This is a genomic window from Rhodococcus sp. PSi06 (assembly GCF_054960675.1).
Genome location: NZ_JBHNYO010000004.1, coordinates 112,822 through 313,794, shown reverse-complemented (window position 1 = coordinate 313,794; position 200,973 = coordinate 112,822). Strand labels below are relative to the sequence as shown.

At 64.5% G+C, this 200,973-nt stretch carries 198 protein-coding genes, 1 tRNA gene, 4 pseudogenes and 1 riboswitch (1 of these 204 only partly in view); of the genes and pseudogenes, 75 read left to right on the top strand and 128 right to left on the bottom strand.

Annotated features, from left to right (window positions below):
* Both ACFI9K_RS08100 and ACFI9K_RS08095 read left to right on the top strand, forming a co-directional pair.
* A pseudogene (locus ACFI9K_RS08100) lies at positions 1 to 211 on the top strand (pyridine nucleotide-disulfide oxidoreductase); the annotation flags it as partial.
* Between the two features lie 14 nt (positions 212 to 225).
* Entirely contained in the window at positions 226 to 1,110 is an 885-nt protein-coding gene (locus ACFI9K_RS08095) for an SMP-30/gluconolactonase/LRE family protein (RefSeq protein WP_462663020.1), read from the top strand.
* Between the two features lie 53 nt (positions 1,111 to 1,163).
* On the opposite strand, the gene ACFI9K_RS08090 is transcribed toward ACFI9K_RS08095, so the two are convergent.
* The 3 genes from ACFI9K_RS08090 to ACFI9K_RS08080 are packed head-to-tail and all read right to left on the bottom strand — an operon-like array spanning position 1,164 to position 5,079.
* The gene (locus ACFI9K_RS08090) at positions 1,164 to 2,627 is read right to left on the bottom strand and encodes an aldehyde dehydrogenase (RefSeq protein ID WP_462663019.1); all 1,464 of its coding nucleotides are present in this window, start codon (positions 2,625 to 2,627) and stop codon (positions 1,164 to 1,166) included.
* Between the two features lie 14 nt (positions 2,628 to 2,641).
* Positions 2,642 to 3,802, bottom strand: coding sequence for an NAD(P)/FAD-dependent oxidoreductase (locus ACFI9K_RS08085; RefSeq protein ID WP_462663018.1), 1,161 nt, complete (start codon positions 3,800 to 3,802; stop codon positions 2,642 to 2,644).
* Positions 3,802 to 5,079, bottom strand: coding sequence for a cytochrome P450 (locus ACFI9K_RS08080; protein WP_462663017.1), 1,278 nt, complete (start codon positions 5,077 to 5,079; stop codon positions 3,802 to 3,804). Before ACFI9K_RS08080 ends, ACFI9K_RS08085 begins: the two co-directional genes overlap by 1 nt.
* Positions 5,080 to 5,252: 173 nt before the next feature.
* Between ACFI9K_RS08080 and ACFI9K_RS08075 the strand changes: the two genes are divergently transcribed.
* A complete protein-coding gene (locus ACFI9K_RS08075) occupies positions 5,253 to 5,444 on the top strand; it encodes a ferredoxin (protein WP_042938387.1) in 192 nt (63 codons plus the stop codon).
* Between the two features lie 53 nt (positions 5,445 to 5,497).
* Here the strand turns inward: ACFI9K_RS08075 and ACFI9K_RS08070 are convergent, their stop codons facing one another.
* Positions 5,498 to 6,235 (bottom strand): FadR/GntR family transcriptional regulator, encoded by a 738-nt coding sequence (locus ACFI9K_RS08070; RefSeq protein ID WP_462663016.1) that lies wholly within the window; start codon positions 6,233 to 6,235, stop codon positions 5,498 to 5,500.
* Positions 6,236 to 6,393: 158 nt separating this feature from the next.
* On the opposite strand from ACFI9K_RS08070, the gene ACFI9K_RS08065 reads away from it, so the two are divergent.
* Positions 6,394 to 7,158: an enoyl-CoA hydratase/isomerase family protein gene (locus tag ACFI9K_RS08065; RefSeq protein ID WP_462663015.1), complete on the top strand. Its 765-nt coding sequence runs from the start codon at positions 6,394 to 6,396 to the stop codon at positions 7,156 to 7,158.
* A gap of 1 nt (position 7,159) precedes the next feature.
* On the opposite strand, the gene ACFI9K_RS08060 is transcribed toward ACFI9K_RS08065, so the two are convergent.
* A complete protein-coding gene (locus ACFI9K_RS08060; protein ID WP_462663014.1) occupies positions 7,160 to 8,311 on the bottom strand; it encodes an ABC transporter substrate-binding protein in 1,152 nt (383 codons plus the stop codon).
* A 108-nt stretch (positions 8,312 to 8,419) separates the two neighbouring features.
* Between ACFI9K_RS08060 and ACFI9K_RS08055 the strand changes: the two genes are divergently transcribed.
* Positions 8,420 to 9,004, top strand: a complete 585-nt coding sequence (locus tag ACFI9K_RS08055) for a nuclear transport factor 2 family protein (protein WP_462663013.1) — start codon at positions 8,420 to 8,422, stop codon at positions 9,002 to 9,004.
* A 13-nt stretch (positions 9,005 to 9,017) separates the two neighbouring features.
* Here the strand turns inward: ACFI9K_RS08055 and ACFI9K_RS08050 are convergent, their stop codons facing one another.
* A complete protein-coding gene (locus tag ACFI9K_RS08050) occupies positions 9,018 to 10,289 on the bottom strand; it encodes an MFS transporter (protein WP_462663012.1) in 1,272 nt (423 codons plus the stop codon).
* A complete protein-coding gene (locus tag ACFI9K_RS08045; RefSeq protein ID WP_462663031.1) occupies positions 10,286 to 10,699 on the bottom strand; it encodes an acyl-CoA thioesterase in 414 nt (137 codons plus the stop codon). The genes ACFI9K_RS08050 and ACFI9K_RS08045 overlap by 4 nt, the downstream gene beginning before the upstream one ends.
* A 150-nt stretch (positions 10,700 to 10,849) precedes the next feature.
* On the opposite strand from ACFI9K_RS08045, the gene ACFI9K_RS08040 reads away from it, so the two are divergent.
* The 3 genes from ACFI9K_RS08040 (at position 10,850) to ACFI9K_RS08030 (ending at position 12,991) form a co-directional block, all read left to right on the top strand.
* Complete coding sequence (locus ACFI9K_RS08040) at positions 10,850 to 11,971, top strand: NDMA-dependent alcohol dehydrogenase (RefSeq protein WP_462663011.1); 1,122 nt, start codon at positions 10,850 to 10,852, stop codon at positions 11,969 to 11,971.
* Positions 11,972 to 11,982: 11 nt separating this feature from the next.
* Positions 11,983 to 12,393 (top strand): nuclear transport factor 2 family protein, encoded by a 411-nt coding sequence (locus tag ACFI9K_RS08035; RefSeq protein WP_462663010.1) that lies wholly within the window; start codon positions 11,983 to 11,985, stop codon positions 12,391 to 12,393.
* Positions 12,394 to 12,472: 79 nt separating this feature from the next.
* Positions 12,473 to 12,991, top strand: coding sequence for a nuclear transport factor 2 family protein (locus ACFI9K_RS08030; protein ID WP_462663009.1), 519 nt, complete (start codon positions 12,473 to 12,475; stop codon positions 12,989 to 12,991).
* On the opposite strand, the gene ACFI9K_RS08025 is transcribed toward ACFI9K_RS08030, so the two are convergent.
* The 8 genes from ACFI9K_RS08025 to ACFI9K_RS07990 all read right to left on the bottom strand — a co-directional run bounded on the left by ACFI9K_RS08025 (position 12,976) and on the right by ACFI9K_RS07990 (position 18,969).
* Positions 12,976 to 13,479, bottom strand: coding sequence for a pyridoxamine 5'-phosphate oxidase family protein (locus ACFI9K_RS08025; protein WP_462663008.1), 504 nt, complete (start codon positions 13,477 to 13,479; stop codon positions 12,976 to 12,978). The genes ACFI9K_RS08030 and ACFI9K_RS08025 overlap by 16 nt on opposite strands.
* Positions 13,476 to 13,931 (bottom strand): nuclear transport factor 2 family protein, encoded by a 456-nt coding sequence (locus ACFI9K_RS08020; RefSeq protein ID WP_462663007.1) that lies wholly within the window; start codon positions 13,929 to 13,931, stop codon positions 13,476 to 13,478. Before ACFI9K_RS08020 ends, ACFI9K_RS08025 begins: the two co-directional genes overlap by 4 nt.
* A 10-nt stretch (positions 13,932 to 13,941) precedes the next feature.
* Entirely contained in the window at positions 13,942 to 14,781 is an 840-nt protein-coding gene (locus ACFI9K_RS08015) for a mycofactocin-coupled SDR family oxidoreductase (protein WP_462663006.1), read from the bottom strand.
* Between the two features lie 2 nt (positions 14,782 to 14,783).
* On the bottom strand, positions 14,784 to 15,197 hold the full coding sequence (locus ACFI9K_RS08010; RefSeq protein WP_462663005.1) for a MaoC family dehydratase: 414 nt from the start codon (positions 15,195 to 15,197) through the stop codon (positions 14,784 to 14,786).
* Positions 15,194 to 15,634: a hypothetical protein gene (locus tag ACFI9K_RS08005; protein ID WP_462663004.1), complete on the bottom strand. Its 441-nt coding sequence runs from the start codon at positions 15,632 to 15,634 to the stop codon at positions 15,194 to 15,196. Before ACFI9K_RS08005 ends, ACFI9K_RS08010 begins: the two co-directional genes overlap by 4 nt.
* Positions 15,631 to 17,187 carry a class I adenylate-forming enzyme family protein gene (locus tag ACFI9K_RS08000; protein WP_462663003.1) on the bottom strand — a complete coding sequence of 519 codons (1,557 nt, stop codon included), beginning with the start codon at positions 17,185 to 17,187 and terminating at the stop codon, positions 15,631 to 15,633. Before ACFI9K_RS08000 ends, ACFI9K_RS08005 begins: the two co-directional genes overlap by 4 nt.
* 53 nt (positions 17,188 to 17,240) lie before the next feature.
* Positions 17,241 to 17,648, bottom strand: a complete 408-nt coding sequence (locus ACFI9K_RS07995; RefSeq protein WP_462663002.1) for a nuclear transport factor 2 family protein — start codon at positions 17,646 to 17,648, stop codon at positions 17,241 to 17,243.
* 166 nt (positions 17,649 to 17,814) lie between these two features.
* The gene (locus ACFI9K_RS07990) at positions 17,815 to 18,969 is read right to left on the bottom strand and encodes an acyl-CoA dehydrogenase family protein (protein ID WP_462663001.1); all 1,155 of its coding nucleotides are present in this window, start codon (positions 18,967 to 18,969) and stop codon (positions 17,815 to 17,817) included.
* A 71-nt stretch (positions 18,970 to 19,040) separates the two neighbouring features.
* Between ACFI9K_RS07990 and ACFI9K_RS07985 the strand changes: the two genes are divergently transcribed.
* The gene (locus ACFI9K_RS07985; RefSeq protein ID WP_462663000.1) at positions 19,041 to 19,805 is read left to right on the top strand and encodes an SDR family NAD(P)-dependent oxidoreductase; all 765 of its coding nucleotides are present in this window, start codon (positions 19,041 to 19,043) and stop codon (positions 19,803 to 19,805) included.
* 11 nt (positions 19,806 to 19,816) lie between these two features.
* Here the strand turns inward: ACFI9K_RS07985 and ACFI9K_RS07980 are convergent, their stop codons facing one another.
* From ACFI9K_RS07980 to ACFI9K_RS07935, 10 genes are read right to left on the bottom strand one after another with little or no spacing between them, the layout of a single operon-like run.
* Complete coding sequence (locus ACFI9K_RS07980; RefSeq protein WP_462662999.1) at positions 19,817 to 20,608, bottom strand: SDR family NAD(P)-dependent oxidoreductase; 792 nt, start codon at positions 20,606 to 20,608, stop codon at positions 19,817 to 19,819.
* 6 nt (positions 20,609 to 20,614) lie between these two features.
* Positions 20,615 to 21,817 (bottom strand): CaiB/BaiF CoA transferase family protein, encoded by a 1,203-nt coding sequence (locus ACFI9K_RS07975; RefSeq protein WP_462662998.1) that lies wholly within the window; start codon positions 21,815 to 21,817, stop codon positions 20,615 to 20,617.
* Complete coding sequence (locus ACFI9K_RS07970) at positions 21,817 to 23,289, bottom strand: aldehyde dehydrogenase family protein (RefSeq protein ID WP_462662997.1); 1,473 nt, start codon at positions 23,287 to 23,289, stop codon at positions 21,817 to 21,819. The genes ACFI9K_RS07975 and ACFI9K_RS07970 overlap by 1 nt, the downstream gene beginning before the upstream one ends.
* Before the next feature lies 1 nt (position 23,290).
* Positions 23,291 to 23,764 (bottom strand): MaoC family dehydratase, encoded by a 474-nt coding sequence (locus ACFI9K_RS07965; RefSeq protein ID WP_462662996.1) that lies wholly within the window; start codon positions 23,762 to 23,764, stop codon positions 23,291 to 23,293.
* Complete coding sequence (locus tag ACFI9K_RS07960) at positions 23,761 to 24,651, bottom strand: HpcH/HpaI aldolase/citrate lyase family protein (protein ID WP_462662995.1); 891 nt, start codon at positions 24,649 to 24,651, stop codon at positions 23,761 to 23,763. Before ACFI9K_RS07960 ends, ACFI9K_RS07965 begins: the two co-directional genes overlap by 4 nt.
* Before the next feature lie 11 nt (positions 24,652 to 24,662).
* Positions 24,663 to 25,829: an acyl-CoA dehydrogenase family protein gene (locus tag ACFI9K_RS07955; protein ID WP_462662994.1), complete on the bottom strand. Its 1,167-nt coding sequence runs from the start codon at positions 25,827 to 25,829 to the stop codon at positions 24,663 to 24,665.
* 18 nt (positions 25,830 to 25,847) lie between these two features.
* The gene (locus tag ACFI9K_RS07950) at positions 25,848 to 27,491 is read right to left on the bottom strand and encodes an AMP-binding protein (RefSeq protein WP_462662993.1); all 1,644 of its coding nucleotides are present in this window, start codon (positions 27,489 to 27,491) and stop codon (positions 25,848 to 25,850) included.
* Entirely contained in the window at positions 27,488 to 28,513 is a 1,026-nt protein-coding gene (locus ACFI9K_RS07945; RefSeq protein ID WP_462662992.1) for an LLM class flavin-dependent oxidoreductase, read from the bottom strand. The genes ACFI9K_RS07950 and ACFI9K_RS07945 overlap by 4 nt, the downstream gene beginning before the upstream one ends.
* A gap of 35 nt (positions 28,514 to 28,548) precedes the next feature.
* Positions 28,549 to 29,319 carry an SDR family NAD(P)-dependent oxidoreductase gene (locus ACFI9K_RS07940; protein ID WP_462662991.1) on the bottom strand — a complete coding sequence of 257 codons (771 nt, stop codon included), beginning with the start codon at positions 29,317 to 29,319 and terminating at the stop codon, positions 28,549 to 28,551.
* 32 nt (positions 29,320 to 29,351) lie between these two features.
* Positions 29,352 to 30,542: an acyl-CoA dehydrogenase family protein gene (locus ACFI9K_RS07935; RefSeq protein WP_462662990.1), complete on the bottom strand. Its 1,191-nt coding sequence runs from the start codon at positions 30,540 to 30,542 to the stop codon at positions 29,352 to 29,354.
* 121 nt (positions 30,543 to 30,663) lie between these two features.
* On the opposite strand from ACFI9K_RS07935, the gene ACFI9K_RS07930 reads away from it, so the two are divergent.
* The 6 genes from ACFI9K_RS07930 to dctP all read left to right on the top strand — a co-directional run bounded on the left by ACFI9K_RS07930 (position 30,664) and on the right by dctP (position 37,092).
* A complete protein-coding gene (locus tag ACFI9K_RS07930; protein ID WP_462662989.1) occupies positions 30,664 to 31,830 on the top strand; it encodes a thiolase family protein in 1,167 nt (388 codons plus the stop codon).
* 12 nt (positions 31,831 to 31,842) lie between these two features.
* Complete coding sequence (locus ACFI9K_RS07925; RefSeq protein WP_462662988.1) at positions 31,843 to 32,607, top strand: SDR family NAD(P)-dependent oxidoreductase; 765 nt, start codon at positions 31,843 to 31,845, stop codon at positions 32,605 to 32,607.
* A complete protein-coding gene (locus tag ACFI9K_RS07920; RefSeq protein ID WP_462662987.1) occupies positions 32,604 to 33,377 on the top strand; it encodes a crotonase/enoyl-CoA hydratase family protein in 774 nt (257 codons plus the stop codon). The genes ACFI9K_RS07925 and ACFI9K_RS07920 overlap by 4 nt, the downstream gene beginning before the upstream one ends.
* 390 nt (positions 33,378 to 33,767) lie before the next feature.
* Complete coding sequence (locus ACFI9K_RS07915) at positions 33,768 to 34,319, top strand: TRAP transporter small permease (protein ID WP_462662986.1); 552 nt, start codon at positions 33,768 to 33,770, stop codon at positions 34,317 to 34,319.
* On the top strand, positions 34,316 to 35,797 hold the full coding sequence (locus ACFI9K_RS07910) for a TRAP transporter large permease (RefSeq protein ID WP_462662985.1): 1,482 nt from the start codon (positions 34,316 to 34,318) through the stop codon (positions 35,795 to 35,797). The genes ACFI9K_RS07915 and ACFI9K_RS07910 overlap by 4 nt, the downstream gene beginning before the upstream one ends.
* 8 nt (positions 35,798 to 35,805) lie before the next feature.
* On the top strand, positions 35,806 to 37,092 hold the full coding sequence (gene dctP, locus ACFI9K_RS07905) for a TRAP transporter substrate-binding protein DctP (RefSeq protein ID WP_462662984.1): 1,287 nt from the start codon (positions 35,806 to 35,808) through the stop codon (positions 37,090 to 37,092).
* A gap of 202 nt (positions 37,093 to 37,294) precedes the next feature.
* Here the strand turns inward: dctP and ACFI9K_RS07900 are convergent, their stop codons facing one another.
* Genes ACFI9K_RS07900 through ACFI9K_RS07875 form a run of 6 tightly spaced genes read right to left on the bottom strand, consistent with a single transcriptional unit; the run spans position 37,295 to position 42,668 of the window.
* A complete protein-coding gene (locus tag ACFI9K_RS07900) occupies positions 37,295 to 38,125 on the bottom strand; it encodes a mycofactocin-coupled SDR family oxidoreductase (RefSeq protein WP_462662983.1) in 831 nt (276 codons plus the stop codon).
* Positions 38,122 to 38,838, bottom strand: a complete 717-nt coding sequence (locus ACFI9K_RS07895; protein WP_462662982.1) for an ABC transporter ATP-binding protein — start codon at positions 38,836 to 38,838, stop codon at positions 38,122 to 38,124. The genes ACFI9K_RS07900 and ACFI9K_RS07895 overlap by 4 nt, the downstream gene beginning before the upstream one ends.
* The gene (locus tag ACFI9K_RS07890; protein ID WP_462662981.1) at positions 38,822 to 39,649 is read right to left on the bottom strand and encodes an ABC transporter ATP-binding protein; all 828 of its coding nucleotides are present in this window, start codon (positions 39,647 to 39,649) and stop codon (positions 38,822 to 38,824) included. The genes ACFI9K_RS07895 and ACFI9K_RS07890 overlap by 17 nt, the downstream gene beginning before the upstream one ends.
* The gene (locus tag ACFI9K_RS07885) at positions 39,646 to 40,578 is read right to left on the bottom strand and encodes a branched-chain amino acid ABC transporter permease (RefSeq protein ID WP_462662980.1); all 933 of its coding nucleotides are present in this window, start codon (positions 40,576 to 40,578) and stop codon (positions 39,646 to 39,648) included. The genes ACFI9K_RS07890 and ACFI9K_RS07885 overlap by 4 nt, the downstream gene beginning before the upstream one ends.
* Positions 40,575 to 41,465 carry a branched-chain amino acid ABC transporter permease gene (locus tag ACFI9K_RS07880; RefSeq protein WP_462662979.1) on the bottom strand — a complete coding sequence of 297 codons (891 nt, stop codon included), beginning with the start codon at positions 41,463 to 41,465 and terminating at the stop codon, positions 40,575 to 40,577. Before ACFI9K_RS07880 ends, ACFI9K_RS07885 begins: the two co-directional genes overlap by 4 nt.
* 39 nt (positions 41,466 to 41,504) lie before the next feature.
* Positions 41,505 to 42,668: an ABC transporter substrate-binding protein gene (locus ACFI9K_RS07875; RefSeq protein WP_462662978.1), complete on the bottom strand. Its 1,164-nt coding sequence runs from the start codon at positions 42,666 to 42,668 to the stop codon at positions 41,505 to 41,507.
* 216 nt (positions 42,669 to 42,884) lie between these two features.
* Between ACFI9K_RS07875 and ACFI9K_RS07870 the strand changes: the two genes are divergently transcribed.
* Genes ACFI9K_RS07870 through ACFI9K_RS07860 form a run of 3 tightly spaced genes read left to right on the top strand, consistent with a single transcriptional unit; the run spans position 42,885 to position 45,731 of the window.
* Entirely contained in the window at positions 42,885 to 43,811 is a 927-nt protein-coding gene (locus ACFI9K_RS07870; protein WP_462662977.1) for an alpha/beta hydrolase, read from the top strand.
* Between the two features lie 10 nt (positions 43,812 to 43,821).
* Complete coding sequence (locus ACFI9K_RS07865) at positions 43,822 to 45,414, top strand: flavin-containing monooxygenase (protein WP_462662976.1); 1,593 nt, start codon at positions 43,822 to 43,824, stop codon at positions 45,412 to 45,414.
* 11 nt (positions 45,415 to 45,425) lie between these two features.
* Positions 45,426 to 45,731: an EthD family reductase gene (locus tag ACFI9K_RS07860; RefSeq protein ID WP_462662975.1), complete on the top strand. Its 306-nt coding sequence runs from the start codon at positions 45,426 to 45,428 to the stop codon at positions 45,729 to 45,731.
* Between the two features lie 85 nt (positions 45,732 to 45,816).
* Here ACFI9K_RS07860 and pyrE read toward each other — a convergent pair whose 3' ends face one another.
* From pyrE to clpB, 5 genes are all read right to left on the bottom strand, one after another.
* Positions 45,817 to 46,365 (bottom strand): orotate phosphoribosyltransferase, encoded by a 549-nt coding sequence (gene pyrE, locus ACFI9K_RS07855; RefSeq protein ID WP_397523384.1) that lies wholly within the window; start codon positions 46,363 to 46,365, stop codon positions 45,817 to 45,819.
* Between the two features lie 105 nt (positions 46,366 to 46,470).
* Positions 46,471 to 47,049: a LemA family protein gene (locus ACFI9K_RS07850; RefSeq protein WP_462662974.1), complete on the bottom strand. Its 579-nt coding sequence runs from the start codon at positions 47,047 to 47,049 to the stop codon at positions 46,471 to 46,473.
* A gap of 57 nt (positions 47,050 to 47,106) precedes the next feature.
* Positions 47,107 to 48,117 carry a hypothetical protein gene (locus ACFI9K_RS07845; RefSeq protein WP_462662973.1) on the bottom strand — a complete coding sequence of 337 codons (1,011 nt, stop codon included), beginning with the start codon at positions 48,115 to 48,117 and terminating at the stop codon, positions 47,107 to 47,109.
* A gap of 84 nt (positions 48,118 to 48,201) precedes the next feature.
* Entirely contained in the window at positions 48,202 to 49,173 is a 972-nt protein-coding gene (locus ACFI9K_RS07840) for a DUF5666 domain-containing protein (RefSeq protein WP_462662972.1), read from the bottom strand.
* A gap of 120 nt (positions 49,174 to 49,293) precedes the next feature.
* Positions 49,294 to 51,840, bottom strand: coding sequence for an ATP-dependent chaperone ClpB (gene clpB / locus ACFI9K_RS07835; protein WP_462662971.1), 2,547 nt, complete (start codon positions 51,838 to 51,840; stop codon positions 49,294 to 49,296).
* Positions 51,841 to 52,031: 191 nt separating this feature from the next.
* Here clpB and ACFI9K_RS07830 point away from each other — a divergent pair, with 191 nt between their 5' ends.
* Positions 52,032 to 53,195 (top strand): globin domain-containing protein, encoded by a 1,164-nt coding sequence (locus tag ACFI9K_RS07830; protein ID WP_462662970.1) that lies wholly within the window; start codon positions 52,032 to 52,034, stop codon positions 53,193 to 53,195.
* Between the two features lie 17 nt (positions 53,196 to 53,212).
* Here ACFI9K_RS07830 and ACFI9K_RS07825 read toward each other — a convergent pair whose 3' ends face one another.
* From ACFI9K_RS07825 to ACFI9K_RS07815, 3 genes are all read right to left on the bottom strand, one after another.
* A complete protein-coding gene (locus ACFI9K_RS07825; protein WP_462662969.1) occupies positions 53,213 to 53,884 on the bottom strand; it encodes a hypothetical protein in 672 nt (223 codons plus the stop codon).
* Between the two features lie 115 nt (positions 53,885 to 53,999).
* Positions 54,000 to 54,278 carry a DUF2277 domain-containing protein gene (locus tag ACFI9K_RS07820; protein ID WP_462662968.1) on the bottom strand — a complete coding sequence of 93 codons (279 nt, stop codon included), beginning with the start codon at positions 54,276 to 54,278 and terminating at the stop codon, positions 54,000 to 54,002.
* Between the two features lie 22 nt (positions 54,279 to 54,300).
* The gene (locus tag ACFI9K_RS07815) at positions 54,301 to 54,876 is read right to left on the bottom strand and encodes a TetR/AcrR family transcriptional regulator (RefSeq protein WP_462662967.1); all 576 of its coding nucleotides are present in this window, start codon (positions 54,874 to 54,876) and stop codon (positions 54,301 to 54,303) included.
* 88 nt (positions 54,877 to 54,964) lie between these two features.
* Between ACFI9K_RS07815 and ACFI9K_RS07810 the strand changes: the two genes are divergently transcribed.
* On the top strand, positions 54,965 to 56,362 hold the full coding sequence (locus ACFI9K_RS07810) for a cytochrome P450 (protein WP_462662966.1): 1,398 nt from the start codon (positions 54,965 to 54,967) through the stop codon (positions 56,360 to 56,362).
* Here ACFI9K_RS07810 and dinB read toward each other — a convergent pair whose 3' ends face one another.
* A complete protein-coding gene (gene dinB, locus ACFI9K_RS07805; RefSeq protein WP_462663030.1) occupies positions 56,363 to 57,550 on the bottom strand; it encodes a DNA polymerase IV in 1,188 nt (395 codons plus the stop codon). It abuts the gene before it with no gap.
* A 167-nt stretch (positions 57,551 to 57,717) separates the two neighbouring features.
* On the opposite strand from dinB, the gene ACFI9K_RS07800 reads away from it, so the two are divergent.
* The 3 genes from ACFI9K_RS07800 to ACFI9K_RS07790 are packed head-to-tail and all read left to right on the top strand — an operon-like array spanning position 57,718 to position 61,663.
* On the top strand, positions 57,718 to 59,991 hold the full coding sequence (locus tag ACFI9K_RS07800; RefSeq protein WP_462662965.1) for a putative bifunctional diguanylate cyclase/phosphodiesterase: 2,274 nt from the start codon (positions 57,718 to 57,720) through the stop codon (positions 59,989 to 59,991).
* A gap of 11 nt (positions 59,992 to 60,002) precedes the next feature.
* Positions 60,003 to 60,623 (top strand): 5,6-dimethylbenzimidazole synthase, encoded by a 621-nt coding sequence (gene bluB, locus ACFI9K_RS07795; RefSeq protein ID WP_462663029.1) that lies wholly within the window; start codon positions 60,003 to 60,005, stop codon positions 60,621 to 60,623.
* Positions 60,620 to 61,663 (top strand): YncE family protein, encoded by a 1,044-nt coding sequence (locus ACFI9K_RS07790; RefSeq protein WP_462662964.1) that lies wholly within the window; start codon positions 60,620 to 60,622, stop codon positions 61,661 to 61,663. Before bluB ends, ACFI9K_RS07790 begins: the two co-directional genes overlap by 4 nt.
* Before the next feature lie 4 nt (positions 61,664 to 61,667).
* On the opposite strand, the gene ACFI9K_RS07785 is transcribed toward ACFI9K_RS07790, so the two are convergent.
* The 4 genes from ACFI9K_RS07785 to ACFI9K_RS07770 form a co-directional block, all read right to left on the bottom strand.
* The gene (locus tag ACFI9K_RS07785; protein WP_462662963.1) at positions 61,668 to 62,180 is read right to left on the bottom strand and encodes a DUF427 domain-containing protein; all 513 of its coding nucleotides are present in this window, start codon (positions 62,178 to 62,180) and stop codon (positions 61,668 to 61,670) included.
* 22 nt (positions 62,181 to 62,202) lie between these two features.
* Complete coding sequence (locus ACFI9K_RS07780) at positions 62,203 to 62,940, bottom strand: DUF2637 domain-containing protein (RefSeq protein WP_462662962.1); 738 nt, start codon at positions 62,938 to 62,940, stop codon at positions 62,203 to 62,205.
* Positions 62,941 to 62,988: 48 nt separating this feature from the next.
* Positions 62,989 to 63,291 (bottom strand): WhiB family transcriptional regulator, encoded by a 303-nt coding sequence (locus ACFI9K_RS07775; RefSeq protein WP_462662961.1) that lies wholly within the window; start codon positions 63,289 to 63,291, stop codon positions 62,989 to 62,991.
* 256 nt (positions 63,292 to 63,547) lie between these two features.
* Positions 63,548 to 64,108, bottom strand: a complete 561-nt coding sequence (locus tag ACFI9K_RS07770) for a gluconokinase (protein WP_462662960.1) — start codon at positions 64,106 to 64,108, stop codon at positions 63,548 to 63,550.
* Positions 64,109 to 64,188: 80 nt separating this feature from the next.
* Here ACFI9K_RS07770 and ACFI9K_RS07765 point away from each other — a divergent pair, with 80 nt between their 5' ends.
* Together ACFI9K_RS07765 and otsB are read left to right on the top strand one after the other, a co-directional pair.
* Positions 64,189 to 64,932 (top strand): FadR/GntR family transcriptional regulator, encoded by a 744-nt coding sequence (locus ACFI9K_RS07765; protein WP_462662959.1) that lies wholly within the window; start codon positions 64,189 to 64,191, stop codon positions 64,930 to 64,932.
* 59 nt (positions 64,933 to 64,991) lie between these two features.
* Positions 64,992 to 67,544, top strand: coding sequence for a trehalose-phosphatase (otsB, locus tag ACFI9K_RS07760; protein WP_462662958.1), 2,553 nt, complete (start codon positions 64,992 to 64,994; stop codon positions 67,542 to 67,544).
* A 187-nt stretch (positions 67,545 to 67,731) separates the two neighbouring features.
* Here otsB and ACFI9K_RS07755 read toward each other — a convergent pair whose 3' ends face one another.
* Positions 67,732 to 68,838: a LacI family DNA-binding transcriptional regulator gene (locus tag ACFI9K_RS07755; RefSeq protein WP_462662957.1), complete on the bottom strand. Its 1,107-nt coding sequence runs from the start codon at positions 68,836 to 68,838 to the stop codon at positions 67,732 to 67,734.
* A gap of 142 nt (positions 68,839 to 68,980) precedes the next feature.
* Here ACFI9K_RS07755 and ACFI9K_RS07750 point away from each other — a divergent pair, with 142 nt between their 5' ends.
* The 6 genes from ACFI9K_RS07750 to ACFI9K_RS07725 are packed head-to-tail and all read left to right on the top strand — an operon-like array spanning position 68,981 to position 73,971.
* A complete protein-coding gene (locus tag ACFI9K_RS07750; RefSeq protein ID WP_462662956.1) occupies positions 68,981 to 69,991 on the top strand; it encodes a metal ABC transporter solute-binding protein, Zn/Mn family in 1,011 nt (336 codons plus the stop codon).
* Positions 69,992 to 70,022: 31 nt separating this feature from the next.
* Positions 70,023 to 70,856: a metal ABC transporter ATP-binding protein gene (locus ACFI9K_RS07745; protein ID WP_462662955.1), complete on the top strand. Its 834-nt coding sequence runs from the start codon at positions 70,023 to 70,025 to the stop codon at positions 70,854 to 70,856.
* The gene (locus tag ACFI9K_RS07740; RefSeq protein ID WP_222095200.1) at positions 70,853 to 71,731 is read left to right on the top strand and encodes a metal ABC transporter permease; all 879 of its coding nucleotides are present in this window, start codon (positions 70,853 to 70,855) and stop codon (positions 71,729 to 71,731) included. The genes ACFI9K_RS07745 and ACFI9K_RS07740 overlap by 4 nt, the downstream gene beginning before the upstream one ends.
* Positions 71,732 to 71,759: 28 nt before the next feature.
* The gene (locus tag ACFI9K_RS07735) at positions 71,760 to 72,521 is read left to right on the top strand and encodes a LamB/YcsF family protein (protein ID WP_462662954.1); all 762 of its coding nucleotides are present in this window, start codon (positions 71,760 to 71,762) and stop codon (positions 72,519 to 72,521) included.
* Entirely contained in the window at positions 72,518 to 73,120 is a 603-nt protein-coding gene (gene pxpB, locus ACFI9K_RS07730) for a 5-oxoprolinase subunit PxpB (protein WP_462662953.1), read from the top strand. Before ACFI9K_RS07735 ends, pxpB begins: the two co-directional genes overlap by 4 nt.
* Positions 73,117 to 73,971, top strand: a complete 855-nt coding sequence (locus tag ACFI9K_RS07725) for a 5-oxoprolinase subunit C family protein (RefSeq protein ID WP_462662952.1) — start codon at positions 73,117 to 73,119, stop codon at positions 73,969 to 73,971. The genes pxpB and ACFI9K_RS07725 overlap by 4 nt, the downstream gene beginning before the upstream one ends.
* A 95-nt stretch (positions 73,972 to 74,066) precedes the next feature.
* Here the strand turns inward: ACFI9K_RS07725 and rlmB are convergent, their stop codons facing one another.
* The 5 genes from rlmB to ACFI9K_RS07700 are packed head-to-tail and all read right to left on the bottom strand — an operon-like array spanning position 74,067 to position 78,105.
* Positions 74,067 to 75,050 carry a 23S rRNA (guanosine(2251)-2'-O)-methyltransferase RlmB gene (gene rlmB / locus ACFI9K_RS07720; protein WP_462662951.1) on the bottom strand — a complete coding sequence of 328 codons (984 nt, stop codon included), beginning with the start codon at positions 75,048 to 75,050 and terminating at the stop codon, positions 74,067 to 74,069.
* Positions 75,050 to 76,465 carry a cysteine--tRNA ligase gene (cysS, locus tag ACFI9K_RS07715; RefSeq protein ID WP_462662950.1) on the bottom strand — a complete coding sequence of 472 codons (1,416 nt, stop codon included), beginning with the start codon at positions 76,463 to 76,465 and terminating at the stop codon, positions 75,050 to 75,052. Before cysS ends, rlmB begins: the two co-directional genes overlap by 1 nt.
* A gap of 23 nt (positions 76,466 to 76,488) precedes the next feature.
* Positions 76,489 to 76,953, bottom strand: coding sequence for a 2-C-methyl-D-erythritol 2,4-cyclodiphosphate synthase (gene ispF, locus ACFI9K_RS07710; RefSeq protein WP_462662949.1), 465 nt, complete (start codon positions 76,951 to 76,953; stop codon positions 76,489 to 76,491).
* Entirely contained in the window at positions 76,950 to 77,615 is a 666-nt protein-coding gene (gene ispD, locus ACFI9K_RS07705; protein ID WP_462662948.1) for a 2-C-methyl-D-erythritol 4-phosphate cytidylyltransferase, read from the bottom strand. The genes ispF and ispD overlap by 4 nt, the downstream gene beginning before the upstream one ends.
* Position 77,616: 1 nt before the next feature.
* Positions 77,617 to 78,105, bottom strand: a complete 489-nt coding sequence (locus ACFI9K_RS07700) for a CarD family transcriptional regulator (protein WP_027494344.1) — start codon at positions 78,103 to 78,105, stop codon at positions 77,617 to 77,619.
* 288 nt (positions 78,106 to 78,393) lie between these two features.
* On the opposite strand from ACFI9K_RS07700, the gene ACFI9K_RS07695 reads away from it, so the two are divergent.
* The 3 genes from ACFI9K_RS07695 to disA all read left to right on the top strand — a co-directional run bounded on the left by ACFI9K_RS07695 (position 78,394) and on the right by disA (position 81,666).
* Positions 78,394 to 79,002, top strand: a complete 609-nt coding sequence (locus ACFI9K_RS07695) for a copper chaperone PCu(A)C (protein WP_462662947.1) — start codon at positions 78,394 to 78,396, stop codon at positions 79,000 to 79,002.
* 53 nt (positions 79,003 to 79,055) lie between these two features.
* On the top strand, positions 79,056 to 80,453 hold the full coding sequence (radA, locus tag ACFI9K_RS07690) for a DNA repair protein RadA (protein ID WP_462662946.1): 1,398 nt from the start codon (positions 79,056 to 79,058) through the stop codon (positions 80,451 to 80,453).
* 127 nt (positions 80,454 to 80,580) lie between these two features.
* Positions 80,581 to 81,666 (top strand): DNA integrity scanning diadenylate cyclase DisA, encoded by a 1,086-nt coding sequence (disA, locus tag ACFI9K_RS07685; protein WP_222095190.1) that lies wholly within the window; start codon positions 80,581 to 80,583, stop codon positions 81,664 to 81,666.
* Here the strand turns inward: disA and ACFI9K_RS07680 are convergent.
* The 3 genes from ACFI9K_RS07680 to ACFI9K_RS07670 form a co-directional block, all read right to left on the bottom strand.
* Complete coding sequence (locus ACFI9K_RS07680) at positions 81,663 to 82,532, bottom strand: SCO6745 family protein (protein ID WP_462662945.1); 870 nt, start codon at positions 82,530 to 82,532, stop codon at positions 81,663 to 81,665. The two genes, disA and ACFI9K_RS07680, sit on opposite strands and share 4 nt — an antisense overlap.
* Positions 82,533 to 82,547: 15 nt before the next feature.
* Positions 82,548 to 83,294 (bottom strand): hypothetical protein, encoded by a 747-nt coding sequence (locus tag ACFI9K_RS07675; protein ID WP_462662944.1) that lies wholly within the window; start codon positions 83,292 to 83,294, stop codon positions 82,548 to 82,550.
* A 91-nt stretch (positions 83,295 to 83,385) separates the two neighbouring features.
* Positions 83,386 to 84,012, bottom strand: coding sequence for a carbonic anhydrase (locus ACFI9K_RS07670; protein ID WP_462662943.1), 627 nt, complete (start codon positions 84,010 to 84,012; stop codon positions 83,386 to 83,388).
* Between the two features lie 90 nt (positions 84,013 to 84,102).
* Between ACFI9K_RS07670 and ACFI9K_RS07665 the strand changes: the two genes are divergently transcribed.
* Positions 84,103 to 84,981 carry an HhH-GPD family protein gene (locus ACFI9K_RS07665; protein ID WP_462662942.1) on the top strand — a complete coding sequence of 293 codons (879 nt, stop codon included), beginning with the start codon at positions 84,103 to 84,105 and terminating at the stop codon, positions 84,979 to 84,981.
* Between the two features lie 3 nt (positions 84,982 to 84,984).
* Here ACFI9K_RS07665 and ACFI9K_RS07660 read toward each other — a convergent pair whose 3' ends face one another.
* Together ACFI9K_RS07660 and ACFI9K_RS07655 are read right to left on the bottom strand one after the other, a co-directional pair.
* Positions 84,985 to 85,794, bottom strand: coding sequence for an alpha/beta fold hydrolase (locus ACFI9K_RS07660; protein WP_462662941.1), 810 nt, complete (start codon positions 85,792 to 85,794; stop codon positions 84,985 to 84,987).
* 5 nt (positions 85,795 to 85,799) lie between these two features.
* Positions 85,800 to 86,537 carry an alpha/beta fold hydrolase gene (locus ACFI9K_RS07655; protein ID WP_462662940.1) on the bottom strand — a complete coding sequence of 246 codons (738 nt, stop codon included), beginning with the start codon at positions 86,535 to 86,537 and terminating at the stop codon, positions 85,800 to 85,802.
* A gap of 36 nt (positions 86,538 to 86,573) precedes the next feature.
* Here ACFI9K_RS07655 and ACFI9K_RS07650 point away from each other — a divergent pair, with 36 nt between their 5' ends.
* Positions 86,574 to 86,885, top strand: coding sequence for an antibiotic biosynthesis monooxygenase family protein (locus ACFI9K_RS07650; RefSeq protein WP_222095183.1), 312 nt, complete (start codon positions 86,574 to 86,576; stop codon positions 86,883 to 86,885).
* A 10-nt stretch (positions 86,886 to 86,895) separates the two neighbouring features.
* On the opposite strand, the gene ACFI9K_RS07645 is transcribed toward ACFI9K_RS07650, so the two are convergent.
* Together ACFI9K_RS07645 and ACFI9K_RS07640 are read right to left on the bottom strand one after the other, a co-directional pair.
* Entirely contained in the window at positions 86,896 to 89,211 is a 2,316-nt protein-coding gene (locus ACFI9K_RS07645; protein ID WP_462662939.1) for a putative bifunctional diguanylate cyclase/phosphodiesterase, read from the bottom strand.
* A gap of 172 nt (positions 89,212 to 89,383) precedes the next feature.
* Complete coding sequence (locus tag ACFI9K_RS07640) at positions 89,384 to 89,821, bottom strand: OsmC family protein (RefSeq protein ID WP_462662938.1); 438 nt, start codon at positions 89,819 to 89,821, stop codon at positions 89,384 to 89,386.
* Between the two features lie 110 nt (positions 89,822 to 89,931).
* Between ACFI9K_RS07640 and ACFI9K_RS07635 the strand changes: the two genes are divergently transcribed.
* Together ACFI9K_RS07635 and ACFI9K_RS07630 are read left to right on the top strand one after the other, a co-directional pair.
* Positions 89,932 to 91,116 (top strand): lipase family protein, encoded by a 1,185-nt coding sequence (locus ACFI9K_RS07635; RefSeq protein ID WP_462662937.1) that lies wholly within the window; start codon positions 89,932 to 89,934, stop codon positions 91,114 to 91,116.
* A gap of 65 nt (positions 91,117 to 91,181) precedes the next feature.
* On the top strand, positions 91,182 to 92,504 hold the full coding sequence (locus ACFI9K_RS07630; protein ID WP_462662936.1) for a serine hydrolase domain-containing protein: 1,323 nt from the start codon (positions 91,182 to 91,184) through the stop codon (positions 92,502 to 92,504).
* A gap of 183 nt (positions 92,505 to 92,687) precedes the next feature.
* On the opposite strand, the gene ACFI9K_RS07625 is transcribed toward ACFI9K_RS07630, so the two are convergent.
* From ACFI9K_RS07625 to dacB, 19 genes and pseudogenes are all read right to left on the bottom strand, one after another.
* Positions 92,688 to 95,228, bottom strand: coding sequence for an ATP-dependent Clp protease ATP-binding subunit (locus ACFI9K_RS07625; RefSeq protein WP_222095178.1), 2,541 nt, complete (start codon positions 95,226 to 95,228; stop codon positions 92,688 to 92,690).
* Positions 95,229 to 95,502: 274 nt separating this feature from the next.
* Positions 95,503 to 97,026 carry a lysine--tRNA ligase gene (gene lysS / locus ACFI9K_RS07620; protein ID WP_462662935.1) on the bottom strand — a complete coding sequence of 508 codons (1,524 nt, stop codon included), beginning with the start codon at positions 97,024 to 97,026 and terminating at the stop codon, positions 95,503 to 95,505.
* 36 nt (positions 97,027 to 97,062) lie between these two features.
* Entirely contained in the window at positions 97,063 to 97,485 is a 423-nt protein-coding gene (locus ACFI9K_RS07615) for a rhodanese-like domain-containing protein (protein WP_222095222.1), read from the bottom strand.
* Positions 97,486 to 97,496: 11 nt separating this feature from the next.
* Positions 97,497 to 98,066: a cysteine dioxygenase gene (locus ACFI9K_RS07610; RefSeq protein ID WP_462662934.1), complete on the bottom strand. Its 570-nt coding sequence runs from the start codon at positions 98,064 to 98,066 to the stop codon at positions 97,497 to 97,499.
* Positions 98,067 to 98,240: 174 nt separating this feature from the next.
* A complete protein-coding gene (locus tag ACFI9K_RS07605; RefSeq protein ID WP_222095175.1) occupies positions 98,241 to 99,041 on the bottom strand; it encodes a type III pantothenate kinase in 801 nt (266 codons plus the stop codon).
* A gap of 4 nt (positions 99,042 to 99,045) precedes the next feature.
* A complete protein-coding gene (gene panD / locus ACFI9K_RS07600; RefSeq protein WP_027494364.1) occupies positions 99,046 to 99,477 on the bottom strand; it encodes an aspartate 1-decarboxylase in 432 nt (143 codons plus the stop codon).
* A gap of 4 nt (positions 99,478 to 99,481) precedes the next feature.
* Positions 99,482 to 100,390, bottom strand: a complete 909-nt coding sequence (panC, locus tag ACFI9K_RS07595) for a pantoate--beta-alanine ligase (RefSeq protein WP_462662933.1) — start codon at positions 100,388 to 100,390, stop codon at positions 99,482 to 99,484.
* Positions 100,387 to 101,301, bottom strand: a complete 915-nt coding sequence (locus ACFI9K_RS07590) for a Rossmann-like and DUF2520 domain-containing protein (protein ID WP_462662932.1) — start codon at positions 101,299 to 101,301, stop codon at positions 100,387 to 100,389. Before ACFI9K_RS07590 ends, panC begins: the two co-directional genes overlap by 4 nt.
* 113 nt (positions 101,302 to 101,414) lie before the next feature.
* Entirely contained in the window at positions 101,415 to 102,827 is a 1,413-nt protein-coding gene (locus ACFI9K_RS07585) for a DUF6779 domain-containing protein (RefSeq protein ID WP_462662931.1), read from the bottom strand.
* A 90-nt stretch (positions 102,828 to 102,917) separates the two neighbouring features.
* Complete coding sequence (locus ACFI9K_RS07580; protein ID WP_462662930.1) at positions 102,918 to 103,391, bottom strand: DUF3180 domain-containing protein; 474 nt, start codon at positions 103,389 to 103,391, stop codon at positions 102,918 to 102,920.
* On the bottom strand, positions 103,385 to 103,894 hold the full coding sequence (folK, locus tag ACFI9K_RS07575) for a 2-amino-4-hydroxy-6-hydroxymethyldihydropteridine diphosphokinase (protein WP_462662929.1): 510 nt from the start codon (positions 103,892 to 103,894) through the stop codon (positions 103,385 to 103,387). The genes ACFI9K_RS07580 and folK overlap by 7 nt, the downstream gene beginning before the upstream one ends.
* Positions 103,891 to 104,310 (bottom strand): dihydroneopterin aldolase, encoded by a 420-nt coding sequence (folB, locus tag ACFI9K_RS07570; RefSeq protein WP_462662928.1) that lies wholly within the window; start codon positions 104,308 to 104,310, stop codon positions 103,891 to 103,893. Before folB ends, folK begins: the two co-directional genes overlap by 4 nt.
* Positions 104,307 to 105,155, bottom strand: a complete 849-nt coding sequence (gene folP / locus ACFI9K_RS07565; protein WP_462662927.1) for a dihydropteroate synthase — start codon at positions 105,153 to 105,155, stop codon at positions 104,307 to 104,309. The genes folB and folP overlap by 4 nt, the downstream gene beginning before the upstream one ends.
* A gap of 19 nt (positions 105,156 to 105,174) precedes the next feature.
* Complete coding sequence (gene folE, locus ACFI9K_RS07560) at positions 105,175 to 105,762, bottom strand: GTP cyclohydrolase I FolE (protein ID WP_222095220.1); 588 nt, start codon at positions 105,760 to 105,762, stop codon at positions 105,175 to 105,177.
* Positions 105,763 to 106,410: 648 nt separating this feature from the next.
* Positions 106,411 to 108,834: pseudogene (gene ftsH / locus ACFI9K_RS07555) on the bottom strand (ATP-dependent zinc metalloprotease FtsH); the annotation flags it as partial.
* Between the two features lie 251 nt (positions 108,835 to 109,085).
* The gene (gene hpt / locus ACFI9K_RS07550) at positions 109,086 to 109,637 is read right to left on the bottom strand and encodes a hypoxanthine phosphoribosyltransferase (protein WP_222095219.1); all 552 of its coding nucleotides are present in this window, start codon (positions 109,635 to 109,637) and stop codon (positions 109,086 to 109,088) included.
* A gap of 11 nt (positions 109,638 to 109,648) precedes the next feature.
* Positions 109,649 to 110,605 (bottom strand): tRNA lysidine(34) synthetase TilS, encoded by a 957-nt coding sequence (gene tilS, locus ACFI9K_RS07545; protein WP_462662926.1) that lies wholly within the window; start codon positions 110,603 to 110,605, stop codon positions 109,649 to 109,651.
* Complete coding sequence (locus tag ACFI9K_RS07540; RefSeq protein WP_462662925.1) at positions 110,605 to 111,687, bottom strand: zinc-dependent metalloprotease; 1,083 nt, start codon at positions 111,685 to 111,687, stop codon at positions 110,605 to 110,607. The genes tilS and ACFI9K_RS07540 overlap by 1 nt, the downstream gene beginning before the upstream one ends.
* Positions 111,684 to 113,087 (bottom strand): D-alanyl-D-alanine carboxypeptidase/D-alanyl-D-alanine endopeptidase, encoded by a 1,404-nt coding sequence (gene dacB, locus ACFI9K_RS07535; RefSeq protein ID WP_462662924.1) that lies wholly within the window; start codon positions 113,085 to 113,087, stop codon positions 111,684 to 111,686. Before dacB ends, ACFI9K_RS07540 begins: the two co-directional genes overlap by 4 nt.
* A 144-nt stretch (positions 113,088 to 113,231) precedes the next feature.
* On the opposite strand from dacB, the gene ACFI9K_RS07530 reads away from it, so the two are divergent.
* Together ACFI9K_RS07530 and ACFI9K_RS07525 are read left to right on the top strand one after the other, a co-directional pair.
* Positions 113,232 to 113,723 carry an inorganic diphosphatase gene (locus ACFI9K_RS07530; RefSeq protein WP_027494378.1) on the top strand — a complete coding sequence of 164 codons (492 nt, stop codon included), beginning with the start codon at positions 113,232 to 113,234 and terminating at the stop codon, positions 113,721 to 113,723.
* Between the two features lie 63 nt (positions 113,724 to 113,786).
* Positions 113,787 to 114,245, top strand: a complete 459-nt coding sequence (locus tag ACFI9K_RS07525; RefSeq protein WP_462662923.1) for a PAS domain-containing protein — start codon at positions 113,787 to 113,789, stop codon at positions 114,243 to 114,245.
* Positions 114,246 to 114,285: 40 nt separating this feature from the next.
* Here the strand turns inward: ACFI9K_RS07525 and ACFI9K_RS07520 are convergent, their stop codons facing one another.
* From ACFI9K_RS07520 to ACFI9K_RS07510, 3 genes are all read right to left on the bottom strand, one after another.
* A complete protein-coding gene (locus tag ACFI9K_RS07520; protein ID WP_462662922.1) occupies positions 114,286 to 115,362 on the bottom strand; it encodes a GGDEF domain-containing protein in 1,077 nt (358 codons plus the stop codon).
* A 63-nt stretch (positions 115,363 to 115,425) separates the two neighbouring features.
* The gene (locus ACFI9K_RS07515) at positions 115,426 to 115,887 is read right to left on the bottom strand and encodes a MarR family winged helix-turn-helix transcriptional regulator (protein WP_462662921.1); all 462 of its coding nucleotides are present in this window, start codon (positions 115,885 to 115,887) and stop codon (positions 115,426 to 115,428) included.
* Position 115,888: 1 nt separating this feature from the next.
* Positions 115,889 to 116,716 carry a crotonase/enoyl-CoA hydratase family protein gene (locus tag ACFI9K_RS07510; protein ID WP_462662920.1) on the bottom strand — a complete coding sequence of 276 codons (828 nt, stop codon included), beginning with the start codon at positions 116,714 to 116,716 and terminating at the stop codon, positions 115,889 to 115,891.
* Positions 116,717 to 116,835: 119 nt separating this feature from the next.
* Here ACFI9K_RS07510 and ACFI9K_RS07505 point away from each other — a divergent pair, with 119 nt between their 5' ends.
* Positions 116,836 to 117,333, top strand: a complete 498-nt coding sequence (locus tag ACFI9K_RS07505; RefSeq protein ID WP_462662919.1) for a 2-oxo-4-hydroxy-4-carboxy-5-ureidoimidazoline decarboxylase — start codon at positions 116,836 to 116,838, stop codon at positions 117,331 to 117,333.
* A gap of 69 nt (positions 117,334 to 117,402) precedes the next feature.
* On the opposite strand, the gene ACFI9K_RS07500 is transcribed toward ACFI9K_RS07505, so the two are convergent.
* On the bottom strand, positions 117,403 to 117,627 hold the full coding sequence (locus ACFI9K_RS07500; protein ID WP_222095160.1) for a DUF6480 family protein: 225 nt from the start codon (positions 117,625 to 117,627) through the stop codon (positions 117,403 to 117,405).
* Positions 117,628 to 117,656: 29 nt separating this feature from the next.
* On the bottom strand, positions 117,657 to 118,301 hold the full coding sequence (locus tag ACFI9K_RS07495; protein ID WP_462662918.1) for a TetR/AcrR family transcriptional regulator: 645 nt from the start codon (positions 118,299 to 118,301) through the stop codon (positions 117,657 to 117,659).
* 52 nt (positions 118,302 to 118,353) lie between these two features.
* Between ACFI9K_RS07495 and ACFI9K_RS07490 the strand changes: the two genes are divergently transcribed.
* The 3 genes from ACFI9K_RS07490 to ACFI9K_RS07480 are packed head-to-tail and all read left to right on the top strand — an operon-like array spanning position 118,354 to position 120,829.
* On the top strand, positions 118,354 to 119,358 hold the full coding sequence (locus ACFI9K_RS07490; protein WP_462662917.1) for a hypothetical protein: 1,005 nt from the start codon (positions 118,354 to 118,356) through the stop codon (positions 119,356 to 119,358).
* A 4-nt stretch (positions 119,359 to 119,362) separates the two neighbouring features.
* Positions 119,363 to 120,328, top strand: a complete 966-nt coding sequence (gene alc / locus ACFI9K_RS07485) for an allantoicase (protein WP_462662916.1) — start codon at positions 119,363 to 119,365, stop codon at positions 120,326 to 120,328.
* Between the two features lie 27 nt (positions 120,329 to 120,355).
* Positions 120,356 to 120,829, top strand: a complete 474-nt coding sequence (locus tag ACFI9K_RS07480; protein ID WP_462662915.1) for a YbaK/EbsC family protein — start codon at positions 120,356 to 120,358, stop codon at positions 120,827 to 120,829.
* 24 nt (positions 120,830 to 120,853) lie between these two features.
* Here the strand turns inward: ACFI9K_RS07480 and ACFI9K_RS07475 are convergent, their stop codons facing one another.
* Positions 120,854 to 121,357: a hypothetical protein gene (locus ACFI9K_RS07475; protein WP_462662914.1), complete on the bottom strand. Its 504-nt coding sequence runs from the start codon at positions 121,355 to 121,357 to the stop codon at positions 120,854 to 120,856.
* A gap of 154 nt (positions 121,358 to 121,511) precedes the next feature.
* Positions 121,512 to 122,867, bottom strand: a complete 1,356-nt coding sequence (locus tag ACFI9K_RS07470) for an aminotransferase class V-fold PLP-dependent enzyme (protein WP_462662913.1) — start codon at positions 122,865 to 122,867, stop codon at positions 121,512 to 121,514.
* Positions 122,868 to 122,921: 54 nt separating this feature from the next.
* A riboswitch (SAM riboswitch) is annotated at positions 122,922 to 123,037 on the bottom strand.
* Positions 123,038 to 123,250: 213 nt separating this feature from the next.
* Here ACFI9K_RS07470 and ACFI9K_RS07465 point away from each other — a divergent pair.
* Positions 123,251 to 127,180 carry a Pls/PosA family non-ribosomal peptide synthetase gene (locus tag ACFI9K_RS07465; RefSeq protein WP_462663028.1) on the top strand — a complete coding sequence of 1,310 codons (3,930 nt, stop codon included), beginning with the start codon at positions 123,251 to 123,253 and terminating at the stop codon, positions 127,178 to 127,180.
* 6 nt (positions 127,181 to 127,186) lie between these two features.
* A complete protein-coding gene (locus ACFI9K_RS07460) occupies positions 127,187 to 128,524 on the top strand; it encodes a M1 family metallopeptidase (RefSeq protein WP_462662912.1) in 1,338 nt (445 codons plus the stop codon).
* An 85-nt stretch (positions 128,525 to 128,609) separates the two neighbouring features.
* On the opposite strand, the gene ACFI9K_RS07455 is transcribed toward ACFI9K_RS07460, so the two are convergent.
* Positions 128,610 to 129,230, bottom strand: coding sequence for a hypothetical protein (locus ACFI9K_RS07455; RefSeq protein WP_462662911.1), 621 nt, complete (start codon positions 129,228 to 129,230; stop codon positions 128,610 to 128,612).
* A 98-nt stretch (positions 129,231 to 129,328) separates the two neighbouring features.
* Here ACFI9K_RS07455 and ACFI9K_RS07450 point away from each other — a divergent pair, with 98 nt between their 5' ends.
* Positions 129,329 to 129,997: a hypothetical protein gene (locus tag ACFI9K_RS07450; RefSeq protein WP_462662910.1), complete on the top strand. Its 669-nt coding sequence runs from the start codon at positions 129,329 to 129,331 to the stop codon at positions 129,995 to 129,997.
* On the opposite strand, the gene ACFI9K_RS07445 is transcribed toward ACFI9K_RS07450, so the two are convergent.
* The 11 genes from ACFI9K_RS07445 to ACFI9K_RS07395 all read right to left on the bottom strand — a co-directional run bounded on the left by ACFI9K_RS07445 (position 129,918) and on the right by ACFI9K_RS07395 (position 140,024).
* Positions 129,918 to 131,168, bottom strand: a complete 1,251-nt coding sequence (locus ACFI9K_RS07445; protein WP_462662909.1) for an MFS transporter — start codon at positions 131,166 to 131,168, stop codon at positions 129,918 to 129,920. The genes ACFI9K_RS07450 and ACFI9K_RS07445 overlap by 80 nt on opposite strands.
* On the bottom strand, positions 131,165 to 131,821 hold the full coding sequence (locus tag ACFI9K_RS07440; protein WP_462662908.1) for a GntR family transcriptional regulator: 657 nt from the start codon (positions 131,819 to 131,821) through the stop codon (positions 131,165 to 131,167). Before ACFI9K_RS07440 ends, ACFI9K_RS07445 begins: the two co-directional genes overlap by 4 nt.
* Before the next feature lie 168 nt (positions 131,822 to 131,989).
* Positions 131,990 to 132,187, bottom strand: coding sequence for a hypothetical protein (locus tag ACFI9K_RS07435; RefSeq protein WP_462662907.1), 198 nt, complete (start codon positions 132,185 to 132,187; stop codon positions 131,990 to 131,992).
* Between the two features lie 111 nt (positions 132,188 to 132,298).
* Positions 132,299 to 132,703, bottom strand: a complete 405-nt coding sequence (locus tag ACFI9K_RS07430; protein ID WP_462662906.1) for a DUF2752 domain-containing protein — start codon at positions 132,701 to 132,703, stop codon at positions 132,299 to 132,301.
* Between the two features lie 13 nt (positions 132,704 to 132,716).
* A complete protein-coding gene (locus ACFI9K_RS07425; RefSeq protein ID WP_462662905.1) occupies positions 132,717 to 133,064 on the bottom strand; it encodes a cupredoxin domain-containing protein in 348 nt (115 codons plus the stop codon).
* Positions 133,061 to 134,053, bottom strand: a complete 993-nt coding sequence (locus tag ACFI9K_RS07420; protein WP_462662904.1) for a HEAT repeat domain-containing protein — start codon at positions 134,051 to 134,053, stop codon at positions 133,061 to 133,063. The genes ACFI9K_RS07425 and ACFI9K_RS07420 overlap by 4 nt, the downstream gene beginning before the upstream one ends.
* Positions 134,047 to 134,688: a HEAT repeat domain-containing protein gene (locus tag ACFI9K_RS07415; protein ID WP_462662903.1), complete on the bottom strand. Its 642-nt coding sequence runs from the start codon at positions 134,686 to 134,688 to the stop codon at positions 134,047 to 134,049. Before ACFI9K_RS07415 ends, ACFI9K_RS07420 begins: the two co-directional genes overlap by 7 nt.
* Positions 134,689 to 134,722: 34 nt before the next feature.
* The gene (locus ACFI9K_RS07410) at positions 134,723 to 136,780 is read right to left on the bottom strand and encodes an FUSC family protein (protein ID WP_462662902.1); all 2,058 of its coding nucleotides are present in this window, start codon (positions 136,778 to 136,780) and stop codon (positions 134,723 to 134,725) included.
* 21 nt (positions 136,781 to 136,801) lie between these two features.
* Positions 136,802 to 138,097: a GAF domain-containing protein gene (locus ACFI9K_RS07405; RefSeq protein WP_462662901.1), complete on the bottom strand. Its 1,296-nt coding sequence runs from the start codon at positions 138,095 to 138,097 to the stop codon at positions 136,802 to 136,804.
* A gap of 104 nt (positions 138,098 to 138,201) precedes the next feature.
* Positions 138,202 to 138,969 carry an acetoin reductase gene (locus tag ACFI9K_RS07400; protein WP_462662900.1) on the bottom strand — a complete coding sequence of 256 codons (768 nt, stop codon included), beginning with the start codon at positions 138,967 to 138,969 and terminating at the stop codon, positions 138,202 to 138,204.
* Complete coding sequence (locus tag ACFI9K_RS07395) at positions 138,966 to 140,024, bottom strand: 2,3-butanediol dehydrogenase (RefSeq protein ID WP_462662899.1); 1,059 nt, start codon at positions 140,022 to 140,024, stop codon at positions 138,966 to 138,968. The genes ACFI9K_RS07400 and ACFI9K_RS07395 overlap by 4 nt, the downstream gene beginning before the upstream one ends.
* 173 nt (positions 140,025 to 140,197) lie before the next feature.
* Between ACFI9K_RS07395 and ACFI9K_RS07390 the strand changes: the two genes are divergently transcribed.
* Both ACFI9K_RS07390 and ACFI9K_RS07385 read left to right on the top strand, forming a co-directional pair.
* Positions 140,198 to 141,313, top strand: a complete 1,116-nt coding sequence (locus tag ACFI9K_RS07390; protein WP_462662898.1) for a hypothetical protein — start codon at positions 140,198 to 140,200, stop codon at positions 141,311 to 141,313.
* A 92-nt stretch (positions 141,314 to 141,405) separates the two neighbouring features.
* The gene (locus ACFI9K_RS07385; RefSeq protein WP_462662897.1) at positions 141,406 to 143,247 is read left to right on the top strand and encodes an NAD(P)-binding domain-containing protein; all 1,842 of its coding nucleotides are present in this window, start codon (positions 141,406 to 141,408) and stop codon (positions 143,245 to 143,247) included.
* 94 nt (positions 143,248 to 143,341) lie between these two features.
* Here ACFI9K_RS07385 and ACFI9K_RS07380 read toward each other — a convergent pair whose 3' ends face one another.
* The 7 genes from ACFI9K_RS07380 to ACFI9K_RS07350 all read right to left on the bottom strand — a co-directional run bounded on the left by ACFI9K_RS07380 (position 143,342) and on the right by ACFI9K_RS07350 (position 150,314).
* The gene (locus ACFI9K_RS07380) at positions 143,342 to 144,706 is read right to left on the bottom strand and encodes an NAD(P)/FAD-dependent oxidoreductase (RefSeq protein ID WP_462662896.1); all 1,365 of its coding nucleotides are present in this window, start codon (positions 144,704 to 144,706) and stop codon (positions 143,342 to 143,344) included.
* Between the two features lie 62 nt (positions 144,707 to 144,768).
* Positions 144,769 to 146,244 carry a carboxylesterase/lipase family protein gene (locus tag ACFI9K_RS07375; RefSeq protein ID WP_462662895.1) on the bottom strand — a complete coding sequence of 492 codons (1,476 nt, stop codon included), beginning with the start codon at positions 146,242 to 146,244 and terminating at the stop codon, positions 144,769 to 144,771.
* 45 nt (positions 146,245 to 146,289) lie between these two features.
* Positions 146,290 to 147,294, bottom strand: coding sequence for an aldo/keto reductase family protein (locus ACFI9K_RS07370; protein WP_222095136.1), 1,005 nt, complete (start codon positions 147,292 to 147,294; stop codon positions 146,290 to 146,292).
* A gap of 23 nt (positions 147,295 to 147,317) precedes the next feature.
* On the bottom strand, positions 147,318 to 148,565 hold the full coding sequence (locus ACFI9K_RS07365; protein WP_462662894.1) for a hypothetical protein: 1,248 nt from the start codon (positions 148,563 to 148,565) through the stop codon (positions 147,318 to 147,320).
* Positions 148,566 to 148,572: 7 nt separating this feature from the next.
* Positions 148,573 to 149,034, bottom strand: a complete 462-nt coding sequence (locus tag ACFI9K_RS07360) for a MarR family winged helix-turn-helix transcriptional regulator (protein WP_462662893.1) — start codon at positions 149,032 to 149,034, stop codon at positions 148,573 to 148,575.
* Positions 149,031 to 149,630 carry a DJ-1/PfpI family protein gene (locus ACFI9K_RS07355; RefSeq protein WP_462662892.1) on the bottom strand — a complete coding sequence of 200 codons (600 nt, stop codon included), beginning with the start codon at positions 149,628 to 149,630 and terminating at the stop codon, positions 149,031 to 149,033. Before ACFI9K_RS07355 ends, ACFI9K_RS07360 begins: the two co-directional genes overlap by 4 nt.
* 33 nt (positions 149,631 to 149,663) lie before the next feature.
* Complete coding sequence (locus ACFI9K_RS07350; RefSeq protein ID WP_462662891.1) at positions 149,664 to 150,314, bottom strand: nucleoside/nucleotide kinase family protein; 651 nt, start codon at positions 150,312 to 150,314, stop codon at positions 149,664 to 149,666.
* 95 nt (positions 150,315 to 150,409) lie between these two features.
* Here ACFI9K_RS07350 and ACFI9K_RS07345 point away from each other — a divergent pair, with 95 nt between their 5' ends.
* Together ACFI9K_RS07345 and ACFI9K_RS07340 are read left to right on the top strand one after the other, a co-directional pair.
* Positions 150,410 to 150,766, top strand: coding sequence for an ArsR/SmtB family transcription factor (locus tag ACFI9K_RS07345; protein ID WP_462662890.1), 357 nt, complete (start codon positions 150,410 to 150,412; stop codon positions 150,764 to 150,766).
* A gap of 53 nt (positions 150,767 to 150,819) precedes the next feature.
* A complete protein-coding gene (locus ACFI9K_RS07340) occupies positions 150,820 to 151,800 on the top strand; it encodes a TIGR03086 family metal-binding protein (RefSeq protein ID WP_462662889.1) in 981 nt (326 codons plus the stop codon).
* A 6-nt stretch (positions 151,801 to 151,806) separates the two neighbouring features.
* Here the strand turns inward: ACFI9K_RS07340 and ACFI9K_RS07335 are convergent, their stop codons facing one another.
* From ACFI9K_RS07335 to ACFI9K_RS07325, 3 genes are all read right to left on the bottom strand, one after another.
* A complete protein-coding gene (locus tag ACFI9K_RS07335; RefSeq protein ID WP_462662888.1) occupies positions 151,807 to 153,012 on the bottom strand; it encodes an acyl-CoA dehydrogenase family protein in 1,206 nt (401 codons plus the stop codon).
* 9 nt (positions 153,013 to 153,021) lie between these two features.
* Positions 153,022 to 153,843: an SDR family oxidoreductase gene (locus tag ACFI9K_RS07330; RefSeq protein ID WP_057476747.1), complete on the bottom strand. Its 822-nt coding sequence runs from the start codon at positions 153,841 to 153,843 to the stop codon at positions 153,022 to 153,024.
* Positions 153,844 to 153,913: 70 nt separating this feature from the next.
* Positions 153,914 to 154,735, bottom strand: a complete 822-nt coding sequence (locus ACFI9K_RS07325) for a sulfurtransferase (protein ID WP_462662887.1) — start codon at positions 154,733 to 154,735, stop codon at positions 153,914 to 153,916.
* 65 nt (positions 154,736 to 154,800) lie between these two features.
* Here ACFI9K_RS07325 and ACFI9K_RS07320 point away from each other — a divergent pair, with 65 nt between their 5' ends.
* Complete coding sequence (locus ACFI9K_RS07320) at positions 154,801 to 155,946, top strand: NADH:flavin oxidoreductase (protein WP_462662886.1); 1,146 nt, start codon at positions 154,801 to 154,803, stop codon at positions 155,944 to 155,946.
* A gap of 183 nt (positions 155,947 to 156,129) precedes the next feature.
* On the opposite strand, the gene ACFI9K_RS07315 is transcribed toward ACFI9K_RS07320, so the two are convergent.
* A complete protein-coding gene (locus tag ACFI9K_RS07315; RefSeq protein WP_462662885.1) occupies positions 156,130 to 156,645 on the bottom strand; it encodes a CGNR zinc finger domain-containing protein in 516 nt (171 codons plus the stop codon).
* An 86-nt stretch (positions 156,646 to 156,731) separates the two neighbouring features.
* Here ACFI9K_RS07315 and ACFI9K_RS07310 point away from each other — a divergent pair, with 86 nt between their 5' ends.
* Both ACFI9K_RS07310 and ACFI9K_RS07305 read left to right on the top strand, forming a co-directional pair.
* Positions 156,732 to 157,613 (top strand): alpha/beta fold hydrolase, encoded by an 882-nt coding sequence (locus ACFI9K_RS07310; protein ID WP_462662884.1) that lies wholly within the window; start codon positions 156,732 to 156,734, stop codon positions 157,611 to 157,613.
* A 208-nt stretch (positions 157,614 to 157,821) separates the two neighbouring features.
* On the top strand, positions 157,822 to 159,555 hold the full coding sequence (locus ACFI9K_RS07305; protein WP_462662883.1) for a hypothetical protein: 1,734 nt from the start codon (positions 157,822 to 157,824) through the stop codon (positions 159,553 to 159,555).
* A gap of 23 nt (positions 159,556 to 159,578) precedes the next feature.
* On the opposite strand, the gene ACFI9K_RS07300 is transcribed toward ACFI9K_RS07305, so the two are convergent.
* Entirely contained in the window at positions 159,579 to 161,804 is a 2,226-nt protein-coding gene (locus ACFI9K_RS07300) for an HNH endonuclease signature motif containing protein (RefSeq protein WP_462662882.1), read from the bottom strand.
* Positions 161,805 to 161,946: 142 nt separating this feature from the next.
* On the opposite strand from ACFI9K_RS07300, the gene ACFI9K_RS07295 reads away from it, so the two are divergent.
* On the top strand, positions 161,947 to 162,219 hold the full coding sequence (locus tag ACFI9K_RS07295) for a hypothetical protein (RefSeq protein WP_462662881.1): 273 nt from the start codon (positions 161,947 to 161,949) through the stop codon (positions 162,217 to 162,219).
* Here ACFI9K_RS07295 and ACFI9K_RS07290 read toward each other — a convergent pair.
* A complete protein-coding gene (locus tag ACFI9K_RS07290; RefSeq protein WP_462662880.1) occupies positions 162,216 to 162,998 on the bottom strand; it encodes an IclR family transcriptional regulator in 783 nt (260 codons plus the stop codon). The genes ACFI9K_RS07295 and ACFI9K_RS07290 overlap by 4 nt on opposite strands.
* 143 nt (positions 162,999 to 163,141) lie before the next feature.
* Here ACFI9K_RS07290 and ACFI9K_RS07285 point away from each other — a divergent pair, with 143 nt between their 5' ends.
* Both ACFI9K_RS07285 and ACFI9K_RS07280 read left to right on the top strand, forming a co-directional pair.
* Positions 163,142 to 163,903 (top strand): CoA transferase subunit A, encoded by a 762-nt coding sequence (locus ACFI9K_RS07285; protein WP_462662879.1) that lies wholly within the window; start codon positions 163,142 to 163,144, stop codon positions 163,901 to 163,903.
* Positions 163,900 to 164,538 (top strand): 3-oxoacid CoA-transferase subunit B, encoded by a 639-nt coding sequence (locus ACFI9K_RS07280; protein WP_057478095.1) that lies wholly within the window; start codon positions 163,900 to 163,902, stop codon positions 164,536 to 164,538. Before ACFI9K_RS07285 ends, ACFI9K_RS07280 begins: the two co-directional genes overlap by 4 nt.
* A gap of 103 nt (positions 164,539 to 164,641) precedes the next feature.
* Here ACFI9K_RS07280 and ACFI9K_RS07275 read toward each other — a convergent pair whose 3' ends face one another.
* Positions 164,642 to 165,490, bottom strand: coding sequence for an aldo/keto reductase (locus ACFI9K_RS07275; protein ID WP_057478104.1), 849 nt, complete (start codon positions 165,488 to 165,490; stop codon positions 164,642 to 164,644).
* Positions 165,491 to 165,544: 54 nt separating this feature from the next.
* Between ACFI9K_RS07275 and ACFI9K_RS07270 the strand changes: the two genes are divergently transcribed.
* From ACFI9K_RS07270 to ACFI9K_RS07250, 5 genes are all read left to right on the top strand, one after another.
* Positions 165,545 to 167,218, top strand: coding sequence for a phospholipase D family protein (locus ACFI9K_RS07270; RefSeq protein WP_462662878.1), 1,674 nt, complete (start codon positions 165,545 to 165,547; stop codon positions 167,216 to 167,218).
* Positions 167,219 to 167,262: 44 nt separating this feature from the next.
* Positions 167,263 to 168,216: a 1-phosphofructokinase family hexose kinase gene (locus ACFI9K_RS07265; protein ID WP_462662877.1), complete on the top strand. Its 954-nt coding sequence runs from the start codon at positions 167,263 to 167,265 to the stop codon at positions 168,214 to 168,216.
* Positions 168,213 to 168,962, top strand: coding sequence for a 5'/3'-nucleotidase SurE (gene surE / locus ACFI9K_RS07260; protein ID WP_462662876.1), 750 nt, complete (start codon positions 168,213 to 168,215; stop codon positions 168,960 to 168,962). Before ACFI9K_RS07265 ends, surE begins: the two co-directional genes overlap by 4 nt.
* Before the next feature lie 90 nt (positions 168,963 to 169,052).
* Entirely contained in the window at positions 169,053 to 170,090 is a 1,038-nt protein-coding gene (locus ACFI9K_RS07255) for a M4 family metallopeptidase (RefSeq protein WP_462662875.1), read from the top strand.
* Between the two features lie 9 nt (positions 170,091 to 170,099).
* On the top strand, positions 170,100 to 170,381 hold the full coding sequence (locus ACFI9K_RS07250; protein WP_222095118.1) for a protealysin inhibitor emfourin: 282 nt from the start codon (positions 170,100 to 170,102) through the stop codon (positions 170,379 to 170,381).
* A gap of 23 nt (positions 170,382 to 170,404) precedes the next feature.
* Here the strand turns inward: ACFI9K_RS07250 and ACFI9K_RS07245 are convergent, their stop codons facing one another.
* Genes ACFI9K_RS07245 through ACFI9K_RS07235 form a run of 3 tightly spaced genes read right to left on the bottom strand, consistent with a single transcriptional unit; the run spans position 170,405 to position 173,485 of the window.
* Positions 170,405 to 171,115, bottom strand: coding sequence for an NADPH-dependent F420 reductase (locus ACFI9K_RS07245; RefSeq protein ID WP_462663027.1), 711 nt, complete (start codon positions 171,113 to 171,115; stop codon positions 170,405 to 170,407).
* Positions 171,102 to 172,592: a flavin-containing monooxygenase gene (locus ACFI9K_RS07240; RefSeq protein ID WP_462662874.1), complete on the bottom strand. Its 1,491-nt coding sequence runs from the start codon at positions 172,590 to 172,592 to the stop codon at positions 171,102 to 171,104. The genes ACFI9K_RS07245 and ACFI9K_RS07240 overlap by 14 nt, the downstream gene beginning before the upstream one ends.
* 26 nt (positions 172,593 to 172,618) lie before the next feature.
* Positions 172,619 to 173,485: an SDR family oxidoreductase gene (locus ACFI9K_RS07235; RefSeq protein ID WP_057478087.1), complete on the bottom strand. Its 867-nt coding sequence runs from the start codon at positions 173,483 to 173,485 to the stop codon at positions 172,619 to 172,621.
* Between the two features lie 73 nt (positions 173,486 to 173,558).
* On the opposite strand from ACFI9K_RS07235, the gene ACFI9K_RS07230 reads away from it, so the two are divergent.
* Entirely contained in the window at positions 173,559 to 174,203 is a 645-nt protein-coding gene (locus ACFI9K_RS07230) for a TetR/AcrR family transcriptional regulator (RefSeq protein WP_462662873.1), read from the top strand.
* A gap of 7 nt (positions 174,204 to 174,210) precedes the next feature.
* On the opposite strand, the gene ACFI9K_RS07225 is transcribed toward ACFI9K_RS07230, so the two are convergent.
* A complete protein-coding gene (locus ACFI9K_RS07225) occupies positions 174,211 to 175,209 on the bottom strand; it encodes an EamA family transporter (RefSeq protein WP_462662872.1) in 999 nt (332 codons plus the stop codon).
* A gap of 39 nt (positions 175,210 to 175,248) precedes the next feature.
* Between ACFI9K_RS07225 and ACFI9K_RS07220 the strand changes: the two genes are divergently transcribed.
* Positions 175,249 to 175,782 carry a CGNR zinc finger domain-containing protein gene (locus tag ACFI9K_RS07220; protein WP_462662871.1) on the top strand — a complete coding sequence of 178 codons (534 nt, stop codon included), beginning with the start codon at positions 175,249 to 175,251 and terminating at the stop codon, positions 175,780 to 175,782.
* Positions 175,783 to 175,894: 112 nt separating this feature from the next.
* Complete coding sequence (locus ACFI9K_RS07215) at positions 175,895 to 176,176, top strand: hypothetical protein (RefSeq protein ID WP_462662870.1); 282 nt, start codon at positions 175,895 to 175,897, stop codon at positions 176,174 to 176,176.
* Positions 176,177 to 176,308: 132 nt separating this feature from the next.
* Here ACFI9K_RS07215 and ACFI9K_RS07210 read toward each other — a convergent pair whose 3' ends face one another.
* Positions 176,309 to 177,538 (bottom strand): AGE family epimerase/isomerase, encoded by a 1,230-nt coding sequence (locus ACFI9K_RS07210; protein WP_462662869.1) that lies wholly within the window; start codon positions 177,536 to 177,538, stop codon positions 176,309 to 176,311.
* 39 nt (positions 177,539 to 177,577) lie between these two features.
* Positions 177,578 to 178,135: a dihydrofolate reductase family protein gene (locus tag ACFI9K_RS07205; RefSeq protein ID WP_462662868.1), complete on the bottom strand. Its 558-nt coding sequence runs from the start codon at positions 178,133 to 178,135 to the stop codon at positions 177,578 to 177,580.
* 25 nt (positions 178,136 to 178,160) lie between these two features.
* Here ACFI9K_RS07205 and ACFI9K_RS07200 point away from each other — a divergent pair, with 25 nt between their 5' ends.
* On the top strand, positions 178,161 to 179,393 hold the full coding sequence (locus ACFI9K_RS07200) for a DUF2087 domain-containing protein (RefSeq protein ID WP_462662867.1): 1,233 nt from the start codon (positions 178,161 to 178,163) through the stop codon (positions 179,391 to 179,393).
* A 38-nt stretch (positions 179,394 to 179,431) separates the two neighbouring features.
* Here the strand turns inward: ACFI9K_RS07200 and ACFI9K_RS07195 are convergent, their stop codons facing one another.
* Both ACFI9K_RS07195 and ACFI9K_RS07190 read right to left on the bottom strand, forming a co-directional pair.
* On the bottom strand, positions 179,432 to 180,523 hold the full coding sequence (locus ACFI9K_RS07195) for a spore photoproduct lyase family protein (RefSeq protein WP_462662866.1): 1,092 nt from the start codon (positions 180,521 to 180,523) through the stop codon (positions 179,432 to 179,434).
* 50 nt (positions 180,524 to 180,573) lie between these two features.
* Complete coding sequence (locus ACFI9K_RS07190; protein ID WP_462662865.1) at positions 180,574 to 181,458, bottom strand: LysR family transcriptional regulator; 885 nt, start codon at positions 181,456 to 181,458, stop codon at positions 180,574 to 180,576.
* A gap of 129 nt (positions 181,459 to 181,587) precedes the next feature.
* On the opposite strand from ACFI9K_RS07190, the gene ACFI9K_RS07185 reads away from it, so the two are divergent.
* The 6 genes from ACFI9K_RS07185 to ACFI9K_RS07160 are packed head-to-tail and all read left to right on the top strand — an operon-like array spanning position 181,588 to position 187,587.
* Positions 181,588 to 182,835: an MFS transporter gene (locus ACFI9K_RS07185; protein ID WP_462662864.1), complete on the top strand. Its 1,248-nt coding sequence runs from the start codon at positions 181,588 to 181,590 to the stop codon at positions 182,833 to 182,835.
* 43 nt (positions 182,836 to 182,878) lie between these two features.
* Positions 182,879 to 183,988 carry a DNA alkylation repair protein gene (locus tag ACFI9K_RS07180; protein ID WP_462662863.1) on the top strand — a complete coding sequence of 370 codons (1,110 nt, stop codon included), beginning with the start codon at positions 182,879 to 182,881 and terminating at the stop codon, positions 183,986 to 183,988.
* On the top strand, positions 183,981 to 184,694 hold the full coding sequence (locus ACFI9K_RS07175; RefSeq protein WP_462662862.1) for a helix-turn-helix domain-containing protein: 714 nt from the start codon (positions 183,981 to 183,983) through the stop codon (positions 184,692 to 184,694). The genes ACFI9K_RS07180 and ACFI9K_RS07175 overlap by 8 nt, the downstream gene beginning before the upstream one ends.
* 45 nt (positions 184,695 to 184,739) lie before the next feature.
* The gene (locus ACFI9K_RS07170; protein ID WP_462662861.1) at positions 184,740 to 185,831 is read left to right on the top strand and encodes a LolA family protein; all 1,092 of its coding nucleotides are present in this window, start codon (positions 184,740 to 184,742) and stop codon (positions 185,829 to 185,831) included.
* Complete coding sequence (locus tag ACFI9K_RS07165) at positions 185,828 to 186,778, top strand: ABC transporter ATP-binding protein (RefSeq protein WP_462662860.1); 951 nt, start codon at positions 185,828 to 185,830, stop codon at positions 186,776 to 186,778. Before ACFI9K_RS07170 ends, ACFI9K_RS07165 begins: the two co-directional genes overlap by 4 nt.
* Positions 186,775 to 187,587, top strand: a complete 813-nt coding sequence (locus ACFI9K_RS07160; protein ID WP_462662859.1) for an ABC transporter permease — start codon at positions 186,775 to 186,777, stop codon at positions 187,585 to 187,587. Before ACFI9K_RS07165 ends, ACFI9K_RS07160 begins: the two co-directional genes overlap by 4 nt.
* Here the strand turns inward: ACFI9K_RS07160 and ACFI9K_RS07155 are convergent.
* The 5 genes from ACFI9K_RS07155 to ACFI9K_RS07135 all read right to left on the bottom strand — a co-directional run bounded on the left by ACFI9K_RS07155 (position 187,577) and on the right by ACFI9K_RS07135 (position 190,225).
* Positions 187,577 to 188,386: a lipase family alpha/beta hydrolase gene (locus ACFI9K_RS07155; RefSeq protein ID WP_462662858.1), complete on the bottom strand. Its 810-nt coding sequence runs from the start codon at positions 188,384 to 188,386 to the stop codon at positions 187,577 to 187,579. The two genes, ACFI9K_RS07160 and ACFI9K_RS07155, sit on opposite strands and share 11 nt — an antisense overlap.
* Positions 188,387 to 188,497: 111 nt before the next feature.
* Positions 188,498 to 188,950 (bottom strand): ankyrin repeat domain-containing protein, encoded by a 453-nt coding sequence (locus tag ACFI9K_RS07150; RefSeq protein WP_462662857.1) that lies wholly within the window; start codon positions 188,948 to 188,950, stop codon positions 188,498 to 188,500.
* Between the two features lie 94 nt (positions 188,951 to 189,044).
* Positions 189,045 to 189,263, bottom strand: a complete 219-nt coding sequence (locus tag ACFI9K_RS07145) for a hypothetical protein (RefSeq protein ID WP_462662856.1) — start codon at positions 189,261 to 189,263, stop codon at positions 189,045 to 189,047.
* A gap of 126 nt (positions 189,264 to 189,389) precedes the next feature.
* Positions 189,390 to 189,462: transfer RNA gene (locus ACFI9K_RS07140), tRNA-Thr, on the bottom strand.
* Positions 189,463 to 189,529: 67 nt separating this feature from the next.
* Positions 189,530 to 190,225: an SDR family oxidoreductase gene (locus ACFI9K_RS07135; protein ID WP_462662855.1), complete on the bottom strand. Its 696-nt coding sequence runs from the start codon at positions 190,223 to 190,225 to the stop codon at positions 189,530 to 189,532.
* Positions 190,226 to 190,312: 87 nt separating this feature from the next.
* Here ACFI9K_RS07135 and ACFI9K_RS07130 point away from each other — a divergent pair, with 87 nt between their 5' ends.
* Positions 190,313 to 190,831 (top strand): CGNR zinc finger domain-containing protein, encoded by a 519-nt coding sequence (locus ACFI9K_RS07130; protein ID WP_462662854.1) that lies wholly within the window; start codon positions 190,313 to 190,315, stop codon positions 190,829 to 190,831.
* On the opposite strand, the gene ACFI9K_RS07125 is transcribed toward ACFI9K_RS07130, so the two are convergent.
* The 6 genes and pseudogenes from ACFI9K_RS07125 to ACFI9K_RS07100 form a co-directional block, all read right to left on the bottom strand.
* Positions 190,828 to 191,964, bottom strand: a complete 1,137-nt coding sequence (locus ACFI9K_RS07125; RefSeq protein WP_462663026.1) for a DNA polymerase III subunit delta' — start codon at positions 191,962 to 191,964, stop codon at positions 190,828 to 190,830. The genes ACFI9K_RS07130 and ACFI9K_RS07125 overlap by 4 nt on opposite strands.
* Positions 191,961 to 191,999, bottom strand: a pseudogene (locus tag ACFI9K_RS07120) (hypothetical protein). The gene ACFI9K_RS07125 and the pseudogene ACFI9K_RS07120 overlap by 4 nt, the downstream one beginning before the upstream one ends.
* A gap of 43 nt (positions 192,000 to 192,042) precedes the next feature.
* Entirely contained in the window at positions 192,043 to 192,624 is a 582-nt protein-coding gene (locus ACFI9K_RS07115; RefSeq protein WP_462662853.1) for a DUF3558 family protein, read from the bottom strand.
* 104 nt (positions 192,625 to 192,728) lie between these two features.
* Entirely contained in the window at positions 192,729 to 195,749 is a 3,021-nt protein-coding gene (gene topA, locus ACFI9K_RS07110) for a type I DNA topoisomerase (protein WP_462662852.1), read from the bottom strand.
* A 109-nt stretch (positions 195,750 to 195,858) separates the two neighbouring features.
* Positions 195,859 to 196,446 (bottom strand): hypothetical protein, encoded by a 588-nt coding sequence (locus ACFI9K_RS07105; RefSeq protein WP_462662851.1) that lies wholly within the window; start codon positions 196,444 to 196,446, stop codon positions 195,859 to 195,861.
* Between the two features lie 148 nt (positions 196,447 to 196,594).
* Positions 196,595 to 196,798 carry a cold-shock protein gene (locus tag ACFI9K_RS07100; RefSeq protein WP_005248460.1) on the bottom strand — a complete coding sequence of 68 codons (204 nt, stop codon included), beginning with the start codon at positions 196,796 to 196,798 and terminating at the stop codon, positions 196,595 to 196,597.
* Between the two features lie 392 nt (positions 196,799 to 197,190).
* Between ACFI9K_RS07100 and ACFI9K_RS07095 the strand changes: the two genes are divergently transcribed.
* Complete coding sequence (locus ACFI9K_RS07095; RefSeq protein WP_462662850.1) at positions 197,191 to 199,560, top strand: DEAD/DEAH box helicase; 2,370 nt, start codon at positions 197,191 to 197,193, stop codon at positions 199,558 to 199,560.
* 222 nt (positions 199,561 to 199,782) lie between these two features.
* Positions 199,783 to 200,973, top strand: a pseudogene (locus ACFI9K_RS07090) (alpha-hydroxy acid oxidase); it runs 71 nt beyond the window's last position.

Here is a 200,973-nt window from a genome sequence, read left to right as displayed (position 1 = left end):
GCCGAACTTCACCGGTGCCGCCGAGCCCGACCTCGACGCCGTCACCTCGTTCCTCGAAAGCAAGCAGGTTCCCTTCACCACCTGGGACGGCTGGTACCGCCTCGACGCACACGAACGCTCCCTCGGTGAAGAAGAAGGCCGCGAACGCGTCAAAGTCGTCGAACGCGAAGACATGCTGAAGGCATCCGAGCCCGACAAGGTATCGAATTGACAAGGACGCAGAACATGACAAGCACCGCCGATGTCACCACCGTGGTCACCGATCGGGCATTCCTCGAGTGCCCACGATGGCATGACGAACGAATCTGGGTATCGGATCTCTATGCCCACGAGGTGATTTCGATCGGCGACGACGGGGCTGTTCGCATAGAAGCAACCGTGGAGCACAGACCGTCGGGACTGGGGTGGTTGCCGGACGGCCGCCTTCTGATCGTATCGATGACCGACGGGCTCATCCTTCGCCGCGAACTCGACGGGACGCTCGTCACCCATGCCGACGTTTCTGCGCTCGCCACCGGCAAACTCAACGACATGGTCGTCGATGACCGAGGCCACGCCTACATCAGCACGTTCGGTTTCGAGTTCCGCAGTCGCTCCTACGTCGAGTCTGCGGTGCTGATACACGTTGCACCGAACGGTGATGCCGATATCGCTGCGGGAGATCTGTTGTTTCCCAACGGTTCCGTCATTACCGAGGACCGTACATTGGTGGTCGCAGAATCGATGGGCAACCGGATGACTGCGTTCGATGTCGACGACGCCGGCGCACTGTCCAACCGTCGCACCTGGGCGGCATTCGGCCCCGAAGTTCCCCGCACCACAGTCAAAGAGGCGATGAGCGCGGCCCAAGTTGCCCCCGACGGCATCGGCCTGGATTCAGAGGGGGGTATCTGGGTAGCCGATGCACTTCACGGACGCTTGATTCGCGTCGTCGAAGGCGGCGATATCGTCGACGAAAAGACCTTCGACACCGGTGTTTTCGCGTGCACACTCGGCGGCCGAGACGGAAAGACCCTGTTCGCGTGCGCAGCACCCTCGTCGTCGGAGCGTGAACGGGAGAACACCCGAGATGCAAGTCTGCTCTCGGTGCGCGTGGACATTCCTGCATAGTCAGACTCAACGAAAAATGGGCCCCTCACGCGAGGGGCCCATTTTCGTACGCGTCAGTTGGCGAATTGAATGAGCTTGGTTTCGAGGAAGGAACTCAATCCCTCGACATTGCCCTCGCGACCGAGTCCGGACTGCTTGTAGCCGCCGAACGGTTGTGTGACGCACATGTCCCAGCTGTTCACCGAAATTTGGCCGGTGCGAATCCGTCGGGCCATGCTCTCGGCCAACGCCACGTCGTCGGCGTAGACGGCACCGGACAGTCCGTAATCGGAATCGTTGGCGATCGCGACGGCTTCATCGGTGGAATCGAAAGGAATGACAACGACAACGGGGCCGAAGATCTCTTCCTGGGCGATGCGCATGTCATTGGTGACATCTGCGAACAACGTCGGTTCGACGTACCAGCCCTTGTCGATTCCTGCCGGCCGGCCACCACCGGTGACCAGACGTGCCCCCTCTGCCTTTCCGACCTCGATGTAGTCGAGAACGCGGGTGCGCTGACGTTCGGCGGCCAGTGGCCCGATGACCGTCCCTTCCTCGCGGGGATCACCGACAGGGACCGACTCGAAGATGGCCTTGATGGTATCGACGATCTCGTCCTGACGGTGACGCGGTACGACGATGCGTGTGATGGCCGCACACACCTGTCCACTGTGTCCGATACCGGCGAACGCGAGAGCCGGAAACACCTTGTCCAGGGCGATATCGTCGGCGATGATGCCTGCCGACTTTCCGCCGAGCTCGAGAGTGACGCGGGCAATTCGCTCACCACAGATACTCATGATCTTGCGACCGGCAAGGGTCGATCCGGTGAAAGAAATCTTGTCGACGTCCTTGTGCCGCACCAGATGCTCCCCCGTCTCTCGTCCACCGGGCAAGAGGCTGATGACACCCTCTGGCAGACCAGCGGCTTCGAGCGCCTCGGCCAGAATCATGGTGCTGATGGGCCCTTCGGGCGCGGGCTTGAGCACGACGGTGCATCCCGCGGCAAGGGCCGGTGCAATCTTCAGCGACGCGGTGGCGACAGGACCGTTCCACGGAATGATCGTGGCGACAACCCCGATGGGCTCGCGGACGAGCATGCCGTGGCCTTCGGCCCAGCTGCGCTCCTCCTCGAACTCGAAGCGCTCGTGCAGAGTCGACGCGTCCCCCCACATCTTGAGTGCGTTGTTGTGGAACGCGACGCTCGCGCCCGCTGGAGCTCCGATCTCCGCGGTGAACGCTTCGGCCATCGCGTCGAAACGCTTTTCCACTTCTTCCCGAATGCGGATCAGGTAAGGCGCTCGCTCAGCGGGTGTCATGCGCGGCCAGGGACCCTCGTCGAATGCCTTGCGCGCCGCGGCAACAGCCTTGTCGATATCTGCGGGCATCGCCTCCGGAACTGTCGCGAGGAGTTCCTCGGTGATCGGCGAGACCACCTCGATCACCTTGTCGGAGGATGGCTCCACCCATTTTCCTCCGATGAACAGTTTGTCGTAGCTCTTCAACGTGTTTGCGGTCGGAACTGTAGCGGTCATGGTGTGTGTCTCCTCTATTGGCCGAGCGGTTGTGTAATGTCCTGCAGGGCATCGGGATCAGGCCTTACACCAGTGGTTATGGCAGCGCGGGCACCGATCATGAGTCTCGGGTTGTCGATGCTCAAATGCGCTGTCAGCACACCTTTTTCATCGAGCCAGGCGACAGCCCACTTCCCGTCGTCACCTTCCCTGATCACGGGCGAGTCCCCTGGACCGTGGTGGCCGACGTACTGGAGCTTGTGTCCGAACTGATCGCTCCAGAAGTACGGCACCGGATCGTGGGCGACGAGCTCGTTGCCCGTCAAGGTGCGGGCGATCGCATCGGGACCCGTGCGGGCGTCGTCCCAATGCTCTACCAGAAGTCGGTCGTCCGCGCGGGGCGACCAGCGAACCGCGACATCTCCGACGGCGAACACATGGGGGTCGGATGTGCGCAGATATTCGTCGACGACCACGCCGCGGTCGATCTTCAGGCCGGAATCGTCGAGCCACGCCGTATCCGGCCTGACACCGATACCGGCAACGACGATATCGGCATCGATATGCTGGCCGGAGTTCAACTCGACACCGGTGTCGGTCACTACCGTGACCCCTGCGCCCAACCGCAGATCCACCGCCGACCACCACTCGAGGAATCGGAGCCCGATTCTTTCGCCGAGCGCACCGACCAGCGGCGCGGGACCGAACTCGACGCACGTCACGTCGGCGCCCACAGCAAGAGCTGCGGTCGCAACCTCGGCTCCGATCCAACTTGCGCCGACCAGAACAACTTTCGCGCCCGGTACCAACTGTTCACGAAGGCTGCGGGAGTCTTCTACAGTCCGGACGGCGATCTGCCGGGTCGAGCCCGGTAACAGAATCGGGGCGGCACCGGTCGCGATGACCAGGGCGTCGTAATCCACTGGACCTTTTCCAGTCAGCACCTGCTTTGCACCGGTATCGAGAGCGGTAGCGGGAGTGGACGTTCGGACTTCGACTTTCAGCGCGTCGTAGTCGGTACGCAGCTGCGTGTTCAGCTCGCCCCGCAAGGCGGCTTTGGTGAGGGGAGGCCGGTCGTACGGCAGATGCGCTTCGGCGGCCAGCAGGACGATCTCCCCGTCGAACCCGTGCGCCCGCAACGTTTCACACGTGCGAGCCCCGGCGAGCCCGCCTCCGACGACAACTACTTTCGTCATCAGTACATCGGTGCCGCGGGCGCGGTGGACGCCGCGACGGCTTCACCCTCGGCGAGAATTTTCTTGCCCGGGGTGAAATGAGCGGGGATCCGCTGCCAGCCCATATTGGTTCCCTGGTGCGGGTAACGCTCGAGCTTGTCTCGCTCGATCGTGTAATCGGGCATACGCTCGAGTATCTGCGAGAGCAGCGATTTAGCCATGAGCCGGCCCAGGTGGGATCCGGAGCAGCGATGTACACCGATGCCGAATGCGGTGTGGCGGTTGGGCCATCGATCGATATCGATGTCGTCGGGATTCTCGAACAACGCTTCGTCTCGGTTCGCCGATGCCCAGGACAGCAGTACCCGGTCGCCCTTCTTCATGGGGCATCCCTTGAATTCCACATCGTCGGTCACGGTTCGAGCGAGCGCCTGGGTGGGCGAGAAATAACGCAGGAATTCTTCGACCGCATGGTCCATGAGCGATGGATCGTCGATGAGCCGCTGGCGAACGTCGGTGTGGTCTGCCAACCACACCAGGGTCTGGCTGACGAGCGAGGCGGTCGTGCCGGTTCCGCCGGCAACCAACAGCTCGACCATCGCGAACACCTCGAAGTCGTCGAGCACCCGTCCGTCGACTTCCTGCTGAACGAGGTAGCTGATGACGTCGTCTTTGGGGTTTTCTCGGCGATCGGCGATGACGGTACGCATCTTCTCCGACAGGTACGGAAAGTCGACCTTCATCGCATGCTCGTAGTGCTCGCTACCGGGAACTCCGGCGAGGGCCTCGTGGTGCGCGGAGGCGTACGTCTTCCAGTCCTCGATGCCGAGCCCGAGCCAGTCGACGGTGACGATGGCGGGCACACCGATGACCGACGTGAAATCGCACTCGCCCTCTTCGATGACACTGTCGATGAACGCTGTCGTGTGATGCTCGACGAGATCCTTCATCTTTTCTACAGCGGCCGGAGAGGTGATGGGGTTGACGATCTTGCGGTACTTGCGAAACTCCGGCGGATCGAGCTCGATCGGAATGTGAAAGTGCATCGGAGTTTTGGGAATGACCACCGACAATCCCTCGCCGCCGTATTCGTTTCGCGCCGAAGAGAACGTGTCGTCGTCGCGGGAGGCGTCGAACACGGACTCGTAATCGGACAGCACCCAGTACCCGCCGTGCGCTTCCGACCATCCGCGCTTCTCCGCGTTCCTGAGGTTCCGATAGGAGCCGACGGGGTCCGCGGAGTGTTCCTGCGAGTTGTGGTCGAAGTGAATGACCGGGCAACGGCCGCTTTCCGTCATGTCTTTCAGTCCTCCTACAGGCGAAATCTGGCATAACCATGTCGAGCGATGTCCTGATAATGGTTATACTAGATTCAGCTGTTGTCAACATCACAACAGTGGCAGCATAGGTAGGAGGTCACTGAGGTGGCCAGACTCGAGCAGAGCCTCGAACACTTTTCGAAGGAGGAATCGTGAACGTATCGGTCGACGCGAACCAGTGCCAGGGCCACGGACTGTGCCAGATGACATCGCCGCAGGTCTTCGCCTTGCGCGATGAGGACGGGCACGCCTATGTGCTGCCCGAGGGACAAGAGCCGAACCACCTCGGAGAGGCGAGGGCAGGAGCGGACAGCTGCCCGGAGCGCGCGATTTCGGTCGAGTGACCGCTCGTGAGTGGAAGTGCGCGGCAGCATTTCCACTCACGTCCGCGAAGCGCCTACAGCGCGCGGTCCCATTGAATGACCGAGCTCATCACGCCCGGGAACTTGCGCTCCGCATAGCGAACGTACTCGTTGATGTGCTGCGCCATCCGCTCCTGCGAAAGCTCGGGATCACGCACCAGAAGAGAGTCGTAGATCGATTGATGAGCAGTCAGGATTGCGGCACGACGCGGTGCCGGGTAGTCGATGCCGATGATCGTGCCGTCCATGATGCCCAGCAGCGAATCGACCAGGTACCCGAACAGCGGGTTTCCCGAGGACCACGCGATGATGTCGTGGAACTGCTTGTTCGCCTCGAGGAAGATGTACTGGTCACCGAGGGAATCTCGCATCGTCTCGATGGTGCCGTTGAGCTGGACCATGGACTCGTCGGTAATGCGTTGGGCGGCAAGTCTGCTGATCATCGGTTCCATCGCGACGCGGGCCTCGGCGATTGCCTTGAACGGCGCGTTCTTGAGCTGCATCAGCAAAATGACCGTGCTGGCAAGATGAGAAGCGTCGGGATCGAGCAGGACCGGGCCGCCCTTGGGGCCCGGCTTGAGAGCGATGACACCCTGGAATTCGAGGAGCCGAAGCGCTTCACGGAGGGTTCCGCGCCCGATTTGATACTTCTCCAGCATCGCCTTCTCCGGCGGAAGGAGATTGCCGACGGTGAGCCCTTGCCGCAACGTGTCGCGAATGATTTGTTGCGCGATCACCATTGCCGCTTTGGGAGCGCGATTGGTCACGGTCATCAGTTGAGTCCTCCCACGTGCAAGCGGATCAACACTGCGATCCACCACGTCCCCGAATATCGAGGCGGTTGATTATAACAATCGGCCCGAGCTGCGCGCGGACTACGAACTGATATCCACCTGCTTTTGAACCCCGGCCCCCACGGAACAGGAATCTCATGCCCGACGTGATCATCGAAAGTACACCGGCAACCCTGTGGATCAGGCTCAACAGACCCGAGCGACGCAACGCCTTCGATCCCGAGATGTCCGCCGACATTGCCGACGCCCTCGACGACGCATCGGGGTATCGCTCGGTGGTCATCACCGGGTCAGGGGGTAGTTTCTGCGCCGGCGGCTCGCTTGCCAAGCTCAGCGAGCCGTCTCCCAAGGAGATGCGTCGGCTCTACCGAGGTTCGTTGAGGCTTTTCGACTCCATTCGCAATTGCCCCCGTCCCGTTATCGCTGCCGTCAACGGGGCTGCGGCAGGCGGCGGCAACGAGTTGATCGTGGCCTGCGATCTCGCGGTCGCAGCGCGGTCGGCAACCTTCGGACAGACGGGCCCCCGGGTCGGCAGCGCACCGGTCACCGGAGCCACCAACGTGATGGGCGTTCAGATCGGCGAGAAGCGAGCCAAGGAGATGGCAATGCTGTGCCGGCGGTACACCGCCCAGCAGGCGCTGGACCTCGGCCTGATCAACGAAGTGGTCGACGACGATCGACTCGAAGAGACGGTGCAATCCTGGTGCGACGAGATCTCCGCGCTGAGCCCTCGCTACCTCGAGATCACCAAGACGAGCTCGAACCTGTGGTGGAACGCCGCCCGCGATTCGTTCTCCTCGGGCCTGGGCATGTTGAATCAGGCAGTCGGCAGCCCGGACATGATCGAGGGCGCGACGGCTTTCCTCGAGAAGAGGAAGGCCGTCTTCCCCGCGCCCGAGTGATCTACTTTTCCGACAACAGAACTTCCTCGGTTCCGTTCCATTGCACGAGAGCACCTTTGACGCGCATATCGTTTCCGTCGAAGGTGATCTCTCCTTCTGCACCGGTGAAGCCCTCACTCACCAGCTGTTGCAGTCCGCTCTGAATGTCCTCGCGGGATGCTCCACCGGACTTGTCGACGGCGCGGGCGATCATCCAGGCGGCGTCGTATCCTTCTGCTGCGTAGTTGTTCGGATTCTCTCCGTCGTACTTCGCCCGGTAAGCCTCGACGAACTTCTGCGTCGCGGCGTTCGTTCCGTGGTACGTGAAATCGGTCGGCCAGGTCATGCCTGCGGCCGCCGGGCCTGCAGGGGTCAGATTGCCTGCGCCGGAACCGGTATGGGTGATGAGGGTGCCGTCGAAACCGGATTGCCGAAGTTGCCCTACCGCGGTTGCGTTCTGAGCACCGTTCATCATGATCGCGATCCCGTCCGGATTGTCCGCGAGAATCTTGGCGATCGGGGCGGTGAAGTCCTGCGTGGTGTTCTGAACCCCGGAGGTCGACGTCACCGCGAAGCCGAATTCGTCGGCCATCTCGGGGATGGTCCGTTCGGAGAGTTCGGTCAGGGTCGGGTTGGCGCTGTTGTACAGAATCCCCAAACTCGTGACTCCCTCGCCCTCGAGATACTCACCGGCTTGGTCGTAGTACGTGGTCATGGGTGCCGTTGCACGGTATGTGTACTCTCCGACGAGCGTGCCCTCGCTACCGGATTGCGTGAAAACGATGGGCACCTTCGCGGCTTGCGCGAGCGGAGCTACAGCGATCGACTGCGCACTGGTGACCGTTCCGAGAATTGCCGCGACCTGCGGGTTGACGGTCGCCTCGGTAACCAGACTCGCTGCGGTCTGCGCTTCGCCTGCAGTGTCGCGGCTTTCGAGCGTGACGGTCGAATCACCGAGGTACTTCTGGTCGTTGATCTCCGCGACCGCCAGTTCGATCCCCTTCAGCTGGTTCGTTCCCGCGAACGACACGTTTCCGGTCTTGTCGGTGACGGAGAACAGCGTTATCTCCGATGGCATCTCACCCGAGGCCGTCGCTCCCCCTCCCCCACCGCTGCACGCCGCGGCGGTCAGCACCAGCGCGACGATCCCCACCGGAATCCGTAGCAATCTCATCAGAAACCCCATTTACTCATAATGATGCGCATAGAATGTACTTCACCATGATGCGCGTTCCCGTATTCGGTGTCATGATTTCCGTGAAATTCAAGGAAGGCAACAGAATTGAGTGCCGCCGAGCTTGCCGCACGCCTCGACAGAATCGAATCCCGTGCTGCCATACACGAACTCCCGATCCTTTACTGCCTCGTCATGGACGAACGAAATGTCGACGGAATCCGGGCCATCTTTTCCAAGACTGCATCGATGCGTTCGATCGATGGGGTGTTCACCGCGTCTGGGCTCGCACAGATCGTCTCGGCCTTCGAGGGTCGGTTCGATGCCCTGGGCCCGACGAATCATGTCACCCACGGCCACATCATCCGCTTCGACGACTCCGATCCCGATCTTGCCTACGGATCGGTCGAGTCGCACGCCGAACTGGTGCGGAACTCGGTACCGATGGTTGCCGCCCTGCGCTACCGCGACACCTACCGACGGTACGACGGCATCTGGAAGTTCGAGGACCGCCTCATGTCCTACATGTACTACCTACCGATAACCGAGTACGAATCCGGGCTCGGCGATCCGAACAGTATGCGCGCGTACGGAGATCACCGGCCCGCAGACTGGCCCGACGCCCTGCACGACGGCGACGGCAGCTGGTTGGCCCGGTATTTTCCTGTTGCGACGCCCGGCAAGGCGCGCTAGCCAGGCGTGCGGCTCACACCGTGCCCGGGGCGGCGACGGGCTGCGAAGTCGACGACCCCGTCATTATCGGCAGATCCCATCGCCCGTGGCCCAGTACCGCGACCGCTGTGCACAGCACTACGAACACCACACCCGCGAAGGCCATGCCGGCTCCGGTTTCCCACCCGGTCGAGACGGCACCGGTGATCAATGCAAGCACCGCGGTGAAGCCATAGCAGAACGACGCGAAACGTGATGCCGTGCGGCCTTGTTCGACTGCCGACAGTCCGCGGGTCAACAGGCGCAGACCGCAGGCGTAGGCGAAACCCTGGCCGAGTCCCCAGCACACGCACCCGGCCAGAATCAGCGGCAGGCTCGGCAGCCCGACCCCCAATGCAGTGAGAACGGCCCCGCACCCGATCAGAGCCAACGAGTGCACGGGACGAAGCGACGTCCCGAGCGCTGAGAACGCGAACGGTGACAACCACGCGATCGACAACAGCATTACCGGCGCGAGAGCCCCGACCACAAGAGAGTCGCTGCCCGTCTGCTCGAGTACCGCTGTCGGCAGAATCCCGACGGCGATACCGCCGATGGCCCAGCCCGCCAGGCCGATTCCGTATCCGGCAGCGCGGGTCCTCGGTGCGATATACGGTCCGGCCTGGACCTCACTCTGCCCCTTCGGCTCGATCAGCGCAGTCCGCAGCGTCTGCCGAGCCGCATAGAGTGCCATCAGGAGAACGACAGCGACGACCACTACCAACGCCATGTGGATCACATAGACCGTGACCGTCGGCCCGGGAAGATACTCGGCGACACCGGCTCCGAGAATCAGACCGATGAACGATCCGAAGATCGCTCCCGACGACGCGATGGTGCGCCCCTTCTCACCGCGTGCTGCCACGACGATGGTCGCCGTCGCCCCGGTTGCCACCCCGACACAGGTTCCCGTCAGAAAACGACCGACGAAGAGGAATACGACATTCTCGCGACCGGCGAGAAGCGAGAAGTCCGCGACGACGCCTCCGAGCATCGCAGCGGGCAACAGCGCCCAGGCGAATCGCGTCAGCCGAGTCCGAGCCATCAGCGTGAAAGTCAGTACCAGCGCAACGAGATACACGGCGAACAGAGCCGACACCGTGAACGTCGACAGAGACATCTGCTCGGCGTACAGCGGCAACAACGGCCCCGGCACGTTCGAACCCACGACGAGCGAGGCGAACGCACCCGCCGCCGTTGCCCCGAGTAGTCGCTTACGCCGAGTGCCGACGGCCCGAACAGCCCCGGCCCCTGCCGGAAGGCTCACGGACGGTCGAGTGACTCGAGAGCCGCGCGCAGGACGTCGGGAATCGGGGCCTTGAGACCGTCGGGTCCGCGTACCGCGTACTTGATCTTGCCGTAGGCGACCCGCTCGTCGCCCCGGGTGAACGGGAAGCCGATGACGTACGAGGTAGTGCCCAGGTGTTCGAGTTCCATACCGCACACGATCTCGTCGAAGACCCGACAGGAGGTCAGATAGCTGCATTCCGACGCGAACCCGACCGTACCTACCCCAGCCGTCTCCATCATCGTGTGACTGTCCAGACCATGGGTGTGCAGCCACACGCTGTACGTGCGCTCCATCCACGGATAGTTCATCGCGAAATACGAGATACCGATCGCGTCGCAGTCTCCGTACGCGAGCGTGAACGTCTGGCTAGTCGGATGTTCGACCATCTTCGCACCTCTTTCTGCACTCATTGTCCAGCATCCCGCTCTTTACACTAATCATTATCATGGTTATGGTGACTGTAGTCACATCAAACAATGCGCATCAATTCAACAACGCACGTGCACAACAGCGTTCGTCTCGAAGAAGGAGCATCAATGAAGACCATCGGAGCCTTGATCTGGGAACCGGGCACTCGCTCGGGCTGGAGCGTCGAAGAAATCGAGATAGATCCGCCCAAAAGCCGTGAGGTCCGCATCAAGCTCGCAGCCTCGGGAATCTGCCACAGCGACGATCACGTGGACACCGGCGACATCCCGCTCGACTGGGCTCCCATCATCGGTGGCCACGAGGGCGCAGGCGTCATCGAGGAACTCGGACCCGACGTCACCGGCTTCGAGATCGGCGACCATGTCGTACTTTCGTTCCTTCCCTCGTGCGGCCACTGTCAGATGTGCACGATCGGCCGTTCGAACATGTGCGAAATGGGCGCAGGCGTTCTCGCGGGCTTCGCCCCCGATGGCACCCACCGCGTGCATGCCCGCGGCCAGGGCGTCGGACCGTTCTCGTTCCTCGGCACGTTCTCGCCGTACGTCGTGGTGAACATCGACTCGTGCGTCAAGATCGGCAAGGACATCCCGTTGGACAAGGCGGCGCTCATCGGCTGCGGCGTGCCCACCGGCTGGGGTTCTTCGGTATATGCCGCCGAGGTCACCCTCGGTGAAACGGTCGTGATCATCGGCACCGGCGGCGTGGGCATGAACGCCGTCCAGGGCGCACGCCACAAGGGCGCGCAGACGATCATCACCGTCGACCCGGTCGAGTACAAGCGCGACCAGGCCAAGCTGTTCGGTGCCACACATACCGTCGAAAACCTCGACCAGGCAAAAGAACTGGTCGACAGTCTCACCAACGGGCAGGGTGCCGACAAGGTGATCATCACCGTCGACGTCGCGTACGGACACCTGCTCAACCCCGCCCAGGAAATGACCCGACGGGGCGGAACCCTCGTCCTCACCTCGGCAGCGCCCGTCACGCAGCGCGACGTCCCGTTCGACCTGTTCACCTTCGCGATGTCCGGAAAGAGGCTGCAGGGCACGCTGTACGGCACCACGACGGCGCGCCGCGACATCCCGTTGATCGCGGACATGTACCGCCGCGGCGAGTTCATGCTCGACGAGCTGGTCACCAAGACCTACAAGCTCGAGCAGATCAACGAGGCCATCAAGGACATGCGCGAGGGCAAGAACATCCGCGGCGTCATCATGTACGACGAGTAGGAGATCGAAACATGCGAGAAGACATCATCGCCGCAACGCACACTTACGCGCTCGGGTTGGACACGTTCGATCCGAAACTCGCGTTGAGTGCGTTCGCCGCAGACGCCGTTTGGGACGCAACTCCGGTGGGCTTGGCACGCTACGAAGGACACGAGCAGATACTCGACTTCTTCGAGCGAGATGCGGAGCAGATCGAGAACCAATTTCACATCATCACCAACCACATCGTGCACGCCGATTCGGACACCACAGCTCATGGAACCAATTACGTGTTCTCCGAGGGCAACACGAAGGGTGGTGCCGCGTTCAAAGCCATTGCACTGAACGAGGATACGTATGTTCTGACCGAAGACGGGTGGAAGATTTCCTCCCGGGTGATCTCACCTCTGACGCCGCCGCAGATGGACGGTTTCGAGGCCTGACGACGAACGACACGTACGTGCGTGTGTGCTGGTACTCAGCGCACACGCACGTACGTGTCGTGCTGGAACGGACAACACCATGGAACCGTTGGACAGATTGATCGCCAAGGACGCTGTGCGAGACCTTGCCGGGGCCTACTCGATGGCCGTAGACGACCACGACATCGAGTCGGTACTCGAGATGTACGCACCGGACGCAACACTCACGATCGCGGGGAAGACTCTCACCGGTCGCGAGGAACTACGCACGTTCTACGTCGACAGTATGGATCGCTACACCACGATGCTCCATACGCCCGAGATCCACCTGATCACCGTCGACGATTCCAGGCACGCCACGGGCCGCATGACCGGGCATGCCGAGCTGGCTGTTCGAGACACGTTGATGATGAGCGCTTTCCGCTACGCAGATCGATATGTCAAGACCGATCGCTGGCGCTTTCAGCACCGCCGAGTGTCGTTCATGTACGCGGTTCCGTTCGAGGCCATGGGTGCGAGCTTTCGCACGGACCAGCGCATCCGGTGGCCGCAGACCAGGTACGCCGGCGCGGATTACCCCGAATCCTCGCCGACCTGGTCCACCTACCGAGACCGGTAACCGCCCCGCCCGTCGCCGGGCATCCTGGTCGAATCATGGCTCACCGCAACACGAACCGTTTCGACCTCTATGACGACGCGTTTCGGACTGTCCAGCAATGTCGCAAAGGCATCCGGATCCGCAGGCGCGAGATGGCGCGAGAACTCCGGGTAGAACCACGCCTTCACAGTCTCGTCGGAATGCACAGTCGCGGTGCCGCGAACGGACAACATCTGCCGCCCCGGCAACGTCGTGCCTGCATTGGAGATCACCAGCGTCACCCGAGGGTCACGGACCGCGGCCCGCACGTGGGCGCGGCCCGCCGCCGCCGTCAACCAGAAGCGATCACGAGTGAAGAGGTAGCTCATGACGACGCCCGCCGGCCACCCGGCCTCGGTGGTGAACGCGAACGTGCATTCGGTCTGCGTCGAGATCAACGTCGAGCGCCCCTCGGCCGTCGCCCGGACCGACTCGAGATTCTCGTTGTCGTCGATCCCCACCCGGCTCACGAAGAGGCGGAACCGTACGGGACGAACGCCGACGTCGCGACAGGCAAGGCCATCACCCGGTCGACCAGAATGCGCTTGTGCGCCAATTTGAGCTCCCCGTCCACCTCGACCAAGGAGTCCGAGTATCGACCGAAGATGCGGGAGGTGCTGTCGGCATTGAACAGGGTGGCCTCGAAATACGCATCGATGCGAACGCCGCCGCCATCCTCGGTCACCACCGTGTTGGTCACGGCGTGCCGCGAGACCTCGGTGTCGGACGCCGCGAAGGCCCGATAGATGTCGAGAAAATCTTCTATCCCCTGCTTCGTCTCCGTCGTCTGCGTGACGCTGATGTCCTCCATGGCGAGACCGCGAAGGGTGTCGAGATCGCCCGCATCGGCGGCCCAGGCGTACCGGTAGAGAGCCTGCTGTGCACGGTGGGCAAGGTCCTGGGTAGCGAGAGTGGTTGTCATGATGGTCCTTTCACTTGACGTAAGCGCCCGCATCGACGGGCAGGGTGACTCCGGTGACGTAACGGCCCTCGTCGCTGGAGAGGTAGAGCACGGCATTACTGATGTCGACGGACTCGATCCACGGCACCGGAAGTGTGTTGAGCGACGCGAACCCCGACATTGCCTTCTCCTGCGTGGGCTCCGGATCGCCCGGCGCGAACATGGAATAGGTGCCAGGGTTTTGGATCATGATGGTGTCGACATTCGTCGGATGGACGGTGTTCACCCGAATCTTGTACTGGCCCAGCTCATTGGCCATCGTGCGCATCAACCCGACAATGCCGTGTTTCGCGGCCACGTAATGCCCTACGTGCTGGATGCCCTTGAGTCCGCCGATCGAGCTGGTGAACACGATCGATCCGCCGCGGCCCGCCTCGATCAGTGCCGGGATGGCAACCTTCGCGGTATGGAAGACGCCCGTGAGGTTGACGTCGATCATGTCCTTCCACTGTTGAGTCGTCAGCTCCCAGGAGAGCCCGTACGTTGCGATTCCGGCGTTGGCAACGACGATGTCGATGCGGCCGAGTTCGGCGACGCCCTCGTCGAAGACTGCTTGCAGCTGCTCCAGATCACGCACATCGGCGCGTCGGGCGAAGATGCGTCGATCGAGAGCCTCGACCTGCTTCACCGTTTCGGCCAACTCGTCCTCGGTGGCGAGGGGGTAGAACGGGGTGACGGTGTCGATGTTCTCGCAGATGTCGACGGCAATGATGTCAGCGCCTTCCTGCGCCAATCTGATTGCGTGGCTTCGCCCCTGGCCGCGAGCGGCTCCGGTGATGAATGCAACTTTTCCTTCTAGGCGGCCTGGCATGGTCACTCCTTATCGATTGTTACGGTCCCGGTGCCGGTCAGCACTTGGGCACCGTCGATCACGGTCAGCGTCAGCGAGCACTCCACCGCGAAAGAGTCCGAGAATTCGCGGACTGCGGTGACGACCCCGCCCGCTTCGAGTCGGTCGCCCTCGAATACGTTTCCGAGGAAACGGAATCGGTAGTGGGCTATTCGGTCGACGCCGCCGGCCCAGGACCCCAGCATCGACAGCACGTAGGCCATGTTCGACGGACCCTGGTTGACGGTCTTGTCCCCCATGCCGAGTTCGGTGACTGCAGTGCGGTCGAAGTGAATCGGGTTGGGATCGCGCATCAGCGCCGAGAGCAACTTCATCTTCTCTGGATCGACTCCGTCGATGATTCGCGACGGAAGCACCTGTCCTACTTCGGGACTCATGCGGCCTGCTCTCGACGCGGGAAAACGATCGAGTTGGTGGTGGAGGCCACGAGCGTATCCGCGGCATCATGGATGTCCAATCGATATCCGACGATGTCGAACACTCCGGTTTTCTTACCGGTCTTCCGCGCGGCGGAGACGATCTCGCCGGTCACCGTGTACGTGGAACCGGTCCGCAATGGTATGTGGACGACGGTGTCGGTCTCGCCGAACATCGGACCGTCTGCGTCGGTCGCGGAGAACACCGCGAACAGTTCGTCCCACGTCCACCCCATCGATCCGGTGGCGACCAAAAACACGAAGGTCGGGTGCGCCGCGCCGTCGTCGGCCGCGCACTCCATCGCATCGAGAACCAGGCCGACCCACCACTTCTCCAACGTTCGGGTGCCCCCCGGCATCCGGGTTCCGATCATTGCGTGTAGTTCTTCCTCGGTCATACGGTGCGACCTGCGGCCTCCCAGTAGGGCGTTCGCAGATCACGTTTCATGATCTTGCCGGTGGGCGCCTTGGGTAGGGCGGTTACGAAATCCACCGATCGCGGTTTCTGGTACGACGCCAAGTTCTGCTTCGCCACGTCGATGATCTCCTGCTCGGTGGCTTCCGTTCCAGGCTTGAGCACGACCACTGCTTTCACGGCCTCGCCCCATTCGTCGTCGGGGACCCCGATGACGGCGCATTCCAATACCGAGGGGTGTGCGCCGATGGCTTCCTCGACCTGCACACTGAAAATGTTTTCGCCGCCGGAGATGATCATGTCCTTCGCGCGGTCGACGATGTACACGTAGCGATCCTCATCCCAGGTTGCGATGTCGCCGGTCCACATCCAGCCGTCACGCAGCGTGTCCTTGGTGAGTTGGGGACGGTTCAGGTACCCGATCATGTTCGCTTCGGAGCGCACGACGATCTCGCCGGGCGTCTTGCCGTCCCGCGGAACTTCTTCACCGAAGGCGTCGACGACTCGGATGGTGGTGACGAACCCTTCACGGCCGCAGGACTTCAGGCGATGAACGTCGATACCTTTGACGGCGTTGAGATGGTCCTCTTGAGAAAGGAACGACATGGTCGTGCCCTCGGTTTGACCGTAGCCCTGAATCAGGGTGCATGGAAAAGAATCGAGCGCCGCCCGGACGATGGTCGACGGCATCGGGCCGCCTCCGTATTGAATGTTCCGCAGACTGGAGAGATCGTAGGACCCGAAATTCGGGACTGCCATCATCCAATTCAGCATGGTGGTGATGCCCAGGAACGCCGATACCTTCTCGGTCTCGATGATCTCGAGCGCCTGCTTCGCCTCGAAGTTCACCAGCACCACCGGGCAGCCGTGCTTCATGTAGTTCATCGACAGGACCACTGGGATGTGGTACATCTGCCCTGTCAGCATGTAGACATCGGTAGGAACGATGCGCTCTGCCACAGTCTGATTGAGCATTCCGTTTGCGGCACTGGTGTGGGTGTGGATCGCGCCCTTGGACTCACCCGTCGTGCCCCCGGTGTACAGAATGAAGAACGGATCGTCTCCCCCGACGGACGGCGTCCACATCGGCTCGTCAGCGCTCGACCGCGCAAGAAGCTCGTCGTAACTACCGTCGGAGTCGACGCCGAATTCGAGCCAATGATCGACATCGACCGAGCGCTGCAGTTCCTCCTTGGTCTCCGACCATTCCGAAGCAGTGATGATCACCTTGGGAGTCGCGTCCGCTATCAGACCCACGATTTGCTTGACACCGAGTCGCCAATTCAGCGGCTGCAGAACCAAACCGGCACGGCCGGCTGCAAAATACAGTTCCTGGAACTCGACACTGTTACGAGTCAACACCGCAACCCGGTCGCCCTTCTCGAGCCCGAGTCCTCGAAGACCGTTGGCGAGGCGTCGAACCCGCTCGTCGAGTTGGGAAAAGGTGATGCGCCGATCGTTCGGTACGTCGAACACTGCCTGCCGATCCGGCGTCAGTGCCGCCCATTTGGCGGGGATCAATCCCTGATTCTGCATCGAAGATTCCTAGGCTCGGTACGTCACGTGAGAATCGGTACGGCAGTTCCGGTTCAGTACGGCAGATCGAGAGCGATGTGGCGCTTTTCGATCAACCAAGTTCCGTCGACCTCGACGAATTCGTCCTCGTACTTTCCGGTGGAGAGCACGGTCAGCTTTCCGTCGGCGACAGAAATGATTGTCAGGTACGAGATCACGGTCGCGTGAGCAGCGTCGACGTCATCGATCAGGATGTTCGTCGTCAGGTGGCGGCGCTGGTCCGATTGCGAGTGAGCAGAGCCGTTCATCAACTCCATGATCGCGTCGATTCCGTCGAAGGGGCCGATCGGATCTCCGTCGGCGATCTTCATGGTCAGAACGGCATCCTTGGTGAACGAGGCAACGATCATCTCGGGATGGTGATCGTCATAACCGAGGCCGTAGCGGCTGAGTGTGTTCTCGATTCCGGGGCGTGACGACATGAGATTTCTCCTCGAGGCAGGCGTGACGGTGATCACAACAAGGCCAATCATAATCATGAATCATGTTGCGTCAAGGGCGATTTCAACGCCATCAGCACTTGCCGGTGCACGACGAATCCCGCCCGGTGTCAAGCTTTACCGGACGGGAATCGTGCTGGGGCGATCTCTAGAGTGTGCCGTCCTTGACGAGTTGCTTCGCCAGGGAGTCGAGGATGACCTCGGTCGAGCCCTCGTAGATCCGCATGGGTCGGGCCTCGCGGTACAGACGCTCGATGGTGCTGCCACGGGAGATTCCGTAGCGACCCATCACCTGCACTGCGCGATCCACGACCCGGCCGGCGACCTCCGTCGCTGCGACCTTCGCCATCGAGGACAAGTGCAGATTGGCGCGCGCATCACGGGCAGAGGCCGCGGCCGCACGATAGGTCAGCGAGCGAGCCATTTCGATGTCGGTCCAGCACATGGCCAAATGTTCTGGCACTGAACCGAGCCGAGAGAGGCTGACGCCGAACTGTTCTCGGCCGTTCGCATGCCGCACGGCCTCCTTCAGTGCGGCCTCGGCAAGGCCGACTGCCGCTCCGGCAACCGACACGCGGAAGGTCGCCAGAGTGGCCAGAACCAACGAAAAACCTTTGCCCTGCAGTCCGATCCGGTGATCCAGCGGAACCCTGACATCTTTCAGGATCACGTCACCGAGCACATGTGGCGCGATGATCTGATGCGGCCGTTCGGTATTGACGCCCGGCGTGTCCGCCGGAATGAGCACGAGCGAGTAACCGTCGCCCTCGCGTCCGAGGATGCTGTAAAAATCTGCGTCGCCACCATTGGTGATGAACGATTTGTGCCCGTTCACCACTAGCTGGCCGTCGATCTCCTCGATGGATGTGGTCAGTGCTTTCAGATCCGAGCCGACATCGGGCTCGGTGAGGCCCAGTGCAGCGATCGCGTCGAGGTTGGCCACGCGCGGGAGCCAGTACTCCTGCATCGCGGGACTGCCGCCGACCGACAAACCGTAGCTGCCGATTCCCTGCATCGCGAAGAGTGAATCGAGGTGCCCACACTCTGCCGCGAGGCGTTCACGAACAACTGTGACGGCCAGTGAGTCGACCTCGTCGAAGCGGCCGCCGAACCGAGACGGCACAGTCACCTCGGCCAGACCTGTCGCTTGTAGTCGCTTGCGTACGTCGACGTCGATACCATCCGACTCGTCGGCGCGCGCGGCTATGTCTCGGACCGATTCTGCCAGTGCGCGCGCTTCGGCCTGCAGTTCGAGATACTTCCTTGGGAGCTCGAACAGTCCCTGTTCCGATTCCGACACCATGTCTCCATTCGTCAATCTATGATTACCATACTAAGGAATTGCTCGACGTGGTCCGGATCCAGGAGAATCAGATGCCCCAGTTCGACGCCCCCTCCCAGTTCGATCTCAGCGGGCGCGTCGCCCTCGTCACCGGAGGTAGCCGCGGCCTCGGCAAGGCCATGGCTTTCGGCCTCGCGCAGGCGGGGGCCGACGTGATCATCGCAAGCCGTGACTTCGAATCCTGCCGAGTAACGGCCGAGGAAATCGAGAACTCGACAGGGCGTCGGGCATTCCCGATCGCAGCCCACGTCGGCAAATGGGACGCGCTCGATGCGCTCGTCGATGCCTCGTACGAACACTTCGGCAAAGTCGATATCCTGATCAACAACGCGGGTATGTCCCCGCTGTACGACTCCGTGGACACCATTTCCGAGGCCCTGTTCGACAAGGTGCTCGGGGTCAACCTCAAAGGGCCCTTCCGCCTGGCCGCACTCGTCGGAACTCGAATGGCCCAAGGCGACGGCGGCTCGATCATCAATATTTCGAGCGCCGCATCGACCAAGCCCCGACCCGACGTGCTGCCCTACGCCGCGGCGAAAGCGGGTCTCAACGCCATCACCGCCGGCTTGGCCAAGACGTTCGGGCCCAGTGTGCGCACGAACGCGATCATGGCGGGGACGTTCCTCACCGATGTCTCCAATGCTTGGGACATGGAGGCGTTCGGTAAGCGCGCCGAAACCTTCGCCGCCAAGCGGGGCGGTGATCCCAACGAAATCGTCGGAGCTGCGCTGTATCTCGCCAGCGACGCCTCCAGCTACACCACTGGATCCATCATCACCGTCGACGGCGGAATGTAGGGCTTACCCGCTCAGGCGCGTAAACCTCGCCAGGCCATCGTTCCGCCGTCCACGGGAACATTGGTCCCGGTCATGAACGATGCCGCATCAGAGGCCAGGAAGCACGCAACACGCGCGACCTCCACCGGGTCACCGAGACGCGGGATCAGATGGGCACCGCTCATGTGGCGCTCCTGCTCCACCGGATCAGTGGCGGCATCGATGTGCCTCTGCGCCATGGCCGTTCGAAAACTTCCGGGGCTGAAACTGTTGCATCGAACCTCATCGGCAAGCGAGATCGCCGTCGTCCGCGTCAGCTGAATCACCGCGGCCTTGCTCACGGAATATGCCGGCGTCTTGTATCCCATCATTCCCGACACCGACGCAGCATTGACGATCGACGGACCGCGATCCGACGCTCGCAGATGTGGCGCAGCATATTTGGTTGCCAGCCACATCGACTTCACGTTGATGTTCATGACGGCGTCCCACACCTGTTCGGGGAGGTCTACGATATTCGCCTGCTCCCCCGGCACGAAGCCGGTATCGATGACGCCGACGTTGTTCACCAGCGTGTCGAGACCTCCTGCGGCAGCCACGGCGTCGGCGATCATTGCTCGCACCTGCTCGCCATCCGACATGTCCACTCTCAGTGCAACGACGTTCGCACCTGCCGCGGAGATCAGGGCTTCGGTCTCCGCGAGGGACTCGGGCGAGATGTCTGCGACGATGACAGTCTCGGCACCCTGCGCTGCTGCCTCGACAGCGATAGCACGTCCGATTCCCGAGCCGCCGCCTGTTACGAGCACTCTCTTGTTCTTCACACCTACCTACTTACTCACGATTCCTCGTCCTGCCAGATCTGCCAGTTCCTCTGCAGTCATGGACAATTCACGCGCCAGGATTTCGGCAGTGTGCTGACCGATTCCCGGCACGCCGTCGTACACCGGGCCGTCGTAGCTCTTCATGTGCAACACAGGCCCCGGCATGAGTACCTTGCCGAGGACGTCGTTGCCGGTGATCTCGACCAGAGTTCGTTCGAGGAAGTGCGGATCCTGTACCACATCGGAGGCGTCGTTGACGGCCGCGCTGACCACCTCGAATTTCTCGAGCGCAGCCAACACCTCGGCGCGAGGCATCGTTGCACACCAGTCGATGACCATCTTCTGGACATCGTCGTTGTTGCGCAGTCGGTCTGCGTTGGTCGCGTAGCGCGGATCCTCGATCACCTCGGGCATACCCATGGCTGCGAACAGCCGCGTGGCGATCGTCTGATTCGATGCGGCTATCGACAGGAATTTCCCGTCGGCTGCCTCGTAGATTCCACGAGGCGAGGCGGCTCCGGTCGAGTTTCCGATGCGCTGCTGGATCTCGCCGGTCGCGGTGTACTTGAGGAACATATCGCCGACGATGAACATCAGCGGCTCGTACAGCGCGACATCGACTTCCTCACCGAGACCGGTCCTCTCGCGCTTGAACAATGCCATCGCCACTCCCATCGCCGCGGACAATCCGGCGATCGAGTCGGCGAAGCCGAACGGCGGCGATGTCGGAGGCGATTCGGGCCATCCGTTGACGTTCGCGAAACCGCTGGCGGTCTCGGCAACCGTGCCGAAGCCAGGCAGTAGCCGGTTGGGTCCGGTCTGGCCGAACCCGGAGACGCGTGCAAGCACCAGACCCGGATTGATCCTGGAAAGTTCGTCGAAGCCGAGCCCCCAGGCCTCGAGCCTACCGGGACGGAAAGATTCGATGACGACGTCGGCACCGGCGATCAAGCGCTTGACCAGTTCTCGGCCTTCTTCGTCCCGCAGATCGATACCGACCGAACGCTTACCGGCATTGAGCCGCGAGAAGCCGAGCGAAAGGCCGTCCTTCTGCGGAATCCACTGCCGTGCATAGTCGCCCGACGCCGGGTCCTCGACCTTGATGACTTCTGCGCCGAAGTCACGGAGCATACGTCCTGTCGTCGGCGCGGCATACATGGTGCCGAGCTCGACCACCTTGATACCCGCGAGTGGGCCCTCGGTGCTCATCAGACCCTCCACTGAATGTGCTTGACCTCGAGGTATTCCTTCATTCCCCACTCGCCGAGTTCGCGGCCTACTCCCGACTTGCCGTAGCCACCGAACGGAGCGTCGGGACGCATCGACCCGCCGCCGTTGATCCAGACGGTTCCGGCGCGTACCTGCTCAGCGACGCGGCGCGCCTCGATCGGGTCGTCGCAGTACACGTTCGCCGCGAGGCCGTACGCGGTGTCGTTCGCCAAACGGATGGCCTCTTCGGTGTCCTTGAACGGAACGATGACGGCGACGGGTCCGAAAATCTCCTGCTGCACTGCGCGTGCACTGTGCGGGAGTCCGCCCAGCAGAACAGGATTGACGTACCAGCCCTTCTCCGGAAGCGGCTTGGTGACTTCGAGTAGCTTCGTCCCGCCCTCGGCCAACGAACCATCGATGAATCCATTGACGCGAGCCTGATGATCCGGCCGGATCATCGGTCCGATGTTGGTGGCCGGATCCCACGGATCTCCGACGACCATCTGGTCGAATGCCGACGCGCCGGCCTCGAGGAACTCCTCGTACACACTGTCGTGCACCAGTAGCCGCGCCAGTGCAGCGCAGCCTTGGCCGCCGTTGCGAGCCCAGCGCAAATGCATCTCCACGGCGATCTTCTTGACGTCGACGCCCTCGAGCACGATGTTCGGGGACTTGCCGCCGAGTTCGAGCGTGACACCGGCCAGGTTGGCCGAGGCCTGCTCCATGATCTTGGCTCCGACTCCGTCCGACCCGGTGAAGGAGACCCTGTCGACGCCGCGGTGCGAGGAAAGCTGCTGTCCCACATCGGCACCACCGACGATGACGTTCATGACGCCCGGCGGCAGCCCGGCTTCTTTGATGAGGTCCCCGAGAAACAGTGTTGTCAGCGGGGTTCGCGGCGACGGCAGCAGCACGACGGTGCAGCCGGCGGCCAGTGCTGCGCCGAACTTGAAGATCGCGAGATTGAGGGGATAGTTGTATCCGGTGATCGCAGCGACCACGCCCACAGGCTGATGCACTACATCGCTCATCGTCGGAACAGGCTTGTCGTAGCCACCCAGGTGGATGGTGCGGTCGGTCTTCGCAGCCTCCGCGGCCCACCGCAGGTGCTCATCGACGGCCATCTTCACCTGCAGATACGACGCCAGCGAGACGGGGCAGCCGACCTCGTTGACGATCGAGGGCAGCAGCCGATCAGCGGCCTTCTCGAGGGCATCCGCGAATCGGTGGATGTGTACCGAACGTTCCTCACCGCTGAGAGCCGCCCACCCGGGGAACGCCTTTCGTGCCGCAGCGACGGCATCGTCGACCTGGCTGCTCGACGCCCCTCCGACGGTAGCGATGACCTGTTCGGTAGCCGGATTGAAGACGTCCCAGCTTTCACCCTGCGGTTGTGCGTCGGTATCGCCGATCAGGAGCGTTCTGGTGCTGGGTACCCAATCCTGTCGAACTTCTGCTACTGCAGTCATGTCACGCTCCTTCGCTGGGGAAGTCCGCCGGGAGCTTGGCCATCAGGCCGACTCGCTCCAGAAGGCAGACGAGTTCGTCTCGCTGGTTGAATCCTCTGTGCTCGAACCACACGATGCCGGAGTCGTCACGGCTCTTGGATTCGCGCTTGTTCAGGATGGTGGTCTCGGCGCGCAGAGTATCGCCATGGAACACCGGGTTCGGGAACTTGACGCTGTCGTAGCCGAGGTTGCCGAGGGTGGTGCCCATCGTGAGTTCGGGAACGTGGAACGCACCGATGAGCGCAACGGTGAAGAGGCTGTTGAACACTCGTTGTCCGTGGATGGTGCCCTTGCAGAACTCGGCATCGAGATGCAGCGGTTGGATGTTCATCGTCAACGACGTGAACATGACGTTGTCCATCTCGGTCACGGTCCGGGTCATGGCGTGCTTGTAGTGTTTGCCGACCTCGAACTCCTCGAAATACAGACCTCTCACTTGCTACTCCTCTTCGTGATCGCCTCGGCGCGTTCGAGCCACTGAACCGCTTTGTCGTAATGTGCCCTGTCGATGTGCAGGCCGCGGTAACGCAGGGCACCGGTCCCCTGCACTTCTGCTTTCTCGTACGCCTCTGCCAGCCCGCGGTAGAACTCGATGTCCTGCTCGGACGGACTGAACACGTCGTTGACGGTCTCCACGTGCGAGGGATGAATCGCGATCATTCCGCGAAAGCCCAACTGCCGGCCTTTGACCGCGAATTCCCTCAGCCCGTCGAGGTTTTCGAGGTCCTCCCACAATCCGGTCAGTGCGTGAATGTTCGCTTCCCGGCATGCGAGAAGCACCCGACTCCGCAGGTACAGGGTCTCCAGACCCTCCGCCGTCCACTCGTAGCCGACCTCTCGCGCGATATCGGCATGCTCGGCGGACGGTCCGATCATGGCACCGACACGCGGCGAGGCCGTTGCAACCTCGAGGCAATTGTGAATGGCCTTCACCGTCTCGACAGGGACGATGTATTCGAGATCGTCCACCTTGTTGCGCGCCTCGAAGTGATCGAGCAGCGCGTCGTACTGCAGAACGTCGACGGCACTTTCGATCTTCGGCGCGAACACGCCTGTCAGACCGGGCACGACGACGGCCTCGAGGTCTGCGCCGGTGAGACGCGTCGCAAGTGGATTGACTCGGACGAACAGGCCGACATCGGAGTCGGTCTGCCGCACTCGTGCAATGGATTCGGCCACCGTGGCTCGGGCGGACTCCTTCTCGGCGACGGGCACCGAATCTTCCAGATCGAGAACGACGCAGTCCGCTCCCGACGCAACGGCCTTGTCGACCCAGCGCGGTCGGTGACCGGGCACGAACAGAATGGAACGGTACGGCTGCATGTCACTTCCCTTCAGTAGCTACGCGGCAGACCGAGGACGTGCTCGGCGGTGTAGTTGAGGACCATTTCCTGGCTGATCGGCGCGATCCGCATGAGGCGGGACTCTCGGAAGTACCGTTCGACATGAAACTCCTTGCCGAACCCGAATCCGCCGTGCACCTGTAGCGCGACGTCCGCGGCGAAGAATCCGGCTTCGGCGCACAAGTACTTGGCGGCGTTCGCCTCTCGGCCACAGGGCAAACCTGCGTCGACCAACCAGGCTGCCTTGTCGACCACGGCCGTCGCCGCGTCGAGCTTGATTCGTGCCTCGGCGAGTTGGAAGGAGATGCCCTGATTCTTGCCGATCGGCCGGCCGAAGACTTCACGTTCCTTGGCGTACTGGGTGCCGCGGCGAAGGGCCGCTTCGCCGATCCCCAAAGCCGCGTTCGCCGAGATCACACGCTCCGCGTTGAGACCGCCGAGGATGGTGCGGAAACCGTGGCCGACCTCGCCGACAACGTCCTCGTCGGCTACGAACAGCTCATCGATGAACAACTCGTTGGTGTCGACCGCGTTGCGACCCATCTTGGGAATCGGTCGGATCTGGACTTTGCTTCGGTCCATGTCGGCGAACAGTAATGTCATTCCGGCTGTGCGCTTCTCACCCTCGACACGCGGACTGGTTCGGCACAACAGAAGCATCTTTTCCGCTTCCTGCGCCTTGGTGATCCAGACCTTCTTGCCCGAGACCAGAAATCCGCCGTCGACCTTCTTGGCGAACGTCTTGATGTTGGTGGTATCGGTGCCGGCGTCGGGTTCGGTGACCGCGAAGGACGTGTGCAACTCACCGGTGACGACGCGAGGAAGGTACTTCTGCTTCATGGCGTCGCTGCCGTGATTGATGATGGGCTCGAAGCCGAAGATGCCGATGTGGACGGCACTGCAGCCACCCATCCCGGCACCGGATGCCGCGATCTCGCGTTCGACGATGGCCGCCTCGGTCACCCCGAGCCCGCCGCCCCCGTAGTGTTCGGGGACGGTCAATCCCAGCCAACCGCCCTCGGCCACAGCGTTGTAGAAGTCCCAGGGGAACTCGTGGCTGTCGTCGTGTTCCATCCAGTAGTCGTCGGGAAACGCCTTGCACAGCGTCTTGACGGCCGCTTTGATGTCATCGTGTGTCGGGTCGCTCGAGTAGTCCATTTTCCTTGCCCTCCAGCTTCAGACGACCGGCACCGAGGTGCGATCGAACGTGTCAACGGTGATGCCCTCGTCGCGCAGAACTGCCTTACGCACCTTCTCCGAGGGTGTTTTCGGAAGCGCGTCGAGGAATCGCACGTATCGCGGCGTGGCGAACGCTGGGATCTTCCCTGCACACCAGTCGAGAATCTCTGCAGCATCGGCTTTTTCACTGACCACGACGGCGGCCAGCACCTCGTCCTCACCGGCTTCGACGTCCGCGGGTACACCGATGACAGCACATTCCACCACGGACGGATGCCCGAGCACGGCCTGCTCGACCTCGTAGGAACTGATGTTCTCTCCGCGCCTGCGTAATGCGTCCTTGTAGCGGTCTACGAAGTAGAACCAGCCGTCCTCGTCTTTTCGCAGTGCATCGCCGGTGTGGAACCACAGGTTCCGCCACGCTTCGAGGGTCTTCTCCGGCATGCCGTAGTAGCCCATGCTGCACGTCCACGGTTGAAGTGGACGTACGACGAGTTCGCCGACCTCACCGACCGGCACTTCGCGATCGGTTTCGGGGTCCACGAGTCGGATGTCGAACCAGTCCGATGCGACCTTGCCCGCCGCGCCGGGGGGGATCTTCTCGCCGTAGGGCGTGAGGATCGGGGCCGAGGTCTCGGTGAGACCGAATGCGTTGACGAAGGCCTCGATGCCGTACCGGGCCTTGAACTCGTCGACGACCGTGTCTGCAATCGGCGCTGCGTAGACCGCGCGAAGCGAGTTGTCGAGATCGTCGTCCCGCGGGGCCTGCTTCCACGCGAAGTCCATCATGACGCCGACGAAATTGGTGACCGTGACGGCCGAAGCGCGAACCATATCGATCCAGCGACTGGCACTGAACTTCGAGTGCACCACTGCGCTGGCCCCGGCGACCAGGGCGGGATAGACGGCCATGAACTGCGCGTTGCCGTGAAAGAGCGGAGTCGTGGTCATGTAGCGATCGGCAGGGGTCAGACGCGTCAGCGACACCACCTCCTGGGCGAAGAAATACAGCTGAGAATGCGGCATGGCCACACCCTTGGACGGGCCCGTCGTACCGGAGGTGAAGAAGATTGCGCCGAGGTCCTGGGCACGCGGTGCCTGCACTGTGACGGGAGATCCCGTCTCCAACTCGTCCCAGGTCGCTGCCGGCCAACCGTTGTCACGAAGAATCGCGATGGCCTTGTCGGCCGTTCCGGTATCGATGACCCAGAACTTCTCGATGCCCCGCGCATGCTCTGCGATGGAGACGAAGCGCTCGGCGAACGTGTCGTCGATGACCGCCCATCGCGCACCGACCGTGACGATCTGGTGGCGGAGAAACTCACCCTCGTAGTTGGTGTTGATCGGCACCTCGACGGTGCCTCCCACGGCCGCAGCGAACCAACTCCGCACCAGCCGTGACGAATTCACTGCCATGATCACCACGCGATCGCCCTGACGAGCGCCCGCCGCGTGCCATGATCCGGCGATACGCTCCGCCGAACCGAGCATCTCCGAATAGCTGAACTCGAGGCCTTCCTCCGGGGTGAGGAGAAACGGTGCATCCGGCGTTGCCGAGGCATGGGTACGCAGCACGTTGTTCAGCGTCCACCCTGCTGGATCGGAAAAGTTGGGGTGCAAGTCCTGATAGGTCTGTGTCACTTGAAGTCCCGGAACGGCTCGATCGCCAGCATCGACGGCACGACGTCCTTGCCCAGACGCTCTATGGCAGCGATGGTCTCGTCGCCGTCCATCGTCGGCCACTGCGGACGCAGCAACAGGGGATCGACGGGCAGGGTGGTGACGAGATCGGTGAGCTTGCCGACGACGTCGTCGGGGGTACCGACGATCACGTGGTCCGAGACGGACTCGGCGAACTGATTCGCCAGATCGCGACCGGCCATGACGTCGAGTCCCTTTGCGGCATAGGTCAAGTAGCGCCCCTGGGCAACACGCGCATACTCCACCATGGCTTCTTCCTTGCTGTCCGCGACGAGGACGTTGCGCCGCAGCGGTTGCGAGCCGAACTCCTTGCCGCGCGCTTCGAATAGATCCTTCACGACGCGGTAGCGCTCTTCGACCTCGTGTTTCGGGGTCTCCGGAGGAACCGCGTAGGCGTCGCCGTACTTACCAGCACGACGCACGCCGCCCATCGCGTGAGCTCCGATCCAGATAGGGACGTGCGGTTGCTGTACCGGAAACAGGTGCGGCTTGACGCCGTCGAGCTGAAAGTACTTGCCCTCGAAGGTGACCTCGTCCTGTGTCCACAGCTGCTTCATGACCTGAAGGCACTCGTCGAACCGACCGGCACGCTCCTTGTAGGGCACCTGCAGGTAGTCGAATTCTTCGGGCCGGTAACCCAATCCGGCACCGAAGATGAGCCGACCCTCGGTGACTACGTCGAGCGTCGCGATCTCTTCGGCGAGCATCACGGGGTGGTAGAGCGGCGCAATCATGATCTGCGTGACGAGTTTGGTCGTAGGAGCCACGTGCGCCGCAAGCCGAGCCAACAGCGGGACCGGCTGGAGCCAGCGCAGATCTCCGTAGAGGAAGTGCTGGCCGATCGCGATGTAGTTGAATCCATTGTCCTCCGCTGTCTCGACTATCCGGAGGATGTCCTTGAACTGCTGCGCCGGCGTCACCGACTTCGGCACGTCGCTGAGCAGTAAGCCGACCTGAACCATGTTCGATCCCTTCGAGAAGTGTGGGGTGTACGTGCTTACTGAGCGGTGAGGCCGCCGTCGACAGGAATGGTGACCCCCGTGATGTAGCTGGCATCGTCGCTGTTGAGGAAGGCGATCACCGACGCGATCTCCTCGGGCTCGGCACCACGGCCGAGGGGAATCGTCGCGACGAAATCCGCCGCCAGGGCAGAGACGTCCGAGCCGGGCTCGCGGCCGAAGAACTGCGCAAGCATCGGAGTCTTGACCTGACCGGGGCAGATGACGTTGACGCGGATTCCGTCCTTGGCTCCGTTGAGCGCCAGGGACCGGCCGAACGGCACGAGCGCGCCCTTCGTCATGGAGTAGATCGGACTGAACGGCGACCCGATGAGTGCCGACGTGGACGAGGTCAGCGTGACCGATCCCTTTCCTCCGGCCTTCTTGAGCAGCTCGAAGCCGAGCGTCGTCGAGTAGTAGGCACTCTTGACGTTGACGTCGATATTCTTCTGCCACGCCGCGTCGTCCACGTCGAGACCCCCGGGACCGGGCATGCCGACCTGAGCGTGAAGGGCGTGCAGAACGCCTTTCTCCTCGTCGATTTTCGCGAACAACGCACGGAGATCGTCGTTGTTCGTTGCGTCGACGGTCACGGCTGTGGCCTGACCACCCGCAGCGTCGATCTCGGCCGCAACCTTCGACGCGGACTCCTCGCTCAGATCGGTGACGTAAACGAATGCACCTTCGGACGCGAGACGGTGACTGATTGCTCGGCCCATTCCGGACCCCCCGCCGATGACGGCGGCGATGCGGCCTTCGTAGCGCTGCATGTGTGATGCTCCTTCTCGAGTGGCGGGGCTGTTCATGCGCGTTGATCGAACGAACGTCCCAGTAATTCGGAGACTATTCGAGTTCGTTGCATTGTCGGGGTACCACCGGCAAGAGCCCATCCGTGTGCGTCGCGGTGCATACGCTCGATGCCGAACTCCTCGGTGTAACCGTTCCCGCCGTGCAGCTCCATAGCGAGATCGGTTACCTTCTTGGCCATTTCGTTCGCGGTGCACTTGGCAAGCGAGACGTGCAGCGAGTTGGGAAGCTGCTCTCCATCGGTCACCGACGCAGCAGCTCTCTGCAACAACAGTCTGGCGGCATCCACCTGCAGTGCCATATCGGCGATGGTCATCTGGACCGCTTGAAACTCGATCAACGGCTTGCCGAACTGCGTCCGCTCCTGCACGTAACGAATGGAAAGGTCGAGAGCTGCCTGCCCCAGGGCGAGGCTCATCGTCGAGTTACCGAGTCTTTCGATGGAAAACGCGGTGAACAACTTCCGGAAGCCGCCGGGCCGCACGACGATGTTCTCCTTCGGAACCACAACGTCGTCGAAGTAGATGTCGGCGGAGGGAATGCCCCGAAAGCCCATCAGCTTCTCGCGCGCCCCGTAACTGACACCCTCTCGGTTCGCCTCCACGAGGACTGCGCCGATGCCCTTGGCACCCGGGGCATCGCTCATCCGTGAGTACACGAGGTAGACGTCGGCCTCGGACCCGTTGGAGATCCAGCGCTTGTTCCCCGTTACGCGAATGGTGTCGCCGTCGACGGTTGCCTTGGTGGTCATATCGGTAGCGGCGGAACCGGCGTCGGGTTCGGAGATCGCGACCGCCATGGTGATGTCTCCGGCGATGATGCCGGGAAGGAAACGCTCTCGCTGCTCCTCGGTCCCGATGCGCGCGATGACCTGAGCTGGACCCGTGTTTGCCTCGAATATCTGGAATGCCGCCGGCCTGCAGTGGTAAGCGAACTCTTCGATGACGTTGAGCGCCTGTTGAAGGGGTGCTCCTCCTCCTCCGAAGCGCTCCGGAAGGGCGATGCCGAGGAACCCGAGCGAGCCGAGGAACTTTCGCTCCTCCAGCGGGAAGGCAGTTCTGTCTGCATCCCACTGGGCAGCCTTGGGCGCATAGCGCTCGGTGGCGACCTTCGCAGCCACCTCTTTGATGGCGCGCTCGTCGTCGGTCAGTGTGCTGGCGGACATAGCCACCCCTTTCATGCTCATGATTATACTAATCCGATGTGACCTACGGTACAAGAATCTCCACAGGTTCCGCTAGGTTCATGCTAAACATAATCATGAATGCAACGCCACGTTTCCAATAACCTGCCCCAGGAGGGTTTTCATGACTCGTGCGGTCATCGTCGACGCCGTTCGCTCGCCCATGGCGAAGGGCAAGCTCGGCGGAGGGTTGTCCCACCTGCACCCGGCGGACCTGCTCGGTCGAGTGCTGCGTCAGTTGGTGGATCGCTCTGCCCTGGACGCAGGACTCGTCGACGACGTCATCATCGGATGCGTCGGCGGCAATGGCGAACAATCCTCCACCCCCGGTCGTCAGGCCGTGCTCGCTGCGGGCTTCCCAGTGCACGTTCCGTCGGTGACGGTCGAGCGCAAATGTGGCTCGGGCCAGCAGGCAATCGACTTCGCCGCCCAAGGCGTCGCGGCCGGGGCATACGACATCGTCCTTGCCGGTGGTGTCGAATCGATGAGTCGCGTTCCGATGGGTAGTGCGCGCGGAGATGCCGACCCTTTCGGTGCCGGTGTGCGCGAGCGCTTTCCCACCCTTGTCCCTCAGGGGATTTCCGCGGAACTTGTTGCTCAGAAGTGGGGAATTACGCGTGCGCAGCTCGACGACTACTCGGCTAGATCCCACGAACGCGCCTCCACCGCCCGGGACAGCGGCTGGTTCGACAACGAGATCGTGCCGGTCGGCGAGCTGACTTCGGACGAAACCATCAGGACGGGTACGACGACCGAAAAGCTCGGCGGACTGAAAGCAGTATTCGGAACCGAGGAACGACGCACTCAATTCCCGGATCTCGACTGGTCCGTCACCGCGGGCAATGCCTCCCAGATCACCGACGGCGCAGCCGCCCTGCTTCTCATGAGCGAAGAACGCGCGCTCGAGCTGGGGCTGCGCCCGAGAGCCCGAATCATCGCCTCCGCAGTGATCGGCGACGATCCACTGCTCATGCTGACCGGTCCAATCCCCGCTACCGAGAAGGTATTGAAGAAGGCGGGCCTGACTCTCTCCGACATCTCGGCCTTCGAGGTCAACGAGGCCTTTGCTTCGGTGCCGCTGGCGTGGGCCAAGGAACTCGGCGTCGACGAAGAGTCGGTGAATCCAGTGGGCGGGGCCATTGCCCTCGGGCATCCCCTCGGCGCGTCGGGCGCTCGATTGATGACCACGATGATCAACCATCTCGAACGCATCGGCGGCCGCTACGGCCTGCAGACCATGTGCGAGGCCGGCGGAATGGCCAACGCAACCATCATCGAAATTCTGAAGTAAGGAACAGGTTTCATGGACCTCACCAATTCCTCCGCCGTCGTCACCGGCGGTGCCTCGGGACTCGGACTCGCAACGGTGAAGCGTTTCGTGGCCGCAGGCGTGAACACTGTCATCGTCGACCTCCCACAGTCGGCCGGTAAGGACGTCGCTGGCGAGCTCGGCGACCTCGTGCAGTTCGGACCGGCCGATGTCGCCGATCCCGATGCCGTCGACGCCGCGCTCGACCTTGCCGAGTCGCGGGCTCCCCTGCGCTCGGTAGTGCACTGCGCAGGCCGCGGCGGCACCGTCAGGGTGGTCGAAAAAGATGGAACTCCAGGCTCTTTGGAGCTCTACACCTCGCTGATCCAAACCAATCTGATCGGCAGCTTCAACGTTCTACGGCTCGCGGCCGCCCGTATGGTCCGCAACGAACCCGTCGATGGCGAACGCGGAGTTGTGATCATGACCGCGTCCGTCGCCGCCTGGGAAGGCCAGATCGGACAGATTCCCTACGCATCGGCCAAGGCAGGCGTCGTAGGGATGACGTTGGTGGCGGCCCGCGATCTGTCCCGAAAGCTGGTTCGCGTCAACAGTATTGCGCCCGGAATTTTCGATACTCCAATTCTGTCGCGCTTCTCGCAGGAAATTCGCGACGGCCTGGCCGCGCAGATTCCGCACCCCGCTCGCCTGGGCGACGCGGACGAGTACGCCAAACTTGCCCTTCACATGATCGACAACGCCATGATCAACGGTGAAGTCATCAGGCTCGACGGCGCAATCAGGATGGCACCGCGATGAGCGCACAGAATGCACCGGTTCGCGTGGAGCAGATCGACGGGGTGCAGGTCGTCACCATCACTCGTCCCGAGGTGCGCAACGCGATCGACACTGCCACCGCGCAGGCCATCGCCGATGCGATGGATGAGCTCGATGCTCGGAACGACCTCGTGGCCGGGGTCATCACCGGTGAAGGCAAAAGCTTCTGCACAGGAATGGATCTCAAAGCATTCCTCGCCGGTGAGAAGCCATCGATTCCCGGTCGCGGATTCGCAGGGGTAGCCGAGACACCCCCGGCGAAGCCGCTCATCGCGGCCGTCGAGGGTCATGCCATCGCTGGGGGTTTCGAGATCGTGCTGGCTTGCGATCTCGTAGTCGCTTCGGAGACTGCACTGTTCGGTCTCCCCGAGGTCAAGCGAGGCCTTCTCGCCGGCGGCGGCGGATTGTTGCGCCTTCCGCTGAGAGTTCCTCACGCCCTGGCCGTCGAATGGTCCTTGACCGGAGATTTCGTCAGCGCGCAGGAAGCCAAGGACGCCGGGTTGATCAACAGACTCACCGCCCCTGGCGAGGCCTTGGCCACGGCACTGGAACTGGCGAAGAAGATCGCCGCGAACGGCCCGCTCGCAGTCCGTGCCACGAAAGAGATCATCACCAAGGCGCGAGACTGGTCCAACGACGAGCAGTTCGCAGAGATGTGGAAGATCTACGAGCCGGTGCGGTCGTCCGAGGATGCACGTGAGGGTGCCTCAGCATTCAAGGAGAAGCGGACACCGGTCTGGAAGGGCCGGTGACCTGGCTGCCATCGTCACCGGTGCCGACAGCGGAAGCGGGAGAGCTGTAGCACTCGAACTGTCTTCCCACGGCGCAGCGGTGCCCTCGATAAATGTCGACGGCGACGCGGCCGAGGCGACGACCGCGCGAATGGCGACCGTCACGGTTTCTTGCACACTGTGCGGACGTGTCGACGCGCGGTGAGGTTGCCGACTACGTCGATGTCTACGTCGATGTCTACGTCGCTGCACTAGGCGTTCGAACGAGTCCTTCGACACCGCAGGCATCGCCGGCTACACGCCGCGGATATCGGGGCGTCAGGACAGTACCGAATGTCCGAATTGTATTGATTCGTATCATTAGTACGGATACGGTTGTGTGCATCACATCCAGCGATCGGAGACCCTCTGTTGAACACCCCGTTGTCCGACCGGATGTTCAAGTTCGTCGAAATCCCCGCAGTCGTCGGCCTAGTCGTAATGATGGTGCACACCGTCGCGAATGCTCTCTCGCGCACCATTTTCGGTGAGCCGATCGGCGGGACCTTGGAACGTGTTCAGTATTGGTACATGCCGCTGATAGTTTTGTTCGGTTTCGTCATTGCCATGCAACGCGGTGAGCACGTATGGGCCGACATGTTCTTCAGCAGATTCCCTCGTGCGTCCAAGCGATACGTCGCCTCGTCCGCCAGCATGATCTGCGCCGCAGTGTGCCTTTTGACGACGATCTACTCGTTCGGTCACGCACAACACAACCGGAAGATCGAGCTCACAGCAGGTTTGACGGATATCGCGGCGTGGCCACTGACCTATTTGGTTCCTCTGGCGTTCGGCGCCTTCGGAGTCCAGTATCTCGTGCTGGCGTCGCACCAGTTGCGGAACAGCGCGATCGATGACTCGGGGTCGACTGTGGCCGTCGAGACCGAATCCGACACCATCACCGAAAACGAGAAAGCACGATGACCGCCGTCGCCACGAAGGAAAACCCGAAGCCACTACCTGGACGAGTGCGTGCGGACAAGTTCCCCACCGGTGCATTCACACTCACGGCATTTACTGTTGCCGCTGTGGGATCCGCTACCGGGATGTTCCTCGGTGGATCGAAGGAAACGATCGGCATCCTGTCCATCGTCTTGTTGCTGAGTCTGATCTTCCTGCGGATGCATATCGGCTTCGCTCTGCTGATTTCAGCGCTTCTGGGCCTGTGGGCGCTGCGCGACTTCGGTGTCGTCACGAGCACAGTCAGCAAGTTGCCGTATCACAATGTGGCGCAGTGGACCTTGAGCGTCATCCCGATGTTCGTCTTCATGGGCCTTCTCCTGTGGCGCTCCGGAGTCACCGAGAAGTTGTATGACGTTGCCCGCACGTGGCTCGGCTGGATGCCGGGAGGGCTGGCCGTCGGAACCAACATTGCCGGTGCCGGACTCGCCTCGGTCAGCGGATCGACCGTCGGCACCACCTACGCACTCGCGCGTATCGGTATCCCCGAGATGCTCCGCGCCGGATACGACAAGCGCTTGGCGATCGGATCCGTCATGGCTGCGGGCTTGCCCGGTCAGCTGATACCGCCGTCCATCACCCTGGTCGTGTTCGCTGGTATTGCCGAAGTTCCCGTCGGCGAGCAACTCCTCGCCGGCGTAGGACCGGGCGTAGCCGTAGCCGCTCTGTTCTCCTTGGCACTGATGATCGCGGCCACCGTCGTGAAGCCAGAGACACCCGAGAAATCGCAGGCACTTCTCGAGAAGTCGGCGGCGAAGTGGCGAGCGCTGGCATCCATCTGGCCCGTTCCCGTGCTGGTCCTGGTGGTAGTGGTCGGGATGTTCTCCGGGCTATTCACCGCCACCGAAGCCGGCGCGGCCGCTGCGATGGTAGCTCTGGTTGTTGCGCTGGTCGCGCGCAGACGAGACCGCCCCTGGTCTGCAGTCAGCGACGCCGCAGTGAGCGCTGTTGCCAGCACCGGTTCCATCTTCCTGATGCTGCTCGGTGCCACTGCACTGTCGCGAATGCTGCCCCTGACGGGCCTGACAACAGGTTTCACCGATTGGACAGTCAACCTGGGACTATCGACGTGGCAGTTCCTGGCACTGATGACCGTGGTCTACCTCATCATGGGAATGTTCCTCGATGCGCTCGCAATGATGCTGCTGACGGTCCCGCTGCTGATCCCGACGCTGGCCTACCTCGACATTTCGCTCCTGTGGTTCGGCGTCTTCGTGGTTTTCATGGGAGAACTCGCGGTCATCACTCCACCGGTCGGGATCTTGTCCTACATCGTTCACGGTGTCGCTCAGGATCCAGAGGTCAACTTGGGCAACAAGATCAGTCTGCGCGACGTATTCGCCAGTGTCGCATGGGTAATCCCTATCGCCCTGTTGTTCGTCGTCCTCCTGGTGATGTTCCCGGAAATCGCCACTTATATTCCGAGCCAGATGGGCGGGTAGTACCCACGATGTTCCGCACACGCTTCTCCCGATCGCTTTCTGCGGTCGCAATACTGACCGCCAGTGCCGTGGTCGCCTCTTGCTCGGCCACGAGCACGTCCGCAGCCGGCGGACCAGGCATCGAGTTCGGCGCGTCGATGGACGCCTATCAGACCGCATTCGACGACGTCGAACCGATCGAGTTGTACGCCCAGACTCCGGGCCCGCAGGGCTCACTCGTCAGCGACAAGATGGAAATCTATTACGACGCAATCACCGAGTGGTCCGGAGGAAAGATCACGTTCGAGATCTTCTACGCCAATGCGATCGCAGGCGCCTCCGAGATAGATGATGCGGTCGGCGACGGACGTACCGACATCGACGGTTTCTCCAGTGCAACAAGGCCCGCCGAGTATCCCGCCATCAATACGCTGATCAATGCGTCATTCTTGGGCGATACGTCACCTATTGCTGGAATGTTGCAGTCGCACGGTTGGCTGCTGCAATCCGTGTACGGGACCGACGAGATTTCGCAGGAGTTCGAAGACCGCAACATGCACCTGCTCATGCCGTCGTACAACGGTGGCGGAATGGCGTTGCTGTGCACGGACGAGGCGGCCTCCCTCGACCAGCTTGCCGGCCGTCAGATTGCGGCCGCGGGCCGCACGCAGGGCGCGCAGTTGGCCGGCCTGAACGCTGTTCCGGTCACAGCCTCGTATGCGGAACTGTACGAGAGCCTGCAGCGCGGCGTCGTCGATTGCACCGCTACGTCGATTCAGAACGCGGTGCTCGGCGGCTACCTCGGGCTGACACCGAACGTCGTCATCGATCCCGACGCCGGATTCGCGCTCACCTTCGGCTCGGTTCTGGTCAACCAGGACCGTTGGGACGGTCTGCCGCTGATAGCTCAGCAACTCTTGTTCGATCGGCTCGATGTGTTCATCGAAACCAACATTCGAACGACTTGGGAGGCGATCGCGCAAGGTGTGAACGAGGTCGAGGACGCAGGCGGGGCCATCACCGAGTTCGACCCGGACGCCCGCGAGCGGCTGCAGTCCATCAACGAGGAGCAAGTCGGCTTGCTCGAGCAGTCCGAGGCTCTGGACGACCCGAGAACCTCACTGTCGGACTGGGCCTCTGCTGCAGCTCAGTGGACGGACATCATCGACGAACTCGGGTACGACGGCGAGATGACATACTCCGAATTCGCGAGCTTCTACCACGATGACGCGATCGATCTGAACCCGTTCGTCGATGAAATCTTCGAGCGCATACTGCTGCCCCACCGACCGGAGGGGTCGAATGAGGACACGTAACGACACCAGTGCGTGCGATGCGGCCGTGATCCAAGCCTGGCCGAACCCCCAGTCGCACCGACTCTTCGGAATTTCGAACCGGCTCACCTGATCATGCGCCAGACGGAAGAGGAGGGCAGTTTTCACGCGGCATTCCGGAGCTCCGCGTGAAGTTCAAACCGACCGGAAAGCGCGGCTGACAAACCGCACCTTCGGTGGGCCACTACTTGATCAGGACACCCGCATCGACCGGAATGGAAATCCCTGTGATGTAACGTGACTCGTCGCTCGCCAAGAAGAGCACTGCATTGCTGACGTCGTCCACCTGCACATAGGGCACGTCCAGCACGTGCATGTCGTGGAGAAGCGGAACCACTTGTTCGCGGGTCGGCGCATCTTCGTCCGGCAGGAACAGCTTGTAAATGGCGTCGTTGAGCAGCATCCGGGTGTCCACGTTTGTGGGATTGACCGTGTTCACTCGGATGTTCTGCGGCCCCAGCTCGTTGGCGAGACTCTTCATCAACCCCACCACACCGTGCTTGGCTGCCGTGTAATGCGCGTTGTAGGGCAGGCCTTTCGTACCGGCGACCGAACTGATCAACACCATCGAGCCGCCCCTGCCGCCCGCCAAGATGTGCGGAGTGGCCGCCGTCGTCGTGTTCCACACCCCGGTCAGATTCGTCTCGATCATGTTGTGCCAGTTCCGTGCCGAGAGCTCGTGAGTCGTTCCGCTCCCTGCGATACCCGCATTAGCGACGACGACATCGAGCCTACCCAATTCGGCGACCCCGACATCGACGGCGGCCTTCAACTCGTCGAGGTTGCGTACGTCTGTCTTCGACGCCACAATTCGCCGATCAGCATCCTCGACGAGTCGAACCGTTTCTGCCAAATCCTCTTCCGTGGCCAGGTCGTAACCGACAGTGTCGACATCGGCACAGGCGTCGACCGCAATGATGTCCGCGCCCTCCGCCGCAAATCGAAGCGCGTGATTTCGTCCTTGACCCCGTGCAGCGCCGGTGATGAGTACTACGCGACCCTCGAATCGACTCATGACTCCAACGCCGCCTCACCGAGGAACGCCAAGACCACGGACGAGTGGGACCTGGCTTCCTCGACACTCCCGGAGTAGACCGATTCACCGCGGTTGACCACCACGACATGATCGGCGACGGTCAAGCCGGCTTGCGCGTTCTGCTCCACCATCAGCACACCCAGCCCACGGTCTGCGATGTCGCGGACGCTGCCCATGACGGTATCGACGATCGCCGGCGCAAGGCCCATCGACGGCTCGTCCATCATGATGTATTTCGGGTCGGACATCAGGCCTCGACCGAACGCGAGCATCTGCTGCTCGCCGCCGCTCAGAAGTCCAGCAGGGCCGTCCTTGCGCTCCCGCAGGATAGGGAACAGTTCGTAGGCCAGCTCGGTGTTCTTCTCGCGCTTCTCCTTGGTGGACGTATAGCCACCGATGCGAAGGTTCTCGGCCACGGTCAATGACGCAAAGACCTGACGACCTTCGGGTACGAGCGAAATCCCCCTACCCACTACGCGATTGGCCTTCAGGCCCACCAGAGACTCGCCGTCGAGAACGATTTTACCGGATGTCGGTTGCACCAAGCCTGCAATGGTTCGCAGCGTCGTACTCTTTCCGGCACCGTTCGCGCCCAGTACCAACGTGATTCGGCCGGGCTCGACGGCCAAGCTGATATTCGTAACCGCACTCACCTTGCCGTACTTGACATGGAGATCACTCACTTCGAGCATCCTGAGCTCCTCGCTTTCCGAGATAGGCTTCTTGCACGCTGGGTTCACGGACCACGTCACGGGGCGTGCCCTGAGCGATCAGGACTCCGAAGTTCATGGCTATCAACGTGTCACAGGTATCGACCATCATCTGCACGTCGTGTTCCACGAGGAGCTGCGTCAATCCCTCCTCACGCAGCTTCTTCAGCAGCGCGGAAACATCCTCACGTTCGGACTTGTTCATACCCGCGGTCGGCTCGTCGAGCAGAAGCAGTGTGGGGGACATCGCTATTGCACGTGCGATCTCCACACGCCGCTGCAGACCATAGGACAATTCTCCCGGCCGGACGTCCTCGAGTCCGGTGAGCCCGGTGCGCTCGAGCGCCTCCGCAACAGCGTCTCTCGACCGCTTCAGTAACGCCCTCCGTCCTAGTAGGAGTTCGCGGATTCCGCCCTTTTCGGCCCCGAGATCGGCACCGAGCGCGACGTTCTCCCGCACCGTCAGGTCGGCCAGCAGTCGAACCGTTTGGAATGTCCGAGCGATGCCGAGTTCGGCGACCTTCTGCGCCGACACCCTGGCAAACGGTGCACCCTCGAAGGTGAGGGCACCACGCGTGAGCGGGGTCAATCTCGTCACTGCTGCCAGCAGAGTGCTCTTTCCGGATCCATTGGGACCGAGGATTCCGAATATCTTGCCGCGAGTGATGTCGAAGGAAATGCCGTCGACCGCCTTTATGCCGCCGTAATGCACTGCAACGTCGTCGATCCCGAGGACCACGTCGGTTGTCGACTCGTCCTGCGTGGCCTCACGCGATTCTGCGTCGGTCGTCATGGTTTGTCTCCTGCCTCGGCCAGATCCAGCTTCTCGACGGCATCAGCGGGCTCTTTGACACGTTCATCCCCCGCAAAGCGCTTGGCCTTCGATTTACGAATGAGATCGAGGACAGTTCCGTAGATTCCACCCGGGACGTACACAGCTGCAACGGCGACGATGATGCCGTACACGATCGCTTGATACTGCCCGACGATTTCGAGGTAGTACGGAAGCCAGGTGAAGATGACGGCCCCGATGACGATGCCCAGCCAGGATCTTCCGCCGCCGACGATGATGATTGTCAACCCGAGCACGACCAGTGGGAAACCGATGCTCTCGGGGGCCACCGTCGTCCGCAGCAGCACATTGATGGCACCTCCGAGAGCGCCGATGAATCCGCTGATCACGAACGACGAGATTCGATAGCGCGCAACGTTCACGCCCATCGACGATGCAAGTTCGGGGTCCTCACGAACCGCGTCGATGCGCCGCCCCAGCCGGCCACGCTCGCTCAGTGCCAACAGAACCACCACCAGCACAGTGATCGCGATGATGTGCCCGATCGTCAACTGCGGGAATGCAAGAGCTCCGAACAGTCCGACAGAAGCGCCGGTCAAGGTACCGCCGTTGTGCGCGACAACCGTGATGATCAAGTCGAAGGACACCGTCGCCATCGCGAGATAGAGACCGTTGAGCCGCTGCACCAGCAGGGCGAGAAGAAATCCGATCAGGCCGCACACCACCATGATCGCCGCGATCGCCGCAAACGACGAGAAGCCGTAACGGATCACGAAGATGGCGGCCCCGTAGGACCCGAGACCGTAGAAGCCTGCACCCGCGAACGAGAAGACACCCATCCTGAGCTGTACCTGAATACTGAGAGCCAGCAACAGCACGGTGAATGTGCTCTGGAAGAGGACGATGTGCGAGAAGTAGAAGTCGTTCATACCCGCCGCACCTCCTTGCGTCCGAAGAGACCCTGCGGGCGGAGCAACAGAACGAGGAAGATCATGCCGAAGCAGACCGCGTCGACCCATCCCCCGCCGGTGAACCGCAGCACCAACGTCTCCGACAAAGCGAGGATGTACGCGCCGGCGGCGACACCCGCAGTGCTTCCGACGCCACCGAGGATGATCACCGCAAAAGCCTTGATCAACAGCGTTTCACCACTTTCCGGGGTTATCGCTCCGAGGTTGAAGGTGAGCAGTGCCCCGGCCAGACCGGCGAGGCCGCCGGCGAATGCCATCGTCGCGAGTGAGAGTTTGCGTCGATCGACTCCCATCAGGGCTGCAGTCTCGGAATCGACTCCGATTGCTCGCAAAGCCAAGCCTGCCATCGACTTTCGTAGCCACACTGCCATTCCGACCGTCAGGACGACGGCGGACAGGACGATCACCAGTCCGGTGTTCGATATCCGCAAGCCCAAGAACGAGAAGACCTCCACTGCGTAAGAACTGTTCGAGAATCCGAACGGTTCACTCTTGGTGACGTACTGGGCGACCGCCAGCGGGATGGCAGCCACACCGATGCCACCGATCAGAATCTGCAGCTCCGCGATTCGGTGGGTCTTCGCTCGCTTGAGAATCGGCTGAAAGGCAAGCACTTCGATGGCGGTGGACAGGAGCGCGCCGACGAGCACCGACACTGCGATGACGCCGATCATCGGCAGTTGTCGGCCATCGACCACCAGGTAACCGACGAACCCGGAGAACATGAATATCGCGCCGTGCGCGAAGTTCAAAATTCCGACGGTCCCCCACACGAGGCTCATACCGAGGCAGAACAGGACGTAGATCGATCCGAGAATCGCTGCGTCGACGAGAGTCTGGCCCATGGCTTCAGACCACCGATCCTCGTCGGAGTTCGATGTATGTCATTCCGCCAGCAATCCTTCCGAGGTGCCGTCCCACTCGACTACGACCCCATCGACCCGTTGGTCGTTACCCTCGAACGTCACAGGGCCGACCGCACCATCGAAGCCTGCTGCGGCTACCGCATCGAGACCGTTCTTGATGTCTTCGCGAGATGCGCCCCCGGATTCTTTGATCGCGCGGGCGATCATCCACGCAGCGTCATAGCCTTCCGCCGCATAATTGAGAGGGTTCTTGCCGTATTTGGCGTTGTACGCCTTGACGAACGCGACAGAGGACGGCGCCGTCTGTAGGTAATTGAAGTCCGTAGCCCAGAACATTCCGGCCCCGGCAGGCCCGGCGGGCGCGAGGTTGCCCGCACCTGCTGCGGGGTTGCCGACGGCCGGACCGTCGAAGCCGGCTTGACGAAGCTGCGACATGGCGGTCGAGTTCTGTGCGCCGACGAGAAGGAACACGACGGCATCCGGCTTTTCGCCGACGATCTTGGTGATGGTCGACGCGAAATCCTGCGTGGTCGACTGCACGCTGGTGCTGGACAGGATCTCGAGGTCCTCGCTCTCCTGCATACCGGGCAGCTGATTCTCAGCAATTTCGGCCAGAGTCGGCTGACCTGCGTTGTAGAGGACGCTGATTCGTTTGGCTCCCAGCGTCTTCAAGTGATCGATCGCCTTGGGAAAGTAGGTTTCCTGCGGAGCGGTCGAGCGGAACGTGTAATCGCCGATGACGACCCCTGCGCTACCGGATTGCGTGAACACGATCGGCGTCTTGGATGATTCGGCGATCGGCGCCACGGCGACGGACTGAGCTCCCGACACCGTTCCGAGGATGGCTGCGACGTTGGGGTTGGCAATGCCCTCGGTAACCTGACTCGCGGCCGTCTGCGCGTCACCGGCAGTGTCTCGACTGTCGAGTTCGACGACGGAATCCCCGAGGAACTTCTGTTGGTTGATCTCTTCGATCGCCAGTTCGATCCCTTCGAGCTGTGATCCACCCACGTACGTGAGCGCGCCGGTCTTGTCGGTCGTCGAGAGCAGGGTTATTTTCGCGGGCATCTCCCCTGATGCCGTGGATCCGGCTGGGCCCCCACCACTGCACGCGGCGACCGTCATCATGGCTCCGGCCGTCGCAAGTATCGCCAACCGTCCGGGGCCGGAAGTGAATTTCATGGTTCCTCCTATTTCATGGCAATGATGCGCATGATTGGGTGATCGGTGTCACATTAGAGACAAAACTCGCGGATGTCCAGATCGAACTTCGCGCTCCGATCACAGCCACGAGCACGCGAATCGAAGAGTAGTTGCGGCGAATCATTATCAGTGATTAAGTGAATTGCATCACTCGGCCGTAGAGGTCCCACCGCGAACCATCGAAGGAGTCACGTCTTGGCACTCGACGAAGCCACCGCCGCCTTTCTCTCGCAAGCCGCAGAGGGGGGCGGCAAGGCGCTGCACGAAATGACGCCCGCCGAGGCCCGCCTGATGAACGACAGCTTCATCGACCTCTACGGTCCTGGTCCCGATATGCACAAGGTGGAAAATCTGACGGTTGCCGCCGTCGACGGACATGACATCGATGTCCGAGTTCTCACTCCCTCGTCCGAACCACGCGGCGTGCTGGTGTACTTTCACGGCGGCGGCTGGGTTGTCGGAAACCCGGATCAGTTCGACACTCTCGCTCGCAAGATCGCCATCGAGACCGGCTGCGTCGTCGTACTCCCCGACTACCGGCTCGCACCGGAACACGCCTATCCGGCAGCAGCCGATGATGCGTGGGACGTACTGCAGTGGAGCGCATCCCGGTTCGACTCCGGACTCCCGTTGATGGTCGGAGGAGACAGCTCGGGCGGCAACTTGGCCGCCGTCGTCGCCCAGCGATCGGTTCGCGAGGCCGGGCCGAAGGTTGCGCTCCAGGTTTTGATCTACCCGGTGACAGACCACGATTTCGACAACGAGTCGTACAAGGATGCATCCAACCAGCTGATGCTCGATCGAACCGCGATGATCTGGTTCTGGGACCTCTACACGCCCGAAGTCGGGGTACGGACCAATTGGGACGCGTCCCCCCTGCACGGTGACGTGACCGGCGTCGCCCCCGCGGTGATTCTTCTCGCCGAGCACGACGTGTTGCGCGACGAAGGTCGAAAGTATGCCGACAAGCTGAGTGCTGCAGGCGTTCCCGTGGACGTCGAGGTCTTCGACGGCCAGATGCACGGCTTCTTCCAATTCGTCAACATTCTCCCCGGCGCCGAGGACGGTATCTCCTACGTGGGCAACGCAGTTCGTACCCACCTCGACGCTGTGAGCGCGTGAAAGGAACATCATGACAACGGATGCAATTGTGGTCGGTGCCGGCTTGTCCGGTATCTACATGACGCACAAGCTCGAGCAGCTCGGGTTGTCTGTGCGAGGCTTCGAGGCAGCGGAAACGGTAGGCGGGACCTGGTTCTGGAACACCTACCCCGGCGCACGATGCGATGTCCTCAGCACGGAGTACGCGTTCACCTTCTCGCAGGACCTGATCGACGAGTGGGAATGGACCGAACGCTACCCAGCGCAGCCGGAAATTCTCCGATACATCGATTTCGTCGCTGACCGACTCGAAGTCAAGAAGCACTTCCGATTCAATGTGCGCGTGGAATCCGCAGTGTGGGACGAGGACACCTCGCTGTGGACGGTGGGCACCGACTCGGGCGAGTACGTGAGCGCGAAATACTTGATCACTGCTGCGGGATGCCTGTCGATGTCGTCCACCCCGGACTTCGCAGGTCTCGACGCATTCGAAGGCACTACCCTCCATACCGCTTCCTGGCCACGAGAGGGCGTCGATTTCACCGGTAAGCGCGTCGGCGTCGTCGGTACGGGATCGTCTGGTGTGCAGGTGATTCCGAAGATCGCTGAGCAGGCGGCACACCTCACGGTGTTCCAGAGATCACCTGCGTTCAGCCTCGACTGCGGTAATCGGCTCTTGACCGAGGACGAGAAGCGCTCGTTCAAAGAGCTCATCGAGGACTACAAGGTTGCGTCCAAGGCGTCCGGCGGTGGACAACCCGTCGACACTCTCGACGTCAACACGTTCGATCATTCGGAAGAGGAACGCGCGGCGGTATTCGAGGAGCGGTGGGATCGTCATCGCGCTATCGACCTCATCGCGGCATATCCCGACCTGCTCAGCAATCGGGCGGCCAACGACACCATTGCCGAGTTCTTCCGCGGGAAGATCCGCGACGTCGTCGACGACCCCGAGGTTGCCGAGGCCCTCTCGCCACGGGAACACCCCCTGGGTGCAAAGCGGATTACATTGGACACCAATTACTTTCAGACTTTCAACCGCGACAACGTCTCTCTCGTCAGCGTGAAGAACGCACCGATCGAGGGACTGACTCCGGCCGGACTGAAAACAGCCGATGCGGAATATCCACTCGACGTCGTCGTGTTCGCCACCGGGTTCGACGCCATCACTGGACCGCTGATGAAAATCGATATCCGCGGGCGCAACGGAAAAAGTTTGCAGGACAAGTGGGCCGATGGACCGGTCACCTACCTCGGAATCGCCATCGACGAGTTCCCGAACCTGTTCACCATCACCGGACCGGGGAGCCCGAACGTACTGACCAACATGGTCTGCGCTATCGAGCAGCACGTCGAGTGGACCGCGGACGCCGTCGCACACCTGGAATCGGTCGGTGCCAAGACTTTCGAGGCCGACGAGACGGCTGCGAAGGAGTGGACGGCCCGCGCGGTCGAGTTGGCCGACATGACGCTCTACCCGGAGGGCAACTCCTGGTACACGGGAGCCAACATTCCGGGAAAGCCTCGCGTGATCATGTCGTACGTCGGCGGACTGAATGTCTTCCGCGAGACCTGCGACAAAGTTGCCGCCAACAATTACTCCGGCTTCATCACCGCGACCTAGGAGTTCGACGCATGTTTCGCATCACTATCGCGTACAACCACCCCGAAGACCCCGAGGCCTTTCTCGCACATTATCGGAGCGTTCACGCACCGTTGACTGCGACAATGCCTGGGATCAGTTCGTTCGAGTGGGGTGTCTCCGAAACTCTCGACGGTTCCGTGCCCGCCCACTTCGTCGTGGGGAACTTGAATTTCCCGTCGAAGGACGAAGCACTCGCAGCACTAGGGTCACCCGAAGGCAAGGCCGGCGGTGAAGACATGGCCAACTTTGCGGGAGCGGGATTCGTCATGGACATGCACGAGGTCGAGGTCGCCTGAATCGCGCCTGACAGTCCTCGATCATCGGATCCGACGTCTTTGGTGCGGCCGAGTGCCTTCGGGTATTCGGCCGCACTGCCGCGGTCTACAGGCCGAGGTCCGCCAAGCCGAGCAGGGATCGATATTCGAGCCCCTCGGCGGCGATGACCTCGTCCGCCCCGGTCGCCCGGTCCACCACCGTGGCCACTCCGACGACCGTCGCTCCGGCGTCTCGCAGAGCTGCGACTGCGGTGAGCGGCGAATTGCCGGTCGTCGTCGTATCTTCCACCACCAGAACACGTTTGCCGACGATGTCCGGCCCCTCGATCTGACGCTGCATACCGTGCGCCTTCGCTGCCTTGCGCACTACGAACGCGTCGATCGGACGACCCTCGGCATGCATGATCGACATCGCGACCGGGTCTGCGCCCATGGTCAACCCGCCGACAGACACGAAATCCCAATCGGAGACCAGGTCTCGCATCAGCTTGCCGATCAACGCGCCCGCCCGATGATGCAGCGTCGCGCGCCGCAGATCCACGTAGTAGTCGGCTTCCTTACCGGAAGACAAGGTGACCTTCCCGTGCACGACGGCAAGCTCTTTCACCAGGTCGGCCAGTTCCTGCCGGTCCGAATTCGCGGCACTGTCGGCCATGTCGGGGTTCCTCTCGTCGCACCGTGAATCTTCGAAGGTCGCTACGAACTTACCCACAGCACATCGGTCTGTCCTTGGCGGCTCGTCGCTGCCGCGGCACGGCGTCTACGCAGCGACCTGGGCCGATGACTGCTCGTCGAGCACGTCTCGCGTCTCCACGAACGGTTCCGCCGCGTTCACCGAACGAGACTTGGCAACGATGGAGGAAGGGAAGGAGCCGATCGCCTGGGACAGCCGGTAGGCGGTGTCGTTGTACACCCGCACGGCGCCCGCGATGCGACGCTCGGTGACCGCCAGTTCCCCGGCCGGTCCTTGGAACGCCCAGTTGCCCAGCACATTTCGGCCTGCATCGGCCTCGGCGACGACGGCATGGAATGCGGCAGAGAGGGCATTCTCGGCGGCGGCCTGTGCCGGCAGCCCCAGGCCGCGCTCGCGCACGGCCCTGGACCAGGAGCGTGCACCACCGAGCTGGCGAACCACTTCTGCGGACAGTCCGGATGCTTCTGCGGCAGCGAGAAACGGGACCAACTGCTGGTGCCGCCGCTCGAGCTCCACGTCGACGAGGCGCAAGCTCTGCTCGGCCTGCTCGCTGTACCGACCGAGCCGACGCACCGTGGCGACGACGTAACCGACCATCAGCAGGACCAGGACAACGACGATGGCTACAACCATGAAAACCGTCACGAGGTACGAATCTAGCCCCGTCCGCGCTCCCGAGCCCGTAAACACGCCCGAAAGAAATCAGGACTGATCGCGCCGACGCTCCGCATCGAACGGGACCGGACGCGACGCGGGCGGACGAGGTACCGGCCGCGACGGATTCGCCGAACGGACGGCCTGTGGGCCCGCCGCATCGGGCCTGGGTGGGCCAGGACGACCACCCGGTTCCTGCGGACGCGACTCGTGGTCTCGGGACTCCTGCGGACGGGGTTCCTGAGGACGTGCTGCCTGGGGGCGAGCGGCTCGAGGGCGAACCACCTGAGGTCGCCCCTGCGACTCGGGCATCCGCGCCTCTCGCGCCTCTGCCTGCGGCGGTTGCGCGCCGCGGACGGGCTGGGGACGCACCTCCTGCACCAGCGGCCTGCCCGGATCGCCTCGATCGCGGCCCGGCTCGCCTGCGCGGGCACCGTAGACCGCGCTACCGCGTACGGGTGGCAGTACGTGCAACATGCCGGACAGTCGCGCCACTGCGTCGATCGCGGCGTCCCAATCGCGTCCCGAGCTGGTCAGGGGCAACGATCCGAGCGTCCAGTCCTTCTCGCTCCACAACAGCTGCAGGTTTTCGGGTATCGATTCCGTGAAGGCAGCCATTCGCTGGTCGCAGACTCGACGAGCGATGTCGACGTCGGTCGCGAACACCACCCGCGGGCCGATGGACCCGAGCAGTTCCATGTCCTCGTCGCGGGGCGGTGGCGTCGAGCGGGGCCGCAGATCTATGTCGACATCGGAACCGACGGAGCGCTGCACGGCGACGATGGTGGCCGTCTCCTCGACGTCGAAGAGCACGAACTCTTCACCCCGTCGAATACCGGTCACCACGCCGAGAGCAACGTCGAATTCCGGCTTGGACAACGCCGCACGAGTGAACCGGGTGACCAATTCTCGATCGTGCGGTCGATAGTCGTATCCCTGCGCCTTGGCCCACATCTGCCGCAGCCGCCCGGACCGATCTCGCTTGGACCTGTCGATGTAGAGCAGGGCCACTGCACCTATCAGTGCAATCGCCGCCAGGCCGAACCACATTGCCGTCATCGCGAACCACCTTAATCGACATCCACGCCGTCACTGCCCAACACCACCGGGCACTGTGAACGATCCCTACGACAACGCGCCTTGTTATCCGCCGAGATTCGGAGTCTCGATGATGACGTTCGCGCGAATCGTTCCGTCCTCGACGGCCTCTCCCTGCACCACGACGAACGCACCGACCGGCAACGACGCCAGGTCTGCACCGGACAGTGAAATTATCTGGGTCTGCGGCGTCGTCTGCACCGTGATCGGAGCACCGTCGATGCCGTCGAGCGTCAGACTCGAACCGTCGTTGGCCTTGATCGTTCCCACGGAGGAACCGAGCTGACCGAGGATCTCGGGAATGCCACCCGGGACGAGTCCCGGCGTGGTCGTCGCACCCGATTCGGTGGGGCGCGGAGTGGTCGTCGGCGCACTCGACGGCGAGGGCCGCACGGACGTCGACGGAGCAGTTGCGGTAGCGGGTTCATCGGACCGTCCGCCCAGAAAAGCGATTCCCGCGGCGACGACCACGGCCAACACCACGAACCAGAGCAACACCAGAAACCAGGGACGCGGACTCTTACTGCCCGAGTCGGTGGCGAACGGCTCCTCCGGCGGCGGCGTACCCCCGAACTGTTGCGGTTGATCGAACTGCTGGGTGTGTCCGAACTGCTGGGTGTGTCCGAACTGCTGCGTCTGCCCGTATTGCTGCGTGTGCCCGTACTGCTGCGTCTGCCCGTAGGCCTGGTTGGCAGCCGCCTGGTCCTGCGGGTCGAACGGTGGAAATGCCTGCGTCGGCTGGTAGCCCGGCGGATAGGCCTGTGGATCCGGATTCGGATACGCCCGATTCGGCTGTTCACCCGGCGGATAGGCCTGCGGATTCGGGTATGCGTGCGTCGGATAAGCCTCCGTCGGCTGGGCATCCGGGTACTGCTGGGCATCCGGATATTGCTGGGTATCCGGGTAGTGCTGGGCACCTGGGTGTCCGTAGTCCTGAGTCGGCTGGGTCGAGTCCGGCTGCTGCGCCGCGTCCTGCCCGCGATCTCGGGGTGCTCGCGGGTCGTCCGGATTCGTCATGCCACGAGGGTACCTACCCGAAGAATCCCCAGGTGGCGCGAGTGGAGCCCGCGGAACGATCCAATTGCGAGAGTGCAGCGCACAACGGGCCCGCTCGCGCGGGCCCGTTGTGACTTGTTGCTAACCCAGGATCAGGCGTTCACCATCGGGGCTTGCGTTGACCGACACCACGTCGCCGTCCTGTACGTCTCCGGCGAGCAGCAGTTTCGCCAGTTGATCGCCGATGGCTTGCTGAATCAGTCGACGCAGTGGCCGGGCACCGTAGAGCGGGTCGTAGCCGCGTGCGGCGAGCCACATCTTCGCCGGCGACGACACCTCCAGCGTCAACCGTCGCGCGGCGAGACGCTTGGTGAGGAAGCCCAGCTGGATGTCGACGATCGATTCGAGCTGGTCCTCGGACAAGGCGTCGAACACCACGACGTCGTCGAGGCGGTTGACGAACTCCGGCTTGAACGAGCGTCGCACCGCGTCCATGACCTGATCCTTGTTACCGCCGGCCCCCAGATTCGAGGTGAGGATCAGGATCGTGTTGCGGAAGTCGACGGTCCGGCCCTGGCCGTCGGTGAGGCGGCCTTCGTCCAGCACGGCGAGCAGGATGTCGAACACGTCGGGGTGCGCCTTCTCCACCTCGTCGAACAGCACCACGGTGTACGGGCGCCTGCGCACCGCCTCGGTCAGCTGCCCACCGGCCTCGTAGCCCACGTAGCCGGGAGGTGCGCCGACGAGCCGAGCAACGGCGTGCTTTTCGCTGTACTCGCTCATGTCGATCCGGACCATCGCGCGTTCGTCGTCGAAGAGGAACTCCGCCAACGCTTTCGCGAGCTCGGTCTTACCGACACCGGTAGGGCCCAGGAACAGGAACGATCCCGTCGGACGGTTGGGGTCGGCCACACCGGCGCGGGAGCGTCGGACGGCGTCGGACACCGCTTGCACCGCGTCCTTCTGCCCGACGACTCTCTTGCCGAGCTCGTCCTCCATGCGGAGCAGCTTGGCGGTTTCACCTTCGAGCATCCGGCCGGCAGGGATTCCGGTCCAGGCCGCCACGACATCGGCGACGTCGTCCGGGCCCACCTCCTCCTTGAGCATCACGTCGCCCTGAGCAGGCGAGTCCTCGGTCTTGGCCGCGAGCTCCTTCTCGAGCGTCGGGATGCGTCCGTACCGAAGCTCGGCGGCTTTGCCGAGATCGCCGTCGCGTTCGGCGCGATCGGATTCTCCTCGCAGGTTCTCGAGCTCCTCCTTCAGCGACCGCACCGAGTCGATTGCGTTCTTCTCGTTCTGCCACCGCGTGCTGAGCTCGGCCAACTTCTCCTGCAGGTCGGCGAGTTCCTGGCGCAGCTTGTCCAGGCGAGACTTCGACGCGTCGTCGGTCTCCTTGGCCAGTGCCATCTCCTCGATCTCGAGGCGACGCACTGCGCGTTCCACCTCGTCGATTTCGACGGGCCGCGAGTCGATTTCCATGCGCAGACGCGACGCGGCTTCGTCGACGAGGTCGATGGCCTTGTCGGGTAGGAACCGAGCGGTGATGTATCGGTCGCTCAGGGTGGCCGCGGCGACCAGCGCGGAGTCCGTGATCCGGACGCCGTGGTGCACCTCGTAGCGTTCCTTGAGTCCGCGCAGGATGCCGACGGTGTCTTCTACCGAGGGTTCACCGACGTAGACCTGTTGGAAGCGGCGTTCGAGGGCGGCATCCTTCTCGATGTACTTGCGGTACTCCTCGAGGGTCGTTGCACCGACGAGCCGCAGTTCACCGCGGGCGAGCATCGGCTTGATCATGTTGCCCGCGTCCATCGCGGATTCCCCGGTCGCGCCGGCTCCGACGATGGTGTGCAGTTCGTCGATGAAGGTGATGACCTGGCCTGCGGAATTCTTGATGTCGTCGAGCACGGCCTTGAGCCGCTCCTCGAACTCACCGCGGAACTTCGCGCCGGCGACCATCGAACCGAGGTCGAGCGAAACGACGGTCTTGCCGCGCAAGCTTTCGGGAACGTCCCCGGCGACGACCCGCTGGGCAAGCCCTTCGACGATGGCTGTCTTGCCGACGCCGGGTTCGCCGATGAGCACCGGGTTGTTCTTGGTACGCCGAGACAGGACCTGCACGACACGCCTGATTTCGGTGTCGCGACCGATCACGGGGTCGAGCTTGCCTTCTCGGGCCAGTGCGGTCAGGTCGGTGCTGTACTTCTCGAGCGCCTGGTAGGTGTTCTCCGGATCGGCACTGGTTACACGGGCGCTGCCGCGGACGGCTTGGAAGGCGTCGCGCAACTCGTTCGCTCCGGCACCATGGCCGGAGAGGAGCTTGGCGACGTCGTCGTTGCCTGTCGCAAGGCCCACCATGAGGTGCTCGGTGGAGACGAACTCGTCGTCGAGTTCGGTGGCCAGGTGTTGCGCTGCGGTGATCGCGGCGAGGGTTTCACGGCCGAGTTGCGGAGTGGTGGTCGAACCGGATGCCGAGGGCAGCCGATCGACGAGGTTCTGCGCTTCTCGACGCACCGTTGCGGGATCGACGCCGACGGCCTTCAGCAATGGTGTGGCGATGCCGTCGGTCTGATCGAGCAACGCCACCAACAAATGTGCCGGACGAATGTCCGGGTTGCCGGCCGCGGATGCGGCCTGCAGGGCAGCGGACAGCGCTGCCTGCGACTTCGTGGTGGGAGTGAAACTGTCCACCGGTCACCTTCTTTCTCGGATCGGTTCTTGCGTGTCGATGGGTACAACCATAGACAAGTTGAGTCTGTTCCGCTCAACCTTGGTTTTCTTGTGCGCGTTCGACTCGATCGGTCTACCTTGGTGTCCGTCGACAGTGGGCTGTGTCATCGGTGGCGAATCCGATGGCGAATCGGTGGGGTGGAGGTTTTTCGATGCTCGATGCTCGGACGATCTCCGTGGTTCGTACCGGCTTCAAGTCGGTTGTCGCATCTCCGGACGGCCCAGCGCGCCTCTCGAGGTCCTTCTACGCCCACCTCTTCGCCGAGTATCCCGACTTTCGATCTCTGTTTCCCGCTTCGATGGACGCGCTCCGCGAACACTTCGTCCTGGCCCTCGGCTACATCTTCGAGCACCTCGACGACGACAGCCGCGTCGAACCGTTTCTCCAGCAACTGGGCCGAGACCATCGCAAGCACGGCATCTCCGGCGCGCACTTCCGCGCGGGCAGCTCGGCGTTGATCAGCGCGTTCCGTACGTTCGCGAGCACCGAGATGTGGACCGACGAGGTCGAGACGGCCTGGCACGACGCTCTGACCGTGGTGAGCAACGCGATGGCCGCCGCCGCGGACGACGACGAACTACCGCCCTACTGGAGTGCCACCGTCGTCGAACACCAACGGCTCCTCGACGACCTCGCGGTGGTGCGATTGAAGACCGACGGCGAGATCCCGTACTTCCCCGGGCAGTACGTCAGCGTGCAGATCCCGCAGCGACCCAAGCTGTGGCGCTATCTGTCGCCGGCCATTCCGAGCAACCCGTACGGCGAGATCGAGTTCCATGTTCGACGCGTGTCCGGTGGCTGGGTATCGCCGGCAATGGTCACCGAAACGGCCGTGGGCGATCGTTGGCTGATCAGTCCGCCGCTGGGCGGCATGCACGTCGATCGGGCCGTTCGCGAGGACGTGTTGATGATCGCCGGGGGCACCGGGCTGGCACCGTTGCGCGCGCAGGTGATGGAAATGGCTCAGCGAAGCAACAATCCGCGAGTGCACCTGTTCGTCAGCGGTACGTACCCGTGCGATCTGTACGACCTGGATACTCTGTGGCAGTTGTCGCTGTCCAACCCGTGGCTGACGGTGGTGCCGGTGACCGAGGAGCTCGAGGATCCGTGGTGGTACTCGGGCCGGCCTCGCGAACTACCGTGGGGAATGCATCACCGCCTGCACGGTGCGGTGGGCAAGGTGGTCACCCAGTTCGGCTCGTGGGCCGATCGACAGATTCAGATCTGCGGGTCGCCGTCGATGGTCCGCACCACCCTGTACGCATTGCGCAGGGTCGGCACTCCGATGGAGCACATTCAGCACGATCCGTTCTGACTGCGCTGCACCACCTTTCAGCTGGACAGCGATTTCGGCGGCGCGTCCTCGACGATCCCGCCTGCCACCAGCCGCGGAGTCCAGGCCTCGGTGACGAGCCGGCCGTCGCCGGTGATGATGGCATCGGGATCGGGGTCGATCAGGATGGGATACCCGGTATCGGCGGTCGCCGCGACGTTCTGAACCAGCAGACCGTTCTCGATGGTGTAATACACGTGCACCGGCTGCAGATCGCCGTCGAAAGCCCATGGGCGACCGATGAAGATCACGGCATCGCCGGATTCGTCCAGTACCGACACCGAGCCGTCGTGTTCGAGTTGCAAGCTCCACTGGGGCGGCATCGTCGTCGCGAACGCGAATCTGTGCGGTGCCTGCGGAGCGAGAAGGTGGATCATCAAGAGCGCGCCGTCGTGCGGATCTCGCTGCGGCACAATCACTTCGTAGGATCCACACTCGTAGAACCTGGATCCGAAGGGCCCGGGGATTCCCGTACCGAGATCGCCGGCAATGGCCAGTTCGAGCCGGATACAGCCGGAGCCGTTCTCGGCTCGAAGGGTGATCCCCTCCGAAGGGTGCGGTGTGGGCGACTCGTCTCGCGGGGCGTAGGACAGCACCGCACGCAGCAGTGGCTCGACCACCTCCGCGTCACCGTCTCGTGAATCGAACGTTCGTCGTCGACGATCCGCCATCTCCACCCCCTCCGCCAGGCAAACCAGTGTGCCACCGAGGTGCCGATCTCGCGACGAATCTGCTCGAAACCATCCGTTCGATCGGCATCGGCCCTGGAGAAACCTGCCGACCGCGCTAGGACCCGCCGGCCTTGGCGGCAATTCGGGCCTGCACCTCCGGACGCCGCAGCGGCGGCACCGTGGGAGGGGGCTGACGCCGCTCCGGGAGTGCATCCAGGAGCCGATGCGTCGTCGCGGTCACCTCGGCAACGGCCAGCTCGAAGGCGTCGCGGGTGGCGTCGGACGTTTTCTGAACTCCACTAATCTTGCGGACGTACTGCCGCGCGGCTGCTTCGATCTCGTCGTCGGTCGCGTGCGGTTCCAACCCGCGCAAGGTGGTGATGTTTCGGCACATACCTCGACGATAGACCCGCAGCTCACACCTCGAGAAGCCCCGAGAGCGCGCGTAGACACACGTCGCGAACCTGCTCGCGGTCCAGCGTTCTCCGCTCCACCCAGTCCAGACATACCGCTCGCACGAATGCGATCCAGCCGTGCAACGCGGTTCGAGTCAACTCGTCTTCCGCGTACGCCGCAGGTAGCGCGGCGAGGATCCGCTCCTGCTGAACGGCGAACTCTCGCGTCAGGATGTCGTTGATGCGAGGGTCGCCGAGCAACGCTCCCCGGTTGACGGCCCGCAGGCCGTGCGCATGCTCGTCGGAGTAGGCGATGTACGCGTCGAGACCCGCTGCGACCTGCTCGAGAACCGGCAGCGAGGTGTCCGGCGCGGTGACGTCGAGGTTGCGCTCGGATTCCGTGCGCACTATCTCGACGAAGAACTCTCGCTTGGACGGGAAGTAGTGGTACATCAGCCCGCGCGAGACTCCCGCCCGATCGGCGACCTCCTCGATCCACACATCCTCGTACGGCCGCTCGGCGAACAACGACGAGCCGATCTCGAGCAATTGCGCACGACGTTGCGCCGGCGTCATGCGCTTACGGGGTGTGGTCATGGGCTTCGAAGCTTACTTGACACCAGTTCAACAGTGAGTACGGTCACTATTGCACACCGATTCAACAAACTCGGACCATGGAGCGGCGATGTCGACACAGTTCGCGGTGCGGAACGGCTCGTTACCGCATCCTCCCTACCGGCTGCCGGTTCTCGGCGACGTCGTCGGCGTCGATCCCCGCACCCCGATTCAGGACTCGACCGTCCTGGCCGCCCGACTCGGCCCGATGTTCGAGCGCGAAATTCTGGGGCGACGCTTCGTCTTCGCTTCCGGTGCCGACGTGGTGGGCGAGCTGTGCGACGAGAAGCGCTTCGAGAAGTTCCTGCCTCCGGGAGTGGAGAATCTGCGAGACATCGGGGTGGACGGGCTCTTCACCGCCTACAACCACGAGCCGAATTGGCAACGCGCCCATGATCTCCTGCGTCCGGCATTCACCGCAGGTGCCATGCGCGGATACCACGAGATCATGGTCGACGTGGCCGACGATCTGATCGAGCATTGGGAAAGCCGTTCTCGCAGTGGTGCGTCCACCGACGTCTCCGCGGACATGACCAAACTGACGCTCGAGACCATCGGACGCACCGGTTTCAGTTACAGCTTCGGCTCGTTCGCGCGCGCCGAGCCGCACCCCTTCGTGGCCGCCATGGTCGGCGCACTGACCTACAACCAGCGGCGGTCACTGCTGTCCATCCCCGCGTTCGCAAAGCCCTTGTTCGTACGGTCCGACCGCAGATACGCACAGAACAAGCAGTACTTGGCCGATGTTCTCACCGATGTCGTGAGTACCCGACGCCGATCGGCGGAGGACTTCAGCGACCTACTGCAGATCATGATGGATGCTGCGAAAGATGCCGACAATCCGAATGCATTGAGCGAAGCCAACATCGGATACCAGATCCTGACGTTTCTGATCGCCGGCCACGAGACCACCTCCGGCGCGTTGTCTTTCGCGTTGTACTACTTGGCGAACCACCCGGAGGTCTTCGAACGCGCCCGCGCCGAGGTGGACGAGGTCTGGGGCACCGGCAAGCCCGAGTTCGGCCAGGTTCCCAAACTGCGGTACGTCCGCCGAGTCCTCGACGAATCGCTGCGTCTGTGGCCGACGGTTCCCGCGTTCGGACGCGGTGCGCGGGCCGAGACCGTCATCGGCGACGATTACCGCATGGCGGCCGGCGACTGGGCCGTCGTCCTGGTGACGGCGCTGCACCGAGATCCGGTGTGGGGTGACCGTCCGAACGACTTCGACCCCGACAATTTCCTACCCGATCGCATCAAGGCACGCCCGGCACACGTGTACAAGCCGTTCGGCACCGGCGAACGTGCATGCATCGGAAGGCAATTCGCGATCCACGAGGCCGTCCTGGTACTGGGTACCATTCTGCAGCGCTTCGACCTGCAGGCCGATCCGTCGTATCGTCTGAAAGTCCAGGAGCGCCTGACCATGATGCCCGAGGGCTTCATGGTGCAGCCCACCGTTCGACGGTAATCAGTCCGGCAGAAGGGGCACCGAGATTCCCGGGTCTCGGCCGAGCAACACCCCGCGAGTCAACGACGTGGAACCGAACTTCTTGTGCACCCCGTCGAGGGCTCGATCGAGAGCAGATGCCTCCGGCGGCGTGCGCACCGACGGCGCGTCGAACTGCAGTTCCAATTGCTCTGCGCCGCCCTTGTCGATACTGGACACGGTGACACCGACCAGGGTGATGCCCTTCTCCGCGATCAGCGGAGCAGCATCGCGAAGAAGTTCGAGAGCGGCATCGAGGATATCCCGGGTATCGGCAGTGGCACGGTCGAGAGTGTGCGACCGGGTAGCGCGAGTGAAATCGGCGAAACGCAAGCGCAACATGACCGTTCGGCCAGTCCTTCCCGCGCCGCGCATGCGGTGCGTAACGCGATCCACGAGCCCGATCAACGATGCCTCCACCTCGGCCGCATCGTGCCGACCGCGGCCGAGTGCGCGCTGGGCACCGATGGAACTACGCGATTTTCCGGGCTGGACGCGTCGGGGATCGCGGCCCATGGCCAGCGCATAGAGATGCGCTCCCGCGCCTTTACCCAACACCGACGCCAAGGACCGCTCGCCGTAGGCCGCGATGTCGCCGACGGTCCTGATGTCGAGAACGTGCAGCTTCTCGGCGGTCACCTTTCCTACGCCCCACAGCCTTTCGATATTCAGGGGATGCAGAAATTCGAGTTCGCCGCCGGGAGGCACCAGCAGCAGACCGTCCGGCTTGGCGAAAGCACTGGCCACCTTCGCCAGGAACTTCGTGGTGGCGATCCCGACGGTGATGGGCAGCCCCACCTGCTCGGCGACGTCGCGGCGGAGTTGCTCGCCGATCGAGGCGGCACTGCCCGCTATCTTGCGCAACCCGCCGACGTCGAGAAACGCCTCGTCGATGGAGATCCCCTCCACCAGCGGTGTGGTGTCGTGAAAGACGTCGAACACATCCTTGCTCGCCTGCGAGTACGCCTCCATCCGCGGCGGCACCACGATGGCCTGTGGGCACACAGCTCGGGCCTGACCGCCACTCATCGCGGTGCGCACGCCGAACGCCTTGGCCTCGTAACTGGCGGCGAGCACCACTCCCCCGCCGACGATGACCGGCTTACCGCGAAGCCGCGGGTCGTCGCGTTGCTCCACGGAGGCATAGAAGGAGTCGAGGTCGGCGTGCATGATGCTCGCCAGGCTCGGGTTGGTCGACTCCACGATCCCATGCTTGCACGAGCTACCGACAGTCTCGGAATACACAACCCGAACAACCTGGACAGCCGAAGTGACCCAGATCACGGAGTGTGCCATTGTGGAGTCGTCGGATCGGCGTGAACGGCTGGAGAGATACAGTGACGGCCTGGTGGCGGTGGTACGCGTCCCTCGGCGTACTCGGCTGCGTCGCCTACTTCCTGGTCCCCAGCACCGCCTGGGCCCAATCGATTTTTGTTGTCGTCGGTGCATCGGCTGTCCTCGCCATCGTGATCGGCACCAGGATGAACCGGCCCCGCAATCGCGCAGCGTGGCTGACCATCGCGCTGGGCACCGGTCTCTGGGTCGTCGGCGACATCGTCTTCGAGTGGATCAACGTGACACGAGGCAGCGTTCCCGACCCCTCGCTCGCCGACGCGATATACCTGGTGGCTTATCCGATCTACGGGTTCGGTCTGTTTCTGCTGGTCCGGCACAAGTGGAGAGCCAGCGAGCGCGGCCACGTCGCCAACAGCGCCATCGTCATGGTTGCGTTCGGATTGCTCACGTGGGTGTTCGCCGTGCAGCCGTCGCTCGGCGACGGCGGTATCTCCGGGACAGCAGGCCTGGTCGACGTCGCATACCCCGCCATGGACATCTTCCTACTGGGGTTGCTCGCTCACTTCGTCGGTTCGCGGCAGTGGCGAGCCCTGTCCTACCGGTTACTGACGGCGGCAGTTCTGCTGTTGGTCGTCACCGACATCATCAAAAACTTCTCCATCGTCTCGGAATCGGCGACGGATCGCTCGCTGTTCGACGTGGGGTGGACCACGTCCTACATCCTGATCGGCGTCGCCGCTCTGCATCCGTCGATGCGAAGGATCACCAGCCCGGACATCGAACCCGACGCCCACTTGATGGCGTCGTTCACCACCCCGACGGTCGTCGTCCTGACCGCCGCCACCCTGACCGCTCCGACGGTGATGTTCATCGAGGTGATTCGCGACGAGCCCATCGCGCAGTGGGGCTGGGCGGTACTGCTGTGTGCGGGGGCGCTGGTGATTCTGGTTATCCTCCGGATCACCGACCTGCTGCGCTTGCTGCACACCCGAACTGTGCAGCTGCGCGCCGTGGCCGATACCGATCACCTCACCGGACTGGCCAATCTGCGCGCTCTCGAACACAGAATCTGGCAGAACGCGGGCGACACCACCTTGTTGACGGTCGATATCGATCGATTCAAAGAAATCAACGACACCTTCGGACGCGGACTCGGCGATCGGGTTCTCGTCGTGGTCGCGGACAGACTGCGCAGCGTCGTCGACGATTCGATCATGCTGGGGCGCTTGGCAGGTGACGAATTCGCGTTGTGCGGAACATCGGAATCGACGGACCCGGCCGCGTTGGCACACGAGATTCAGCGCAGGTTCGCTGCCCCGCTCGAGGTGGACACCATGACGCTGCTCATCGAGGTGAGCGTAGGTGTGGCGTCGAGTCTTCCCAGTGCCGAGGGCGAGGAGGACACCACCCCGGATCGCCTGGTGCAGCGCGCCGATCTCGCCGTGCAGGCCGCGAAGGCCACTCAGTCTCGCATCGCGTTCTACGACCGGTCCATGGACCGAGACACGAGCGAACAGCTGATCATGCTCGGCGAGCTGACCACCGCACTCGAATCCGACCAGCTGGAACTGCTGTATCAACCCCAGGTCGACCTCGAATCGATGACGGTAGTCGGCGTGGAGGCGCTGGTGCGCTGGCATCATCCGAGTGGAACAGTGCTCTCCCCCAGCGCTTTTCTGCCCACCGCTGAACGTACCGGGCTCATCCGACCGTTGACGAGCCACGTGCTCACCCGTGCGCTCGCTCAACGCAGCCTGTGGGCTGTGGAGGGGATGGATCTACAGATAGCCGTCAACATCTCGACCCGCAATCTGTTCGACGACACCCTGATCGAGCAAGTACGCACTGCGCTGTCCGAATTTCATTGCCCTCCACATCAATTGACTCTGGAGGTGACCGAGACATCGGCCATGACCGATCCGGTGGGTGCAACCGAGATACTGTCGATTCTGCATGCGATGGGGGTACAGATCGCCATCGACGACTACGGCACGGGCTACAGTTCGCTCGCCTACATCGAGCGGTTGCCGGTGCAGGAGCTCAAGATGGATCGAGCCTTCGTCGGCGGGATGGCCCACGATCCCGCGCACGCTGCGATCGTGCGATCGACCGTCGAGCTCGCCCGTACGCTGGGGTTGTCGGTGACTGCAGAAGGCGTGGAGGACGAGATGACGATGATCGCGCTACGAGAACTGCGATGCGGGCGTGCCCAGGGTTTCTACCTCGGCAGACCCACCTCCTCGGAATTGCTCCCCACTCTCGTCGCCGAATTGAACACTCGTCTGAGAACTGCTACAGGAGAACGGATACCATGACCGAGGCAGCCCTGTCGGTGTACGCCGCAATCAGATCTCGGCGCGACGTCCGCGCCGAGTTCGACGGAACCGTCGTCGACGACGACACGCTGCGCCGCATCCTCGGTGCAGCGCATCAGGCCCCGAGCGTCGGCAACACTCAGCCCTGGGACTTCGTCGTGATCCGCAAGCCCGACACGCTGAACGCTTTCGCCGCCCACGTCGCGGGCTGCCGACAGGACTTCGCCGACAAGCTCGATACCGAACGCCGAAAGACGTTCGACCCCATCAGAATCGAGGGAATCGAGGCCAGTGGCACCGGAGTGGTGGTCACCTACGATCCGAACCGCGGCGGACAGCACGTGCTCGGCCGGGACACCGTCGACGACACCGGCTTGTTCTCCGCTGTCCTCGCCATCGAGAACCTGTGGCTGGCGGCAATCGCCGAGAACGTCGGTGTCGGCTGGGTCTCGTTCTACGACGAGAAGTACCTGACCGAGCTCCTGGACATCCCCGCTCCGGTCCGTCCGATCGCGTGGCTGTGCGTCGGCCCGGTCGAGTCGTTCCAGGAGGTACCGGATCTGGAGCGTTTCGGTTGGCGAACTCGGCGTCCTCTGGACGACGCCGTGCACTTCGAGCGGTACGGCCGATGAAGGCGCGCCTGGTGGCGGTGGCCACCGCCTGTGTGCTGGTGGCCGGATGCTCAAGCGCCGAGTCGCCCGCCGAACCGTCTACTCCCGCAACGACTCCGGCCGCCGAGCCCGCACAGGCTCCGGATTCGACCGCCCCGATCGGCACCGTCGTCGCACTTCCAGGCGCTCCCGAGGGGCTCGTGGTCGGAACATCCGGGATCGCGGCCGCAGCGGTCCGAGAACCGGACGGCGTGGTGCTGTTCGATGCGGCCACCGGCGTCGTGCGGCAGATGGTCCAGACGACCGGAGCGCCGCGTCACCTCTCGCTCGCGGGCCCCGACGGTCCGGTACTGGCACCGCTCGAAGGCAGTGACGAACTGGTCGAGGTCTCACTCGACGACGGTGCGATCCTGTCGACCGCCACCGGTGTCGGCCGACAGCCGCACGATGCCGTCTCGACTGCCGACGGCACGATCGTGGCCACCAACGAAATGGGTGGAGGAGTGATCTTCCTGCGCGACGGCTCGGTGCTGTCGGAGCTACCGCCGGGACCTGTTCAACCCGGTGGCGTCGCGGCTCTGGGGTCGTATGCAGCCGTCGCGGACGTACAGGGCAACGGCGTGTGGGTCTACGACGGTGCGACGCAGCAGGAGGTGGCGCAGGCCCCGATCGGCGTCAAACTCACGCACGCGGTGACGGTGAACGAGACGACGGCCGGCTTTGCCGACACCGACGGCGGGGCGGTCCTTCTCGCATCGGTGGACGATGCAGGAGCCATTCGTCAGATCTCGTCGATCGACGCGCCGGGCAACCCGTACGGACTTGCCGTGGACCCCGCCCGTCAATTGCTGTACGTCACTCTGACCGCGTCGAACATACTGCGGGTGGTCGACGTGTCGGACCCCGCTGCTCCGCGAATTCTGGGCGACGTCCCGACGGTGACGCAGGCCAATTCGGTCGCTGTCGACCCGCGCACCGGGGACGTGCTAGTGACCGGCAGCGACCCCGGAGCGGCGAGTTCGATTCAGATCATCCCCCGGGCTCTGCTGCCCGCGGAATGAGTGGTCACCAGCCGTACGAGCCCGGGATTCCCTTGAACGGGCCGACGACGTCGTCGGTGATCCAGCCCTCGTAGAACCCGCCTTCTTGCGGCCGGACGGCTTCCCCGTCGATCTCGCACTGCAGACGGCTCGGTGAGAACGCCAGATAACCGGCGATTGCCGCGAACCGTGGCGTGGGGTTCTCGTAGCTCCACCCGGCTGCCTCCGAGACGACGTCTCCCCCGTGCACGTCCCAGTACGTTGCCGCACCCTTCCACTCGCAGTGCGTCGAGCGCGCCGCCGAGGGCGTCAACGCGCCCGGAACGACGTCGGCCGGCGAGATGTACCAGGTGGGCGGATGGCTCGTCTCGAGTACCCGATAGGCGGCGGTGGTGCGGGCGATCACCTCACCGCCGAGACGAACCACGAGGGAACGGTTGGAGGACTCCAGCTTGGGTGGACGGGGGTAATCCCAGACCGATTCCTGGCCGGGCTTCGGCTTCTCGGGAACAACGGACCTCGGCAGTTGTGGACTCATCACTCGATGGTGCCACCGGCCGTCACGGGGCGTCGACGGGATAGAGGTCGTCCACCCGTTCTTCGTCGAGAATCCAGCGATCGACCTCGTCGAGAGGTTCGACGACGCGCACCGAGGATTCCGGCATCCGTTCTTCGGCCATCGGTCGTGGGATGTGGATGTCCTCGGTGCGGATCTTCTCGGCGCGGATCGTCTCGGTGGTGTCGGGAGCCGGTGCCGAGCGGACCGGCATGATGGGGGCCGACATACGGGCTTCGGGGTGCGACTGTTCGGGGTGCGGTTGTTCGCCCATAGCTGCAACGGCGTCGAGATCGTCGGTCGTTGTGGTGGTCGTGCTTGTCGGCAACTCAGCCGGGATGCGCACAAGTATGCCGAGTCCGTGCGTCGCGGCCAACAGGCTCACCGGGGCGACGGTCGCGATAGCCGCAGACAGAGCGGGATGCAGCGTACCGGCGTCGGATATGAAGGCGTGCATGGCGTTTGCGCCGATACTGACCAGGGCTGCGGTGATCAACACGCCCCAGAAGAAGCGTCGGCCACTGCGTTGATCCTCGAACTGGGCGAGCGCGATGACGGAGATGGTGGCTTGGAGAATGGTGCCGTCGACGATCACCGGCCACAGCCACGACAGTGATCGCGGGACCCCTGCCATCGTGGCGAGATCCCACAGTGCGGCGAAGCTGAGAACGAACGACGCTATTCCGATGACGGTGGTGATGACGACCGCACTGACGAGCGTCGCACGCAGGACCTTGTTCATGGGTCGTCATGAAACACGAGCCCACCGACAGGTTCACGGAACGCGAGATCAGGCGCTGCGAACTGCTCCGCGGTAGACGTCGGCGCGATCGTGTGCAGACATTCCGCCCCACACGCCGTAGGGCTCGTTCGCGTCGAGTGCATGCCGTCGGCACTGTTCCAGGACCGGGCAACGGCCGCAGACCTGCTTGGCGGCCTTCTCGCGGGACGAGCGGGCGCGGCCGCGCTCACCTTCGGGATGGAAGAACACGGACGAGTCCAGACCACGACACAGACCGTCGAGTTGCCAGTCCCACACATCTGCATTGGGGACGGGAAGTTGGACGGGCCTGGCGGGTGCGCCTCGCACCATGAGCTGTCTCCTCACTACGAAGTGAACAAGCTCACCTTCTCTCATTCGTCGTACTTTTACAAGCCCTTTCGTTCATTCGTAGTACTTAAAATCAAGCACGCTTGCTTGGAACACGCACTTACCGGACATCCAGACCGGGGCGGCTGCCCGGGTTCCGGCTCCCACTGTGGATCAATGCGCCTTTGTTGCACTCAGACCGACTGAAACTCACATTGATCCGCCCCGGCCGAGAGCGACTGAACCAACGCAGAGGCGATCAGTGACTTTCCGACATCCCCGCGCGCTTTTCGAGCTCGACGAGCACCCGTTCGGCGATTTTGGTGGGCGGCGGGCCGATGTCGACGACGATGGCGTTCTCGTCGTCGCCGAGCGGCTCCAGCGTCGAGATCTGGGTGTCGAGCAGCGAGGACGGCATGAAGTGATCCATCCGCGCATTGAGACGTCCACTGATTCGGTCCTTGGTTCCGGCCAGGTGCACGAAGATCACCGGTGCCCCGTCCCGTGCTGCTGCGCTCAGCACGTCCCGATACGAGCGTTTGAGCGCCGAGCACGTCACGATTCCCGATCGGCCCGTGGTGGTGTGCTCGGCGATCCACTCCGCGATGATGTCGAGCCAGGGCCACCGGTCCTCGTCGGTCAGGGGTTGGCCCGACGCCATCTTCGCCACGTTGGCCTCCGGATGCAGGTCGTCACCTTCCTGGAGGTCCCATTTCAACGCACCGGCGAGGATGCCCGCCACCGTCGACTTGCCCGATCCGGACACTCCCATCACCACGAGAACCGGATGATGCGCTCTACCTGTCGTGTGTGCTGCCATCCCTCGATACTGCTCCATCGGGGGCGCTCGGATCGGACAGACGCGAGAAACCGGGCAACCCGTGGGACGATCGATCGGACATGAGCGAGACCAACGATTTCCGCCAACTCCACGATTCGGTGCTCGACGAGCTCGGTCGCGACATCGTGAGCGGCGCGATCCCGAGTGGAACCCGAATCTCGGCCGACGACGTCGCCGTGCGATTCGCGGTGTCACGGACGGTCGTACGCGAAGTGGTCCGGGTTCTCGAGTCGCTGGGGTTATTGACCGTGCGCCGCCGTGTGGGGATTACCGTGCAGGGTTCGGAGAACTGGAACTCACTGGATCCGGTGGTCATCCGCTGGCAACTGGCTGGGCCCGCGCGCGCCGAACAACTACTACTACTCAGCGAATTACGTTCGGGCATCGAGCCTTTGGCGGCCAAGCTGGCTGCTCACCGGGCCACCCCCGAGCAATGTGGAGCGCTGACGGCCGCCGTTATCGGGATGTCGGCCACGTCTCGGGCCGCAGACTCCGACGCGTATCTCGAACACGACTGCAGCTTCCATCGCACGTTGCTCGCCGCGTCGGGCAATCCCATGTTGCGGTCGATGTCCGACATCGTCGTGGAGGTGCTCGTCGGACGTACCCGGCACGCCCTGATGTCACGGCAGGCAGACCCGGAAGCCATCCGCCTGCACGGGGTCGTCGCCTCGTCGATCCAATCCGGTGATGCCGAGGCCGCACAGCGAGCGATGCTGGCCATCGTCACCAAGTCCGCGAGATCGATGTCGGCTGCTTCGGGTGTGACGCCGTCGCCCGGTCTGGTTCCCGACCAGCAGTGATGCACAACGCACACGAAGCCAGGTACGCCGAGACGACGTTCATCGCCTAGATTCGACGCGTGACTGCTCTCGAATTGCCGCTCGAACTTCGCCGCGCGCTCGTCGGAGTAGCGAGGACCCCGCGTCTGCTCGTCGCATCCGATTACGACGGCACCATGGCTCCGATCGTCTCGGACCCACAGAAGGCCTTCCCGCACCCCGAGTCCGTCAGCGCGATGCGCGGGCTCGCCTCCTTGGCCGGCACCAACGCCGCCGTGATCTCCGGGCGCGCCCTGCGCGATCTTGCGATTCTCTCGCGGCTGCCGTCCGAGGTGCAGCTGGTGGGCAGCCACGGCAGCGAGTTCGATGCCGGATTCGTCAACGCCATCGACGACGACGCCAAGAAGCTCCTCACCCTGATCACCGGCGAATTGCAAACAATCGCCGACGCCCATCCCGGCGTCAGCATCGAGACCAAGCCGGCCAGCGTCGCGCTACACGTGCGTAACGCCGAGCCCACCGCCGGTGACGAAGCACTCGCCGCTGTGCGTTCCGGCGCGGCAGCACGCGACGGCGTTCAGGTGACCGAGGGCAAGTCCGTCATCGAGTTGGCCGTCATCATCACCGACAAAGGCGTCGCCCTCGACATCCTCCGTCATCAGGAAGCATCGACTGCCGCAGTCTTTTTCGGCGATGACGTCACCGACGAGAAGGCATTCGGGCACCTGCACGGGCCGGACATCGGGGTGAAGATCGGACCGGGCGACACCCTGGCCGAATTCCGCATCGACAGCACCGAACACGTGGCGCTGGCATTGGCCTTCCTGCTCGAAGAGCGTCGGCAGTGGTTGTCCGGTGCCGACGCCCCACGCATCGAACGACTGACGATGCTGGCCAGCCCCAACGCCGTCGCACTGCTGACACCCGATGCAGACGTCACCTGGCTCTGCCATCCCGAGCCGGATTCCGCAGCAGTGTTCGCGCACCTGCTGGGCGGCGATCAGGCCGGTCACTTCAGCGTCGGACCCGTCCGGGCGTCGCTCCCCCTGAGCCAGCAGTACGTGGACGGCACGATGACGGTGCAGACCAAGTGGGCCAGCCTGCAGGTCACCGACTACCTCCCGCACGACATCGGCCAGGGACAGACCGCGTTGACGCGAGTCATCAGCGGCAAGGCTCCCGCCATCGTCACCTTCGCGCCGCGTCCGGAATTCGGAAAAGCCTGGGCCTCACTGGAACCCGATGCCGACGGCCTACGAATACTCGGCACCGCAGATCCGATGGTTCTCCGCAGTCCCGGCGTCACCTGGAACATCGTCTCCGACGGATCCCAGCAGTCCGCCCACGCCGAGGTCGATCCCTCGAACGGGCCGATCGTCCTCGAACTGCGGCTCGGCACAGACGATCTGAGCGAGCACCCCTGGGCAGAGGTGGAGCGTCGTCGCGCCGCCGAGGCCTATTGGAAGGACTGGGCCGACGGCCTGGACCTGCCTCCGCTCAAGCGCGATCTGATGAAGCGCTCGGCACTGACTCTGCGCGGCCTGGTGCACGCCGAATCCGGTTCGATCATGGCCGCCGCCACCACGTCACTGCCCGAAGACATCGGCGGAGTGCGTAACTGGGACTACCGCTACTGCTGGCTGCGCGACGCGGCCCTCACCGCTGCCGCATTGGTCGACGTCGGATCGACGGCCGAGGCCGAGAACTACCTGTCCTGGATCCACGGGGTACTCGAATCGGTATCGGGTCCCGAGCGTCTGCACCCGCTGTACACCATCTGGGGTCTCGGACTTCCTCCCGAAGCCGTCATCGACGAACTGCCCGGGTACGCCGGATCACGTCCGGTACGTGTGGGAAATGCTGCCAATCAACAGGTTCAGCTGGACGTCTTCGGCCCCATCGTCGAACTGGTGTCCGCGCTGGCCCATGCGCGCAAAGCCGCGGGGTCCGAGAACGGCCTGTCCGACGACGACTGGGAACTCGTCCGCGCGATGGTCGAAGCCGTCGAGCGACGTTGGTTCGAGCCCGATCACGGCATCTGGGAAATCCGAGACAATCCCCGCCACCACGTCTACTCCAAGGTGATGGGGTGGATCACCGTCGACCGCGCTATCGGACTGGCCGAAACCTTCGGTCGCACAGCCGAACCGAACTGGGCACCCCTGCGCGAGAAAATCCGCGAGGAAGTTCTCGCCAACGGCTGGAACGACGAGGTGCAGTCCTTCACCGCAGCCTACGACGGCACCGACCTCGACGCCGCGACCCTGTTCATCGGTCTGTCCGGCCTGATCGATGCGGCAGACCCGCGCTTCGCGGCCACCGTCACCGCCACCGAGACCGAACTGCGCAGCGGATCCACCGTCTACCGCTACCGCCACGACGACGGTCTCCCCGGCGGTGAAGGCGGCTTCCATCTCTGCGCCGCCTGGCTCGTCGAGGCCTACCTGTTGGTGGGGCAACGCGCCGAAGCCGAGGCCCTGTTCGCCCAACTCGTCAGCGCAGCCGGACCGACAGGGTTGCTCAGCGAGGAATACGACCCCATCGCCGAACGCTCTCTCGGCAACCATCCGCAGGCCTACAGTCACCTGGGTCTGCTGCGTTGTGCGAGATTGCTCAGCGCTCAGCCTGCCTGACCCTCTGGCCCCGCCCCACCCCCGTACCCGCACGACCCGGCACAGCGACCCCGGTTCGGATGAATGCGCCTTTGTTGCACTCAGACCGACTGAAACCCACATTGATCCTGAACCGGGGGCGGACAGACGGGAGTGAGCGGGTGGCGGGCCGGCGGGGGCGGGCTGGAGGGCGAGCAGCGCGGGCCGCTCAGGCGATTGCGGGCGGCTGATCCGGCGGCGGTCCGGCCGTTCGTCCGCGGAAGAGTTCGGTCGGCAGAGTTTCGGCGGCGACGATGCCCGAGTGCGAGGACGAGAGCACCAGTTTCCCGGCTCGACGGCCTTTTTCCTCGGCGTCTTGGCGCACGGTGGTGAGGTTCTCTCGGATGGCGTCGGAGATACCGTCGAATCCGGTCACCGAAAGTTGGCTCGGCACATCGATTCCGGAGACTCGTGCGAAGTTGAGTGCGCCGAGGGCGATGACGTCGGTGGTGCAGAGCAGCGCCGTGGTTTCGCGATTGGCCTGCAGAGCTTGGGCGGCCGCGGAGTGGCCGGAGCGAACGGTGTGGTCGAAGCGTTCGACGACGGTGAGGGTATCGGGGTCGAGTCCGGCGTCGATCATGGCCGCCTGCACACCGGCGATGCGTTCGCGTTGCACGTGGAAGTGACTGTCCGCCAGCCGTCCCGGGGGTACGACGCCATCGCGGCGGTCGCGTCCGAGGCGCATGCAGAGCACGGCGAGATGCTCGTGACCGAGCGAGATCAGATGCGATGCGAGCATTTTCATTGCCACTCGGTCGTCGATGGCGACGAGGGCGGCCTCGGGGATGTTGCGCGGCTGGTCGCAGACGACGATCGGAAGGTGCCGTTCACGGACTGCAGCGAGATAGGGATCGTCGTCGGCGACGGAGTACACGACGAATCCGTCGACTCCTGCCTGTTGCACCACGGCGGCGGCTTGGACGTCGTCGCGTTCGGCACCGGCGGGTATGAGCAGTAAGCCCTGGCCCGCGGCTTCGCAGGATTCGGCGAGACCGGCGAGGAAGCTCATCGCGGCAGGGTCGCGGAAGGAGTAGCTCAGCGCCTCGGTGAGGAGCAGCCCGATCGCTCCGGCCTTGCGGGTGCGCAGCGAGCGCGCGACCGGGTCCGGGCCGGCGTAGCCGCGCCGCTTGGCTGCCTGCAGAACGCGTTCGCGCAGTTCGGGCGAGAGCTGATCGGGGCGGTTGTATGCGTTCGAGACGGTGGTGCGAGAGACCTTCAATTCGGCAGCAATCGACGCCAACGTCGCTTGACGTCGCGGTTCACTCGACCTGGCCATTACCGGGACGTTAGTCCCACAACGCACGTCGAAGAAACTCGAGGTCGCCTTCGTCCGATTCGATCGAGGACCCCGATGAGCGTTAGAGTACAACGGTAACGGTTTCCATTAGCGCCAAGCCTTGCCCATCAGGAGTACATCGATGTCGTCCTACCATCGCGCGTCCCGGACCAAGATCACGGCCGTATTGGGCCTGACCTGCGCCGCTGCCCTCACATTGAGTGCCTGCAGCTCCAGCGATACTGCCGGCACCGAGTCCGCACCGGCCACCGCCGTCGACGGGCCGATCACGATCGTCGCGTCCACCAACGTCTGGGGAAGCGTCGCCGAGGCAGTGGCCGGCGACCTCGCGACAGTGACGTCGATCATCTCCGACCCCTCCGCCGATCCCCACTCCTACGAGGCGAGCCCGGGCGACGCGGCTGCCGTCGCCGAGGCGTCGCTCGTGGTCTACAACGGCGGTGGATACGACCAGTTCATCGAGGACATCCTCGGTTCCGAAGGTAAGGACGTGCCGTCGGTCGACGCTTTCACGTTGCTCGAGGACGGCCACGATCACGGCTCGGAAACGACGACCGAGGCAGCGGCCGAACCCACAGCGGAGGACGGCCACGACCACGGCGAGGTCAACGAACACGTCTGGTACAACGCCGAGGTGGCAGCGCACACCGCCGAGGAGATCGCGGAGAAGCTCGGTCAGCTCGATCCCGACAACGCCGCGCAGTACACCGCCAACGCCGAGACCTTCCACGAGCAGGTCCACGCCATCACCGACGTGACGGCGAAGATCGCCGCCGATTTCCCGAACGCGCCGGTGGCCCAGACCGAACCGATCGCGCACTACCTGATCGAGGAGTCCGATCTCGACGATCGCACCCCCGAGGACTTCAAGGATTCCATCGAGGAAGGCAACGACCCGTCGCCAGCCTCCATCGCCGCAACGCGAGATCTGTTCACGTCCAAGTCCGTTCGCGCGCTGGTCTACAACATCCAGACCGAGGACGCCGTCACCCAGGACATTCGCTCCACGAGCGAGGCCGCGGGCATCCCCGTCGTCGAGGTCACCGAAACGCTGCCCGCAGGCATGACGTACATCGAATGGCAGACCAAGGCCGCGACGGATCTGCAGGCCGCTCTCACCACCGCCTCCTGAACCCGACGAGCGTGATGGAAAGCTGTAGTACATGCCTGCTGTAGAACTGCGCGATGCCGGACTGGCGTTCGGTGAGCGCACGCTGTGGCAGAACCTGGACCTGACGGTCGAGAAGGGCGAGTTCGTCGCCGTTCTCGGGCCCAACGGGTCGGGCAAGACATCTCTGCTCAAGGTGTTGCTGGGCCAGAACAACCTCACGTCCGGCACGGCCGCGATCGACGGCAATCCCGTCCGTCGCGGTCAGTCGGGCGTCGGTTACGTCCCCCAGCAACGCAACATCGACGACGATCTGCCGCTGCGCGGACGCGATCTCGTCGGCCTCGGCTGGGACGGCCACAAGTGGGGCATGGGCCTGCGCGGAATGCGGCAGCGCAAGGAGACCGTCCAGCGTGCGATCGATCAGGTCGACGCCAATTCTTTCGCGGGCGCGCCGGTCGGCTCGATGTCCGGCGGGGAGCAGCAGCGGCTGCGGATAGCCCAGGCGCTCGTCGGCGACCCCTCGGTATTGCTGTGCGACGAGCCGCTACTGAGCCTCGACCTCGCCAACCAGTCGCTGGTCTCGAGCCTCATCGATCGCCGACGGCGGGAGCACGAGACTGCCGTTCTGTTCGTCACTCACGAGATCAACCCGATCCTTCCGCTCGTCGACCGCGTCGTCTATATCGTCGACGGCCGGTTCCGCATCGGAACTCCCGAGGACGTCATGACCACCGAGGTCCTGTCCGAGCTCTACGGCACCGAGGTCGAGGTGTTGAAGGTTCGCGGCCGACTGGTGGTCGTCGGAACCGGCGACTCCATCGACGCCCTCGGCTCGGCCGGTGCGCATCACGCACCCGTGCCCCACAACGGAGAAGACAAGGCATGAACGAGAAAGTTCTCGACGCGTTCTCGAAAATGTTCGACTTCGACACCACCGCCAACCTGCTCACCTACGACTTCGTTCAGCAAGCGCTGATCGCGGCCGCGATTCTCGGACTGCTCGCCGGCGCCCTCGGACCGTTGATCGTCAGCCGCCAGTGGGCGTTCGCGGTGCACGGATCCAGTGAACTCTCGCTCACCGGCGCCTCGGCTGCCCTGCTCGTCGGCATCACGGTCGGGCTCGGGGCCATCGTGGGGTCGGTCGTCGCAGCGGTGATGTTCGCGCTGCTCGGCACCAAGGCCCGCGACCGCGACTCGGTCATCGGCGTCATCATGTCCTTCGGCCTCGGCCTGTCGGTGTTGTTCATCTGGCTCTACCCGGGCCGAACCGGCACCAGCTTCTCACTGCTCATCGGCCAGATCGTCGGGGTCGGACAGAGCGGCATCCAGCTCTTGCTCGTGTGCGCCGTACTGGTCCTGATCGTTCTCACCGTCGTCTACCGGCCGCTGCTGTTCGCCAGCACCGACCCCGAGGTGGCGCTGGCTCGAGGCGTCCCCGTCCGGGCGCTGTCGGTGGTGTTCGCCGTGCTCGTCGGCGTTGCCTGTGCGCTGGGCGTGCAGATCGTCGGTGCGCTGCTGGTGCTCTCATTGCTCATCACCCCGGCCGCTGCGGCCGCCCGGGTGACGGCCAGCCCGCTCAAGGCGACCCTGCTGTCCATCCTGTTCGCCGAGATCGCGGCCGTCGGCGGCATCCTGCTCTCCCTCGCTCCCGGCCTGCCGGTCTCGACGTTCGTCACGACCATCTCCTTCGTGATCTACCTCCTCTGCCGCGGCATCGGGGCAACGCGAAAGGCCAACTCCGGACGGCTCGTCGCCGCCTAGGATGTCAACGCCGCCTAGGATTCCAAGGGTGACGGCCATCGATCTCAATGCCGATCTCGGAGAGAGCTACGGAGCGTGGACTCTGGGCGACGACGACGCCATGCTCGCCCTCGTATCCAGTGCCAACGTTGCGTGCGGCTTTCACGCCGGTGATCCCACCACCCTGTTGCATACGTGCCGTGCCGCCGCCGGCCGCGGGGTGCGCATCGGGGCACAGGTGGGTTACCACGACATCGTCGGATTCGGTCGACGCTTCCTCGACGTCGCCCCGGCAGATCTCACCGCCGACGTCATCTATCAGATGGGCGCACTCGACGCGCTCGCCCAGGTTGCCGGATCTGCCATCGCCTACGTCAAACCCCATGGGGCGCTGTACAACACGATCGTGCATCACCGCGAGCAGGCGCGGGCCGTGGTCGACGCCGTCACCTCGTACGACGCGACCCTGCCGGTCCTCGGCCTCCCCGGTTCGGTCTTCCTCGAGGAGGCCGAGCGGGCCGGACTACGCACCGTCGCAGAGGCTTTCGCAGACCGCGCCTACACCGCGCAGGGGACGCTGGTCTCGCGCTCGGAACCCGGAGCCGTGCTCAGCGATCCCGAGGCAGTTGCTCAGCGAGTCCTGAGGATGATCGCCGACGGTGCGGTCGAGGCTGTGGACGGCTCGACGATCGACATCCGGGCCGAGTCGATCTGCCTGCACGGCGACTCCCCCGGTGCCGTCGCGATGGCCACCGCAGTATCGAACCTGCTGCGCATCAACGGTATCGACATCTCTGCGTTCGTTCGATGAAAATCCTCCCGGCCGGCGAACATGCACTGCTGGTCGAGTTCGACGGACTCAATCAGACGATGGCGCACTACCGTGCGCTGGCACTCGATCCACCGACCGCCGTCGTCGATCTCGTTCCCGCGGCCCGCACCGTCCTGGTGATGTTCGACGGGGCGCGGCAGCCGATACTCGACTGGATCGCTGCCACCGAACCCGTCGACGCGACGGACGCCCACCGGTCCGACACCGTCACGGTCGAGGTCGTCTACGACGGCGAGGACCTGGCCGAGGTAGCCGGTCTGACGGGCTTGTCTACCTCGGAAGTGGTTGCCGCACATATCGATCAGATATGGACCGTCGCCTTCGGCGGTTTCGCCCCGGGGTTCGGCTACCTCGTCGGCACCGACACTCGTTTGCACGTGCCGCGACGGGGTTCACCGCGCACCAGCGTGCCGGCCGGTTCGGTGGGGCTGGCGGGGGAATTCTCGGGCATCTATCCGCGCTCCTCCCCCGGCGGCTGGCAACTGATCGGGCACACCGACGCACAGTTGTGGAATCTCGATCGCGATCCTCCCGCGCTGCTTCGTCCCGGCACCACCGTCCGGTTCGAGCAGGCATGAGTGCGCTCACGGTGCTGCAGGTGGGGCCACTGTGCACAGTTCAGGATCGGGGCCGCCCCGGGCACGCTTCCCTGGGTGTCGGCCGCTCCGGTGCCGCGGATCTTCGGTCACACGATGCCGCGAACAGACTGGTAGGCAACCACTCCGGTGCCGCGACACTCGAAGTGACCTTCGGTGGGCTGACGCTGCGCGCCGAGTCCGACACTCTCGTCGCGGTGACCGGTGCCCACGTGACCTGCCGTATCGGCGGTACGGAACAGGGGCTGTATTCGACACTGATGATGCGGGCGGGGCAGGAACTGGAACTGTCCGCGCCGACGTGGGGTCTGCGCAGCTACGTTGCCGTCCGCGGCGGGATCGACGTGCCCGTCGTACTGGGTAGTCGCTCGACGGACACGATGTCGAGGATCGGGCCTGCTGCACTGTCCCCGGGCACCGAGCTCTCGGTCGGCGACGAGAAGACCGACTGGCCGGCGGCAGACTTCGTCCCGCCGCCCGCCCCGACGCACACATTGTGTGTCCGCTTCGGCCCACGCGAGGCGTGGTTCACCGAGAATGCTCGATCGAGCCTGGTGCAGCAGTCTTGGACGGTGACGCAGGATTCGGATCGCGTAGGAATCAGACTCGACGGCCCCGCACCCTTGACCCGCGCCGTCGACGACGAACTGGCCAGTGAGGGAATGGTTCGCGGGTCGCTCCAGGTTCCGCCGTCCGGGCAGCCGGTGCTGTTTCTCGCCGACCATCCCGTCACGGGCGGTTATCCGGTGATCGCCGTCGTCACCGCGGACGATGTGTCGGCCGCCGCGCAACTGACGCCCGGAACGCAGATACGGTTCCGCGCTGTCGGCTGATACCAGGCCCGCGCAACCTCGCACCCTTTTTCCCGACCTCACACCCCGGTTCGAGCACTAGCAGGGGTGTGAGGTCAACAGAAAGGGTGTGAGGTTCAGCCCCGTCGCTGCCGAGCGATGTCGGCCAGCACAACGCCTGCCGCGACGGATGCGTTGAGTGATTCCACCGGCCCTGCCATCGGGATCGACAGGATGTGGTCGCAGGTCTCGCTGACCAGACGCGAGAGGCCCTTGCCCTCGGAACCGACGACGATGACCACCGGTCCCTTACCGTCGAACGTGTCGAGGTCGGTGTCGCCGCCCGCGTCCAGCCCGACGACGGTGACGCCCTTGGACTGCCAATCCTTCAGTGTGCGAGTCAGATTGACTGCTCGTGCGATGGGCAGTCGCGCTGCGGCACCGGCACTGGTGCGCCACGCCACGGCAGACACGCTGGCGCTACGACGCTGCGGGATCACGACGCCGTGGCCACCGAACGCAGCCACCGATCGCACGACGGCACCGAGGTTGCGCGGGTCGGTGATGTTGTCGAGCGCCACGAGCAGCGCCGGTTCCTGATGCGTGCGGGCATTCGAGATCAGGTCGTCGGGGTGGGCGTAGCGGTACGGCGGCACCTGCAGGGCCAGGCCCTGGTGCAATCCGTTGGCGCTGAGCTTGTCCAGATCCGAGCGCGGAACTTCGAGGATGGAGATCCGCGCATCGCCCGCGCGTTGTACGGCTTCCTTGAGGCGATCGTCGCTGTCGGTACCGACGGCGACCCACAGAGCCGTAGCGGGTACGCCGGCGCGCAGGCACTCGACGACGGGGTTGCGCCCGAGCACCACCTCGGGTCCGTCTTCGGCCTTGCGCCCGGCCGGTCGACCGCCCGCGCGTCCCGCGCTCGTTCCGCCGCGGTTCTGCGCGGACTTCTCGGCGAGCTTGGCCCGACGCGCCGCGGGATGCTTGGTGCGCTCGGAGGCGGGGGGTGTCGCGCCGCGGCCCTCGAGGCCCTTGCGACGCTTGCCGCCGGATCCGGCGACCTGCCCCTTCTTGGTGCCGTCCTTGCGGATTGCGCCGCGCCTACTCGAATTGCCTGCCATCACAAACCTGCTTCGTCGGTCTTGCTCGTACCCAGCGACCATTCGGGCCCGTTGGGTGTATCTGTCACATCGACTCCGGCCTGGGCCAGGCGATCGCGTATCTCATCGGCTGCGGCCCAGTCCTTGGTCGCCTTCGCCGTTGCTCGACGCTCCAGCTCCGCCTCGACGAGAACGCCGAGGGCACCGAGAGCTGCTGCGTCCGAACCACTGTCGGCCGACCAGTGCGGATCGAGCGGGTCGACACCGAGGATGTCGAGCATCGCCCGCACACTGCCCGCATGCTCCACCGCGGCCGGTAGGTCACCGGACTCGAGGGCCGTGTTGCCGAGGGTCACGGTGGCGTGAATCTCGGCCAACGCCTTGGGAACTCCGAGATCGTCGTCGAGGGCCGCGGCGAATCCGGCGGTCCACTTGCCCATCGGGACGTCACCGGCGCGTTCGACGGCTCGCCGCACGAATCCTTCGATGCCCCGATACGTCACGGCCGCGGTCTCGAGCGCGGTGTCGGAGTACTCGAGCATCGATCGGTAGTGTGCCCCGCCGAGGTAGAACCGAAGTTCTTGTGGGCGAACCTTTTTGAGCACGTTCGGCACCGAGAGGACGTTACCGAGGGACTTGGACATCTTCTCGCCGCCCATCGTCACCCACCCGTTGTGCAGCCAGTACCGCGAGAAGCCGTCGCCGGCCGCCATGGACTGTGCTCGTTCGTTCTCGTGGTGCGGAAACACCAGATCGAGCCCGCCGCAGTGGATGTCGAAATCCGCGCCGAGGTAGGTCTCCGCCATCGCCGAGCACTCGAGGTGCCAGCCGGGTCGGCCCGGGCCCCACGGCGTCGGCCACGATGGCTCACCCGGCTTCGCGCCCTTCCACAGCGTGAAGTCGCGAGAATCGCGCTTGCCCTCGGCGACGCTCTCGCCCTGGTGCACGTCGTCGAGCTTGTGACCGGACAGTGCGCCGTAACTCGGAAAGCTCTGCACATCGAAGTACACGTCGCCGCACGGATCGGCGTACGCGTGCCCACCCTCGATCAGCCGCTCGATCATCTGGACCATCTGAGTGATGTGGCCGGTCGCCCGCGGTTCGACGGACGGCGGCAGCACACCGAGTCGGTCGTAGGCCCAGGTGAAGGAACGCTCGTAGGTTGCGGCCCACTCCCACCAGGGACGGCCGGCATCACGAGCTTTGTTGAGGATCTTGTCGTCGATGTCGGTGACATTGCGGACGAAGGCGACGTCGTAATCGTGCGCCAGCAGCCAGCGCCGCAACACGTCGAACGCGACGCCGCTGCGCACGTGACCGATGTGGGGTTCACCCTGCACCGTTGCCCCACACAGATACACCGAAGCATGGCCAGGGACCAAGGGGGTGAATTCCCGCAGGGCCCTCGTCTCGGTGTCGTGTAGGTGAAGGGTCACGACCAGCAATGCTACCGGTGGTTTTACCCCGTCATGACAAGTGCGGTCGCGATGGCCGCGATTCCTTCACCGCGACCGGTCAGGCCGAGCCCGTCGGTGGTGGTCGCCGACACCGATACCGGCGCACCGAGCACGCGCGAGAGGACTTCCTGCGCCTCGACGCGGCGCGGTCCGATCTTGGGTCGATTGCCGATGATCTGCACCGCGGCGTTGCCGATCGCGAATCCGTCGGCGTCCAGCAGCCGCTTGACCTCGGTCAGCATCGCAGCTCCACTGACTCCGTCCCACTCGGGACGGCCGGTGCCGAAAACCGACCCCAGATCGCCCAGACCTGCTGCGGACAGCAGCGCGTCGCAGAGCGCGTGTGCGGCGACGTCGCCGTCGGAATGGCCCTCGAGTCCGTCCGCGTCCTCGAACAGCAGTCCGGCCAGCCAGCAGGGCCGGCCGGGAGCTATGGGATGGACGTCCGTGCCGATCCCGACTCTCATAACAGCGCCTTTGCCAGTAGTAGGTCGTGTGGCGTGGTGATCTTGAATGCGAGGGCGTCCCCGACAATGGTGTGCACCGTCTCGCCGATGCGCTCGACCAGTCCCGCGTCGTCGGTGGATATGTCGGTCGCAGCGGCATACGCCCGGCGCAGGACCGCGGCATCGAAACCTTGCGGTGTCTGCACCGAGCGCAGGCTCGAGCGATCGGGCGTGCCGACCACCGCGCCCATGATGTCGACCGATTTGATGGTGTCGACGACGGGCAGTACTGGAATGACGGCCGAGCGTCCGGCGCGCACCTCTGCGACGACGCGAGCGATCAGCGTCGGTGGAGTCAGGGCCCGGGCGGCGTCGTGCACCAGCACGACGGAGGCATCACCGACGGCAGCGAGACCGGCCCGTACCGAATCGGTGCGCTCGACGCCACCGGCTACCACGAGGACATCGGCCCCCACGTGGTCGCGGGCGGTATCGAGCAGATCCGCGGGCACGATGACGACGATCCGGTCGACGGCACCGGATGCTTGCAAGCCGTCCACCGAGCGCGTCAGGAGAGAATCGGTACCCAGACAGACGAAAGCCTTCGGCTCGTGAGATCCGAGTCGAAGGCCTTTGCCCGCAGCGGGTACCAGGGCGACGACGTCGCAGAGGGTACCGTTCACGCTAGGAAGCTGTAGCGAGAACTTCGTCGAGCATGGTGTCGGCCTTGGCCTGGTCGGTTCCTTCGGCCAGTGCCAGCTCGCCGACCAGAATCTGACGTGCCTTGGCGAGCATTCTCTTCTCGCCTGCCGACAGTCCGCGATCCTGCTCGCGTCGCCAGAGATCGCGCACGACCTCGGCTACCTTGTTCACGTCACCGGAGGCCAGCTTCTCCAGGTTCGCCTTGTAACGGCGCGACCAGTTGGTGGGCTCTTCGGTGTGCGGTGCCCGAAGCACCTGGAAGACCTTGTCGAGGCCTTCTTGCCCGACGACGTCGCGAACGCCTACGTACTCCGCGTTGTCCGCGGGAACTCGAACGGTGAGGTCGCCTTGCGCGACCTTGAGAACCAGATACTCTCTCGGTTCACCCTTGATGGTGCGTGTCTCTATCGCTTCGATCAGCGCCGCTCCGTGATGGGGGTAAACGACGGTGTCTCCGACCTTGAAAATCATGTGACAAGTGCCCCTTTCGATTTACCCAGAATACCACGCCCGATATCAACGGTGCAGGTCAGGGGCACAGCGATGCCGAATCAGGGGTTGACACAGACGCATCGACGTGTATCCGAGGCCACATTTTCGCGTGCGTCGTTCCGCATGTTCTTCTGCTGACAGGCACCCCCACCTGGCATCATCGGGCCACCGGCAGACCCCACGAGCGGTCGGTGGACGAGAACTACTACTCTGCCTAGTGGACGAGATGGACCGAGCCGGCCCGGCACCACATGGAGGACGACCGAAGTGACTGCAATCGACGCTGCGACACCGCTTGGCCGCCATCGCAGAGTGGCCACCACTCTCGCCCTCCTCGCCGGTGGCGCACTGGCTCTGACGGCATGCGGCTCAGGCCAGATCTCCCAGACCGCGACGCAGGTCGCCGCCGTCAACGGAAGCTCCGCCGACGTCGGAGACATTCAGCTTCGCAACGTGCACGTGGTGTACCCCAACTCGCAGGAGTACAGCATCGAGCCCGGCGGCACCGTCGAGCTCGGCTTCACCGCCATCAACTCCAATTCCGCCGTCGCAGACGAACTGACCGGGATCTCCTCGCCCGAGGCACAGGTAACCATCGTCGACGAAGCGGAATCGGGAAGTAACGAGATCGCACCGCTGACAGCGCTCGGCGCAGGTTCGCCCGCTGACGTTCAGCTCGACGATCCCCTCCTGCCGATCCAGTTGATCAAGGTCGAGATGGCCGACATCAGCGAGAACGTCCGGCCCGGCCTCACCTTGCCGGTGACGTTCGATTTCGCCAACGCTGGCGAAGTAGTCGTCAACGTGCCGGTCGACGCCGGTCACGAGCTCGAGCGCTCCGAAGAGGCAGTATCCGAGCACAGCGGCGGACACTGACACCTCGGTTCGAGGTGAGCGGACCTGTCGGTGCCGATCGTTAGGCTTCCGACGTGGTCAAACTGAAGTCGAGCTACCGCTGCTCCGCATGCCATCACTCGGTTTCGAAATGGGTCGGACGGTGCCCCGAATGCGGTAACTGGGGCTCGATGGACGAGGTTCAGGCCACTGCAGCTGCCCTGACCAGCCGTGCAGGCGCGTCGGCTCTGCGTTCCGGCGGCGGGGCGATGATCCCGACGACACCCGCAGCTGCTCTGACGACCATCAGCAGTGCCTCGTCCCAAGCCAACACCACCGGCATCGACGAGTTCGACCGCGTGCTCGGCGGCGGTCTGGTGCCCGGCTCGGTGGTTCTGCTCGCAGGTGAACCCGGTGTCGGCAAGTCGACGCTGCTGCTCGAGGTGGTGCATCGGTGGGCTCGCTCGGCTCCCGATCGCCGCGCGCTCTACGTGACCGGCGAAGAATCCGCAGGACAGGTTCGGCTGCGGGCGGACCGTACCGGTGCAGTGCACGATCGCGTCTTTCTCGCCGCCGAGTCCGATCTCGCCACGGTGTTCGGCCACGTGGAACAGGTCAAGCCGAGTCTGTTGATCGTCGACTCGGTGCAGACGATGCTTGCCGCCGACGTCGACGGAGTCATCGGCGGTGTCACCCAGGTGCGTGCGATCACGAGTGCGTTGACCACCCTGGCCAAGACCACCGGGGTCGCTGTGCTGCTGGTGGGGCACGTGACGAAGGAAGGCGCGGTGGCCGGCCCACGCTCGCTCGAGCATCTCGTCGACGTGGTGCTCAATTTCGAGGGTGACAAGCACTCCACGCTGCGCATGATTCGCGGCGTCAAGAACCGATTCGGCGCCTCGGACGAGGTGGGCTGCTTCGAGTTGCGGGAGACCGGAATCGTCGGCATCAGCGACCCGTCCGGGCTGTTCCTGCACCATCGAAACGACGCGGTCCCCGGGACCGCGGTCACTGTGACGATGGACGGCAAGCGGCCACTGCTGGCCGAGTTGCAGGCATTGATCGTCGACACCGCGATGCCGTCGCCTCGGCGCGCGGTCAGCGGACTCGACCATGCTCGAGTTGCGATGATCCTGGCCGTTCTCGAGCGCCGGTGTGGGGTCAAGGTGTCCAAGGCCGAGGTCTATGCGGCGACGGTCGGCGGCATGCGAACGAGCGAACCGTCCGCCGATCTCGCACTCGCAGCGGCAGTGGCCTCGGCTGTGCGTGATCAACCCCTACCCCCGGGAATGGTCATCCTGGGTGAAGTCGGCCTGGCCGGTGAGGTGCGACGCGTGGCCGGATTGGGTCGTCGTCTCGCCGAGGCTGCCCGCTTGGGCTTCAACTACGCGATCGTCCCGGAAGACGCCGGCCCCATACCCGACGGCATCAAAGTCAAGACGGTCACCAACGTCGGCGAGGCGTTGACCTATACGCGTATGCGGCCGGTATGACACCGGGCAGTATTCTTTACCGGGCTGCCCGCGTGTAGCAGCACAGTATTCTTTACCGGGCTGCCCGCGTGAAGCAGCACAGTAGTCTTCGATCGCACGTGGAGTTCCGAAACGAGGGGGGTTGGCCATGGAGGGCACCACGCCGTCCCCAGCGTTGCGCGAGACCATTGCTCGGCTCGCTCCGGGCACCGCTCTGCGTGACGGCCTCGAGCGAATTCTGCGTGGCCGTACCGGCGGGTTGATCGTCCTCGGTTACGACGACGAAGTCGAGGCGATCTGCGACGGAGGCTTCGAGCTCGATGTCGAGTTCGCTCCCACCAGGCTTCGTGAATTGTCGAAAATGGATGGCGCGGTTGTGCTTTCGACCGACGGCAAGCGCATCGTTCGGTCCAATGTCCAGCTGGTGCCGGACCATACGATTCCGACCGTCGAATCGGGTACCCGGCACCGTGCCGCCGAGCGCACCGCCATGCAGACCGGTTATCCCGTTGTCTCCGTGAGCCAGTCGATGAGCATCGTCAGCGTCTACATCGACGGCATCCGACACGTGGTCGAGGGCTCGGCCACCATCCTCTCGCGCGCCAATCAGGCCGTCGCGACTCTCGAGCGGTACAAGGCCCGGCTCGACGAGAACACCCGTCAACTCTCGGTGGTCGAGATCGAGGACTTCGTGACTCTGCGCGACGCCTTGACCGTCGCGCAGCGACTCGAGATGGTGCGGCGGGTGTCGGTGGAGATCGAGCAGAACGTTCTCGAACTCGGTACCGACGGTCGTCAGCTCGCCCTCCAACTAGAAGAGTTGTTGGGCGACAACGATGTCGATCGCCAACTGGTGGTACGCGACTACCTGGCCGGCAACGAGCCGTCGAGCACCACCGGGGTGGAGAAGGCACTTGCCGCCCTCGACAAGCTGACCGACGTCGATCTGCTGGATCTGACGACACTGGCCCGCGCCTTCGGCTATCCGGCGACCATCGAGGCTCTCGACACCCCGATGAGTCCCCGCGGGTATCGAGTGCTGACGCGCGTACCGCGGTTGCAGTTCAGCCAGATTCACCGTCTCGTCGGCGCGTTCGGCACGCTGCAGGGTTTGCTCGCCGCCACTGCCGCCGACCTGCAATCGGTCGACGGCATCGGCGGACTGTGGGCACGACACATCAGGGAAGGCCTGTCCAGGTTGGCCGAGGCCTCGATCTCGGGACCGTACGACTAGCGCTTCTTGGTCCCCGGGAGGAAACCGGCGTCGATGACGGCCTTCACATAGGGCCGTGCGCTCGTGATCAACTGCTCGGCATCGGGGATGTTCTTCCACACTGCCGAGGCCATGGCATCGGTGCGATCCTCGATGTGCTGATCCAGAGCGGTGCCGGCGTCGGTCAACATCTCCCCCTCGGCAAAGGTGGTGAGCAGTCCCCGAACGGCCAGTCGCTCTGCGGCCGAGTCCCATTCGCTCTCGGACCACTGCCGCGTCAGCTGTGTGATGCGCTTGCCGAGTGCTCGGCGGCCGGGCTGCGGTGTCGGGCGGACGGCTTCGTGGAACACAGCCGCTTCAGCGGGGTCGAGTTCTGCGTCGATGAGGGCGGCGAGGTGGCCGTCGCCGCGCCATTCACGCAGCACGGTGATCGAGTGCCACAGGGCGAGGTGCGGCACGTCGGGCCGTTCGGCAGCGTGCCACGCGGCCGCGAGAGGCCGGCCGGCGAACGACGCGGCGTCGCCGATGCTACGCAGACGCTCCGCGATGGTCGTGAGATCCGGCTCGGAGGCCAAGGAACCCAACGCTGTGCCGAGGACGGAGTCGAGTAGCGCCCACCGTCGATCGGACACTGCATCCAGACCGACGGCCACAGCGGCCGGCCATGCCTGCTCGATCAACGCCGGATTGAAGTTGTAGAACGCAGCCGCGACGACGCTGGGTGCGCACGCACCCATCGGTGCGGCCCGTGCGCCGACGTACCAGGCGTGACCGTCCAGCCCGGTGTCCTCGTACGCCGATCCCAATTCCGGATTGAAGTACGCGGTGACGTGGAAGGGCTCGAGTGTCTTGTACGCGGCGCGGGCAAGCTCTGTAGAAGTGGTCATGAGATCGAACCGTACTCAGCCGGTGATGTTGAACGGCTCCGGCGCGCTCTTGAGCTCACCGAGCTGCGCGATCGCCTGGTAAGCGCCGACCCCCACGGGGATGCGCTCCTCGCCGCAGCCGGGGACGGAGTTGGTACCCGACCACTTGACCGTGAACCCGGCCTGCTCGCCGGGCTTGAAGGTACGCAGATCGGATGCGGCGTTGGGGAAGCAGTCGATGTTGGACCAGATGCGCTGATTGTCGAGGGTGTACACGAGCGCCTGCTGCAGACCTGCACCGACATCGCGCTGGCATTCCGTCGAGCCGATGTTGGTGATGACCACGGTGAACACGGGTTCTTCGCCCAGACGGTAGGTGGCCTTCTCCGGCGTCACCTTGATGGCGAGCGACTGATCCGAGCACTGATTGGCGATCACCGGCGCCGGAGCTCCGCTGGTGGTCGCCGCTGTCGCACCACCGGCCGCGGAGTCGGTGCCTCCGCCCGAGCCACCCGATCCGCCCGAGCCACCGGAGCCGCCGTCGGATCCACCCGAGCCTCCGGACTCACCGGGGGTAGCGGAGGAACTGGGCGACGGCAGTGCCGACGATGTTTGCGGTGCCGCGACGACACCGGCGGGAGCGGCCTCGGTGTCGTCGGAACCGCCGCTGAGCGAAGCGATGAACCACACGATCAATCCGAGGACGACGACGGCCGCACCGATGGCGAGCGCGCGACGTCGCCAGTAGATTTCGGGAGGCAAAGGCCCGCTCGGTTCCAACACGAATCAACCGTATGCGGCCGGAGGCAACCTTTCCCTGAGCCCACGCGGCGTGTCGCGTGAACGACTCCGCTCACGCGGGCTCGGGTACGAGTCAGGCGGGCTGTTCGCCGATGTCGCCGATGACCTCACGGAGCTGCGCATGCCCCTTCGACAACTGGTAAGTGAGGCCGACGATGGCGAGTTGCCCGGCCTCGACCTTCTCGGCGACGATGCGGGAGCGCTGCATCAGCAGGTTGCCGGTTTCCTGTACGTGGCGCGCCTCGAACTCGTCGACCGCCTCGTGACCGTCACGCCGGGCCGAGAGCACGGACGGGGTGACGCGTTCGACGACGTCGCGGATGTAACCGCCGGGGACGTCTCCACTTTCGAGAGCGTCGACGGTCGCTTGCACGGCACCGCAGTGATCGTGGCCGAGCACCACGATCAGCGGCGCGTTGAGGACTGCGACGCCGTACTCGATGGAACCGAGGACGGCGGAGTCCACCACGTGGCCGGCGGTGCGGACGACGAACATGTCGCCGAGGCCCTGATCGAAGATGATCTCGGCCGCAACGCGCGAGTCGGCGCAGCCGAACAGGATGGCCCCGGGATGCTGAGCACTCTCGAGGCGAGCGCGGTCCTCGATGCCCTGCGACGGGTGCAGGACCTCTCCGGAGACGAACCGTTGGTTGCCTTCCTTGAGTGACTTCCAGGCAGCGATCGGATTCGAAGCAGGCATGCGCTTCATTGTGCACGTGCATCGGGCTACCGGCGAGTCGGGTTCACTACTGTTGGTATCGATCACAGACACGAGAAGAAGGGCACACAGTTGCCGATCGATGCCGAGGCTCTGCTCGGGTGGTTCGATACCGACGGACGCGACCTGCCGTGGCGTCGTCCGGGCGTCAGCGCCTGGCAGATCCTGATGAGCGAGATCATGCTGCAGCAAACTCCGGTGGTGCGGGTGGCACCCATCTGGGAGCAGTGGGTGCAGCGGTGGCCGGTACCCTCGGCGATGGCCGCGTCCTCACAGGCCGAGGTACTGCGCGCCTGGGGCAAGCTGGGCTATCCGCGTCGAGCATTGCGGTTGCACGAGTGCTCGCGCGTGCTCGCCGAGGAATACGGCGACGAGGTTCCCCGCGACGTCGACACCCTGCTCGGCCTGCCCGGCATCGGGGCCTATACGGCCAGGGCAGTGGCAACTTTCGCCTACGGTCAGCGAGTTCCGGTGGTGGACACCAATGTTCGACGCGTCGTCGCGCGTGCGTTACACGGCAACGCCGAGCCTGGAAATCCCTCCACCACAAGAGATTTGGCCGACGTGGCACAGCTGCTTCCGGTGAGTGTCCCGCGCGCTGCCCAATATTCGGCGGCCCTGATGGAGCTGGGCGCGCTGATCTGTACCGCCAAGAATCCGGCGTGCCTGCTGTGCCCGCTGCCCGAGTGCGCCTGGATCGAGGCCGGAAGGCCGGCACACACGGGACCGGCGAAGAAGGTTCAGAAGTTTGCGGGCACCGACCGTCAGGTTCGCGGCAAGCTCATGTCGGTTCTGCGCGAGAGCACCGGCCCGGTCGAGCGGGCTCAGCTCGACATCGTCTGGCCCGCAGACCCCACCCAACGCGACCGCGCTCTCGATTCGTTGCTCACCGATGGATTGATCGAACAGACCGAATCGGGATTGTTCGCTCTCGCAGGCGAGGGTTCGTAACGGCTAGGACGACAGAAACTCCACCACGGCCGCATTGACCGCATCGGGGCGTTCGAGGTAGCCGAAGTGGCCGGTGTCGGCTATTTCGACATAGCGAGCACCGGGTATCGCGGCAGCAACGTCGCGGCACTGCTGCGCCGGAATCATGCGGTCGTCGGCGAATCCGATGACGAGAGATTTTGCCGTGATTGCCCGGTATGCCGCCAATCGATCTGTGCCGGCACGCATTTCGAGCCCGATCTGTGCCCGCATTCCTGGCGTCCTGCGGCCACCGGAATACTCGAGAACCGCCAGCCAGTCACCGATCGCGCCGTCGTCGGCCAGGGTCTTCGGTGAAAAGTTCTGCATCGCAGTCATTGCCGCTCGGTACGACGCGGGAAGTTCGATTCCGGCGTCGTGCAGATCTTTCTCGCCCTTCGACATCTGCGCTCGAAATGTGTTGGTCTTGCCGAAGGTGGCCATCATCACCGCGTGCGACACCAGATCCCGCCTCGCCAGCGCCAATTCCTGTGTGACGCGGGCTCCCATCGAGGTACCCACCACTCGTGCAGGCCCTCCCCCGAGGTGTTCGATGAGGGCAGCGGTATCGGCAACCAGGTCGTCGAGCATCATCCCGCCGGCACACTCGGAAGACGGTGCGATGCCGCGGTTGTCGAACGTCGCCACCCGGTATCCCTGCTTCACCAGGGCCGGAACCTGATGTGTACGCCACACTCGCCCCGGGCTGCCGGTACCCATCACCAACACCACCAGTGGTCCCTCACCGGTGACGTCGTAGTTCAGGTCGATTCCGTTGAGCTTCGCGAGCGGCATTCGGGTCATTCTAGTGTGCGCAGGAAGTTCTCGACCGCCGCGCGATACCGCTCGGGAGCCTCGTCGTGAATCAGGTGCGCTGTGTTCTCGATCCGCACGTATGTCGATCCGGGCTTGCGCGAGTGCATCTGCCGCATCTGCCCGGCCGGGGTGATGGTGTGTTCACCCTCGATCAGCAGTACCGGGGCTCGCGCGGAATCCCACTCGTCCCAGAAATGCCGCGTCCCCCATTCCTGCGAAACGGCCTCGAAGGTGTCGATGTCGCCGTGCAGTCGCCAGCCGTCGGCGCTGCACTCGAAGGAGTCCAGAAAGTACTGTCCTGCAACATCTCCGAAGAATGCGCGCACCGCATCCGCGTCGGGAAAGGGTTGTGGCCATGCCCGCATCATGGCAGCCCAATCGTCTGCGGTGCGGCCCCGAAAGTCCGGTGCGATGTCCTCGATCACCAGTCCGGTCACCAGATCGGGTCGCTGCGCTGCCGCACACCAGGCGTGCAGCGCTCCCATCGAATGGCCGATCAGCACACTCGGGCCGAGCGATTCCAGATGGTCGAGGAGGTCCGCCGTGAACGATTCGGTCGTGAGCGTCGACGGTGCCGGACGCCGATGCCCCGGTGCGTCGTAGGTGTGCACGTGCCCGAATTCTCGCAGCCAAGGAACCTGTCGACGCCAGGTTGCTGCGCTGCCCATCAACCCGTGCAGCAGCAGTATCGAACGGCCGGATCCACCCTCGTCGTAGAGCATCACCGCCGAGCATAACGGCGGGGTAACCTCGCCGACATGGCCATTGTGAAGATCAATGCGATCGATGTACCGGAGGGCGCAGGCCCCGAACTCGAGAAGCGCTTCGCCGCGCGCGCCGGAACGGTCGACGGGTCCCCCGGATTCCTCGGGTTCCAGTTGCTCCGGCCGGTCAAGGGCGAGTCACGCTACTTCGTCGTCACCCAGTGGGAGGACGAGGAGTCGTTTCAGGCGTGGTCGGGTGGTCCGTCTCGCCAGGCACACGCCGGTTCCGGCGACAGCAAGCCGGTCGCGTCGGGAGCCTCGCTGCTCGAATTCGAGGTCGTCCTGGACGTTCCCGCCCGCTCCTGACGACCGGACGTTATCGGATGGGTTGACGCGCGAGTTCCCACTCGAGTCTCGTGGGAGTATCGGAATCGAGTTTGTGGACGGCGTCGAACAGTAGCTCGGGCGGCATCGGTCGGCCGAGGTAAAACCCTTGCGCTGCATCACAACCCAACTCGCGGAGGGTGTCGAGCGTGCCCGCGTCCTCGACGCCCTCCGCCGTCACCCGCACGCCGAGGCTGCGGGAGAGGTCGATGGTGGAGCGAACGATGGATGCGTCGGTGTCGTCGGAGTTCATCTTCGAGACGAACGAGCGGTCGATCTTGAGCGTCTGCACCGGCAGAGTCTGCAGGTAGGCCAATGAGCTGTACCCGGTTCCGTAATCGTCGATCGCCAGTGTCACCCCCAGGCCCCGCAGTGAGTTCAGCGCAGCCACCGACCGCACCGGGTTGGTCATCGCAGTTGTTTCGGTGACCTCGAACTCGAGAGCGTAAGCCGGAACAGAGTGCTTCGACAACGCCGCGGCAACCTGTTCGGTGAGCGTCTCGTCGAGCAGATTTCGGACCGAAAGGTTCACCGAGACAGACAGAGTGACACCCCTGCGCCGCAACGCGCTGCACTGTGCGAGCGCCTCGTCGAGTACCAGCGCGGTGATGGCGGGCAACATACCGGTTCGCTCGGCGTCGGGCAGGAACATCGACGGACCGATCAAACCTTCGCGCGGATGCTGCCACCGTAGTAGTGCTTCGACTCGATCGACGCTGCCCGATTCGAGATCCAGGCACGGCTGGAAGAACACCCGGAGCTGGTGGTCGCGGATCGCCGTGTCGAGCTCGCCCAGCAACCGCATCTGATCGTGACGGTCACGATCCATATCGGGTTCGTATCGACCGACTCGGGTGTGTCCCGCTTTCGCCGCCGTCAGCGCCACGTGGGCCTGCTGCATCATCGCCTCACCGTCGAGCGGCGTCGCCAACGGGCACTGCGTTCCGCGTGCACCCGCCGACGACTCCTCGATGGACGCTATGCCCACCGTCGCGTCGAGGGCGACATTGATGTCGTGGACGAACATCTTGCGGCTGACGGCGAACTGCAACTGCGCAGCGGTCTCCGACACATCCATTTTGCCGGGCCGACGGGTCATCGCGACCACGAATTGATCTCCGCCGAGTCGCCCCACCAGATCGTCGGACCGAACCGATGCGACGAGCCGATGGCCGATCTCACGCAGCACACTGTCGCCCACGCTGTAACCGAAGGTCTCGTTGATCTGCGCGAATCGATCGACGTCCACTACCAACGTGAAGACGTCCGCATCACCGCGAGTGGCGAGCATGGAGTCCAATCGCTCACGAAGCAGACGCCGACTGGCGAGTCCGGTCACCGCGTCCGTCCGTGCAACATCCTCGAGGATGGCAGCCTGCCGCCGCAGCGTCCGCACGAAACGCGCCATCCGAAACCCGACGAGGATGATGACCAGTGCCGACGATCCCACGATGACCCAACCCCATTGCTCGACGGGAACGCCGCGGATCAGTTGCACGGTCATCACCGCCGGTGTCACGGCTACCGCAACCGAGAGGGCGGAAAATCGTCCCCTACCGAACTTGAGCGGACCGGGCCGCACAGCCCGGTCGACCGATGTGTGCTCGTCGTGCAGGGCGATCACGCCGAAGCAGACGTACGCGGCCAGCCACATGGCGTTCGGAAGCGTGGATCGATAGATCTCGATGTCGATCGCGGCGGCGTAGGACGCGCAGTCGGCCGCAACGAGCACGACGACTCCTAATGCCGCGGCCACGAAGGGAACTGTGACCGACCGCGTGACGAGATACAGACTGCCGACGAGGGTCAACAAGAACGCGTCGACGGTGAGGTAGGTCGTTGCCGGCCAGAGGTCCATGGCCTCGGAGAACGACCGCGCCGAGCCGTCGGACACGACGAACACCCAGGTGATGAGACCGAAGCCGACGGCGACGATCAGGCATTCGTACAGCTCCTCCAGCCCGAACACCAGACCGTTCTCGTCGGCGGCCCGGGCGAACCCGAACGCGATGATCGCGTAGCCCAGCAGGTAGAAGACGTCCGCGGCCGAGAACGTCGGCATCCGACCACCGTCGACGTTCATCACGGCAATCAGTGCGTCCCCGATGCCCCAACTGCCGACACCGATGGCCATGTATTTCCAGGTCCGCTTGTCCGGGCCGGGTGCGCGAACGTAGCGATACACGAAAGCCGCCACTGTGGCCGACAGCACGATTGCGTAGACCGCGTTCCGGGGTAGTCCCTGCGGGGCGATTACGTATGCCACCACCGCGACCGCACCGAGACCCAGGAAGCGCGTCCACAACATAGTGGGCCGATCCTTCCTGGGCCGATCGGTGCGTACCCCTGCGTACACATCAGCGGACCGAACCCGACGTTTGACCTCGATTCGTCACCGAACCATCCGTAGATGGGTCGAATCACGAACTATTTCAAACCTGACGATGGTTCGCCAGTCTCACATCGGGCACCGTGTCTGTTCAGCCCTCCAAAGACGCATCCAGAGTGATCTCCACGCCGGTCAGCGCCTTGCTGACGGGACACGTTTCCTTGGCGGCCTGGGCAGCCTTTGCGAAGCCCTCGGCGTCCAGACCGTCGACCTCGCCTCGAACGGTGAGCTTGATACCGGTCAACTTGAACCCCGGCTGGTCCGGACCGAGCGAGACGTCAGCAGTGACCTCGAGGCTCTGCGGGGTGCCGCCTGCCTCGGCGATCAATGCAGACAGCTGCATTGCGTAGCAACTAGAGTGTGCGGCCGCGATCAGCTCCTCGGGGCTGGTGGTGCCGTCGGCATTCTCGGCGGCGCGCTTGGGAAACGACACGTCGAAAGTCGCTGCGCCGGAGCTGGAGAGCTCGACCTGGCCGGAACCCTGCTCGAGAGTGCCGTTCCAAGCTGTGCGTGAGGTACGAGTTGGCATCGAACCAAATCCTTTCGTTGTCGACCCTGTGTAGGACCGATACTCAGGCTAACGTCGGCGGTGCGACCGGGCCATCGAGTGCGGCAATCTCGACACGAAGGATGACGTGAATGAAGAAGTGTGTGCGAGCAGCGATCGCATCGGCGGTACTGCTGGCGAGTGCAGTGGTCTCGACGCCGCCGGCCGGTGCCGATCCACTGCGGAACTTCTACGACGCGCCCGTACCGACCATCGCCGCAGCAGCCCCCGGCGAGATCGTGCGCACCCAACCCGTCACCTCGCCCAAAGGATTCGGACTGGGCTTCGACATCGAACGCATTCTGTATCGATCGAACGACACCCACGACGACCCCATGGTCGTCTCCGGATACTCCATGACCCCCACCGCTCCGTGGCCCGGCCCCGGCCCACGGCCGGTGATCGCCTACGCGCCCGGCACCTCCGGCATGGCCGACCGCTGCGCCGGATCGGCAGTTCTCGGAACCGTCGGATCGTCCCCGGCCATCCTGCCGCTGCTCCTGGCCGGATACCGCGTCGTCGCAACCGATTATCAGGGCCTGGGTACGCCCGGTGGGCACACGTATCTCAATCGGCTCGCCTCGGGCCGCGCACTGCTCGACGCCGCCAGAGCAGCAGACGTCGACTCAGCCACCCCGGTGGTGCTGTACGGATACTCCGAAGGCGGATTTGCATCCGGAGCTGCGGCCGAACTGGCCTCCACCTATGCCCCGGACCTGAACGTCGTCGGAGCGTATGTCGGTGCACCACCGGCAGATCCGACGCTCAACATCACCAACCTGGACAACACGACGCTCGGTAGCGCCGTGCTCTTCGCCGTCGACGGCATGATCAACTCCTACCCGGAACGAGCCGACAGCATCCGCAGCCTCTTCGATTCCGACGGCCTCGCGGTACTCGACGCCGCGCAGAACTGGTGCACAACCGATGCCGCGGCCGCCGACGTGGTGCACACGAGAGAACTCACCCGGGACGGCCGAGCATTGATCGAGCAATTGGACAACCCAGTTTTCGCCGAGGTGGGTGCAGCGAACACCGTCGGCCGCATCGCCCCCGCCATGCCGATCTACCTGTCTCATGCAGTAGAAGACGACACCGTGCCCATCGAGCAGAGCCGGACCCTGCTGCGGCGCTGGCAGGAACTCGGTGCCGACATCACCTACCGCGAGTACGAGTTTCCGACCATTCCCTACAAGGGTGCGAACCACCTTCCCGGGGCCCTGGCCGCATACGCCGACGTTCTGCCCTGGATCTCCGGCCTGATTCGCGGGAGCTGATCTCAGGTAGGAAATCAGGGTGTTCACCGAGGCGTCGACCGCGATGAGATTGATTCACTCCATCCATGCGGATAGTGCACGCCCTCCTGACCATTGCGGCAGTTCTGACCGCATCGCCGACCATCCCCGACGACGGCAGCGCGTCGGACGTCGCGATGATCGCCGAGGAGCTGGGCCTTCCCGGAGTCGCCTTTCGAGTCGTCTCCGAGCGCCAAGTCCTCGAGAACGTCGAATACGGGGTGGACGGACACGGTGCCCCGATCGAGAACGACACGCCGTTCGTCTGGGGATCGGTTTCGAAATCGGTGACGGCGGCCACGGTGTACTCGCTCGTGTCGCAACACTTCCTCGATCTGCGCTCAAGTGTGAATTTGGTTCTGCCGGAGGGTAATTCGATCCTTTCGGACGACGTCACGGTCGAGGACCTGGTCCACCACACCAGCGGGCTCCCCCACGACGTTGCCGGACTCGACGTGTGGGGACGAACCGCACGAGCAGTGGACGTCGTGCCCGACGTGGACGTCACCGCCGGCGACCGCGGTACCTTTCGATACTCGAGCCTGAACTACCTACTGCTGCAGGCCGTCGTCGAGAAGATCACTGCCGAACCGTTCGCCGACGTCGTCGCTCGCGAGACCGGAGTGCACACCGTCGGTACCGTAGCGCCCGGACACGTCCCGTTCTTCGGATTCCCGCGCCGCATCGACACCGGGACCGACGCCGCCGGACTCGGCTACGGGTACCTCGGCGGTTCCATCGACGAACTCTCGCGCTATGCCGCACGACAACTGACCGCTCCGGCGTCGAACAGTCCCGATACGGTGCCGACGGGCTCGGGACTGGCATACGGATACGGGTGGTACGTCGAAACGTTGCCGGACGGTACCGAGATGCGGTGGCACTCGGGAGCAGTACCGGGCTACTTCACTCACGTCGCACTGATTCCCGAACGCCATCTGGCCGTGGTGTTCGCGGCGAACAGATACGGCGAGCTCGAGGCCGACAAGCTTGCCACCGCCGCCCGCTCACTCGTCCTCACCCGCCTCGTTATGGACGAGCCTCGTGCCGCCGGCCTGGGCATGTACGAGATCGCGCTGATCGCGTCGAGCACACTCGGCGGTGGTGTTGACCCTCTGCGCGGGCCGCATGCTGCTTCGCATCAGGACAGCCCCGGGCAGATGGGCCCCTGTGCACATCGGGTTCGCCGCCATCGCAGCAGGAGCGCTTTATTTCGGGACGCCGATGGTTGCCGGGGCCCCGATCTCGACCTTGGGCCGCTGGGCACCCGATCTGACCCTGCTGTTCTGGATCGTGCTCGCCGAACTTGTCGTCATCGCCGGCGGTCTGGCTGCCCGGGTCTGGATCAATGCGCCTTTGTTGCACTCTGACTGACTGAAATCCACATTGATCCGTGGTCCGGGGTCCGGGGTGGGCGGCCGACACCGGGGGCGGGCGGGGGTGGGTTGGCGGGTGTGGGCGAGCAGGGGCGGGTGGACACACGACAACGGGCGACCCTCCGAAGAGGATCGCCCGTTGCCTTTAGCTGGTGAAACGTGTGTAGCTGGTGAAACTTACTCGCTGTCGCTGTCTCCGGCGGCCTTGGCCAGGTCTACCGGGACCTCGTCGGGGACGATGATGGACTTCTTCTCACCGCGGAACGTGAACTTCGCGTCCTCGCCTGCGCCTTCGCCGTCCCAGTTCTCGACGTCGACCAGGATGATCTGACCGGCTTCGATCTCGCCGAACAGGATCTTCTCCGACAACGCGTCCTCGATCTCGCGCTGGATGGTGCGACGCAGCGGCCGCGCACCCAGGACGGGGTCGAATCCACGCTTGGCCAGCAACGACTTGGCCTTCTCGGTGACCTCGATGGCCATGTCCTTGTTCTTGAGCGCACCTTCGACTCGGTTGAGCATGAGATCGACCATCTGGATGATCTCGTCTCGGGTGAGCTGATGGAACACGACGATGTCGTCGATGCGGTTCAGGAACTCGGGGCGGAAGTGCTTCTTCAGCTCGTCGTTGACCTTGAGCTTCATCCGCTCGTAGTTGGAGCCGGTGCCTTCACCCGAGGAGAAGCCGAGACCGACAGCCTTCGAGATGTCTGCGGTACCGAGGTTCGAGGTGAAGATCAGCACGGTGTTCTTGAAGTCGACGGTGCGTCCCTGTCCGTCGGTGAGACGGCCGTCTTCCAGAACCTGAAGCAGCGTGTTGTAGATCTCCGAGTGGGCCTTCTCGATCTCGTCGAACAGCACGACGGAGAACGGCTTGCGACGGACCTTCTCGGTGAGCTGGCCACCCTCTTCGTACCCGACGTATCCGGGAGGCGCACCGAACAGACGCGACGCGGTGAAGCGGTCGTGGAACTCGCCCATGTCGATCTGGATCAGTGCGTCGTCCTCGCCGAACAAGAAGTTCGCCAAAGCCTTCGACAGCTCGGTCTTACCGACACCGGACGGGCCGGCGAAGATGAACGAGCCCGACGGACGCTTCGGGTCCTTGAGACCTGCACGGGTACGACGGATCGCCTTCGAGACGGCCTTGACTGCCTCGACCTGGCCGATGATCCGCTTGTGCAGCTCGTCTTCCATGCGGAGCAGACGGGTGGTCTCCTCCTCGGTGAGCTTGAAGACGGGGATGCCGGTCCAGTTGCCCAGAACCTCGGCGATCTGCTCGTCGTCGACCTCGGCGATGACGTCGAGGTCACCGGAACGCCACTGCTTCTCGCGCTCGGCACGCTGACCGACGAGGGTCTTCTCCTTGTCGCGCAGGTTCGCAGCCTTCTCGAAGTCCTGAGCGTCGATGGCCGATTCCTTCTCCCGGCGCGCGTCGGCGATCTTGTCGTCGAACTCGCGCAGGTCTGGCGGCGCGGTCATCCGGCGGATGCGCATCCGCGCGCCCGCCTCGTCGATGAGGTCGATTGCCTTGTCGGGCAAGAACCGATCGTTGATGTACCGGTCGGCCAGTGTGGCGGCCGCAACGAGTGCACCGTCGGTGATCGAGACGCGGTGGTGAGCCTCGTAGCGATCGCGCAAACCCTTGAGGATCTCGATGGTGTGCTCGACGGTCGGCTCGCCCACCTGGACGGGCTGGAAACGACGCTCGAGTGCGGCGTCCTTCTCGATGTACTTGCGGTACTCGTCGAGGGTGGTGGCACCGATGGTCTGCAGCTCGCCACGAGCCAACTTCGGCTTGAGGATCGACGCTGCGTCGATGGCACCTTCGGCAGCACCTGCGCCGACGAGCGTGTGCAGCTCGTCGATGAACAGGATGATGTCGCCGCGGGTGTTGATCTCCTTGAGCACCTTCTTCAGGCGCTCCTCGAAGTCACCGCGGTAACGGCTGCCGGCCACGAGCGAGCCGAGGTCGAGGGTGTACAGCTGCTTGTCCTTGAGCGTCTCGGGAACCTCGCCGTTGACGATGGCCTGAGCCAGACCCTCGACGACTGCCGTCTTACCGACACCGGGCTCACCGATGAGCACCGGGTTGTTCTTGGTGCGACGCGACAGGACCTGCATGACGCGCTCGATTTCCTTGGCGCGACCGATGACCGGGTCGAGCTTGCCTTCGAGCGCTGCCTGGGTGAGGTTGCGACCGAACTGGTCGAGGACCAGTGACGTGGACGGAGTACCCGCCTCGCCGCGGCCGCTGCCGCTCTCGGACGGTTCCTTGCCCTGGTAACCGGACAGCAGCTGAATGACCTGCTGGCGAACCCGGTTGAGGTCGGCTCCGAGCTTGACCAGGACCTGAGCTGCGACGCCTTCGCCCTCGCGGATCAGGCCGAGCAGGATGTGCTCGGTGCCGATGTAGTTGTGGCCGAGCTGCAGTGCTTCACGCAGGCTGAGCTCGAGTACTTTCTTGGCGCGCGGGGTGAACGGGATGTGACCGGACGGAGCCTGCTGGCCCTGGCCGATGATCTCCTCGACCTGGCTGCGTACTCCTTCGAGGGAGATGCCCAGCGACTCGAGAGACTTGGCTGCGACGCCTTCGCCCTCGTGAATGAGGCCGAGCAGAATGTGCTCCGTGCCGATGTAGTTGTGGTTGAGCATCCGGGCTTCTTCTTGAGCCAGGACGACAACACGCCGCGCGCGATCGGTGAACCTCTCGAACATCGCTCTCCCTCACTTCTTGGTGGGTGGTAGCTCGCCCACCAGTTCTTCTAGCGCCGCAGTGTCCATACGCTGAGGTCGCTTGTGCATTTGAAGGTAAGACTGATTCTCACTGTAGTTGGCCGACGTGACGAACGCCGACCCTCCACCCTCGAAATACTGCGCAACCGCCCGCGAAATCGGACTGCCTTGCCTGCTTACTGTTCATAACGCAGGCACTATGCAAAACGTTTCCCATTCGATGTCCGCTGCTGGCGAACAATGCTTCTCCGGCGAATCAGGCCTGAGACGGCTTGACGATCGGAAACAGGATCGTTTCGCGGATACCCAGGCCGGTCAACGCCATCAGCAGCCGGTCGATTCCCATGCCGGTTCCGGTGGTCGGCGGCATGCCCTGTTCCATGGCCGCGAGGAAGTCCTCGTCGAGCACCATCGCCTCGTCGTCTCCTGCGGCCGCCTGCCGGGCCTGATCCTCGAACCGTTCGCGCTGAATGATCGGGTCGACCAGCTCCGAGTAGCCGGTCGCCAGCTCGAATCCGCGGACGTACAGATCCCACTTCTCGGTGACGCCCGGCTTGCTGCGGTGCTGGCGCGTCAGCGGCGACGTCTCCACGGGGAAATCACGGACGAACGTCGGTTCGGTCAACGCGTCGCCCACCTGGTGTTCCCACAGCTCCTCGACCAACTTGCCGTGACCGTAGATCGGCACACCGTCCTTGCGGGGAACCTCGACCCCGACCTTGTCTGCGATCGCGAGCAGTTCGTCGACGGTGGTGTCGGGGGTGACGTCGAATCCGAGGGACTCCGACAACGACGGGTACATCTCTAGCGTCGTCCATTCGCCACCGAGGTCGTAGGTGGTGCCGTCGGGCAGCGTGACGACCGTCGACCCGAGTGCGGCCATGGCCACTTCCTGGACGAGTTCACGCGTCATCGTCGCCGAGTCGTCGTACGTGCCGTAGGCCTCGTAGGTCTCGAGCATCGCGAACTCCGGCGAGTGCGAGGAATCTGCACCTTCGTTGCGGAAGTTGCGGTTGATCTCGAAGACCTTCTCGATGCCGCCGACGACGCAGCGCTTGAGGAACAGCTCCGGCGCGATACGTAGATAGAGGTCGGTGTCCATCGCGTTGGAATGCGTGACGAACGGCCGGGCCGCCGCGCCGCCGTGCAGCGTCTGCAACATCGGGGTCTCGACCTCGAGAAAACCGCGACGCTCGAGCGCGTTGCGCAGCTCACGGACGACGGCGATGCGCTTGCGGGCGGTTTCCCGAGCCTCGGGACGCGTGATCAGATCCAGGTAACGCTGCCGAATACGCGTCTCTTCGCTGAGTTCCTTGTGTGCGACGGGCAACGGCCGCAACGACTTCGACGCGATCTGCCAGGCATCTGCCATCACCGACAACTCACCGCGGCGGGAGCTGATCACCTCGCCGTGCACGAACACGAAGTCGCCGAGGTCGACATCGGACTTCCAGGCTGCGAGGGCGTCCTCGCCGACGCCGGCCAGGCTGATCATCGCTTGGAGCTGGGTACCGTCGCCCTCCTGCAGCGTGGCGAAGCACAGCTTGCCGGTATTGCGGACGAAGATGACGCGGCCGACGACTCCGACGATCAGACCGGTCGTCGTATCGGCCTCGAGCTCGGGAAACTGGGTGCGGATCTCGAGCAGCGAGTGGGTGCGGGGAACCGATACCGGATACGCCTCGACCCCGCGCTCGAGCAGCGCAGCGCGCTTGGCTCGACGAATCCGTAGTTGCTCCGGGGTGTCGTCGGCCTGCTGGGTGGAAGCTGTGTCAGTCACGCGCACATACTTTACAGTCCGAGACCGACAGCGCGATCAGTGCGCTGCGACGGCCTCTGCCTCACGGACGCAGTGCTTGGCCTGCGTCAACACACCGAGCAGGCCGGCCGACTTCAGCGCCTGATAGCCGCCCACCAGATCGGTGGCCTTGTGCAGACCCAACTGCTGGAGCGACGCGGCCGCGAGCGAAGAGGTGTAACCCTCGGAGCAGATGACGATCCACTCGACGTCGTGGTCGGTCGCAATCGCCAGTCGCGCATCGCTCGTGGGATCCAGACGCCATTCGAGGACGTTGCGTTCGATGGCCAACGCACCCGGCAGAGTTCCCTCGACGGCACGCTGTGCCTGCGGGCGAATGTCGACGACGACGGCCCCGCGGTCGACGGCGTCGCGCAGCTCGAAGACGGTCATGCGATCGATGGTCTCGCGGGCGGATTCGAGCATTTCGACAATGGTCATGGTCTGGGTGGTCACAGTGCGGCCTTCTCGGGTTCGTCGGTGAGCTCGCTGCGGGTGCGACGCAACGTGGACCGCTCGGTCACTTCGTAGTAGGACATCGCTGTCAGCGGGGGTGAGTACGCGTGCACACTCAGGGTGGGCCCGGCGGTGGTCGACGCCGGATCGTGCATCACGTCGTGCACCCACCCCAGCGGGAACGACGCCTGGTCACCTGCTTCGAGATGACGTTCCTTCAGTTCCGTTCCTGCCCAACGATATTCGAGCAATGACCCACTGAGGACGGTCAGCGCGCCGAGAGAGCCGGCGTGATCGTGCAGTTCGGTGGACCGATCGGGAACCCAGCTGATCAACCAGACATCGAGGTCGTCGTCGGAGTGCAGGCGAGCGGCCCAGCGCTCGTCGGTCGGCCACTGCCCACCGCTGGGGAGCAGGTGGTCGAATCGCCCCTCGAGGACGTCGGATGCGCCCTGATCGGTGATGCGCAGCAGGTCGGGTGGACGTAGCCGAGTAGGCAGAGTCGAGATCGACCGCGAGGCCGAACGGGTACGGGTGGGTGCAGAAAATACAGGTGTGGAAAGCATGAAGCTCTACTCCAGGGGTGTGTAACGAACGAGGCAGCGGTCAGCCTCGACAACACTCCTGGGTGGCCATGCACGTCATCACGCCGACGATTCTGACACACGAACGCCCGATGCGCTAGCGCTGGTTCCGAACGATCAGCGCGAAACCCTCAGCGCGAGCGCCACTGAAGACATTCAGCGCGGGCGCCGCTTAGCCATGTTGCGTTCGTAGACCAGTCGTAGCCCTTCGAGCGTCAGGTCGGGTTCGTGATGCTCGATGGTGGTCGACTCGGGCAGGATCAGCGCCGCGATGTCCCCGGTGCCGATGACCGCGACGTCGGTCCCACCGACCTCCGGGACCTCGCGCCTGATGCGTCCGACGAGACCGTCCACCAGGCCCGCGAAGCCGAAGATGGTGCCGGCTTGGATGCACTCGACGGTGTTCTTTCCCAGCACCGACCGCGGACGCACCATCTCGACCTCGCGCAGTGTCGCGGTGCGCGTCGACATGGCCGAGGCCGATATTTCGAGACCCGGCGCGATCGCTCCGCCGAGGAATTCGCCCTTGGCCGAGACCACGTCCACGCACGTGGTGGTACCGAAATCCACCACGATGCACGCCGAGTCGTACAGGTCATGTGCCGCAAGGGTATTGACGATGCGGTCGGCACCGACCTCTTTGGGATTGTCGACCAGCAACGGGACCCCGGTCCGCACACCGGGTTCGACCACCACGTGCACCACATGATCCCAGTACCGCACGAGCATCGTCCGCATCTCACGCAACACGGACGGCACCGTGGACAGCGCCGTCACGCCGGTGATCTGCTCGGCCTGTTCACCCAACAATCCGCGCAACATGAACGCCAGCTCGTCCGCCGTCACGTGTGGGTCGGTCCGAATGCGCCAGTCGCGCAGCAGTTTCGAGTGATCCCCGGTACCGGTGAAGAGGCCGACCACCGTGCTCGTGTTGCGCACATCGATTGCGAGGAGCATCGACTCAGACCAACACGGAATCGGCCCGCAGATCGCGCGGTGTGATCAGACCCGAACCTGCGGGCGCATGAGCCGGGTCGCTGCCGAGCTCGACCGGCCGGTTCTTGTCGTCGACGAACACCACCCGTGGCGCGTAGTCGGCAACTTCCTGCTCGTTCATGACCCCGTAGGCAATCAGGATGACCAGATCGCCCGGGTTCACCAAGTGCGCTGCAGCTCCGTTGATTCCGATGACGCCGCTACCGCGTTCACCGGTGATCACATAGGTCTCGAGCCTGGCACCGTTGTCGATGTCGACAATGGTGACCTGCTCGCCTTCGAGCAGATCGGCCGCCTCCATCAACTCCTGGTCGACGGTCACCGAGCCCACGTAGTGCAGATCTGCATGCGTGACAGTGGCGCGATGGATCTTGGACTTCATCATGGTGCGAAACATGCTGCTACTCTCCGTTTTTCGGATCGTCCGGATACTCCAAGAAGCCGGTGCCGACGGCGACACCCACGTTGTCTATCAATCTCGTGGTGCCGACCTTCGCAGCCACGAGTAGCCTGCCGTCCCCACGTTCGGGAGCAGGCCCGAGGTGCGGGTCCCGCACTTCGAGGTAGTCGACCTGCACCAGCGGCGCCTCGGCCAGAACTGCACGCGCAGTGGCGAGGATGGCGTCGACGCCCCCGGCAGCGGCGTGCGCCCCGGCCACGAGCGCGGCCGACAGTGCCATCGCAGCGTCACGCTGCTCGGTGTCGAGGTACCTGTTGCGCGAGGACAGCGCCAAGCCGTCCTGTTCACGGACTGTCGGCACCCCGATGACGGCGACATCGAAGTTGAGGTCGCGCACCATCTGACGGATCAGCGTCAACTGCTGATAGTCCTTCTCGCCGAAGTACGCACGATGCGGCGCAGCGATCTGCAGCAGCTTGGCCACAACGGTGAGCATCCCAGCGAAATGTGTTGGCCTACTTGCACCTTCGAGCTCACTTCCGAGCGGCCCGGGATGAACCGTGGTGCGCGGACCGGAGGGGTACATGTCCGACGCGGACGGCGCAAAGACCAGTTCCACGCCCTCGCCGCGGAGCAATTCGACATCGGCGTCGAGGGTCCGGGGATAGGCGTCGAGATCCTCCCCCACGCCGAACTGCAGCGGATTGACGAAGATCGACACGATCACCACCGCACCGGTGAGCTTGGCCTGACGCACCAACTGCAGGTGACCGGCGTGCAGCGCGCCCATGGTCGGCACCAGCGCAACCTGCTTCCCGACGCCGCGCAGGGCCTTGGAGACCGACGTGATGACCGTGGGATCGTGGTGAACCGTCAACTGTCCCTTGGTGTAGCTACCCGCGAGGGTCATCGCTTCCCTTCCAGAATCTCGATCAGATCGGCTGCCGCACCGATACGTTGGGCGGACCGCAGCGACAGGGCACGGTAACCGGCGGCGATGCGTGGATCGACGGCCTCGAGCACGTCGAGGTGCTTACCGACAGCTGCGGTGTCTCCTCGCGCAACCGGGCCGGTGAGCGCCGACTGCCCGTTGCGCAGCGCATTGTCCAGTGCTGCTTCGAGCAGCGGTGCCAGGACACGCTCGGGCACACCACGTTCGGCGTCGGACCCGGGAAAGCCCGGACCGGCCAATGCAACTCGAAGCGCCTCGACTGCGTCGACCACGAGGGTGACGAGATGATTGCTGCCGTGCGCGAGGGCCGCGTGGTAGAGCGCTCGGTTGTTCTCGGCCACGTGCACCGGCTCGCCGCCGATCTCTAGCACCAGGGCCTGCGCCACGGCGTAACCGATCTCGTCACTTGCGGTGATCCCGAAGCACGCGGCCGTCATCCGGTCGGTGTCCTCGGCTCTGCCGCTGAAGGTCATGGCCGGATGGATCGCGAGAGGCACAGCACCGAGGGCGGCCAGCGGTTCGAGCACGGAAACACCGTTGGCACCGGAGGTGTGCGCTACCAGCTTCCCTGGTGCCACGGCTCCGGTGGAGGCCAAGCCCGCGACGATCGACGCCAGCTCGCTGTCCGGTACGGCAAGAATCAGCAGCTCCGCGCGGCGAGCGACCTCGTCCACCGGCAGAACCTGAGACTCGGGCAAGCGGTCGCGCACGCGCGCCAGCGAGGCATCCGACACTGCGGCGGCACCGACGACAACGTGGCCGACGCGTTCGAGCGCCTCACCGAATGCCGTACCCACTCGCCCGGCCGAGACGACTCCTACCGTCAAGCGAGCCGGAGACAGACCACCAGTGAACCCTGATGAGGTCACCGAAAACTTCCTCTCGTTCGTTCCAGTCCCGCGCGGCGGGTACCAGACGTCCTAGTGGGAACAATAGCGATCGCTGCCCGTGCGGGCCATGGAAGGTCGGTGTGATCTGGTTCTCAGTCCGAACGGCGACGACGCCGACGCGTGCCTACGTCGGTGGTCGAGGTGTCGGCGGAGTCGCCACCCGCGAGCCCGGCCATGATCTCGGCGACGGATCGTCCGTTCGAGTGTGCGCCGGTGGCATCGTCCTCGGACTCTGCGCGCCGTCGACCGCGCCGAGGCGCACTCGACGTATCGGCGGCGGGAGTCTCGACATCCCGATCGACCGAGAAGAACGCATCTGCCGAGTCCCGTAACGCGCTACGCGAGGACGGATACGGGTCCGCGTCCCCGGACGGGTCCGATCCGTATGCAGGTTCGGACACGTAGGCCGCTGCAGGCTCGGCTCGTTCGGGCTCGGCCTCACCGGTCTCGGCGGGGGTCGAGTACGCCTCGTCCTGGTAAGTATTCGCGTCGTACGTCCCGGTTTCGTTCGTCCCGGTCTCGGAGTTCTCCGCCTCGTAGTTTTCCGCTTCGATGTTCTCGGCCTCGAAGTTCTCGGCCGGGGACTGGTCGTAGGCCGGTGCTTCCGGCTCTGCTACCGGCGGGCGGGTTTGCTCGAAGTTGTACGACGTGAACGGCGAGCTGGGCGGATTGACTCGCGCTGCCGGCCTCGGCGTGCTGTACGAACGCGGCCGCGCTGTGGGTCGATCGACGGCATCGACCTCGTCCACCGTTGTCGCCGACGCATCGTAGCTCGGATCGTCTGTGTCCGACGTGTCCTGTGTGTAAGCACCCTGGTCTGTGTAGGCACCCTGGTCGCCGGCAGCCGGCGAGGCGACGGTGGCCTGCGGCATCTCCTGCGGATCCTCGGGGTACACCACCGATGTCTCAGCGGTGACGGGCTCGTCGTAAGGAGTGCCGACGCCGTTGAAACCGGTGGCCGGGGCGTTCCCGTTGCCACCGCCGGGCACGTACAGTCCGGACGGCGCAGGCTGGTAGCTGTCGTAACGCCTACCACCGAGTTCTTGCATTCTCATGGAGTCCGCCCGCAGTGCGACGCGTTCGGCAGGCAAATTGCCCTCGAACAGCATCTGCAGGTTCTGGCGGAGCGCGGCCAGTTCGTTCCGCAATGCTGCGACTTCGTCGATGTCCATTTGCGATTCGCTGCGCACCCGGGCTTCGACGCTCATCTCGTATTCGCGTCGCGCCGAGATTTCCCGGGCCAACTGCAATTCGTAGACCGTTTGCAGATCTTTGGCCTTGGTTTGATCGGCAGCCGATTCCCGGCGATACTTCGTCATCGCGAAGGCACCGATGACGGCCGCCCACAGCGCCGAGAGAACACCGACTCTCATCCACTGCACGCTCTCGGTGAACAGCAGGAACACACTGGCGACGATGCCGAGCACGACGAGCGCCGCAAGAAACAGCTGGCTCGCACTACGCCTGTTTCGGCGCCCCTTCTTTGCGCGAGTCTGATCTGTCATGTTCACCAGGGTAACCGGCAACCAGCACGCGAACAGTCATCCTCGGCCTATCACTTACACAACCCAGGTAACAATCAAATGTTTCGTGCGTTATCGGAAACGCTCGTCGTCCTGATCTTTCGGGGTACGGCAGCACTGTTCGAGCCACACCGCGGCAGCAACGACGGCCACCCCTGCAATCAGCGCCACGATGGCACCGACCCGATCGGACGACGCTGCCCGCACCGTCGTGGCACGCGGCATCACGTACACCAGAAATCCGACGCTCACCCCGGCGACAGCGGTCCCCACCAGCATCGATGCCTTCGCCAGCACCAGCGACCGGTACACCGTCAACGGACTCAGGTCATGCAGACCGGTGCCCACTCGGCGCTCCGCGATGCGATTGCGAACGATCACCGCGGTCACCACTTCCACCACCGCCACCAGATACAACGACGCCCCGGCATAGACCGGAATGGGCGGCAACGAACCGTAGAAAACCCGGACCAGCAGCCAGGTGCCGACCGAGGCGAGCAGGAAAAGACCCAAGACATCCCCGAGCTTCGTGGGATTGGTCACCACACGCCATCACCGAGGCCTTCTTGCTTCTCCACTCCTGCACGCTCCTCGTCGCTCAATCGCGCGAGCAATTCGGTCACCGGCACATCGTCGTTGCCCACGCGCAGGGCGGCGTCGGGCTCGACGTCCAACCACGGAATCAGCACGAACGCCCGTTCGTGCGCACGAGGATGGGGAAGAATCAGCCGAGAATCCTCGCTGATCACGTCGTCGCACACGATCACGTCCACGTCGAGGCTGCGCGGACCCCATCGCTGCACTCGAACACGATCGGCCGCTTCCTCGAGTTCCTGCCCCAGCCGCAACCAATCCCACGGGCCGTACGTGTCGTCCTCGGCCACCAGCACCGCGTTGAGAAAATCCTGCTGCTCGACGCCACCCCACGGAGCAGACCGATACACGGCCGAGCGGGCCACCAGTCGAGGCCCCAATGCCGTTGTCACAGAACGTAAGTGGCCCAGCGAGTCACCGATGTTGCTGCCGATCGACAGTACCGCGCGGGTCACGTTCGCTCCCGGTACGCCACCACGGCCACGTCGTCGAATGTGAGCGGGATGGGAGCCGACGGCTTGTGCAGGACGACCTCCACTGCGTCGACGCGCGAATCGTAGTTCAACACCACCTCCGCGATCTCGGCCGAAACGCTTTCGATCAGGTCCCTCGAGGGACCGGAGATCACGGCGGCGGCGCGTTCGGCCAATTCCCCGTAGTGCAGCGTCCGGGTCAGATCATCGGTCTCGGCGGCCGGACGCAGATCCATCCAGACCGTGATGTCGACGACGAAGTCCTGACCGTCACGCTTCTCGAAGTCGAACACTCCATGATTGCCGCGCACCGTCAGACCACGTAGTTCGATGCGGTCGCCCCGACGCGTTCCGAGACCCTCGCGGCCACTGATCTGCCGGCCACTGCTTTCGCTCATGTCCGATCACCCTGCCATGCCTTGACGACGGCGACGGCGTCGAGTGACGCCTGAACGTCGTGCACCCGCACACCCCAGGCGCCGCCTGCAACGGCGAGAGCCGATACGACAGCAGTGGCGATCTCTCGTCCGTCCGGTGGCCGCGGGGAGCCGTCGGCATCGGCCAGAAGCGAGCCGAGGAAGCGTTTACGCGAAGCACCGACGAGTACCGGGAAACCGGTCGCCACCAGCTCGGGCAGGCCGCGAAGCAGTTGCCAGTTGTGCTGGGCGTTCTTGGCGAAGCCCAGGCCCGGGTCCAGCACCAACGCCGATTCGTCCACCCCTGCGGTCACTGCGAGATCGACCTGTTCGAGCAGTTCACTGCGTACGTCGGCAACCACGTCGTCGTACCGGTCGGCCGGACCGGTGTGCAGAAACCCGGAACCGGCGGCCCGCCAGTGCATCAGGATCCACGGCAACCCGCCGTCGGCGACCACCCCGGCCATGGCCGAATCGGCTCGGCCGCCCGATACGTCGTTCACGATCGACACACCTGCCTCGATAGCAGCCGCTGCCACCGAGGCACGCATCGTATCGACGCTGGTCACCACACCTTCGGCGGCCAGTGCGGAGATCACCGGAACCACCCGCTGGGCCTCCACGGCCGGATCGATCCGATCGGCCCCGGGGCGCGTCGATTCACCACCGACGTCGACGACGTCGACTCCTCGGCGATGCATCGCCATCCCGTGCTCGACGGCGGCATCGACATCGAGGTACCGACCGCCGTCGGAGAAAGAATCGGCAGTGACGTTGAGAACGCCCATGACGACGGGAGCCGACGGGATATTCCTCACCACACTCATCGGGTATCGACCGGCCGCGTCATTTCCGCAGAATGAGATCCAGCGCTTCCGAACGCGATGCTGCGCTGGACTGCAGCAGACCGCGCACGGCCGAGGTGGTGGTGCTCGCTCCCGGCTTGCGAATTCCGCGCATTGCCATGCACAGGTGCTCGGCCTCGACGACGACGATCGCCCCGCGAGGGTCGAGCTTGCGCATCAAGGCGTCGGCGATCTGGCTGGTCAGACGTTCCTGGACCTGGGGGCGCTTGGCGTACATGTCCACCACGCGCGCCAGTTTCGACAGACCCGTGACCTTGCCGCTCTTGCCGGGGATGTATCCGACGTGCGCAACACCGTGAAACGACACCAGGTGGTGCTCGCACGTGGAGTACATGGGGATGTCCCGGACGAGGACGAGTTCCTGATGTCCCTCGTCGAACGTCGTGTTCAGTGCCGTGTCCGGGTCGGTGTAGAGGCCGGCGAAGATTTCACGGTAGGAGCGCGCGACGCGAGCCGGGGTGTCGAGCAGGCCGGGACGATCAGGATCCTCGCCGACGGCGATCAACAGTTCACGCACGGCCGCCTCGGCACGAGGCTGGTCGAAGACCGCGCCGGTGGCATAGGCCACCGTATGCTCGACTGCTCGCTGCTCGGTTGCCGGGACTTCTGCAGAGTCGCTGGTCGACTCGTCGGTCCGATTGACTGACACGTGAATGTACCTCCGTTTGGGCTCCACGAATGTGCACGCTGGGCTGTCTGGCAACGGCCCGAACACGGACAGTTACCTCGACCCACAGCACGGTTCGAAAGAAGTGCCGGGCCGACCGTCGTGGTCGACCCGGCAAGCCTAATGACAAACCTAGCGGTACGACCCGCCCGGCCCTTCCCAGCGCTGCGTACGCGGACCTTCGTCCCCGTCGTCCTCGGCTCGCTCGTCACGTCGCAACTCCTCGGACGGAGTGCCACCGGAACGGTCGTCGCCGGGAAGCGGGTAGTTCTGCGACGGGCCGGGCACCTCCCACGACGGTGCCGACGGCTCGTCGTGGGCGGACCTGTCCGGGCTGTCGCCGTACGGGGGCGCGTGCCGAGACGTACGACCTGCGTCGCGTGCATCCGGCCGGAACGGGTCCGGCTGATACTGCGGCGGTTGGTACGCCTGTTGCTGGTCGGTCGGCGGCCGATACGTGGGCGGCTGCTGATACGTCGGCTGCTGCCGGTGGCTCGGCTGCTGCCCCGATGGTGCCTGGTTCTGCGGCGGCTCGTACCGACTCTGGTCCGGACGATTGCCCTCCGGCTGCTCGCGGCTCGGCTGATCGTGGGCCGGTGGAGCGGTCGGGCCCTGGTAGCGCGGGACCGACGGCTGATCACGCGGTGGCCAGCCCGGCGCAGACCATCCTGCCGGGGCACCGTAGTCGGGTCGCGAACCCGCATTGGGTGCCGGCCGGGGTTCCGGTCGGCGGTAGCCCTCGGGGTAGCTGCCTCCGTTGGCGGCACCGTTGTTCGGGCCACCTCCGTTGTAGCTGCCCCCGTCGTAGCCACCACCGTTGTAGCTGCCGCCGTTCACGGCACCGCCGTTCACGGGGCCGCCGTTGTTCGGGGTTCCGTTGTTCGGAATTCCGTTCGTGGGAGCGCCGTTGGTGGGGCTGCCGTTGTGCCCGTTGTTTCCGTTCGGGTAGCCACCCTTGCTCAGCTGCGGCGAACCCGAATAGCTGGGCTGCGGAAACTGTTGCGGTGGAAGCTGTTTCGGAGCCGGCGGCACCGGAGGCCACGGCTCGCCGCGCTCGGCGGCGAGCTCGCGCGGTGTCTTCACCGGCGGCTTGTCCGAGGGCTTGCGGTCACCGAAGTCGTTGAACAGGGTGATGCGTGGCCGCTTGGTCACGCTGTGGAAGATCTTCTCGAGGTCCTTGCGGGTGAGCGTCTCGCGCTCGAGGAGCTCGGAGGCAAGGGTGTCGAGCAGGTCGCGGTACTCGTTGAGGATGGCCCACGCTTCGGTGTGTGCAGCCTCGATGAGCTTGCGCACCTCCTCGTCGATCTCACGAGCAACCTCGTGCGAGAAATCGGACTGCTGGCCCATCGAACGACCGAGGAACGGATCGCCCTGTTCCTGCCCGTACCGGACAGCCCCGAGCTTGCTGCTCATGCCGTACTCGGTGACCATTGCGCGGGCGATCTTGGTGGCCTGATCGATGTCCGACGACGCTCCGGTGGTCGGCTCGTGGAAGACGAGTTCCTCGGCTGCGCGCCCGCCCATGGCCATGACGAGCCGAGCGATCATCTCCGATCGCGTCATCAGCCCCTTGTCGTCCTCGGGCACGGTCATCGCGTGGCCGCCGGTGCGGCCGCGAGCGAGAATGGTGACTTTGTAGACGGGTTCGATATCGGGCATCGCCCAGGCGGCGAGAGTGTGTCCGCCCTCGTGGTACGCGGTGATCTTGCGTTCGTGCTCGCTGATGATGCGGCTCTTGCGGCGCGGACCACCGACGACGCGGTCGACGGATTCCTCGAGCGACGCCTCGGTGATGACGGTGCCGTTCTCGCGAGCGGTGAGCAGTGCCGCTTCGTTGATGACGTTCGCCAAATCGGCACCCGACATTCCGACGGTTCGCTTCGCGAGACCCTCGAGGTCGGCGTCCTGAGCCACGGGCTTGCCTGCCGAGTGCACCTTCAGGATTGCTCGACGGCCGGCCAGGTCGGGTGCGCCGACCGGAATCTGACGGTCGAAACGGCCCGGACGCAGCAGCGCTGGGTCGAGGATATCGGGGCGGTTGGTTGCCGCGATGAGGATGACGCCGGTGCGTTCACCGAAGCCGTCCATCTCGACGAGGAGCTGGTTGAGCGTCTGCTCACGCTCGTCGTGTCCGCCGCCCATTCCGGCACCGCGCTGGCGACCCACGGCGTCGATCTCGTCGACGAAGATGATGCAGGGGCTGTTCTGCTTGGCCTGCTCGAACAGGTCACGCACACGTGAGGCACCGACACCGACGAACATCTCGACGAAGTCCGAGCCCGAGATGGTGAAGAACGGGACGCCCGCCTCGCCGGCGACGGCACGCGCGAGGAGCGTCTTGCCGGTTCCGGGAGGGCCATATAGCAGGACGCCGCGCGGGATCTTCGCGCCCAGGGCCTGGTAACGCGCGGGGTTCTGCAGGAAGTCCTTGATTTCGTACAGCTCTTCGACGGCCTCGTCCGCGCCCGCCACGTCCGCGAACGTGGTCTTGGGCATGTCCTTGGTCAGCTGCTTGGCCTTGGATTTGCCGAAGCCCATGACTCCGCCGCGGCCGCCGCCCTGCATACGACTCATCACGAAGATGATCACGCCGAGGATGAGCACCATCGGAAGAATCAGCAGCAGGAAGGAGCTGAACCAGCTTTCCTGGGTGACGGTGGTGTTGTAGCTGTCGAGGCCTTGGGAATCGACCTTGTCGAAAATCTGCTCGGAAGCCGAGTCCGGGTACTTCGCGATGATCTTCGTCTCGTTGTCGGTGCCGTCGGCAGCCTGCTTCAGGGTCAACCGAACCTGTTGCTCACGGTCGTCGATCTGCGCGGACTCGACATTGCGGTCGTCGAGTTGGGCGATCGCCACCGAGGTGTCGACCGTCTTCCAGTCCCGCGTGTCGTTACCGAAGTAACTGAAGGCATAGATCACCAACAGAATGCCGAAAACGATGGCAAGATTCCGTATTACTGTCTTCCGATTCATACAGCTTCAGCCGAGTCGGCCGTGTCCTTTCAGTCCGCTCCCGCGCGCTGGCTGCTCCCTGCCCGCCGGATACTCCAGGCTAGCGCGAGACTCGGACATCTGACTCGCTCATACCTGGCGCTCCGCGTCCACGCACCTGTTTGCGTCGACGCTTCTTCCCCTCCAACGACCGCACTCCCCCGGCAGTTCCCCACCTGTGGGCACCTTATCCGGATCCGTTCACGCGGACGGGGTGAACCCGAGGATCGAGCTCAGCTGTAGACCTTGGGATCCAGCAGACCGATGTACGGCAGATCCCGGTAACGCTCGTTGTAATCGAGGCCGTAGCCGACGACGAACTCGTTGGGGATGTCGAAGCCCACGTTCGCGACCTCGACGTCGACCTTGATCGCGTCGGGCTTGCGCAGCAGCGTCACCACCGACAACGAGGCGGGCGATCGGGTCGCGAGGTTGCGCTTGAGCCAGCTCAGCGTCAGACCGGAGTCGATGATGTCCTCGACGATCAGCACGTGGCGTCCGGTGATGTCCCGGTCCAGGTCCTTGAGAATCCGGACGACGCCGGAAGACGATGTCGACGAGCCGTAGGAGCTGACCGCCATGAACTCGAGCTGCGCCGGGATGGGCAGGGCCCGGGCGAAGTCGGTCATGAACATGATCGCGCCCTTGAGGACGCCGACCAGGAGCAGGTCGCCTTCCGGTGAGCCCTCGGGATACCGCAGGGCGATTTCTTCTGCGAGTTCCGCAGTGCGCGCTTTGATCTGTTCCTCGGAAATGAGAACCGATTCGATGTCGCCCTCGTACACGGGGTTTCCCTTCATTCGTTCTCCAGGCCGACGCTCAGCCTGCCACGTCGACGCGAGCACACCAACCTGGCGTCGGGCGTTCCTCCTGGCAGCGCAACCCCGCCCTGGCCGGTCCACCGTCCGACGAGGGCGTCGACGGCCCGCAGCTGTCGATCGGTCGAGGACGTCACTCCCCGTCGGAGCAACCACTGCCGCAGCACGCGGCGGCGCACGGCCGGGGCGAGCGACTCGAGCGCCGCGACCTCGAGGTCCGGCCCGTCGGTGTCCGCGACCGATTCGGCCAGCGCGTCGAGCACATCGACGTCCTCACGCAACTGCTCGGCCGTCCGGGCCAACGCAAGGGCGACGCCACCGCCCAGCACATCCTCGAGCAACGGGAGCACCTCGTGCCGCAGCCGTACCCGGGTGAAGTCGGTATCGGTGTTGTGCGGATCCTCGAACGGCTCGAGCCCCAGCTCGGCGCAGGCAGCCCTGGTCACTGCGCGCCTGACTCCGAGCAACGGCCGGCCCCACGGCGGCGAGAACGCCGTCATACCGGCGATCGACCGCGGCCCCGATCCACGTCCGAGACCGAGCAGTACCGTCTCGGCCTGATCGTCGAGGGTGTGCGCCACCAGCACCGACGCGTCGCCGCGCGCGAGATTCAACGCCTCGTACCTGGCCCTGCGGGCCGCGGCTTCCATGCCACCCGAGCCGGCAACGTGTACCGGCAGAACACGCGCGTCGGACGCCCCCAACTCGCGGGCCCGGGCAGCCGCCGTGGCCGCGACCTCGTCCGAACCCTCCTGAAGACCGTGGTCGACGATCAACGCACGCACGTGCGGAGCCTCGGCAACGGCCGCGGCCGTCAAGGCGAGCGAATCGGCACCACCGGAGAGCGCGACGGCCACCGGACCCGGATACGCCGACAGCCAGGCCCGCACCGCGTGCCGAACCTCCAGCAGCGCGGGGCCCTCAGGCAAAAGCATCAGCCCAGAACTCGCGCGATCCACGCGTCCGGGTTCTCGATCTCCGACAGCAGGGGCAACGTGTCTGGGCCCATCCACACGGTGTTGAAGCGCTCCATACCCACCGCGGCGACGACGTGATCGACGAATGCCTTGCCGCGCACGTACTGCGCCATTTTCGCGTCCATGCCCAGCAATGCCCGGACGACGCGTTGGAGCGGACTGACCTTGCGTCGTCGCCGCTGATCGAACGCACCGCGAATCTGCGTCACGGTCGGCACGACGGCCGGCCCGACGGCGTCCATCACATGGTCGGCGTGTCCTTCGAGCAGAGTGCCGAGCACCAGAAGTCGATCGATGGCGTCGCGCTGCGGCTGGGGTTGCGTGGCGCGCAGCAGACCGACGATGCCTGCATCCTCGGACTTGGTGATTCCGTTGGGGTTCTTGCGGGCTTTCAACGCGCCGGTCAGCCGATTGGCGACGTCCGAGAGCGGCTCGTCGGTGCCGCCGGAGAGCACTCCGACGTTCTCGCGCATGTATCCGCCGAGCCACGGCGCAGAGGAGAACTGCACTCGGTGAGTCACTTCGTGCAGGCACACCCACAGTCGAAAGTCGCTCGGCGAGACGCGCAATGCCCGTTCGACGGCGATCACGTTCGGGGCGACGAGCAGCAGCGTTCCGTTCTCTCCGGTGAACGGGTCGTACTGCCCCAGAATGGCACTGGACAGAAACGCCAGCATCGCGCCGGCCTGCAGGCCTGCGGGCTTCCCACCGAGCAGCCCCGTCGGCGGCGTGTCGTCGTCGTCGCCGGTGAGGTGCTTCATGGACGACGCGGCCGCGGCGATCCAGCCTGCTCGATCGACCACCTGGGCGTCGGGCACCGGCAGACCGTCGGCCAGACCGGTGGTGTCACGAACCGGCCCCTCGGCCCGAATCGATGCTGCCGCAAGCTCTTCCACTGCCGCGTCGGCGGTGTAGCGCGAGGTGGCCGGGCCCGGGCGGGCCAGCTTGGCTCCGGCCTTGGCCGCTACCGACCAATCGACCGCGCCGGCGAATCCGGACGTGTTCTCGTTCTCGTCGGCGTGCACTGCTGCTGACTTCATTGGCAACCACACAATCTCAAGGTCGATGCCACGGCATCGAGGGCGGGTCGACTGACCTCGGGTGGCCGGTCGTTCGACATCAGCGCGAAGGTCAGCACACGGCCGTCGACGTCGACGACGTATCCCGCGAGAGCGCTTGCATTGGAGAGGGTTCCGGTCTTGGCCCGCACCCATCCCGCTCCGGTTCGATTTCCCGAGGCGTACCGATCCGACAGTGTTCCGGTGGCACCGGCGACGGGCAGGTAGTCGAGCATCGGACGCAACGTCGGCTGCTGCGTTCCGGCGGCCGAGGTGAGCACCTGATCGAGGAGTCTGGCCGGGATCTTGCCGTCCACCGACAGCCCACTGGCATCCTGGAGCGCCAATCCGGCCATATCGAAGCCTGCCGCGTAGAGGGTCTGCCCGATGGACGCCACCGCTCCGGAAAAGCTTGCCGCTGTGTTGGTTTCGATCGAGATTTCCCGTCCGACCGCCTCGGCGAGAACGTTGTCGGAGCGATAGATCATCTGCTGCAAGCGGTTTCGCAGCGGCGCGGACTGCACCGACGCCAGCTGATCGGCGCCCTCGGCGGCCGTTCCCGTCGTCACCGCGGCCGGATCGACACCGAGTTCGGCTGCGAGCGCGCGGCCCGCATCCAACGCCGGTGTGGTGCTGCGGGGCGATTCGTCGACGAGCGGATCGGACCTTCCGCCGTCGAGCATGATCGGCTCGATCGGGGTGATCGAACCGGCCGCGATGTCCGCCGGGAACCAACCCTGGGCCATGGTGTCGCCGGAGTAGATCGAGGTGTCGACGCTGATGCTGCGTACCGTCGTTCCGCTGCGGCGGATCTGCTCCACGAGATCGTCGATGCGTGCCGCCCCGGGATAGAAGCCGACGGTGCCGACGGGCAGGGCGGTGAGCGTGGGATCCCCGCCCGCGATCAGCACGATGTTTCCGTCTCCGCTGCCCTGGACGATGCGAGTGGTGACGCGGTGATCGGCGGGCAGAGCAAGCATCGCCGCGGCCGCGGTGAGCACCTTGGTCGTCGATGCCGGAGTCATCGGGGCATCGGGGTTCCTGGACCACAGAACCTGCCCGGTCTGCGCGTCGGCGACGGTTCCGGTGAAGGAGCCCAGCGCCGACTCGTCGATCGCCGCGTTCAATGCACCTGCCAGACCCGACGAACTGGGCGTCGGTGCGGACTCGGGAAACGCGGTGATCTGCGGGTTCGGCATGACCGTGTCGGGTGGCGGAGAGATCGCGGTCTCGGCACCGTCGGACACCGTCGGGAGCACGAGCGCGGCCGTCGTCACGGCGAGGATCACGACGAACACCGCGCACAGCGTCAGGATCAGCCGCTTCTTCCTGCGCCGACGGCCCGCCGTGGGACCGAGGAATCGCCGTGTCAGCCCCGCCACCGTTCCTCCGTCATTGCCGTGGTCGTACCCGTGATCATCGAGTCAACAGTATCCTCGGGTCCGGTAGCCTTGCGCCGCCACCACAGAGACATTCGCAAACCGGTCGAGCCCGTCGGGCTCGAACCAAGACAGTGAGGACTGCACGTGTCGTTCGACGTCACCATCGAGATCCCCAAGGGGCAGCGCAACAAGTACGAGGTCGACCACGTCACCGGACGTGTACGCCTCGACCGCTACCTCTACACCGCGATGGCGTACCCAGCCGACTACGGCTTCATCGAGAACACGCTCGGCGAGGACGGCGATCCGCTGGACGCACTGGTACTGCTGCCCGAGTCGGTCTACCCGGGAGTCATCGTCGAGGCGCGGCCCGTCGCGATGTTCAAGATGGTCGACGAGGCCGGCGGCGACGACAAGGTGCTGTGCGTACCGGCAGGCGACACCCGCTGGGATCACATCCAGGATCTATCCGACGTGTCGACGTTCGAGCTCGACGCGATCAAGCATTTCTTCGTCCATTACAAGGATCTCGAACCCAACAAGCACGTCACCGGGGCAGACTGGGTGGGGCGCGCAGAAGCCGAGGCCGAAATCGCTGCATCATTCAAGCGCTTGACGGACAATCCGGGTCACTGATCGTTTCGGCACCACACACCTCGTTTCGGCCGTGCGCCGACGAAACCGAGTTTGGGGATACCTATGACCGACAGCAGTTCCAGCGACAACGCCGGTGATCGTCGCAACCTCGAGTCGCGGCCGATCTCGGACCCGACGCAGTTTCCCGACCTGCCGGTGACGGTCGTCCTCGACCGGATTCCGGTGCCGATCCTCGCTGTCGATCCCAGCGGAGCAATCGTGTTCGCCAACGAGGCCTTCGACGATCTGTTCGGTCTCGACCGCACCGAACGGGTGAACTTCCACCTGCACGACATCTTCCCCGACCGGGCACCGGAGGGAGTCAACGTCGCCGACATGTTCCTGACAACGGTGGCGACCAGGGCCGATTCGCTGTGGCGGATGACCGACAAGACCGGTGACGTCGTGCAGGTGCGCGCGAGCAAGTCGATCCTGCGGCGCACCGAGGACACCATCGTTCTCGTCGCGCTCGAGGATTTCACCGATCAGCTGTGGAACGACCCCAAGAGCGCTCTGCGCTGATCGGTATCCCCCGGAACACGTGACGGTGTGTGCCGGCGAATCAATCGCCGGCATACACCGTCGTTCTGTTTCCACCAGCGTGTTTGGACTCGTACATGGCCGTGTCGGCGTCGAGCAGCACGTTGCGCACCAACTCTGCGGCACCGTCCGACGCTGCCGCCGCCCGCCAGCGAGCCGCATCGAGTGAGGCGACACCGACACTGACCGTGACCGGCACGTCGTCGTTCGGATCGTGCACTGCCTCGCGGGTGTCGTCTGCGAGTCGGTCGGCCGAGTGTTCACACACCGGCACGGCGATCGTGAACTCCTCGCCCCCGGTGCGCGCCACGCACGGCCGTTCGCCGGTCGCGGTGACGAGGCGACGGGCCGTTCGACGAAGGACCCGATCGCCCACCGCGTGTCCGTAAGTGTCGTTGACCCGCTTGAACTGATCGAGATCGATCACCATCAACGCCACTGTTTGGTCCTCGGCCAATCGGCCCATCATGCGGTCGAGACGCAGTTCGAGGCCCCGCCTGTTGAGCAGACCGGTCAGCGAATCCGTGTTGGCGAGGTCCAGCTGGCGCTGGATGACGGCTCTGAACGCCAGCACCGAATTGACCACCAGCACGGTCACCAGTGCTCGCGCGATGATCGACGCCGGATCGTCGGGCTGTTCCATGATGGCCAGGACAGCGAGCAGAAGGATCACGGCGTTGACGAAGGCCGTGTGGAACTTCAGCACGGTGCGCCGCGAGAAGTAGGCGATGTAGGTGCCGATCACCGAGAACAGAGCTGCGCCGTACAAGGCCAGATGCCGGTCGTCGAAAGTCAACAACATCACGGACACGCCCACGTCGGCGTAGATGACGAACCATCCGGGCATGTGCGACGCGTCGACCGAGCGTAGCCACCACCACGCCCCCACCGGGAGCGTCGAGAGCAGCACCGCCGTGCACGCTGCCACGGCCACCGGGCCGACCGGTCCGTCGGCGGACAGCATCACGGTCACACCGATCAGGCCGAACAACGGAACGAGAATCGCGATACCTCTGGCGACGCGACGTTCGAGCCGCACCGCCGCCGATCCCGGCTTCGAGCCGGAGGACTGCGGAGGTCTGTCGTGATCGGTTGGCACCACATCTCCTCCGTCCGTCCGTTCGGTTCGAGTGATCGAAACGTGTCTCAGGTCTCTCGGGAATCAGACGTTACCCGTGCGCTGATCGGGCAGGTCCGGCCTGACGGATTCGTAATCGGTCAAGAATCTGTCCAACAGTCCCACCAGCGCCGACCGATCGTCCCGCTCCCATTTTTCGATGACTCGTCCGAGTGCCTCGGTCCGGCGTTGTTGAATGGCCGCGGCCACTTCCTTACCCGACTGCGTCACTGCGAGGACGAAGGCCCGGCCGTCCCGTTCGTCGGGCAACCTCTCGACGTGTCCTCGTTCGACGAGCTGAGCCACCTGCCTGCTCACCGTCGACGGATCCGAATTCACCATCGCGGCAAGCTCGCTGGATCTCATCGGTCCGTCCCGCAGGAGCCGGAACAGGCATACGTACGCGGCACCGTCGACGCCCCCCGACGAGATCTGCGCGATGTTGCGCTCGCGTAGGCGTTGCAACCGAACCAGCTGAGTGCCCAACTCCTCGGCGAACTCCACCATGTCAGCGACCGGTGAACTGAGCCGGCCGCTTCTCGAACACGGAGGTGACCGCTTCGGTGAGATCGTGCGAGGCGAGGAAAGCAGCATTCCAGGCCGCGACGTACCGCAGCGAGTCGTCGACGATGGAGGACCGGGAATGGTCCAGCACGGTCTTGATGCCCTGCACCACCAGTGGCGGGTTCGCGGCGATGGCCGCCGCGCACTCACGGGCGGCGGCGAGCGTTGCATCGTGGTCCTCGAACACGTCGTTGACGAGGCCGATCTTCTCGGCGCGGGCCGCGTCGATGTCCTTACCGGTCAACGCGAGTTCACGCAGGTGCCCGTCGCCGATGATGGCGGGCAGCCGGGCCAGAGATCCCATGTCGGCAACGATCGCGACCCGCACCTCGCGGACGCTGAACTTCGCGTCGGCGCTGGCGTACCGCACGTCCGCGGCGGTGATGAGGTCGACGCCACCACCGATGCACCAGCCCTGGATCGCTGCGACGACGGGCTTGCGGCAATCTGCGACGGCGTTGATCGCCTTCTGCATCGTCTTGATGGTGTCGTGGAAGGTCGTCCGCGGACCTGCCAGCGCCTGATCTGCCATGAGCGGGCCGAAGGTGCCTGCCATGGCCGCCAGGTCCAGGCCGTAGGTGAAGTTCTTGCCGGAGCCGGCGAGTACCACTGCCCGCACCTCGGGATCGGCGTCGAGCTGCGCGAACAGCTCGGTGCTCTCGCTCCAGAAGTCGGGGCCCATGGCATTGCCCTTGTTCGGCCCGAGGAGTGTCACTTGCGCGATGTGGTCGGCGATCTCCACGGAGAAGGCTTTCCAGGTACGTTCCGTCATGCGTGCGAGCCTAGCGGGATCGCCGCAGATTGCCGCACCGCATGTTACGGCGAGTAACGTCTGCGCTAAGTCCCTGCTCAGCTCTGGTACATACGGCGTCGGCAGCCCAGTATCGACACATGCTGATGCACCAGGGACTGGGCCTCGAGACGTTCAACGACCTGCCGCGTCGCAAAGCGGTGCACGCACTGTACGAGTGCTGCTGCTCGGTGGCATGGGCATCCCGGGTGGCCGACGGCCGCAGCTACCGCTCGAGGGCCCACCTGTTCTCGGCCTCCGACGCAGAACTGGCGGAGTTGTCGAACGCAGATATCGATTCGTTGGCCGCGACGCTGCCGGAGCCCGGCAAAGTGTGCACGGCCATGGACTCGAACACCCGCGGAGCGCTGGTCAGCGCCGCTCACGTCTACCACGAGCGCTTCGGGTACCCGTACGTGGCGAGTGTGATGTTCGCACCGGAGGGCTTCGAGCCACGTGAGATCTTGGTGGATCTGGGTCACCGTCTCGACAACGACGACCGAACCGAACGCAAAGTGATGCGCAACGAGCTGGCCGAGGTCAACCGCATTCGACTCGAACGTCTGCTGGGTCCCGAGGGTGGTTGGCCCCAGTACTGAGTTCCACCCAGTACTGAGTTCTCACCAGTACTGGGGTGACCCGTACAGCGGTTAGCAGTATCGAGAGGCTCAGCCGAAGAGGCCGACGACCCGACCGATCAATCCACCGGCGATCAGAATGGCCAACAGCGCCACGACGACGATGATGGCGATCGGCATCACCCGGCTACGCTGCGGCGGTTCGTGATTCGGTCCACCGACTGCTGTCTCGGCAGGAGGAGTATCGCCCGGCTTCACACCGCCGCCTGGCTCGAGGCCGGCAGTCTCATCGGGATCGGGATTCTGAGCAGTCATGTTTTTCGTTGTACCCGATCGCCCATCCCTCAATCGAAATGTGCCCTAGCTATCGCTCCGGCGAACAGTTCGGACACCGCGTCGGCGATGACCGATTCGTCGATGTCCTCCGGATCCACCGAATGTTCGACGGCCAATCCGGAGATCAATGCCGTCAGTGACGTCGCGAGGCGTCGGGCATCGAATTTCTCGCCGACGCCCCACTGGTCCGCGCGTTCTGCGATGAGTCGCTCGAGCTCGCGCCGCAGCGCACGGCGGTCGGTTCGGTAGCGCTCGGCGACGGCCGGATCGCGTCCGGCAAGGATTCCGAATTCGACGGTCAGCAGAGGCCAGCGCGGTTCGGCGACCACCCACGAGGCGATCTCGTTGCCGCCCGCTCCTGCTGCTGCACCCGAGTCCAGATCGGAGATGTGAGCCAGCACGCGGGCCGCGAGGTCGAGTGAGCGTTTGGCGAGCAACTCGGCGAACAGCGCTTGCTTGGACTCGAAGTTCGAGTAGACGGCCCCCTTCGTGAAGCCGGCGCGGTCGGCGATATCAGTGAGTTTGGCGGCCGCATAACCGCGTTCGGTGAACTCGTCGGCAGCGGCGGCGAGCAGTCGGTCTCGTACGTCGGCACGCTGCGGTCGTCGCTGCGACTGTGTCGACTCCCACTTTTCTTGCCCGTCTGCAATCACGATACCTAGAGTATTGAATACCTCGGGTATCGACAAGATTCAGGAGTCACCCATGCGCAAGATGTCCTTGCTTGCCGCCGCAGTCCTGGTGCTGCAGCTCGGCTTCATCCTCAGCTACGTCTCGGCGTTCCACGAGCCGACACCCCACGCGATCCCGATTGCGGTGGTGACCGAAGCCGGTCTCCCCGAGGGACTCGATCAGCAGACCGCCGATCGCCTCGACGCCATCGAGAGCACACCCCTCGACGCACGCACCGCAGCCGACACCGCCGAGGTCCGATCCTTGCTGCGCGACCGAGACATCCTCGGGGCGTATGTCGTCGGGGCGAACGGAACCGACACGCTCATCACCGCCGGCGCGGCAGGCAGCTCCGAGGCAACCGCCTTGCAGTCGATCTTCACCGAGGTCGATGCCGCCCAGGGCCGCCAGTTCGTGGTCCGCGACGAGATCCCGGTCGGGGTGCACGACAACCGGGGCCTGTCCGGGTTCTACCTCTCGGTCGGCTGGGTCGTCGGCGGCTATCTACTGGCCGCGGCGTTCGGACTGCTCATCGGAGCACCGTCCTCACGCCGCGAAACCTGCATCCATGTCGGTATTCTCGCGGTGTACTCACTTGCCTCCGGCGCACTCGGGGCGTTCCTCACCACCCACGTCCTGGAAACCTTTGCCGGACATTGGTTCCCGCTCACCCTGCTGGGAACCGGCGTGGTCTTCGCCACCGGACTGGTCACCATGGGTCTTCGCGCACTGATCGGCGTCGCGGCAGTGCCCGCCGCGATCGTCCTGTTCGTGATCCTCGGAAACCCCAGTGCAGGAGGCGCTTTCGGTTCCGATGTTCTGCCATCCCTGTACTCCTCGATCGGACGGTGGATCACCCCGGGCATCGGCACCGAGGGCGTGCGCAGCATCGTGTACTTCTCCGGACACGGGCTGGGTCAACCGGCACTCGCACTGGCGCTGTACATCCTGGTCGGTTCACTGCTGATGGGCGCGGCAACACTGCGCCGACGGTCCTCGCACGACACGGTCGTCGCACGCGAAACCAGTAAAGTGTGATCCCATGACCGCCACCTTCCCGCTGCCACTGCCCGATCTCGCCGTCCGCACTCTGGGAGGCGCAGTCGTGTGGGCGAACGACGAGACGTTCGCGGAGAAGGAGAACCTCGTCAGCCCGGGCAAAGCCGACTATTCGACGGCGACGTTCGGACACAAGGGGCAGATCTACGACGGATGGGAGACGCGTCGGCGACGCGAGGCCGGTTACGACGAAGCCATCGTGCGGCTCGGGGCACCCGGAGTCGTATCGGCGATCGTCGTCGATACCTCGTGGTTCACCGGTAACTACCCGCCGGAGATCTCGGTCGAAGCCGCCGAGGTCGAGGGTTTTCTCTCCCCGGACGAGCTACGCACGCAGGTCGAGTGGACCACCATCGTCGCTCGCAGTCCGGTGAACGGTGACAGCGAGAACAGGTTTCAGGTTTCCTCCGACGCCCGGTGGACGCACGTGAAACTGTCGATCTACCCCGACGGCGGAGTGGCTCGACTGCGGGTGCTGGGCCGCGGCAAGCCCGACCCGAGGTTCCTCGCGGCCGGGCCGGTGGATCTGGCCGCTCTCGAGAACGGTGCCTACGTCTCGGCGTGTTCCAACATGTTCTACAGCTCCCCCAACAACCTGCTCTTCCCCGGTCCGCCGCGGTCGATGGGTGAGGGATGGGAGACCTCGCGTCGACGCAACGACGCCAACGACTGGGTGCAGGTGCAGTTGGCGGGCACCGGACTCGTCCGCCTCGCCGAGCTCGACACCACGTGCTTCCTCGGCAACGCACCGGGTGCCGCGTCGTTGCGCGGGCGACTCGGCGACGGTGAGTGGATCGAACTGCTGCCGCGAACGGCGCTACAGCCCGATACCCGTCATCGCTTCGTCCTCGACCACGAGACTCCGGTCTCGGAGGTGCGGATGGACATCTTCCCCGACGGCGGCATGGCGCGATTGAGACTGTTCGGTGATCTCGACATATCTGCGTAAACGGTCGCGGGGCAATAAAGTCGGGGCATGTCCCGGCTACTTCATGCGAATGCAGCCCATGTTGCCGACACCCTGATTTCTCGTGGTCATCACGGGGTGGTGGTGACCAGTCCGGAGGGCACCCACACCGCCGCCGATGCTGCTGCGGCACTGGGCGTGAATGTGGGTGCGATCGTGAAGTCGATGGTGTTTCTGCTCGACGACGAGCCGGTGCTGTTGCTGGTGTCGGGAGCGCACAATGTTCATCTCGAGCACACGGGTGAGCGTCTCGGTGGCAGGTTGGCCCGGGCCGATCTCGACACAGCCAAGCATGCGACCGGGCAGCCGATCGGTGGTATCGCACCGGTCGGCCACCCCACGAACCTCGATACCTTCGTGGATCAGGATCTGGCCGGGTACGCCGAGTTGTGGGCCGCGGCGGGCCACATCGACACGATTTTTCGGTCGACGTACAGCGAGTTGTTGCGGATCACCGCGGGCCTGGCGATCGACGTCACCTGACCGACGTGCCGGTACCGCGAGGACTCAGGACGCGAGCGTCGGCACGATGTTCGATTCGCCGAGGACCTCGTCGACGATGTCGATATCGAAGCGGGTGCCGCGCGATCCCAGCAGCGGGAGTACCTCGGAGCCCAGGAACGTCGACTGCCGATCCACATCGCCGTGGACCTGCAACGTGACCCCGTCGGCCACGTCGGCCGCGGTGACGTCGGAAATCAGACTGGCCAACCCCGACGGAGTGCCGACGTAGCGGATGGACGACGGGCTGGTCGGCGCGTCGAGACCGGCGAACTCGCGACGAGCTGTGCGAGCGTCGGCCGCGATATGGATCTCGAGGTCGAGGAACACCGCGGTACCTTCGGCGGATTCGCCGCGTTCGACGGCTTCGGCGCGCAGCCTTGCGCGTTGTTGCTGCGCTTCCCGCAGGTCGGAAGCCTGAATTCGGACAACGTCCGCGTCCGGTGCCACGGTCAGTTCGGACCAGATCGAATCGAATTCGACGGCGATGCGGGTGTGATTGTGCGACATGAGTGGTGTCCTGGTTCTAGAAGTCGGAGAACGCATTCGGTCGGAGCGGAGCCGAAATCGAACACGACCCGGACGCCGTGCGGCACAGATCCACATATCTGTTGCACCAGTGACGGTTGCCCTGCCACACGACACTCATGGTCATGAAGCCATGCTAACCGTCCGAGGGGGTGCACGGGGATCCAACCCCGGCCGCGCGGGGCCCACCCACCCCGGCCGCCCCGTCGACCAGGCCCGGGAATGGCCGAGGATCCGGCACGGGATTCCACCAGCCGGCGTCCTCTTCGTAATGCCAGTTCGGGCCCGACGCGACCAGGGCGGCCAGGGCGTCGACGAGTCGGTCGACATCGGCGGCGGAGCTGCCGAGGCCGATGCTGGCTCGTACCGCGCCGTCCGCGTGCCCGAGCCGGCTCAGCAGCGGATGCGCACAGAATTTTCCGTCTCGAACGCCGATTCCGTGCTCGGCGGACAGGTACGCAGCCACCTCGCCGGGGTCGCGTCCGGCCACGGTGAAGGTGACGATGCCGACGGTGTCGGGTGCGTCGGCCCACACCTGAAGTAATTCGACGCCGTCCAGTGCCGCCAGGCCGGTCCGCAACCGGGACGACAATTCGTGTTCGTGAGCCTGCAGCTCGGCGTCGTCGAATCCCGCGATGGCTTCGCAGGCCGCGGCCAGAGCGGCGACTCCCAGCACGTTGGGGGTGCCTGCCTCGTGCCGCTGCGGGGCCGGGGCCCAGTCGGTGTGCTCGATGCTCACCCTGCGCACCGCTCCGCCGCCGGCCAGGTGCGGCGTGCCGACGTCGAGCCAATCACGTTTTCCCACAAGCACTCCCGCTCCGAACGGTGCGTACAACTTGTGTCCGGAGAAGGCGAGGTAGTCCACGTCGAGGGCGGCGATGTCGATACGGCGATGCGGAACCAACTGAGCACCGTCCACCACGATCCGCGCGCCGTGCCGATGCGCCAGCGCGGCGAGCTGCTCGATCGGGAGGACTTCACCGGTGACATTGGATGCACCCGTGATCGCCAGCAGTGCAGCGGGTTTCGCGGCCAGCTCGGCATCCAGGCGGTCGATGGTCTCGGCCAGTGTGGACGCGGCCACCACCACCCGGCGATCGCGCCACGGCAGCAGATTCGCATGGTGCTCGATATCGAGTACCACTGTCTCGCCCGGCACACACGCAGCCAGCAGGTTCAGCGAGTCGGTGGTGTTGCGGGTGAACACCACCACCGAATCCAGTTGCGCACCAACGAAATCGGCGACGGTCACCCGAGCTTTCTCGTAAGCTGCCGTCGAGACGCGGGATGCGTAGCCGGCCCCTCGATGCACACTCGAGTAGAACGGCAGCAATTCCGCTATTCGATCGGTCACCGCGGACAGTGCCGGCGCGCTCGCCGCGTAGTCGAAGTTCGCGTACGCGGCGGTGCCGCCCTGCACCAGGGGAACCTGCAGATCCGTGCCCGAAACAGGGGCAAAAGGAGTGCAGGGACGGGAGAGTACAGATGTCATGACAGATCAAGCCCTCACGTTCGAGGGACCCGCAACCGAAGATTGTGTTGAACGAGTCCGCGCTTGCCGCACCGGATTTCCGGCTGCAGCCTGGTCGTCACCCGGAGCACCCCGCCGCGAAGGAGGGTTGCCGACCAGCAAGCCGGGGCTCGATGCTGGTACTCGTGACCGTGGAAAAGACAATGACAAACTCGCTGCAGTTTTGTCAAGCCGGGACTCGGCCACGAGCCGCAGTAGGATTTCCGCGGTGGGAACACGCGCTCGTTCACCTGCTGGCCAACAGAACGTGAGATAACCAACGACGCTGCTGCTCACCAGCACCACAGAGTCACTTGCCACCGCAGAGTTGCTTGCAAACGAATGAGAAGGACGCCCGGTTGTCTGTGCATCAAGAGAACGATCTGCCGGGTTCGAGCGCGGACACCGCGCCTGCACCGGCGGTGTTTCTTCGCTCGTCTCTCGCTCCGCCCGCCCGGACGCTCATCGACGTTCTCCGCGATACGGCCCATCGTTTTCCCGACGCCCCCGCCATCGACGACGGTGCCGTGTCGGTCAGCTATTCCGAATTGTTGGACGACATCGCCGAGGGCGCCCAGTGGCTCGCCGATGCCGGCGTCCGGCGCGGCGATCGCGTCGGCATCCGCATGCCGTCCGGTTCCTTCTCCCTCTACGTCGCCATTCTGTCGATCCTCGCGGCCGGTGCCGCGTACGTACCGGTCGACGCGGACGATCCCGAGGAGCGAGCCGAGCTGGTCTTCGGCGAGGCGAAGGTGACGGCCATCGTCACCGCAGGCGGTATCGCCGCCGGTACCGCCCCCAAGCAGGATGTCCCCCAGGATGCCGGGCGACCGCCCACTCCCGAGGACGACGCCTGGGTCATTTTCACCTCGGGTTCGACGGGCACTCCCAAGGGCGTCGCGGTCAGTCATCGCAACGCGGCTGCGTTCGTGGACGCCGAGGCGCGCATGTTCTTGCAGAAGGATCCGTTGGGCCCGGGCGACCGAGTGCTCGCCGGCCTGTCGGTGGCGTTCGACGCGTCGTGCGAGGAGATGTGGTTGGCGTGGCGGCACGGCGCTTGCCTGGTGCCGGCACCGCGTTCGCTGGTGCGGTCCGGCTTCGACCTCGGTCCCTGGCTGGTCTCCCGCGACATCAGTGTCGTCTCGACGGTGCCGACCCTGGCGTCGCTGTGGCCGGCGGTCGCACTCGAAGCGGTACGACTGCTCATCTTCGGCGGCGAAGCATGCCCCCCGGAGCTCGCCGAGCGGCTCGCCGTCGAGGGACGCGAGGTGTGGAACACCTACGGCCCCACCGAAGCGACGGTCGTGGCATGCGCGGCGATCATGGACGGGACGGGTCCGGTCCGCATCGGTCTGCCCCTCGATGGCTGGGACCTGGCGGTGGTCGACGCGTCGGGCACTCCGGTCCAGGTCGGTGAGGTCGGTGAACTCGTCATCGGTGGTGTCGGCCTGGCCCGGTACCTCGACCCGGCCAAGGACGCCGAGAAGTACGCTCCCATGCCCTCTCTCGGGTGGGACCGGGCGTATCGCAGCGGTGATCTGGTCAAGCTCGAGCTCGAGGGCCTGCTCTTCCAGGGTCGCGCCGACGATCAGGTCAAGCTCGGTGGTCGACGCATCGAGCTCGGCGAGATAGACAATGCGTTGCAAGCACTTCCGGGCGTCAGCGGTGCGGCCGCGGCCATCCGCAAGACCGGTGCTGGTAATTCGGTTCTAGTCGGCTACCTCGCCAGTACCGACCCCGATTTCGATCTGGAGGCAGCCCGCGCGTTGTTGGCCGAGCACCTGCCGTCGGCGCTGGTTCCGCGGCTCGCCCTGGTCGAGGAGATGCCCACACGTACCTCGGGCAAGGTCGACCGCAATGCGCTGCCGTGGCCGCTGCCCGGCATGGCGGGGGCCTCGGCACTCGGAGGTACTGCGGGGTGGGTCGCCGAGTTGTGGACCAACATCCTCGGCGCTCAGGTCAACGACGAGAACGCCGATTTCTTCGCCAACGGCGGCGGATCGCTCTCGGCCGCGCAGTTGGTGACGGCGCTGCGCGAGCGGTTCCCCGAGGTCACCGTCGCGCAGTTGTACGACCACCCCCGATTGGGTTCGCTCGCACAGTATCTCGACGACTTGAAGCCCGTCGTCGAGGCCATTCCACGCGAGGTCGCCCCCACTTCACGACCGGCCCAGTGGGCTCAAATTCTGGCGACGGTTCCGCTGACCACCTTGACCGGGCTGCAGTGGGTCACCTGGTTGGGATTGCTGTTCAACGTCATGTCGTGGTTCGGCGACGTGCCGTGGGCTCCCACCCTGTCGTGGTGGTGGGTTCTGCTCGCCTTCGTTCTGTTCATCACCCCGGTCGGACGAATGGCGATCTCGGTAATCGGATCCCGCATCCTGCTCTCCGGCTTGAAACCCGGCGCATACAAGCGCGGCGGCAGCATGCACATACGGCTTTGGGCGGCAACGAGATTGACCGATGCCAGCGGTGCCTCCAATCTTTCGGGTGCACCGTGGATGGTCTACTACGCGCGCGCTCTCGGCTCGAAGATCGGCAAGGGAGTAGACCTGCACACGCTGCCTCCGGTCACCGGCATGCTGGAGCTGGGCGACGGCTGTTCCATCGAACCCGAGGTCGATCTGTCCGGGCACTGGATCGACGGCGATCTGGTCTACATCGGCGGAATCGAGATCGGTGCCGGCGCCACCGTCGGGGCTCGTTCGACGCTGCTGCCGGGAACCAAGGTCGGTAAGAACGCGGTCGTCACCGCCGGCTCGGCCGTCGTCGGCCGGGTGAAGGCCGGGCAGATGTGGTCGGGTTCGCCGGCGCAGAAGGTCGGCAAGGCCGATCATCCGTGGCCCGCCGAAACGCCTCCGCGAGCGACGCACTGGGTACTCGCGTACGGCGTCGCATCGCTGTTCCTGTCCGGTATGGCGCTGTTCTCGATCGCCGTGAGCCTGGTGCTGATGGGCTGGTGGATTCACACCGCCGACTCCGTACTCGACGCCTTCTCACGAGGACTGGTGATGCTGCCCGTCGCCACGGTGGTGTCGCTGGCGGTGTTCGCGCTGATCACCGTCGTCGCGGTCCGGTTGCTCAGTATCGGACTCGTCGGCGGCTATCACCCGGTTCGCAGCCGCATCGGCTGGCAGGTCTGGGCCACCGAACGGTTGATGGATTCCGCGCGCACGTTCCTGTTCCCGCTCTACGCATCCTTGCTGACGCCGCATTGGCTTCGGCTCCTCGGCGCGAAGATCGGTAAGGACGTCGAGGCGTCGACCGTGCTGATGATTCCCAAGTTCACCACCGTCGCCGACGGCGCGTTCCTGGCCGACGACACCATGGTCGCCAGCTACGAACTCGGCGGCGGCTGGATGCATCTGGGCGACGCCAAAGTGGGCAAGCGTGCGTTCCTGGGCAACTCCGGCATGACCGGGCCCGGGCGTACCGTCCCGAAGAACGGTCTGGTCGCCGTGTTGTCCGCGACCCCGGACAAGGCCAAGTCCGGTTCATCGTGGCTCGGTAGCCCACCGGTGCGGTTGCGCCGGGCCGCCGGCAGCGCGGATTCGTCCCGCACGTTCGATCCGCCCAGGAAGCTGAAGGTCGCGCGCGCGCTCGTCGAGACATGCCGATTGATTCCTGTCGTCGTGACGTTCGGCATCGGACTCGGAGTGTTGTTCGGACTCACTGCCATCGCCGACTCCGTCGGATACTGGCCGGCCGCACTGCTGAGCGGAGTTGTTCTGCTCGTCGCCGGCTTCGTGGCTGCCGCAGTGTCGGCGGCAGCGAAGTGGCTGTGGGTGGGCCGTATCGGCAAGACGGACCACCCGCTGTGGAGCTCGTTCGTGTGGCGCAACGAGGTGGCCGACACGTTCGTCGAGACCGTCGCCGCACCGTGGTTCGCTCGCGCCGCCGAGGGCACCGCGGTACTCAACATGTGGCTGCGGTGGCTCGGGGCGGACATCGGCCGAGGTGTGTGGTGCGAAACGTACTGGCTGCCGGAGGCAGATCTGGTGACGTTGGCCGACGGCGCGACGGTGAACCGAGGGTGCGTTGTGCAGACGCACCTGTTCCATGATCGGATCATGTCCATGGACACGGTCGATCTCGGCGCGGGCGCAACCCTGGGACCGCACTGCGTCGCGCTCCCGGCATCGGGTATCGGCGACGGCGCAACGGTGGGTCCCGCCTCCCTGGTGATGCGCGGCGATACGGTTCCCGCGCATACTCGTTGGCAAGGCAATCCGATCGCGCCGTGGGCCAAGGGTGATCCCTTTCCTCGGATTCGCGACGACCGAAACGAGGGGTGATCTTCCGTGCCCGACAGATTGGTGGCGCCGGTGTTCGACGTCGATGCCAACGACAATCCGATCGATACGTATCTACCGCAGAACGGCAACCGCGGCTACCGCGTCTCGCGCTACGAACTCGACCTCGAATACAAGGTCGAGAGCAACCGGTTGACGGGTAAGGCGAAGATCACCGCCGTCACCACCGCGACGGTGTCGAAGTTCGCGCTCGACCTCGGTCCGGCGTTGAGCGTGTCGAAGGTGTCGGTCAACGGTTCGCGTTCGGTGAAGTTCACCCACCAGCGCGGGAAGTTGAAGATCACCCCGGCCAAGCCCATCGCCTCGGGCGCGGCGTTGGTGGTGACGGTGACGTACGGCGGAACTCCCAAGCCCATCGACGGCGTGTGGGGTGAGGTCGGCTGGGAGGAGCTCACCGAGGGTTCGCTCGTCGCGAGCCAGCCCAACGGCGCTGCGTCGTGGTTCCCGTGTGACGACCATCCGGTGTCCAAGGCCAGCTACGGCATCACCATCACCACCGATTCGCCGTACTACGCGGTGGCCAACGGAACGTTGGTGCGCAAGCAGACTCGCGCCAGCCGCACCACTTGGGTGTACGAGCAGCCCGAGCCGATGGCCACGTATCTGGCGACCATTCAGATCGGACCGTACGAGCATCGCATCGTCAGCCCGGGTCCGGTGCCGATGAAGGCGATCACTCCCCCACGACTGCGCGCACAGTTCGACCACGATTTCGGCCGTCAGCCGCAGATGATGGACACCTTCGTACGGCTTTACGGCCCATACCCTTTCGCGTCGTACACCGTGGTGGTGACCGACGACGATCTCGAGATTCCGATCGAGGCACAAGGGCTGTCGATCTTCGGTGCCAATCACTGTTCGGGCTCCCGGTACTACGAGCGTCTGGTGGCGCACGAATTGGCGCACCAGTGGTTCGGCAATTCTCTGACCCTCGGCAAGTGGGCCGACATCTGGCTGCACGAGGGATTCGCGTGCTACTCCGAGTGGATCTGGGCCGAGAACTCCGGTGGCGCAACGGCTCACGAGAAGGCCAAACGGGCGCACACGATTCAGCGCGGCCTCGATATGGACCTGCAACTCACCGATCCAGGCTCGGCCCGCATCTTCGACGACCGCGTCTACAAGCGCGGCGCACTGGCCCTGCATGCACTACGACGCACCATCGGCGACGAGCGATTCTTCGGCCTCATCCAGGAATGGACCTCCAAATACCGCTATTCGACGGTGGCGACCGCGGACTTCACCGACCTCGCCTCGCGCTTCGGTTGCCCTCGAAGCCTGTGGGACGCATGGTTGGTCGATACGCAGTTGCCGTCGCTGCCGTAGGTCCAGCGGCTCGGATCGACTCCCCAGTTTCGGAAATGTGCCTCCGATCGGAGGCATATTTCCCAGTTCGGGGAGCAGATTGCCGTCAGCTGGAGCCGAGCGACTGTGCCAGACCCACGACCACACAGCCGTACATCGCTACGGTCGCCGATGCCTGACGCCAGAAGCCGCGTGGGAACGACGCCGCCCAGCGTCCTCTGCCATCGAGTTGCAGATCGCACGGGAAGTCGCTGATGATCATCGCTGCGGCCGGTTGTTTCGAGTGGGCAAGTACCACTCCGGTGGTGAACGGCAGACCCCGAACGAACAGGTGACCGCGAGACGCCCCGGCCCGGTACCGGACTGCAGACTCGGTCACAGTTCCCGTGTACCAACGTCGTTGGACGTTCCATCCGGTCGCGTGCGCCAGCCGAAGATTGGATTCGCCGCGCAGGGCAGTGTCGACGGTGTCGACGTCGGCGATCACTCCCCAGCGCAGCATCGACCCCCACCGGGCGATCCGTCGGTAGCGCGACACCAGCGCGCCGAACAGCACGATCGCAAAGACGTACGGCACCACCGACGGATGCTCGGCCCAGCAGGCGGCCGACACGATCACCGCGACGAGAAACCAGTACGCCTCTCGCCGGTTCCAGACCGTGGCACCGGCGAGCACCACCGTCGGAGGCACTCGGTGCGGCGGGGCAGTGCGGGAGGACGCCGGCATGATGCCGCTGATCCTAGAGCCGAACCGGTCAGTGCGCACCCACTCGCGGAGTGCTCTGTCTCTTCGGACAGTGGCCGATACCTACGTATCATCCACTGATGACGAAACGGGGCTGGGGACTTGTCGTTGCAGTGACGCTGGCTGTCGCTCTCGTGTCTCTCGCCTCGAATGTCACCACCGTGAGCCAGTTGTCCGCTGAGGCGAACACAGTGCTGGCCGTGCGCTCGACGTTCAGCAAGGTAGTGAATTCCGGTGCCGTGTGGGCCGGTCTGCCCATCCTGTGCGGTTGGCTGGTCCGACGTCCGGTGCACGGGTTCGCGGCGGGCATCGTAGCGAGCCTGCTGGCGTTGGTGGTGCACTACGGCGTGGGGCAAATTTTCGGAATGTTCGACGAGACCGTGTGGGCGGGCAACCGGTTCTGGTTCGCTCTTGCCCTCGTCCTGGGCGGCCCGCTGGGGCTGATCGGCGCGGTTGCGCGAACCGATGGCCTCTCGGGGGCGATCGCGCGGCTCGTCGTCCCTGCCGGGGCGATCATCGAACCGTTCTTTCGGGGCATGTTCAGCGTGCCGGCGATCCTGCCGTGGCCCGAGCGCTTCTCCAATGTCGCCGCCGGCATCGTTCTCCTCGTGGCGGGAATTGCGGGTGCCGGGGTGCTGATCCGCAAGCGGAGCAAGCAGTTCCGCGGCCCTAAGGCAAGTGAGCAGACGTCTTCGCCCGCACCACAAGACCGCAGATTCCGGCCATCACCGCGCCGAATCCGAAGATGATGGGGTACGTGACCACCCCGGGCCAGGTCTCGGTCAGCGCGGAGAGCACAGCCGGCACCGCGAACCCGAGGTACGTCAGCGAATAGAACACTGCGGTCAGGCCGGCGAGATCATCAGGGCCCGCAATGCGTTGCACCTCTTGCAAACCCGAGACCAAGGCCATGCCGTATCCGCAGCCCAGCACCGCGGCTGCGATCAATGCTGCGGCAATGGTGAGCACCGATGCCGCCCACGCCGCCACCGCCATGCCGACCACCAGCAGAGTCAGCGCAACCAGAGCGCCGCGTGCATTGGCGGGGGTGTCGATGCGACGCCCGACGGCCTGGATCGCGAACCCGGAACCGAGGGCGATCACCGCCATCGCGGCCGAGAGGGCGACGGGGTAGCCGCCACCGGGCTCGTCGGCCAGGGCGTCGGCCATCAGCGACGGCAGCACTGCGTACGCGACACTCGCGGCACCGAACACCCATGGTGCCAACGGCAACACGACGAACAGGAAGCGTCGATGCGACGCCGACGGAATCCTGAGATCGTCGACAAGACTCTTTCTTTTCGACGACGCCGCGGCGGCGCGTGTCTCCGGGACCGACAGCATGCCGACGAATGCGGCGATGCAGATCAGCACGTGCACGCTGTAGGCGAGGTGCGTCGGCCAGGGTGCCCACTGCGCGAGCACCCCGGCGACTCCGGCACCGAGCGCGAAACCCGCAGTCAGCGACATCGCGGCCCGTCGCGCTCCGGCACCGGGCTTGGCGGCGGCGTCGCGGCTGGAGAGTTCCTTGACCCAACTACCGCCGACGGCCATACCTATTCCGAGCGCGATGCCACTGAGCACGCGGCCGCCGAAGAGCATGACGGCGCTGTCGGGTCCGAGTGCGATCAGAATGGACCCCGCCGCGGCAATTGCGGGCGCGGGCAACATGATCGGGCGTCGGCCGAGTCGATCCGACAGCGGACCGCAGATCAACATCGCCGGAATGATGCCGAGGACGTAGGCGAACAGGAACGTATCGACCACCACGGCGGAGAAGCCGTGATCGAGTCGGTACATCACCAGCAGCGGCGTGAACTCGTTGCCGCCCCAGGCGACGGCGAACATGCCGACAGCAACCAGCAGCCAGCGTTTGGCCGTCGTTTGCTGCAATTCTTCGTCGATCATTGCCTCGGTCATCGTGCTCCCCCTCTGTCTGTGCGCAGGCCGTGCACCCCGAGCATGTGCTGTTCGACGGCCCGCTCGAATTCGTCTGCGTCGCCGGCCTCGATCAGGTCGGTGAGTCGGCGATGGTCGTCGACGATGCGTGAAATCTGACCCGGGTCACGGGTCAGGGACGCCGTCGTCATCCGCCGCTGCCGCTCGCGAAGTCCGTCGTAGAACGCGTCGAGCAAAGGGTTGTTCCCCGCGCGGACGACGGTGCGATGGAAATCTGCGTCGGCGGCACTGAACTCGGCGGCGGTGCCGTCGACTGCCAGCTTTTCCTGGGTTCGCAGGTTCTCGCGAAGCGCATCCACCACTCGTGAGCGGGCACCGGTGTCGCCGATGAACGCTCGAACACTGCCCGCCTCGACGAGTCGACGCGCGTCGACGACACTTTCCGCCTCCCCCACTGCGATCGGAACGACCAGCGCCCCGCGCTTGGGATACAAGCGCATCCAGCCTTCGACCTGTAACCGCAGAAACGCCTCGCGTACGGGGGTGCGACTGATCTCGAGCCGCGTTGCGATCTCGCCTTCACTGACGAGCTCTCCGCCGGGCAGTTCCCCCGACACGATGAGCTCCTTGACCGTCGCATAGGCCGTATCGGCGGCTGATCTCGTCTCGGACACAACATAGATACTAGATGCGTCTCAGCAATCCACCAACTTGCAGCCCCCGAAAGGGCCACTCAACGTGACATCGACCGCCGGACTGCGCCTGTGGGTCGTTCCGCAGGCTTCACTCCCGTCCACCACATGTCACATTGACTCCCCGAGGGGCTCGAGAAAAGCCAGCGGTCAGGGCACCCAGTGCCGCGCGGCGATGTCGTCGATCACCGGATCCCCGTCGGGTGCCGCGTCCAGTGCTTCGAGGTCGTCGCGCAAGGCGTTGAGGCGCGGATCGTCGCCCTCGGCCTGCTCGGCGGGGGTCCCACCGTCGTCCGCGAGTTGCGCCAGCAGTTTCGCCCGAACCCGATCCCTCAGTGAGTCGCTCATTCGTCGTCACCCTTCTTGAACACGCGTCGGGCCGTGGGGATGAGTGCGATCAGCACACCCACCAGCACGATGATCGAGAAAATTTCCAGCAACACAGTTACTCCCAGGGTTTCAGGTCGGGGCGATTGCGGTGCCCCACGGGGTGTTGCGCACCACGGTGAACACGGCCAACAGAGCCACCCCGACGACAATGGTCGGGCGATTGAGGCGAGGCAACGCGAGAGGCGTCTGCATCCATCCAGCCCTGATCCACAGAGCCCACACCCCGACCGCGACGACGCCGAACAGCACCGCCACGACGTTGCTCGACGCGGCCGCCGCGATATCGCCGCGGGTGAGGTCGCCCAGAGCGCGGGTGGCTCCGCATCCCGGACACCACAGTCCGGTGAGAGCGTGGAACGGGCACGGCAGGTACGTCGAGGTTCGGGGGTCGCGTACGTGCAGCAGTACTGCCCCACCGACCGCGGCGGCCGCTACTCCCAGGGGTGCGGCGATGCTGCGAGTCCGGGTTGCCATGACTACCAGTCCATCACGGTTCGACGATGATCGTCGCCGTCATGTCGGGGTGCGGGGTGCAGTGGTAGGTGTAGGTACCCGCGGTGTCGAAGGTGTGGGTGAACTGTCCCGTCTGCATCAGTTCGCTGCGGAAGGACTTGTCGTCGGCTACGACGTTGTGGGCCAGAGCGCGGTCGGCGAACACCCACGTCACGGTCTCGCCGGCACTGATCGTCAGAGACTGCGGCGTGAACATCCGGTCGGCGACGGTCACCTGGTTCTCGGCGGCGGGCTCGGGGGGTGCGGCCGGGGTGGTTGCGGTGGAGCAGGCAGTGGCAGCCAACGTGATCGACAGTGCCGCGAACAATCCGAGTGCCTTCATGTCTTCGACGGTACCGAAGCTCTCCGGTTCAGCAGGTAGGCCGCCGTCAGCGCGATCGAGCGGTCCTCGTCCTGGGCCAAGCTGCGCAGGGCCTCCGCCGCGGCGGTACCCGGAATGCTGGCCAACGCCTGGGTCACCCGCAGACGCACCGGCATCTCGCGCGGCCCGGCCAGCAGAGCGGCGACCGTCGACTCGGCGGAACCGAGCTCACCGAGGGCATCTGCCGCGTCCACGTCGTGGTCGCCCTCGAACACCATCGTGATCAGTGTCGGGATCGCGTCGCCGATGCCTCGCGCCGCAAGCTCCAACGCCGCGACACGTCGTATCCGGTCGTCGTCGTGCCCCAGCGCCTCACCGAGCAACTCCGTTGCGTCGGGATGTGGAATTTCGACGACGGTGTCGACGGCGCGACGACGCACCTCGGGATCCGGTGAGTCGAGGCCCTGCCGCAGTGTCGCCACCGCGTCGCTTCCGGTCTGGGCAAGTGCCCATCGCAGGGCGCCGGCCACATTGGTGGCGGGCTCGCGCAGCACCGCCTCGGCCAGAGTCCGTGCCGGAACGGAGCGATCTCCGACGGAGGACAACGCCGCGGATTGCCGCTTCCCCGCACTCACCGAGTTCAGGTCGCCCAGCAAACCGATCACACCGAGCACGTCCTCCCAATCCTCCGGCCGGGAGCTGCCGATACGACGCAAGTGCGCCAGCAGTTCGGTATCGCGGGCGATGCGTTCTTCGGCTCGGGCGGCGAGCTCGTCGACGAGTCCCGTCGCCGCGAAACTCGGGTCGTCGAGTGCGCGCCCGACGTCGTGCAACGACAGACCCAGCGAACGCAGCGATTCGACATGGAACAGGCGGCGGACGTCGGCCGGGGAGTATTCGCGGTAGCCGGTGCCGCTCCGCGAGGTCGGCTGCACGAGCCCGAGCTTGTCGTAGTGCCGAAGCATGCGTGCGCTGACCCCGGATCGCCGCGCCACTTCACCGATCAACATCGTTCTATTTCACCCGTCGCTTCCGTGGCACCAAGCGCATCGACGCGCTTGGCCTCGAACACGGCGAACCCGGCGTCCGGGTCTCGGAGCAAAGCCTCGGTAGCCTGCGCGTGCGCGCTGACCCCAACATCCTTGCTCGACGCGGCCCGGCTCAGCTCCGGCTCGATCACCGAACCGAGCGCAACCAGTGCTCGGCTCAGACTGCGCTGGACCTCCCTATCGCCTCGTCCGAGTTGGGTGGTCAACGTTGTCGCCAACCACTGCTCGCTGCCGCCTGGAACCAGCACCACCGCCGCTCGCCACGCGCTCCGAGCCACCTCGTCGTCCGGATCGCTCAGTAGTTGCTCGGTGATCACCGGCCACGCGGCCCGATCCTTGACCTTGGACAGCGTGTGCAATGCCTGGCTGCGGGCCTGGGCGTTGCCGATGCGGACTTCCTGCATCAGGCGAGGAACCGTCGACGACGCTGGGTACCGAATCAACGCCCACGTCAACATCTCTCGCACCTGAAAGTCCTGCTCGACGGCGCATCGCTCGAACAGTGCGTCGAGAAAACGAGGCTCCGGTGCCGACCCGATGTCGAGTGCCGCCCGAAGCCGCACCGATCGATTCTGTTGCGTGAGTAATTCGATCATGGCTGTCAGCCAAGACCTTGTCACCGTGTGAAGGTCAAGCCTGACTCAGGACATCGGCCAGGGTCCGATTCATCGTGTTCAGCGCCCGTACCGCGACGCGCACCGACCCGGTCGAGTTCGCGCTGGTCAGCAACACATCCGATACTGTTGTGTCGGTGACCTTCTCGGGCTGATCCACATGCTTGCCCGCGACTGCCGCCTGCACTTGCCGGGCGGTGCCGCGCACCTGGATCGCTGCCTCACGCAGAGCCTGGGCCGTCTCGGGCGAGGGCATCGAGGCGGGATCGGCGCGCGAGGCGAGCACACCCGCTCGCGCCAGGGCGTGCGCGGATCTGCCACTGACGGCCAGCACCCGCAGCAGTCTCTTCGCCCCTCGCCTGCTCCGGGTCGTCGGCCCGAGCACCAGCGGCTTCCCCGCCGTCACCACGTCCTTGAGTGCGTTGTCCAGCGTGCGGGTCAACGCGACCAGGTCGGTGTCGCGACCGGGAGTGATCACCATGTCGACGCTGGTGTCGATCAAGGCATCCAGTCGATCGAGGTAGGTATCGACCTTGTCCACCAGTGTCTTTCGAGTTCCGGTCGAGAAGATGAAGTACGCGGATGCAATTCCGACGGCTCCGCCGACGGCAGTCTCGATGATCCGCAGTTCGAGAACCTCGATGCTGAACGTGCCGAGCAACCCGTAGAGCATCGCCAGCAGGATGGTCACGAAGAACGACAGCAGCGCGTAGGCGACGGTCACCAGATAGAACGCGAAGAACACGCAGACGACGATCAACGCCAACTGAACGGGCTGATCGTGACCCACGAGCGCAGCGATCACCACTCCGGCCAGCACTCCCGCCATCGTGCCCAGAATGCGCTGGCCGGCTCTGGTGAGAATTTCGCCGCGCGTCGACGCCCCGGTGAACACCAGAAATGCCGTCAGCACGGCCCAGTACCAACGGTCCGGCGAGACTAGCTCACCCAAAACCGTTGCCGCACTGGTGGCGACGGCAACCTGAATTGCCGCCTTGGTACTGGGGTTCAGGCCGGCAGGTGTGTCCTTGTCGGCCGGCGGGGCGCTGTCCGCACGCGGACTCGACGCGACGGCCACCGCATTGGTGGTGATGTGATGAATGGCGATGTGTGCCTGCACGGCTCGTTGAGCGGACACCGTCGCGATTCCGGCGGGCGTCGACGGGTCGGCCCGTTCGGCGGCGGTGGCAGCCAACTTTCGCGCGGCCTTGAGCTGTTCCGGCGGGGGATTGTTCTGCAAGCACGATCCCAGCGCCGTGGTCGCTTGCCCCAAGGCGGTAGGCCAGGGCTTGGCGGGGTCGAGGGCCCACAGAGAACTGACGAGCTGCTCGGTGGCAATCTGGGCGTCGAACACACGCAGCGAGAGATCGGTGCTGGTGACGCTGAGCAGTTGTCCTGCATCGTGTCGGTCCAGCCAATCGTCGATCATCAAGGCGGTGTTGCCGAGCCGATCGAGTCTGCGGCGCAACAGTTCCAGGTCTCGACCTTCCCCCGCCGATGCCGCCTCGAGTACGGACACCGACACTGCGCGCATGGCGTAGAGCAGTCGCCGCACCTCCACGATCGGACGGTCCGGGAAGACGACAGCTCGAACGAACAGCGCGACGAGCATTCCGCCGACAATCGCCGCGATCAACATCGGAACCTGACCCGGCGTCGCTCGAAGGAACAACGCGAAGAAGTACGAGATGAAGGCGACCATGCCCAGCGCCGTGCCGCGCGGGCCGAATCTACGCACCCACACCGCAGCGAACAGGACCGCGATGAAGCCGACGTCTGCCACCTTGCCGAGCTGCGAGAGCAGTGCCGCGGCCGTCACCGCCGCCGACGCCGGCAGCACCAGCAGCGCCGTGGTGACGAGCCGACTGCGCTGGTCCTTGTCCTTCACCGACGCCGACGCCTGCATCGCCACCACCGTGCCGAGCATGGCAACGGTCACGGGTTGACCGATGGCGCGAGTGACGAGCAGCAGCCCGACCATGGCGAGCAAGACAGTCAGTGTCGTAGCCGAAGCACTGCGAAGCCGTACCTGCCCGGGATCCGAGGCGTCGAGAATGCGGGCGAGGCGGTTCATTCCCCGATTCTGCGCTACGGGTCAGCCTCGTGCGGCTCGGATCGCGGGGGCCGACGAATGCGGAAGCAACCTGTTCATGTCCGACGGCGTGATCAGGTCCACGGTCGCCGACTCGTCCAAGCGGTACGGCTGCGTGGAGATGATGCCCGCGAGGTGCTTGCGCAGGCGCGACATCTCGGCCCGCACGGTGATCGCGCGGCCGTCGTCGCCGAACAGATCTGCAGCCATCTGCGACGCGGTGCGCCCCTGCCGGTGGATGGCCAGCAGGTACAGAATTTCGGCGTGCCGGGGCGTCGGCTCGTGGGTCCACTCCCCCACCTCGCTGCGCACCTCGATGCGGGGCTTCTGCGAATTGCGCAGGTCGATGCGAATTCTGGTCGTGTTGCCGGAGTCTGCCACCGACTCGTCCGCAGAGTTGGTGGGTCGGACGAGCCATCCGCCTGGGAGGGGTTCGAAGTCGCACACGCCGAGCGTCGGCAGCCAGAAACGCCCCGTCGCGAGGTCCTCGGGCAGCAGGATGCGATTGCGCAGCGCCACCGATTCGACTGCCGCGACCCAGCCGTTCGCGTCGACGGCCAGCGCCGGGGAGTGCAATCGCGCCAGCATCGGTGCGGCCACCGAACGCAACCGATCGAGTGTGGACCGATGAATTTCGCGCAGTTGCAATTCCGCCAACCGGGCCACCGCGTCGACCAGGGCGATCGTGGTGGGATGTACCGTCTTGGCCGGTCCGCTGACGTCGATGGCTCCCAGCACCTGACCGGTTCGCGGATCACGGATGGGTGCGCCGGCGCAGGTCCACGAATGATGGCTTCGCACATAGTGTTCGGCGGAAAAGATCTGCACAGCTCGACGGGAGACCAGTGCCGTCCCGATGGCATTGGTACCCACCGAATCTTCCGCCCAGTTGGCCCCCTCGACGAATCCGAGACCGTCGGCGCGGTCGAGAACCGACGTCGATCCGCTCCGCCACAGCACCCGCCCGTTCCGGTCTGCGACGACGAGGATGTTGTCGCCGTCCTGCACCACCGATTCCAGGCCGCGGGCCAGATCGTCCAGGATGTCGAACAACCCCGATTCCCGACGACTGAATTCGAGATCGGACGCGTCCATCTGCCTCTCGGCCGGATTGCCCAGTTCCGGGTCGATACCCAGGGTCTGCAACCGACGCCAGGAGTCACCGATGACCTCGCGGGGCCGTGCGGGTGACTTACCGCCGGTCATGGTCGCGTCGTAGACGGCCGTGAGTATCTGCGCATAGCGGCGCGGGTCTTCACCGGCCGCCAGCGCAGGTTCGGGGCCTGTCGACTGCGTCATCACTGCCAATTGTGCTCCACCTCACAGTGCTGTGTCGAGCAGGGTTGTCGAGCATGGTCGTGGAGCAGGGCTCCCGAACAGAGTGTCGGAACAATAGGCTGCGGTCAGCGGTAGACCAGACCGCCGTCGATCAGCGGTGCCTGGCCCGTCATGTAGTCCGAGTCGGGTCCGGCGAGATACGACACGAACGCGGCGACGTCCTCGGGAGTCTGCGCACGGCCGAGCGCGATACCGCCGACGTACTTGTCGTAGGTCTCCCCCTCGGCGGCACCGGTCAGCTCCGCGAATCGCCTGTCGATGGTCACCCACATGTCGGTGCCGACGACGCCGGGGCAATATGCGTTGACGGTGATGCCGTCCGCGGCGTACTCCTTCGCCGCCGACTGGGTGAGTGCGCGCACCGCGAATTTCGTTGCGCTGTAGACCCCGAGCATCGCGAACCCGTCGTGCCCGGCGATCGAGGACGCGTTGATGATCTTGCCCTTCTGGCCGAGGGATTTGAATGTGGCTGCGGCAGCCTGTATTCCCCACAACACACCGTCGACGTTCACGGCCCAGATCTTCTTCGTGTCTTCCGGCCGAACGTCGTCGAGTGGAGCCACCTGGGCGATGCCGGCATTGTTGACGATCACGTCGAATCCACCGAGCGCTTCCCGCGCATGCTCGACGGCCGCGAACACCTGATCCCGATCACTGACGTCGGCGACGAATGTCGTTGCTTGCCTGCCTATTTCACGAACCTCGTCGGCTACCGCCGAAATCTTGTCCTCGGCCAGGTCGACGAGGGCGATGTCGTGACCGTCGTTCGCCAGCCGGAGAGCTATTCCCCTGCCGATTCCCTGACCGGCCCCGGTCACCAATACTGCGCTCATGCGGACGCTCCTGTCGACGGGTCGACCAGCACCTTCATCTTGGTGCCCGCATGCAACGCCTCGAAACCGTCGTCGATCACCCCGTCGAGCGAGATTTTGTCCACCCAGCCCGTCGTGTCGTAGTGACCCTGGCTCATCAGATCGATGACGGCCTCGTAGTCGGCGGAGGTGTAGCAGAGCGAGCCCTGGATGCGGGATTCGTTCATCACTAGCTTCTGCAGCGGCGTGGTGAGGGGCTTTTCGTAGATCGCGACGCTGACCAGTGGCTTGCGCGCACCGATGCAGCCGAGTGCGGTTTCCACCGCAGGCTGCACACCGGCAGCGTCGTAGATCGCATCGGCACCGTTGCCGTCGGTGAGATCGGCGATGAAGGCGGGCACGTCCACTGCCGTCGGATCGAGGGTCTTGGCACCGAGAGCTTCGATCGACGCGCGGCGCGTCGGCGACGGTTCGACGACGTACACGTTGTCGAGTCCTTTGCCGCGCAGCGCAAACCACAGGCCGATGCCGATGGGACCGGCACCGAAGACCATCGCGGTGTCCTCGGGCTTCGGATCACCCAGCGTCGCTGCGTGATACGCAACCGACATCGGCTCGACGAGCGCTCCGAGTTCGAGGGAGACGTTGTCCGGCAAGGCGTGAATCATGTCGGTGGGCACCACGGTGTACTCGGCCATGCCGCCGTCGGACATCAGTCCGTGGAAGCCGATCTGAGCGCAGATGTTGTAGTTGCCCGCCCGGCACGGTCCGCAGTGGCCACAACGGTAGAGCGGTTCGATGGCGACGCGGTCGCCGACCGCGATACCGGTGACACCTTTGCCGAGCTCGGTGACGGTTCCGGAGAACTCGTGTCCGAGCACCAGAGGCATTTCCTGGCCGGTCAACGGATGCGGCGAGGTGGGGATGAAGATGGGCCCGGCGTAGTACTCGTGCAGGTCGGTTCCGCAGATACCGTTGAAACCGACCTTGATCTTGACCTGCCCCTCACCGGGATTCGGCTCCGGAACGTCGGTGATCTCCACCTTGTTGGGGCCGTAGTAGACAGCTGCGCGCATCGCTTCACTCCTGATCGTCGGATGCACTCATGTCTATGTGACGCCGACCACTTTCGACAGGGTTGCAGCGCGTTGCAGCGCGCCGGGGAGGGTGCAACCTCTCGCAACCCTGACGGCCCGTTGTGATTGCGCTCATAGTGACGGCGATACCGCCCACCACAGAGAGATCCCTCATGACCGCAACCGCAGATCGCCCGCTCGAAGAACCGAAAACAACCTCGCCACAGGGCAATTGGGTCCTGTTCGGAATGGCCAACCTCGCCGTCGTCGCCGCCGTGTCGCTTGCCACGTGGTACCTGCTGGCGGACCCCACCACCAGCCCGTGGAACTTCTATCCCCTCCCGTTCAATGCCGCGCTGTTCTGGGCGATCCTGTTCATCGTGTTCATCGGGTTCGATTGTGAATTCGCCGGATTCGACGCTCTGAAGCAGCCGATGCGCGGACTCGCGATCCTGATCTCGACGGCAGTGTTCGCCGTCGCCGTCACCTGGATTCTCGGCAGCGGCCTCGGAGCGCTGTATCCGGACTTCGCCGGCTCCCGCGAGGGTGGGCTCGGCTACTTCGCCGGCGCTCTGTTCGTCCTGTTCGGATTCGGCACGTGGGTCATGGTGGTCCTCAACTGGCAACACTGGCCGTGGACCGTGCTGCGCATGAAGCAACCGCTGATCGGACTCTGCGAGATCGCGTTCGTCGCCGTCCCCACTCTCGCCTTGTACTTCGTGTTCGGTCTGCCGTCCGTCTCGCTGTCGGCCACCGATCCACTGATGTCCGTGGATACAGCGCTCGGCTGGTTCTACTCGATCGTCGTCTCGGTGATCCTCACCGGCCAGACCCTCGACAACTGGCCGTGGAAACTCGCCGGTGGCGGCAGACGCACCGCGCTGGCGGCCACCGTCGGCAACGCAGTCCTCGGCACCGCGATCTACTTCCTGATGGTTCCCCTGGCAAAACTGCTCGTCGGCTCGGACGCCACCGCCGAACTCGGTAGCGTCATCGATCAGTTCCCCGCCCAGATCGGCGTGTGCTGGGCGTTCTGGATGATTTTCTGGGCGAACGGCTTCGGCAACCGATTCCCAGCGGTCGGCCGCGCACTCCTGACCTTCGCCCTGGCGATCGGTACGTTCCTGGCCTACTACTTCGTTCTCGCGGAACACGTACTGCACGAGCCCACGGTCGCGGCCGGGATCTCCGGGAACGCACTCGGCTTCGTCGACTGGCTGGTGCTGTGGACGTTGATCTACGTCGTCGGGTTCCAGTCGTTGGGCTTGAAGAGGCTGTCGCCGGCGTGAGCCGCTGCAACGCATTGCAACTCTCGACCCAGCCGCCTTCGAAGAGTGTGCTGGGTCACACAACGCACCGCACTTTCGTACGAGGAGTTTTCATGACCCAGACCATCGAGCCGGCCTCGATCAACCGCACGCGCAGTCCTCAGGAGCGGGTCGACGCCTGGCTGTCGACGTTCGAGGAAGCGCTGGTCGCACGTGATATCCCCCGTGTTGCCGGCATGTTCGCCGTCAGCAGCTTCTGGCGCGACCTCGTCACGTTCACCTGGAATCTCAAGACGGTGGAAGGTCGCGACGGCATCAGCGACATGCTGTCGCAGCGGCTCGACGACACCGATCCGACGGGCTTCCACACCACCGAGACCCCCGACGAGGCAGACGGCGTCGTCTCGGCCTGGATCGCATTCGAGACTGCGACGAGCCGCGGCAAGGGCCATCTGCGCTTGACGACGGACGCCGAGACCGGTGACGACGTGGCATGGACGCTGCTGACGACGATGCAGGAACTCAAGGGACACGAAGAGCGGCAGGGCAAATCCCGCATCAAGGGTGCGGTGCACGGCTCGAATGCCGACACCCAGAACTGGGCCGAGAAGAAGGAGATGGAGGAGAAGGAGCTCGGCTACAGCGTGCAGCCGTACGCCCTCGTGGTCGGCGGCGGCCAGGGCGGCATCGCACTCGGTGCGCGGTTCCGTCAGCTCGGTGTTCCGGCCATCGTCGTCGACCGCGCCGAACGCCCCGGTGACCAGTGGCGTGGCCGCTACAAGTCACTGTGCCTGCACGATCCGGTCTGGTACGACCACCTGCCCTACCTCCCGTTCCCGCCGAACTGGCCGGTGTTCGCGCCGAAGGACAAGATCGGTGACTGGCTCGAGATGTACACCAAGGTCATGGAGGTTCCGTACTGGAGCAAGACCACCGCCAAGTCCGCGACCTACGACGAGACGGCCAAGGAGTGGACCGTCGTCGTCGACCGTGACGGCGAGGAAGTGATCCTTCGGCCCAAGCAGTTGGTGATGGCCACCGGAATGTCGGGCAAGAAGAACGTGCCCAACTTCCCCGGCATGGACGAATTCGAGGGCGAACAGCACCACTCGAGCGAACACCCCGGTCCCGACGCCTATGTCGGCAAGCGGGTCGTGGTGGTCGGATCCAACAACTCGGCGCACGACATCTGCAAGGCGCTGTACGAGACGGGCGTCGACGTCACGATGCTGCAGCGTTCGTCGACGCACATCGTCAAGTCGGACTCGTTGTGCGAGATCGCTCTCGGTGATCTGTACTCCGAGCGCGCGGTGGAATCCGGAATGACCACGGCCAAGGCCGATCTGACGTTTGCATCCTTGCCGTACCGGATCATGCACGAGTTCCAGATTCCGGTGTACCAACAGATCGCGGAGCAGGACAAGGACTTCTACGATCGCCTCGAGAAGGCAGGCTTCCAACACGACTTCGGCGACGACGGTTCGGGCCTGTTCATGAAGTACCTGCGCCGCGGCTCGGGCTACTACATCGACGTCGGCGCATCCGAGCTCGTCGCGGACGGCAAGATCAAACTCGTTGCCGGACAGGTCGAGCGGATCAGCAAGACCGGCGTCGTACTCGACGACGGCACCGAGCTACCCGCGGACCTCATCGTCTATGCGACCGGCTACGGCTCGATGAACGGCTGGGTCGCCGATCTCATCGACCAGGAAACCGCAGACAAGGTGGGCAAGTGCTGGGGCCTGGGCTCGGACACCACCAAGGATCCCGGTCCGTGGGAGGGCGAACAGCGCAACATGTGGAAGCCGACGCAGCAGGAGAACTTCTGGTTCCACGGCGGCAATCTGCATCAGTCACGGCACTATTCGCTGTACTTGGCCCTGCAGATCAAGGCCCGCTACGAGGGCATCGACACCCCGGTCTACGGACTGCAGGAAGTGCATCACCTGCGGTGACCCACGTGAGTGGTAACTCGTAGCCTGCTACGAGGTTCGGAGTGGAGCCTGCGGAAAGCCCGCAGGCTCCACACTCACGTGCGGCGAAGCCGCTCTACTCGTACAGATCGATGCCCTGAGCCTTCTTGATCAGCGCATCCTCGGACCGCACCTGGGCGAGGTTCACGACCCGGGTCGGCAGCACCGACGAATACAGCCAATCCGTCGCCACCCGCACCCGGGCGGAGACCGTGGGTAGGGCGTACAGGTGGTAACCGCGCGCGACGAACTTCGCGACCGGTCCTGTCAACGGAAAACCGAGAGGCTTTGCGACGCCGTCGAATCCGCCGAGGTCGGCCACGAGGCCCAGATCCTTGTGCTTGTACGGACGCGCCTGACCGACGCCGAGTGACGCTGCGACATTGCGTGCCACGGCGACACCTTGACGCTGGGCGTGCTGCGCCGTCGGCGGTGTCGGCTTCGACGGGTCGGCGGCGATGTCCGGCACTGCCGCCGCGTCACCGATCGCCCAGACATCGGAGATGCCGGGAACGGTCATGTCCGCCCCCACGACGAGGCGGCCGCGATCGGTGGGCAGGCCCAACCGGGCGATGATCGGGCTCGCCGCGACGCCGGCTCCCCAGACGAGGGTTCGAGACGGAACGACCTCGTCGTCGGTCAGGGTCACCGACGTTGCCGTGGCCGACGCCACCGACACCCCCAGCCGAACGTCGACGCCGCGCTCGGCGAGCACCGCGAGCGCTTCCTTGCCCAGTCGTGGGCCCAATTCCGGCAGCACCGCGTCGGCCACGTCGACGAGCAGCCAACGCACCTCGTCGGGGTCGACGCTCGCCCACCGCGATGCGATGCCGGTGATCCACTTCTGCATCTGCGCAACGAATTCGGTGCCCGTGTAGCCCGCTCCCACGGCGACGACCGTCAATCGCTCGGCGCGTTCCCGTCGACCTTCCGGGGTGTCGGGCAGAGCGTCGGCGGCGTCGAGTTGCGCGAGCACGTGATTGCGGATGTACACGGCCTCACTCAACGTCTTGAGGCCGTATGCGTGCTCGTCGACGCCCGGAATGTCGAACTGTCTGGTCACCGACCCGGGTGCCAGGATCAGCTTGTCCCATTCGAGGGTCGTGTCGCCGTCGGGGCCGGTCACCGACAATTCGTGCGAATCGAAGTCGACGGTCGTGAGGTGCCCCAGCACCAGCTTGACCCGTGGCAGTGCCTGACGGGTCGAGACGGCGATGTCGCGCGGATCGAGGACACCGGTGGCGACCTCGGGCAACAACGGACTGTAGAGCAGGTAATCGGTGGGTGCCACCAGCGTCAGCTCGGCGCGTTCGGGGCCCAGCAGCTTGGTGAGCCGCTTCAGGGCGTTGAAGCCACCGAATCCACCGCCGACCACCACGACCCGGGCAGGCCGCGCGGGGACCGGAGCACTCGTACCGTCAACAGGAAGGAATCTGCGCATATCCGAGCCTAACCCGCCGGCGCAGGGCCTCGCAGACGACGTTCGAGGGTTACGGAAGAAATTCAGCGCACCCCGTCCCACACCGCGCGGGTCGCCGGCCTCGGGTCCAGAGCGACTCCGGATTCGTCGCCGAACATCATCACTGCACGGTCGGTGCCGTAGGTGTCCCATCCGGGAGATCCGTCCCGCACGAAATCCACCCAGGCACGGTGCATCTCGTCGGCCACCTTCTGCGGCGGGTTCGGGCCGGTGATGCGCGCGGTCTCGGGCTTGCTCAGCATGTCGAACACGAACGGTATCTCCAGCGCATGGCAGGCCCCGAGTGCACCGTCGAACAGCGAAGAGCGCCAAGTGAATTCGTAGACGAATGCGTTGCCCGACCGGGCCTCGACCAGTCGTGTGGCCGGGATACGGAAGAACCAATCGGTCATGACGGCGATCATCAGCTCGCCGGCCGACGCGTCGGGCAGCTGTTCGCGGTACCTGTCCAGCGCCGACGGGTCGGCTCGGTAACCGGCCAGGACCATCTTCACGTAGTCCTCGGTGATGTGCGGCACCAGCCCTGCCGGAACGATGAAGAACGCATGTTCCTCGCTCGTGGTTCCGATCAGCACGTCCACCTGCGCGCTCGCGCCGTCGCTGATGATTCGCGAAAATGGCAGTGCCGGAACGACATCGCCGTCGATGTACGGCTCGAAGGCCATCACGTTCAGGGCCAGTTCACCCCATGCGCCGGTCGGGGCCTCGGCCGTGATCCGATCGGACAGGTCGCGTTGAGCCTCGACCAGGGCGTCCACCGACACCGATGCGAATCCGTCGACCGTCGCCTCGACACCGAGTGTGGACGCCAAAGCCGAAGAGACTTTCGCTGCGGTCTCGGCGGTGATGACGTGGTGCCCGGCACCGCTCTGCAGAATTGCCCGCTGGAACAGTCCTTCGGCGCGGGGCATGGACATCAGGGTGCCGACGCTCATCGCGCCCGCGGACTCGCCGGCAATGGTCACGCGCGCCGGGTCTCCGCCGTAGGCCGCGATGTGATCGCGTACCCATTCGAGTGCCGCAACCTGGTCCAGCATCCCGCGGTTGGCGGGGGCACCGTCGATCAGCGCGAAACCGTCCACGCCGAGTCGGTAGTTGATCACCACGGCCACCACGCCGTCGCGAGCGAAGGCGGACCCGTCGTACGTGGGAATTGCATTGCTGCCGTTGACGAATGCTCCGCCGTGAATCCACACGAAAACCGGTGCCGATCCCCCGGCGTCGGGGGTGAAGACGTTGACGTTCAAGCAGTCGTCACCGGGCACCACCGGCTCGGTGAGGATCTCGCTGGTCGGCGGACGGTAGCCGACCTTGGGAACGGTGGCACCGAGCTCGAGCGCGTCACGCACTCCGTCCCACGTGGGCGGCGGCGTCGGCGCTTGGAACCGACGGGGCCCGAAGGGAGCCTCGGCGTACGGGACTCCGAGGAACGAGGTGACGCCCGCGTCGGTCCTACCGCGAACCTGGCCCTGAGGTGTGTCGACGGTGATCATGTCCATACCTCATTGTTACCCTGTCGCGGTCGGACCGACGCCGGCAGGCGGTCAGACCAGGCGTGCTTCCGGCGAACCCGTCTTGCCGGCATCGCGCTCCACCGAGTCTCCCAGCGCATCGTCGATCTTCGCCAGAACGTCGGCGTCGAGCGTGACCTCGGAGGCCTTGATGTTCTCGGCGATCTGCTCCGGACGGGAGGCCCCGACCAGTGCGGCGGCGATGTTGTCGTTCGCCAACACCCATGCAACCGCCAACTGCGCCATGGTGATTCCCAGATCGTCGGCGATGGGCTTCAATTCCTGCACCCGGGTGAGAGTCTGATCGTCGAGGTAGCGCGCGATCATCTTGTCGCCGCCCTTGTCGTCCTTGGCGCGGGAGCCGTCGGGCAAGGGTTGGCCGGGAAGGTACTTGCCGGTGAGCACGCCCTGCGCGATAGGTGACCAGACGATCTGCGAGATGCCCAATTCCTTGGACGTCGGAATCACCTGATCCTCGATGACACGCCACAGGGCCGAGTACTGCGGCTGATTCGAGATGATCGAGAAGCCGTTCTGGCGGGCGAGTTCCTGACCACGCCGCAACTGATCAGCGGTCCATTCCGAGACGCCGATGTAGAGGGCCTTGCCCTGGCGGACGACGTCGCCGAACGCAGCGATGGTCTCTTCCAGTGGAGTCTCCACGTCGTACCGGTGCGCCTGGTACAGGTCGACGTATTCGGTTCCGAGTCGACGCAGCGAGGCGTCGATGCCTTCGAGGATGTGCTTGCGTGAGAGTCCGGTGTCGTTGGGGCCCTTGGGTCCGACGGGAAAATAGACCTTGGTGAAGATTTCGAGCGATTCGCGACGCTCACCCTTCAGCGCGTCCCCGAGAACCGTTTCGGCGGCCCCGTTGGCGTAGACGTCTGCCGTGTCGAACGTGGTGATGCCCGCATCGAGAGCTGCGCGTACGCATTGGGTGGCGATGTCGTTCTCCACCTGCGATCCATGCGTCAACCAGTTGCCGTAGGTGATCTCCGAGATCTTCAGTCCGCTGTTTCCGAGGTATCTGTAGGCCATGTGAGAAAACGGTACTCCGGTGGTTAATTCGGTAGTGGCCGACGACGCAGTACCCGGGTTCCGACGCCTGCGAGGACCACCGTCACCACTGCCGCGCCGGTCGAGAGCCACAGGTCGATACCGGGCGAGAACGTGCTGGTGTCTATCGACGTCAGCGGCGTGTACGCCGTCCATCCGTAGGTGACGACCATCGGGACCGTGATCGCCACCGGTACCGCAAGGCCCAGGGTCGAGCTCGTGGGGGTCGTGGGGGTGACCGTCGTGCAGGCGACGTAGAGGTAGGCCGCAGCGGAAGGAAGCAACACCAGAGTTGCCGCGAAGTGCACGTTGTCCAGCGGCGGGTACTCGAACAGTGCGGTCGCACAGACCGCTGCCAGGATCGCGAACCCGACGAACGGACGACCCCACCGCACTCCGAGTGCCGCGCCGACTGCCACCGAGACTGCGGTGACGGCCACCAGCCCGAGTGTCCAGGCCCTGGCCGACACATCGATGCCTACCCCGGCGATGGTGGTCGAGGTGATCAACACGGCGGTTCCGGCAAGAACCATGATGCCGCCGCGTCCGGGCAACAGCGCCGCGGCACCGAACAATACGGGCACGACGAGGATCCCGAAGTACCAGCGACCGACGCCACCGTACTGGTCCTGAAAGATGCTCTGCACGAACAGGATATTGAGAAGCAACCCACCGAGCGGGATCAGCAGTACAGCCCCGACGGTTCGAATATCCCGCTCGGGCGGCAGACCCTCTCCCCCTCCGCCGGCGATAGCCGCCCAGGCCACCGTCAGTATCACCAGGACGCAGATCACCGGAACGATCACCTGTGTGCCGCTGTCGTATTCGGTGAGGTAGTCGGCGTAGCGACGCGGAATACCCGGATACTGCAAGGCCTCGACGGCGCCTGCACTGAGTAGTCCGAGGAGGAACGATCCGATGAGCATTGCTTGCAGACGTCGGCGGTGGTTCGCCTGCACTGCAGCGCATCCCAACACCACACCGCCTGCGAGAACGCCGATGAGGTCGGACGCGAACAGCAGTGCAGAGACCCCGGCGACGACGGCTGCGGCGATCGACAGACCGGCCAGAATACTGCGTCGACGACCGACCATTGCCAGCACGGACGCCACGATCACTGCCAGCGCGATTCCCCCACCACCGCTGAAGAACACCACCGAAATGATGCTGGTGTTTCCGATTATGTCGACGCCGTCGGACTGCATCGACAATCCGGCGAGGAGTCCTGAGAGCAGTAACGACAGCGCAACCATGCCCGAATTATGCACTGCCGCGATACTCGCGGGATGCCGCCAGAATCTTCTCCAGGGTTGCTGCGAAGATCTGTAACTCACCTTTGCCCACCGCTGCTCCCACGGCGTCGGACCAGGCATGTTGCGCGTCGCGCAGCGCGGCAACGGTCTCGCGTCCCTTGGGGGTGGGTTCGAGAAGTTTCGCCCTCTTGTGGTTCGGGTTCTCGATGTAGACGGCCCAACCCTTGTCCACCAACAGATTCGCGGTGCGCTGCACACTCTGCCGCGCCAAACCCAACCCGACGCGGCGCGCGATGTCGGCTACCGAGAGCGGCTCGTCCAGGGTGGCACCGAGTACTTGCCACCATGCCGGCGTCAGACCCGTCGGCTCGGTGATGTCCTGTGCCGCAGCGAGAAATTCGCCTTTGAGCTCGAAGACCGGCAGCACCAGAGCAGTCAGCGCATCACCCTCGGGGCTGCGGCGGGTCACATCCCCGCCAGCTGGTCGTAGTACTTACGCTCTCCTGTGGCGTAGAGGCCGTACCAGGCGTCGATGACGGGTTGCGGAAACACGTTCAGCCGCTCGAACACCAGCTTGGCGAACTCGATGGGTGCTGTTGCGCCTGCAGTGACGACGGTGCCGTCGGATACCGCTTTCTCTTCTCGGTAGTGCTCGGCACCACGGTATTCGGTTGTCTGCGTGAGAAACTCGGCTGCGTTCGAGGTGTGCGGCCGGTCGTTCAGTAGTCCGATCCGTGCCAGCCCGTAGGTCGCACCACAGATCGCCGCGACCGGGGTTTTAGCGCCAACCAATTCGGCCGCGAGCCTCAGTGCCATCTCGTGGCCGGATCCCCAACTGTCCGCTCCCGGCAGAATCAATGCGTCGACGGGCGGCAGATCGGCCAAGGAGACGTCGGGCGTTATCCTCAGCCCTCCCATCGTCGTGACCGGGTCCCCCGACTCCGAGGCGACCAGCAATCCATTTGCGTCCGGGTTCTGCTCGCGGGCCATGGCCAGCCCGGCGGTGAGGTACCCGTACTCCCAGTCGGCCATGGTGTCGGTGGCATAGAGCGCAATGGTGGTCATCGCAACGTCCTCACATCGATTGACAGGATGCTGTCAATCATCGACCTTTGACAGAAGACTGTCAATACTTGGCAGCACGCGAGTGGCCCGAGCGCGCGGCTCCACCTCGTCGAGATAGATCCGGCATGCTGCGTGATAGCGCTGGTCGAAGGCCAGGCCTGCGGCCTGCGCGCCCCCGAGCGCGTCCGCGTCCCTGACCATTCCGCGTGCCCGTGCGATATGCATGGGAGTGTCGACGAAGACCGTGTAGTCCCAGTGATCGGGCAGCGGCGGCCGATGCAAGAACGTGCCGTCCACCACGACGATGGCGTCCGCAGGCACGAGTTCGAGTGGATCATCCACCGGCTCGTCCGTGGCCAGATCGATGATTCGACGTCGAATTTCATGACTACCGTTCGGACCCAACGGAATCAACACGTTCGCGGCGAGCGCGTCGAAGTCGTAGGCATCGCGATAGTAGCCGAAGGCCGAGGTTCGGCCCTGCCGGTATCGGTGGGCGCGCCGGTGATGAAAGCCGTCCATGGTCACGTGGATAGCCGGACGGCCCTGCGCCGCAACAGCATGCACCAGCCACCGTGCGCAGGTCGACTTTCCCGCGGCCGTCACCCCGTCGATCGCCACTCGTAGCGGGCGCCCCGGGTTTCGTGAAATCACGTCCTGCACCATGTCGTCGCCGAGGCTCATCCGACGAGAATAGGCCACGGTAGCTACTCAACCAAATGGTTGACTATGCACGTCAGACGGCTTACGCTCGGCCCCATCGAGAAAGCGAGAAGCCGATGGACGATCACACGGAGCAGCTGGACAAAACGTTCGCGGCCTTGGCCGACCCCACTCGTCGCGACATGGTGGCGCGACTCGCCGCCGGGGATGCCAACGTCAGCGAACTGGCCGAGCCGTACGAGATGAGTCTGCAGGCGGTGTCCAAGCACGTGAAGGTACTCGAGGAGGCCGGACTGGTCACCCGTAGCAAGGATGCCCAGCGACGTCCGGTGCATCTGGACGCGGAGGTGTTCGGACTCATGGCGAAATGGATCGAGCGTTACCGCCAGGAGGCCGAGCAGCGCTATCGACGTCTCGACGAACTGCTCGAACATGTTGCAACAGAAGACAACTCTCGAAAGGATGTGTCGTAGTCATGTACGAAACCGTGATTGAGGCAGATGAGAAAGTACCCACTATCGAGATCGTGCGGGAGTTCGATGCATCGCCGGAGCAGGTGTTCCACGCTCACATCGATCCCGAGCTCTATCGGCAGTGGGTAGGCCCCAGATCCTTGACCACGCGCATTCTGAAGTGGGAGGGCCGCACCGGAGGCTCCTGGGCATTCGCCAACGATCGGGACGGCGAGGAGATCGCGGCCTTCTTCGGCAGCTTCCACGAGGTCAGAGACAACGAGCGGATCGTCTGGACATTCACCTACGAGGGTCAACCCGATTCCGTTGCCCTCGAGACCCTCACGTTCGAGAGCCGCGACGGCGGCGGTACGCGCTTGAGGGTGCTGAGCGTGATGTCCGACTTCGCGACCCGCGACGGCATGCTCTCCAGTGGAATGGACGTCGGGGTGAGGGAGGGCTACGAGAAGCTGGACGACATGCTCGGGCAACGTACAGGTCCGGCCCAGCAGCATCGGCAGGACGCGGCAATGTTCACCGCGCTGGTCGAGTCCGCTTCGCCCGAGGACTGGTCACGGCCGAGCCCGGTATCGGATTGGGCCGCAATCGATGTGGTGAAGCACCTGATCGAATGGTCTCGTGGCTTTCTTGCCGGCGGCGCAAGAATCGAATTGCGGACGCTGGATATCGACGCCGACCCGAAAGCCGCCTGGACGCAACATGTCTCCGACATCCAGTCGATCCTCGACGACCCCGCCGATCGCATCCTGAGCAATCCACACACGGGCGACATGCCGGTGGACGAAGCCATCGCGATGTTCTACACCGCCGACATCTGGATGCACTCCTGGGACCTGGCGAAAGCCCTTGGCCTCGAACCCGACTTGGGCGAGGAGCGCTGCGCTGCAGCCCTCGATGCCATGCGACCGATGGAACAGATGCTACGAGACAGCGGGCAGTACGGGCCCGCGGTCCCGGTCGGCGACGATGCGTCCGCTCAGGACAAGCTGATGGCCTTCATCGGCCGCGACCCGGCCTGGCAGCCGGGTCGCTAGCCGCACTCAGAGGTACTTCTTCAGCTCCATCTTCGCGATCGACATCTTGTGGACCTCGTCGGGACCGTCGGCGAGCCGCAGCGTCCGCACGTGCGCATACATCATCGCGAGCGGGAAGTCGTTGCTCACACCGCCGCCGCCGTGCACCTGGATGGCACGGTCGATGATCTTCAGCGCCATCTCCGGTGCGGCAACCTTGATGGCTGCGATCTCGGTGCGCGCTTCCTTGTTCCCGACGGTGTCCATCAGGTAGGCGGCTTTGAACGTCAGCAACCGCGTCTTCTCGATCTCGATCCGCGCCTCGGCGATCCAGTCCTGGATGTTCGAGCGCATCGCCACCGGCTTCCCGAACGTCACTCGCGATGCCGCACGGCGACAGAGTAATTCGAGCGCGCGCTCGGTCACACCGATGGTGCGCATCGCGTGGTGGATACGGCCCGGCCCCAAACGAGCCTGACTGATGGCGAAGCCCTCACCCGGCCCCTTCAACACGTCCTTGGCCGGTACTCGCACATCCTCGAAGAGCACCTCGGCATGGCCTTCGCGGTCGACGTAGCCGAACACCGGCAGATTGCGCAGGACGGTGACACCGGGTGCGTCGATGGGTACCACCAGCATCGACTGTTGACGGTGGGTGGCCGCCTCGGGATCGGTCTTGCCCATGACGATGAGAACCTTGCAGTTCTTGTGCATCGCGTTGGACGTCCACCATTTGCGACCGTTCAGGATGAAGTCGTCGCCGTCGCGGTCCATCTTCATCGCGATGTTGGTGGCGTCGGAGCTGGCCACGTCAGGCTCGGTCATTGCGAACGCAGAACGAATCTTGCCGTCCAACAAGGGCTTCAAGTACTTCTCTTTGTGCTCGTCGGTGCCGAAGAGCGTGAAGACCTCCATGTTGCCCGTGTCCGGTGCGTTGCAGTTGCAGGCCTCGGGGGCGAGCAGGCTGCGTCCCATGATCTCGGCGAGCGGCGCGTATTCGAGGTTGGTCAGGCCTGGACCCCACTCGGGGTGCGGGTGGAACAGATTCCACAGTCCACGTGAGCGCGCTTCCTTCTTCAGGTCCTCGAGGATCGGCGGGTGGAAGTGCGGGTCCCCGGCTTCGAGCATCTGCTGCTCGTACACGGCCTCGGCCGGGTAGACGTGAGAGTCCATGAATTCCAACAGATCCGACTCGAATTTCTTCGCGCGATCGCTGGTCTCGAAAAATGCCACGGTGGGCCCCTATCGGTTGTTGTCGAGCAAGCTGTCCTGGTAGCGACGCATGCCGCGTAACCACCGGTCGTAATCGGCACCCTTGTTGCGGTACATGTCCAGTACGTTCTCGTGCGGCAGGATCAAGAACTGCTCGCGGTCCATCGCGCCCAGCACCACATCGGCAACGTCGAGGGGTTCGAGCACAGCGCCGGCGCTCAGAACCGCCGCAGTTGCCGCCGCTCCCAACGCATCTCCGGATTCGCGTCCCTCGTAGAGCAGTTTGGTGTTGACACCCATCGGGCACAGGCAACTGACGCGAATTCCTCGGTTGCCGTACGTGACGTTCAACCACTCCGCGAATCCGACTGCCGCGTGCTTGGTGGTTGCGTATGTGGCCGAACCGATCTGGGTAAGTAGGCCTGCCGCTGAGGCGGTGCTGACGAAATACCCCTCACCGCGCTCGAGCCAGCCCGGCACCAACAGCTGAGCGGCCCGGATGTGGGCGCGAACGTTCACATCGAACGAGAGATCCCAGTCCTGTTCGGTGGCGTCGAGCCCGGGTGCGCCGCTGATGCCTGCGTTGGCGAAGTAGAGATCGACCGGACCGAACGATTCCTCGGCCTGCGCGATCAGCCGCTCGATATCGGCGATGTTCGACGCGTCCGCAGCAACCGCAACGGCCGTCCCCGGCCGGTCTCGTTCGATGGCGTCGACCACCGCTTCCGCCGTCTTTCCGTCGAGGTCGGAGACGACGACGCGTGCGCCGTGCTCCGAGAGTCGAGCAGCGATGGCCCCGCCGATTCCGCCACCACCGCCGGTGACGATGGCGACCTTGCCTTCTACCTTCATGCCCCAGGTATAGTTGAAGTCAGATTCAAGTTCAACCCTCGTTGCATGAACACCCTGCTCAGAGGTTGTTTCACGCGCGCGGTCGCGACGGGTCGGTGATCCATCCCGACCATGACCCCGGATACAGAGCAGCGTCGATGCCCGCCAACTCGAACGCCAGAATCTGATGTGCGGCGGTCACCCCGGATCCGCAGTAGACGGCGACCTCTTTCCCTGCCGGCACAAGTCCACCAAATGTGCCATTGAGTACCTCCGGAGCCAGAAACTTTCCGTCCGAACCGACGTTGTCGGTCGTCGGCCGGTTGATTGCGCCCGGGATGTGACCGGCCACGGGGTCCACCGGCTCCACCTCGCCGCGGAACCGTTCGGGTGCCCGCGCGTCGAGCAGCACGTTGTTCCGTGCGAAGTCCAGCACGTCGTCGACGTCGAGAACTCGTGCCAGTGATGGGCGCGCGGTGAACGATCCGGCGGCGGCGATCGACGGTTCGGTGCCGATCGGGAATCCGGCGGCCACCCACTGAGCAAGTCCGCCGTCGAGGACGCGCACGTCCGCGTGCCCGAAGTAGCGCAACAGCCACCATCCCCGCGCCGCCGCGGTCGCCGGTCCTCCGTCGTAGACCACGACCGAGGAGTCGTCACTGACCCCTGCTCCGCGCATCGCCGCGACGAACGTGTCCGCGTCGGGCAACGGATGCCGGCCAAGGTCATTCGGCGGTGCCGCCAGTTCGGTGCCGAGGTCTACGAATTGCGCAGTCGGGATGTGCCCCGCCTCGTAACCGGCTCTGTCGCTCCCGTTCTGGAGGGTCCACCGGATGTCGAGGACGACAGGGGGCCGTCCCATCTCGAAGAGATCGTGCAGTTCGGTGGCAGAGATCAGCGGCGAAGGGCTCATAAGGATTCGACGCTAACAGCCCCGCCCGGGGAATAGCTCGGTGTTGCATCAGGTTGTGCGCAGGCGTGACCGAAACTGCATCCACAACTCAGCATCTGTCCACCGCCGGGCTCTTCGAGCCGTTCGAGGTCAAGTCGCTGAAGCTGCGTAACCGCTTCGCCATGGCTCCGATGACGCGCGCCTTTTCTCCAGACGGCATCCCCGGCCCGGATGTCGCTGAGTACTACCGCAAGCGCGCCGCCGGCGGCACCGGCCTCATCATCACCGAGGGCACGTACATCCCCGACCCCGCCGCGGGTCCCCACACCCGTGTTCCACGGATCTACGGCGACGCCAGCCTGGAAGGCTGGAAGGGCGTCGTCGACGCGGTACACGCCGAGGGCAGCGCAATCATCCCGCAGCTGTGGCACCTCGGCGTCGAGCGTGGCACCGAGCCACGCCTGTTCCCCGATGTCACCACGGTGAGCCCCTCCGGCATTGCACTCGACGGCTCTTCGGTCGGCAGAGCCTTCACCGACGCCGACCTCGACGAACTCACCTCGCAGTGGGTACAAGCGGCGGTCAACGCGAAGAACACCGGATTCGACGGCCTCGAACTGCACGGCGCTCACGGCTACCTTCTCGACGAGTTCCTCTGGGCCACAACCAATGTGCGCGACGACCAGTTCGGCGGCTCACTCGAAGCCCGCACCCGTTTCCCAGCGCAGGTCGTTGCTGCGATTCGTGCAGCCGTCGGCGAGGACTTCGCCATCGTGTACCGATTCTCGCAGTGGAAGAGCAACCACTTCGATGCCCGACTCGCGCAGAACCCCGAAGAACTCGCACGTGTGCTGACTCCCCTGGTCGACGCCGGAGTGGATGTACTGCACGCCTCGACCCGCCGCCATTGGGATCCCGCATTCCCCGAGTTGGACGGAGTCGACGGCAAGCTCGGTCTGGCCGGTTGGACGCGCAAGCTCACCGGAGTTCCCACCATCACCGTCGGATCAGTCGGTCTCGACTCGGTGTTCACGTCGGCATGGTCGGAGGATGCCGCGTCGGGTGTGACCGGATTGGACGCTCTTGTCGGTCAATTCCAGGACAGTGAATTCGACCTTGTTGCCGTCGGGCGCGCGTTGCTGTCCGATCCGGAGTGGGTGAACAAGGTGGGCGACGGCCGCGTGGACGAGCGCATCGAATTCACGCGCGATCACATTCAGCACCTGGTCTGACACCCGGTCGGGCAATTCACATCGCAACCTGATTCGATTCGAGTGGGGCTCGACACTGTTGGTGTCGAGCCCCACGATCGTCGGCGTCGATAGTACTGCCACAACCGACCGATCGAGTTCCGTTGTGGCGATACGAGACTGGTACGGCGTTTCTCCCCCGAGCCCCGCTCCCGCGCACCAAAGTCAGTCGCCTGCCGCCCGGGCACGGTGCCGTCGGGCCTTCATCTTGTTGCCGCACGTGGCCATCGAGCACCACCGCGCGGTGCCCGCACGCGAGCGATCCAGCAGAAACAAGCGGCACTCGTCGTTCGCACACGGGCGCAATGCGCCAGGCAAACTCTCACGAATCCCCGCCCAGGCCAGCACAACCCGTGCGGCCAGTCGGCGATCCTCGGCCACCTGCAAAACCCAGTGAAGCGCGTCATCGGTCAGCACCGGCACCCGCGAGAGGTCGCGGAGATACCTGCTCAGCGACGACGGTGACGCCTCACTGCGCACCACCCGCTGGATGTCGTCACGCAGGTCGCGGCACACCCGAAGTTCCTCTGCGCTTCCGGTCCCGCCGTGCGCACTCAGCCAGTCGCGGCCGCCAGCGTCGTCCGCCAGCAGATCGATTGCCTGATCCTCGACCACCGGCGTGGTGTTGAGCAGGTCGATCAGCAGCGCTTCGTCGATCGCCCACGCCTCCTCGGTGTTCATGTAACCACCATAGACCGCTTGACAGGTTACGTCCACTGTGGTTCTGTCATCGAAGTAACCACATCAACTACCCATAGGGGTTATTCATGGTCGCCGTTCATCACCACACCACTACCGTCGACGGACTCGAGGTCTTCTACCGCGAGGCCGGCAATCCGTCCGATCCCACTATCGTGCTGCTGCACGGAACACCCGCCAGCTCGTTCATGTTCCGCCATCTCATCCCGTTGTTGGGCAACAGCTTTCACGTGATCGCTCCCGACCTCATCGGCTTCGGATACTCGGCGGCTCCGTCCGTAGACGACTTCGATTACACCTTCGACAGCCTCACCGCCGTCACCGACCACCTCCTCGACCAACTGGGTATCGACCGGTACGCGATCTACACCCAGGACTACGGCGCACCCGTCGGGTGGCGCCTCGCCCTCGGTCATCCCGATCGCATCACCGCCATCGTCACTCAGAACGGCAACGCGTACGAGGAAGGGTTCGTGGACTCGTTCTGGGCACCGCTGTGGACCTACGCGCAGAACCGCACGCCGGAAAACGCTGCGCCGCTGCGCGATGCACTCGGACTGGACGCGGTCCGGTGGCAATACATTCACGGTGTCCCCGATCCGACCTTCGTGAGCCCCGACGCCTGGATCCACGACCACACGCTGCTCACCCGTCCCGGCACCGACGAGATCCAGCTGAGGCTCTTCGCGGATTATCCGTCGAACGTCCGCCTGTACCCCGCTGTGCACCGCTACTTCCGCGATTCACGTCCCCCGCTCCTCGCCGTCTGGGGCAAGAACGACGAGATCTTCGGACCCGACGGTGCGCGTGCGTTCCTGCGCGATCTTCCTGACGCGGAAATTCATCTGCTGGACGGGGGCCACTTCCTCCTCGAAAGCCACCTCGACGAAGTAGCCTCCCTGATCACCGACTTCCTGCACCGGTTCTCCGGGGCACGACAGGCAGCCTGATCGAAAACCTGCGCTCGATTCCGTGCGGCTACCTCGAATAGCGAAGTAGAACAACAGTATCCGAGAAAGGTCAGACGTCATGCGAGCACCTGACGACCATGTCACGAGCCAGTGGCATCCGGGGGAAGAGACGATGCACCGTCTTCTACAGGTGCCCTACGAGGACAACCCAACTGCTCCAGGTCTGCCCGCCGCGTACGGACCCTGGATGAGTCGGAGCCCACTCGTGGCGCTCGGAACAACCGGCGTCGACGACCGCGTGTGGACAACACTGCTCGGGGGCGCTCCTGGAACAGCAACCCCGGCCACGGACGGGGTCCTGCGGTTGAGGTTCCAGGCCCAGCTCGAGCCTCACACCGCAGACCCGGTGCTCGAGGTTCTCTTACGCGACGACAAGCCGAACGGACGAGGAAGGCTGGTCTCAGGACTCGCCATGGACCTGGAGCACCGAGGCCGGGTCAAGATCGCAGGACGGATGCTCGACGGTATCGTGGCGGAAAAGAGCACGAAGACAACAACTTCAGAGACGAACGGGCCCACCGACGTCCTGGCGAACATCGTGGTCGACGAAACCCTCGGAAACTGCCCCAAGTATCTGAACAAGCGGGCGATAACACCCTACGAAATGTCTCCGCAGTTGATCAGCGATTCACTCCCGCTACCAGCCGAGGCCCTCGCCATCATCGAAAAATCCGATACCTTCCTCATCTCCAGCCGACACGGTACCGACAGCATGGACACCAACATTCGCGGCGGGGCACCAGGATTCGTCCGGGTCTTCAGCAACTCCGACGCCGAGGGCGTGACCCTGGTGTATCCGGAGTACTCGGGGAACCGCCTCTACCAGACGTTGGGGAACATCATCTCCGACCGAGCGGTGGGAGTCACCTTTCCCGATTTCGAGACCGGCGACGTTCTCTACCTTTCGGGAAGCGCGGAGGTACTGATCGGCGATGATGCTGAAAGTGTTCTGCCCCATAGCAAAATGGCCGTGAGAATCGACATCGAGGCGGTGCGTTTGGTGAAAGGCGGCCTTGCGTTCCGCGGCGCGCTGCTCGACCCGTCACCGTACAACCCACCGGTTCGGAGGTTGGCCCGCGAGGTCGGCGTTTCGGGCCGGCAACCCAGACCAGCGGAAAGAACGCTTGCCGCGCTGATCCGCAAGCTACCGATCACACCGACGATATCTCGCTACACATTCCGACTGTCTCCGGGCGAATCGTCGACGCCGATGCAGTGGCGCGCAGGCCAACACGTCACCCTCGACTTCTCAGCCCAACTCGATCGCGGCTGGTCGCACATGCGCGATCACGACCCGAGCTCCCTCAACGACGACTTCATCAGAACGTTCACTGTGTCGAGCGAACCGCATACGCTGGGCAGCAACCTGTTCGAGATCACCGTCCGGGAGCACGGACCGGTCACCGGGCTGCTGTCGCGATGGACCCAGGGTTCGGACATGACTGTCACTGTCATGGGCTTCGGCGGCGAGGATGACACCCGATACGCCGACACCCAGTACGCCGACACCAAGCCGACTACCGACGACATCGTGGTCGTGGCATCGGGGGTCGGGATCACCCCATTCATGGCACAGGCGCACGCTGCCCACGAATCCGGACTCGCGCTGACCCTGCTCTGGAGCGTGCGCGCGGAGGACCTGGCTCTCGCCGTCGACGTCGTCGAGCGGGTCAGCCAGTTGGGGGTGGCAATCACGGTGTTCCTCACCGGACAGATGGACTCCGACAAGCTCGCCCAGCGTCGCACTCTCGAACAGCTCGGAGCCCGGATACGCACCCGAAGAATGACCGAGGCCGACGTCGAAGCAGTGGGACGCGTTGGGCGACGAAAGTTCTACGTGTGCGCTGCTCGGCCCCTGCACGAAGCAGTTCTGGAGTGGGTAGGCGATGAAGACGTCAGGTTCGAGGCGTTCGACTACTGAACTGTGTAGCTCGAACCCTGCATCTAGAACGGCGGTGCTTCTGTGTCGTCTGTCTCGGGCTGTTCGTTGCCAGGCGGGTTCGGTGGGTGTGGGTAGGCGATGATGCCGGATCGTCTGGGTTTGGTGGGGATGTGTGGTCTCAGGTCGTTGCCGAGAATGGGGACGGCTGTGCCGTTGGCAGGCAGGGTGCTTCGGGTGGTCTTCGAGGTGGATCGCCAGAGGATCGCGCCGCCGGGGAGCATGACGGCGCTCCAGTAGCCGGCGGTTTTGACGGTGTGGTGGAACTCGCAGAGACATTGGAGGTTGTTGACCGTCGTCCAGCCGCCGCCGAGGGGGTTGGCATGGTCGAACGGGGCGATGTGGTCGAGTTGGCAGCGGCCTGCGGGTCTTTGGCAGCCGGGGAATCGGCAGTGGCGGTCGCGGAGTCGCACTGCGGCGGCGGTCAGGGCGTCGGGTCGGTAGATCAGGGCTCGGTCGGTGAGTGGATCGCTGGCGACGGTCTTGCCGAGGGTGGGGTCGGCGGCGATCGCTGCTTCGAGAGCAGCAGCGAGGGAGGCGTTGCCGAGGTAAATACCTGAGGGTGTGCGGGCTCCGGGCGTGTGGCCTGTGGTGTGGCTGGCCGGGTTGTTGCGCCGACTCGCGGAGGGCAGGTCGAGGGCAGAGCTGTGCCGTGTGCCCTTGCCGACGGGTGTGTGGGTACAGAACAGGGGAGCAGCAGAGGCCAGTGATCCCAACCGATACTGGTGGGGGTTGTCGCTGGCTGCTGCGGGTGCCGGGTCGGTTCCTGGTGCCTGGTCTGTTGGCGGTGCCTGGCCTTCGGCTGGTCTCTGGGCGGAGGCTGCGGGTCCGGACGGTGTTGCAGACGAACGTGATTGCGCACAGTTCGATGCGATATCAGGTTCCGGCGATGCCTGTTCCGGACACGATCCTGAAGCTGGCGCGGTTTCCGAGGGAGCAGCTGCCTCGGGGTCGGTGGCCGACGGTGCGTCAGCTTGCCGGTCGGTCACCGGTGCACCTGCACGTGTTGCTGCGTTCTTCCGGGCCCGATCGGCGGCACCCATTTCGGGAATTGCCGACGGATCGGTCGCAGGCACAGGTGTGGACTCCTCGTCCTCCTCGGACCCGCCAACCTCGCCGGTTACGCCATTCTTTTCGATCCCCTCGGACCCACCGGTCTCGGCCGTCTCGTCGACCGCATCTCCCGGCGTCTCCGGTGCATCTGCTGCGTCTGCTGCGAAATCTGTATCCGTGTAAGTGTCTGTCACCGTTCCCGCATCGGATCCCGTTGCAGCCCCGTCTGTCTCGCCGCCGCTGCGTCGTTCCCATTCCCCGGTCTCCGGGTTCTGCACCGCCAGACCGAGCTTCTCTGCGAGAGTGACGGCCTCGGTGAGCAGGACCTGCCACTGACTGTTGCGCGACAACTCTCGTGCGAGATCCGGATCGATCGAGCCATGCCCGGCCAGGTAAGCCGGGTTCGTAAGTAGTCCGATGAGGGTGGCGATATCGACGGTGATCATCGTCAACGGCACCCGACGATCGGGCAGCTCTGCATCTTTTTTCGGACAATCCTCGCGTTGGCACAGGCACGCCAAGCGGGGTTCGCCGTGCATCCTCGCCATGAACGCATCACACAACCGGTCCTGCTTCCCGCGAGGATCTTTCGGACACAGGGTGTCGGCCATCTCCTCGAGCAACTGCCACGCCGCAGCGGCCTCGGGGGCGGTCAATTCCGCGCGGATCCGCGCCAACTCACCGGCCGGGTTGTAGGAGATGTGCCTGAATCGTTTCGCGAACTCGCGTAGTGCTGCCGCTTCCTCCGGGGCGACCCGCAGCAGGATGTCCCAGATCTCCTTCTCCAGTGGACCGGGTGAATTACGTTGCGCTGCCTCGACGATCTCGTCCTCGACCATGCGCACGATCTCGTCGGAGAGATTGTCGAGGATCCGGCACACCGTCCGCACTCGCGGAAGATCGATCTCCCCGGCCTCGAATGCTGTCCGCACCAGGGGCAGTCGAGTGTGCAGCGCAACACCGACCGAGACGTACGATTCGGCAATTGTCGCCGAGCACCCCAACGCGGCCGCCATCTCGGTGCGCCCGTACCGGCTGTAATGCTTGAACTTGAAATCGTGGGTGATCCAGGTCCGATGGACGTCGTAGCAGGCGGCGATCTTGCGGAACGCATACTGGTTTTCTGCCTGCGCAGCGGCAGTCAACGCCTCCAACGACACGATCGGTACTGCACCCATTTTTCACCCCCCGGTGAGCAACTATTCAGAACATGCGTTCGAACCGAATGAAGACTATCTAGACCCACCGACAAGAACGCGCAAGCCGCAAAAAGGTCGGCTGGCCTGCCACTATTCGCCGAATCGTTCTACACTCCGACCCATGACCGAGCCCGACTCCACAGCGGCCGAGCTGGCCGCCTTGCGCGCCCAGGCAAGCGAAGGCGATCAGGATGCACTCGACCAGTTGGTCGAACTCGCAGGCTCTCGAAACGACCTCGACGAACTGCGCTCCCTCGCCGACGCAGGCAGTACCGATGCCGTCGACATCCTCGTCGAACTTGCCGGAGAACGCGGTGATCGCGCCGAACTGCAGAGACTGGCGGACGCAGGCAGCCAGGACGCCGCAGACATTCTGGACGAGCTCGACAGCTAGCCGGGGCTTGGCCGCTCCCCCAGTTGCACCGTGAGTCGGTGCGCCGCGTCGAGGAGCATCTTGCCCAGCTCCCGTCGTCGATCGTCGCGAAAACGCGTCTCGACACCCGTCAAACTCAGCGCCCACGCCGGCTTCTCGGCGCGATCGAACACGGCGGCACCGAGCCCCCAGCTACCCTCCACGAGCAGTGCCGGATTGACGGCAAATCCCGTGGTGCGGGTATGCGTTATCCGTCTGCGTATCTCCGCCGCGGAGTGACTCTCCCCCCACTCCGACACCAGGTCCACGCCATCGAGATACTCGTCGACCTCCCGATCCGGTAAGTGCGCGAGAATGGCCAACCCTGCGGACGCCACTCCGAGCGGCAGCCGAATTCCCTCGTAGAGCACGTGCGAGCGCAGGGGAAAACTACCCTCCACTCGAAGTAAGCACACCGTCTCCGATCCCCGTCGAGCAGACAGGAAGGCACTCTCACCACTGTCGGTCGCCAACGCCTGCACCACTTTTCGCGCTTGGTCCGTGATGTCGTACCGCAGGGCCGCCATGGACCCCAGCAGGTAGATCTCCGGTCCCAGCGACCAGCGACCTGTACCGGCGTCGCGATCCACGAAACCCTGCTCGGCGAGCGTGGACAGCAAGCGGTGGGTGGTGGGCCGCGCGATGCCCGCCGCCCGCGCGAGGGCCGTGGTGGAGGCCCCGGACGGCTCCTCGGCTCCGGCTGCACGCAGCAACGAACAGATCTTTCCGATCACACTCGCGTTGGCTTCCGCTGACGTCACCCCAGGATCATACGTCCACTCAATGGACACCAACTGCAGAACTGTTCATCGAACGAGCAATCCGGGCCATTCCTGCCACATCGAACTGCAGCTCAGGTTCACTGACAGTCATCGTTTGCTCAACGAACACATCAGGAGTTCTTGTGACAGGAAAGACCTACGCGTCCGCTGCCGACGCGGTCGCGGACATCGGCCGTGGGGCGACCATCGCGGTCGGCGGCTTCGGGCTCTGCGGTATTCCGGACGCTCTCATCGAGGCCATCGCCAACACCGACGCCGACGCGCTCGAGGTGTTCTCCAACAACTGCGGCGTCGACGGCTACGGACTCGGAATACTGTTGGCCGCCGGACGAATTCGCCGAGTCACCGCCTCGTACGTCGGAGAGAACAAGGAGTTCGCCCGGCAGTATCTCGCCGGAGAACTCGAGGTCGAACTGACCCCTCAGGGCACGCTCGCCGAGCGACTTCGCGCCGGCGGCAACGGCGTTCCCGCATTCTTCACCCCCGCCGGGGTCGGCAGCCCCATCGCCGACGGCGGAATGCCGTGGCGCTACAACTCCGACGGCTCGGTGTCCATCGCATCGCCGCCCAAGGAAACTCGGGTGTTCGGCGACAAGCGCTACGTCCTCGAAGAGTCGATCAATGCCGACTTCGCGCTGGTGCACGCCGAAACTGGCGACACAGCAGGAAATCTCGTGTTCGACAAGACCGCGATGAACTTCAACCCCCTCGCCGCGATGGCCGGCAAGATCACCATCGCGCAGGTCGAGAATCTCGTGGAGCCGGGCGAAATCGACCCAGCACACGTACATCTGCCCGGCGTGTTCGTCCAACGCGTCGTCCACACCGGCCCCCAGGACAAGCGCATCGAAAAGCGCACCGTCAGTTCAGGAGTTCGAGCATGAGTGCAGGATGGACCCGCGAACAGATGGCCGAACGCGCGGCGGCGGAGATGGTCGACGGCGAGTACGTCAACCTCGGTATCGGACTGCCGACGCTGATCCCGGGCTACCTGACCGATGACGTCAAGGTCACCCTGCACTCGGAGAACGGCATCCTGGGTACCGGGCCCTACCCCACCGAGGACAAGGTCGACGCCAATCTCATCAACGCGGGCAAGGAGACCGTCACCGTCAATCCCGGTGCCGCATACTTCGATTCGTCCCTGAGCTTCGGCATGATCCGCGGCGGACACATCGATACCGCGGTACTCGGCGGCATGCAGGTCTCCCGCACCGGCGACCTCGCCAACTGGATGGTCCCCGGCAAGATGGTCAAGGGCATGGGCGGCGCGATGGACCTCGTACACGGTGCCAGGCGCGTCATCGTCGTCATGGAACACACCGACCGCGAGGGCAATCCGAAGATCTTGGACGCGTGCACTCTGCCGCTGACCGGCCAAGGCGTGGTGGATCGCATCATCACCAACCTCGCCGTCATCGACGTGGTCGGCGATGGCACGCTCGAACTGGTGGAACTCGCACCGGGTGTGACCGCCGAGCAGGTCACCGCCGCTACGGGATCGACTCTGAAGCACTGATCACCTGAAGCACCGATCGAACGAAGCACCAAGAGAACGAAGCACCGAGAGAACAACTGTGGGCCCGAACGTCCGAAGACGTTCGGGCCCACAGTGTTACGAACTAGTCCGGAATCATGTCGAACGTGTCCGGGTTCGGTCCGTTACGTCCCTGCTCACCCTTGTCCAGAGCCGTGATGGCGTCGACATCGGCAGAGCTGAGCTCGAAGTCGAAGATCTCGAAGTTCGCCTTCACCCTCTCCGGCGTCACCGACTTCGGGAAGATGATGTTGCCGCGCTGAATGTGCCAGCGGAGCACCACCTGCGCGACGGATTTGCCTGCAGCGTCGGCGATTCGCTTCAGTTCCGCGTCGTCGAGGACGTTGCCCTGGGCGATCGGCGACCACGCCTCGGTGGGGATGGCGTGCTCGCGGCCGTAGGCCCACACGTCGTTGTTGACGAAGTACGGGTGCACCTCGATCTGGTTCACCGCGGGGACCGTATCGGTCTCCTCCGCCAGGCGATCGAGGTGGGCGGGCTGGAAGTTGGAGACACCGATGTTGCGGGCGCGGCCGTCGGCTGCGAACTCCTCCAACGTCTTCCACGTGGAGACGAAATCGCCGTCGTAACGGGTGGGGAGGGGCCAGTGGATGAGGAAAAGGTCGACGTAGTCGGTACCGAGGTCGCTGAGCGTCTTGTCGAATGCCGAGCGCGCGTCGTCGGGTCGATGGAAGCCGTTGTTGAGCTTGCTGGTGACGAAGACCGATTCGCGATCGAGTCCGGAGTTACGGATGCCCTCGCCGACCTGCTTCTCGTTGCCGTACATCTCGGCGGTGTCGATGTGCCGGTAGCCGATCTCGAGCGCCGTTTCCACGGCCTTCGCGGTCTTCTCCGGGTCGATCTGGAAGACACCGTAGCCGAGCTGGGGAATCTGCTTGCCGTTTCTGAGCGTGACGTTGGGTACCTGAGTCATATTGCCGGGGTGCCCGCCCACTGGCGCGTTCAAACCGGGTGAAATGATGCCTACGTGATAGTGCAGCGCATCCGGCGCGTCGTCGACGGAGTTGCCGAGAAGTTCGGCCGGTCCACCTCCGCTCTGATCGCTCCCGAGCGCGATTTCGACCCCGCCCACCCGTGGTTCCTCACCGCGCCCGAGCGTGGCAACGACGACACCCGGATTTCGGCGTGGACCGAGGGCAACCGCGTCGAGAATCTGGTGCACGGCAAGACGTACTTCGCGGCGCTCGCCGGGGCCCTCGAACAGACCGAGCGCGACGATCTGGTGCTGTTCACCGATTGGCGCGGAGACCCGGAACAGCTGCTCACCGACGACGGTGTGACCGTCGAGGATGCCCTGGCCGCCGTCGCGCACCGCGGTGGCGTCGTCAGAGGCATGGTGTGGCGCTCCCACATGGAGACCCTGGGTTTCACCGGACCGAAGAACCGCAAGCTTGCGCTGCGGCTGGAGGAAGCGGGCGGCGAGGTCATTCTCGACCAGCGTGTGCTGGTGACCGGGAGCCACCACCAGAAGTTCGTCGTCATCCGGTACGGCAGGAAAAATCTGCCCGACGTCGCGTTCGTCGGAGGCATCGATCTGGCCCGTGCTCGACGCGACGATGCCGATCACTTCGGTGATCCTGTCTCTCGTCCCTTCCCGCCCGAGTACGGCGAGATTCCCGCCTGGCACGACGTGCAGGTGCAGATCGAGGGCCCGGCGGTACGAGACGTGGAAGACGTCTTTCGCGAACGCTGGGAAGATCCCGCGGCTCTCTCACGCCTACCGTGGCACGCCATACCCGACTTCCTGCGCGGAGCGACGCGTGAGCCGTCGGAACTCCCTCCTGCTGCGCCGGCCCCGCAGCCGCAGGGCACGTGTTCGGTGCAGTTGTTACGCACCTATCCCCGCCGACGCCCCGCATACCCGTTCGCCACGAAGGGCGAGCGCAGCGCGGCCCGCGCGTACGCCAAAGCGCTCGACAGAGCCACCGAGCTGATCTACATAGAGGATCAGTACCTGTGGTCGGTCGACGTCGCGAGGGTGTTCGCCGCGGCACTGCGGCGCAAGCCTGACCTGCGTTTGGTGGTGGTGGTTCCCAAACACCTCGACGACGACAGCAACTTGACCATTCCTTCTGCGCTGCTGGGACACTCGGCCGCGCTCGGGGTCATCCGCGCGGCCGGTGGTGATCGCGTATTGGTACTCGACATCGAAAACGACCGTGGCATACCGGTATACGTGCACTCGAAGGTCTGCATCATCGACGACGTGTGGACCGCGGTGGGATCGGACAACTTCAATCGCCGCTCCTGGACCCATGATTCGGAGCTGACCGCGGCCATCGTCGACGAGCAGCGTGACGATCGGGCACCCTTGGACCCGGCAGGCCTCGGCGACGGTGCCAGAACCCATGCACGCAACCTCAGACTCGAACTGATTCGCGAGCACCTCGGACGGGCCGACGGCGACGACGCAGACCTCGTCGACCCGCAGCAGTTCTTCGATGTGATCGCGGCCAGCGCGACCGCTCTGGACAACTGGCATCGCAACCCGTCCGCGAAGTCCCGGCCCGTCGGCCGACTGCGCAAGCACGAGATCTCGGTGCCGCCCGTCTGGCAGCAGCGACTCGCAGCGCTCGCCTACCGGTTGTTCGTCGATCCCGACGGACGCCCGATCGGGATGCGCCTGCGTCGTCGATTCTGATGTGCTTGCCGTTTCGGACCTGACAAATCGGGCATTCGCCATCGGTGCCTTCTTCCTCTCGTACACCCACTGCCCTCGTCTTCGCACCGTCTCCGCTTCTGACGGTGACTCTCGACGCCGCCCCGAACGGCAGTACCGAACTGCACGTACACGCAGGTGGTCAGGGTCACTGGATCGCCCGGATGGCGTCGGTGCTCGGTCTCGATGTCACGCTCGCCGGAGTCTTCGGCGGCGAGATCGGCACGGTACTGCGCGGCATCGTCGAGAGTGAGGGCATCTCCGTCGTCTCCATCGATATCGGCCAGGAGAGTGGCTCCTACGTGCACGATCGACGCAGCGGGGAACGTGAGGTGCTGGCCACGGTAGATCCACCGCCGTTGGCCAGGCACGCGCTCGACGATCTGTTCGGCGCGGCACTCGCCACCGGTGCCCGCAGCGACGTCGCCATCCTCGGCGGTCCGCATGCCGATGAGATCGTGCCGCCCGAGGTGTACGAGCGGCTGTGTGCAGACCTCCGTGCGCTCGAGGTACCGGTGATCGCCGACCTATCCGGACCGACGATGGCCGCAGCCCTGGACGGCAAACTCACCGTGCTCAAGGTCAGCCACGAGGACCTGCTCGAGGACGGCCGCGCCGAGTCCGAGGACCCCGAGCACCTGATCGATTCGATGCGGAAGATGCACGACGACGGTGCCGAGGTGGTAGTCATCTCGCGTGCCGACGAACCGGCGCTCGCACTCGTGGACGGAGACGTGCTCGAGATCGTCACGCCGGGTCTACAGATGGTCGACCATCACGGCGCAGGCGATTCGATGAGCGCCGGCATTGCCGCCGGAATCGCCCAGGGAATGTCGATGACGGAGGCGCTGCGCCTGGGCGGCGGCGCGGGCACGGCCAACGTCACCCGTCGGGGCCTCGGTAGCGGCCGGAAAGACCTGGTTCTTGGACTCGCCGAATCGGTGGACGTGCGTCCGTACCAGAAAGCGGGCACGAAGTGAGGGCCCTGATCACCAACGACGACGGTGTACGCAGCGAGGGCATCGCACTGTTGGCGCGGGTGGCGCTCGACGCCGGCCTCGACGTCGTGGTGGCCGCTCCCCACGAGGAACGCAGTGGTGCCGGCGCGTCGTTGACGGGAATGGGTGCCGACGACCACCTCGGCATCGAACTGACCCATATCGAAGGACTTCCCGACGTGACGGCCTATGCGGTGCAGGCCTCACCGGCCCTCATCGCGTTCGTCGCCACCCGAGGTGCCTTCGGTGACCCACCCGACATTCTGCTGTCGGGAATCAACCACGGACCCAATACCGGTGCCGCCGTGCTGCATTCGGGAACAGTAGGCGCGGCGTTGACAGCCCTGACCCACGGGGTTCCCGCCATGGCCTTGTCGTCGATCGCCACCCGGCCGCTGCACTGGGACACCGCCGAACACGTCGCCCATGTGGCGGTGACGTGGATGATCGCGAACCGGACCCCCGATGCCGTGATCAACGTCAACATCCCCGACGTTCCACGGTCGGATTTGGCGGGCATCGTTCCGGCCTCGTTGGCGCGCTACGGCGCGGTGCAGGCCGAAATAGGTGATCGCGGAGAAGGTTTCGTCACCGTCCGTTTCGACGAAATCCGAGCCGAGGACGACGACTCCGACGCTCACCTGCTGTCCCGGAACTGGGCGACCGTCACCGCACTGCGAGCACCGAGTGAGGTGGACAGCGTCGATCTGTCGACCCTGCGTGAGTGACTTCTGCGCCGGAGACCGGGGTTTGTCGGTGGCCTCGGGCACACTGGGGACCATCACCGCACATGCCACGGACCTAGGGGGTCACCGAGTATGACATTTCATGCTGTAGTTCCACCGTTTCTGCTCGAGCGACTCCAGGGACCCGGTGCGAGAGCAACACTGCTGGCGGACCGCGAGATGCGGGCGGGCCGCGAGGTCGTCCAGGCGCGTACCGCGATCGCTCCGCGAACCGGCGGCACCCTCGAACGGACCATCTCCGACGCGAAATCGACTAGTGACCTGCCCGGTCAGCAAGTTCGCGCCGAAGGCGAAGCAGCCACCGGCGATGCCGCGACGGACGAGGCGTACGACGGCCTCGGTGCCACCTACGCATTCTTCGACGAGGTCTACGGCTACTCGAGTCTCGACGGCAGCGGCCTGCCTCTCGACGCGACGGTGCACTACGGCCGCGATTACGACAACGCGTTCTGGGACGGCTCGCGCATGGTGTTCGGCGACGGTGACGGCGAGGTGTTCGGGCGCTTCACCGTCTCTCTGGGCGTCATCGCGCACGAGCTCGCGCACGGGTTCACCCAGTACACGACCCCGCTCGAATACAAGGACCAGGCAGGCGCATTGAACGAGTCGGTCTCCGACGTGTTCGGCGCTCTGGTCGAGCAATACACCGCGAAGCAGAACTCCGAGGACGCGTCGTGGTTGATCGGCGAAGGTCTGTTCCTGCCTGCGGTGCAGGGCAAGGCATTGCGGTCGCTGCTCGAGCCGGGCACCGCCTACGACGACGATGTACTGGGCAAGGATCCGCAGCCGGCGAGCATGAACGATTTCGTCGTCACCACCGAGGACGACGGCGGTGTGCATATCAACTCCGGCATCCCCAATCGCGCATTCGCTGTCGCCGCAACCACGTTGGGTGGCCCGGCGTGGGATCGCGTCGGGCAGGTGTGGTTCGACACCATGACCACCGGGGGCCTGGCACCGACGGTCGACTTCGCCGGGTTCTCGGCGGCGACGCTGGCCGCAGCCCAGAAGCGATTCGGTGCCGACTCCGACGTCGCACGGGCCGTGGCCACCGGTTGGTCTACCGTGGGAGTTCAGACAACACGGGAGCCGAGCGACGATCGGGTGTGATCAAGGGGCATGAGCCTGCGCATCGAGGTACTGCGAACCGGCGGGATCGCCGGGATGTCCAAGCGTGGAGTGATCGAGACCGACGAGCCGGAATGGCAGTCGCTGGTCGAGGCCGCACGCCCGTACCTCGCCGAGCCGCCCCCACCCGAACCTGCCGACTCTCAGGCGCGCGACACCTTCACCTGGAGCGTGTCGGTGGGTGAGCAGTCGTGCCGAGTCGGGGATTCGGCCCTGACCGGCCCGCTACGCGACCTCGCGGAGCGCGCACTCCGCGAGGGTCGCGTTCGGTAACGCGGCAGTCCGATAGAACCGCGTCAGGCCTTCCATTCCGCACTGCGCTCGGGCGACGCCTCGGCCAGGGCCTTGACGGTGTCGTCGACGCCGAAGTCCTTGCCGTACACCGGGGTTCCCGGATGCTGACGCCACGACTCCGCCAGGGAACCGGCATCGACCGGGTCGAAGCCCAGCTCGTCGATCACCGAGAACACCAACTTCTTCGACTCTGCGTCGTCTCCTGCGATCGGAAGCGCAATGCGCTTGTCGGTTCCCGCCGGGACACCCTTCTCGAGCAGGTGCTTGTACCAAATGCCGTTGAAGGCCTTGACGACCGGCTCGCCGAGTTGCTGGGAGACCCACACGCTCTCCGGCGTACCGCCCTCGATGTCTTCGATCAACCCGTCGCGCTGCTGCGGGTAGTAGTTGTTGGTCTCGATGATCGGTGCCCCGGGCTTGCGTGCGCCGGTGATTCCGGGTGCGAGGTCAGGGACATTCTTCTGCGGGATACTGAGGATGACCAGGTCCGCATCCTCGGCCGCGTCCGCCGCCCACACGGCCGTAGCTCCGGTCTCGGCCGCCAGGTCTGCCAGCGTCTCGGGATCTCGCGAATTGGAGAACCGAACCTCGTGACCGAGCGCCGTCAACCGACGCACGAGTGTTCCGCCGATGAATCCACTTCCGATGATGCCAATTTTCATGTCCGGAACAAACGATCCCCGACCGGATCTATTCCCGTCACGAGCCGACAGAGACCTTCGACCGAGGCCGCCCGAACTTCATCGCCTTGTCCACGAGCTTGCCGTACCGCAGAACCGGCAGGTCACGGAAGTAGTTCATCCGCAGCTTCCACGGGGTTTCACTGCCCTGCCTCGGGAAGTTGTCCACGGCCCGCAGCACATAGCCGGCCGCGAAGTCGAGGAACGGTTCTTCGTCGACGGACGGATCGCGCTCGAGCTCGACAGTGCTGTAGCCGTTCTCGTCCATGTGCGCGAGGAGCCGCATGACGTAGTTCGAAACCATGTCGGCCTTGAGCGTCCACGAGGCGTTGGTGTACCCGACGACGAAGGCGAAGTTGGGGATACCGGTGAGCATCATGCCCTTGTACGCCATGGTGCTGGGCAGATCCACGTCCTTGCCGTCGACGCGGAACGTCGCGCCGCCGAGTGCGGACAGATTCAATCCCGTTGCAGTGACGACGATATCGGCGTCCAGGTGCTGGCCCGACTTCAACTTCAGGCCGGTCTCGGTGAAGCTGTCGATGTGATCGGTGACGATCGAGACCTCGTCCTTGCGGATCGAGCGGAACAGGTCGTTGTCCGGCACCAGGCACAAACGCTGATCCCACGGGTTGTACGACGGGGTGAAGTGGGTGTCGAGGTCGTATCCCTTGGGCAACCAACCCTCCTGCAGCTTCCGGATCCGCTTCTTCATGAATTCCGGGTACTTCTGACTCAACGTGAAGATCAGCATCGCCATCGACACGTTCTTGAGCCGCGTCACGCTGTAGGCCCACTTCTTCGGCAGCCGCTTGCGCAAAGTCTGCGCGATCGGGTCCTCCGAGGGCAGCGAGAGGATGTAGCTGGGCGAGCGCTGCAGCAGCGTCACATGCTCGGCCTCACGGGCGAGATTGGGTGCCAACGTGATTGCCGTTGCGCCACTGCCGATGACGACGACCTTCTTGCCTGCGTAGTCCAGATCCTCGGGCCAGTGCTGTGGGTGGATCACCTGGCCACCGAAGTTCTCCTGGCCCGCGAACTCCGGGCTGAAGCCCTTGTCGTAGTCGTAGTAACCACTGCAGGAGAACACGAACGACGCGGTGATCGTGACCGTCTCGTCGGTGTCGCTACGCTGCGCGGTGACCGTCCAGAACTGCTGCTCGCTGGACCATTCGAGGGCGACCACCTTGTGGTGGTACCGAATGTGCTTGTCCACGCCCGCTTCTCGAGCGGTTTCGACGATGTAGTTGCGAATGTCCGTGCCGTCGGCGATGGACTTCTCCCCCATCCACGGCTTGAAGCTGTACCCGAGGGTGTACATGTCGGAATCGGAGCGAATACCGGGGTAGCGGAACAGGTCCCACGTGCCGCCGATCGCCCCGCGGCTTTCCAGGATGGTGTACGTCTTCCCGGGCAGATCGTGCCCGAGGTGGCGCGCGGCCCCGATTCCGGACAGGCCGGCACCGATGATGAGGACATCGACCTCGGGAGTAGTCAGTACGGGAGTCATGTCATCGATTCCTTCGGTGAGGGGGATCAGCTGGTCTTGTTGCGTGCGCTCTCGGACCTACCGAGGCGCGCTACTTCTTCGTCCATCTTTGGCAGGATCGTCGGCACGTGCTCGAGCATGCTGCGATCTCCGACGCGCGAGGTGATGACGGCCTTGAACCAGGACGCGGCACCGACCCACCGCGGAACGTAGACGCGACGCTTGCGCTTGGCCAGGCCGTCGACGAACGCGTCGACGCACTGCTCGACGGTCATCGTCTTGCCCAGGGGACCGGGCAGCACCGCGAGCAAATCCTGGAACGCCGTGAGATCGGATTTGGCGTCCTGCACCATCGGGGTGTCGATCCAGGCCATATGAGCCGAGCCGACGTCGACTCCCCGGTAGTTCACTTCCAGCCGAAGCGCATTCGCGAAGTGTTCGGCCGCGGCCTTGCTCGCGTTGTAGGCCGCCAGGCCGGGGCACGGGGTGAACGCCGCGAGCGAGGAGACGACGAGGATGTAGCCGTTACGTTCGATCAAGGACGGCAACGCGGCGCGGACGGTGTTGAACACGCCCATCACGTTGATGTCCATGACGCGTTGGAACGTGGCCGGATCCACCTGCATGATCGATCCGTAGCTGGCGATTCCGGCGTTGGCGAGCACCAGATCGATGCCCCCGTAGGCCGCGATGCCGCCGTCGACCGCGCGCTGCATGTCGTCCAGATTTCGGACGTCGGCCACGAACGCCTCGGCCTTCAGTTGCGTCGCCAGCTCGCGCAGCGGGGTCTCGTCGACGTCGACGAGTACCAGCCGGGCACCCTTGCCTGCCAGGTCACGCGCGGTGGCGGCACCGATTCCCCGTGCTGCTCCGGTGATCAGAACCACCTTGTTTCGTAGCGTCGACGCCGCCATGTTCTCCCCCTCGATCCGAATGCTTGTCTGCCAACACTTTGCATCTGATACCGAGCGGTGTCAAGATCTGTGTGTGACCAACCATCACAGTGAAGTCGGCCGCACCTACCGAGGTGCCGATCCGCAGCAGCGGCAGCAGGAGCGTCGGATCCGCCTGCTCGACGCAGCCGTCGAGGTCTTCGGCACCACCGGATACCGGACAGCGACTGTGGAGAAGGTATGCACCGAAGCCGGGCTGACCAAGCGCTACTTCTACGAGTCCTTCACCAACAGCGAGGACTTGCTGATGGCCACGTACGCCCGGGCCACCGACGCGATGCGCGAGAGCATCCTCATCGGAGCAGCCGCAGAAACGGATTCCAGCGAACAGGTACTCCGAGGGGCCCTCACCGGCTTCTTCACGTTCGTCGCCGAGCAGCCCAAATCGGCTCGAATTGCCTTCGTCGAGATCCTCGGCGTATCGCCTACCGTCGACGCGCTGTACCGCATGACCACCACCTCGTTTTCCACGACCGTGCTACAGGTGGCCGAGACCGTGGGGTCCAGCCGTGGCCTGGCCGGGCCGAACCGTCGGACCCTGGCCATGGGTCTGGTGGGTGCCGTCCTCACCATCGCTCAGCAGTGGCTGCTGTCCCCCGAACGCGAACCTCTCGATTCCGTGATCGCGAGTGCTCACACCATCCTGGCCGCGGTGGTGTTCGGACGCGTCGACGGCTGAGCAGTTGTCAGGCCCTGCTCTGCAGCGGCTCCACCGGCTCGTCGGCGGTGACGCGTTCACCGGATTTGACGACGACGACGCCGAGCAGAATCAGTGCGCCACCGGCCAATTGGATCGGTCCCGGTGCCTGGCCGAGCAACAGCCACGCGAACACCAGTGCCGCAACCACTTCCATCAAACCCATGAACGACGCCAGCCGCGAGCCGAGGCGTCGACCGGCGGCAATTCCGAGCACGTAGGCCAACGCGGCAGTCACCACACCGAGCCCGATGATCGGAACCCACCACGGGACAACAGCATCGACGAACGTGACGTCGGTCAGCGGGGCCGCGAACGGAACGACACCGACGAGTCCGGCAACCAGCAGAATGAGACCACCGATCAGCAATCCGCCCCCGGCAAGCACGATCGGCGGCAAACCGTTGCTCTCGTCGGCAGAGAGCACCCAGTAGACGGCCGCTCCCGCCATCGCGCCGAGCGCCCACAGCACCCCGACGGTGTCGACGTCCGCGCCGGAGATCAGGTCGAGCACCAGGACCAGACCCATCGCGGCCAACAGCGCGCCTACCAAAGTCAGCCGGCCGGGACGCTGCTGGTGCCGAAACCACATCCAGCCGATGACGGCCACGGGCGAGGTGAATTCGATGAGCAGCGCCACGCCCACCTCCATGCGTCCGACGGCATTGAAGAAGGCGAGCTGGCAGCCGGCGACCGCAAATGCTCCGTACGCGGCGATCAACTTCCAGTTCTTGGCCAGCAAGCCCCATCGGCCGCGCAGTGCCAGGATCGACGGAATCAACAAGACGGCAGCAGCGAGCAGGATGCGCGCGGTCACCGCAGCGCCGGCAGTCCAGCCGGCGTCGAGGAGGCCGGTGGCCAGCGAGCCGGACAGGCCGAACGACGCGGCGGACGCCAACGCGAACACGAGACCGGACAGGCGCCTGGACCGCGCAGCAGCGGTGGTGGACGCGAGCTGCGCGTCTGCGTCATGAGTGAAAGCCGTCATGACATGTGACAGTAGAGGGCGGCTTGGTAAGGTGTCAATGTGCTTTTCGCTCATGACACCGAACTGTCGTTGCTGGCGGCCGTGGCGTTGGTCAATTCCGCGGAGGACCCGGACACGTTGACCACGCGCGAGGAACTGGCCGAGTTCTTCACCGAGCAGGGCTACTCCGGAAGATTCGACGGTGACGACGACGAGCTCGACGCGGTCAGAGCACTGCGGCCGACGCTGCGATCACTGCTCACCAGCAGCCGCGACGACGCCGTGGTCGAGGTCAACCGACTTCTGGCCGAGTCCTCCGCCCTGCCTCGACTGGTCCGGCACGACACACTCGACTGGCATATCCACGCCGTCGCAGACGACAGTCCCCTCGGAACCCGCATCGTCGTCGAAACCGCGATGGCAATGATCGACGTCATCCGCGCCGACGAGCTCTCCCGCTTCGACGTCTGCGCCGATCCCGACTGCAGCGGGTTGGTTCTCGACCTGTCCCGAAATCGCTCTCGGCGGTTCTGCAGCACTACCTGCGGTAACCGCGCGGCAGTTGCTGCGTATCGGGCGCGTAAGGCGCAGTAACGGGTATCACTGAAGGGTCGAGGGCATATTCGACCGACTTTCGGGTAATCCCTGCTCGAACTTATCGAGAGGAACATCCCCCATGGTCGAGAAAAGGCCTTCCACATCAAGCATGTCCAGAGCCGTCGTGAATATGCTGGCCGTCCTCATGATTTTTGCCGGAATCGCGGCAGCCGGCGGATTGATCGCAGCCCTAGCCGGCGGTTTCGAGGGTTGGGCAATCGTGGCCGCTATCGCTGTGATCGTGCTCTTCACGGGCGGTTTTTTCGCCGTTCGTGACGGTTTTCGCCGTCGAGCACGCGAATCGAACGCGGTGGTCTACGCTCCGGACAACACGGACCAACTGTTCGACGTGGACCCGAACACGGGTGAGCGCACTCCGCACCGGGATTAGTGCGCCACCTGCTGCCTTGCGCACCGCATTTCCCACCGAAGCCGCTCACTGTCCACAATTGGCCTCTCACGGCGGAATCCCGTCGTCGACGGAGAATTGTGGACACTCAGCCCACATTGGCCAACCGGGTATTCAGTCCGTGTCCGCCAGCAACGCCGCCACCATGCTGGAACTTGTCGGGTATCGGCTGATCCACGTGGCTTGAACTGCGTGATAAAGATCGGGTTTGCCGCTCCACACCGTCGCGGCCGGAACGTTTCGGCTGTCCAATTCGTGGTGCCAGGAGCCGTCGGCACGGTCGATGAACGAGTCGGCGGCAACATCCCACCACGCTCGATAGTCATTGTCGTATCTGTCTTTACAGGTACGACGACCGAGCGTCGCCGCGGCCGCGATCGCCTCGCACAGCACCCAGTGCAAGCGCTCGGTCACCACCGGCTGCCCGGTCCAGTCCGTTGTGTACACGAACCCCGGAGTCGGACCGGGTTGCCAACCGTCATGCGCCGCGCGGAGATAGAGAGATTCAGCGGCCGAGAGATAGTTGTCGTCGGTGGAAGCAATCGAACCGGCCTGCACGAGTAGGCGTGACCACTCGAATCCGTGCCCCACCGTTGCCCCGTACGGCTTGAACTGGTTCGCTGTGTCGCCGCTGTTGTATTCGAGCAACGGCTCCCACTCGGCGGTGAAGTGCTCCGGAACTCGATATTCGTTCGCCGCAGACCAACCGATGACGTTGTCGCAGATACGCATTGCTCGGCCTCGCCACACGTCGGGCGCACCTGCATCGACGGCCGCCAGCAGTGCCTCGACCATGTGCATGTTGGCGTTGATTCCGCGATACCCGTCCAGCTCGGTCCAATCCCCATTCCAGGTGTCCGCGCACATTCCGTGGGCCTCGTCCCAGAATCGCCGGTCCACCACCTCGAGGGCATCGTCGAGTAGAGCCTTCCCGTCCGGATGTCCCGCTGCCGTGGCTGCCGCTCCCGCCAGCACCACGAAGGCATGCGTGTACGCCGCCTTCTTCGCTTCGGGCGACGAGACATCGTCGCTGGACTCGAACCAGCCACCGTTCGCAGCGTCCCGCAACGTGGTCAGCAAGCCGTCGAACACTCGATCGGCCTTTCGACGAGAGCCGGGATACCCCAGAATCGACGCCAGAAAATGTACATGCGCCATCCGTGCCGTGATGTACGTCAGGGCCGGATGGCTCGGGTCGGGATGTCCACGGTCGTCCAACCACGCCGCCCCGCCGGCGGGATGCTCGAGCGAGCTACCGAACTGGAGTAGCCGAGCCGATTCGGTGTCGAGCCACCGCTGGTGCGCGGGCAACGTCCACCAGTGACGACGATCTGGCGATGTCATGACCTCATTCTGCGCGATCAGGCCCCGATGCACATCGGCTTACCGAACCACCCTGTACCGCAGGTACATCCACCCTGTCGACGGAAAGTGCTTCTGCTCTTCCAGCCTCAGCTCGAGTCGATGACCTTCTGGAAAATAGGGTTTCCCACCGCCCAGGATGGTTGGAACGAGAATGACCTCGAATTGATCGATCGAGTCCACCAGCGATGCGGCAAGGGCAGCCCCACCGATTGCCAGAGTGCCTTCGGTTTCCTGCTTCAATCGCTCCACTTCGGCGACGGCATCGGCGCTTCGCACCAGCCGACAACCGTCGGCCACGGAAGTGAGGGTATCTGAGAAAATCACCCGTGGAGTCGCCTTGTAGAGCTCGGCGAACTCGGCCTCGACTGGATCGCCGTCCGCGCGTTCGGGGTCGGTCCAGAAATCTTCCATGGCCTCGTACAGGCGACGCCCGAAGAGGAATGCGGTCGTCGCCTCGGTCTGCCGGTTGGAGAATCGATGCGATTCTTCGTCAGGCACCGAATAGTCGAGGCTGCCGGCCGAATCCTCGATGTAGCCATCGAGGGAAACATGCATGTTGTAGGTCAGAATGGCCATGTCACTCCTAAGGTTGGCTGGGGTCGTGGATACAGACCTCGCCGGCGGACACAACTCACCGGGCTCCGATCACGGGCTGGGCCACTGGGCGGAGGTAATCGCTGCCGGCTCGCTGATCTTCGAGAAAGGAACACTCGTGTCGACCGATTCCGAGAGCGTCTCACCGCACGCCTACGCCGTGCTGACCAGCCTCGCGGCGGTGATGCGGCCAACCAGAGCGATCGCCGTCGGATCTACGAGTGCAGCGATGGCGATCGCAATGGAACTCGAGTCGTCTGCGCCGGAATACTCGCCTCGGCTCCACAGCTTCGAGATCGATCAGAGCGATTCCGGCGTTCAGGCCTTCGTCCGGAAGCATCGGCCTGGATTCGACTTCGTCGAATCGCATACCGGTTCCTTGTTCGATCTGACCCCGGCGCACTTGCGCGAGATCGGCCCGTTCGACCTGGTCTGGATCGACGCCGACTCACTGGTCACACGTGCCCGAACCCTCCGCACTGTGTGGCCACACGTTGCCGCCGGTGGCATTGTCGCCGTTCGGAATTCAACTTCTCCGGCGTCGACGAACCCGCTGTGGAACGCGATCCTGCGTTTCGCTGCCGACGACGTCGAGACCTTGACGCTGCCGGCGCAGAATGCCGGCGACCATCCTGAAATCGGACTACTGAGGAAGCGATCCGAACCCGTCCGCACCCTGACCTTCACCGAGGAGATGGTGTCCGCCACCGGGGTTCCAGTGCGGTTCGAGTCCATCGGAATACACGAGGATTCGCCGCTACTGGACCGCGCCACCAACGTGCTTCACCTTCTCGCCGATCCCCACCTTCGAGCCGTGCTGTTCGCGATCGGCAATGGAGTCTCGACAGTGGCGGCGCTCGAATCCCAGACCTCACTGACCGGGCGTGTACTGCACAAAGCGATTGCCCGACTCTTCGCGCTGGCGATGATCACTCGCGTGGACGACCGACTCGTTGTCGACGAGGGAACGTTCGAGAGTTTCAAAGACCTTCCGCGAACTACACACACGCCGACGGAGATGGCTCGATACAGCCGTGATCGACCCGAGTTCCTGAAGGCGATTGCACGCCAGCTCAGTTCGACTGCATGGGCAACAGAGCATCATGTCAACGAGTTGTGCCGGATCTTCGACGACGACTACGCGACACTACGACGCGAGCTCATCGACACCGGATTCCTCGAGCGAGACAGCGCGGGGTCGATGTATCGGGCTCGTTCGCAAGCCCACCACCAGCCGTAGACCGAGGCTTTCGCTGCGCGACGCGGTGTCCGGGTTCTTCAGGTCCAGTAGAGCAGTTGCGCGTCGGGCAGAACGTTGCGCAATTCTTCGGTGAACCAACTGCGCATCTCGGCCATCGTGTCTTTGGGATAGACGTATTTCACACCGCCGAACTTGTTTCGCTTCGCCGTGCGCGCACCCTCGTCCATCTCCAGTTTGGTTCCCGGATACCAGCTCAGCAGTACATCTTTGCTCGACGGCGTGAAGCGGTGAGTGATGATCTCGGCGGTCAGATCCAGATCGGGGACGCCGCGCAACGCGTCGGCGACGTTGGAGAGCAGCCGGCCGTACTGCTCGCGCCACTTCGGAATGGGCATGATCGGCGCGATGGTCAAGCCCACTCGATAACCGGCCAGAGCCAACTGCCGCAGGGCCTCAATCCGAGCCGGCATGCGTGCGGTGCCGCCCTCGAACCGATGGGCGATGTCATCTGCGTTGACGGACAAGCGAACTCGAGTACGTCGACCGTGATCGAGCGTCACCAGCTCGCGAACGTCGTCGAACTTGGTGGTGAAACGCAGCGATACGTCGTCGCCGTACACGCCCGCACCCACTCTGCGAACCGCCTCCGCGAGGGAACCACTCACATGTTCGATCCCCAACGGGTCGGTGTAGCAGGACAACTCGAAAGTCGTGCCCTCGTGACCACGCTCCTCGGTGCCGGATGTGATGGAACCTCGGCCCGCGTGAGTGCCGATCCCTGCCAACACGTCGTCGATGTTGGCGAACACCCTGGTGATCGGCGGCCCGGACAACGAGCCGGCGAGGTAGCAGTACTGGCAGTGCGCGGGGCACCCCTTGGCCAGATCGATCCGCCAGTCGGCGCTCGGCGGAATCGGTTGCGGTCTCAGCACACTCGCCGGCGCGACCACCACGGCCATCGTCGTCTTGGCTCGTGCGTAGGTCTCTCGCTCGGACTCACCGCGCAATCCGGTGAGGCGATCACCCGACAGAATGTCGATGTTGTCGACGCCGGCTGCTTCGCACCGACGAAGAATCTCCGCGGTGTGCGGTAGCTCGGACGCGGACTTGGTGACCAGGACACGAGAGGGCGTCCAGAGTCGAGTGGGGGCAACCAGAAGATCATCCATTACTGGAGTTCAACGCAGCGGAGAACGCAAAACTTCCCGGTTACCGCAGCTCAGGCGAGAAATTCGTCGAGTACGCCCAGCAACGCTCGCACCGCCGCACTCGGAGCGCGAGTCGACGAGGTCGCAACGGCGAGCGGCCACGTCAGATCCGCTCCCGACACAGTTTTGACGACCACACCGCCACGCTCGGTCAAGACGAACCGGGGTAGGAGCGATATTCCGAGGCCGTTTCGGACGTACGCAACGCCGGTGGAGATGTCGGCGATTTCGATGCTGACGCGTCGTTGCAATCCCGCTTCCGCGAACGCCCGGTCTGCCACCGCGCGATTTCCGAAACCGATCGGAGAATCGATGAAGTCGTAGCCGGCGATGTCGCTCAGATTCAGGGATGCTCGCTCGGCCAGAGGGTGATCCGACGGAAGCACCAGGTCCAATACCGACGAGGCGAGTTCACGCACGTCGATCCCGGCCGGCCGGCGGCCGGAATCCGAGACGAAGGCCAGGTCCAGTCGCCCGTCCCCCACCGATTCGAGCAGACCCTGCGTGCCCGACGGCGCTGCGCCGGTGATCAGCTGGACGTGCGGAAAGCGGCGGTGGTACTCCCCCAGCAATTCGGGCAGGTCGATCAACTTGATCGAGGTCAGCGTCCCGATTCTGACGGTGCCGCGGAGACCACCTCGAACCTCGTCGACGGCATCGCGCGCATCCCGCGCGGCATCGAGAACAACGCGGGCTCGCGGCAGCAGTGCCCGTCCGGCCTCGGTCAGCGCCACACGTTTGGAGTTGCGGTCGAGCAGCGACGCCCCCAGCTCGCGCTCGAGCGACTTGATCGCGGCCGACACCGCTGATTGCACGATATGCAGGCGGGCGGCGGCACGCGTGAAGTTCTGTTCCTCGCTGACCGCGACGAAGTATTCGAGATGTCGCAACTCCATCCGGCAATGATCGCATATCGAGATAGTTGCAAGCTCTTTTCTTCGTTGGACGCGATCGTCGACTCGGAGGAAAGTCTTACTCGAACGAACTACACCGACACGCGATCGACACCGACATCGGAGAACGACATGTCCCACAACACCCTGACTCTCGCGCCGCAGGCGCAGACCGTGCACACAACCTCTGCACGTCGACACGGCATCGGCTTCTGGGTGGTGGCCGCAGCGTTCCTCACGGCAATGGCGTTCTCCACCGTGCCGAGCCCGCTGTACCCGCTCTATCAGGTGCGCGACGGCTTCTCGACCTTCATGGTCACGATCGTGTTCGCGGCCTACGCCGTCGGCGTGATCGTCAGTTTGATTCTCGCGGGCCATGTCTCGGACTGGGTCGGCCGAAAGAAGGTGTTGATTGCAGCGTTGCTGCTCGAGTTGGTGGCTGCGGTGATGTTCCTCAGCGGCACCGCACTTCCGTTGCTTCTCGTTGCACGGCTCATCACCGGCCTCGGCGTCGGCGCACTCACCGCGACCGCCACGGCCTACCTGCACGAGCTGCATTCCACGCACCGACCGACCGCCTCCGGCCAGCGATTCGAGAAGGTGTCCACTGCCGCGAACATCGGCGGGCTCGGCGTCGGGCCATTGGTGGCCGGGTTCTTGGCGCAGTTCGTCGCTGCTCCCCTGCACACCCCCTACCTCGTGTTCGCCGTCCTGCTGGTCGTCGCCATCGTCGGTGTGACGCTGATACCCGAGACCGTGGCCGAGCCGGCGGAGCGGCCCGCTTACCACCCGCAGCGAATCAGCGCCGATCACGGTGATCGCGCCGGATACTTCGCCGCTGCCGCAGCAGGTTTCGCTTCGTTCGCAGTGTTCGGTGTATTCACCTCGGTGGCACCGGGATTCGTGGCAGGCACCCTCGACCACCCGTCCCGCGCCCTCAGCGGCGTCACTGTGTTCGCGGTGTTCGGCACAGCAGCCCTCGCGCAGACCCTGACCAGTCGCATGTCGAGCACGGCGAAGCTCTCGCTGGGCATCTCGGCCGAGGCACTGGGTCTGATCGCTCTCGTCACCGGGATGCACACCCTGAGTCTGCCGATGTTCCTGATCGGAGGCGTCGTGGCCGGAATCGGTGCGGGCGTGCTCTTCAAGGCGGCAGTGGGAGCGGTGGCCGCCATGGCCGCACCGGCCCAGCGAAGCGAAGCCCTCGCCGGACTGTTCCTCATCTCCTACCTCGGGCTGGGTATCCCGGCCGTGGGAATCGGAATCGCCACCCTCTCCATGTCGGCCACCACGGCCATGACAGGACTGGCAGCCATCGTTCTCGCGCTGCTCACGGGAGTGGCGATCCTGGCCCGACGGGCGTCGGCTGCGGGTCGCTGACGCGATGCTCACCCGACGAACCGACGTCGGGTAAGAAGCTCTCATGCCTTTCGCCGACGAACTCATCGGTCCGGACGCAGCGCGTGCGCTGCTCCGGACCGTTCGCAGTGCAGCGCCCGACGCCGATCTGTCACTGCTCGCCGGATCGGTCGATGGACTGGGTCCGCTGGCGCTTCGGGCCCGCGCCGATCTGCTGCGTGACGCACTTCTGACCGGGCTGCCCGGGGAGTATGCGACGTTCGCTCGCACCATCCGACGGGCCGCAGAGGATCCGGATTTCCAGGGCTGGTTGCTGTGGCCCGTCACGAGCGCCGTCGCGTCGAAGGCCGTCGAAGAGAAGACCTCGAACGCGTTCGACGACGGCATGTCCTTACTCGCCGAACTCACCGGCCGACTGACGTCGGAATTCGCCATCCGGACCTTCCTCCGGGCGGATTTGGATCGGGCTCTCGCCATCACGCTCGACTGGACGCAATCACCGGACGACCACGTACGCCGTCTCGCGTCGGAAGGCACCCGCCCGTACCTTCCGTGGTCGGTACGAGTCCCAAAAATTCTCGAGCGTCCCGGGATCACGGTGCCGATTCTCGATGAGCTGTACACCGACGACAGCGATTACGTTCGCCGTTCGGTGGCCAATCACGTCAACGACTTCAGCCGAGACGTGCCGGACGTGGTCGTCTCGACGGCAGCACGATGGCTCGGAGCTCCCGATACGAACACCGAACAGCTTGTGCGACATGCTCTTCGGACGGTGATCAAGAAGGGGAACTCCGATGCGCTTGCGCTGCTGGGATTTTCCCCGGCCGAGCTGGACGTGACCGGCCCTGACCTCGACGTTGCAGAGCTCCAGATCGGAGACGGCCTGGAATTCACCGCAACGATCAGCAACGTCGGCCTCGAACCCGCGAAGGTGGCCATCGATTACATCGTCCACCATACGAAGGCCAACGGTGCCATGACGGGCAAGACGTTCAAGCTGACGACCAAGACGCTTGCCCCCGGACAGAGCATCGACATTCGACGGCAACATTCGTTCCGGCCCTTGACGACGCGCAGGTATTACCCCGGCCCGCACTCCATCGAGCTCCAGATCAACGGCGTGACGTACGGCCGCGCTGAATTCGTGCTCGGGATTGATGCGAGTGAGTAGCGAGGGGCATCGGACGCTGATGCGCACGAACCGCATTCTCGATTGCGTCGCACGCAGTGACGAGCCGCCCACGCTGTCGGAGCTGGCTCGTTCGATTCAGGCACCGGTGAGCTCGACCCAGGACCTCGTCCGCGAATTGTGCGCACTCGGGTACTTGACGACGACCGGCAAGCGGTACGCCCTCGGACTCCGCCCGCACATGCTCGGAATGATCGCCGGATCGGCGACGGCCCCTGGAGTCGATCACGCCGAGCTGGTTCGCTTGAGTCAGGTGGCCAGAGCACCGATCGGCATCGCCGCTCTGGTGGGGCACGAGATCTTCTACCTCGACCATGCGGGGCCACGCGCACCCGACCACATCCAGATCGTGGCGGACGACCACCGCCCCCGACCCACGTTGCGTACCGCGGCGGGACGGCTCCTGCTGGCCCGCACCGACGAGCCCGTACGAGAAAGAATCCTCGACGGTCTGCGCGCGGACGACCCGGAGGGAGCCGCGCAGTTTCAGCGAGAGCTACCGACGATTCGTCGAGATCGGTTGGCCCGCAGCGACGGACTCGCCGATCCGGACATCGCCGCCATCGCCGTCCTCACCGCCGAGGCCACCGCGGCGCTGGTTCTGTTCGCACGACGCGCGCCACGACGTGGTCGAGTTCCTGCCCTCGAAGCGGCCGCTCGTCGCCTGCAGAACGAACTCGGTCGCTGAGTCACTCCCGTGCAGCACATCGGCTACGTCCGTACGGTCGAGGAGGTGCGAAGACAGTGGCGGTGGCTGGCGGTGGTGCTCGGCATCGCCGTGCTCGTAGCCACACCGTCGGTGATCGAGCGACTGCCCGTCGACGCGTCGGACATCGGTGCAGCGGAGCTGCTCTCCCGTGTCCAGTCCTCCACCGAGACCCCGTACTCGGGCTACGCCCAGGCGGTCGGCGGTGTCACGCTGCCGGTCACCGACGGGCTCGGCGGTCTGCCGGATCTGCTCGGCGACACCACTACTCTGCGGGCCTGGTACCGCGCCCCGGACAGCTGGCGCGTCGACACCGTGCGCCTCGCCGGTGAACGCGGTCTCTACCGGAGCCCCTCCCGGCTGTGGAGCTGGGACTACGAACAGAACACGGCCGTGGTGACCCCCGTCCCCGAGCCCAGCCTGCGCCTCCCTCGTGAGGCAGATCTGCTACCCCCGGAACTCGGACAGCGGCTGCTCAGTGAGGCGACAGCGGACGAGGTCACCCGGCTGCCGGACCGTCGAATCGCCGGCCGGGACGCTCCCGGCCTGCGGCTGATTCCCGCCGAGCCCCAGAGCACTGTCACCGAGGTCGACGTCTGGTCCGATCCCGACAGCGGCCTTCCGCTGCGGGTCGACGTGCTCGGCGGCGGAGCCTCGCGCCCCATCGTCAGCACTGCGTTCCTCGACTTCTCGTCGCAGATGCCCGACACCGAGACCGTGCGTTTCGTCCCGCCCCCGGGAACCGACGTGCAGCAGGAGGACGGCCTGGACATAGCCTCGTTCGCCGACGGGATCGACTCGGCCGGCCTTCCGTCGACGCTGTCCGGACTCGAGCTCAGAGACCGGGACCGATCCGGTGCCGTCGGAATCTACGGTCGCGGTGTGACGGAGCTGATCGCCGCTCCCCTGCCACGCCGCGCCGCGCGCGGACTCGTCGACCAGCTGCGGGAGGCCCCCGGCGCAGTGGTGACCGACAGCAGCGTTGCACTGTCGATCGGCCCACTCAACGTCCTGATCACCGAGCCCACCGGAGACCGTCGCCGATATCTGCTCTCCGGCACCGTCACCGCGGAGACCCTCGCCACCGCCGCCCAGGAGCTCGAAGGAGCAGCCACATGATCCGCACGACCGGCCTCACCAAGCGCTACGGGTCGGTGCGGGCCGTCGACGGAGTGGATCTCGACGTTCGCGCCGGCGACATCTACGGCTTCGTGGGAGCGAACGGTTCCGGTAAGACGACGACAGTGCGCATGCTGCTCGGGCTCGTCCTGGCCACGTCTGGTCAGATGCAGGTTCTCGGCGAAGAGATGCCGCGACGACGTACCAGCGTGCTGCCGCGGGTGGGTGCGCTGATCGAGAACCCGGCCGCCTACCCCAACCTCTCCGGACGACGGAATCTCACGTTGCTCGACGCGGCCGGGCCGGGCGGGTCCCGGCGCACCCGCGCAGCCCGCGTCGGCGAGGCGCTCGAGCAGGTGGGTCTCGGCGGGGTGGGACGCAGGCCGGTGAAGCAGTACTCGCTCGGTATGCGGCAGCGTCTCGGCTTGGCCGCGGCACTGATGCGTACGCCCGAGCTACTGATACTCGACGAACCGACCAACGGGCTGGACCCGCAGGGCATTCTGGAGATCCGAGAGTTGTTGCTTAACTTGCATTCTCAGGGCACGACCATCTTTCTCTCCAGCCATCTGCTGGCCGAGGTGGAGCAACTGTGCGACCGAGTGGGAGTGCTGGATCGGGGTCGTCTTCTCCTGCAGGATCAACTGTCCGCGTTCCAACAACCCACCGGCCGGGTGCTCGTGCGCACCCCGGATCCGGCCGATGCGTTGACGGTGCTGTCTTCCGTGGAGAGCGCTTCCGTGATCGAGCGAGATGGCCAACGGCTCGTGATCGAACACCCGGACCCGGCGTTGCTCAACCGTCGGCTCGTCGAAGGCGGGGTACGGGTGAGCGAGTTGATCCCGCAGCAGATGAGCCTCGAGCAGTCCGTGTTGGCCGTCACCGGCGCCAGTGCAGACCGAGTCGACTCTCCCGTCCGTTCGGCCCAGCCGGAGGTGACCGCATGATCGGCGTCGAGCTGCGCGCGATGCTGAGTCGACCGCGCACCTGGGTCGTCATACTCCTGCTCAATCTGCTGCCGACCATCGTCGCGGGCCTACTCGCACTGACCGACATCGGTCCGCGGCCCGGCGAAGGCCCCGCCTTCCTGTCCGCGGTGACCACCAACGGCCAGCTGTTTCCGCTCGCCGCGCTCGCCATAGTGCTTCCGCTGTTTCTGCCCGTCGCAGTGTCGGTCATCGCCGGAGATTCCATCGCCGGGGAGGCTCAGGCCGGTACGCTGCGCTACCTGCTGGCTCGACCGGTGGGACGAACGAAGCTGCTGTTCGCGAAGCTGATCTCGGTAGCGGCCTTCGTGCTGCTGGCCGTGGTGATCGTGGCCGCCGTCGCGTACGTCGTCGGTACGACGCTGTTCGACATCACGGCGTCGGCCGGCGTCTCCAGCGTGTCCGGCACAGTGCTGACCGATCAACAGGTTGCCGTGCGCACCGTCATCGCCGTGCTCTACGTGACTCTGTCGATGCTCGGCGTCGCCGCCATGGGATTGTTCCTCTCGACTCTGACCGACTCCCCACTTGCCGCGACACTGGGTGCGTTGGCGTTCCTCATCGCCAGCTCTCTGCTGCTGACCCTCGATGCCGCTGACGCCATCGCGCCGTACCTGCCGACGCGATACTGGTTGGCTTTCGTCGACCTGTTCCGCGATCCGGTGCCGACGCGAGACCTCGTCCGCGGTGTCGGGTTGCAGGGCGTCTACGTCGTCGTGCTGCTGGGTGCCGCGTGGGCGAACTTCACCACCAAGGACGTCACGAGCTGAGACGGCTGCAATCGGCAGCGCCGAGCTCGACGGTGGAATCGCCGTCCAACTGAGCGGCGACCATCGCGCCGACGAGAGGATCGCGGGGCAGGTTCCCGTGGTCGACGGTGGAGTCCGCACACACGCTCTGCACGGGGATGTCGATCGCCCCGTCGAGGCCGGCCGAGGTCGGCGGGTTCACCACCTGATCCACGTCGGTCCAGATCGACACCCACTGCGGCCCCTCCGGCGTCTCGTCGCCGGAGTTCAGGGCATCGAGCACCGAGCTGTCCGGGGCAAGCTGCTGGCAGGCCGTCGGGCACTGATCGGGCAAAACCTGGGCCGCCAGCCCCGCCACCTGCGTGCCGTGGTGCGGGGAGCCCAGGGTCACGATGCGTCGGGCCTGCTCTGCACCACCCAGATCGGCAGCCCAGATCCGGGCCACCACTCCGCCGGCCGAATACCCGACGACGTCGACCGAGGTCGCTCCCGTCCGAGTCAGAGCATCGTCGACGGCGTCTTCGAGGGTGCCGGCTTGGACGGTGAGATCGCCGACGCCACCGTCGGGCAGGCCCACCACGGTGGCGTCGCGGCCGTCATCGCGCAGTTCCGCGGCGAGCACGTCCAGTGCATCGGTGGATCCGCCGAACCCGGGAACCAGCAGCACCGGGCCGGGAACGGATTGGTCGACGCTCGCGACGGGGTCGTTCGTGCCACGCGATGCAACGAAGGCCGCTACGGCCGCGACGACCCCGACCAGGACGAGAGCGAGTACGACATACACGAGGCGACGACGGGCCGGGGCAAGGGAGGAGAACACTCCGTCCAGTGTGCCTGCGCGTCAGGCCTGTGGGCCGCTGCGAGCGACCGTGCACCTCGGATGGTTCGGCTTCGATCCCGGCGAGTTCGGTGCCGACATCCGGGTAGTCGCTCAAAGTAGGTCGGCGAACTCCGCGGCGATCTCTGCGTCTGTCATGTGGTCGCGGACGATGTCGAGGGGGCTGATCGGGTCGAAGTAGTCACTCGTGATCGTTTTCGAGGTGGGGTCGGCACCTCGAGCTCGGAGGACTCGGATGGTCGCGATTGCGTCGCTGCTTCCGTCGTTCTTGGGTGCCATGACCGCGCGGGCGAGGGCAGAGCGGCCGGACGAGTTGACTGCATTGACGTCGGCACCGTGATCGAGCAGGAGCGTGGTGATGTCCGCAAAACCCATCTGTGCCGCGAAGATCAACGGTGTCCACTGGTCGTTGTCTTGGGCATCGACGGCGGCACCGGCAGCGAGCAAGCGCTGCGCCTCGTCGGAATCGTTCTCCGACGCTGCGTAGTGAAGTGCAGTGCGGCCGAATTCGTCTCGATCGTCCACTACGTCATCCCCCGTGTTCATCCCCCGTGAATGGTTCCGGTCTCCGGTGAGGTCTTCGACAGCACATCTTCTCGGAAGAGACGGTGGCGCTGCGGAGGCTCAGGGCGTCTGCGTTTCAGCTTTCGATGGCGGTGATCGCGTCGACGGCGATGATGACGGTGACGTACGGGGATCCCGTGGGGACCTCGGTGAGGGCGACGGTGATGTGGCCACCGTCGTCATCGTTGTTGTCGACGGCCCCGATCTTGCCGACATGCTGGTGTCCGTCGATGGTGCTGATTCGGACGGGGGTTTCGGCATCGGAGTAGTTGGCGAAGATGACGGCGTCGATCATGTGGGTGTTCCTGTTCGTTCGGTGATGGATGTTGCGGGTCCGTGAGGCTGACGTGTCCAACGCTCGCCGGATCGGGATACGAAAAAGCCCCTCACTGATATTTCCGGTGAGGGGCTTCTAAGTCTGAGCCGCCTAAGAGAATCGAACTCTTGACCTTTTCATTACGAGTGAAATGCTCTACCGACTGAGCTAAGGCGGCGTGCCTTTCGGCGTTGGTGAGTCTAACGGAGCATCCCGACGAAACGAAAATCGCCTCCCCGCGGCCGTCAGCCGCCGAGGCCCAGACCCTCGACCGGTCCGCTGAGAAGAGTCTTGACGTGCCTGGTCAGGTCGTCGGCGAGCACCTCGGTCTCGCCGGCCTCGACGGCGTCGATCACCCGAGCTGCTACATCGCGTGGGTCGTTCTTCGGGACGTCGAGTTCGGCGATCATGTCGGTGTCGGTGTACCCGAGGTGGACGCCGACAACCAACGTGCCCTGTGGAGCAAGCTCGAGCCGAAGCGAGTTGGTTGCCGACCAGATCGCGGCCTTCGACGCCCCGTACGCACCGGCACCGCCGAGCCACGACAACACCGAGTGAATGTCGACCAACGCGCCGCCGCCGTTCGCTTTCAGGATCGGCGCAAATTCCTGCGCGATCCGCACCGCTCCGAAGACGTTGGTCTCGAACACCGCGCGGATGTCGTCGATCGACGTACTCAGCAGGGGAGATGATCCGGGCGCCCCGGCATTGTTGAACACGATCGACGCATCCGACGCGATATCACCAAGGGCTGCAACCGAATCCGCATCGGTGACGTCGAGCGCCACGGGTACCACTCGAGGATTAGACTCCTCACGTGGATTCCGCGCCGTCGCGTACACCTTCGCCGCTCCACGTTCGAGCAACATCTCGACCGTCGCCTTGCCCAGACCGCGCTGACCGCCGGTCACCAACACCGTTGCTCCAGAAACAGACACCATCGAACTCACCCTTACGACAGAGGTTAAATGCTTTTGACTATGTCAGTAGTAGTTGACCCGAGCGACATAGTCAAATACTGTTCACTTATGTCACAGACGCCGACTGAGCGCTTCCGCCTCGCACCGGCACCCGACGGCCTGCAGGTGGTGCAGAATCTGCTCAACACCAGGGCCATCGACGCCTACGGCCTTCCAGATCTTCTAGAGGACGGGAAGACGGCGTCGATCGTGTGGAAGACCACGCTCTCGGACGACGATGCGGCCGCGCTGCGGGCTCTGCGATCGGATGTCGAAGCGGCCATTGCCGGCGATCTGGCCACGCGTCCGGCCGTACGAGCAGAACTGATACCGAGCAGCGACGGCACCGTACGACTGCTGCCGACCGGCACCGGGGCCGACTACATCGCGTCGACGATCTGGTCCGAAGTGCTTCTCGCACAACAAGCGGATACGTGGCGTCGACTCAAGAGATGCAAGAACGAGGCCTGTGGATCAGCGTTCTACGACCGCTCCCGCAACAACAGTGGCGTCTGGCACGACGTGAAGACCTGCGGCAATGTTGCCAATCTACGAGCTTCGCGGGCGCGTAGAAAGAGCCGAACCTAACGCAGGACGTCACCGAGGGTCGCCACCATCGCATAGATAGCGAACTTGGGTTTTGCGTTGACCGCCAACGACTCTCGGCATTCGAGGATGGCCTCGATGCTCTTGAGCAGCGCTTCCGGAGAGACTGCTTTCGCCATTCGCTCCACCTGCTCGGCCATGTCCTGATGCGTGGCAGTCGCGGTCGATCCGTACGAACGCGCGAGGGCATCTCGATACAGGCCGACCAGATCCATCAGAGCCCGGTCCAGCGAATCGCGACCGGTTCGGGTGGCCCTGGATTTCTGCCGCTTCTCGAGATCCTTGAGCACACCGGCCGAGCCACGCAATGCTCCCGCTGCGCCCTTGCCGGTACCGCCTGCGCCGAGGGCCGTCCGCAATTCCTCGGTTTCGGCTTCGTCGCGGGAGGCACTCATTTCTTTGGCCTCGTCCTCGGCGGCCTTCACCAATTCCTCGGCCGCGAGATAGGCCTGATTGGGCCGAGCCGCGGCCGACGCCAGAGCCAGCGCACGCTTGCGCCGCGCACGAGCATCCTCGTCGGTGGCGAGCCGCCGCGCTCTACCCACATGGCCGCCGCTGATCGACGCGGCCCACTCCGCCGTCTCCGCGTCGAGCTTGTCGCGGGTCTGCAGCACCTGTGCGATGGCAGGCACCGTCGGCGTCACCAACGAGACGTGCCGGCATCGGGAACGCAAGGTCACCGAAATGTCCTGGGGATCGACCGACGGCGCGCACAACAGGAACACCGTCCGCGCCGGCGGCTCCTCGACGACCTTGAGCAACACGTTTCCGGCGCCCTCGGTCAGCCGATCGGCGTCCTCGACGACGACCACCTGCCACAGACCGGTACTCGGCCGACGCGACGCGATGGACACGATGTCTCGCATCTCCTTGGTGCTGATGCTCAGGCCCTCCGGCACCACGCGTCGCACATCGCCGTGAGTGCCCGCCATCGTCGTCGAACACGCCTGACAGTGCCCGCAGCCGGGAGTGCCCTCGGTGGTGCACTGCAACGCCGCAGCGAAGCACAGCGCCGCGATGGAGCGACCGGACCCGGGAGGGCCGGTGAAGAGCCACGAATGCGTCATCGCCGACGAGTCGACGCCCGTACGAGCAGCCACCGCGGCGGCCGTCAGATCGGCCTCGACATCTTCCTGACCGACCAAACGATCGAACACACCCGCCATGACGCCAACCCTAGTGGTCGAGACCGACTACTTCGGCGCGGGCAGGTACGGCTCGAGCGAACGCAGAATGTCCTCGGTCGTCGCGCATGCATCGATCGGTTCCGTGGGCTCGAAGTCGATCTCGAGCACATTCAGGCTCACGTCCCCTCCGGACGTCTCGGTCTGAGCGTTGCACGACTGGCTCTTCCCGTCGTCGTCGAGGGTCGAGCCGATTCGGAACACGTCGAAGGTGAAGGCACCTACCTTCTCCGACCGCACGTCCTCCAAATCCGGAGTCGACTGCGGATCGGAGAACATCAGGAAGTCCGTGACGGACATGGTCACCGACACCGAGTAGTCCGAACTGGTCCACACACAGACGCCGGATGTGTCGGGTATCTCCGGGGTGACCGAGTCCTTCAAATCGAGCGCGCCCTTCGGATCCAAGCTCGCGAGCGGCAGCGAACAGGGATCGAACAGCTCACCTGCCGGCACGTCCGGCCGAGACGACGACGGTGTCACCGAACCCTGCTCGGCTGCCGTCGCTCGACCCTGCACCACCTGAGAGCAACCGGTCGAGGTTGCGACGATGCATCCGAGGGCCACGAGTCCGATCAATCCGCGCTTCACGACGGTTCGACGCACCCCGACGACCGAATGTTCCCGCCGATCGCCGAACTCGACGTTGTGGACGCCACTTCTGTCGATTTCATCCGCAACGTCGAGCTCGCGGGCTATTCGCCGTCGGTCTTCTTCGCCGGCGCCTTCTTGGCAGCAGCCTTCTTCGTCGTCGTCTTGGCCGCCGTCGTCTTGGCCGCCGTCGTCTTGGTGGCGGTCTTCTTCGCAGCAGCCTTCTTGGCCGGAGCCTTCTTGGCAGCCGCCTTCTTGGCCGGGGCCTTCTTCGCGGCCGCCTTCTTGGCCGGTGCCTTCTTCTTCACCGGACCGCGAGCGCGCCTGTCCGCCAACAACTCCGACGCACGGTCGTCGGTGATCGACTCGACCTCGTCGTCCTTGCGCAGACTCGCGTTGGTCTCGCCGTCGGTGACGTACGGTCCGAAGCGACCGTCCTTGATCACCATCGGCTTCTCGCTGATCGGGTCGACGCCCAGTTCGCGCAGCGGCGGCTTCGCCTCACCCTGACGGCCGCGCCGCTTGGGCTCGGCGTAGATCTTCAGCGCCTCTTCGAGACTGACCGTGAACATCTGATCCTCGTCGGCGAGCGAACGAGAGTCGGTGCCCTTCTTCAGATACGGACCGTAGCGGCCGTTCTGAGCGGTGATCTCTTCCTTGGACTCCGGATCGACTCCGACGATGCGCGGCAACGACAGCAGCTTGAGGGCATCTTCGAGTGTGATCGTCGCCAATTCCATCGACTTGAGCAACGAGCCGGTCCGCGGCTTGGGGCCGGTGGCCTTCTTCGCCGCGGCCTTCTTGGCCGGTGCCTTCTTGGCTGCAGCTTGCTTCACCGCAGTCTTGACGCCGCCGCCACCATCACCGTCGCTACCGGTGGGGATCGGCACGATATCGGGCTGAGGCGGAGTCGGCTCGGGTTCCGGCTCCGGCAGGATCTCGGTGACGTACGGGCCGAAACGGCCTTCCTTCGCGACGATGTCGTGTCCGGTCAGCGGATCGACGCCGAGCTTGCGCCCCTCTTGCGGTGTGGCGAAGAGCTTTTCGGCGAAGTCGAGCGTCAACTCGTCCGGCGGAAGATCGTCGGGCAGGTTCGCGCGCTGACTGATCGGATCGCCGTCCGGATCGTCGTCGTTCTTCACCATGCGCTCGAGGTACGGGCCGTAACGGCCTACGCGCACATGGATTTCGCGGCCCTCGGAGTCGTCGAACAGACGAATGGAGTTGATGGTGCGCGCATCGATCTCTTCGAGATTCTGGCCCACCATCTTCTTCAGGCCACCGGAGCGCGCCACCGATCCCTCGGCACCGGTGTCGCCGCCGAAGTAGAAGTTCTGCAGCCAATTGCCCCGTCGCTCACGGCCTCCCGCAATCGCGTCGAGGTCGTCCTCCATGCCGGCGGTGAAATCGAAGTCCACCAGACGCCCGAAGTGCGCTTCCAACAACGCAATCACCGAGAACGCCACCCACGACGGCACCAGAGCACTGCCACGCTTGTAGACGTACCCGCGGTCGAGAATGGTCTTGATGATCGACGAATACGTCGACGGCCGGCCGATTCCCAGCTCTTCGAGCGTCTTGATGAGCGACGCCTCGGTGAATCGAGCAGGCGGGTTGGTGGTGTGACCGTCGGGATCGAGCTTCGTGGCCGTCACCGCCTGGCCTGCCTTCAACGCGGGCAGCCGCGACTCGGCGTCGTCGGTCTGACCGCCCGCCTCGTCGTCGACACTCTCGACGTACGCCTTGAGGAAGCCCGCGAACGTGATGGTGCGTCCCGACGCGGAGAACGTGCACTCCTCGCCGGTACCGGCAGTTCCGGTGATACGCAGCGTCAACGTGGTGCCGCGCAGATCGGCCATCTGCGACGCCACCGTGCGCTGCCAGATCAGCTCGTAGAGCCGGAACTCGTCGGTCTGCAATGCGGAGTGCAGCTGACCGGGAGTCTGGAACACGTCGCCCGCGGGACGGATGGCCTCGTGGGCCTCCTGCGCGTTCTTGACCTTGCGGGTGTACTGCCGCGGGGTCGGATGCACGTACTCGGGCCCGTAGAGCTCGGTCGCCTGCGCCCGTGCCGCGGAGACGGCCGATGCGGACAGCGACGTCGAGTCGGTACGCATGTAAGTGATGTAGCCGTTCTCGTACAGACGCTGCGCCACCCGCATGGTGCGCTCGGAGCTGAAGCGCAGCTTGCGACCGGCTTCCTGCTGCAGCGTCGACGTCATGAACGGCGGGTACGGCTTACGCGTGTACGGCTTGTCCTCGGCGGACGCGACGGTGAGGTCGACGCCTTCGAGCGCGTCGGCGAGGCGTCGGGCATGCGGTTCGTCGAGAACGGTGACCGACTCGGTCTTGAGCTTGCCGTCGGCCCCGAAGTCGCGGCCGGAGGCAACACGATTGCCGTCGACGTTGACCAGACGGGCTCCGAAACTGCGGGGGCTCGCGTCGGCACCGGCGTCGAGCGTGGCGGAGATGTCCCAGTACTCGGCGCTGCGGAACGCCATCCGCTCGCGTTCACGCTGGACGATGATGCGGGTGGCCACGGACTGCACTCGGCCCGCCGAGAGCTTCGGCATGACCTTCTTCCACAGCACCGGGCTGACCTCGTAGCCGTAGAGGCGGTCGAGGATACGACGGGTCTCCTGGGCATCGACCAGGTCTTGGTCCAGGTCACGGGTGTCGGCCGCGGCAGCGAGGATCGCAGGCTTGGTGATCTCGTGGAAGACCATGCGTCGAACCGGGACTTTGGGGTTCAGGGTCTCGAGGAGATGCCAGGCGATGGCCTCACCCTCGCGGTCGGGGTCAGTGGCGAGATAGAGCTCGTCAGCGTCCTTGAGCAGGCTTTTGAGCTCTGCGACCTTGCCCTTCTTCTCGGGCGAGACGACGTAGAGGGCCTCGAAATCGTGATCGACGTCCACACCCAGACGTGCCCAGGGCTCGCCCTTGTACTTGGCAGGAACGTCCGCGGCACCGCGGGGAAGGTCGCGAATATGGCCGACGGAGGCTTCGACGACGTAGTTGCTCCCGAGGTACGGGGCGATCTTCTTTGCCTTGGTCGGGGACTCGACGATGACCAGACGACGCGGCTCGGCGGAGCTGTCCCCCGTGCCGTTCTTACGTGCTGCCACCTTGCTGCCGAACCTTCCCTAGTGCGTTTTCACAGGCAGATTTGCCTGTCCCACTACTAACAGACTGACATACGTCGACCAAATACTCGCAGATCAGTCACATATCGGCCTACTGTGCGTGCGGCCAAATGGTACGTGCGTCCACGTTCGGAGGAGCGTCACCGACGTTCTCCGTCAGCCGCAACAGCCGACGTCGACCGGTGATTCTCAGTCCAGGATTGGAGCCGCGAGTGCCGATCAGCGTCGGCGCGATGCCCGCACGCATCAGCGACTGGGCGAGGACGGAATGGGTCTCCGGTGCGTGCGGATCGAGTCCGAGGACGTAGCGCTCGCCCTCGGCCTCGGGACGACCGGACGCGAGCACCCAGGCCCGAAGTTCGCGTGATCCGGGTATCCACCCGGCAGGGACGGCCTTTACCGCGCCCTTGGTCCACAGCGACGCCAGCGCCGACAATTCCGGAACCGACGCGGTGCGGACGAGAGGACGGTCTTCTTCGGACCGCCCCAGCTCTGCCCTCAGACCACATTGCTCGATGAGTTCGGCGATGGCATCCGCGCGCCATTGCGCGTCGACGACGACAGAGATACGGGCCGACCCCGGGGAGGTGACGACATGGCCGGTGGCAGCCAGCAGCCCACTGAGATCGGTCACCGCGGGCGGCAACGATTCGGCGGAGAAGAAGGACAGCTGGTTCACAGCATGGACATTAGGACATCGGTGGCCGCGCTCACGGCTTTCGCCGCACCCGGGTGGTTCGTGAACGCGTCATCCCCCTCCACCATCGACCCGAAAGGGTGCCGATAGAGAAGGGGGATGACGTGACTCGACTCGGAGGAGACGAGGATCAGACTGCGCGCACGCCCGTTGCCTGAGGACCCTTGGTGCCCTGACCGACCTCGAACTCCACGCGCTGGTTCTCCTCGAGGGTGCGGAAGCCGCTGCCCTGGATCTCGGAGTAGTGGACGAAGACGTCAGCGGAGCCATCTTCTGGTGCGATGAATCCAAAGCCTTTTTCGGCGTTGAACCACTTCACAGTTCCCTGTGCCATGCTTTTCCTTCTCTTTCTAACACCGGATTCGATGGAGCGCACTTTCGGTCCATCGGGCCGGTTCCGACCGCTGCACTTGTATGAATCCCCCTCAGGATTCCCCCTGATGGACGAGCTCTTCCAGTACCGCGCCCGCAACATGAGATCCTGCGAAGCGTAGAACGAACACAGAAGCTGCGACCGCGTCAAGTGAACCATGAACTCCGCGTTCGCAACAGTCGAAAACAGACCCTTTTCGAACAATTTGCCCGCGGTGTGGAAACGCACAACAGCACTCGGGCGAATTGCCGCCCTCACCAGCGCGTCAACGGCTCGTTTCGGGCTCGCGATAGCATGGAGAGCCCAGGTCGAATGGGTGGCCAGTAGATCGAACGAATGCTTGGAGACCGGCAGTGAGTGAGATACATCCGCACGGCGGTGCGGATGTCGGGAGCTACGGGCAGCGATTGTTGGACCGCGCGTTGGCCGGCTCGCCTGTGCACGAGAGCCCGCTGACCCACGTCGCCGAGTTGCCGGCACGCGCCTCCGTGTTCGCGGACTGGCCGTCGTGGGTTGGCCCGGAAGTGGTGCAGGTGATCACCTCTCGCGGAATCGCGCAGCCGTGGACGCATCAGGCGCGGGCGGCAACACTGGCCGCCGAGGGCAACCACGTCGTGCTGTCCACGAGCACCGCATCGGGAAAGTCCCTGGCGTATCAACTGCCCATCCTGACGACACTGTCCGCCGATGCGCGAGCCACCGCGCTGTACCTGGCTCCCACCAAGGCACTCGGTGCCGATCAGCTCCGCACCACCATCTCGATCACCGACGAATTACGTTCGGTGTCAGACGAACTCGCGGAGGTCTTCCCCAGCTCCTACGACGGTGACACACCGACCGAAATTCGCCAGTGGGCCCGCGCCAACGCGCGCTGGATCTTTACCAACCCCGACATGCTGCATCTCGGGATTCTCGGCTCCCACGAGCGATGGTCCCGGTTTCTCCGCAATCTTCGCTACGTCGTGGTCGATGAATGCCATTACTACCGAGGCGTTTTCGGATCCAATGTTGCGCTGGTGCTTCGCCGGTTGCGACGCCTCTGCGCTCGCTACGGCGCATCCCCGGTGTTCGTTCTCGCCAGTGCCACGACCTCCGAACCTGGACGAGCCGCGAGCCGGCTGATCGGAGCGCCATGCGAGGAAGTCACCGAGGACGGCTCCCCACACGGAGCCCGCACCGTCGCACTCTGGGAACCACCACTGCTGAAGGAGATCACCGGTGAGAACGGTGCTCCGGTAAGGAAGTCCGCCGGCGCGGAGGCGTCGCGCATCATGGCGGACCTTCTGGTCGAGGGTGCCCGAACGCTGGCATTCGTCCGATCCAGGCGCGGGGCGGAAGTCACCGCGCTGGGCGCTCAGAGAATTCTCGCCGATGTGGATCCGCAATTGGTCCGACGCGTCGCCGCCTATCGCGCAGGGTATCTGGCGGAGGATCGACGAAAGCTGGAATCCGATCTGTCCGACGGCACCCTGCTGGGAGTCGCCACCACCAACGCGCTCGAACTCGGTGTGGACATCGCCGGCCTGGACGCGGTCATCGTCGCCGGTTTCCCGGGCACCGTCGCATCGTTCTGGCAACAGGGAGGACGGGCCGGACGGCGCGGGGAAGGGTCGCTGTTGGTACTCGTCGCACGGGACGATCCCCTCGACACGTATCTGGTGCATCACCCGGCGGCCCTGTTGGACAAGCCCGTCGAGGCGACTGTCACCGACCCCACCAATCCGTACATCCTGGCTCCCCAATTGCTCTGCGCTGCAGCCGAACTACCGATCACATCGGCCGAGGCCGAGGAGCTGAGCGGGGAGTCGGTGCTCGAAGAGCTCGAGCTGAAGGGCTACGTGCGCAGGCGGCCGCACGGATGGTTCATCACACCCGAGGGTCAGCAACTGTCTCCGCACGGTGCGGTGAACATCCGCGGCGGCACCGGGGCGCAGGTGGCCATCGTCGATGGTGAATCCGGCCGCATGCTCGGTACCGTCGACGGCGGAAGAGCCCCGGCCACTGCACATCCCGGGGCGGTTCACATCCATCAGGGCGAGTCGTTCGTCGTCGACGAACTCGACCTCGAAGCCGGCCTTGCGTTGGTACACGCGGAGCAGCCCGAGTGGAACACCTCGGCCCGCGAGATCACCGACATCTCGATCACCGCGGTGCACGAATCGGTCGATTACGGCGAGGTGCGCGTCGCACTGGTGCAGGTGAACGTCACCCACCAGGTCGTCGGATATCTCCGACGCCTACTCTCCGGCGAGGTCCTCGACTCCATCGAACTCGACATGCCCGCGCAGACCCTCGACACCCGAGCCGTCATGTACACCATCACCCCGGAGCTGTTGGAGCACAGCGGCGTTCCGTACGAACGGTTCCCCGGATCCCTGCACGCGGCCGAGCACGCCGCCATCGGCTTGCTGCCACTCGTTGCCACTTGCGATCGCTGGGACATCGGCGGAGTCTCCACCGCCCTGCACCCCGACACCGGACTGCCGACCGTCTTTGTCTACGACGGATACGACGGCGGAGCAGGCTTCGCCGACCGCGGCCACGTGGCCATCGCCGACTGGCTGGGGGCCACGAAAGACGCCATCGTCTCCTGCGAATGCCAGACCGGATGCCCTTCCTGCGTGCAGTCACCCAAATGCGGAAACGGTAACGACCCACTGGACAAAGACGGTGCCATTCGAGTGTTGACGGCGGTGCTGGCGGCCATCACTCGAGAGGGGTGATGGGGCGGGTTTCCTCCTCGCAGGGTTCGCCGACGGGTTGGGGGCAAACGCGCGCGCATTCGGCATACGCTCGCAAATTTGCTGGGGTTCACCGGTCTATTTCAGCAAAGGCGCGCGCGTTTGCAGCCGAGAGGTGAGAAGGTGCGCCACCCTGCCTGTCGTCGCCGACACCCCGGATGGTGTGGTGGGAAGAGGATCAGCCCACAGAATCGAGACCGTCGCATGCCCATCACCCGGCAGATGCCCAACCCCGCCGACCTCCGTGACCTCCTGTCTTTCAAGAAGCCCGATCTGAACCTTCGTCGGCGACGCCTGAACGCCGCACTCACCATCGAGGATCTCCGCACCATCGCCCGTCGCCGCACTCCGCGCGCGGCATTCGACTACACCGACGGTGCCGCCGACGCCGAGATCTCGCTGTCGCGGGCGCGTCAGGCCTTCCGCGACGTCGAATTCCATCCCTCGATCCTGCGGGACGTTTCCCACGTAGACACCTCGACAACGGTGTTCGGCGGTCCCTCCGCTCTTCCGTTCGGTATTGCACCGACCGGCTTCGCTCGCCTGATGCAGACCGAGGGCGAGTACGCCGGTTCGGCGGCAGCCGGGGCTGCAGGAATCCCGTTCAGCCTCTCGACGTTGGGCACCACGTCCATCGAGGACGTCAAGGCCACAACCCGAACGGTCGAAACTGGTTTCAGCTCTACGTCATGCGCGACCGTGACATCTCGTTCGGGCTGGTCGAACGCGCCGCGAAGGCAGGCTTCGATACACTGCTGTTCACCGTCGACACACCGGTCGCCGGAGCTCGCCTCCGTGACAAGCGCAACGGATTCTCCATCCCGCCGCAGTTGACCGCGTCGACCATCGCCAACGCCATTCCGCGTCCATGGTGGTGGTGGGACTTCTTGACCACCCAGAAACTGGAATTCGCGTCGCTCACCTCCACCGGTGGCACAGTCGGCGAGCTGGTCAACTCAGCGATGGACCCGTCCATCTCGTTCGAGGACCTCGACGTCATCCGTAGCATCTGGCCCGGCAAGCTGGTCGTCAAAGGTGTTCAATCGGTAGCAGATTCAATCCGACTTGCCGAACTGGGAGTCGACGGGATCATCCTCTCCAACCACGGGGGCCGACAGCTCGATCGCGCTCCTGTTCCCTTCCACCTGTTGCCTCAGGTGGTGCGTGAAGTGGGTTCCGAGTTCGAGGTAGCCGTCGACACGGGCATCATGCACGGTGCCGATATCGTCGCCTGCATCGCGATGGGAGCATCGTTCACACTGGTCGGACGCGCGTACCTGTACGGCCTGATGGCCGGCGGGCGAGCCGGCGTCGACCGCATGATCGAGATCCTGCGCGAAGAGATCATCCGCACCATGCAACTGCTGCAGGTCAATTCACTCGCGCAGCTTTCCC

Bases quoted from the DNA above. Each gene is read 5' to 3' on its own strand.
- ACFI9K_RS08095 (WP_462663020.1), top strand. From the start codon at position 226: ATGACAAGCACCGCCGATGTCACCACCGTGGTCACCGATCGGGCATTC.
- ACFI9K_RS08090 (WP_462663019.1), bottom strand. From the start codon at position 2,627: ATGACCGCTACAGTTCCGACCGCAAACACGTTGAAGAGCTACGACAAA.
- ACFI9K_RS08085 (WP_462663018.1), bottom strand. From the start codon at position 3,802: ATGACGAAAGTAGTTGTCGTCGGAGGCGGGCTCGCCGGGGCTCGCACG.
- ACFI9K_RS08080 (WP_462663017.1), bottom strand. From the start codon at position 5,079: ATGACGGAAAGCGGCCGTTGCCCGGTCATTCACTTCGACCACAACTCG.
- ACFI9K_RS08070 (WP_462663016.1), bottom strand. From the start codon at position 6,235: ATGACCGTGACCAATCGCGCTCCCAAAGCGGCAATGGTGATCGCGCAA.
- ACFI9K_RS08065 (WP_462663015.1), top strand. From the start codon at position 6,394: ATGCCCGACGTGATCATCGAAAGTACACCGGCAACCCTGTGGATCAGG.
- ACFI9K_RS08060 (WP_462663014.1), bottom strand. From the start codon at position 8,311: ATGAGATTGCTACGGATTCCGGTGGGGATCGTCGCGCTGGTGCTGACC.
- ACFI9K_RS08045 (WP_462663031.1), bottom strand. From the start codon at position 10,699: ATGGTCGAACATCCGACTAGCCAGACGTTCACGCTCGCGTACGGAGAC.
- ACFI9K_RS08040 (WP_462663011.1), top strand. From the start codon at position 10,850: ATGAAGACCATCGGAGCCTTGATCTGGGAACCGGGCACTCGCTCGGGC.
- ACFI9K_RS08035 (WP_462663010.1), top strand. From the start codon at position 11,983: ATGCGAGAAGACATCATCGCCGCAACGCACACTTACGCGCTCGGGTTG.
- ACFI9K_RS08030 (WP_462663009.1), top strand. From the start codon at position 12,473: ATGGAACCGTTGGACAGATTGATCGCCAAGGACGCTGTGCGAGACCTT.
- ACFI9K_RS08020 (WP_462663007.1), bottom strand. From the start codon at position 13,931: ATGACAACCACTCTCGCTACCCAGGACCTTGCCCACCGTGCACAGCAG.
- ACFI9K_RS08015 (WP_462663006.1), bottom strand. From the start codon at position 14,781: ATGCCAGGCCGCCTAGAAGGAAAAGTTGCATTCATCACCGGAGCCGCT.
- ACFI9K_RS08010 (WP_462663005.1), bottom strand. From the start codon at position 15,197: ATGAGTCCCGAAGTAGGACAGGTGCTTCCGTCGCGAATCATCGACGGA.
- ACFI9K_RS08005 (WP_462663004.1), bottom strand. From the start codon at position 15,634: ATGACCGAGGAAGAACTACACGCAATGATCGGAACCCGGATGCCGGGG.
- ACFI9K_RS08000 (WP_462663003.1), bottom strand. From the start codon at position 17,187: ATGCAGAATCAGGGATTGATCCCCGCCAAATGGGCGGCACTGACGCCG.
- ACFI9K_RS07995 (WP_462663002.1), bottom strand. From the start codon at position 17,648: ATGTCGTCACGCCCCGGAATCGAGAACACACTCAGCCGCTACGGCCTC.
- ACFI9K_RS07990 (WP_462663001.1), bottom strand. From the start codon at position 18,969: ATGGTGTCGGAATCGGAACAGGGACTGTTCGAGCTCCCAAGGAAGTAT.
- ACFI9K_RS07985 (WP_462663000.1), top strand. From the start codon at position 19,041: ATGCCCCAGTTCGACGCCCCCTCCCAGTTCGATCTCAGCGGGCGCGTC.
- ACFI9K_RS07975 (WP_462662998.1), bottom strand. From the start codon at position 21,817: ATGAGCACCGAGGGCCCACTCGCGGGTATCAAGGTGGTCGAGCTCGGC.
- ACFI9K_RS07970 (WP_462662997.1), bottom strand. From the start codon at position 23,289: ATGACTGCAGTAGCAGAAGTTCGACAGGATTGGGTACCCAGCACCAGA.
- ACFI9K_RS07960 (WP_462662995.1), bottom strand. From the start codon at position 24,651: ATGCAGCCGTACCGTTCCATTCTGTTCGTGCCCGGTCACCGACCGCGC.
- ACFI9K_RS07955 (WP_462662994.1), bottom strand. From the start codon at position 25,829: ATGGACTACTCGAGCGACCCGACACACGATGACATCAAAGCGGCCGTC.
- ACFI9K_RS07945 (WP_462662992.1), bottom strand. From the start codon at position 28,513: ATGGTTCAGGTCGGCTTACTGCTCAGCGACGTGCCGAAGTCGGTGACG.
- ACFI9K_RS07940 (WP_462662991.1), bottom strand. From the start codon at position 29,319: ATGCAGCGCTACGAAGGCCGCATCGCCGCCGTCATCGGCGGGGGGTCC.
- ACFI9K_RS07935 (WP_462662990.1), bottom strand. From the start codon at position 30,542: ATGAGCATGAAAGGGGTGGCTATGTCCGCCAGCACACTGACCGACGAC.
- ACFI9K_RS07930 (WP_462662989.1), top strand. From the start codon at position 30,664: ATGACTCGTGCGGTCATCGTCGACGCCGTTCGCTCGCCCATGGCGAAG.
- ACFI9K_RS07925 (WP_462662988.1), top strand. From the start codon at position 31,843: ATGGACCTCACCAATTCCTCCGCCGTCGTCACCGGCGGTGCCTCGGGA.
- ACFI9K_RS07920 (WP_462662987.1), top strand. From the start codon at position 32,604: ATGAGCGCACAGAATGCACCGGTTCGCGTGGAGCAGATCGACGGGGTG.
- ACFI9K_RS07910 (WP_462662985.1), top strand. From the start codon at position 34,316: ATGACCGCCGTCGCCACGAAGGAAAACCCGAAGCCACTACCTGGACGA.
- dctP (WP_462662984.1), top strand. From the start codon at position 35,806: ATGTTCCGCACACGCTTCTCCCGATCGCTTTCTGCGGTCGCAATACTG.
- ACFI9K_RS07900 (WP_462662983.1), bottom strand. From the start codon at position 38,125: ATGAGTCGATTCGAGGGTCGCGTAGTACTCATCACCGGCGCTGCACGG.
- ACFI9K_RS07895 (WP_462662982.1), bottom strand. From the start codon at position 38,838: ATGCTCGAAGTGAGTGATCTCCATGTCAAGTACGGCAAGGTGAGTGCG.
- ACFI9K_RS07890 (WP_462662981.1), bottom strand. From the start codon at position 39,649: ATGACGACCGACGCAGAATCGCGTGAGGCCACGCAGGACGAGTCGACA.
- ACFI9K_RS07885 (WP_462662980.1), bottom strand. From the start codon at position 40,578: ATGAACGACTTCTACTTCTCGCACATCGTCCTCTTCCAGAGCACATTC.
- ACFI9K_RS07880 (WP_462662979.1), bottom strand. From the start codon at position 41,465: ATGGGCCAGACTCTCGTCGACGCAGCGATTCTCGGATCGATCTACGTC.
- ACFI9K_RS07875 (WP_462662978.1), bottom strand. From the start codon at position 42,668: ATGAAATTCACTTCCGGCCCCGGACGGTTGGCGATACTTGCGACGGCC.
- ACFI9K_RS07865 (WP_462662976.1), top strand. From the start codon at position 43,822: ATGACAACGGATGCAATTGTGGTCGGTGCCGGCTTGTCCGGTATCTAC.
- ACFI9K_RS07860 (WP_462662975.1), top strand. From the start codon at position 45,426: ATGTTTCGCATCACTATCGCGTACAACCACCCCGAAGACCCCGAGGCC.
- pyrE (WP_397523384.1), bottom strand. From the start codon at position 46,365: ATGGCCGACAGTGCCGCGAATTCGGACCGGCAGGAACTGGCCGACCTG.
- ACFI9K_RS07845 (WP_462662973.1), bottom strand. From the start codon at position 48,117: ATGACGGCAATGTGGTTCGGCCTGGCGGCGATTGCACTGATAGGTGCA.
- ACFI9K_RS07840 (WP_462662972.1), bottom strand. From the start codon at position 49,173: ATGACGAATCCGGACGACCCGCGAGCACCCCGAGATCGCGGGCAGGAC.
- ACFI9K_RS07830 (WP_462662970.1), top strand. From the start codon at position 52,032: ATGCTCGATGCTCGGACGATCTCCGTGGTTCGTACCGGCTTCAAGTCG.
- ACFI9K_RS07825 (WP_462662969.1), bottom strand. From the start codon at position 53,884: ATGGCGGATCGTCGACGACGAACGTTCGATTCACGAGACGGTGACGCG.
- ACFI9K_RS07820 (WP_462662968.1), bottom strand. From the start codon at position 54,278: ATGTGCCGAAACATCACCACCTTGCGCGGGTTGGAACCGCACGCGACC.
- ACFI9K_RS07815 (WP_462662967.1), bottom strand. From the start codon at position 54,876: ATGACCACACCCCGTAAGCGCATGACGCCGGCGCAACGTCGTGCGCAA.
- ACFI9K_RS07810 (WP_462662966.1), top strand. From the start codon at position 54,965: ATGTCGACACAGTTCGCGGTGCGGAACGGCTCGTTACCGCATCCTCCC.
- dinB (WP_462663030.1), bottom strand. From the start codon at position 57,550: ATGCACGCCGACCTCGACTCCTTCTATGCCTCCGTGGAGCAACGCGAC.
- ACFI9K_RS07790 (WP_462662964.1), top strand. From the start codon at position 60,620: ATGAAGGCGCGCCTGGTGGCGGTGGCCACCGCCTGTGTGCTGGTGGCC.
- ACFI9K_RS07785 (WP_462662963.1), bottom strand. From the start codon at position 62,180: ATGAGTCCACAACTGCCGAGGTCCGTTGTTCCCGAGAAGCCGAAGCCC.
- ACFI9K_RS07780 (WP_462662962.1), bottom strand. From the start codon at position 62,940: ATGAACAAGGTCCTGCGTGCGACGCTCGTCAGTGCGGTCGTCATCACC.
- ACFI9K_RS07775 (WP_462662961.1), bottom strand. From the start codon at position 63,291: ATGGTGCGAGGCGCACCCGCCAGGCCCGTCCAACTTCCCGTCCCCAAT.
- ACFI9K_RS07770 (WP_462662960.1), bottom strand. From the start codon at position 64,108: ATGGCAGCACACACGACAGGTAGAGCGCATCATCCGGTTCTCGTGGTG.
- ACFI9K_RS07765 (WP_462662959.1), top strand. From the start codon at position 64,189: ATGAGCGAGACCAACGATTTCCGCCAACTCCACGATTCGGTGCTCGAC.
- ACFI9K_RS07755 (WP_462662957.1), bottom strand. From the start codon at position 68,838: ATGGCCAGGTCGAGTGAACCGCGACGTCAAGCGACGTTGGCGTCGATT.
- ACFI9K_RS07750 (WP_462662956.1), top strand. From the start codon at position 68,981: ATGTCGTCCTACCATCGCGCGTCCCGGACCAAGATCACGGCCGTATTG.
- ACFI9K_RS07745 (WP_462662955.1), top strand. From the start codon at position 70,023: ATGCCTGCTGTAGAACTGCGCGATGCCGGACTGGCGTTCGGTGAGCGC.
- ACFI9K_RS07740 (WP_222095200.1), top strand. From the start codon at position 70,853: ATGAACGAGAAAGTTCTCGACGCGTTCTCGAAAATGTTCGACTTCGAC.
- pxpB (WP_462662953.1), top strand. From the start codon at position 72,518: ATGAAAATCCTCCCGGCCGGCGAACATGCACTGCTGGTCGAGTTCGAC.
- ACFI9K_RS07725 (WP_462662952.1), top strand. From the start codon at position 73,117: ATGAGTGCGCTCACGGTGCTGCAGGTGGGGCCACTGTGCACAGTTCAG.
- rlmB (WP_462662951.1), bottom strand. From the start codon at position 75,050: ATGGCAGGCAATTCGAGTAGGCGCGGCGCAATCCGCAAGGACGGCACC.
- ispF (WP_462662949.1), bottom strand. From the start codon at position 76,953: ATGAGAGTCGGGATCGGCACGGACGTCCATCCCATAGCTCCCGGCCGG.
- ACFI9K_RS07700 (WP_027494344.1), bottom strand. From the start codon at position 78,105: ATGATTTTCAAGGTCGGAGACACCGTCGTTTACCCCCATCACGGAGCG.
- disA (WP_222095190.1), top strand. From the start codon at position 80,581: ATGGAGGGCACCACGCCGTCCCCAGCGTTGCGCGAGACCATTGCTCGG.
- ACFI9K_RS07680 (WP_462662945.1), bottom strand. From the start codon at position 82,532: ATGACCACTTCTACAGAGCTTGCCCGCGCCGCGTACAAGACACTCGAG.
- ACFI9K_RS07670 (WP_462662943.1), bottom strand. From the start codon at position 84,012: ATGCCTGCTTCGAATCCGATCGCTGCCTGGAAGTCACTCAAGGAAGGC.
- ACFI9K_RS07660 (WP_462662941.1), bottom strand. From the start codon at position 85,794: ATGCCGCTCGCGAAGCTCAACGGAATCGACCTGAACTACGACGTCACC.
- ACFI9K_RS07655 (WP_462662940.1), bottom strand. From the start codon at position 86,537: ATGCTCTACGACGAGGGTGGATCCGGCCGTTCGATACTGCTGCTGCAC.
- ACFI9K_RS07650 (WP_222095183.1), top strand. From the start codon at position 86,574: ATGGCCATTGTGAAGATCAATGCGATCGATGTACCGGAGGGCGCAGGC.
- ACFI9K_RS07645 (WP_462662939.1), bottom strand. From the start codon at position 89,211: ATGTTGTGGACGCGCTTCCTGGGTCTCGGTGCGGTCGCGGTGGTGGCA.
- ACFI9K_RS07640 (WP_462662938.1), bottom strand. From the start codon at position 89,821: ATGCCAACTCGTACCTCACGCACAGCTTGGAACGGCACTCTCGAGCAG.
- ACFI9K_RS07635 (WP_462662937.1), top strand. From the start codon at position 89,932: ATGAAGAAGTGTGTGCGAGCAGCGATCGCATCGGCGGTACTGCTGGCG.
- ACFI9K_RS07630 (WP_462662936.1), top strand. From the start codon at position 91,182: ATGCGGATAGTGCACGCCCTCCTGACCATTGCGGCAGTTCTGACCGCA.
- ACFI9K_RS07625 (WP_222095178.1), bottom strand. From the start codon at position 95,228: ATGTTCGAGAGGTTCACCGATCGCGCGCGGCGTGTTGTCGTCCTGGCT.
- ACFI9K_RS07615 (WP_222095222.1), bottom strand. From the start codon at position 97,485: ATGACCATTGTCGAAATGCTCGAATCCGCCCGCGAGACCATCGATCGC.
- ACFI9K_RS07610 (WP_462662934.1), bottom strand. From the start codon at position 98,066: ATGCTTTCCACACCTGTATTTTCTGCACCCACCCGTACCCGTTCGGCC.
- ACFI9K_RS07605 (WP_222095175.1), bottom strand. From the start codon at position 99,041: ATGCTCCTCGCAATCGATGTGCGCAACACGAGCACGGTGGTCGGCCTC.
- panD (WP_027494364.1), bottom strand. From the start codon at position 99,477: ATGTTTCGCACCATGATGAAGTCCAAGATCCATCGCGCCACTGTCACG.
- panC (WP_462662933.1), bottom strand. From the start codon at position 100,390: ATGACCCTCGCGGGTAGCTACACCAAGGGACAGTTGACGGTTCACCAC.
- ACFI9K_RS07585 (WP_462662931.1), bottom strand. From the start codon at position 102,827: ATGACAGATCAGACTCGCGCAAAGAAGGGGCGCCGAAACAGGCGTAGT.
- folB (WP_462662928.1), bottom strand. From the start codon at position 104,310: ATGAGCGAAAGCAGTGGCCGGCAGATCAGTGGCCGCGAGGGTCTCGGA.
- folP (WP_462662927.1), bottom strand. From the start codon at position 105,155: ATGAGTGTGGTGAGGAATATCCCGTCGGCTCCCGTCGTCATGGGCGTT.
- tilS (WP_462662926.1), bottom strand. From the start codon at position 110,605: ATGCTTTTGCCTGAGGGCCCCGCGCTGCTGGAGGTTCGGCACGCGGTG.
- ACFI9K_RS07540 (WP_462662925.1), bottom strand. From the start codon at position 111,687: ATGAAGTCAGCAGCAGTGCACGCCGACGAGAACGAGAACACGTCCGGA.
- ACFI9K_RS07525 (WP_462662923.1), top strand. From the start codon at position 113,787: ATGACCGACAGCAGTTCCAGCGACAACGCCGGTGATCGTCGCAACCTC.
- ACFI9K_RS07515 (WP_462662921.1), bottom strand. From the start codon at position 115,887: ATGGTGGAGTTCGCCGAGGAGTTGGGCACTCAGCTGGTTCGGTTGCAA.
- ACFI9K_RS07510 (WP_462662920.1), bottom strand. From the start codon at position 116,716: ATGACGGAACGTACCTGGAAAGCCTTCTCCGTGGAGATCGCCGACCAC.
- ACFI9K_RS07505 (WP_462662919.1), top strand. From the start codon at position 116,836: ATGCTGATGCACCAGGGACTGGGCCTCGAGACGTTCAACGACCTGCCG.
- ACFI9K_RS07500 (WP_222095160.1), bottom strand. From the start codon at position 117,627: ATGACTGCTCAGAATCCCGATCCCGATGAGACTGCCGGCCTCGAGCCA.
- ACFI9K_RS07490 (WP_462662917.1), top strand. From the start codon at position 118,354: ATGCGCAAGATGTCCTTGCTTGCCGCCGCAGTCCTGGTGCTGCAGCTC.
- alc (WP_462662916.1), top strand. From the start codon at position 119,363: ATGACCGCCACCTTCCCGCTGCCACTGCCCGATCTCGCCGTCCGCACT.
- ACFI9K_RS07480 (WP_462662915.1), top strand. From the start codon at position 120,356: ATGTCCCGGCTACTTCATGCGAATGCAGCCCATGTTGCCGACACCCTG.
- ACFI9K_RS07475 (WP_462662914.1), bottom strand. From the start codon at position 121,357: ATGTCGCACAATCACACCCGCATCGCCGTCGAATTCGATTCGATCTGG.
- ACFI9K_RS07470 (WP_462662913.1), bottom strand. From the start codon at position 122,867: ATGACATCTGTACTCTCCCGTCCCTGCACTCCTTTTGCCCCTGTTTCG.
- ACFI9K_RS07455 (WP_462662911.1), bottom strand. From the start codon at position 129,230: ATGCCGGCGTCCTCCCGCACTGCCCCGCCGCACCGAGTGCCTCCGACG.
- ACFI9K_RS07450 (WP_462662910.1), top strand. From the start codon at position 129,329: ATGACGAAACGGGGCTGGGGACTTGTCGTTGCAGTGACGCTGGCTGTC.
- ACFI9K_RS07445 (WP_462662909.1), bottom strand. From the start codon at position 131,168: ATGACCGAGGCAATGATCGACGAAGAATTGCAGCAAACGACGGCCAAA.
- ACFI9K_RS07435 (WP_462662907.1), bottom strand. From the start codon at position 132,187: ATGAGCGACTCACTGAGGGATCGGGTTCGGGCGAAACTGCTGGCGCAA.
- ACFI9K_RS07430 (WP_462662906.1), bottom strand. From the start codon at position 132,703: ATGGCAACCCGGACTCGCAGCATCGCCGCACCCCTGGGAGTAGCGGCC.
- ACFI9K_RS07425 (WP_462662905.1), bottom strand. From the start codon at position 133,064: ATGAAGGCACTCGGATTGTTCGCGGCACTGTCGATCACGTTGGCTGCC.
- ACFI9K_RS07420 (WP_462662904.1), bottom strand. From the start codon at position 134,053: ATGTTGATCGGTGAAGTGGCGCGGCGATCCGGGGTCAGCGCACGCATG.
- ACFI9K_RS07415 (WP_462662903.1), bottom strand. From the start codon at position 134,688: ATGATCGAATTACTCACGCAACAGAATCGATCGGTGCGGCTTCGGGCG.
- ACFI9K_RS07410 (WP_462662902.1), bottom strand. From the start codon at position 136,780: ATGAACCGCCTCGCCCGCATTCTCGACGCCTCGGATCCCGGGCAGGTA.
- ACFI9K_RS07405 (WP_462662901.1), bottom strand. From the start codon at position 138,097: ATGACGCAGTCGACAGGCCCCGAACCTGCGCTGGCGGCCGGTGAAGAC.
- ACFI9K_RS07400 (WP_462662900.1), bottom strand. From the start codon at position 138,969: ATGAGCGCAGTATTGGTGACCGGGGCCGGTCAGGGAATCGGCAGGGGA.
- ACFI9K_RS07395 (WP_462662899.1), bottom strand. From the start codon at position 140,024: ATGCGCGCAGCTGTCTACTACGGCCCCAACAAGGTGGAGATCACCGAC.
- ACFI9K_RS07390 (WP_462662898.1), top strand. From the start codon at position 140,198: ATGACCGCAACCGCAGATCGCCCGCTCGAAGAACCGAAAACAACCTCG.
- ACFI9K_RS07385 (WP_462662897.1), top strand. From the start codon at position 141,406: ATGACCCAGACCATCGAGCCGGCCTCGATCAACCGCACGCGCAGTCCT.
- ACFI9K_RS07380 (WP_462662896.1), bottom strand. From the start codon at position 144,706: ATGCGCAGATTCCTTCCTGTTGACGGTACGAGTGCTCCGGTCCCCGCG.
- ACFI9K_RS07375 (WP_462662895.1), bottom strand. From the start codon at position 146,244: ATGGACATGATCACCGTCGACACACCTCAGGGCCAGGTTCGCGGTAGG.
- ACFI9K_RS07370 (WP_222095136.1), bottom strand. From the start codon at position 147,294: ATGGCCTACAGATACCTCGGAAACAGCGGACTGAAGATCTCGGAGATC.
- ACFI9K_RS07365 (WP_462662894.1), bottom strand. From the start codon at position 148,565: ATGGTTGCGCTGTCGTTACTGCTCTCAGGACTCCTCGCCGGATTGTCG.
- ACFI9K_RS07355 (WP_462662892.1), bottom strand. From the start codon at position 149,630: ATGACCACCATTGCGCTCTATGCCACCGACACCATGGCCGACTGGGAG.
- ACFI9K_RS07350 (WP_462662891.1), bottom strand. From the start codon at position 150,314: ATGAGCCTCGGCGACGACATGGTGCAGGACGTGATTTCACGAAACCCG.
- ACFI9K_RS07345 (WP_462662890.1), top strand. From the start codon at position 150,410: ATGGACGATCACACGGAGCAGCTGGACAAAACGTTCGCGGCCTTGGCC.
- ACFI9K_RS07330 (WP_057476747.1), bottom strand. From the start codon at position 153,843: ATGAAGGTAGAAGGCAAGGTCGCCATCGTCACCGGCGGTGGTGGCGGA.
- ACFI9K_RS07325 (WP_462662887.1), bottom strand. From the start codon at position 154,735: ATGAGCCCTTCGCCGCTGATCTCTGCCACCGAACTGCACGATCTCTTC.
- ACFI9K_RS07315 (WP_462662885.1), bottom strand. From the start codon at position 156,645: ATGAACACCGAGGAGGCGTGGGCGATCGACGAAGCGCTGCTGATCGAC.
- ACFI9K_RS07310 (WP_462662884.1), top strand. From the start codon at position 156,732: ATGGTCGCCGTTCATCACCACACCACTACCGTCGACGGACTCGAGGTC.
- ACFI9K_RS07305 (WP_462662883.1), top strand. From the start codon at position 157,822: ATGAGTCGGAGCCCACTCGTGGCGCTCGGAACAACCGGCGTCGACGAC.
- ACFI9K_RS07300 (WP_462662882.1), bottom strand. From the start codon at position 161,804: ATGGGTGCAGTACCGATCGTGTCGTTGGAGGCGTTGACTGCCGCTGCG.
- ACFI9K_RS07295 (WP_462662881.1), top strand. From the start codon at position 161,947: ATGACCGAGCCCGACTCCACAGCGGCCGAGCTGGCCGCCTTGCGCGCC.
- ACFI9K_RS07280 (WP_057478095.1), top strand. From the start codon at position 163,900: ATGAGTGCAGGATGGACCCGCGAACAGATGGCCGAACGCGCGGCGGCG.
- ACFI9K_RS07275 (WP_057478104.1), bottom strand. From the start codon at position 165,490: ATGACTCAGGTACCCAACGTCACGCTCAGAAACGGCAAGCAGATTCCC.
- ACFI9K_RS07255 (WP_462662875.1), top strand. From the start codon at position 169,053: ATGACATTTCATGCTGTAGTTCCACCGTTTCTGCTCGAGCGACTCCAG.
- ACFI9K_RS07250 (WP_222095118.1), top strand. From the start codon at position 170,100: ATGAGCCTGCGCATCGAGGTACTGCGAACCGGCGGGATCGCCGGGATG.
- ACFI9K_RS07240 (WP_462662874.1), bottom strand. From the start codon at position 172,592: ATGACTCCCGTACTGACTACTCCCGAGGTCGATGTCCTCATCATCGGT.
- ACFI9K_RS07235 (WP_057478087.1), bottom strand. From the start codon at position 173,485: ATGGCGGCGTCGACGCTACGAAACAAGGTGGTTCTGATCACCGGAGCA.
- ACFI9K_RS07225 (WP_462662872.1), bottom strand. From the start codon at position 175,209: ATGACGGCTTTCACTCATGACGCAGACGCGCAGCTCGCGTCCACCACC.
- ACFI9K_RS07215 (WP_462662870.1), top strand. From the start codon at position 175,895: ATGTCCAGAGCCGTCGTGAATATGCTGGCCGTCCTCATGATTTTTGCC.
- ACFI9K_RS07210 (WP_462662869.1), bottom strand. From the start codon at position 177,538: ATGACATCGCCAGATCGTCGTCACTGGTGGACGTTGCCCGCGCACCAG.
- ACFI9K_RS07205 (WP_462662868.1), bottom strand. From the start codon at position 178,135: ATGGCCATTCTGACCTACAACATGCATGTTTCCCTCGATGGCTACATC.
- ACFI9K_RS07195 (WP_462662866.1), bottom strand. From the start codon at position 180,523: ATGGATGATCTTCTGGTTGCCCCCACTCGACTCTGGACGCCCTCTCGT.
- ACFI9K_RS07190 (WP_462662865.1), bottom strand. From the start codon at position 181,458: ATGGAGTTGCGACATCTCGAATACTTCGTCGCGGTCAGCGAGGAACAG.
- ACFI9K_RS07185 (WP_462662864.1), top strand. From the start codon at position 181,588: ATGTCCCACAACACCCTGACTCTCGCGCCGCAGGCGCAGACCGTGCAC.
- ACFI9K_RS07180 (WP_462662863.1), top strand. From the start codon at position 182,879: ATGCCTTTCGCCGACGAACTCATCGGTCCGGACGCAGCGCGTGCGCTG.
- ACFI9K_RS07165 (WP_462662860.1), top strand. From the start codon at position 185,828: ATGATCCGCACGACCGGCCTCACCAAGCGCTACGGGTCGGTGCGGGCC.
- ACFI9K_RS07160 (WP_462662859.1), top strand. From the start codon at position 186,775: ATGATCGGCGTCGAGCTGCGCGCGATGCTGAGTCGACCGCGCACCTGG.
- ACFI9K_RS07150 (WP_462662857.1), bottom strand. From the start codon at position 188,950: ATGAACACGGGGGATGACGTAGTGGACGATCGAGACGAATTCGGCCGC.
- ACFI9K_RS07145 (WP_462662856.1), bottom strand. From the start codon at position 189,263: ATGATCGACGCCGTCATCTTCGCCAACTACTCCGATGCCGAAACCCCC.
- ACFI9K_RS07135 (WP_462662855.1), bottom strand. From the start codon at position 190,225: ATGGTGTCTGTTTCTGGAGCAACGGTGTTGGTGACCGGCGGTCAGCGC.
- ACFI9K_RS07130 (WP_462662854.1), top strand. From the start codon at position 190,313: ATGTCACAGACGCCGACTGAGCGCTTCCGCCTCGCACCGGCACCCGAC.
- ACFI9K_RS07100 (WP_005248460.1), bottom strand. From the start codon at position 196,798: ATGGCACAGGGAACTGTGAAGTGGTTCAACGCCGAAAAAGGCTTTGGA.